Source organism: Cellulophaga sp. F20128 (genome assembly GCF_023015805.1).
Classification (GTDB): Bacteria; Bacteroidota; Bacteroidia; order Flavobacteriales; family Flavobacteriaceae; genus Cellulophaga.
In genome coordinates, this window is record NZ_JALKBA010000005.1 from 1 (window position 1) to 230,686 (window position 230,686).

Sequence of the window (230,686 nt, forward strand, 5' to 3'; positions counted from 1 at the left end):
AACCGTCAACCAACAACGATCAACCATTATAAAGCATTTAGATTTCCAAAGTTCTCGATACAATTTTTCGTGCCTCAAAATCACTCGAACTGACAGTGCCTATTAACCATCAACAGTCAACGAACAACAGTCAACGAACAACAGTCAACCATTTTAAAGCATTTAGATTTCAAAAGTTCTCGATACAATTTTTCGTGCCTTAAAATCACTCGAACTGACAGTGCCTTATATCCATCAACCAAAAACGGTCAACCACTATAAACCATTTAGATTTTAAAAGTTCTCGATACAATTTTTCGTGCCTCAAAATTACTCGAACTGACAGTGCCTAAAAACCATCAACCGTCAACGAACAACAGTCAACCACTATAAAAAATTTGGATTTCAAAAGTTCTCGATACAATTCTTCGTGCCTCAAAATCACTCGAACTGACATTCCCTATTAACCATCAACCATCAACCAACAACGGTCAACCATTATAAAGCATTTGGATTTTAAAAGTTCTCGATACAATTTTTCGTGCCTCAAAATCACTCGAACTGACATTGCCTAATAACCAACAACCAACAAAGATCAACCAGTAACTTTAACAGGTCATTCGAATCTTTATCCCAAAGTATCCAAAGCCATTTAGACCACCCCTATTACCCAAACTGACCAGCTCTACAACCAACTATTTTAAAATGAAGAGAAGGTTTCTTTTTAAATAAGATACAATTCAACGGAATTAACGTTGCTTTAAAATAAAAAAACAAGGTAATTCCCTTTCATTTAATGATATTTGTACTTCAAAATTTACATATGAATAGTACTACATTACAACTCAACCCAGATTTTCATATTTTAGTTACTGGTGGCGCTGGCTTTATCGGTTCTAATTTATGCGAAACACTGTTAGAAAACGGCAATAAAGTAAGCTGTTTAGACAATTTTGCAACTGGGAAAAGAGAAAATATAAATCACTTGCTTTCCAATAACAAATTTTCCTTGATTGAAGGAGACATTAGAAACCTTGAAGATTGTCACAAAGCATGTACCGGTGTAGATTATATCTTACACCAAGCTGCATTGGGTTCTGTACCAAGATCTATAAATGACCCTATTACTACCAATGATGTCAATGTATCTGGCTTTTTAAATATGTTGGTAGCTGCAAGAGATGCTAAAATAAAACGTTTTGTATATGCTGCGAGCTCCTCTACCTATGGTGATTCTAAAGGACTTCCAAAGGTTGAAGATGTTATTGGAAAACCGCTATCTCCTTATGCCATTACAAAGTATGTAAATGAATTGTATGCCGACATTTTTTCTAAAACCTATGGTTTAGAATGTATCGGTCTGCGTTATTTTAATGTATTTGGTAGAAAACAAGATCCTAATGGTGCCTATGCTGCCGTAATCCCTAAATTTGTAATGCAATTTATGAATTATGAGTCGCCCGTAATTAATGGAGATGGCACCTATTCTAGAGACTTTACCTATATTGACAATGTATTACAGATGAATATTAGAGCCTTAGTATCTACAAATACAGCTGCGGTAAATACAGTGTACAATGTTGCCTATGGCGAACGTACAGATCTAAAAGAATTAACTTCATTGTTACGAGAATATTTAGGAGAATTTGACGCTAAAATAAAGGAGGTAGACGTTATTCACGGTCCAAACAGACAAGGAGATATTCCTCATAGTTTAGCCTCAATTGATAAAGCAAAAGAATTATTAGGATACAGCCCTGAATTCAATATTAAAAATGGTTTAAAAGAAGCCGTTCAATGGTATTGGAAAAATTTAAAATAGTTTTAGCATGAATTTAACCGTTATTGGTACTGGTTATGTTGGCCTTGTAAGTGGGAGTTGTTTTGCAGAAATGGGAAATACGGTTACCTGTATTGACGTAGATACAACAAAAATAGACAACCTAAAAAAAGGAATCATTCCTATTTATGAACCCGGTTTAGAAGCTATGGTACTGCGAAATGTGACGAACAAAACCTTGCATTTTAGTACGAATTTAAAGGCGCATTTAAAAAAATGTGATATCGCATTTATTGCCGTTGGAACGCCAATGGGCCAAGACGGATCTGCAGATTTACAATATGTACTTCAGGTGGCTAAGGAAATAGGCAGGCACATGCAACAGGATTTAATCATTGTAGATAAATCTACGGTACCTGTGGGCACAGCAGATAAAGTAACGGCTACTATTCAAAAAGAACTAGAAAACAGAAACCTTGCTCTAAATTTCAGTGTGGTCTCTAACCCTGAATTTTTAAAAGAAGGAGATGCTTTAGCTGATTTTATGAAACCTGATAGGGTTGTAATTGGTTCTAACAATGAAATGGCTTCAGAAAAAATGAGAACCTTGTACGCTCCCTTTTTTAGGAGCAGTATGGATCGTTTTATAACGATGGATGTACGTTCTGCAGAAATGACAAAATATGTTGCCAATGCAATGCTAGCTACTAAAATTTCATTCATGAATGAAATTGCCAATATTTGTGAATTGGTGGGGGCCGATGTCAACAAAGTACGCATTGGTATTGGATCGGATAGTAGAATTGGCTACAGTTTTATCTACCCAGGTAGTGGTTATGGAGGTTCATGTTTTCCTAAAGACGTTAAAGCCTTACAGAAAACGGCCGAAGCCAATGGATATACCGCAAAACTAATTGGCGCTGTGGAAGCTGTAAATAATGCTCAAAAATTCATTATTGCCAATAAAGTTATCCAACGTTTTGGAGAAGATTTAACAGGAAAAACCTTTGCTGTATGGGGCTTGGCTTTTAAACCTGAAACAGATGATATGCGAGAAGCTCCTTCTATCTATACCATACAGGAACTCACCAAAAGAGGGGCTAAAATACAAGCCTATGACCCCAAAGCAATGGATGAGGCGCAACATTTCTACCTAAAGGACGTTAAAGATATTGTTTACTGTGATTCTAAGTACAAAACCTTGGCCAATGCAGATGCAATGATTCTGTTAACCGAATGGAAAGAATTTCGTTCACCAGATTTTGAAGAATTAAAAGTACAGTTAAAACAGCCTATTATTTTTGATGGACGTAACCAATACAATCATGGGTTACTCACCACAAAAGGCTTTGAATATTACCAAATTGGAAAAAAATAATTAGTAGTTATAGAATTAAAAGATATGTCAGGAATTAAAATAGGAGTTATAGGATTAGGATATGTTGGCTTGCCATTAGCGCGTTTATTTGCCACCAAATACCCCGTAATTGGTTTTGATATTAATGAAGTTAGAATTAAAGAACTACAAACCGGAGTAGACAATACCCTAGAGGTAGAAAATGAAGTGCTACAGCAAGTATTGTGTACTACCCCACAAATGGATACGGGTTTGTATTGTTCTAACAAATTAGAGGATATTGCAGACTGCAACTATTATGTAGTGACCGTGCCAACTCCTGTAGATAAAAATAACAGACCCGATTTAACACCCTTATACAAGTCTAGTGAGACGGTTGCCAAGGTCTTAAAAAAAGGTGATATTGTAATCTATGAATCTACGGTTTACCCTGGTGTTACGGAAGATGAATGTGTACCGGTATTGGAAAAAATTAGTGGATTACAATTTAATGTCGATTTTTTTGCTGGCTATTCTCCAGAACGTATTAACCCAGGAGACAAAGAACATACGGTAGAAAAAATATTAAAGGTTACCGCTGGTTCCACCCCAGAGATAGGAATTAAAGTAGATGATTTATACAAGTCTGTGATCACGGCAGGTACCCATCTTGCCCCTACTATTAAGGTAGCGGAGGCCGCGAAAGTAATTGAAAATTCGCAACGTGATATTAATATTGCCTTTGTAAACGAATTGGCTAAAATTTTCAATTTAATGGATATAGATACCCATTCTGTATTGGAAGCTGCGGGTACCAAATGGAATTTCTTACCCTTTAAACCAGGCTTGGTAGGTGGACATTGTATTGGTGTAGATCCTTATTATTTAGCACAACGCGCACAAGAATTTGGGTACCACCCAGAAATTATATTGGCCGGGAGACGATTAAACGATAGTATGGGCGCCTATGTAGCTTCTGAAGTTATAAAAATAATGGTGCGCGAAGACATCAAAATAAAAAACGCCAATATCTTGGTATTGGGCATCACCTTTAAAGAAAACTGCCCTGATGTTCGTAATACACGAGCGGTAGATGTTATTCACCAATTGCAGAGTTTTGGAACCAAAGTTACGGTCTACGACCCTTGGGCCAAACCTTCTGAAGTACAACATGAATACAAATTAGAGACTACCAAGGAACTCCCAACTCAAAAATATGATGCGGTGGTATTAACAGTGGCTCATAAAGAGTTTTTGTCCCTAGATTTAAAATCACTCTTGGTACCCAACGGGGTTTTATACGACGTAAAAGGAATTTTAAAACGCAGCGAAGTTCACGGAAGACTTTAAAATAATACCCTAATCTCAAATATTTTAAATTATTTATTTTAAAAAATGTCCTTAAAAAAACAAGCAATCGTCGGTACTTTTTGGATTGCACTTAATCAATATAGTTCCGTTCTAATTAACTTAATTGTTTCAATAATTTTAGCAAGACTTTTAGATCCAAAAGACTTTGGGTTAATTGCTATGATTGGAATATTTATGGGAATTGGAAATATTTTGATGAGTTCAGGGTTAGGACAGTCTTTAATAAGGAGTACCAATCCAGATCAAGAAGACTATTCGACTGTTTTCTTTTTTAATTTTGGAGGAAGTATTATAATGTATTTAATCCTTTATTTTACAGCACCATTAATCGCTCAATTTTACAAGGAAGAAGCGTTAATTAATATCATAAGAGTATTTACTATCTCATTTATAATAAACTCATTTTCAATGGTTCAGTTTACTCGATTAACCAAGGAAATGGATTTTAAAACACAAATGAAGGTATCAATCCCATCTTTAATTATAGGAGGATTATTAGGTATAATTATGGCATACAATGGCTATGGTGTTTGGTCACTTGTTTATATGACTTTAGTATCTTCAATTTTAGGTGTTATACTAATTTGGGTAAGAACGAAATGGTCGCCTTCTTTTGTTTTTAATATAAAAAAATTTAAGTATCATTTTAATTATGGATATAAATTAACTTTAGCTGCAATTATTGATGTTATCTTCAACAATGCATATGTATTATTAATAGGTAAATATTTTTCGACAACGCAGGTAGGTTATTATGATAGAGCTAATAACTTAAAACAATTACCTGTGCAAAATATTTCAAATATTATCCATAAGGTAACATTTCCTTTATTTGTTAAAATAAAAGATAATGATGAAAAATTAAAAGATGTTTATCAAAGAATTTTAAAGCTTGTTATATTTATTGTAGCTCCAATAATGATTTTAATGGCAGTGTTGGCAGAACCATTATTTAGGTTTGTTTTAACTGAAAAATGGCTTCCTGCCGTTCCCTACTTTCAAATACTTTGTATTAATGGAATTTTGTTTCCTATACACTCCTATAATCTAAATGTATTAAAAGTTAAAGGAAGAACAGATTTATATTTAAAAATAGAAATTATTAAAAAAATTGCAATATTAGTTATAATTTCTATTAGTTTTCAATTTGGAATATATGGACTACTTTATGGTAGTGTAGTTCTTTCAATAATTGATTTTTTTATAAATACACATTATACCAAAAAAATTCTTAATTATTCTAGCTGGGAACAAATAAATGACCTTATACCTATGATTATTTCCTCAATTTTTTGTGGGTTTATAATTTACATAGAGGACTATTTTTTAAAGGATTTTCTAACCTACGATATTGTAAGATTGATTACAGGCAGTATGTTAGGAGTATTAATTTATCTGTTTATTGCTTATCTATTAAAAATGAGTGCTTTAAATGAAATCGTAATTATTATAAAAGAGAACCATAACAATAAAACAAACAAAACATTATGAACTTTTTAAAAAAAATATACATACATATTTATGGTTATTTCAACAATTTAATCATTTGGATTTTTGGTTTATTTAGAAGTGAAATAAAAACATTTTGGTTTGATGATGCTAACAATTTTGGAGATATTTTAACTCCTTATATTTTCAAAAGTTTCGGACAATTAAAAATAAAAAAAATAGACCCAAAGTATTATTTATTTACTAATTACCTTACAATAGGATCTATATTAACATTATCAAATAAGAAATCTATAATTTGGGGATCTGGTTTTATAAGTGCAAATAGCGTATTTAAATATGGTAAACCTGCGAAAATTTTAGCAGTAAGAGGTCCTAAAACAAGGAAAAGAATTTTAGAATTAGGTGTTGATTGCCCTGAAGTGTACGGTGATCCTGCATTACTTTTACCTAATTTTTATAAACCCAAAACAACAATAAAAAAGTATAAGCTTGGAATCATTCCTCACTACAAAGATAAAATCAGTAGTTTTTTAGAAAATTTTAATGAGGATGAAGTTTTAATAATTGATATTCAAAATCCAAATATTTTTGAGTTTATTGACTTAATTAATCAATGTGAAAAAATTGTTTCTAGTTCGCTCCATGGTTTGATTGTAGCTGACGCTTATCAAATACCTTCTCTTTGGATTCAGTTTTCAAATGAAATAATTGGCGATGGATTTAAATTCTTAGATTATTTTGAATCCGTAAACCGAAGGGATACCAAACCAGTCATAATTGATAAAAGTATTAATGCTAAAGATCTATTAACCTGTTTCAAAGAGTATAGAATAAAAATTGATTTAAATAAATTAGCAGAGAGTTGCCCATTTAAAAATAAAGAGTTAGAAAAATTCATAAGTAGTTTTTAAGTATGAAAGATATTGCCTTTGTAATAGAATCACTGCAGTGTGGAGGTGCTGAAAAAAGCTTAGTCACGCTATTAAATGTATTAGATTACAATACATTTAATGTTGATTTAATTTTATTTAAAAAAGGTGGTGAATTTGAAAAATTTGTACCTAAACAGGTTGTAATAAATTATATTCAACCCCAAAAAGAATCAAAAAAAATTGTTGGTTTTTATAGTCGCTTAAAATTTTGGATTAAAAAAAAAGTAACCAAACAACATGTTGCTCAAAGCTATTGGGGTGTCTTTAATCATACAATTTCAAATTTCAACAAAAACTACGACATCGCTATTGCTTATAATCAAGGCTTTGCAACCTATTATACAGCAACTAAAATGTCAGCAAAAATAAAATTTGCATGGTTAAATACAGATTATAAAAATGCTGGATACCATATTAAGTTTGACCTTCCGTATTATAATTGTTACAACAATATTGTTTGTGTTTCAAAAGAAAGTGAATTGTCTCTAAATGGAGAGATACAACGTATAAATAAAAATAAATTACCAACCATAGTTATAAAAGACATTTCAGATCAAGATTTTATAAATAAAATGAGTATTGAAAATACTGGATTTAATTACAATACCAAATTTACCAACATACTTACTGTTGGGCGTTTAGCAAAAGCTAAGGGATATCATCTTGCTGTTGAAAGTTGTAATATTTTAGTAAATAAAGGTTACCCAGTAAAATGGTATGTTATTGGAGATGGTCCACAACGTAATGATATCGAAAATTTAATTAAGGATAAAAATCTTCAAGAGCATTTTTTCCTTTTAGGGTTTAAAGAAAACCCATACCCTTTTATGAAAACCTGTAATTTATATGTACAAACTTCATTATTTGAGGGGTTAGGGTTAACTGTTATTGAGGCAACTATATTAAATAAACCCATTGTAACTACAAATTTTCCAACTGCTACTTCAATTATTGAACATGGTAAAACCGGATTAATTTGTGATATGAATGCCAATGACATTTCAATGAATATTCAAAAATACCTTGATAACGATTTATTAAAAGACAATGTTATTAAAAATTTATCATTGCTGAAAAATAATGATAAAGAGCAATCCCTAAAAAAAGTAAATGAATTGTTAAATAATTGTATTTAATTTATGAAAATAAAAACCATCACCTGCCATGAAGTGTACAATCATGGAGCTAGTCTACAAGAATATGCTTTACTCACCTATTTGGAAAAGCAAGGACATAACGCCGAAACCATCCATTATAAACCCTATTTTTTAAGCAATCATTTTAAATTATGGGGGGTATCTAACCCTAGGTTTTCTAAAAACTTTCTGTTACGCTTAATTTATATTGCCTTAAAACTTCCCCGGCGCTTGGGTAATCTAAGACGAAAAAAACAGTTTGATTTATTTTCACAAAGGCACATTAAAGCAACCACAAAACTGTATAAAACCAATGAAGATCTAAAAAAGGACCTGCCAGAAGCAGATGCCTATATTTGTGGTAGTGACCAAATTTGGAATTCCTTTTTTGAAAACGGAAAAGACCCCGCTTTTTATTTGGACTTTGTACCTGATCATAAATTGAAGCTATCGTATGCCGCTAGTTTTGCGATAGACGAATTAGAGGAAGACATTAAACCCTTTGTAAAGCAAAAAGTAGGAAGGTTAAACCATATCTCTGTACGAGAATCTTCAGGAAAAAAAATCCTGGAAAATTTAGGTTTTACCAATGCCCACCAGGTATTAGACCCTGTGTTTTTATTAGAACCATCAAGCTATGCAAAATTGGAGGATAATAGCGTAGAAAAAAACAACTATGTATTTGTATATGACTTTGATTCTAACCCACTGATTCAGCAAATGGCGGAACAATTAAAAAAAGAGCATGGCTGGGATATTATTACTGTTAATGAATTGATTAATTATGCCGATAAAAATTACTTTTTAAAAGGACCTGATAAATTTTTAACTTTAATTAAAAATGCAAGTTTTGTAATTTCTAACAGTTTTCATGCAGTTGCATTTTCTATAATTCTTCAAAAAGACTTTGTTGTTTTCAACAGGTCTTATAAGATTAATACGCGTATGAGAGATATGTTAGGATCCATTGGTTTAGAGCAATTATTAATTTTAAATGAAGATATGGTACAAAATCATCAAATTAATGCAATTAACTTTTCTAAGGCACAAGAGAAATTAGATGTTTTAATACATGCATCTAAAACATACCTAAACAACGCTTTAAAACAATAATTGATGACTAAAATAGTCTATATCACAAACGGAGTTTCTGGCCCTGGCGGTTTAGAACGTGTCCTTTCTATTAAGACGAGTTATTTTGCAGATGCTATGCAGTATGATGTGCATATCATAGCTTTGAATAATGACAGTTCCGATTTGTTTTATAATTTTAGTAAAGCCATTACTTTTCATAACGTTAAGGCAACAGGTAATCCGCTTTCATATCTAAAACAGTATAGAAAAGGAATTAAACAGGCATTGAATGCACTGCAACCAGATGTAGTTTGTGTGTGCGATGACGGACTTAAAGGCCTACTCCTACCCTATATTGTAGGCAAGCCTTTTCCAATGGTCTATGAGCGTCATGCATCCAAAAATATAGAAATAAAAAGTGACAACTATTCATTTTTGAATTCGCTTAAAAATAGGCTAAAATTTAGGCTTATGGATCTAGGCGCTGCAAAATACGATACATTTGTAGTGCTTACCCACGGCAATACCAAAGAGTGGCACCTAAAAAATATACAAGTAATTCCAAATCCTTTATCTTTTTTTCCTGCCCATGAAGAACTTAGCAAGCTAACCAATAAAAAAGTATTGGCCGTAGGCAATCACGGATACCAAAAAGGATATGATAGACTATTACAAAGCTGGAAGCTAGTTAATAACAAGCATCCGGATTGGATGCTAGAGATTTATGGTAAAATTGATGCGGAGGAAAAACATAAAAAACTAGCAAAAGAATTAGGAGTATCACATTCAGTTATAATACACCCACCAATTAAAAATATAGCCGATAAATACCAAGAGGCTTCCATTTATGTAATGCCTTCAAGGTCTGAAGGTTTTGGTATGGTGCTAATAGAAGCTATGGCTTATGGGGTCCCTTGCATTTCTTTTGATTGTCCTTCTGGGCCAAAGGACATTATTACAAATGAAAAGGATGGCTATTTAATTGAAAATGGAGAAATAAAAGTTTTTGCCTCAAAAATATGTGAATTAATAGAAAATAATGACCTAAGAGTAGAAATGGGTAAAAATGCAAGACTAAAAGCTGAAAAATATTTACTAAAAAATATAATTCCTTTGTGGGAAGAATTGTTTCAGAAATTAAAACAAGACTAAATGAAGATTGTATTTTTTATAGATCAGGTGTATTTGCATGGGGGTATAGAACGTGTATTGTCTATTAAGGCAAACTATTTAGCCGAAAACCCAACTAATAAAATACATATTATAACATCAGAACAAAAGCAAAACACACCTTGTTATACATTTAATCCTGCTATTCACTTTTTAGATTTGGATATTAATTACGTAAGAGACAAATCTTATTTTCACCCTACAAACCTGAGGAAACTACCAGAGCATATTAGAAAAACCAAACAACTTTTAAAAAAAATAAAACCTGATGTTGCGGTGGTGTGCAGCCATAGTACAGACACCTACTTTATGCCTTTTATTGTAAAACGCATTCCTAAAATCAAAGAATTCCACTACTCTAAGTCTATAGAAGTAAAAAAACGAAAAAATCCAAAAAATAATTTTAAAAAATATTTTATAAAATTTGCAGACTTTGTAGAAACAAAATATGATACTTTGGTGGTATTAAACAAAGATGAGCAAGCCTACTATACCTCTAACAATACCGTTGTAATACCAAACCCACTCACATTTTACCCAGAAACAAAGGCTAGCTTGCAAAACAAAATAGTAATTGCTGCCGGAAGAATTGCTCCTGTTAAAGGCTTTGATTTATTGATTGACATCTGGGAAAAGATAGCCAATAGCAGACCAGATTGGCAATTGCATATCTATGGAGACGGCCCTGCTCCCTATGTACAACAACTGCAGCAACAAATTGATGCGAAAAATTTAAATAAAGTAATATTTCTAAAAGGTCCCACAACGAACATCAAAGAAAAAATGGTAGGAGCTTCGCTCTACGCCATGACCTCGCACAATGAGTGCTTTCCGTTGGTATTGCTAGAAGCACAAGCCTGTGGATTACCCATCATAGCCTATGACTGCCCGCATGGCCCGCGTAACATTTTATCCAAGGACAACGGAGTATTGATAGAACCCTATAATAAGGAAGCATTCAGTAAAAGTATGTTGCACTTATTTTCAAAGCCTGAACTTTTGCAAAGAATGGGAACAAATGCGGTACAAAATGCTCAAAATTATACCATCGAAAAAGTAATGACCCAATGGATACAATTATTTAAAAATTTAAAAACAAATACATAATGAGTATTTAATTTTTATACAAAAAAGTATTTGTCGATCTTAATATAGGAAATAACTAAATTTCAAAATTAGTAAAAAAAAATACTATTTATACTTGTTATATTACCTAAAGTCGAATAAAAAAGCAATATATAAAAAAGCATAGCTATGGATACCCTAATTCCTATGGAAAACTACTATGATGTATACATAAACACATGTTTATTTTTAGTCTTATTTACCATTTTCCATACATTGGTTTTAAAAATAGATTCTCCAAAAAATCAAATTTTCATCCAATTTTCTGGTTTCACCTTATTAGTTATCTTAATATTTTTTATGGGGCAAAGACCTATTAATGGTTATTATTTTGGAGATACTATTAATTACTATAGAGCCTATACTGCCTACCAATACGGCGCAGATATAAAAGAAGGCGTGGGTGATTGGGGTTGGCATTTATTTATGAAATCGGCTGCGCAATTAATGTCTGTACACACCTTTTTTACTATAATAGAGTTTCTATATATATATCCGATGTATCGCATTTCCAAGGCATTTTTTAAGGAATATTGGTATTACGCTTTTTTAATGTTTGTGGTTTCTTTTTCCTTTTGGACCTATGGGGTAAATGGAATTCGAAATGGGGCTGCAGCCTCCTTATTTCTATGGGGTGTTAGTTACCATCGTAAAAAAATATTAATGATTGGTTTTTTTCTATTAGCCATACAGTTTCATAAAACCTTGCTATTACCCATTTTAGCTTTTGCTGTTACTTTTTTATATAACAATCCTAAAGTATATCTAAAAGGTTGGTTGGCCTGTATTCCCTTATCCCTAGTAATGGGGGGGGTTTGGATTGCACTATTTGCAAGTTTAGGTTTTGGTGGCGATGATAGGTTATCTGCCTATTTATCAACTGAAGCGGCTGAAGGAACTTCCAGTACTACTGGCTTCCGTTGGGATTTTATTTTCTATAGTGCATTTGCAGTTGTTGCAGGTTGGTATTTTATTATAAAAAGAAACTATAAAGACCAAATGTATTTTCAGCTCTTTAATACCTATTTAATTTGCAATGGATTTTGGATTTTAATCATTCGTGCCAATTACTCAAATCGCTTTGCCTATTTGTCCTGGTTTATGATGGCTGTTGTTATCATATACCCCATGCTAAAACAGCAATTTTTTAAAAATCAACACTTTATGATTGGTAAAATTATCCTTGCCTATTTTGGGTTTACTTATTTAATGTATAAAATATATTATGGTTAATACATGCTATTATGAATAAAAAAACAATTACAGTATTTACACCAACCTATAACCGTGCTTACTGCTTAGACCAAGTCTATCAAAGTTTGGTGCAGCAAACCAATCAAGATTTTAAATGGTTAATCATTGATGATGGCTCTACCGATAATACTAAGCAACTCGTAGCTAGTTGGATAGCAGAACAGAAAATAAGCATCCACTACCATTACCAAGAAAACCAAGGGATGCATAGTGGTCATAATGCGGCTTATAAAATTATAGACACTGAACTTAACGTATGTATAGATTCAGACGACTTTATGCCTGATGATGCCGTTGAGAAAATTTTAAATATCTGGACTAAACGAGATCGCAATAAAAACTTAGCTGGTATTATTGGGTTAGATACCTTTAAAGATGGTGACATAGTAGAAAAAATACCAGAAAAGTTTAAATATGCTACACTTTCTGAACTTGAGGTTGTAAATAAAATTGGAGGAGATAAAAAAGTGGTATTAAGAACAGATGTTGTAAGAGAATTTCCAAGCTACCCCATTACTAAAGAAGAACGACTTGTCCCTTTAGGTACACTGTATTTGATGATTGATCAGAAATATCAATATATATGTAGTAATGAGGTATTGTGTATTATAGAATATCTTGAAGATGGATCTTCAAAAAATATTTTACGCCAATATAAAAAAAGCCCGAACGGATTCCGCTATTCTAGAATTATCGAAATGAAATATTCTAATATTTTTTCTTATACCTTTACAAGAGCCATGCATTATATTTCCTCATGTATTTTTACCAAAAAATGGTTTTTCACCTCTGAAAACCCTAAAAAAGGAATCACACTTTTGGCTTTACCTTTTGGTGTTTTGCTACATATATACATCCTCTTTAAAATTAGAAAATGAAAATCCTTCACATTATCAATAGTCTAGATACTGGGGGCGCAGAAAAACTTGTTCTTGATTCGCTTCCTTTGTTAAATGAAAAAAATATTCAAACAGATTTGGCCGTTCTAAATGGTTCTGAATACCCCTTTTTACAAGCATTAAAAAAAAGTAACTGTTGCACGGTAATTTCATTAGGGGAAAAAAGTGTTTACAATCCTATTTTAATTTTTAAAATAATTCCGCTTTTAAGAAAGTACAATATTGTACATGTACATATTTTTCCATCCTTATATTGGGTGGCTTTGGCGAAAATAGTAAGTTTTTCTAAAACAAAACTAGTATACACAGAGCACAGTACATCTAATAATAGACGAAAACGGTATTTCTTAAAAGTACTGGATAGAATTATTTACAATGTCTATTCTAAAATTATTACCATTTCAACAGAGGTAGACTTTAATATAAAAAAACATTTAGAATTTCGCGAAGATAAATTTGTTTTAATCCAGAATGGTATAAATTTAAATACTATTAAGAACACAGAAGCAATTTCTAGAAATCAAATTTCAGCAAAATTAGATGGCAGTTTTTCAATACTAACACAAGTATCATCCTTTAGATATCCTAAGGATCAAAAAACAGTAATTAAATCATTAAAACATTTAGCAGATACTGTTGTACTTGTTTTAGTTGGTGATGGGCCATTAAGAAAGGAGTGTGAAGAATTAGCATACGAATTGGATTTACAGCACAGGGTTATCTTTCTTGGGATAAGAATGGATGTTATGCAAATATTAAAGGCTTCTGACATCGTTTTATTGTCGTCCCATCATGAAGGCTTATCACTCTCTTGCGTTGAGGGTATGGCCTCTGGAAAGCCTTTTATGGCATCAGATGCTCCAGGTTTAGGAAATATTGTTAAAGATGCAGGCGTTTTATTTCCAATAAATGATGAAATAGCCTTAGCAAAAGAAATTGTTAAATTATTTTCTACCAAAGCCCAATATAATGAAGTGGTTACCAATTGTCTGAAGCGCGCGGAAGACTACAATATTGAAAATACCATTGATAAAGAAATAAATTTATATAAAACCCTATTACAAAAATGAAATATTTAATTCGACTAGATGACGCCTGCGAAACTATGAATTGGCAAAGGTGGCTAAAAATGGAAGCTTTACTTGATAAATACGATATAAAACCATTAATTGCTGTAATTCCCAACAATGAAGATAAGGAACAAAAAATTGATGCTCCTAGAGAAACATTTTGGCAATGGGTTAAGAATCTAGAACAAAAGGGTTGGGAGATTGGGCTTCATGGGAACAATCATGTGTACAAGACAAAAGATGGCGGTATCAATCCAATACATAAAAGATCAGAATTTGCAGGACTATCCCTAAACACTCAAAGAGATAAAATACAAAAAGGATACCAGAAATTCAATGAAATGGGGTTTAATCCTAGAGTGTTTGTAGCCCCAAGCCATACCTTTGATTTAAATACACTCAAAGCTTTAAAATTTGAATCAGATATTAAAATAATTTCTGACACCATTGCTTTATTCCCATATCACTATGAAGATTTAATTTTTATTCCCCAACAATTAGGTTCAGCCAGAAACGTGTCATTACCTGGAGTGTTCACATTTTGTTATCACCCCAATACGATGAATGAAAAAAGCTTTCTAAAGTTAGAAAGCTTTTTAAAATTAAATCATAGCAAATTTTTATCAATCAAGGATATTGCATTAAAAAACTTGAAATCAAAATCAATTATTGATAAATGCATGTCTCATCTATATTTTACATTTAGAAAGTATTTTAGATGATTTTATTTTTCTACTTTACTATTATTTTGGATAACAACGGAACTTGATAATTGAACATTTTTTGCAATTTTGACTGGTTCAACCTTTAATGGAGTTTTTGAAGTATATAAGGTTATTTTATTACCAGAAAAAGTACTATTTGGCGAATCACTATTAAATAAAATACCACTTGCTCCAATATTTGCATCGATTTCATTGCCTCCCACAACAACATTACTTGCTCCATTAGCAATTTGAACATCTCCAAATTTATTATTTAAAATTTGAATTGAATTAGCACCTATCAAAATTGGAGGTGCACCACTTTCAGATTTGCTTTTAACACCAGTTACTGTATTGTTTTTGACAATAAAATTAGCATCCGCAACCTTATCCCATTTATTACTTAAAACGAATGAAAAATTAGAACCCATTTGCATTTCTAATGTATTTCCTTCAATGGTAACATTTTCCATAGTATTCATAGAGGTTATACCTCTGCTACTAGCTTTTATGATGTTATTCAATAATTTAGAATTAGAAACTCCTTTTTCAGAATCAGTAGACCCAGCACCTAATGCTACTCCAACTACACCCTCTAAATCATTATCATAAGCTAAAACACCGTTTCCAGCAATATTTAAAGCCGTCCCCTTTGATGATTTAACAGTATTACCATATATTTCATTCCCATAAACAACATCTGTTCTATTAAAACTTTCGGCACTTCCTGCTCCAATACTAGCTTCAGTAATTATATTATTTCTAATTATTACTCCATCTACGGTATGAAAGGAAATACCACTACCTATCATTTCATTATTTTCAATTATAATGGGGCCATTGCCATGTGATATTAAAAAACCTCCTGCCTTAGTATCACTCTCTAATTTGTTTTTAAAAAATTGTTTATTATTCCGAATATAAACATGGCTTACTCTTTGGTACTCTAGCAAATTACCATTTGCGTCCCTACCACGAACAGGTTCAATGTCTATATTAGCTGATGGCGCCCCTGGCATTGACTTTTCAGTTTCAATTCCACCGTCTATAAAATCGCAATTTTCAATAGTTATGTTTTTACCATCTGTTATTGTTAAATTAATTCTGCGATTTGCCTCAAAAACGCAATTTGTAATTTGAATGTCTTTTGAACCTACATAATTAGGATCATAGGTAAACAAATCACTTTCTATTGCTAACCCATCCTCGGTTGCATTACTCATATACACATTATCAATAATCACATTTGTTCCCGATTTTATTTTAATAGTATGACTAGGAGGTAAGTTAATTTTTCTATCATATAAATCTCTATCACCATGTAAATTTCCGCCTGAAATTTTAACATTCTCAACATTTCGAACTAAAATTAAGAAAGTAGAGTATTCATCAATTGAAGGAAATGTTCGCAAATGCGTGTCATCTGACATCTGCAAATAAAAATTAGAAGGCATAATAATATTATAATTATAAGATCCTGTTCCATAAAAGAAAGCATCCAACTTATCTATTTTAAAAGTTGTTCCTTCAATAGAATGTACAAACATTATTAAGTTTTGCAAACTTTTACTATTACTTTTTGCTATGTTCATATCTACCTTTCCTTGTACTACATCCCAACGACTAGGATGAAATTGAAAGGTTTCACTTATTAAACTAGCATTGCCCTTTATTGCAAGTGTATGATTTAATAAATCTCCATCAATCTTCCCCGCACTTGTAAAGTTTAGGCTTCCGTTAATGATTTCTCCTCCTTTAAAGATTAAGGTAACCCCAGCAGGAACACTCACTGTTTTACCTTCCAAATCTATCTGGCATTCAATAGCCAAGGTTTCATTGGCGGCTAAAGTAGCTAAGGTATAATCACAAGGCGTTGTATTGATCACCAAATCTCCAACAGGATCAGGGTCTGGTTCTGGGTCCGGATCAGGATCTGGATCTTCCCCAGACGTATTGTCTTGTATTATATTAGCCAATAAATCTTCTTGGGTACAAGAAGTTAAGGAGTTAGTTATAAGTAGGCAAAAGACAAAAAGTCTAACAAAGATAATGTGGGTTACTTTCATACTAAAAAATTAAACGTGACAAAGTTACTATTTAAACGTAAATATCGACCAATTGTTGATAATTTTCGATAAGTTACACTCTCAAGTACGCAAACTTTCTAATTTTGGACTTTTTGGCTTCTTATTTTAACAAAAAAATCGACGAACTACCTAGTACACTTTAAATTAAGGCCTTAAAAAACTAAAGTACCAGTCTCTAAATCTGGTTTTTAACGGAAAAAAATACTTATAATAGAATATGTATAAAAGAAATAACATTTATAAGTAGCTTTGGCAGCTACTAGAATAAAATGAATTTATTCTAAATGATCTGGGTTTATAATAAACACAAAAACCCCTATTAGCCTAAGATGAAAAAAAAATTAATACGTATTACCACCATTCCTACTTCTTTAAACGGGCTTCTTACCGGTCAATTGCGGTATATGAACAACTATTATGAGGTTATTGGTATCGCTAGTGGCGGAGAAGTTCTAAATCTCGTACAGCGAGAACAAGGGGTGCGGGTAATCCCCGTAGAATTAACACGAAGCATTACCCCCTTAAAGGATATGCAATCGGTTTATCATTTATACAAACTCTTTAAAAAAGAAAAACCTTTTATTGTTCATTCGCATACGCCAAAAGCCGGTACTGCTGCTATGTTAGCCGCCAAACTAGCCGGTGTACCCCATAGATTACACACCATTGCAGGTTTACCCCTATTGGAAGCCACAGGTGTAAAAAGAACTGTGCTAAACCTTGTAGAAAAAATCACCTATGCCTGCGCTACTAAAATTTACCCCAACTCCTTTGGGTTACAAGACATTATACTCAAGGCTAAGTTTACCACTAAAAACAAACTAAAGGTGATTGGCAATGGGAGTTCTAACGGCATAGATACCACCTATTTTAATCCAGACTTATACAGCACCGAAGCCAACCAAAAACTAAGAGAAACTTTAGGTATTACCGCTGATGACATTGTCTATACCTTTGTAGGGCGCTTGGTAGCAGACAAAGGAATTAATGAGTTAATAAGTGCCTTTAAACAATTAATAAGCCTTAAAAAAAATGTAAAATTATTGCTAGTGGGTACGTTTGAAGAAGAACTAGACCCCCTAAACCAGGAAACACTTACATTTATTAATACTAGTAATGCAGTTGTAGAAGTTGGCTGGCAAGATGATGTACGCCCCTATTTTGCAATTTCTGATGCCTTAACCTTCCCCAGCTATAGAGAAGGCTTCCCCAATGTAGTTATGCAAGCTGGTGCTATGAAATTATACAGCATAGTTACTGACATTAATGGTTGTAATGAAATTATTAAAGAAGGGGTTAATGGCACCATTATCCCTGTAAAAGATACAGCCGCCTTGTTTGCAAAAATGTTGCAGTTCTATGAACAGAAATCCACCTTATATAGTACGGACAGCTGTAGATCGCTAATAATTGCAAATTATGAACGCTCTTACGTTTGGGAACAATTACGCAAAGAGTATATTTCCTTGGAAGAATAAGTAAAAAACAACTTCGAACTATACACAAAAATAATAATTTTAATTGTACGTTAAATAGTACGTTTGTCTATTTAAAACTACTGTATATCTTTATTTATAGATGGCTAGATAAAAATTTAACTATTTTTGATTTTCAATTAATTCAGGAGCATCCATAATGAGAAACAAAGTTGGTATAGGTTCATTTTTTCACAGCATTGCCGCTGAAGAAATTGTTGATTTTAAAACAGAAATTCTTATTTCCAATTACAGTTTGTTCTACACTGGTAGACACGCCATAAAATTTATTTTTGATCAATTATCTAAGGAGAAAAAGATTGAAAAAATATGGCTTCCCAACTATTACTGTCAACATGTTACCAGTTGGCTGCAAAACTGCTATACAAACATTCATTTTTACCCTATAGATCCTTTTCACAAAGACCATTCCTTAGCTATTTTAGATTTTGCTACAGCTAATGATATTGTATTGCTAAATAATTTCTGGGGGATATTTAACTATACAATTCCCAATACGGCAGACAGACCTATATGTATTGAAGACCATTCTCACGGTTGGTTAAGCTCTGGCTGCTTAGAAAGTTCAGCAGATTATTGTGTAGCTTCTTTACGTAAAACGCTACCAGTGCCACTAGGTGGAATTTTGTGGCAACCCAACAAAAAACAGCATAAAACTATTCCTTTAAAGGCTATTCCCAATACAGAATTTTATGAAAACTGGGGGCGCATACATGCCGCAATGAACCTAAAACAGGAATACTTGATTGGAACTGAAGAGGCAACTGCAAAAGACAACTATCTGGCGGCTATTGCCACTTCAGAAAATTATTTGCAGCATCAGTATGAGGTGGTTCCATTACAGCCAGCCCATCATGAGTTAATCACTTCCTTTTTAACCAAAGACTATACGGTTTATAAAAAACAAAATTTTAAAATACTTTGTAATAACTTAACACCAAATACGAGCTTTAAAATTATAACAAACCTGACAAATACCCCTTTTGGATTGCATCTCGTTTTTAAAGACAGAAAAACATTTGCTAGTTTAAAAGCACATTTAATTGAAAATGAAATTTATCCGTCTGAATTGTGGCCAGGAAACGACCCAACAAAAAGCTGGTCCTATTTATTAAACATACATATAGACTACCGATATACGGAAGCCGATATGATCTATATAGCTACTACCATTAACCAATGGGTAAACCGTTAAATTGAACTAACACAATTAATCAACAGAACAAAAAATAATTCTATGTATCTAATTTTTTTTAAGAGAGTCCTTGATATAGTGCTGGCAAGCCTAGGATTTATTATTTTATTTCCTTTCTTTTTTATTGTAGCAATCGTCTTGTTTTTCTCTAACAATGGAAAAGTTTTCTTTTTTCAACCAAGACCAGGACAGCACGAAGCCATTTTTAAAGTCATCAAATTTAAATCCATGAATGATAAAAAAGATGCTAATGGAGAATTATTACCCTTTCATTTACGTGTTACTAAATTTGGGAATTTTATTCGTAAATACTCCTTAGATGAAATACCACAATTGCTCAATGTTTTAAAAAACGACATGAGTTTGGTGGGTCCCAGACCCCTTTTACTAGAGTATTTACCCCTTTATAACGACTTTCAAAAACAAAGGCATATAGCCAAACCTGGCATTACCGGTTGGGCCCAAGTAAATGGTAGAAATGCCATTTCATGGGAACAAAAGTTTGAATTGGATGTTTGGTATGTTAACAATAGATCATTTACCACCGACCTTAAAATTATTCTGTTAACTGTGAAAAAAGTATTTTTTAAAGAAGGTGTAAATAGTGATGAAAATTTAAACATGTCTACCTTTACAGGTACACCTTTAAAATAACTATAAATTAAATGTTAAAAATGTTCCCCTTTTTAAGAATAATATTGGCTTCTTAAAAGTTTTTAACAAAAACCTGAGCAATGGATAGAATTAGTAAAATAAAAGTACGCCTATATGGGGCAGGAGGCCACGCCCATGTGATTGTTGATGCCTTAAAATCTAATGATTTTGAGGTGAGTGAAATTTTTGATGATGACCCCAAAAATGGTCTTATTGCTTCCTTAAAAGTAGAAAAGATCGCTGCTAATTATGAAAATTTTCAATTTAAAGGAAGTCCCATGATTATTGCCATTGGGAACAATAAGGTCCGTAAAAAAATTGCGAACCAATTAGACGTTGAATATATCACCGTTACCCATAAAAAATCTGCAGTTGCAACAAATACTACTATTGGCAATGGTACGGTTATATTTGCAGGCGCCATAATACAACCCAATACCAAAATTGGAAAACACGTGATAATTAATAGTGGTGCAAGCGTTGACCATGACAATATTATTGAAGATTTTGCACATATTTCGCCACAGGTAACCCTCTGCGGAGAAGTAACCATAAAAGAAGGGGCCTTTATTGGTGCAAATTCTGTTATTATCCCCAAAGTAACTATTGGCAAGTGGGCTACTGTTGGTGCCGGTTCAGTGGTACTAGAAAATGTTCCAGATTATGCAACGGTTGTAGGAAACCCCAGTAGAATAATTACCAAAAAAACCAAAACCAAGGCCTATCATTTATTTGTTAAAAAGCTAAAATCCTTAGAGGATATAAATTCATACAAAAAACTCTTAAATCAATATTGGACTAATAATGTTTACTACACCTACGAATATTTAAAATACTACGAGAATCCTACCGACAAGCTCCGTTATTTTTTATTAACCGAAGAGGGTATTCCCGTAGCGATTATGCCTTTCTATATTCGAAAAATTACAGATTCTGAACATTACAAAGATGTAATTACTCCGTATGGCTACGGGGGGCCTTTATGTATAGATTGCAATAACAGTAGTGTACTTCCCAAATTTTGGGAGCAGGTAGATCAGTGGTATCATAAAAACAATATCATTTCTGAATTTGTTCGCTTTAATTTGGATGGGAATCATAAAGATTACACTGGTAGTTTAACGGAAACATTGATCAATATTAAAGGGGCTATTAAAGAAAATAATGAAGCCCAATGGATTGCCTTTTCTACCAAAGTTAGAAACAATTATAGAAAAGCTGAAAAATACAATTTATCATTTCGTCTTTTTGAAGGTAAGAATATTACAGATGAAATTATCACTGAGTTTCACGATGTCTATATTGAAACTATGGAACGCAACAATGCAAAAGACATCTATTTCTTTTCTAAACAGTATTTTGAAAGCATTATTTATAGCAACCCAGATAATTTTGCAATTGCCGTGTCTTATAAGGAAAATATAGCAGTTTCCGTAGAACTTATTATTATTAATGCTACAACACTATACGCCTTTTTAGGCGGTACAAGAGCCAAGTATTTTGAATGTAGACCCAATGACTTTTTACGGGTTGAAATATTAAAATGGGCCGTTACCAATAAAATGAAATTTTATGTGTTGGGTGGTGGCCAACAAAATAATGATGGTTTGTATAAAAGTAAAAAGATGTTTTTTCCTAAGGATGAAGATGTGATTTTTTATACCGGGAGAAAAATAATAAATAAGGAGGTGTACAATTTACTTTCCGAAATTGCACCAACAACTGACGAAAGTATAGAGGCTCACGATTATTTTCCTGCCTATAGAAAACTTTAATAGAGATGTAATTATATGCTTGAAATTATTACTAAGAAAGAAGAATGGGATGGAGTTTTAAGTGAGGTAGATATGTTTGATTTCTATCATAGCTACGATTATCATAAAAATTGTGCCAAAGAAAATGAAGAATCCGTTCTTTTTTGTTATAGGGAAGATGCTATCGTAATCGCTTTACCCCTATTAATTAGACCTATTAAAGACACATCTTATTTTGATGCCACATCAGTCTATGGATACGGAGGTCCCCTAAGTAAAAATATTACAGCAGCCGTAAATGTAACCGTGTTTTATACTGAACTGCAACAGTACCTTTCAAAAAGAAATATAATTGCAGTGTACAGTAGTTTAAACTCATATATAGACAACCAAAAAAGAATATTATCTGGTTTGGGTAAGATTGAAAAAATTGGTAAAATTGTTAACATTCGTTTAGACCAAAGTATCAGCGAGCAGGAAGCCAGTTTTTCCAAAACTACAAGACGGTATACCAATAGAAATAAAAAAATATTCTATTCTAGATTTGGAAATACCCAAAAGGATGTTGACGTATTTATTGCTTTGTATTACAAAACTATGAACCGTTTAGAGGCCAGTGAAGGGTACTTTTTTAAAGAAGAATATTTTTACAAACTCATGGAAAGCAATGCCTATACTGCCGAAGTAATTTTTGCTATCACCAAAGACACACATCAAATTGCTTCAGCCGTGCTTTTTGTAAAAACCAACAACACCATTATTCAATACCATTTGTCCGGTACCTTGGAAGAATACAAACACTTATCCCCTATCCGTTTTCTGCTCAATGAAATTCGTATACAAGGCACAAATGATGGCTATACCTATTTTAATTTGGGGGGAGGTTTTGGAGGAAAACAAGATTCTCTGTTCGATTTTAAAGCCTCTTTTTCTAATGATTATCAGAAATTTAAAGTTTGGAAGTATATTGTAAACCCTAAAATATATAATGCCCTAACCCGAGAAAACACAAATATTACGGCACGGACGAAAACCAAATTTTTTCCGTTATACAGGTATAAAAATAGCTAAATTCCCTTTCCTAGAGGTGGTTGGCTAGTAAAGTATATTAACTTTTAATTACAGTAATTTAAAACCGTATGAATATTTTAAACGAAATTGAAGAACAGAGTATCCTCCTAGAGGAAGTAGAGGCTATAGACGCTATTTCATTTAAGAAAAAGTATGTTACTACAAAAAAGCCTGTTTTATTAAAAGGATATGCTAAAAATTGGGGGGCTACTAAAAAATGGAACCTCGATTATTTGGTAAATTTAGCAGACGATAAAGAAATAGGAGTGCTTTCTGGAAATTATATTCAGGGCGACATTCGCTACAAAAAAGCAACCTTAAAAGATTACCTGCTAAAACTTAAAAAAGCAGCAGAAAACAAAGAATCCTTTACCGAATATTTAACTACTTTAGATATTTTTAATTACCTACCCAATTTAAAAGGAGATACCGATTTTTCAATTTTTGAGAAAAATACAGCCATCAATGATATCGCTGCATGGATTGGTCCTAAAGGAACGGTTACAGGATTCCACAATGATTCTGGAGACAATATGTATGCCCAAATAAAAGGGGAAAAACTATTTATTTTGGTTGCTCCTGATGACAACAAATTTATGTACCCTAGTCCAAAATATGTAAATGGTGCCATTGCCAGTAAAATAGATATTACCAATTTTGATGCGAAAAAGTATGGTGCATTTAAAAAGGCTAGATTTTATAAGGTCGTTTTACAACCTGGAGACGTACTATTTTTACCCAAAAGATGGTGGCATTATGTGCAGTCGCTAGATAGCTCTATTAGCATTAGCAATTTTGGATACTCCAAATTAGAACTATTTAAAATGAGAGCGCTTAATTTTTTACATAGAAGGGGGTATTACAAATCTAAAAATTGTTATTGTTGCTCAAAATAAGTATTACAACCAACCGCTACAGCATACCAACCTAACACAATAGAATGCACAATACTACATTATGAGGCTCCTTAAAAATGAAGATTTTTATAAAGAATTTACAGAAAATAAAGCTATCCCTGCCTATTATAACAGTCTTATAACTAAATTTAATAAGCAAGCATTTTACACAGCAGTGCCCACCATGGTTGCTAGTCCAAAAGCAATATGTGTTTCCGTTAAGCTATTTCCAAAGTACCTAGTACCCAGTTTTCATCAAAGTGAACAGCTCGGGGTTCACCGCGTTTTTCAAAAAGATGTAAATGGTTGTGCCATTCATATCAAAAATAAAATACCTGTTGCTGAATTTTTGAGAAATGAATACAGCAAAAAGTTTAGAACAAGTATCAATAGATCTGTAAACCGGTTTGAACTCTGTTTAAACTATAGTTACAAAATGATTAGTGAAGGCATTGAAAAAGAAGATTTTCACTTTTTAATGGAAACATTGCGTGAAATGTTAGTTTTTAGGTTTAATCAAAGAAACGAGCCCAATGATGTTCTTACCCATTGGGAGTACTATTATAAATTAACGTTTGAATTACTGAATGCAAAAAAAGCATCCATGTTTATCATATCCCATAATAACGAACCTATACATATTTGTATCAATTACCATTTTAAAGAGATTCTTTTTATTTCGATAGCCTCATTTAATCATAAATTCTCCAAATTTTCATTAGGAAATATATCCATTTATAAAATCTTAGAATGGGCGCTCTGTCACAATTATGAACTTCTGGATATGGGCTATGGCGACCTAGAATACAAACGCAATTGGAGTAATTATTCGTACACATACGAAAATCATATTGTGCATACTAAAAAATGGAACTATACTCTAGCCGCAAACCTGGAAGCATCTAAAATTAGATTAAAAAACTTTTTAAAGAAGTATAGCGTAGCCCAAAAAATAGACAAACTAAAAGTATTACTACACCAAAACAAAACAATTTTAAACACCTATACTACATTTACCATTGAAGATGTAGCCCAATTACCGACTAAAAATTTACTCCCCATAGCCCTAGACAACGAAGCATTTGAGATCATTAGCAAAGCTGTCTATGACTCCATTTTCCTACAGTCCGTACCTATTGATACCATTACTGTATTTGAAATTAAAGCCCATAGCGAATACCTTTTAGTGAGTCCAAAAAGCACTAAAAAAATTACCGTTACGCAGTAAGTAGCCTTTCATTTTTAACAGGCTATTTTTTATGCCTTACAAATGTAATTTAGCCTATTTTTTTACGTTTTATCTTTTAAAGAATTGTCCGCAAAAAGAATTGGCTACTTTAGCTAGTCATTTGTGTCCTATCTTTTAATAATGCACTCTTTATGTTATTTAATTCTTTTGAATTTTTATATTTTTTACCCTTAATTATAATAGGATTCTACATTTTACCCCAAAAAGTTCGATGGCTATGGTTGTTGATTGGTAGCTATTATTTTTATATGGTATATGAACCTGCTTTGGTTTTGTTACTAGTGGCCTCTACCTTAGTAGACTATTTTTGTGCACTAAAAATATACAGTGCTAAAACACAGCAAATAAAAAAAATATTTGCAGGTACCAGTATTGCCGTAAATGTTGGAATACTAATAGCTTTTAAATATTTGTTCTTTTTTTCAGCTTCACTTGCGAGCATTCTGGCATATTTTGGAATCGTTATTCCAATTGATGAAGCGGAGCAAAGTTATCATATAAGTCAAATTTTATTGCCTGTCGGAATCTCTTTTTATACGTTTCAGACCATGAGTTATACTATTGATGTGTATAGAGGCAGAATAAAACCTGAAAAACATTTAGGAGTTTTTGCGTTGTATGTCGCTTATTTTCCACAATTGGTAGCAGGGCCAATAGAGCGTGCTTCTAGGCTATTACCACAGCTAAAGAAAAAAGTAGCTATAAACCTAAAAAACATTGAACAAGGTCTTATTATGATGGCCTGGGGATTTTTTCTGAAAATTGTTGTGGCAGATAGACTTGGCATCTATGTAGATGAAGCATTTGCCAACCCTGAAAGCCCACATGGTTTTTCTTTAATTTTAGGAGCATTTCTTTTTTGTTTTCAAATCTATTATGACTTTTCGGCATATACTACAATTGCAATAGGAATTGCTAAAGTGTTAGGTGTAGATTTAATACAAAACTTTAACAGACCTATCTTCTTTACGAGTAGTGCAGATTTTTGGAAACGATGGCATATCTCTTTAATGCAATGGATGCGAGATTATGTATACAGACCCTTAGTGGTAAACTTAAAATTAAAAAGAGTCCCCGCCGTATTGATCGTTTTTTTTGTAGTTGGCCTGTGGCATGGAGCTAATTGGACCTTTGTGGTCTGGAGTATGTTAAATGCACTGCTACTCATTGCAGAAGTTAGTACCAATACCTTCAGATCTCGGTTATTTAAAAAACTACAGATACCCAAAAAAATTATTTCCTTTTTAGGTTGGTTTTTTGTATTTTGTTATTTAACGATAACCTTAGTCTTTTTTAGATCTTCATCAATAACTACAGCCTTAGTTTATTTAGAAAATATGTGTAACCTAGGAAGTTTACATATTAATATACTTAATAATTATTTAGAGCTATTTTTATGCTTAATTTTTATAGGTATCGTGCAACTAATTCATTATTATAAAGGCAATAATAAAGTGTATGAATTGGTATTAGAACAACCAAAACATTACAAATGGATTGCATATTTTGGTTATATTATTATTATTGTACTATTCGGTATTAACAGACAAAGCTCATTCATCTATTTTCAATTTTAGTATTATGAAATATTTCATCTTAAAAATAATTTTATTTTGCTTCGTTCTAGCCGGTATTTACTTTAGTTTTATGTATAAAATATCTACTGGTTATGTAGATGAAAATTACCCTAAGTTCTGCCAAGAAGCTGGTGGGCTTATACTTGGTGTTTCCACAGCCAGTCAAGGTATTTCGCCTCAAATTTTAGAAGATGAGTTGCAGGAATTTAAATTTGAAAAACCAATCGTAAATTTCGCTATAAACTTTGAACAATCGCAATATGGAGATATCTATTTAAATAGTGTCAAAAACAAACTAAAAAAACAACATCAGAAAGGATTGTTTATTTTAACAGTAACTCCGGCCAGTTTTACCACTACAAAAAATTTGGATGAGAAAGCACTACGGAAACTAGACCAAGAAAAGATATTAGGCAAAATTAGTAATTTTTCCAAAGCTCCTAATTTTGATTATATTAGTAATTGCTACCCAATTTCCTTGTACAATGCAATTTACCCTACTAATAAATGGGATAATCTGGTGGTCCATGCCAATGGATGGAATGAATTTAAACTAAAGAGTAACTCTTACACCGTAACAAAGGAAGATTTAACTTTGTGGAAAAAACAAACCCTAGAATTCCAAACTAAATTCATTAAAACTCAAGAATTTAGTAAACTAAGGCTACAAAGTTTCGTTGAAACCATAAACTTCTTAAAAGAAAAAGGAGATGTGTTTATTGTACGCATGCCTTTGACTGCTGAAATGCTGGCTCTTGAAGATGAAAAATGGAAAAATTTTGATGCTCAGTTTGATAGTATTGCCAAGACAGAGAACGTTCCGTTTTTAAATTATTCACAAAAAGAGTTGGGCTTTAACACATACGATGGCACACATTTGGTATCTGAAAGTGCCAAAGAATTTACTTCTCTACTAAGCAAGGATATTAAGAATTCATTGCAAATTGATGCCAATAAAAAATAGTCATACTTTATATAATGATAAAAAATAATCCCTTTTTAAATACTTTATTTGCAAAAACTTGGCTTGCTCATTTCTCTCCTACAACTAAGGAATATTCATTTTCTTTATTTCCAGAAATTAGCTTTTTAAAAAGTAAATGGTTACCGTTATTTGTTAATTTAGGAAAAACAAATACAAAAGGGATAAATTATACACTTGCCAACGAAGACAATAACCTATTAAAAAATAAGACCTTTTTAATTTATGATGTACATACCTATTTTAATACAGTTGAAGCAGGCACAAAAACGCAGCTAAAACTAAAAAAAATTACACAATATCCTGGTTATTTGTGTGAACTAGAAAATTTTTCTAGCGTAGCAGCTTATATGAAAAAAAACTTAAGCAAGAATAGCAACTATAAGTTTAATTTATACAAGAGAAAGCTAGAACATTGCTTTGATATCAGCTATACGATGTATTATGGAGCCATTCCCAAAGAAACCTATACCCATTTATTTACTGTATTTCACCAACTATTGGTAAAACGCTTTGCTGAAAAACAAGAATCTAATAATAATTTAGATACAACCGAATGGGATTTTTACTTTGATGTAACCTACCCCATGATCCTTGAAAAAAAAGCAGCTTTATTTGTGACCTACAATAAAGAAATACCCATTGCGATAACCTTATTAAATTTCTCTGACAGCATTGCTTTTGACACCATTAGAGTCTTTGATACAGACTACGCTCCCTTTAGGCTTGGTACCATTAGTATTATTGAGCAGCTACAATGGTGTATTGAAAATGGAATAAAATATTTAGATTTTTCTAAAGGACACTATGAATATAAGGAACGTTGGGCTACTACAAAATACAATTTTGAATACCATATACTATATGATTCAAAAGGCGGCATATCTCGTTTAATTGCTCATACAATCCTATCCTATTTTAGGCTTAAAAATTATTTAAGAGAGAAAAATATTAATACGGTTTTTCACAAATTCACGTTTTTATTAAAAAACAAAAAAAACAATGTAACCCTTAAAAAAAAGGCTGACTTATTAGATACTACAAATAGGCCGTTGGCGACCTACTTAAAACCTATTGATATGGATACCAAAGAAAATGCGGCACTTTTAAAATTCACCTATCAATTCATGTACAATACATCTGAAAAGTTAACTGATATTCAACTATATGAAATAACCAATAAAGCCAATTGTTTTTATATAGAAGGTTTAGAAAACGGGTATACCTTTGTTGCCTAGAATTTAATTAAATTAGTACCAGAAGTGAATGTATGCTAGAGAAATACTTTTCAAATAAAATAACCAATCTTGTTTTCTGTTTCTTCTTGGAAAGAAGCTTGCCTTCCTTTTTTAGGGATACGGTTGCTAATTCCCTATCGGGCCACACCATTACCATTCCAAAAAAATTAGCATTAAACAACAAGCATAGGCACCTCATTAAAAATATTCCCAATTACCTATTATTTTCAGACAATAAAGAAGGCCTAGGCTCCTTAAAGTTTAAGGATGTACCCCAATACAAAGGCTTTTTATTGGACTTTTCCAAATATCAGACAGCATCACAATTTATAGAAAACCAACTCAGTAAAAGAAATCAAAAAAATTTACGTGCAAAACAAAAAAAGTTAGAGCATACTCATAAAATATCGCATCGTTTTTATTTTGGATGTATTGAAAAGAAAGAGTATACTATTATATTTAGCGCTTTTTATCAATTCTTAAAAAATAGGTTTGATCAAAAAAAAACACAAAACAGGTACCTTGCAGATTGGGAAGCTATGCAGACAGAAATCTATGGTAAAATTTTAAACAAAGAAGCTTCACTATTTGTTATTTATGATGATTGCGCACCCATTGGCATAACCTTAAACTTTCATCTTGATACTATTGTATTTAGCCATATACAAGCCTACAACATAGACTATTCTAGTTACAATATTGGAGATATTTGTATGCTTCATCACATTGATTGGTGTATGGCCAATAATATATCAGTTTTTGATTTATCTATGGGAGAAACGTATTACAAACTAAAATGGAGTAACCATCACTACCTTTTTTTAAATAGACTCTATTACAACAACACTGCTGTGGTAGACAATATTTGGGTAAAAACACAGTTTTTTAAATTTAAATTGCTTCAGTTTTTAAGAGACAAACAAATTTTAGGGAACTATTTTTCTTTAGACAAACTTTTATATAAACTTAAATAACACCAATTCCTAAGCGTACCTATATTAAATAATAATAAATGTTAATAAAGATAGATTTTATCGAGTGCTTATTATTAAAGCCAAAAGATTTCTTTTTGTTTTACACAAAATTAAAAAACAAATTATGTAACAGTACGTTATTTACAAGCAAACCATCAAATAAGATGGATGTTGATAAAAACACCTATCTCTTTTCTGATGTGCCACATTACATTATTCCTTCCTTCAATACATCTAGTAAAACGGTTAAAGTAATTACATTAAATACGCATATGGGTTCCATGATTAACCTGAAAAATTATAAGAATTTAGATGAGTATTTGAAAACCAACTTTAGCGGCAAGAGTAGATACGAGTTTAGGAATTACAAAAAAAGGATAGCGAAATGCTTTCCAATTAGCTACAAAGTGTATTATGGAAATATAGATAAAAAAGAATATGACCGCCTTTTTACTATATTTCCGGAAATGATAAAAAAACGTTTTGATTCCTTAGGAGTGGAACATTATGCCCTAGATATTTGGGATAATTATGAGGAAAATGGTTTTTCTCTAATTAATGAAAAAAGAGCTTGTTTATTTGTAATCTACGATAGAGGTATTCCTATTAGCATTGCTTTTAACCCCATATTAAATAAAACACTCTATGGCTATATGAGAAGTTATGATATTAATTATTCTAAGTTTTATTTAGGTTTTATAGACTTAATATGGCAATTAGAATGGTGTTTTGAAAATAACATCGAAGTTTTTGATTTATTAAAAGGTACGTATAGCTATAAATCTAAATTTACAGATAGCACCTACTTTTTTCAAAAGCATATTGTTTACAATTCAAAATCCATAGTTTCTATATCAATAGCAGCCATGTATTCTATTAAACTTAAGAGCTTTTATTATATCATTAAATTACTAAAAAAGTGTAGCGTAGATACTGTGTATCATCACTATAAACAACGAAAAGAAAAGTCAAAATTGACACCTAAAAATAAGAGTTACATTAGTACGGAAATTGATTACGAAACTAATTTATTTGATAGCTTATCAACAATAGACATTAATAAAGAAGCATATTCATTTTTAAGAAAACCTATCTACGATTGTATTTATACAGCTAAAGAGTCCATTAATAGCGTGCTTGTTTATAAAAACAATAACGCTTACATTCTTAAAGGTGAGAAAAAATGTTATTTAATAACAACCGCAGAAACATTATAATGATATGCTAAAACCGAATAGAATTGTTTTTTTAAAAGCTTTGTTTTACGCTAGTGATTTCTTTTATGTATTTGATAAGGTAACCTATAAAACCAAGGTTGTTTATTCTGAAAAAACAATTAAAAACACCAATGCTGATCAGGGTTTGTATTTAATACAGGATGTTCCAAACTATTTAAAAACCCATACTCCAGAAAAGTCTAAGTTTAAAAAAACAGAGGTACAAACACTGCAAGGGTTTTTAGTTGAAACCAATAAATTTGATACCTTAGAAGCCTATTTAAAACATAATTTTGGTGCCAAAAGTAGGTCTAATTTAAGACGGTATCAAAATAGATTAGAAAAGTGTTTTACCATAGATTATACTTGTTATTATGGCAGTATCCCCAAAGAAGAGTATAACAAACTTTTTATCGCCCTTAAAGAACTATTAATTAGACGTTTTGAAGAAAAAAAAGAAAGTAATTATGAATTGCAGCATTTTGATGAATATCACGACCTAATTTATAATTTAATTTTAAAAAAAGAAGCGAGCCTATTTGTAATTTATCACAACAAAAAACCAATAAGCATTCGCATTAATATGTTTAAGGCAAATTTGGGATTTTATATAATGAGCTGTTATGATATTGACTATTCTAAATTTCATTTAGGTGCAATAGATATGCTTAAAAATATTGAATGGTGTTTTAAAAATGATATTGCTACATATGATCTTTTAAAAGGATATGAGTATTACAAAAAAGACTGGATGACTACAACTTACTCCTATTACAATCATATAATTTATGATGCTAATTCTAGTAAAGCTACCCTAGTTGCCTTTTTTACTAAATTAAGAATAAGTTACCGTTATAAATTATATTATATATTAAAACGTATCAACCTTCATCATCCGTATAAAAAAATTAAACAATTTCTTTATAACCTATCAAACAAAAATAAAAATCATAAAGAATTAAAACAGCTAACTGTTTCTGACCTAAATTTAAATAAAAAAGAGAACCGTATTGATTTTGAAAACAATACTAATTATCATTTCATAAAAAAATATGTTATAGATTTACTTTTTATATCCAAAGAGCACTACAATGATATTAAAGTTTATAGAATATTAGCGGAAGAAAATTACATCGTTATTGAAGGAAAAAACAAGGAATGGTTCTTTAAAATATTAAATTAAATAGTACTATTGAACGCACATCACTAAATTTATTTTAAACAAAAACTTAATTTTGCATACGGTTGTATGTAGATATAACCAATACAGTAAACCAGGACTTTTTTTAATGATCACAACAAACAAAATAGTATTTAACACCCATGTATTTAAAGGTGAAGCTATTTCTCCATTATTCCCTTCTCTTGAATATTTTGAAGAAAAAATAACCAACACAATTAAGGAGGATACCTTCCCTATTCCTAATTATTCATTGAGTTTGGTACCCAGCTATATTAAATTACAACTCACAGATCCTAAATTTTCGCATACCATTATAAAACAAAACAATTGGGGCTATGCCATACATTTAAAATCCAACTCCACCATAGATGATTATCTACAGGAACAATACAATTCTAAAAAAAGGAGTATTATTCGCAGGTATGTAAATAGATTGGAGGCCTGTTTTACAATAAACTACAAGCTTTACTATGGGGCTATTACTAAAGAAGAATATCATTTTATAATGGATTCTTTAAAAGAAATGATTGTTCATAGATTTAAGCAACGGAACGAACAAAACAAGGAATTGCCAAATTGGGATGCCCTTTTAGAAGAAACATATCCTAAAATACAAAACAAACAAGCTTCTTTATTTGTAATTTATGACGACAATAAACCTATAGAAATCTCCTTAAATTATCATTTTGGAAAAATACTATTTAGCACTATTTCTTCCTATGATATTGACTATTCTAAGTTTGGTTTGGGCCATGTAGAAATATACAAACAAATAGAATGGTGCTGTGCTCATAACTATATCCTTTTTGAAATGGGTGTTGGGGGAATGGATTACAAACGAAGATGGAGCAATACTATTTACAATTTTGAACACCATATAATTTACAACACTACTAATTTTGCTTCTAAAATGATGGGGCAATTGGAAGTGATAAAAATAAAAACGAAAGAATATTTAAAGTCTAAAAAGATCAACGAAATTGTACCTAATCTAAAACACAAATACTTTGCTAACAAAGAAGTTGAAACCGATATACAAATTTCAACTATTGATAAAAACACTACTAAAGATCATTTAAATCTGATTGAGATTACAATAGCGAGCCCAGAGTATGATTTTTTAAAAAAATACGTGTATGATTTTCTTTATACAACTATAGCACATATAAGCACCGTAAAAACATATAAGTTGACTAAAAACACCTATCTAATTGTAGGCAATAAACACCATCAAAAAATATTAAAAGAGAGCTAACCTATTAGCGATATTAGTCTTAACGTATACTTAGGTTTTCATTTTTTATATATTCAGCAATTCTATCCGCAATAATTTCTCTTCCAGCATCATTCCAATGTTGATCATAAATTAAGGTTTTAGGTATATTATCCTTCTTAAAATCAGCATTAAAATCAATTGTTCTAAAATCATTTACTTTTAAGTAGTTTAAAAACTCTTGGGAACACAGACTGTAATCAACCAATAAAATATTCTTCTCTTTGTTGTAATTGTAAAAGTTTACAAGCTTTTTAAAATTTTCTAGGTATAAGGAATCGTTATTTTTCTTTTTATGAATATCTCCTGAAACCCCTTTACTGAAATTAACTACAGCTGCTATTTTTTCCTTAATAGGGTCAAAAAATCCAATATCTTTGGCATATACTATTAATTTACTACGCTTAAGCAATTTATTTAAGGGGGTATTCAATGACAACCTATTAGACAATTTATACTCGCCCGTAATTAAATCATCTGTGAACCTTATATAAACGACCACCCTATCTATATCTTTAAACAAGTGATTGTATGCCTGCATTAAATTTAATTGATCAGCCAGGTTATATCCGGCATATCCAAACTCGAATACCTTGACATTTGGAATTTTCTTTTCTACTTTTCTACTGATTGAGTTTGTATAATCCTGATGAAAACCTTCAATAAAAGAATCCCCAACTATCGCAATTTCTATACTATCTTTTGAGGGCAGATAATTGTTATACACAGAATTAAAACCAAAATCATTAATACGATATTCGCCTACATTTTGCTTTCTATTTCCAGTTACCGAATAACCAGCTTGGTTTGGAACCCATTTTTCAACACCGTATTCATCAGCATATCTTTCCGGTCTTTCATTGTGTAAATGAAATACACGAACAAGCAACTCTAGCGAAACTAGTAGAACAATACTATATACTATAAATTTTAATAAAATCTTTTTCATACCCTAAAATTGAAAATAAATAAATGATCTATCTACGCCATCATCATAAAACAATAACATTAAAAACACCAATAAAATATACATTGCTAAACGCAAATATCTATTTTTAAAAGCTATTGGATTACGCTCATTATTTCTAATTATGTATTCATACACCAGAAAGAATAAAAGCAATAAAAAATAATCTATTATGCGATATCCATTTGGATGTATATAATTCTCTACAGAAAAGTCAGTGAAAATAATTTTTAAATATGCAAAGGAATCTGTAAGCGTATTACTTCTAAAAAATACCCAACCAATAGTGACTAATATAAATGTTAGCAATGTGTTGTATACATTTGAAAATACCTTTAAAATATTAAATGACGACAAACTAGCATCATTCTTATATTTTCTATTGGTGCCTAATAAAAAACTAGGTAAAAACAGTAGGGCGTGAAAGAGACCCCAAAAAATAAATGTCCAATTGGCACCATGCCAAAACCCACTAACCAAAAATATAATAAAAATATTACGGATTCCAATGGCTTTAGATTGCTTAGAACCCCCTAGTGGGATGTATAAATAATCTCTGAACCAAGTAGACAATGAGATATGCCAACGTCTCCAAAACTCACCTATATTCCTAGATAAATAGGGAAATTTGAAATTGGACATTAATTCAATACCAAATAATTTGGCAGTACCAATGGCTATATCTGAATACCCACTAAAATCACCATAAATTTGAAAAGCAAAAAATACGGCTCCCATTATTAGAACAGGAGAAGAATGCGTTTCATAGTTCGCAAAAATATCATTAACTATAGGTGATAAAGAATCTGCTATGACCACCTTTTTAAATAATCCCCATAAAATTAATCGCAATCCATCTTTTGACTGACAGTAATTTAATTTTCGTTTTTGTAGTATTTGTGGTAATAGGTTACTAGCCCTTTCTATAGGTCCTGCAACTAATTGAGGAAAGAAACTAACAAAGGCTGCAAAGGCTACAATCTTTCTAGTTGGTTCTAAATTTCTTTTGTAAACATCTATAGTATAACTTAAGGTCTGAAATGTATAAAAACTTATACCTACAGGAAGTATTATATACAAAGTTTCAACTTTTATCTCTTGCCCAAAGAATGTAAATGCTTCTACAAAACTATCTACAAAGAAGTTATAGTATTTAAAAAAACCTAAAAAACCTAAATTAATACCTATACTCGTCCATAAATAAAGTTTTCGTTTTTTCTCATTTTCTTCTTTTTCCAAAAGAATGCCTAAGGTGTAATCTACGATTGTACTGAAAATTATTAATGATAAAAACCGCCAGTCCCACCAACCGTAAAACACATAACTTGCCACTACTAATAGAAAGTTTTGTACTCTTAAATTTTTATTTAAAACAAACCAATAAAGTATAAAAACAATTGGCAAAAAAATTACAAAATCTATGGAGTTAAAAAGCATATAAAAGTATTAATATGGGTAATTTTGTACGCAAACCCTCTTGGCTTTTTTGATAAAAAAACAACAGGAGTGCTATGTTTAAATTTAAAAACATAGGATTAATTCAATAAAAGATGGGGGGTATCCGGTACTACTATAAATTGATTTTTGTACTAATATTTCTTAATTAAAATCATATAAGCCCACAAGGTATTTGTTAAATCAGCGACATACAATAAAAATCTATCAAGTGTTTTTTTTAATCGATAGGAAGTGAATTAGTATGCATTTAATACGAAATTTTATAATAGGTTTTAAAAGCCTCTTCGTACACTTTTTCATACAGTGGCAATACGTTTGCAATATCAAACTTATGAGCTACCTTTTCTGCATTGTCTTTAAATTTCGTTAAAGTAGTATCATCACTAAGAATTTTAAGCGCATTGAAGGCCATTTCATCTACATCACCTACATTGCTCATAAAACCAGTAATACCCTGTACATTTACCTCTGGAATGCCTCCTGTGTTGCTCGAGATCACCGGCACCCTGTGCATCATTGCTTCTAAAGCCGCCAGGCCAAAGCTTTCTGTTTCTGAAGGCAATAAAAATAAATCTGAAAAACATAAAATACGATCTACCTGGTTGCTATTTCCTAGAAAAACGACCTTGTCTTTGATACCCAACTTTTCGGCCAATTCTTCTGCCTTTTCTTTTTCGGGCCCCTCACCTACCATCATTAACTTTGCAGGAATCTTATCTTGAATTTGTTTGAAAATCTGAATCACATCTGGGATACGCTTTACCTTTCTAAAGTTACTAATATGGGTAATTATTCGTTCATTCTCATTTGCCATTAAGGAACGCTGACACTCTTTATTATCTACATTGTAATTACTCTTATCAATAAAATTAGGAATCACATGGATTTCCTTTTTGATATGAAATAAGTCTAAGGTACTTTGTTTTAAATTTTCGGATACAGAGGTAACAACATCCGATTTATTGATACTAAAGGTTACCGCCGGTTTATAAAATGGATGCTTGCCTACAAGTGTAATATCCGTTCCATGCAAGGTGGTGACCATTGGAATATATATTCCGTCTTCTTCTAGCATTTTTTTAGCCATATAGCCCGCATAGGCATGTGGAATGGCATAGTGGACATGTAATAATTCGATACCAAAAAATTTGATGGTATCAACCAGCTTACTAGAAAGGGCCAACTCATAGGGTTGGTATTGAAATAATGGGTATTCCGGCACATGTACTTCATGAAAATGAATACGTTCATTAAGTAACTCCAACCGTACGGGTTGCTTATAGGTTATAAAATGAATTTCATGCCCCCTATTAGCAAGCGCAATTCCTAATTCTGTGGCTACTACGCCACTGCCTCCAAACGTTGGGTAACAAACTATAGCTATTTTCATTACTACAAAACTACTATTTAATTTATAATTGAATCATAAATTACTTGCTGAATCCTAGTTCTTAACCCAGATTTAACTAATAAATTATTATTTTGACTGGGATATGTTCTATTGGAAAGAAATACATAAACAATTTCCTCATCAGGATCTGCCCAAGTATAGGTGCCCGTAAACCCGCTATGTCCAAAACTTTTTCGAGACACGCATCCGCAGGTAGGTCCGGATTCATTAATTTGAGGTTTATCAAAACCGACACCCCTACGCACATCTTCATCACAAAAATAACAGGTGTTAAATTTTTTGATGGTTCGCTCTTGAAAATATCGTGTTCCTCCGTAATAACCACCTTGCAAATACATCTGCATAATTTTAGCTACATCATTGGCATTACTAAACAAGCCTGCATGACCCCCAACGCCTCCTTGCATTGCAGCACCCATATCATGTACATATCCTTGTACCGTGTCATAACGGTAATAGTTATCTATTTCTGTAGGTACAATACTTGCCTTTGAGAATTTATCTAAGGGATTAAAACTAGTATGTGTTGCCCCCAAAGACTGATATAAAAAATCATCTACCAAACTATCTAAGCCATTGTTATAGGTGTCTTCAATGTATTTTTTAAAAACATAATATCCTACATCACTATAGCGGTACCGATTAGACTTTAAGTCTTGCCGGCCAATTCTATTGTAAATGGAATCTTTATACGCCTTAATTAAAAATAACTTTTCATTTACCTTATACGGATAAGCGTCAGATTGTGTACTGCTATAAAATTCTCGAGATGGTTTGCGCTTATCATCCAATGTACTTGCGTAAAAGGCAATCCAAGCAGGCAAGCGCCCATAATGAGATAATGCTTTTAAAACCGTAACATCTTTTAGCTCGGTATCTGCATAGGCTGGTATCAAGTCTTTAAAGGTATTATTTAAGGCGATTTTATGTTCTTCCTCCATTTTCATTACCATAGGCAATGTTGCCAAAATTTTTGTCAAAGAGGCCAAATCATAGATATGATCGTTGGTTATTTTTTCCTTAGACTCATAGGTAGGTTTTCCAAAACTTTTGTTGTAAATCACTTTTCCCTTACGAGCAACCAGTACCTGCGCCCCAGGAAACATCAAGGAATCTATACCTACGTTAACCAACTCATCTATTTTTTTCAAGCCTTCTGCGCTTAACCCTACACGTTCGGGCTGGTCATACCCCAATCGCTGTAAAGACCCATAGGTAACACCAGAATATACAGGAAATTCTATACCTAAAGAAACTGGTAACTTCCCTTTGGCGGCAATTGCTCCAAACAACAACTGGGCTGTTTTTTGTTGTGCCAATTCACTATTTTGATAGCCTAAGACCACTGCATCAATACTGCTTAGATCTACATCTAATAAAGAATAGGGTTTTGCAAAATTTACTAAAATGGAATTCGAGCTACGCGCTTGCGATATTGCTTTTAAAGTGGCTAAATCCTTGTCTGAAAATCGATACGATTTCCATGGGCTTTCATTACTTTTATGATGCCCAATTATAAGGAGATTGTATTCCTTTAATTTTTGAGTTAACAGCTGTAGATTCGCTTCCTTTACCTCCGTTACGGTAATATATTCATTGAGTTCTTTTAAAAAACTAGCACCAGACGAATCCCCTAATTGAACATAGGCTATCTTTTTATTTTCTAGTTTCACAATGGGTAACAAATCAATTTTATTCTTTACCACAGTGATGGCATTCTCTATGGCTTCTGCATAGACTAAATCATTCTCTAAACCATTTAAATCTTTATACAAATTATCTTCTACCACGGGGCTATAACTATGTAAACCCACTTTGTACTTTGCTTTTAATATTTTCTTTACGGAATGTGCCAAGCGTTCTTCCGTAATTACACCGTAGTTATACGCCTCAATGATTTTTTCTTTTCCCTTAGTTACATCCAAGGGCATTAATAAGATATCGTTACCTGCTAAAAATGCAGTGAGGTCTGCGTCACCTGGGGCCGTAAAATCTGCTACGCCTTTCATATTTAAAGCATCGGTAAAAACCAATCCTTTAAAGCCTAACTTCTGCTGTAATAGTTTTGTTACAATATTTGCAGACAATGATGAGGGGTAATCTGGTCTTGCTTCCAAACTAGGAATTCCTAAATGCGCAATCATAACACTGCTTAACCCTTCCTGAATTAACCGTTTAAAGGGGTACAATTCAATACTATCTATTCGATGTTCTGTAAATCCAATAATGGGTAAGGTTTTATGTGAATCCGTTGCAGTATCCCCATGCCCTGGAAAGTGTTTTCCGCTAGAAAGTACACCTGCTTTTTCTAAGCCCTTCATATAAGCAATTCCCTTATGGGCTACATTTTCTCTGTCTTCACCAAAAGACCTATTTCCAATAATAGGATTTAAGGGGTTGGTATTAATATCGATGTCTGGCGCAAAATTAATATGCACCCCAAGCCTTTTCGCATGTTCTCCAATCTGATACCCAACCTTTTCTACAATAGCATTCTTTTGTATAGCTCCTAAGGTCATATTCCAAGGAAAGGCATAGGTAGAATCTAACCGCATGGCCAAACCCCACTCCGCATCCATTCCTATTAACAATGGTATTTTTGAAGCCTTTTGATACTCATTATTTAGTTTCGCCTGCCGCATAGGTCCCCCTGAGGAAAATATAACACCGCCAATGTGTTCTGAACCAATAAGCTTTTTAATTTTATCTGTACTTGCTTTATTTTGGTTTGAGGCTACACTAACCATAAATAATTGGCCCACCTTTTCTTCCAAGGTCATGGAAGCATAGATCCCATTCACCCACTTTTCTTGAGTCAATGTATCTTTGGTAACCAACGGATCTATACGCACTATGCTATCCTGCTCCACAAAAGTTCGGATGATAGACAGCGAATCTACCTGTGCTTGAGCAGCATACATGCATATCATAAATAAAAATAGGGTACTATATAATCGCATAGAATAATCTAATAAAATCTCTTCTTGTGAAATTTAGAGTTTATTAATAAGGAGAACAAAAATTTAGGCTAATTTGAAGAAATAGCCTTTGAATTACATAAACCGACCATGCCAGCTTTCTTCAGCCGGTACTTCCCAATGATTTAAATATTCCTGTTTGTTCGCTACCAAATTATTGAAAACGATGGTACTTTTTGTAACAGATTTGTTTTTGGCCATCTTTTTAAAATCGACCAATGTTTTATAGGCTACAAATTCCCCTTGCTTATAAGACACATTCATCTTATCCAATAAATTAATATTGTATTTTTTTTCCAAGCCTTGAATAAAATGCACTGAAGCATCTATAGAACAACCTGATGCAGAAGCATTGGATTGATCTAAGGCCAAGGCAATAAATCGCTTGTATTTTATTTCATACCCAGCCGTTAACGCACTACCGTGGGCGGTCCAATCCACTATAAATGCATCTAAATCTGCTTTAATCTCAGCCAATTCTTCTGGGGTTAACGATCTACTGGCCTGGTATATCCAAATGCGAGAGGTATCTGGTAATGTATTGAAGTCTACTAACATATTTTATTTTTAAATCCAATCTTTATTGGATGATTCTACATGAAACAATAAATAATTATACATTTTTATTGCCCTATCATATTCTACACAAGGAAAAGTAATTTTCGTTGAAGCTACAAAGATATTCAAATCTGCTACCTTTTTCCGTTTTTGAAAAAAGTTTTGATGAATAGTAACGCTTTGCATTTTATGACTCTCAACAATTGAAGTAAAGGTAGAAATACTTCCCGACCCCAATATTATAAAATCACGCGATAATACATAATACCTTTTCTGATACTTTAAAAAGAGTAGTCGAACTACAATGGGAATAATTACAATAAGAAGCAACAAAAATTGGCTGCCAAAACCAATAAAACCAACACAACTTACCAGCAGTAACACAAAAGCAGCCCTATACAATAATTGGGTACGGTAATAGGTATGTGGTTTTTCTTTGTTTCCGCTTGTAAAAGGGTTAATTGCAAACAAAAGTTTTTCTACAAAGCGCAACTCACCCTCTTGGATTCCAACAATCTGAATGTTTTTTTTCGACTTTTCGGTAGCCATCGCTTGCAGAATCTTTAGGTTGTACAAGCCTAACATTCGTTTTAAATAATTAGTTTCATAATGCACAGATTGCACCCTATTTATATTTAAGGAATAAGAAATCTTATTAAAAAATCCCTTACTTACCTCTACTTTATTTTTCTTGGTTGCAATTGTAAGTCCATAATTTTTAATGAATATGGAACTAATGGAATACAATATAGAGATCATTAAAACCAATGCTACTCCAATTAATAGCAATAGCAAGCCATCTGGATTAAAACCCAATACATCATTTTCTATGGTCTGATACAATTCTTCCTGCCCCATACTCTTAAGGACATCTTCTACATCTGAAAACAACCCCATACAAGCTGCTGCTAAAAACATAAAGCTTTTTAGGTGATTTTCAGAAATACCAGTTAGGAACAAGCTGCGTGTAGAAATTCTTATTTTATCTTTGGGTTGTTCTTTATTTTCTTCAATGAGAGCTGCTTTTTCAGAGCTTAACAATATCTTTTTTAAGGCCATCGCCTTGCTTTTCTCCAAGGCAGTAATACTAATTTCTGTTGCCTTATCTCCAGCGGTATCAATGTCTAGCTGCACCACATTTAAAATTTGATGCAACACATTTTGCTTCATATTTACATTCTGAATCTTATCAAAAGAAACTGCCGTATTCTTCTTATTTAAAATCCCTTCAGACAAAATAAACTGATCGCCTTCCAAATGAAATTTAAAATTCTTGAATTTTAAATAATTAAAAATGAGCAAATATACTAGCAGAGCAAAAAAAGCGAGCCCCAAGTACGGCAGGGAGCTTAGAAATTTAGAAGGATCACTTATAAACCGAAAAGCAAAAATAATGACAAGGATATAAGCTTGCTTGATGAATTTTAAGAAAGACAAAAATAGTAATACAGCGACTCCCTTGGCAGATTGTTGAGATGGTATACTAAAATTATGCATCAATTTTAGACATTATGTATTCCCTTATGCTGTTTGCATCTTGGTATTTTAAACCTTTAATGGTTAGGTCGCCTCCACTTTCACCTGCGGTATACACTTCTAGATTGGCTAAATTCAATTTTCTAGAAAAAAATCCCTGCTTTACATCTATATGTTGCACCCTCACAAAAGGAACAGTCGTTAGCGTAGTAGTAAACAATCCTTTTTTATAGGAAATATCCCTTGTTCTAAGCGCGTATTTACGTTTACTAAAACTTAGTACAGATACTATAAATGAAACTGTGAGCAGCAAGAAAAGCAGCAAAACTATTCCTCCAAACAAAACCTCTGACAAAGGCACATGGAAAAGAAAAACCGCTAAACCAACAGAAGAGAATAAAAGGAGCAGTAGGAATATATAGTTGACCACAACCACCCTTAGGTATTTTTTTTCAATAGATTTAAAAGGAACATTTTCAATATTGGGAACTGTATAATCTTCCAGTACTTGATTTTCAAAACCCATAGGTTATAAATCTTCGGCTTGCGCAATAAGTTCTGCAATATCTAAAACGGCAATATCTCCTTCTTTTTCCTTGTTTTTAACACCGTCGGTCATCATCGTATTACAAAAAGGACAACCCGCTGCAATAATTTCTGGTTTGGTGTCTATAGCCTGTTCGGTGCGTTCAATATTGATATCCTTTGTTCCTTTTTCAGGTTCTTTAAACATTTGTGCTCCTCCTGCACCACAACACAAGCCTTTTTTCTTGCAATTCTTCATTTCTACCAATTCGGCATCCAACTTGCGGATAAGGGCTCTTGGCGCTTCATAAACCCCATTTGCTCTTCCCAAATAACAAGGGTCGTGAAAGGTAATACGCTTGCCTTTAAACTGTCCGCCTTCCATTGTTATTTTACCAGAATCCAGTAAGTCTTTTAAAAATTGTGTATGGTGAACTACCTCATAATTGCCACCCAATCCTGGGTATTCATTCTTTATGGTATTAAAACAATGAGGACAAGCAGTAACAATTTTTTTTATTTCATAAGCATTGAGTACTTCTATATTAGTCGCTGCTTGCATCTGAAACAAAAATTCGTTCCCAGCTCTTTTGGCAGGATCACCAGTACAACTTTCTTCGGTGCCTAATACAGCAAAACTAACATTGGCCTTGTTTAATATTTTAACAAAAGCCTTGGTGATTTTTTTTGCTCTATCATCAAAACTACCAGCACAACCCACCCAAAATAAAACTTCTGGCTGTTTTCCTTCTGCATTTAACTCTGCCATTGTTGGCACTCTTAGTTCTGTACTCATAGCTATTTTTAATTTCTATTTAGGATTCGTTTTTCCAGTTCAATCGATCCATTTGATTAAACGGCCATGGTGCACCATTGTTTTCTATATTCCCCATCATATTGTTTAAATCTGAAGGTGCTGCAGATTGCTCCATAACCAAATAACGGCGCATATCTATTATAATTGACAATGGATCTATACTCACCGGACAAGCCTCTGTACATGCATTACAAGACGTACATGCCCATAATTCTTCACTGCTGATATAATCTCCTAACAATTGTTTGCCGTCTGCGACAAACGTTCCCTTGTTTTTATCAATATTTTCACCCACCTCGGCCAACCTATCTCGCGTATCCATCATGATTTTTCTAGGCGATAGTAATTTCCCAGTCTGGCTGGCAGGACACTCACTTGTGCATCTACCACATTCTGTACAGGTATAGGCATTTAGCAATTGTACCCAATTTAAATCGGTAACATCTGATGCCCCAAATTTTTCAGGAGCTGCATCTTCAGTTCCCTCAGCCGGTGCTGCAAAAGGATCTGCATCTGGATCCATCATCAGTTGTACTTCTGCAGTAACTGCTGCCAAATTATCTAATTGCCCCTTAGGATTTACCTTTCCAAAATACGTATTCGGAAAAGCAAGAATAATATGCAAGTGTTTGGAATAATACAGGTAATTTAAGAATAGTAAAATTCCGACAATGTGCAACCACCATGCAGTACGTTCTACGAGTATTAAAGTAGCTTCAGACATACCACCAAACAAAGGCGATAAAAACTGACTAATAGGAAAAGAACCCGCCTTTACGTAATGTAGGGAATCCATAGCCTGCAATTGGTAATCTGCTCCATTCATGGTTAAAAAAAGAACCATTAAAACCAATTCTATATAAAGAATCATGTTTCCATCTTTCTTAGGCCATCCCTTCATTTCTGGACTCATAAATCGCTTTATGCGAATTATGTTTCTTCTAATCCAAAAAACAACAACGGCCACTATAACTAGAAAAGCCAAAACCTCAAAAGATGCTATTAATACATCATAGACTGCACCGAGTGGTGCAAAAATTCGATGCGTTCCCAATAGTCCATCTATAATTATTTCTAATACTTCTATATTGATAATGATAAACCCTACATATACAATAATGTGCAAAAACCCGGCTACCGGACGCACTACCATTTTTGTTTGCCCCAAAGCAATACGTGCCATATTTTTTAAACGCTGAGGCTTGTGATCACTAACATCTACGTCTTTCCCTAATTTTATATTACGAGCAAGTTTCTTTACATTTCTTGCAAAATATCCAATTCCGGCAAAGAGTACCAATAAAAATAATAAGTTGGGAAGGTATTCCATATGTTTAGTTGTCTATAGTAGCTGCTGGGTCATTTTCTGGAACTTCATATTCCACTTGCTTTTTTCCAAAAACAGAAACATTTACATAGCGTTTTGGGTTTAACCTAAAGTCTTGCAATAACAAATCCAATTCTTTTGATGCGCCAGTTAAATTATTATAAAGTTCTTCGTTATTCATTAATTTGCCTAATGTTCCTTCGCCATTGTCTATCTTAAGCAATAAATTATCCAAGTTGGTTACCGTCTTTTGCAAACCAGCTATACTTTTTTCTAATCCTGCTTCTGACAATCCTTTGGAAATTTTAGAAAAATCATCCGTAATGGATTTTATATTTGTCAAAGAACTTTCTAACTGCTCCTTATTATTTGCCATTAGGGTATTTAATGCGGTAGTTGTCACATTAAAATTTTGAATCAATTGGTTTAACCCACTAATACTCTCCTGAAGGTCCTTTTTAGTTTTGGGATCTAAAATATCATTAAAATTAATCAATAAGGAATCTGCATTAGAAATTGCTCCTTCTACCTTAGATTGTAAGGGAGCAAGATTTTCTTGCACCAAATCTGTTAAGCCTGGTTTGGTTTTAGACGTTAAGGTATCCCCAGACACTGCCAAGGAAACTCCATCAAAAACTGGTACTATTTGAATACCCTTGCCTCCAATAATACCCGTATCATATAACTCTGCAATACTATTTTTTGAAAACTCAAAACTATTATCAACAGAAAATGTTACTAATAAATTGCCTTCTCTATCCTTAAATCGGATGTCATTTACCTTACCCACGGCATACCCATTTATAGATACTTGCGTGCCTGGTTGCAGCCCACCGACATTTTCATAGATCGCGTAAAAAGTTTTGTTATTATCAAACAAGGGAGTTGCTTTTAAATAACTAAAACCTAATATGAATAGCAAGATGCCTCCAATTGCAATAATACCTGTTTTTAATTCTCTGGATAGTTTCAATAGAAATGGTTTTTCTCTAATTTAATTAGAATTAATTATAGATTTAAAATTACTCTGAAATATATTTTAATGCCTTGTCTACACTGATACGAACACCGTCTTTATAAGCTACAATAAAGGAGGTTTTATACCCTTTAATGTCGGCATTAGCTTTTATTAATTTTGCATCATAAAAGGTCTTTGCCTTACCCGTCATATAACGATACATACTATTTACGGGCTCCTTAGTTAACGTATTTAAGCCTTTAAAATTACTAGAACTAAGTCCAATATTTTTTGAACTAGCAAATAATTGCACTCTAAATTCAACAGTAGAATTCGTTTTATGTTCCGGGTCAATTTTTTCGACTTCTTTTTTAACGGGCGCTATTACTTCTTTTGTTGGTACTTCTTTTACTACCGCTATTTCCTTTTCTTCAATTGGTGGCTGTATCTTTTCTTCAACCCTAGTCACTACAACATCTTCTTTTTCATCTTTTACTGCTGCAGTATTATCTTGTGTGCTTAAAGTATTTCTTACCAATTGGTCCATATAGCTTAAAACCGATTCTGCAATTACAGTTCCCATCTCTAACTGACCCGATTTAGAATTTAAATAGGTACCTTCATTTTTATTTGTTAAAAATCCAGTTTCTACCAGGACACTTGGCATAAAGGTTTGATGCAATACAATAAAACCAGCCTGCTTTACCTTACGATCTGTACGCTTTAATTTATTGGCAAACTTATCTTGCATCAATTTTGCCAATGCAATACTTTGATCTAAGAACTCCTCTTGCATAATAGTTAAGCCTATTACAGATTCGGGTGAATTAATATCATACTCAGAATACTTGGCTTGATAGTTGTCTTCCAAATAAATTACAGAGTTTTCCTTTTGGGCTATTTCAAAATTCTGTTTGTTGGCATGGAGGCCTAACACAAAAGTTCCTGCCCCATGCGCATCCGAAGAATGCGAATCACAATGTACAGAAACGAATAAATCTGCATTGGCCTTATTGGCAATTTCTCCGCGCACGAACAAATCAACAAAAGTGTCGTCCTTTCTCGTATAAATCACTTTAATATTCGGATTTTGTTCTAGCAACTCCCCTGCTTTAAGAACAATATTCAAGGCTATATTTTTCTCTAAAAAACCATTACCCAAATTCCCAGGATCATGGCCGCCATGCCCCGCATCTAAAACTACAATAAATTTATCTTGTGGATTTATGGTATTGTATATAGTACGAAATGATGATAGTACAAAAATTAATAGAACGAACATTAGGGGATAAAACCTATTGCGTTTTAGTATGTTTTTTAAAAATGATTTTTTCATTTAGGTTAAATTTATTCTAATGCGTATTCTTGAAATAAAAAATATCCGTAAGTTTGACTTCCGAAATACAAAGCCAAGTCATTACAAAAATAGGATTTATAGCCTTGCAATCAAACAAACAGCGTTTACTTTTTTATATAGTCCTATTTATAGGGGCTGTAAGCCTTTATGGTCAAGAAGATAAGGTAATTCCACTATCTATTAAATTAGAAAAAGATACGATAGTAGCACCTCTTTTACCCGCAGATTTCCTTCTTAGATCCCGAAAAAAAGACAGCATTACCAAAGATACCGTCAAAATTAAAGATCCCATCTTAGTTGATCAGATAAAAAGAAATGCTGTAGGTTATATGCAATACAATAGTAAAGAGCAAAAAATCTACCTGTATGACAAAGCTGAACTCTACTATCAAAACACCGAATTAAAAGCAGGTGTCATTGTATTGGATTTAGCTAAAAATGAAGTTTATGCCGGTAGAATTAAGGATTCTACAGGCACTTACACACAAATACCAGACTTTAAACAAGGCAACCAAGTTGTAAAACCAGATTCTATTCGGTTTAATTTTGATACACAGAAAGCAATCATTTGGAATTCTAGAACTGAACAACAAGCGGGACTGGGAAATTTAGGCAGCGATGCTATGAAGGTGTATGCCGAAATCACAAAAAAAGAAAATGACTCTGTATATTTTATGAACAGAGCCAAAGTTACCACCGCCACGGACACCATAAATCCTGATTATTATATTCTAGTACGAAAAGGCAAATTTGTTCCTGGTAAAAAAATGATTGCCGGGTTTAGCAATTTGTTTATTGCAGATGTACCTACGCCAATAGCTTTGCCCTTTGCCTACTTTCCCTTAACTACAGGAAGTACGGCTGGCTTAATTTTCCCTACCTTTGGTAGTGACCCTAACCGAGGCTATTTTTTACAAAATGGAGGGTACTATTTTCCTATTAATGACTATGTAGATTTAACGGTACTAGGAGATTTTTATACCAATGGTAGTTATGGTTTTAGAACACAGTCTGTTTATACAAAACGATATCAATACAAAGGAAATGTAAATATTAGGTATGAAAACCAGATTAACAGTCAAAAAGGATTTGATGACTATAGCAGAAGTTCTAATTACAATATACAAATATCACATTCACAAGATCCAAAATCGAATCCTAATTCAAGATTATCGGCATCTGTTAACCTAGGTAGTAGTGAGTATTACAGAAACTCTCTTAACCAATACAATGTACCAAATACACAAAATAACAACCTTTCGTCATCCATTTCGTACTCCAAGACTTTTCCAGAATATCCTGCTGTAAATATGAGTTTAACAGCAACACACAACCAAAACACAAATACCCAACTTATAAATTTAACGCTACCAACAGTACAAGCAAGTATGGAGCGTATTTTTCCATTTGCAAAAAGGGACGGCATTAAAAAGGGTATTATTCAAAATATAAATTTTCAATATACCGTTCGGGGTGAAAATAGGATTCAGACAACAGACTCTCTCTTTTTTAAATCCGGAATGTTTAAAAATGCAAGGGTTGGTGCCACCCATAGTATTCCGATTAGCACCAACTTTAAAATTTTAAAAAATTTCAGCGTAAGTGTTGGGGCCTCCTATGATGATGTATGGACCTTAGATACGTTTAACAAATCGTATGACGCCGTTACAGAAACCGTTGTGAATGATACTATAAAAGGTTTTGACCGTTACGGCAAATACAACTTAAGCGCCAGTCTTGGAACTACCGTTTACGGTACCTATACCTTTGCAGAAGGCAATAAAATACAGGCAATACGGCATGTTATGCGCCCTTCTATAGGCTATGGTTACACCCCTTCGTTTGAAGACACCTATGACGAATATATGGATGCCGATGGTGTCTATATACCCTATAGCAGGTTTGAAGGCACCTTATACGGGGCTCCTGGACGTACCCAAAGCAGCGCCATGAGCTTTTCATTACAAAATACCTTAGAGGCTAAAGTGACCGATAGGGACTCTACTGCGACAGAACCAAAAAAAATATCTATTTTTAATAGCTTAAACCTATCTACTAATTATAATTTTCAGGCAGATTCCTTGCGATTAAGCCCAGTAAGATTAAGTGGAGGTACCAGTATTTTAGACAAAAAAATGTCTATCAATTTTTCAGCTGGTTTAGACCCCTATGCTATTGATAATAAAGGAACTCGAATAAATACATTTAATATTGATAATGGGGGTAGCCTTTTTAGATTAACATCGGCAAGAGCAAACATTGGATACTCAATTAGCAGTAAAATGTTTGACAAGGATAAAAAGAAAGAAGAAGACGAAGAGGAAGACGATTCTTATTTAGGAGCAAGTGGTGGTAATATAGATGGTTTATTTGGTGAGAGCGAAGATTTTAACAACGCCAGATCACGCCCAGATGAAGAGGACGAGGAAAAGGAAGATAACCCCTTGTACGGCAACAAAGTACCCTGGGATTTACGATTAGCCTATGCCGTTAGTTACAATAATACAAACAGGCAAAATGAAATTAATAACCAGTCCCTGATGTTTTCAGGAAATATAGAGTTAACTCCAGGTTGGAAGGTTGGACTTTCTTCTGGTTATGATTTTAAGAACAAAGGTTTTTCTCTGACGCAATTGCGTTTTGAAAGAGATTTAAAAAGTTTTAGAATGAACTTTAATTGGACCCCATTTGGAACCTATGAGCGGTGGTATTTCTTTATTGGTATTAAGAGTTCTATTCTTAAGGACCTTAAATGGGAACAAAGAAGCCAATCTAGATAAAGGGTTCTAGTGCTTTTCTATAGTAAACTATAGCGAATTATTTTGTTAACCAGCAGTACTATTTAAATAAAAACTTATGATAATTGAACCAAAAACACGCGGATTTATTTGCATAACATCACATCCTGATGGCTGTGAAAAAAATGTATTAAATCAAATTGAATATATCAAATCTCAAGGTAAAATTGAAGGCGCCAAAAACATTTTGGTTATTGGTGCATCTACTGGTTTTGGACTAGCCTCCAGAATAGCTGGGGCTTATGGATCTGATGCCGCAACCATTGGTGTCTTTTTTGAAAAGCCGCCCGCAGAAGGCAAAACAGCCTCTTCGGGATGGTACAACACCGCTGCCTTTGAAAAACAAGCACATAAGGATGGTCTTTATGCTAGCAGTATCAATGGAGATGCCTTTTCTAACGAAATTAAAGAACAGACCATTGCATTAATCAAAAAAGATTTGGGAGCAATAGACTTAGTCATCTACAGTCTAGCATCACCTGTTCGTACCCATCCTACTACTGGAGTTCGGCATAAGTCTACCCTAAAACCAATTGGAGCACCTTTTACGAATAAAACCGTAGATTTTCATAGTGGAGAAGTTAAAGAAATCACCATAGAACCTAGCACCCCTGAAGATGTTGAAAATACGGTGACCGTTATGGGAGGTGAAGATTGGGAAATGTGGATTACAGCACTAAAAGACGCCAACGTACTAGCAACTGGTTTTAAAACAGTAGCCTACTCTTATATTGGCCCAGAACTTACAAAGGCAGTCTATAGAAACGGAACAATTGGCCAAGCAAAAGATCACCTAGAAGAAACAGCTTTTACCATCACTGATGCCTTAAAAGACATTGAGGGCTCAGCATATGTATCTGTTAACAAAGCACTTGTAACACAATCTAGTTCTGCAATTCCTGTGATTCCTTTGTATATTTCATTACTGTATAAAGTCATGAAAGAAAAAGGATTACACGAAGGCTGTATTGAACAAATACACAGACTTTTTAAAGAGAGATTGTTCGAAGACAAAATACCTATGGATGAATTGGGTAGAATACGAATAGATGATTTGGAAATGCGGGCGGATGTTCAAGAAGAAGTTGCTAAATTATGGAAGCAAGCCACTACAGAATCTTTGCCTTCAATAGGTGATTTGGAAGGATATAGAATAGATTTCTTTAATCTTTTTGGCTTTGAGTTAGCAGGCGTAAATTACGACGCAGACGCCAACGAAATGGTCGCTATTCCAGGCTTAGACCAATAACAGTTATTCAGAACACTTTAAATACTAAGAAAATGAAAAAAATAATCACAACCCCTAATGCCCCCGCACCAATTGGCCCGTATAACCAAGCTGTATTGAGCGGAAATACACTCTATATTTCAGGTCAGATTCCTATTAACCCTAAAACTGGTGAATTGGTTGAAGGCAATATTAAGGCAGAAACCGAGCAAAGTATGGAAAATTTAAAAGCCATTCTTACCGAGGCTGGAATGACATTTGAAGATGTTGTTAAATCAACTATTTTTGTAAAAGACATGCATCAATTTTCAGAAATTAATGACGTTTACGGTCGGTATTTTAATGCAGAAACTGCTCCTGCAAGAGAAACCGTTGAAGTAGCAAACTTACCTAAGTTTGTGAATGTAGAAATAAGTATGTTGGCCGTTAAATAACCAACCGCTTACAAGCTGTACATTTTGAGGGAAATTTAGGACTACCGTAAGTCCGGAAGTTTAATTTTCCCTCAAAATACACAACAAGTTATACTATAAGTTTTGTTTGTGAAATTCTACCAAACCATCAATTGGTTTTTGTAGAATAGTACCCACAACAATATCATTACGCTCCAATACCTTAACCAATTCTTCCTTTAAATAGTAGGCAATACTCCCTACAAAACTTACCGGAACTTTAGTGGCTAACTCAAACTGCATAATGTAGTTATTAATAAACTGCTGAAATCCTTTATCTATAACTCCCTTGCAATACGGGTGCGCTTTATTTTCTACAATAAAACGAGCAAAGGTAGCAAGATATGTGTTTGGGTTTGGTTGCTTGTATAAATTTTCCTTTATAACATCAGCTTCCAAATCATACTCACTCGCAAATTTTTCGGCTAAATCTTTAGGCATTTTATGAAAGTAATAATCGCGGATTAATTTTCTTCCAAAGAAGTTACCACTCCCGTCATCCATAGGAATATAACCTAAGGATGTTACTTTTTGATGCAAGCCCACACCATCGTAATAACTGCAATTAGATCCCGTACCTAAAATACAAACAATACTTTGATCTCCTATTTTTGTAGTTGCATAAACAGCAGCAAAGGTATCTTCTTTTACTTCTGCTACAGCATTGGGAAAGAAAGAATTAAAAATTTCTTTTAAAAACTTTTGCATGCGCTCAGTTCCACAACCTGCTCCGTAAAAAAACAAATGTGTTACTTTTTTACTGTTTTTTGAAAGTTCAAAATTATTGGCTAATCTATCTTCTATAACAGGCCTTGTTAAAACCTCTGGACTTAACCCAAGGGTTTGCGTAAGAAATAGCCTTTCCCCTTTTTCGTTTAAGGCAATCCAATCAGATTTGGTAGCACCACTATCTACAATTAAAATCATAAGCTATTGTTTTAAATTATAGTATCCTGAAAAAAAGCAGTATTCACCGATTTTCAGGATACAATATATAGAATAAAAATGATTATAAACTAGCCACGTATTGTGTTAGATCTACCATTTTATTAGAGAAACCTGCTTCATTATCATACCAGCAAATTAATTTGAAGAATTTAGAGTTTAACTCTATTCCTGCACCAGCATCAAAAATACTTGTTCTTGCATCTCCAATGAAATCCTGAGAAACTAAAGCTTCTTCAGTGTATCCTAAAATACCTTTTAATTCACCTTCTGAAGCATCTTTAAATGCTTTCTTAATCGCTTCGTAAGAAGTTTCTTTTTCTAATCGAACCGTTAAATCTACAACAGAAACATCTGCAGTAGGCACTCTAAATGCCATCCCAGTTAATTTCCCTTTTAATGCCGGAATAACCTTAGTTACAGCTACAGCTGCACCCGTAGATGCTGGTATAATGTTTAACAATGCACTTCTACCACCTCTCCAGTCTTTTCTAGAAGGACCATCAACAGTCATTTGCGTTGCTGTTGTAGCGTGTACCGTTGTCATTAATGCTTCTTCAATTCCAAAATTGTCGTTTAACACTTTGGCCATAGGAGCCAAACAGTTTGTTGTACAAGATGCATTAGAAACTATGGTATCTGATCCTTTAACATCTTTATGGTTTACACCCATAACAAACATTGGAGCATCTTTAGAAGGAGCTGAAATAACTACCTTTCTAGCACCACCATCAATATGATATTGGGCTGTTTCTAAGGTTGTAAAAATACCAGTACATTCTGCAACAATTTCTGCACCTACAGCATCCCACTTAATATTTTTAGGATCTCTTTCTGCTGTAATTCTAACTGTTTTTCCATTTACTACTAAATGTCCATCTTTTACTTCAACCGTACCGTCAAAATTTCCGTGAACTGAATCGTATTTTAATAGGTATGCTAAGTGATCAACGTCTAACAAGTCGTTAATAGCCACTACATCTACATCTCCTCTTTTTATTGTTGTTCTGAAAACCAACCTTCCAATTCTTCCAAATCCGTTGATTCCAATTTTTAAATTTGACATTTTTTCTTTTTTTTATATTAATTTATGTTGACATTATCTCTGAAACTCTAATGAGTTCTTTATCAATTTTTGTATGGCCTTTTATAGCCTGCTCTATGGGCGTTAGGGTTATTGTATTGTCTGCAATACCCACCATTAGATTGCTTTTTCCATCCAACAAGGCTTCCACTGCTTTTACGCCCATTCTACTGGCTAACACCCGGTCATAGCACGATGGTGAACCTCCACGCTGCATGTGGCCTAAAACAGACACACGTACGTCGTATATAGGTAAATGTTCCTCTACATATTCTTTCAATTCAAAAACATTTTTACCGGATTTATCGCCTTCCGCAACGATTACAATACTAGAAGATTTTCCTGATTTTTTACTTCGCTTCAAGGAATCTAACAAACGCTCTAAGCCTAAGTTTTCTTCGGGAATTAAAATGACTTCAGCACCTGCTCCTACTCCAGCATTTAAAGCGATATGCCCAACATCCCTACCCATAACTTCTACAAAGAAAAGTCTGTTGTGTGAACTGGCGGTATCTCTAATTTTATCTATGGCTTCTACCACTGTATTTAAGGCTGTATCAAAACCTAAGGTAAAGGTGGTGCCAAAAATATCATTATCAATAGTTCCTGGAATTCCAATAACAGGGAAATCAAATTCTTTATTAAAGATCATTGCTCCGGTAAAACTACCATCTCCGCCAATAACAACTAAGGCATCAATTTTTTCTGCAAGCAATTGCTCATGGGCTTTTTTACGTCCTTCCGGGGTTCTAAAGTCTTCACATCGAGCCGATTTAAGGACTGTACCTCCTTTATTTATGATATTATTGACGCTACGAGCATCCATAGGCTTAAAATCGCCTTCAATCATCCCCTGAAATCCTCTGTAGATACCTACACAATCTATTTTTAAATAGGCACAAGTACGTACTACAGATCTTATTGCTGCATTCATCCCTGGAGAGTCACCACCAGAAGTAAATACGGCTATTTTTTTAATGTTTGAGTTCATTTATTATTTTATAAAAGTAAAACTAGGAAACTTATTTTAATATATTAATCGTATGATACTTTAATTTCAGTATCCGAGAAACTTCAAACGTTTTCGTTAATAAGTTTTTCAAAAAGCACACTAAAAACGCTAATTTTAATGCGATTGGGAAGGGAAAATTAATTCCAAAGTAGCCTAAAAAAAATTGACCTGAATTGAACTACAAATTACTTTCTACGCCCTGTCGCTTTTCTTTTTTTCTGAAAATTTTAGACATCAACTCCTTAAAGGTATCAAAATCTACTTGATATGAAAGTCCAACACCTTGGGTATATCCTTGGTGATCTGCCAAAAATTGTTGAATTTCATTTTCTCTGTTAAATACTTTTGCACTAAGTGTGCCTTCTTCGTTTAAAATTACCTGTACCTCCATATCGCCCGCAACAACCGTTTCGCCTACGCCACCTACTGGAACACCAAACTCTCCATTAAACAGAACTTTATCGCCTAATTTGGTAGAAACGGTAACCCCAAATCTATTTTCGGTCTGAATTGAATTTGGATTTAAATTTCCTTGTTCATAGATAATTCCCAAATCTAAATTATCATTATTACTATTAAAGACCGAATTCAATAAACTAGATGCTGTTTGCGTTAAATTACTACTCAGTGCCTGTGCATTAAGCCCGGTATTCTCATTGACAAACGTTCCTTGTCCCAACAGAAAAAATGCATTTTTATCCGCAAAATTAGGATCTTGTAATCGGTATTGCAATTCCGACTTTACAATAGATCCTGCTCCCGGAAATTGAATTCCAAATTCGATATTGGGTTTTTCCAATTGCCCTTCTAAACTCACAACTACATCTACTGGTATCCTGCTTGTATACTGTGTATTATCTAATAATGGTGCAGGGTTAGCCTCTAAAGAATAAATAGCCTTCATATTTACGGTTGCAGCTAATGGTGACCCATTCCAAACAATGGTTCCCCCCGGTTCTACCGTAAACTTACGATTAATAATACCGCCATATTTATAATTATACTCCCCAGTTGCCGTTGCAAATTCACCGTACATATTAAATTTTCCATTGGTATTTATCTCCATTAAAATAGTACCACCTCCAGTGCCTTTTAAAGAACTTTTTGTACTTGGATCTATCACAATTTCTACTTCTGCTTCTGGAGTTACATCCAAATCAAAAATTAATTCTAATCCCTCATATTCATTGAGTACTCTATTCGTATCCTGGTTTAAATCTTCTGAGGTTACAAAATTTATAAACGAATAATCGCCAACCGTTGCCACATCACTAAGTGGGATTTTTAGAGAAGTCCCCCTTGCAGTAGCCCCTATAACATTGATGGTAAGCGCCTTGGTTGAACCAAAAATTCTTCCTGTACCGTTTAAATACCCCGTTCCATAATATAAACTCTCTTCGCTAAACCCTGTATTTAAAATTAAAAAACGGTCGTTTTTTGTATCTACATTTAGATCCAAATCCCAAGTAGAAAATCCGTGATGACTAATAGAACCATCTAAGGTGGCTTCGGTTTTAGCGGAAGTGTCTGTTAATTGTATTTCCTCAAAATGAAAGGTCTGCTTGTAAAGGTTTACTACGGAATTATCCGAAAAATTATAATCCACCTTTAGATAATCTATCGCTAAGCCCGCCTTGTTTAATAGTAATTTTCCCGTAATATCCGGATTAGATAGATTCTCCGTGACCTTGGCTTCTCCATTAATAACTCCCCTAATATTGGTAATCACCCCTTCTCCAATGGCAGAAAAAGGATCTAACAAAAAGTCATCAAACTTAATGTCCAAATCTGCTGTTTGAATATTATCCTTATTGTAAATGTTTCCAAAAACACTAAAGCGATCTACGCCATTGTTTTTTAGATGTGTTTCTACTTCAAAACTAGACAAATCATCATTCCCTACTATTTCTACACCCAAGTTGCCCAACCTAACATTATTCACGGCAAAGTCTGTCATTGTGAGATTACTAGAGGGTAAATATTTACCGTTTTCCTGGTATATATTAAGGGTGCCATTTACTTCTCCTTCTAATTTTAGGTTTTTAATATCTGGAGTGATTTTCCCTAAGGAAACAATATTAAACTCTAACAATAAATCCTTATAGGTAGAATCTATGAGTTTACCGCTAAGTTTAATTTGCTCACCTACCCCATTATTCATTACTATTTCTTGTATATCTATGGAGTCTAACGTCTTATTAATTATAACTTTATTTTTCTTGTTTTTTCTTTTATTAATAACCCATTCGTTTCCTTTAAGGATAATATTAGAACGTTTTAATCCAATTACAGATTTATTTTCTTCATTGAAGGTGTGGTAAAAATTTAAAAAGTAACTATCATCATAGCCTCGACCACCCGCAAATTCAGTTCTAAAAAACAAAGTGTCTTTCAGTTTTGTATTTATCAATTGAAACTTCTTTACATCATAAAAATTTGTCGTAGCATCATCTACAGAGATAAAGGTGTTAAACAAAGGGTTCTTGTTGTCAATTTTAACATCGATAACATCTAGTTTATTTCCGTAAGCTTCTATTCCCGGAGATTTAAAGGTGAGCTTAAAATCTCCTTCATCTGCTACAATGCTTCCTCTTATAAATGTATCCGCACCAAAGATAACTTGTGGAAAAAACACATCTACAATCTTATTGTAAATATTAAACTTGAAGTCTACACGCTGTCCGCTCGATATTTCATACGGTTTATAGTTGGTGTAAACACTACCAATAGAGTTTTGAATAAGTTTCCCCAACTCGTTCACTTTAAAATTCCCTGTTAAATGCCCCGTAATAATATCTGGGGAATTTATTGTTATTTTCCGAACGGTATCGTTTTCAAATTCCGATGCCACTTTAAAATCCTCAAAATAATAGGTGTCGTTTTTATTCTGATAACTCGTTTCTGTAAAATTGATAGCCCCAACAATATTATCTAGGGTATTGCCAGTAATATCCATAGTAATATTCCCCTTAAAAACAGAAACACTGTCATTAATAAAATTAAGGGCATTAAAATCTGCATGATCTACAGATGCAATAAAATCGAAGGTGTTTTCATTGTCTGAAAAATCAGCTAGCCCTTTAAAGCTGAGTTTTAAATTTTCATCATTACTAATTAGTGCTCCATCAAAAAATTGTTCTTTTAAGGTACCAGAGATAACTTTTATGTCTTTGTATTCATATCCATTAAATTGAATACTATACACTTCTCCCGTAATCTCCGTATTCATTTTTCGCAACACAAACCCTTTTCCATCTACATTTATATCTACCGTTGCTTTACCAAAATTAGGATTGCCAAGTAAATTTGATAAATCAAAGTCTATCAAGGAAACAAATCCGTGGTAAGAGGAGTTGTCAATATTGTTAATATCTGATATTTGAATATCTGCATAACTACTTCCTATGGCTGTATTAATATTGATTTTAGCGCCTATTAAAGCCTCTGTTATGGATGCATTTCCTCTTATCGTAAATTGCCCAAGTTTTGAAAAAGATGACGGCAAAACATTCCCCAAGATATTTGGCAACAACGATCTCAATTGAAAATAACTAGTGGTGACATTTTTCATATCGGCTTCAATGACAAATGGCTTCTCTTTAGAAAAAAGGTTTTTAAAATTAAAATCCCCTCGAACCCCCGTATCATCAGAAAACAACATCAATTTTGTAGTGTTTAAATCGTTTAAAACACCACTAACTTGCGAAGATAAATTGACGACTTTCCCTTTTCCAAACTCATTGTACAACATATTAATATCATCCAAGGCTACATTAGAGTCTTCAAAATTAGCATCAATCTTAACCTTGTTTATAAAATCCTTAAAATCGATACGTTCGTAATCAAAAACAAGATTACCTTTAATATTAGAAGCCGCAGTCTTAATAGAAAGCGAATCAAATCTCATTTGAGTTCTTGAATACTTGAAATCTGTTTGCAATTGCTCTACAAACGGCCCTCTTCTACTCTTAAAAGACAACTCTTTAATTTTTGTAGCTACATCCGGTCCTAAAATTTGAAAATCTTGCGATGCAATTTCTAAGTTCGTAAAATCCAATAGATTTGATTTCTCTAGATTTTCATTAATCAATTGAAATCTACTCTCCTTTATACGCACATTAGAAGAGACAAGTTTAAACATAGGTCTACCTTCTTCTCTTGGTTTACGGTCATCTAATTTATCTATAAATATTTCTAAATTAGACTGATCTTCTCCTTGGTAGGTTTTTAACTTTAAATGAAGATTTTCTATAGCTATATCTCCAAATTCTAACTGCCCCTTTATAAGGTTATTTACACTTAGGATTGAAGTAGTTAAATCTCCAATATAAAATAGTGTGTCTTTTTTTTCATCTTCTGCAAAAATTCCTTTGGCAGAGGTATTCCAAGAAATTAGGGAAATTTTTAACTTATCAATTTTAAGATTTGTTCCAAACTCAGTGTTTATCGTATCTGTAGCATAATTAGCCAAACGTGTTTGCACCGATGACAAGGAAAAAATAAAAGTCGCAATGAGACAGAGCAGTACTAAAACTAGCAATATCCTTAGTAGTATTTTAAATAGTTTTTTGATAACCCTTTATGTTTTACCTTTGTTACTTCAATTTTTATTCCAAAAATACGTGGAAAAAAACAATATTTACATACTTGCGATAGAATCTTCTTGTGATGATACTTCTGCGGCCGTTTTACACAACAATAAAATGCTCAGCAATGTTGTTGCTACGCAAAAAATTCACGAAGAATTTGGAGGCGTTGTGCCTGAATTAGCATCAAGGGCACATCAACAAAATATAGTCCCTGTGGTTCACCAAGCCTTAGCGAAAGCAAAGATCGATAAAAAAGATCTATCTGCAATTGCTTTTACGAGAGGACCTGGATTAATGGGATCCTTATTAGTAGGTACGTCGTTTGCCAAATCGTTAGCCTTAGGACTTCATATCCCGCTAATAGAAGTGAATCATATGCAGGCACATATCTTGGCCCATTTTATAGACAATACAACCAACAGTATGCCTGTATTTCCGTTTTTAGCAATGACCATTAGTGGTGGACACACCCAAATAGTCCTAGTTAAAAATTATTTTGATATGGAAATATTAGGGCAGACCATAGATGATGCCGTAGGCGAAGCTTTTGACAAAAGCGCTAAAATTCTTGGTCTTCCATACCCTGGTGGTCCTTTAATAGATAAATATGCGCAACTGGGAAACCCAAAAGCCTTCCTTTTTCCAAAGCCTAAGGTGGGCGACTTAAACTTTAGTTTTAGTGGATTAAAAACGAGTATTTTATATTTTATTCAGCGTGAAACATTAAAAAATCCGAATTTCATATCGGAAAATTTAAATGACATATGCGCCTCTATACAATATACAATTATTAAAATCTTACTTGATAAATTAAAAAAAGCGGTAGCACAAACAGGTGTAAAACAAATAGCCATTGGCGGGGGTGTATCTGCAAATTCAGGGATTCGCAATGTATTAAAGGAGGCCGAAAAGAAGCACGGTTGGAAAACCTATATTCCTCCCTTTGAGTTTTGCACTGACAATGCTGCTATGATTGGCATTGTAGGTTATTTAAAATACAAAGAAGGGATATTTTCTGAACAAGATGTAACGGCCAAAGCTAGGTACGTCATTAACGAATAAATTAGAATAAAACATATTTATGCAACTATTTTACAACAGCACAATAGATAACAGTATCTCTCAATTTGTATTTCCTACCGAAGAAAGCAAACACATCGTAAAAGTTTTGCGAAAAACAGAAGGCGACACACTTTACATTACCAATGGTAAAGGGTATATTTATGCTGCTGAAGTAATGATTGCCGACTTAAAAAAATGTAAGGTTAAGATTATTTCTAAACAGAAAAAACACAAACCCATGCACCACTTACATCTGGTCGTGGCACCAACCAAAATGAACGATAGGTTTGAATGGTTTTTAGAGAAGGCCACGGAAATAGGAGTCAATGAGATTACGCCTATTATTTGTGATCATTCAGAACGTAAAGTATTAAAAATGGAACGCTTGCAAAAAGTGATTCAATCTGCAATGAAACAATCTCTGCAAGCCTACCTACCACTACTAAACGACCCTATTTCCTTTTCAGACTTCATGAAAAAAGAACAGCGCGAACTCCTATTTATTGCACATTGTGAAGAGGAAGAAAAAGCGGAATTAAAAAGGCGGGTGGCCCCTGATAAAGATGTTACCGTACTTATTGGCCCAGAAGGTGATTTTTCATCGACAGAAATAAAATTAGCCTATGAGAAAGGCTTTATACCCGTTTCCTTGGGTAAAAACAGATTGCGCACAGAAACTGCGGCTATTGTAGCTTGTACTACAGTTGCTATGATAAATAACGGCTAATTTTTTAGATATGACGTCTAATCATTACATTTGATACTATGAACAGATTAGGTTTCTTTATTTTAGCAATCGTTTTTAGCTTCCACACAGCTATAAACGGTCAAGAAATTGCTGTTTTAAAATACAATGGCGGGGGCGATTGGTATTCCAATCCAACTGCCTTGCCAAACTTAATTCAGTTTTGCAATGCAAACCTAAACACAACAATAAAAGCCAAACCGGAAACAGTGGAAGTAGACAAGGTTACTATTTTTCAATATCCCTTTATACACATGACAGGACACGGCAATGTACATTTCTCAGAGGACGAAGCGGAAAACCTAAAAACATACTTACTAGCCGGTGGTTTTTTACATATAGATGACAATTATGGAATGGAACCTTACCTACGAAAGGAACTCCTTAAACTATTTCCTGACAAAAAACTGGAAGAACTAGGGAGCAACCACCCTATTTTTAACCAGAAATACAAGTTTGCTAATGGTCTACCAAAAATTCATGAACACGACGGAAAAAGGCCGCAAGCCTTAGGAATAACACACCACAACAGGTTAGTATTGCTATTTACTTTTGAAAGTGATTTAGGTGATGGTTGGGAAGATCCTGAGGTTCATAATGATCCGCCTGAAGTAAGAGAAAAAGCCTTACAAATGGGTGCCAATATCATACAATACGTATTCAATAACTAACTATGAAAGCAAAAACCATTGCAGACGGAATATTACGGGCAATAGCTGTAATTGCCGGTGTTGTGCTACTCGGGTATTTTCTATTTAAAATAAGCTCTGTTCTTGTCTACATTTCTATAGCGGCCATAGCTTCGTTAATTGGAAGACCTATTGTACTCTTTTTACGAAATAAATTAAAGTTTAACAATACAATAGCCGTGATAACCACAATGCTATTCCTAATTAGTATCATTGGAGGCATTATAGCGCTCTTTATTCCTTTAATTGTTCAACAAGGTCATAACTTATCACTATTAAATATAGATCAATTACAAGCCAATCTAGAAAACCTTTACACGCAAGTTATCCAATATTTTGGATTCAGCACCTATGACATTGAATCCAATCTGAAGTCATCTACAATTTTTAGCAGCTTGGATTTTAAATTTATTCCAGATTTTCTAAATTCCATTGTCGGTATTTTAGGCAGCTTAAGTATTGGCCTATTTTCAATTCTTTTTATTACTTTTTTCTTTTTAAAAGACAGCAAACTGTTTGAAGATGGTATCATGGTTTTGGTTCCCGAAAACAAAGAAAGCAGGTTAAAAAAATCCATGGATACCATTGGCAACTTACTCTCGCGCTACTTTGTTGGATTAGTATTTCAGATCTTAATTTTGTTTGTAATTTACACCGTAGTATTACTTATGTTTGGCATTGAAAATGCCATCGTAATTGCCTTCCTATGCGCCCTATTAAATCTTATCCCTTACGTGGGTCCAATCATTGGTGGGATATTGATGATTACACTCTCTATGACCAGTAATTTAGGAGCCGATTTTAGTGCCGTTATTTTACCAAAAACCATCTATGTGATGATTGGTTTTACAATTGGACAATTGGTTGATAATTTCTTCTCCCAACCCTTTATTTTTTCAAGCAGTGTAAAGTCACACCCCCTTGAAATTTTTCTTGTTATCATTATTGGAGGTTTGCTTTTTGGTGTTACTGGAATGATTATTGCCGTACCCGGTTATACCGCGATTAAGGTGATTTTAAAGGAATTTTTTGCAGAAAACAAAATTGTAAGGTCCGTTACTAAAAATTTATAGTTTAACTTTGAATAACAATATACTAAATACTGGGGTACAACAATTTATAAATGAAAATTTAAACACTGACATCCTGTCACTTTTGCTAAAAAAGAGTGTTTTCGCATCTGTTTTATCCAAAGAATTGGTTGCACAGATAGAAGCCAAAAAGAAATGCAGAGACAAGCTCCCCACTTGGTTCCAGACCAAGAATATTTACTACCCCAACAAATTAAATATTGAGCAAACCTCATCGGAACAAACCGCGATTTACAAAGCATCAATCCCCACTAAAAACACCCTCCTAGATCTCACTGGTGGCTTTGGAGTGGATAGCTATTTTTTTAGTAAAAAAATGACTGCCGTTGTCCATTGTGAAATTGATGACAACCTCTCTAAAATTGCAGCCCATAATTTCAAGATTCTGGGAGCAAACAACATTAAAACGACCCCTGAAAACGGTATCGATTATTTACGTAAAACCGAACTTTTTTTTGATTGGATTTATATTGATCCATCCCGAAGAAATGATGCCAAGGGCAAGGTGTTTTTTCTGGAAGATTGTTTGCCCAATGTCCCTGAAAATTTAGAATTAATTTTTAATAAATCAAATGCTGCTTTCATAAAGACATCGCCACTACTCGATTTTTCTGTGGGAATAAAATCCCTGCAATATGTAAAAGAAATTCACGTAGTTGCCGTACGCAATGAAGTTAAAGAACTGCTCTGGATTTTAGAAAAAAATTATAAGAACAGTATCCAAATTAAAACCATCAATCTCACAAAAACAGAAACAGTACATTTTAATTATACCCTGGAAAATGAAAAAGAACTCCTTATAACGTATAACGAACCTCAACTTTACGTGTACGAACCCAATGCTGCTATCTTAAAATCTGGGGCCTTTAAATCGGTCGCAAAGCGATATGGGCTGCATAAATTACATGAACACTCTCATTTGTACACCTCTAATGCGCTCTTAGAGTTTCCCGGAAGACGCTTTCTAGTAAAACAAACATTATCCTATTCCAAAAAAGGACTACAAGGCTTAAAGCTACATAAGGCTAATATTACTACCCGAAATTTTCCTGAAAGCGTTGCAAGTATTCGAAAAAAACATAAAATTAAAGATGGCGGAAGCAATTATCTGTTTTTTACTACCGATTGTAACAATCAAAAGATTGTAATTTGTTGTGAAAAGCTATAAAATTATTCTACGAATCCCTACTCCAAAGTAGCCATCCAATCAGTTAACTGGCTAGACCAAAGACTAAGGTGCTTATTTCTTAACGCCAATGAAAAGCCATGACCACCCTTTGGATAAATATGCATGGCTACCGGAACATTTTTAGCTTTTAGCGCCTTGTAAAACAACAAGCTATTTTCAACCGGAACAGCTTTATCATCGGTAGCATGTACTAAAAATGTGGGAGGTGTATCTTCTGTAACTTGCAGTTCATTGGAAAAATACGTATTCAACTTTTCATTACTTGCTAAATCTCCCAATAAATTATTCCGAGAACCCTTGTGCATATCTACCGTATCTGTAAATGTTATTACAGGGTACAATAATGCCATAAAATCTGGTCTAGCAGAAAATTTATCAATTTCATCAGTGGATTTATAAATGGTATCCTTATAGTGTGTACCCAAGGTAGAAGCTAAGTGTCCACCTGCCGAAAAACCGATAATTCCTATTTTGTCAGCATCAATATTCCATTTTGTTGCATTGCTTCGCACCAATCGCATTGCCCGTTGCGCATCTTGTAAAGGAGCTGTGTGGCGCTCTGTTAAAGATTTTGAATTTGGCAATCTGTATTTAACTACAATACCTGCAATACCCTTGGAATTTAAATATTTCGCTATATCGGTACCCTCCCAGTCATAGGCTAAAATACCATAACCACCCCCAGGAAAAACTAATACCGCCTGCCCGTTTGCATTGTTTTTTGAAGGCAAGTAAACTTCAATGGTTGGCTTTTGTACATTACTAACGATTACAATATCCTTGGTAACAATTTGTTCCACCTCTTTTGTGATCTTTTGATTGGGCACTAGGCCTTGCCAAAGTGGTATAATTTCATTTTGAGCTATGCCGTTCATAGAAAACATCAAACAAGCATATAGGAGGTTTATTTTATTTTTCATCTTTAAATGTATTGATTATAATTTTCCTTTACTCACACTCCCACTTAAAATTAGCCACCTTATCATTAGATGCGGTGGATAAATTATAATGCCACCACTCGGTTCTAATAGACCAAAAGCCGTATTCTTCCATAGTTTCCTTCAATACCTTTCTATTCTCCAATATAGATTCTGGTAAATCCAAATTATCATGATAGGCTCTTTTTCCAAAGAAATCAAAATCGGTTCCCATATCTAATTCTTTACCTTCTAAAGTTTCCAAGGTAATGTCTACAGCCCCTCCTTTATTGTGAATGGATCCTTTTTTAGGATTGGCTACATATTGAGGATTAGGAACAATAGCCCACATCTTATACTGCACGGAATTGGGTCGGTAACAATCAAAAAACTTAATTCGGTATCCTAGCTTCATAAAAGCCTTATTTGCTTTTAAAAGCGCCTTAACGGTTTTTACACGGGTGTAACACTCCGCACAATCGTACACTTTTTCCTTTAAAAAATTATTTTTAGTTGCATAGCGCATATCATACGCAAAATCATCACTGAAATCTGCCAAACGCACAAAAGTGGAATCTGCTAGGCCTGACAAGGATTTAAATTTAGGTTTGGTTTTGCTGTCTGTTGGTGCTATAATTTCCACGGTTGTACTGTCCGATAAAACACTCTGTTTAAGAGTTTCGGATTGTGGACGCTCCTTACAAGCTAGTAGCAACAATAAAATTACAATTGATCCGCAAAATGTTTTCATAGGCTTTAGGGTGATTTTTAAGGAGTATTATTTTTGGATTTTAAGTTTTGTGCTTGTAGGGTTACCACATCACTATCTTGGAACCCAATACGAACAGATTTTGCAACCACAGTACTATCTATAGCCAATGGTTGGGTATAGATATTCCAATTTTTTTGGCTTGGATACCTCCAAATTATGGTAGCATCTTTTTTATCGGACTTTAGGATATACACTTTATTTTTTAGTTCAAATTGAATAGGGTTTAGTTTTGGTGCTTTCCCGTTGATTAACCACCTAGCATTGAGCTCTTTTTCTGTAGTGTTCCCCAAATCATTGATTTCTACCATCCAGTTATCTAGAGCGCTTCTCAAATGGTCCAAAGTCGCTACCAAATCTTCACTAGCTGCCATATTATGTAACTCATATGGATCTTCCTCTAAATTATACAATTCTTCTACAGGTTTTGGTGTATGAAACCACTTGGCAGCATTTTCATCCAATTGGTTCTCCTCATGTAGTTTCTTTAATTGCCGCATCATAGGCATCTGCATTCTATATGCCACATCTAAGGCATTACTCGTATTTATATTAAAGTTACGGATATACTTGTATTTTCCATACCGTACGGCTCGTATTCTATCTACATTTCCGTCAAACCTATCGGAAGTACTAAATATATATTCCCGTTTTGGAGCTTCATACTTCCCAAAGCGAGCCATCCCTTGCATTATTTGGGGTGCTTTTATTCCTGCTAAGGAGAGTACGGAAGGGGCAAAATCTACAAAACTTATAAAATCTGATGAACGATCTGCTTGCTTTTTATTCCCCAAAAACTTAACGATTAATGGTACACGTAGTCCGGTTTCGTACAATGCTCTTTTATAACGTGGAAAAGGCCCACCATGATCCCCATAAAAGAAAATAATGGTATTATCATACATTCCTGATTCTTTCAACTCTTTTAAAAGTGACCCGATTTGGTTGTCCATGCGCTTTAAATTACTGTAATTTGTAGCTAGATCATTCCGGATTACCGTATCATTTTGAGGAAATATAGGCGGTACAGGAATGGAATCTCTATTGACAAATTTTTCACTATCTGTATGTTTCCAAATACCAGACTCATGACAAACTCCAAAATTATATACCGCAAAAAAGGGCTGTCCTTCTTTACGTCCAGTCCATTGCGCTTTACTGCCAGAAATATCCCAAGCAGAATCTAATCCTCTAAAATTATAATCTTCCTTGCTATTATTGGTAGTGTAATACCCCACTTCTCGCAGATACTCTGTAAACATTCTAACACCCTCCGGAACTATTGGGGAATAATTGGTAATTCCTAATTTGTCAAAATAATCCTTAGGAGTCTTAGAATAGGTTCTCATGTTGTGTGTTCCTAGGGTCGCAGGGTACATTCCCGTAATCAAAGAACTCCGTGCTGGTGCGCAAACGGGTACCGGAGCATAGGCATTATCGTAAACCACGCCATCTTTTGCCAACATTTCTAAATTTGGAAGCGCTATACTACTATCTCCGTACATTGGAAAAAATTCAGAGGATTGGTCTTCTGCTACCAGCCAAATAATATTTGGGCGTGCTTCAGTTTTATCTATCTGAACGTTGTTCTTACAACTTACAATACTCAATCCAAAACACACAACCCATCCTAAGTACCTCATAATTACAATATCATTTATTACTTAATAAGCAAAATTGCCATCAGATAAAAAATCCAATGGCAATTTAGTATTTCAAATGTAAACGGAAGAATTTATGTTATTAAATTCATATCATCATCCCATTCTGCCATAATATGGCGCTTGCTTTGATCTACAAATTTAGACTCCCAATCTTTTGGATACGCTTTACCGTGCTTATCCAATACATCTTGTGGCACACCGTCCCATACATTAGCTGTATTTCCTTTATACCCCAAGTCTTCAATACCCATTTTAGAGGTAAAGTACCCTGTTACCGTTAAATTTCGCATCAGAGAAAAGAAATTTTGTTCATAGGTAGGTTCTTCCTTATCTGGAAAGGCAATACCATCTAAAATTACTTTTTGCTGCGCTTCTGTAGCCGATTTAAACTCTACACCGTTCTCTTTATTACTGGTGTGGTCTAACCACATTAACCCCCCTTTAAGCTGGGTTTGATAGGCTGGTATATCTTTAGCCATAAACTCAATAAAGTCGGGCACACCGGCATCGGTAGCGCTACCGTACTTTGCATTTGCAGGTAATATTAATGCACATAAAACATGCAGGGTAGACATCTGGTGTTCGTTAAAAAACTGTTCTGCCTGTAATTTGGCTATTTGTTCTTTTTCCTCTGGTGTACGACCAAAGTGATTTTCATCGATTGCAATTTCCTCTGTTACACCCGCTTCACCATCTATTCCAGGCTTACAACCATTAATGGCCAATCCTCCGGCAACACCGCCAAGAATAATAGATTTTATACTCTTTCTTCTATCCATAACTTTAGATGCTTTGTTGTTTTAATTGTTCTACAATATAATCTGATGTTCTCCAAGCCAATGCTAATATTGTCCATGTTGGATTTTTATCTGCTTGAGAAACAAAAGGTCCGGCGTCAACAATAAACACATTGTCTACATCATGCATTTGTTCAAATTTATTGACAACAGATCTTTTTGGATCATTACCCATCCGTGTAGTACCTACCTCATGAATAATTTCTCCGGGTTTATTTAAACCATAATCTTGCTCTTTCCCTGGCGCATCTCCAAAAACAGTACCGCCCATATTATGAATAATTTCTTCAAAGGTTTCATGCATGTGTTTGGCTTGGTAACGCTCGTGATCTGACCATTGGTAATTAAATCGCAATACAGGAATTCCAAATTCATCTACTTGCGTAGGGTCTATTTCACAGTAATTACTTTCCAAAGCAATAGATTCTCCTCTTCCGCCAAATCCTAAGGTAGATCCATAGTATCGTTTTACATCATCACGCAAGCCATCTCCGTAACCTCCTACATCTTCACCTAACATCTCATTGATGGAGTTTGGATTAAATCCAAAACCGTAATTAGGCATTCCTAATCCGCCCCAAACTTCAATATGATACCCTCTAGGGAAATCCAATTTCTTATTGTCTAACCACCAAGGAGAATAGACATGCATACCACCTACGCCGTCTTCATTGTAAATTTTACGATCCATCATGGATGGAATAAAACCTCCTCTACTTGCTCCTGTTGAATCGTGTAAATACTTTCCTATAAGTCCACTGCTATTTCCCAGTCCTCCTGGATGTTGTTTGCTTTTAGAATTTAAAAGGATACGGGCAGAACTACAAGCTGATGCAGCCATAACCACTACCTTTCCTTTTAATTGGTATTCTTTGCGATCTTCTTTGTTGATATATAAAACGCCGGTAGCCTTACCTTCATCATTTGTGGTTACTTCCCTTACCATAGAATTCACAAATAAATCTATTTGTCCGCCATTGGCCTGAGCAGGGAAAATTAAACAACTCCCTGATGAAAAATCGGCATAATACTGACAAGATCTACCACATTGTCCGCAATACACACAAATACCGCGATCTTTATTCACCTTTTTGGTTACCATAGACATCCGTGCAGGAATAACAGGAATGCCAGATTTTTTAGCACCATCCATATAATAAAGTTCGTGTAATCTCGGTTTTGGTGCAGGTAAGAAAAAACCATCCGGTTCATTTTCTAAACCTTCTTTAGAACCAAAAACTCCAATTAATTTATCAACTCTATCGTAATACGGCTTTACATCATTATACCCTATTGGCCAGTCTTCCCCTAAGCCATCTAGGCTTCTGTGTTTAAAATCTCGCTCACTAAAACGCAATGAAATCCGCCCCCAGTGATTGGTTCTTCCGCCTAGCATTCTTGATCTAAACCAAGCAAATTTAGAACCGTTCTTTTGAGTATAGGGTTCTCCTTTAATATCCCAGCCACCCAAAGCCATATCAAATTCTCCAAAATCACGTACCGTACTCGCGCCTCTTCGTGGCGATTCATAGGGCCATTTAAATTGTGTTTGTTGCTTGGGATCTTTGGGATCGAAAAAAGGACCTGCTTCTACAACAGCTACCTTAAGGCCTGCTTCGGACAGCACTTTCGTTGCCATACCTCCGCCTGCACCAGAACCAACAATGATTACATCATACATAGTTGAAGATTCTATTATCTGCATATTTGTTTCGTTTGAGTTAATTCAGTTTTATTTATACATAACAAGGTATAGGCCTCCCTATACCTTGTCAAAAAAAAATTATTACATTACTATTGTTTTCCCTGGCGTTGGAATTTCATAATTCCCATCTGCATCGGGCATTGTTGGTGGATTAGAATTCCAATTTAAATTATCTGGCACTAAAACTAGTTCCGATTTTAAAGCTTCATCCCAATTTATTACTTTTCCGGAATAGGTAGCCATACGCCCCATAATAGCTGTCATAGTACTATGTGCTCCGTATTCTGCATTACCAATAACCCCTTTATTACGTATGGAAGCAAACAACTTATCATGCTCCACTTGGTACGGATTAGGGTCGTTTTTACCTCTATACTTAAACAACTCTTCGCCGCCTAAGCCCCTTAGGTATGCGGTTCCTGCATCTTTCATTTCAACGGTACCTTTAGTCCCTTGGAAGTTTTCACCTACCTTACTCCATGTTCCAGGTTGATGACGACATTGACTCGCTATTACCGCACCACTTGGGTAAGTATATTCTACAAAATGATGATCAAAAATTTCTCCGTGATCCTTTCCTGTCCGTATTTGTCTACCTCCCATTCCTTGTGCAGAGATTGGCGTTTCACCAACAAACCAGTTGGCAATATCTATATTGTGTATGTGTTGCTCTAAAATATGATCCCCACACAACCAATTAAAATAATACCAGTTACGCATTTGGTATTCCATTTCCGTTTGCCCAGGCTGTCTTTCTCTTACCCAAACTCCACCACTATTCCAATACACTTGGCCAGACATTATCTTACCAACTTCACCAGCATCAATTCGCCTTTTTATTTCAATATAGTTGTTTTGGTAATGTCTTTGTAACCCTACAACTACATTTAAGTTTTTCTCTTTGGCCACTCTAGCCGCCGCTAAAACCCGTCGAATCCCAGGAACATCTGTAGCTACTGGTTTTTCCATAAAAACGTGTTTTCCTGTTTTTACAGCATATTCAAAATGCTGTGGTCTAAATCCTGGTGGGGTTGTTAAAATCACAACATCGGCCTGATCCATAGCTTTCTCCGCAGCATCAAAACCTACATATTGGTGTTTCTCTTTAACATTTACTTTTCCTTGCCCTTCAAAGTTTTTAGATAATGTTGCGAAACTTCCTTGTAACCTATCATCAAAAGCATCTGCCATAGCAACCAACTCCACATTATCGTCAGCTTTTAAAGCCTGACTAGCGGCACCTGTTCCACGACCACCACAACCAATAAGTGCAATCTTTAGCTTTTTCCCATTGCTCATATTTACCATAGCATTCATTTGCATGGTTGGTAAAACCATTGCTCCGGTTAGTAAAGCAGATTTTTTTACAAAATCTCTTCTAGAACTTGCTGCTGTTTCTTCTTCTTTTTTTGGTTTGTTAGAAAGTTTCATAATTTTCACTTTTTGGTTGTTAATTAAACTATTTTTTCTTTGGGACTTTTGGTCCCCAGTATGTATCAAAATCTTTTTCATTGGGAGGATTCATATCTCTCACTATTCTAAACCCTACAAAACCAGCATCTGTATTCCACCAAACACTTTTTGGTAATTGTGGATCTCTTTGATTCCAATTTGTATTAGGAGACTGCCTAGCTGCTGAACGCAACATATCAGGATCGTCATCCCATGAACCACCCCGTACTGTAAAATAACCATTAGAATTAGGCTCCGTACCATACCCTTGTTCTGTATAAAGTCCAGAGGTCCACTCCCCCACATTACCATGCATATCATACAAACCGAAGGCATTTGGTTTTTTTAAACCCACTTCCTTATAGGTGTCGTCACTATTGTCATAATACCAAGCATATTCCCCTAAATTAGAGACTTCATTACCAAATGAATAGGCTGTTTGTGAACCTGCCCGGCACGCATATTCCCACTCTTGTTCTGTTGGCAATCTATAAAAATGTCCTGTTTTAGCAGACAACCACTTGCAAAATTTAGTGGCTGCTAACTGGGTTGTGTTTACCACAGGCAAACCTGCCGAGGTACCCATACCTAAACTCATATCTACATACGGAATTGTAGCTCCAGATATAGCATCTATGTCTAAATTTACATCAGTTGCTTTAGTAGGATCTACAATACTATCTATTTCTCTGTTTAAATACAAATAATACAATTGCCATGTGGTCTCATATTTGGCCATCCAAAATGCATTAATTTTTACTTTTTCCTGAGACCCTTCATCCAATTTTCTTTCTTTTTCATTCTCCGGACTGCCAAACAAGAACTCTCCCGAAGGAATACCTATCATTTCAATCCCTAATTCTGAGCCTGCAAGTTTTTGAATGTAGTCCTTTGGTTTATCCTGTGCAGCAACAAAAGCAACACTGATCACTGAAATTAATAGTATTTTTAGGATCGAATTTATTTTAATCATTATCATTTAAATCTCTAATAAGCTTACTAATTTAGAACAATTGACATAAACTATCTTTTAAATTTATGTTAATGCCCTTTATTTTAAATATTTTACTCGATAGACAGCAGTCCTTCTTCGACTAGCGGAATTCGAAATTGAGCAATACTAGCTGATGTGTGCTCCTTTTTGTAAATCGCTGCCATTTCTGAAATAATTTCGGGATGGTCCTTGGCAATATTCTTTTTCTCAAGGGGGTCTTTTTCCAAATCATAAAGTTCAAGGGTGGCTTTAGCTTTCTTTGATTTTAAGTTTCTTCTAAGTATTTTCCACTTCCCCATACGAATTGCTACTTGCCCTCCAGACTCCGGAAACTCCCAATACAAAAAAGCATGTTCTTTTTGATTTTCTTTAGACAGTAATGTTGGCAAAAAGCTAACCCCATCCGTTTTCTCTGTCATTGAAAAACCAGTAACCTCACTTAAGGTCGCCATTACATCATACTGTGCCGAAATAAGATCAGAGGTACTACCCTTAGCGATGTGGTTGGGCCAAGATGCAATCATAGGAACGCGTATACCTCCTTCGTATAGGTTTCCTTTACCTCTTCCTGCCAGTCCATCAAAAGGTTTTGCACTATCAAAAAATTCCGAGTCGGCTCCTCCATTAAAGGTAGGACCATTGTCTGACGTAAAAACGATAAGGGTATTATCATAGATCCCTTCATCTTTTAATTGTTGCACTAATTTACCAACATTCTCATCCAAATAAGACACCATAGCCGCATAGGCCGCTCTGGGGGTTTGATGTGGAAAATATCCTCTATTGCCCAAATATGGTTTTTCTGCTCCAAATTTATCTTTATAATAATCTACCCAACGTTGAGGCGCTTGCAAGGCTACATGCGGAATTGGTGTAGCCCAATACAGGAAAAAAGGATTTTCTTTATTGCGTGTAACAAAGCCTGTTAACTCTTTAAACATTACGTCTGGCGCGTAATTTTCTAAGGTATACTTTGCATAGCTTTCAGGATTATTAGGATCTGCATTTTTATCCAGTTTGGTCCCAGGGGCAACAGTATCCTTGTTGATATATATTCGCTCTTGATTTTTATACAAATGCATCGGGTAATAGGTATGAGCCTGACGTTGGCAATTAAAACCAACAAAAAAATCAAATCCCTTTTTATTCGGAGTAGAATTGGTGTGTGGCGCCCCTAAGCCCCACTTTCCAATAATCCCAGTTTTGTATCCTACGGCTTGTAGTTTACTTGCCAAGGTAATGGTAGAGTCTGGTAATGGGTATTGCCCTTCTAAGGTAGAATCTTTAATCATGGCTTTATAATCCCAAACATCTCCCCTACTGCTCCAAGCGTAATTGCCTCTGATAAACGCATTTCCAGAATGTAAACCAGTAAGCAACATTCCCCTTGCAGGAGCGCATACAGGCGCAGAAGTATAATGCTGAGTAAACAACATTCCATTACTTGCCAGGGCATCAATATTGGGAGTCTCAATCTTTTCTTGGCCATAAACCCCGAGTTCTCCGTAGCCAAGATCATCGGCCAGGATATAGATGATATTAGGCTTAGTTTCTTCCGAAATTTCCTTATTTTTTGGGTTTTCGTTACACGATAAAAAAAAGAGAAGCAATAGTACACTTATGGAAGCATTGAATTTCATAAACTGAATTTTGTTTAAAAAGTATTAAATGTAGGATTAATCTTGTGCGATAAACTCCATGGGATAATCGGTGCCAGCTACCTTAAGTATGGCAGCGTAAATATAGTCGCACACTTTTTGTTGGCCGGGGAAGTTTATTAATTCGATTGTATCTTCAGGGGTATGGTATTGTGGATGCCCGCCTGTGTGTAAGCCCAAGACTGATATCTTTTTTCTGTAAAAAGAAACATGATCAGACCCGCCTACAGATCCTGCGTGCACAACAGGTGACAACCCAAGTGGCGGCCCCAACTCTTTCATTAATTTCTGTCCGTCAGGAAAGGTACCTGCACCCCCCATATATACTTGGTTGCCTTCATTTAATCTACCAACCATATCCATATTAATCATTAATTTAATTTGAGAAAGCGGCACTATTGGGTTTTCAACAAAGTAACTACTACCCTTTAAGCCTTGCTCTTCCCCGCCAAAAGCTATTAGCAATATACTGCGTTTTAATTCACTTTTATTGGCGGCAAGTCGCTCTCCAATCTCCAATAAGGCAGCTGTACCACTGGCATTATCATCTGCGCCATGGTGAATTTCTATCTTATCGGACTTCGATGAAGGTCCGCCCCCTATACCTAGGTGATCGTAATGAGCTCCTAAGACAATATACTCATCCTTTAAAATTGGATCATTTCCTTCGATAACCCCAATAACATTCCATGTTTTTACAGCTGGTTTTACAGGCATCTCCTTTTTAACACGCAGTTTTACGGTAAACTCTTGGGTATAGCTTTTAGAAAAAGCTGAAATTTTAGATTTTTTAAAATTCTTTTCAATATACCTTACTACCTTTTTATTTAATTTTCCACCGGGATATCTCCCCCCATTTGTATCGGATGTTAAAAATTGAATATGATCTCTTAATTCTGATTCAGTTATTAAAGATTGTGCACTAACCCTAGATAGACTAAACACTAGTACAACAAGCAAAAGGTAATTTTTATTCTTCATGTATATATTTTTATAAATTCAAATATAATCGATAACATATAAACTAGAAATTTATCCCATGGTTAAAATATAAAATACTCTTAGAGACAAAAAACAAATCATTGACTGTTAATTAATTACAGTGTATTTAATGAAATTCGGCTCCTATTTTTGTAACAAAATCTAAGTTTAAAGACATATAATTATACTATATTTAACCCTTTGACATGCGGGTTTCTTCGGATTTAAGTACCTCATATAAAACTAATTCAATTTAAAAATGAAAAAAATCACAACTTTGCTTAGTCTATTCCTATGTATTGGACTATCGGCCCAACAACTAGATCTAAACCAACCCTTACCCGTAAACACTAAAATTAAAAAAGGGGTGCTACCAAATGGTATGACCTATTATATCTACAATACGGACGTTACCAAGGGGGTAGCCAGCTATTATATCATACAAAATGTAGGATCAGTATTAGAGAATGATAATCAACAAGGTTTAGCTCACTTTTTGGAACATATGGCTTTTAATGGCACAAAAAACTTTGCTGGAAAAGGGATCTTAAACACCCTTCAAAAACACGGTGCTGTTTTTGGGAAGGACATCAACGCTTATACTTCTTTTGATGAGACTGTCTACAATATGGATAACATCCCTACAACAGACGGACTTATAGATACTGCTCTATTGGTTTTACACGACTGGTCTAATTACCTCTTGCTAACCGATGAAGAAATAGATGCAGAAAGAGGTGTTATTAAGGAAGAATGGAGAACACGCCAGAGTGGAGGAATGCGAATTCTTCAACAATCTTTACCCGTAATGTTTAACAACTCCAAATACTCCAACCGCTTACCAATAGGCTTAATGGATGTGGTTGACAATTTTGAATACAAAGCCTTGCGCGATTTTTATCATGATTGGTACCGTACAGATTTACAGGCAATTGCTATTGTTGGCGATATTGATGTGGATGAAATAGAACAAAAAATAAAAGATAGATTCTCTGGAATACCTGCTGTAAAAAATCCAAAAGAACGATTTTTAGTTGAGATAGATGACAATGATGAAATGCTTTACAATTTGGCTATGGATGAAGAGGTGTCTACAGCTAGTATTTCTTTTGGAATTAATCACCCTAAATCTATAGAAGACCAAACTGTTGCCGATCTAAAAGAATCTCTTTTAAATGGTATGGCTACCTCTATGCTTTCAACTAGATTGAATGAAATTAGACAAAAACCCGACGCTCCATTTTTATTTGCACGCGTAGGATACAGTGGAAAAGTTAGGCTAAAAAATGAATTTTCCACAAGTATTAGCCCTAAGCCAGACCAGCAACAAGCAGCTTTTAAAGCAGTATTAGAAGAAATCAATAGAGTTGTTAGGTTCGGATTTACCCAGGGTGAAATAGATAGAACAATAAAACAGTATGCCAATTTTTATGAAACAAGCATCAGTAAGGAAGATGATATGTCACATGGGCAAATTATTAGAATGATGCAGAATGATTATTTAAACAATGAAACAATAACACCTATTGCAGAAGAGTACGCCTTGGTGCAAGAAATTTTTGCTACCATTTCTCCTGAAGAGCTACACAATGCCTTTAAAAAATTGTACACTAAAAAGAACAGGGCAATTAGTGTTACCGGTGTTAAAGGAAAAAATAACTTAACTAAGGATGAGGCTGTAGCCATCATAGAAAATGCGGAGAACAATGAAACTTTAATCGCTTATGCAGATGATTTTAGTGGTAAAACTTTATTGTCTGGCACCAGCTTAAAAGAAGGTAGTATTGTAGCAGAGGAAGTTAACCCAGCTATTGGAGCAACCATTTTTACCCTTAGTAATGGGGTTAAAGTTTATTATAAATTTGCTGATAAAAATGCGAATGATGTAAAATTAACGGCTAGGAGTTACGGCGGCACATCCCTTTTACAGGACCAGGACTTACCCTCTGCCAACATTATGGGTAATATTGTACAAATGTCTGGATTAGGAGAATTTTCTGCGACAGACTTACCAAAAATATTGGCTGGAAAAACAGCATCTACTTCTGTTAACCTATCTAGCCTAAGTGAAAGCATAAGTGGTTCTTCTGTGACCAAAGATGTTGAAACTATGCTTCAAATGGTATACTTACGTTTTGAAAAACCTCGTTTTGATGAAGATGCCTATAAAGTATTACTAGGGAATATCACCAATTTTTTATCCAGAAAAAGCAAGGACATTAATTCTAAAATGCAAGATAGTCTTACCGTTACCTTATACGGCAACCACCACCCTAAGGTTCGGATTATGAATGAAGCCTATATGCAAGACGTTTCTTTTGATAAAATGAAAACTATTTACTTGGATCGATTTAAAAATGCAGCCGACTTCACCTTTTTTATTGTAGGAGACATCCAAAAAGAAGAGTTAAAGCCTTTATTAGCCAAATATATCGCTAGTATTTCTGCCAATGCAACCAAGGAAAATTACAAAGTAGATCCCTCTTCTTGGATAAACAACGCCATTGACAAGGATATTTTCTTAAAAATGGAAGATGAAAAAGGCTCTGTTAGAGTGGGGTATAAAAAAGAAATGAAATACAGTCTTAAGAACGATATTTTAGCCAGTGCTTTAGGCGATATTTTGCAGTTGAGAATTACAGAAACGGTAAGAGAAGCAGAAGGCGGAGCCTACTCCCCTAGAGCCAGCGCCAGTTTTAGCAAAAGACCAATATCAGAAGGTAGTATTTCTATCAGTTTTGATTGTAACCCCGAGAAGGTAGATCAGCTAATTACTATTGTACAGGACGAAGTTGAAAAAATTGCAAAAGGTGAAATTAGTCAAGTAGACTTAGACAAAACGTTAACGAACTTTATTAAAGAGCGCAAAGAGTCTAAAGATTACAATAGGTATGAAATGAGTTTACTTCAAAACTATGTATTGGAAGGCTATAATATGAACGACCCTAAGAATTATGAAAATATTGTAAACGCTATCACCGCCAAGGATATTCAAAAATTTACAAAAGCATTATTAAAAGGTGCAAAAACCTACGAAATTGCCTTTAAACCAAAAAAATAAACAAAACAGAATAATGAGAAAAACCTTTTATATTTTAGGATTAGCAGGCATAAGCCTAGCTTCATGTACAGAAGAAACTCCTATAAATTATGCCATTGTTAGTGGTAAAATTGCAAATGCCACTAGCAATCAATTATTGGTTGCTAGCACCCTGAATCGCAAACAAACTGATACGCTTGCCCTAGGTGCCGATGGCTCCTTTACAGACACTATTCAGTCTCCCAAAGGACAATATACGATAGTCAATGATAAAAATAGAGCTACTATCTACCTCGAAAAAGGGTATGATATTACTTTTAACGCAGATGCCAAAGATTTTAAAAATAGTATTGCATATACCGGCGTTGGTTCTTTGGAAAATGATTTTTTAAGAGCCAAGGCTACAAAGGAAACAGCCTTTAAGGGTGGTGAAAACCCATACACCCTAGAAGAAACAGCTTTTAAAGAAAAGTTTAACACTCATAAAACAGAATTAAACAGCCTATTAGACAATACCCAAAGCATCTCTGAAAGTTTTAAAACAGCACAAAAAAAAGACATCAATTACAGCTATTTAAGTGCACTTTCTAATTATGAATCCTACCATAGGCATTACGCTAAAAAACCAGACTATAAAATGTCTGAAGGTTTTTTAAGTGAGTTAGATGTTCTCGATTTTGAAAACGATGAGGATTATGAAAATTCGAATGCTTATAAAGCATTGGTTCGATCAAATCATAGCCAAGTTGCGAGTAGTTTAAGTAAAAAAGATTCTATCGATTTTTATCTTGCTTCTCTTTTAACTAGTTCAAAAATTAAATCAGATAAAATCAAGAATGATTTTCTGTCACAAGCAACTACTTATATTACGTACACGGGGGATTTAGAAGCATACTATACCGCCTTTAAAGAAGTCGCAACAGATAAAGACTTAATTGCAAAAATAGATGCACAATATGCAAACCTAAAAGTTTTAACTAAGGGCAACCCTTCTCCTAAATTTGTGGCCTATGAAAATAACGCAGGAGGCACAACGTCTCTAGACGACTTAAAAGGAAAGTTCGTGTATATAGATGTGTGGGCAACATGGTGTGGCCCTTGTTTGGCTGAAATCCCTTCTTTAAAAGAGATAGAGAAAACATACCACAATAAAAACATAGAATTTGTTAGTATCTCTGTAGATAGACCAGATGCGTATGACAAGTGGAAGCAAATGATTGTTGATCGAGAATTAGGAGGGATACAACTGATCGCTGACAATAATTTTAGTTCAGATTTTGTTCAAGAATACGTGATTAAAGGAATTCCTAAATTTATATTATTAGATCCTAAGGGTACTATTGTTAATGCCAATGCCCCAAGGCCTTCTGATCCCAAATTAAAAGAGGTTTTAAATAACTTATTGTAAAACAAAAAATTAAAACTTACATCACAAAAATCCTCTTGGTAGTTTCTATCAAGAGGATTTTTTAAAAATTATTTTACCCTATGATGACACCCAAATCATAATTTTTAAACGCTTCTATTACAGAACAAGAAATCAACTTACAAACATTAACCATTTTTAACAGCAATAAAGTAAGGGTTCTTTGTTATTTTTACGTCTAATTAGATATCCATTAAACATTATATTTTGAATAAACGCACATTTTATATTCTACTAACTATTTTCACTTTAGTTTTTAGCAACGTAGCTAAAGCACAAATAATAGATCCTGTACGTTGGTCTACTTCAATTGAAAAAATATCAGAGACAGAATTCGACTTGATTATTGAGGCAACCATAGATGCTCCTTGGCATTTGTATTCTCAAATATTGGATGAAGGCGGACCCATAGCAACTACATTTACTTTTACGGAAAGTGACGACTATACTTTGGTAGGCACCCCCACCGAAGAGGAGGGGCATTCTGCTCCAGAGCCTGCTTTTAATAATATGATGGTAAAGTATTTTGAAAATTCTGCTTTATTTAAACAGCGAATCAAAATAGTAAACAAAGAAATCTCACTAGTCAATGGCGAAGTAGGTTATATGGTTTGTAACGACACCCAATGTCTTGCTCCGGTTTATAAAGACCTCGCTTTTAGCTTTAATACTTCAAAAGCAACAACGACAACTACAACCACGAACAAAGCAACAGACAAAGCGGCTACAAAAGGTGAAAAGAAAAAAGGGTTGTGGAACATTTTTTTATTGGCCTTTGGAGCTGGATTTATAGCCATATTTACACCCTGTGTTTTTCCAATGATACCAATGACAGTAAGCTTCTTTACCAAACAAAGTAAAAGCAAGGCTGCCGGAATTAAAAATGCATTTATTTACGGTTTATCTATTATTGTAATTTACGTCCTCTTAGGTACCATTGTTACCGCTATTTTTGGTGCCAGTGCACTTAACGAACTGTCTACCAACGTCTGGTTTAATGTTATATTCTTTTTTATACTTGTTTTATTTGCCTTTTCTTTTTTAGGGGCATTTGAAATTATGTTGCCTAATTCTTGGGCTAATAAAGTAGACAAACAAGCCGATAGAGGTGGCTTAACGGGTATCTTTTTTATGGCCTTAGCTTTGGCTATTGTGTCCTTTTCTTGTACAGGTCCCGTTGCTGGCTTTGTATTGGTAGAAGCTGCAACCAAAGGAGGAATATTCCCTATCATAGGTATGCTTGGGTTTGCACTTCCAATTGCGTTGGTATTTATGCTATTTGCAGCCTTCCCAGGATGGCTTAACTCCCTTCCAAAATCTGGTGGCTGGTTAAATTCTGTAAAAGTTGTTTTAGGATTTTTAGAATTAGCCTTAGCCTTTAAATTCTTATCCAACGCCGATATGGTTTTACAATTACACTGGTTAGAACGAGAAGTATTTATCGCCATTTGGATTGCTATTTTTGCAGCATTATCCTTCTACCTATTCGGAAAAATACAATTGCCGCATGATTCTCCATTAAAACATATTTCTGTAGGTAGGTTAAGTTTAGGCTTACTCACCTTAGCATTTACAATCTATATGATTCCTGGGCTATGGGGAGCACCTTTAAACTTAATTAGTGCTTTTCCACCTCCACAACATTATAGCGAGTCTCCTTACGGTGTAGGCTATACAAGATCTGGTGGTAGTGCTACTCAATTACAAGAAATCCCGGACGGGGGTCATTTAATGGCTCCTCACAATATCCTTGCCTTTAACGACTATGAAAAAGGATTGGCTTATGCTAAAAAAGTAAATAAGCCTGTTATGTTAGATTTCACAGGTCACGCTTGTGTGAACTGCCGGAAAATGGAACAAAACGTATGGGTCAAAGACAAGGTTTTAACCATCCTAAAGAATGATGTAGTGTTGATTTCTTTATATGTTGATGAGAAGCTGAAATTTGAAGGAGAAGCGCCAGATTCTAAACTACGACCTGGTAAAAAATTACGCTATACTGGGCAACAATGGAGTGAACTACAACAGATCCGTTTTGGAACCAATGCACAACCCTATTATGTTTTAATGGGGCACGATGAAGAAAATTTAAATGAAGCTGTTGGTTACACTCCAGATGTAGAAGAATACCACCTCTGGCTTGAAGATGGTATCACTAATTTTAAATCAAAATAAAAATTTGGTATATTAATTGTGTACTTTATAGAAACTAAAAAACTTAGAATGAAAAATAACATCCTAATAGCAGTCGTTTTAGCATTTAGCATCAGTGGGTATTCACAAATACTAAAACCCGTAAAATGGAACACTACGGTGAAGAAAATATCCAGTATAGAATATGATCTTATTGCTACAGCAACAATAGATAAAGGATGGCATTTATATTCACAATCTGTTCCTGAAAACGGACCTATTCCAACTGTTTTTATTTTTGAAGAAGCAGACAACTATACCCTAGTTGGAAAAACAATGGAAGGTAAAGGTCATGTTATTGATGACCCTATTTTTCAAATGAAAATAAAATATTTTGATACCAAGGCAAGCTTTACGCAACGCATAAAAATAACGAAGGCCGGAAAAGCAAAAATTATTGGTGAAGTAGAATTTATGGTGTGTGATGACAGTAGGTGTTTACCTCCCGATTATATCGATTTAGAGTTTACTATAGAATAGGTAACCCCTATTTTAGATACTAAAAAAGGAGCATTGTATACCATCAATGCTCCTTTTTTTGTTGTAAATAGTTGCGTACTGTTTCTGTAATTGGCAACCAAATCCATATTATTTTTCAAAAGCCTTTTTCATCTACTTGCAACGCTCTTAAAATTTCTTAAATTTGCAGGGAAACAAGTATAGCATTTAATGTATGGGAAGAGCGTTTGAGTTTAGAAAAGCACGTAAAATGAAACGTTGGTCTGCAATGTCTAAAGCGTTTACACGTATTGGAAAAGATATTGTTATGGCGGTAAAAGAAGGCGGACCAGATCCCAATTCTAATGCGCGTTTACGAGCTGTAATTCAGAATGCAAAGTCGGTTAACATGCCCAAAGACAATGTTGAGCGTGCTATTAAAAGAGCATCAGACAAAAGTTTGGGCGATTTTAAAGAAGTGCTCTTTGAAGGTTACGCTCCCCACGGTATTGCAATTTTAGTAGAAACTGCTACTGATAACAATACAAGAACTGTTGCTAACGTGCGCAGTTACTTTAACAAATGTAACGGAAGTTTGGGGACCTCTGGTTCTGTAGAATTTATGTTTGATCATACTTGTAACTTTAGAATCCCTGCAGAAGGCTTGGATCCGGAAGAGCTAGAATTAGAGTTGATCGATTTTGGAGCAGAAGAAGTTTTTGTTGATGATGATGGTATTCTAATTTATGCCCCTTTTCAAAATTTTGGAGACATACAAAAAGAATTGGAAACTAGAGAATTGGAAATATTATCATCTGGTTTTGAACGCATCCCACAAGTCACAAAAGAATTGAATGAAGAAGAGGCTGCCGATGTTGAAAAGTTATTAGAAAAATTAGAAGAGGATGATGATGTACAGAACGTATATCACACTATGCAAGAATAAAATCTACTTATTTTTCTATAAATTCAGGACAATCCAATCGAATATCAGTAGACACTAAGGTTTTGTTTAAAAGGTTGCAATAATCTTTGGATTCCTTTTTGTCGTAAAAGGAACAGCCAAAACAAGTACGTTGTACCGTTAAAATTCCATTCCTATTTAACTGATAAATCAATTTACTCAGGGTAGAAAACATAGCATCCAATTCAGTTTTATCAACCGTATCTATGGTTTTTTGTAAGGGTTCGCCTAGGTTTTTAGTTTCAGAAATAATGGCTTGTCCTACTGCGGTTAAAATAATGCTATAGCTTCTACTATCTGAATTGGAGTAATCTTTACGAATCATTTTTTTTTGATGCAAGACTTTTATCGCATCACTAATAGTTGGCTTTGTAACATTAAACTCTTTCGCCAAATAACTTACGGTACATAATTCTTGCTTATGATAGGCACTAAAGGTGAGGATCTGAATCTGAATTGGGCTTATCCCTAATTGCTTTGCTTTTTCCCATAGCAATACTTTAAAAGCTTCTGCTATACGCTCTAAACCAACAACTATTTTACTAGAGGTACTTGTTTGTTGATTTACCGGATTAAATACACTTTTGCTCATATAAAATATGCCTGCCAAGATTTAGTTGACAGGCAAAGTTAATCATCTTACTTAAATTAAGTACAATTTTCCATTTCTAGGATATAGTAACCTTCTCTTTCAATTGCATAAAGCACTTCATCAGTGGCCTGCTCTATATGGCAAAATCTACATTCTTTTGCTGTGAGCTGAGCTGTTTTAAAAGACTTTTTATCTAAGTAGCGTTTTCCAAAATTAAAAATCTGGTGTTCATCTTTAAGACTACTAGGTACCAAAATATCAAAATGCATTATTTTCCCATCCTTTCTTTCTACATAGGTATCCCAAACTGAAATTTTCATAAGTATACTTTATTAAGTTCTGTATTGGCAAAAACTATCCTTTTACATCTGCCATGGATGCTCCGAAATTAATATGCAAAACATTTCCTGTACTAGTAAAAAGGGCTGGAACAGATTTTACGCCCCGCTGCTCTGCTTCTGAAATACGTGATTTTTGTTCCCCTAAATGAACAACTTCCACCTTGTTAGAACCAATTAAATCTACAATTTCATTTTCTGCACTAATACAAACAGGACATCCTGCATGGTAAAATATTGACTTTTTCATTGTACAACTATTTAGATTATAGCAAAATTGCTAGGTAAATATAGTAAGGATTCCTAACTAATAAAAATAAATTGTACACTTATTCATTTTATACACTATTTATGTGTTTCTGGGGACCTTACCTTTAATATCTTTATAGAAGGCAGCATACACTTTAAAATCAGCTTCTATATCCTCTGTTGGAAATACAGGATTAGAGAATTTTATAGATTTGGTACCGTAATCAAAGGCCACCATAACTATGGGCACCTCCGCTTCCTTGGCGATATAATAAAAACCCGTTTTCCATTTAGCCACCTTACTTCGTGTTCCTTCTGGTGCTAAGGTTAAATGTATTTTTGGTGTACTTTTTATCAAGGCAGCACAGGCCGACACAAAATTATTGCTTTTAGTACGGTCTATGGGCATGCCGCCTTGCCATCTAAAATACCAACCATAAGGCCATTTAAACAGGGCTTTCTTGCCAATAAAATTAAATTCTTCATTCAGTACTTTACGAATTAGAAGTCCCAATAAAAAATCTAAATTGCTGGTATGCGGAGCTATTATTACTACGCATTTATCTATTTTAGGAAAGAATCCATCTAGCTTCCACCCCATAATCTTATAATAAATAAATTTCGCAATGCTATGCATAGGCTTTAGATTTAAAACGGTTGTATTAAAGTATGAAAAAAATCTACTCTTTCTCTAATTGATATATATAATGCATCTTTTTAGTGATCAATGACTTGGGAATGTTTTTAAAGATGAAATTCCGAACCGAAGATCCAAACCCCATATGGGCAACTTTACCCGTAATCCAAGACTGTTTTACAATTGACATTACTTTTTTAAATCGTAAATCTTGAAATTCTTGAAACACATTTAGTGCGCTATCTTTTGCTATTAGTTTAGCTAAGAAATAAGCATCTTCAATTGCTTGCGCCCCTCCTTGCCCCATATTAGGGGTTGTTCCATGGGCCGCATCACCCAGCAAACAAACCTTGTTTGCATGCCATTGTCTCAAAGGCTTAATATCTATGATATCATTCCGAACAATATTACTTACCGCTGTGTTTGAAATAAGTGCTGCAACCTCTTCTGTATACCCTGAATACAATTGGATTAACTCCTGTTTTAGGGTTTCTGTATTGTCTTCTAAAAATGGTTTACTTTTTATAACTGCAAACCAAGAGGTCTCATTTTTTGAAAGTTTAGAAATTCCAAACCTAGTTTGGTTTCCCCATAACTCCATTCCTCTATGATTAAAATCTTCAGCTAAGGCATAATTGGTGACACCGCGCCAACAGGTTTGTCCGCTATATCTTATGGTACTTTCTGGAAACAATTGGTTACGCACTACCGAATTTATACCATCAGCTCCAATGATATACTTAGAATCTGTGGTAGTCCCATCTAAAAAAGTAAGCCGTACACCACCATCTATTTCAGAAAACTTCGCCAGGCCCCTACCCCAACTTATTTTATCTGAAGGTACATTGTTCGCTAATATTTTTTGCAACGTTGCCCTATGTATGGCAATCGTAGAAAATCCGTATTCTTCTTTAGCCTCATCTTGCATACTATCGGCAAGCACATCTAATGTGGCCGTTGCAATGGTTATACGATCAATAGCATTTCCGGCTGCTGTAATTTGTTGCAATACACCTAGCCATTGCATCACTTTTAAAGCATTTGGTGCTAACCATATTCCCGCTCCTACCGTATTTATACGATCTGATTTTTCGTACAAACGATAAGGTATGTTTAACTTTTCAAAAGCCAAAGCCGTGGTTAAACCACCAATACCTGCACCAATTATAGCATACATATTCTATCTGTTTTTGTTTTGCCAATTCGTATAAAAAAAGCCGAAAGTATAAATACACTTTCGGCTTTTCAAATTTTACAAAATTGTACTTATATTTTCTGATAAATAGACTTTAATTTTTCTGGAGTGGCCGTTTTTTTCCAGTCCTTCCCTAAAGCATTTTCCCATAAAGGCTCTAAGCTTAGGGCAACATTAATCATGGTTGTAAACTCGTCTTCTGTAAGATCTTTACAAATACCTGTTGGCAATGTAATATTGTGTTTTTCCATCATTTTATAAAACAACTTTACCCCTTCAGGATAAAACTCTTGCAAATGATTAAAGACCAAACAATTTCCTATACCATGCTTCACCCCTAAAAGATAAGACAAGCCATAGCTTAATGCATGTGCTACCCCTACTTGAGAATACGCAATACTCATACCTCCGTGCCAAGATGCCATCATTAATTTATCTCTAGATTCTGCTTCGGGTATATCTTTAAGATACACATCATTACAAAGTTCCATCGCTTTTTCACCATAACTCTGACTAAACGCATTTAAAAACGTACCTTCTAACGACTCCACGCAATGAATATAGCAATCCATACCTGTATAAAACCATTGGTCTTTAGGTACGCCTTGGGTTAATTCTGGATCTAAAACAACCTGATCAAAAGGTGTATAATCTGAATTGATTCCTAATTTACGTTCTGGACCTAACAATACTGTTGTTCTTGATACTTCTGCTCCAGTACCACTTATGGTTGGGATACCTACGTGATAAATAGCTGGATTTTTAACCAAATCCCACCCTTGATAAGCTGCAGAGCTTCCATTATTGGTTAGCATAATAGCTACGGCCTTTGCCATATCTAATAAGGTACCACCACCAATACCTAGAATACCAGAAGGCAGTTCATCATATTCGGTCTTGATCTGCTCTACAAGCGCATCTACCTGATATGTTTTTGGTTCTTGTTCTGCTGAAACAAAAATGATTTTATCATTTTCTGACAACGGAACTCGATCTGCTAATGCTTTCCCTTCAAAAACATCATCAACTAAAAATATAAAAGGTGCCGTAACACTCTTGCGTTTTAATTTTAAAATATCGCCTAATTGGCTAAAGCTACCGTGTCCGAAAATTACTCTAGGAACCATCGGGAAATTTCTATATGCTGTCATAGTACTACATCTATTTTTGTATTACAAATCTAAGTAAACCTATTTGGTTTTTATAAAATTATACTTATTATTCCTGTTTTAATAAAGTTAAAATATCTTCAATCTTATGTAAGGTAAGATATTCATTTGTTTCTTCCTCGGTCGAAACCATTTCGTGCTCCCATGTTGTATGAAAGGGTATATGAATTGCCGAAGCACCTATTTTAACGATAGGTAACACATCAGATTTTAAAGAATTCCCCAACATTAAAAACTCAGAAGGATTAATTTGAAGGTGATCCAACAAGTCTTTATAATTTTCTTCTTTCTTATCACTTAATACTTCTACATGGTGAAAATATTTTTTTAATCCTGAGCGTTCTAATTTTCGTTCTTGATCTAATAAATCTCCTTTCGTTAAAACGATTAGCCGATACCTAGATTGTAGTTTTTGCAAAACCGTTTCTACACCGGCTAAAAGGACTACCGGTTGCTCTAACATTTCTTTGCCAATATCTAATATTTTGGACAATACAACATTGGACACCTTATTGTTGGATAGTTCAATAGCAGACTCTATCATAGACAAAACAAATGCTTTTATGCCGTAGCCATAGCGTCCTAAATTTTGCATTTCCATTTTAAAAAGCTCCTGGTCTATTTTATTTTTGGTTTCATAACCGTCTAATAATTCGGCGAACCTTTCTTCTGCTTCCCTAAAATAGGTTTCATTTACCCAGAGGGTATCATCCGCATCAAAACCAATAACTTGTATTGTTGAAAAATCTACTTCCATTTTTTTTGGGCTCTTTCTAAATCTTCAGGGGTATCTATCTCTATGCCTGATGTATTATCTACAATCATTTTAATTTTTTTACCATATTCCAAATACCGGATACATTCAATTTTTTCTGATGCTTCAAGTGGCAACATGGGTAGTTTGTAAAAATCCATCAGCGCATCTTTCCGAAATGCGTACACACCTTTGTGCTCGTAATATTTGAGTCCAACATCTTTTTCACGTTGATACGGAATGGGGGAACGTGAAAAGTACAATGCAAAATTTCGATTATCGCAAACAACTTTGACAAAATTTGGATTCTTAATATCCTCTTCGTCCGTAATTTCTGCCATAATCGTAGCCAAATCTATTTCCTTGGCTACATCATTCTTAAAAACAGCTAATAACTCTTCTAAACCTTCTTTGGGTGTAAAAGGTTCATCACCTTGTATGTTAAAGACAATATCAACATCCATGTCTTCTACTGCTTCTGCAATACGGTCGCTGCCACACTCATGTTCTTTGGTACTCATAATAGCATTGCCACCAGCATTGGCAATGGTTTTATAAATGGTATCACTATCTGTAACCACAAAAACATCATCAAACAGATTGGTATTAACAGCCGTTTCATAGGTTCTTAAAATTACTGGCTTACCAGCTAAATCCTGCATTAGTTTACCAGGAAATCGAGATGCCGCGTAACGTGCGGGAATCATTGCAATAATCTTCATGTATGTCTTTTTCTATTGTTTGAGTTTCGGTCGTAATTTTCTATAAATACTAAAAATAATAGCCAAAATAATGATCACCAATACCGCACCAATTATAGGTGCAAAGATAGATGCTGTTGTCACCACTACGGCTGTTCCTGTTTCTACTGTTGCCACCAACGGGTTTGCCAAACCTCCTGTAGTAGCTGTAGATGTTAACCGCGTAGCGGCAGAGGTACCTTTAATAGCTGTTGCTGTACCGCCTCCAGCAATAATTGCCAAAGACCAAGTAACTACGGGGTCTAAATTAGCCACCGTAGAAACCATAACAGCTGTACCCGCTATTGCAGCTAATGGCACTGCGGCAGTATCCAATAAATTATCTACCCACGGAATAAAATAGGCAAAGATCTCAACCAAGGTTGCAACCCCTAATACCACCAAGGCAGGTAAACTGCCAATCCAATCCCAATTATCATTTAAATTCCAAACATCAAAATAAGCAGCCAAACTCAATGCGAACAAAGGTAAAAAAACCCTAAACCCTACTGAAGTTGCCAATCCTATGCCTAAAAATATACTGATAACGGTTTCTGATGTCATTGTATTTGGTTTAATAAGAGCTTACCACTATACCTTAATCTACCTGCTCTTATACATTAACTATCCCAAAAATAGTTTATTCCCAATCAAGAAAAAAATCGTTTGGAAAACCAATGAGATAGAGTTTCTTTTTTGCCCTGGTCATGGCTGTATACAACCAACGCAAATAATCCTTATCTATGCCATTAGGTAGGTATGGTTGCTCTACAAAAACGGTGTTCCATTGCCCTCCCTGAGATTTATGACAAGTAATAGCATATGAAAATTTAACCTGTAAGGCATTAAAGTATTTGTTGTTTTTAACGGCTAAGAACATTTTGTATTTTGAAGTTTCGTCGGCATAATCCAACATAACTTCTTGGTACAATCTATTCCCCTCTTCATAGGGTAGCGATGGTGTTTCAGCCTCAATGGTATCTAACATCAAAACAGTTTCAAAGGGAGGTTGGTTGGGATAATCGACCATTTTCACTTGTACTTCTGCAAATTTAAAACCGTACAATTCTTTTATAGCGAAAATTTCCAAAACTTCTATAATATCTCCGTTAGCGATAAAGCCAGCTTCCGTTGTGGGTTTTATCCAAAAATAATTATTTTTTACCACCATCATATAATCGCCCGGAGCAATTTCGTTCTCCAAATACAAAATCCTACTACGAATATTACCATTGTATAAATTAGCCCTTTTGTTAGAACGTACTATAAAGGCCGTTTCTTCTTTCCCATTTTGAGAATAAGAATCTTCAATGGCTTCAAGAATATCATTCCCTTCAATTAAACGCACGATATCGGTATACGGATTGACATCAAATTTAAAATCGTCAAAAAAACTCCCATGAATTTGCTCCCTTAAATTGGTAGCGTTCATTAAAATACCAGAATCTGAAGCCTGTCGCATTACTTCATCAAGCTCTACCCGAATTACTTCTTTATCGTAATTAAGGGCAAGTTTATCTTCATCCAAGGCAGGACTCAAATCTAGCTTAACAGGTGGTAACTGGGCGGTATCACCAATTAAAATTAGTTTGCAATTATGACCAGCATACACATACATCATTAAATCATCTAAAAGTGAACCATTTTCAAATAGCTTAGAATCAGCCGGTGAATCTGGGATCATTGATGCTTCATCTACCACAAAAACGGTATTCCTATGCTTGTTGGGGGAAAGTACAAATTGAATGCCGCCACCACGCTCCTTTTTAGGAAAGTATATTTTTTTATGAATGGTATATGCCTTGGTATTGGAGTAACTAGACATCACTTTTGCAGCTCTCCCTGTGGGTGCCAACAAAACAGCCTTCATCTTAACATTCCAAAGGTTGGTAACAATGGTACCTATAATTGTGGTCTTACCCGTACCTGCATATCCTTTTAATAGAAATAATTCATTTTTTTCTTTTGACACTAAAAATTGAGATAACTTTTCTAAAGTCACCAATTGTTTCAATGTTGGTTCAAAAGGAAATTTTTCTTTTAAAAGCTTGAAAAATGAAGTTGAAGTAAATACATCCATAAGTCTCCAAAGATAATAATGAATTTTAAGGGGAAATACTTTTGTGATTAAAAAAAAATTGTAGATTTGTGTTAACCACTAAATAAAAACAACACTATTCTAATGAAAACCGTAATTAAAATTGTTCTCTGGTTATTAGCTATCTTTTTTGGATATATGATTTTCCAATCTGTAAATGGCCCAATTGAGTTTAAAAAAGTAAAACAAGAGCGTTTCCAAGCCGTAATAAATTCTTTAAAGGATATTAGAAGCGCACAAGAGGCGCACAAAACTGTTAAAGGAGTATTTTCTCCTAGTTTTGAATCTTTAGTAAAATTTGTAGATGGAGGTCAATTTGTGCTTACACAACAAAGAGACTCTTCGTACATGGAGTATGACAACAGATTGCAGATTGATGTGCAGAGAGATGTTAAACTTATTGACACATTAGGATTTGTCAGCATTAAAGATTCTTTGTTTAAAGATAGCGACAGGTACAAAACAATGATGAATGTCCCATTTGCTAAAAACAATGAAAAGTTTACAATGAAAACTGACGAAATTGAAAAAGGAGGTTTTATAGCTTCTGTTTTTAAAGTTTCTGTAAAAAAAGACGTTGTTTTATACGATCAACCTAAAGATTTACTAGATAGAGAAAAAGTGCTTAACAGTGTGGAAGAAATTAACGGCGATGAAATTCTCGTTGGTTCTTTAGATGATGTAAGCACGAGCGGTAACTGGCCTCCAATTTATGACAGAAAAGCAAATTAATACTCGTTTAGATTCAACATCTAATTATAAAAAATTGTCCATTCAAATTAGTTTGAATGGACTTTCTTTTTGTATCGTTGACACTATTGACAATACCGTTTTACTCTCTAAAACGACCGTTTTTGACACGGAAGTAACTCCTCTAGAATTAGAGAAAGAACTACTAACCCAGTTTGTAGCTCAAAATATACCTTCGCAACAATTTTCGGAAGTTATTGTTACGCATCGAAATACCTTATTTTGCTTTGTTCCCAAGGCAATTTTCGTTGAAGAAGAGATGTCCAACTATTTAAAGTACAATACGAAGGTTTTAGTAACCGATTTAATAGCGTATGACGAAGTAGAAAACTATGAAATGATAAATGTTTTTGTTCCTTTCGTGAATATCAATAATTATATCTATGATTTATTTGGCGAATTTACCTTTAAACATAGTTCCTCTGTCATTACCGCTTCGCTCTTAAATAACAATAGTGGCAAGGATGTAACTTGTTATGTGTACGCCTCCGAAAACCAAATGGATATTACCGTCATTTCTAAAAAGAGGTTGCTTTTATTTAATAGTTTTGAATACACCACCACAGAAGACTTTTTATATTATTTACTCTTTACCTGTGAACAATTAAACTTAGATCCAGAAACTTTACAACTTAGGCTGTTTGGCGATATTGAAGAAGAAAGCGCTATCTACAAAGGTTGTTATGAGCATTTTAACAATGCCGCTATCTACGTGCCGGACCATACCACATTTCATTTGGGTGATTACACCACAAAAAATATAGATTTCACGCTCTTAAACGCTTTATAATGCGCATCATATCAGGAAAACATAAAAGTAAACGGATAACTGCTCCTAAAAAATTGCCAGTTAGACCTACTACTGATATGGCCAAAGAAGCCCTCTTTAATATTCTAAACAACACCTATTATTTTGAAGATATTAGCGTATTAGATCTTTTTGCTGGCACAGGTAATATCAGTTATGAATTTGCTTCACGTGGTACAGAAAATATTATTTGCGTAGATGCCAATTTTGGTTGTGTAAAGTTTATTAGTGAAACAGCCAAGTCCTTAGAATTTAATATTTCTACTATAAAAAGTGATGTTTTTAAATATTTAGAACGCACCTCAATACAGTCTACCGTGGTCTTTGCAGATCCTCCGTATGACTTGTCGCAAGAAGATTTCTCAAAAATCCCCGCACTGGTATTTCAAAACAATTTACTTACCGAAGATGGAGTTTTAATTGTGGAACATTCCAAGCACACTAAATTGGAAGAATTACCATATTTTTCGTATCTCAAAAGGTATGGTGGAAGTGTTTTTAGTTTTTTTGAAAAAAAATCGGAAGAATAAAAAAAGCAGGTCATAAGCCGGATTCTGTAAAGTTTCTAAAAGAAACTCCTCTATCATTTATCTAGACTTTTAGTTACCCAAAAGTTCAAACCGCCTACCCTTTAGCTTGGGCGTGTACCCTTAAACGCTAATTTACATGGCGTTGCACCGCATAGAGTTTACCTGGTTTCACTACAGCATTACCTGTACATACTTTCTGCTGCACTTGTCCTCGTTTTACAACGGACGGGCATTACCCGCTATGCCTCACTATGGTGTCCGGACTTTCCTCTTTAGACCAACAAAGTTACTCTAAAGCGATAGAGTGACCTGCTCCGTACAAAGGTAAACCAATTGTTGATAAGTAAGGACTTAAACTTTATGAAATACGCCCTAGAATTACTGGGTATTTTTATATTTGTATTGATGTTATCATCAAACTTAAAACAAGATCAAATTTGGAACCATTTGTAGTATCAGCCCGGAAATACAGACCACAAACATTTAAGGATGTTGTGGGACAAAAGGCTATTACAAACACCCTCCTTAATGCCATAGAAAACAATCATTTAGCACAAGCTTTATTGTTTACTGGGCCAAGAGGTGTGGGTAAAACTACCTGTGCTCGTATCCTAGCTAAGATGATTAATTCTGATGGTAAAGATCAGACCGATGAAGATTTTGCCTTTAATATTTTTGAATTAGATGCGGCATCCAACAACTCCGTAGACGGTATTCGGAGTTTAATAGACCAAGTTCGCATACCACCACAAGTGGGAAAATACAAGGTGTATATTATAGATGAGGTACACATGTTATCGCAAGCCGCTTTTAATGCTTTCTTAAAAACATTAGAAGAACCACCAAAGCACGCAATCTTTATTTTAGCCACCACCGAAAAGCACAAAATTATACCTACGATACTTTCACGTTGTCAAATATTCGATTTTAAAAGAATTACCGTAAAAGACGCTGCAGAATATTTAAAATATATCGCAGAGAATCAAGGCATTGAAGCAGATGATGACGCCTTGCATATTATAGCTCAAAAAGCAGATGGCGCTATGCGAGATGCACTTTCTATCTTTGATAGGGTGGTAAGTTTTTCTGGAAAACAATTAACCCGTAAGGCCGTTACTGAAAACTTAAATGTTTTAGACTACGACACCTATTTTGATGCAACAGACTATATTTTAAAAAATGATATCCCTTCTTTATTGGTTTTATTCAATACAACACTAAGCAAAGGTTTTGATGGGCATCATTTTATTATTGGACTCGCTTCTCATTTTAGAGATTTAATGGTCTGCAAATATCCAAATACTATTGATTTGCTAGAGGTTGGGGAAGAAGCTAAAAAAAGATATTTAGAACAAGCACAACAAACAAACAATCCGTTTTTACTCACGGCTATAGACATAGCTAATAGTACAGATCTAAATTACAAGACAAGTAAGAATCAACGGTTGTTAGTTGAATTAGCCTTAATGAAATTAGCCTCTATCAGTTTTGATGGAGAAAAAAAAAACCCTGAATCCCTAGCCTTAGCGTTTCAAACCATTGCACTAATTCCAGCTGCTCACTTTAGTGACCGCAAACCTAGTCCAGATAAAAAACAAGCTGAAGCCTCAAATACAGCCACAGCAAATAACGATTCAACGACTACCGCTCCTACAATAGCCTCTAAAATTGCACCAACTTCCGAAACAGAAATCCAAAACACCACTAAAGAAAAGGAAGAAGAACCGGTTGCAGTTCTAAAAAAATTAGAGGGTATGCCTCCCAAAAGAGTTTCTGGCTTATCCTTATCTAGTTTAAAGGCTAAACAACAGCATAAACTCAATAAAATAGATGTTATTATTGATGAAGATTCATTACCCAATGATGATTTTACAGTAGAAAGATTACAAGAACTCTGGAGTGCCTTTGTTGACAAAATTGAAGCTGAGGGTCAACGTATTTTAGCCTCCAACCTTCATAGTGATGTTCCAAAATTAAAAGAACGGACTATTATTTGTATTCAACTTCCTAATGACACTATGAAAAAAGAAGTTGAACGCGAAAAATATGAGCTTATGGAGCACCTAAAGAAGGAGCTCAACAACCATTTCCTTTCCCTAGAAATTACGGTAAATGAAGAAGCTATAAAAAAGTTTGCATTTACTCCAGAAGAGAAATACAATAAACTACGTGAAAAAAACCCTGTTATAGACCTTTTGCGTCAGGAGTTTGATTTGGGACTATAGGTATTAATTCCCTTTTCTTTTGGTTCTTACCGTAAACAATAACATTACCACACCAACAATTAACAACCCTAACGATTCTCTTGCGTGTTCTATATTATTAATATCACCATTGTCAATGGTAACCCCTTCAAAATCAGCAGGCCAAAACAAATACGCTCCAACCACACAACCAACAAACAATAGTAAATACACTTGGTAGGGTAACTTTTGTAAGACAAAAAGTAGGGCTGCTACAGCAGAAATTATATAGATTGTAATCCAAAGTTCTGGATCTGGATCATTTAATTGTAAATAGGCAGAGACTACGGATAATATTGCAAAAACTACTGCAAATAGTTTAATAAATGTTTTCATACAGCTGATGTTTTTCCTTAAAATACGTCAATTTTATACAATCTAAAACTGATTTTGATCATAAAATAAAATGTTGCTCTTATTAATCTTCCAAAACATAGTGTTCTAATATCCCATAAACATCGGTTCCTAACAAGGGTTTATCTAATGCTACAGCTTCTGTATTGCTTATAAAAACAGGATAATCTTCTTCACTTTCTGGCAATCTTCCATGCGAACCTTTAATTAAAGTAGCATCTATCGGGATAATATTCATTACCGTTCTAAAGCCCATTTTCTTTTTCAACAATTTCCAGATCACCTTAGGCATTAACAATTTATCTTTGGGATCTGTGTGCATTTCCACCGGATCATAGCCTGGCTTTTTGTGAATATCTACCATTCTTGCATAATCGGGTGCCTTAGCATCATCCAACCAAAAATAATAAGTAAACCATGAATTTTTATCTGCCACAACCACAAGATCACCACATCGATCATGACTTAGATTAGCAGCTTTCAATTCGTCATCATACAATACCTTCTCAACCCCTTCCATATTTTTTAATACAGAAATTACTTTGTCTTTAACCGATGGATCGTTCAAATAAATATGTGCTATCTGATGATCTGCAACAGCAAAAGCCTTGCTAATACCAGCATCTAGCAATTCTAGCCCTCTTTCTTCCCGAACTTGTAGATACCCTTCTTTTCGCAGTATTCTATTTAAGTGAATTGGATTATTTACATTGGTAATACCGTATTCAGACAATAAAACAATAGTACAATCTTGTTTTTGGTAATAGGTCACCAACTGCTCTACTACTCCATCAATCTCCTGTAAGTCTTTAGAAATGATATTAAAATCTAATCCATAACGTTGTAAGTTATAATCTAAATGTGGCAAATAAACCAAGCTTAGCGTAGGGTTGTGCAACACATCTGTTTTAATGGCAGCATCTGCAATCCATTGGCTGGATTTAATCGTTGTTTTTGGTCCCCAAAAATGGAACAAAGGAAAGGTTCCCAATTCCTTTTGCAAGGTATCTCGTAATTCAGGCGGTTGCGAATAGCAATCCGGTATTTTTCGTCCGTCTGCCAAATAGTTTGGCCTTGGGGTTACACTATAATCGGCCGTAGAATACATATTGTACCACCAAAAATGATTGGCACAGCTAAAATTACTGTCTTTTTCTTTTAAGGCATCCCACAGTTTCTTGCTTTCTACAAGCTTGTTGGATTGCCTCCAAAACTTAACTTCACTCTCATCTTTAAAATACCAGCCATTGCCCACAATTCCGTGTTCAGAAGGCCATTTTCCAGTAAGATATGTAGATTGGGCTGCGCAGGTTACTGCTGGCAACACTGGTTTTATAACCGTAGATTTACCCTTCTCTAAAAACGATTTAATAAAGGGAGTATGTTCTCCAATGAGTCGTTTTGATAATCCCACAACATTAAGTACAACTGTCTTCTTCATACTAATCAATTAAAATTTTTGTAATAACCAATTTAGTTCCCTGCTAATGGATTTATCCAAAGGTATCTTTAAATTTTTAGGCAATACCTCCCAAGTATAGGTTTCTACCTCAATATGATTGCAAATAGCGTCCCTTTTAAGGTACTCCATCACTTTTAAAATTTGATCTTGGGTGGACAATAAATTATCAAATGCTTCTAGAAAAATAGGCACATGAAAATGAGCTCTTAGTTCCGTATGCTCTTTTTTCTGTTCTAAAATGATGGGCAAATCGTTATACACGGTAACAACTCCATTTACTTTTTCAGTGACTTGATGCAAATAGGTTTCCTCATTAAAATTGGATAATGATTGCCAAATAGCATCATGTGGTTTATCGTCAAAAATAATTTTTAAAGCAGAACTAACTTGAATTTTTCCCACTTTAATGTTTGCCTTTTTAAGTTTTAAGAAGGTATCTTCTGGTTCTTCGTAAGCCAATGAAAAATGGCATATATCGTAACAAATAGTAATGTGCCTATAAATTAATTCCTCTGCTTTAACCTTAGAAATTCCAGATTCCTTTTGCACTATTTCACCTGCGATTGGCAATAAATACTCTTGATAGAATGAAAGGAATTCTGGGGTATTTTCTAACATTCCATCTGGTTCTGGCTCTATATCCAAATGTAGATACTTCCCTGTTGTGGCTTCTAGCTTGCTTAGATGCATTACAATAGAAGCTAAATTTTTAGCACCTATTTCCAATACTTTTACCTTATCGTCTTCAGATGCATGCCAATGTTTATAGCTTATAGGAGAAGTAGAGATTCCTCCCTCTTGTTCTTCAGGCAATAAAAAAGCCAATTGATCAAACAATCGTTTTGTATACACTACTCGATCATTGGTTGTCCAATCTGGCGCGTGTACCATATCTTTTACAATTTCGTTATGAAAATTCCCATAGGGAAATCCATTCATTGTAAAAACATATAAGCCGTTGGCATCTAACCAATGTTTAAACTGAACCAAGGTATCACCCAATTGCAATTCCTCACTAGCTTTATTAGACAGGCGCAACCCCAAACCAAAAGGAACAGCTGCCGCTACTTCTTTTTTAATGGTTGGCACAAATTCTTTTAGATTTTTTAGGGTAACCTCCCAATTTTCACCTCCGTGAATATTGGTGCAATAGGTATAATGAAAGGTATTATTTACAAGCATTTTTAACTATACTTTTTCAGTTATTAGGGTTGGCAACATGGTTATGGCTTGTTTCATAAGATCCATATCAATAGTATGTACATCGCATTTAGAACCTATTTCAGAAATCAGCGTAATTGTTAATTCACCACCTAAATGCTCCCTGAATTCTTCAATACCGCCCAATAATTGGGTTAATTCCGAATCATCTTTTAAAGGTACTTGTAAGCTAAAACCAACCTGTTTCAAAACTTCTAAAATTGATTTTAAAGTATCTTCACTAATAAAATTAATAAGATAAGCATAGGTTAGATCTATAGCCATACCAATAGCAACCGCTTCTCCGTGGCGCAATTGGTATTGGGTCATATATTCTAATTTGTGTGCTGCCCAATGTCCAAAATCAAGGGGACGTGAAGAGCCACTTTCAAAAGGATCACCGCCTTGTGCGATATGTTCCATATGCAATTGTGCACATCTATAAATTAGATACTGCATACTTTCTTTGTCTTTTTGAAACAAAGCAGTTGCATTTTTTTCTATAAAAGCAAAGAATTTTGCATCGCGAATTAATGCCACTTTAATAGCTTCTGAAATACCAGAAATCCAATCCCTATCTTCTAATGTATCTAAAAAACTGCTGTCGTTTATAATTGCGTAAGGCGGGGCAAAAGTTCCCAAAAAGTTCTTTTTACCAAAGATGTTTACGCTATTCTTTACACCTACTGCAGAATCGTTCTGAGACAGTACTGTGGTAGGAATCCGAATTAATTTCACGCCTCTATGCGCTATGGCAGCTGCATAACCAACCATATCTATGACCGCTCCGCCACCGATGGCAACCACAAACGAATGCCTACAGATTTTATTATTATCGATACCCTGTAATACCCCATCAATAAAGCCTGTACTATTTTTACTTTGCTCTCCTCCTGGAACAATAGCTATACTTGTAAATTGAATGGTTGCAGCGTAATGCTTACAATAGGTCTCTATTTGATTTACTAATTCAGAATGATGTTCAGCTACGCCACTATCCAAAACAAAAAAAACTTTTGTTGCTCCTTCTGGTTTATAGGATGACAATATAGACTGAAACAATTTATTTTCTACCGAAAACAACTGTTCTGTAAAGTGTAATTTATAATTGTACGCCACTTTAAAAGACTGTACAATAGGTTCATTTAAATTCATTGGAAAAAAACTTTATGTTACCGCGAAAAGCCGGGATAAAAACATGGATAAAGGTAATAACAAGATAATTAAAATACCCATAAAGAAATGTGAAAATCCTACGGCAATTGTCGCATCTAAAATAATAAGAGATAACACCCCACCCATTACTGCCTTTTTTATGTTTTGCGGAGAATTGACTTTGTAGGCATTTCGTAATGGCCTAAAGATTAAAAAGGCCAAAAGTGCTAAAAAAGGAAGTGTTTGTAAAATATTTTCTGTTTTAAAAAAAACAAAACCAGCTATTAGTCCTAAAACCAAAGCATACAAAACGCCTGCAAATACAATATGACTTTTATTATCACCATGCACTTCACCTTTACTAATCAGTGTTATGGCCGCGATATAAATAACAGGAATTATAGTGAATTCTAGGCTGTGTACTGTACCCAAAATACTTATCCCTAACAAGAGGTTTAATCCTCTACATATTCCCATATTAATAGGGCCTAGCACCAGTTTATGCTTGGCGTAATAATCATAAGAAAGTATAAAAATAGTTAAGATTACAGCAATGCTACCCGATAAATTACTCACTGTATAGGCAGAAACAATTCCTGTTAGAAGTAAGATACTTCCAAAAATTGCAGCCGACTTCAACGGAATTAATCCGCTTGGAATTGCTCTTTCCGGGCGTTCAATTTTATCCAATTCAAAATCAAAGACATCATTTAACACCACACCTCCTGCATACAACATAACAGACGACACTATGAGCATTAAAGGATCTTGGGTAAATAGAAAACCAAAATTAGAACTAGAAAAATCGGCGAAAACACCAGCTATTGCCATACCTGCAAAAATATCGGCTGCGGCGGTTGGTAAGTTCGCAGGGCGCATTAAGCTTAAATACCCTTTGAGGACTGCGTTCATTTACACTATTTTATCGTTGTCTATTTTTGGTGCCTGCCCGCGTAATACACTATTATCATTAAATAATTGTGACTGGTCAACACCTCCTTCTCCCAACCAATGAGATTCTTTCATTTTACCATTCTTACCAAAGGCATCCAATGCGTTTTGGTAACATGTTTTAACAACATCTTCCTTAGTAATACCACTGCGAAGCATTAAACCAGCAGTTTTAGGTACCGCTAAGGCATCACTAACACCCCAATCTGCAGAACTATCTACAATGATATTGGTACTGCCGTATTGGCGTACAACTTCTACCATGCGTTCGTTTCCCATTTTAGTTTTAGGGTAAATTGTAAATGCTGCAATAAACCCTCTGTCTAGAACCTCCTTAACCGTTTCTTCATTATTGTGATCAATAATTACATTGCTTGGGTCTAAGCCATGTTCCAAACAAACTTCCATACTTTTAATAGTACCTGCTTTTTTATCTCTATGCGGCGTATGAATTTGAACTGTCATACCAAGTTCCTTTGCCAAGTCTAACTGCATTCTAAAGTACTTATCTTCTGCTGCCGTTTGGTCATCATAACCAATTTCTCCTATGGCTACAACATTCTCCTTATGCACATATAAAGGCAATAACTCAATTACTTGTTCAGCCAAAGCCTCATTGTTTGCCTCCTTAGAATTTAATCCAATGGTACAGTAATGCTTTATTCCAAATTGACTCGCCCTAAAAGGCTCCCAGCCAACCAAGCTACTGAAATAATCTTGAAATGACCCCACCTGTGTTCGAGGTTGCCCCAACCAAAAAGAAGGTTCTATTATTGCGACTACTCCAGCCGCTGCCATTGCTTCATAATCATCCGTTGTTCTAGAAGTCATATGTACGTGCGGATCTATAAACATCATTTTATCTTTCATTTTTCATCAATCTTTTAGCGTGTCCCAAGTTAATTTATTTTCTTTCAATTGTTGTAACAAGCTTGGGTATTGTTCTAACATTTTTTGAGCTTCAACTTTATTAGAGTTATAGCAGCATAGTGCCGCTGCTTTATTCTCTTCTTTATTTTTACTTTTTAATAATCGCTGCATATCATCGGCAAGTACTCCCTCAATATAGTTACTTACTGGACGCCAAAAATAGGGGTTTATTGCTCTCCCTGCAGCCCAGCGTTCATGCGCATAATCAGATATAATTCGCGCTAAATCTTTATTTGCTTTTGAATCTATAGAATGGAACATTGTTAAATCCCGATCCATAAAAGCGGCCTTTAAAAACATTTGATTCCATTGCTGGTCGTCAAAATACAAGGCAGGATACGGGTTGTGAACATAAATTGCATCAAAAACAGTTGCAATATTGGTGCGCAAAGCATCAACAGCAACAAATTTGAAATCTTCAGCATTGGGCAACAATACCAAAAACTTGAGAAAAGTCTCTAATTCACCAGTGTCTGCAACTTGAATAATATTGGCCACCTTATCTTTAAAAAACTCTGGATTAGATTCTAGCACACTTGTTAACAGGTAAATGCGAGCAATTTGTTGTAGGTTGGCTTTTTGCAGTTCTAAATACGACTGCAACTCAACAGCATCAATATTTAATTCTAAAGAATCCCCTAACTTAAATTTAGACGCTATTAAACTATAGGTCAGGTATAAGTCTTTGGTAGACGTTTCTGTTACTATCTTTATTATTTTAGACTGCAACCACTCCGTATGTTCTTCCGCTGCATTTTTTTGTATAATTTGTAATAATTGGGTCTTTGTATTTTTCATTATCGATTTCTAAGTACAAATTGTATTTGCATTGATATTCTTAATATTTAAGATAAAATGAATCCGCGTTAGCCACATATTGGCCTTTGTCTTCTTCATTTTTAAAAACTACAAAAAGTGCGCTTTTAGCTACCGTAGGTTTTACAACAACCGTATAATTCTTTAACGCATTCTTATTCTTATCAAAATATTCCACAGCAACAGTGCCTATTAAATTACCGTCTACAGCACCTTCTCTAAACTCTACCGTACCTTTATAGTGATAATTTTTATCAAAAAAAGCTGAGAAATTAATCTTCTTTAAATCTTGAAGGACAACCTTATTAAATTTCAAAAAAGAATTATGTTTTAAGGAACCAGCCAAACCTTTACCCTTGGCGCTCCAAGTTGTTACCCCATTACTTTTTTGATTGGCCTTCTCTGCCTCTAAAATTGGTGCCTTAATAACCACTTGCTTTTGAATTGACAATTTAGAATCTGCTACTTTTTCATTCCCTTCATCTAAATAACTGGCTATTAAAACATAGATGCCATTATCATTTTTACCTACATGCTCCTTAAATGTATAGGTTCCTTTTAACGGCAATACTTTTTGCGATTTATTTTCTTTAGCATCTAAGCTTAAAATGTAATCTACAATATAACTTACTTCATCAGTTTTTAACTGTGGATGAGCAGACATCATTGCTTCTCCCCAAACACCTGAACCACCTTTTATTATTTTTCCTATAAGGTAGTTTTTATCTTTGTCGGTATACTTCTTGGCAATCTCTAGATAACTTGGTCCATTTACTTTAATTCCTTCTGCATGGCAAGCGGCACAATCGGTAGCGTCTATAAGTTGCTTTCCTTTAGGCACCGTATTTTGTTGATGTCCTATTGTTGCCTTTACCATATCTTTTCCTTCAGGAATATAGTCAATGGTTACTTTTACCTTGTCGGCACTTATACTGTTATCTGCAGTTGTACCATCTTGTGCATCTGTTACAATAACATTATAATTGACCTTACCATTATCACTGTAAAGTTTTTCTGATAAGTCAATTTCTATTTGCATCTCTGGCGCATCATTTCCAACAAGTATTTTTGTATTAGTTTCACTAATTTGGCCTGCTTTATCCGTTACTTTTAGCTTTACAGTATACAAACCATCAGTAGTAAATGTGTAATTTGGATTGGCCTCCGTACTTTGTACTTCATTCCCATCAAAAAACCAATTGTAGATTAGATCATCTTTATCATAATCTATGGATGCCTCACCTGAAAAATCGACTGTTAAAGGAGAAGATCCTACAATTTTATTTGCTGTAATTTTAGCTATAGGCGCACGGTTACCTTCTATATATGAAATTCTGTTTAAGCGTGCATCCATATTTTGGGTATTCCAACTTTGTCCATATTCCAAAACATATAAATTACCATCAGAAGCAAATATCATATCCATTGGATGAGAAAATTTATCATTTTCCATAAATGGATCTGCTTTTACATAATTTTCATTTTCATCCATTGAAACAACATAAATCCAATCGCGCATCCATTCATAGGCAATAAACTTACCTTCAAAATACGATGGAAATGTAGGGACACCTTCTGCAAAGTCTGCCTTTCTAAATACAGGTCCTCCCATAGGGTTTACGCCTCCTTTTCCCAACCACGGAAACTCTTCAGAAGCATCGTAAGAAAACCAGATCATGGATTTTTGTGCTGGGGGAAGTTTTTGAATGCCAGTATTGTTGGGCGAATCATTTATTAGATTGTTAGGATCAAACTTTGCCCCAGAAGTATTTGTAGTGAAATTATAATCGTTATACACCTGATTGTTACCACGAGTATAAGGCCACCCATAATTAGCTGCGGATCTGGCTTGATTAAATTCTCCCATTCCTTTAGGTCCTCGGGTATCATTGTCTTTCCCAGAATCTGGACCAACATCACCCCAATACACATATCCAGTTTCACTATCAACAGTTAAGCGAAATGGATTTCGTAATCCCATCACATAAATTTCTGGTCGTGTTTTAGGAGTTCCTTCCGGAAATAAATTTCCTTTAGGAATGGTATACGTACCATCATCTTTTAGTGATATTCTTAATATTTTACCTCTTAAATCATTAGCATTACCCGCAGATCTCTGGGCGTCCCAAGATTCCCGCCCTTCTCGTTCATCTATAGGCGCAAAACCATTAGAAGCAAACGGATTGGTATTATCTCCTACCCCAATAAACAAATTACCATCTGGACCAAATTCTAATGAACCACCACTATGGCAACAACTCTCTTCTGTTGGTATTGTCAATATAATTTTTTCGGAAGCCATATCTAGAACATCATCCTTAAGTGTAAATCTAGATATGTGTTGTTGGATTTTTCCATTATTGGTTGCATAGAACAAGTAAATCCAATTGTTTGCAGTGTAGTTTGGATCTACCGCAAGACCTATAAGTCCGTCTTCATTGTGGTAACGAACATCTAGCTGTGCTATTACCTTGGTTTGTTTGGCTGCAAAATCATATAATTTTATTGCACCTCTCCGTTCTACAAATAAAATGCCTCTCCCTGGAAGCTCATCCAATTCCATAGGCTCATTCAAGTTAAAATCTAACACCTCTCTATGAAACCTATTTTCTTCAGGAATACGTTCAGTAACAACTAAATCGTAGTTTAATTTATTATTTCCTATTGTGTACTTAATCCCTTCATATAAATGACTTAGAAATTTAGGGTTCTCAAAAGTTTCATCTGTATGCCCCATCTCTGTATAAAAAGCTCTTCCCCCATCATAATCGTGATACCAAGAAATTGGGTGGTGTTCTCCATTTTTACCACCTTCATAACTATTCTCATCAATTTCTATTAACACATTAATATCTGGATTGATATCTTTAAAATTGTACCATTCATCAAACTTTTGCCAAGTATCTCCCAACATTTTAGTTGAGCTATGGGTCTTATCTACAATATTTAAGGTTGCTTCTTGTTGATGAGGATGACCTAAAAAATAGGCGCCAACTAATTTGTTATACCAAGGCCAGTCATATTCCGTATCTGTAGCCGCATGTACCCCTACAAAACCACCTCCAGCTTGAATGTACCTTTCAAATTCTGCCTGTTGTACATCATTGAGAACATCTCCAGTAGTATTCATAAAAACTACTGTAGCATATTCTTTTAAAATGTCTTCTGTAAAAAATGTGGCATCTTCCGTGGCAACAACTGTAAAGTTATTCTCTTGTCCCATTTTTTCCATCGACGCAATTCCAGCCTCTATAGAACCATGTCTAAAGCCAGCAGTTTTACTAAAAACTAGTATTTTTTCTTCCTTCTTTTCACAGGATAAAAATAAGGTAAAGACCAGTAGTATTAAGGTCGACTTAATTATTTGATTCATCATTTTATTTATTTATTAACGGACAGCTAATTTTTTAATTATCTTAGTTTTTTATACCTAAAGGCGACTAATTTCTATGCAGCTTATATACCCTTCAATCTATTAAATTACCAGCGGTTATTGAGCCATTTGTTTCTATTTTTTATGCCCCATAGCATATTTTATCCCCTCATAGAGATGTTCTAAAAATTTAGGATTTCCAAAAGTCTCATCGGTGTGACCCATCCCTGTATAAAAAGCCCTTCCACCATCATAATTATGATACCAAGACATTGGATGGTGTGCTCCATTTTTACCACCTTCATAACTGCTTTCATCAATTTCTATAAGCACATTAATATCTGGATTGATATCTTTAAAGTTATACCACTCATCAAACTTTTGCCAAGTATCGCCTAACATTTTGGTTGAACGATGTTTTTTATCTACTATAGTTAAGGTAGCTTCTTGTTGCTTTGGATGGTTTAAAAAATAGGCGCCAACCAATTTATTATACCAAGGCCAGTCATACTCTGTATCAGTAGCGGCATGTACACCAACAAAACCACCTCCAGTTTTAATGTAATTTTCAAATGCTACTTGTTGTGCATCATTTAAAATATCACCAGTTGTGTTTAAGAAAATTACTGCTGCGTATGTTTCTAACACATCTTTTGTAAAAAAAGCGGCATCTTCTGTGGCTACCACAGTAAAATTTTTCTCCTTACCCATTTTTTTTAAGGATGCAATTCCTGCTTCTATAGCTCCATGCCTAAACCCTTCAGTTTTACTAAAAACCAATACTTTATCTTCTTTCTTTGTAAAGGAACTAAAAATTGCAAAGAGCAATACTAATAGTAGGGAAGTTTTCATCGTTTTATTCATAATTCTGTATGTTGGATTGAATTTATTTCATCGCATTTAAGCTTACCAAATTAATTAAATTTAATGCAATGAAAAAATGATATCTAAGAACAATTTCTGTAAAGGTTAATTCAGAAAGTTTAAACCGAAAACAAATATGAATTTCAATACTAAATTTACAAAACCACAAAATCACTATCACCTTAAATACCAATGAATTACCTTAACTATCATTGCTCTAGATAAAACATCTAATAGAGATGAATCGCTATTTCACAAATCAGATCATTTTGTGACAAATTTTTAATTTAGCATTTTAGAACACACGATTTGTGTTACTTTTAAATTTTTAAATTAAAAACTAAGCTAAACTTTATGAAAATTAAACTCTCATTGCTATTCATATGCATGTCTGTTGGACTATTTGCTCAAGAGCAACTATCATTAGACAATATGGATAGTTTTAGAAGCCAAGCCGGCAATTGGAAAATTGTTGGGAATGTACTAGTAGATAGAAATATTGACGTACACGCTAATGACATTACCCCTGAAAATGACACAAAAAAAAGAAAAAGAAAAAACAAAAAAAAGCTTGCAGATATCCCAAAGCCAGTTTCTATAGAAGAAGGTAACGGAATTTTATTTAACAATTATAATGCAGCACAGAAAGACCATCTACTAACAAAGTGGGAACACGGTGACCTAAAGCTAGAGCTAGAAGTAATGATCCCTAAAGGATCTAATTCTGGTATTTACTTACAAGGCAGGTATGAATTACAGATTAAAGATAGTTGGGGCGTTAGTTTACCTAAGCATAATGATTTGGGTGGTATACACCGAAACTGGGAAGAAGAACCATCCAAAATATTTAGAGGCATTGCTCCCATTTCTAATGCTGCAAAAGCCCCCGGTTTATGGCAAAAACTTTCCATTCATTTTCAAGCTCCAAAATTTAATGCCCAAGGAGATAAAATTTCAAATGCAAAATTTGTTTCTGTAGAATTAAACGGGATTCAAATACACAATAATGTAGAAGTGCCATTGCCAACAGGTGGACCAATATCTAAAGAGGAAACTACCAGAGGGCCTTTATTAATACAAGGAGATCATGGGCCAATGGCATTTAAAAATATTAAATATCAATTATTGCGAGATTCCGATGTAGAAATTACATCTCTAAAATACAAGACCTACAAAAACATCTTCAAAGGACTGGAAGATATTGACACCAACGAATCTTCCTTAGAAAAAGAAGCTGAATTCATTGACATTAATGTTGTTGATGAAGAAGACAATTTAGGGATTCAATACACTGGAATTCTAAACATAAAGGAACAAGATGACTACACAATATCAGTGGGCTATACTGGAGGTATTGATTTTATTTTAGATGGAAATTCTATCCTTAAAAAGAATTCACCAAGTGACCAAGGCACTTTAAACGCTACAGTAGCCTTAGCACCAGGACAACATCCATTTACTTTAACAAATATAAAATCGGCTGGTTGGAGAGCCCCGCGACTAGGCCTAACTATTAAAGGTAGCAACACTAATCCAAAGAAGTTTCACACCTTAGATTCCTATCCACCTCTCGTTAATTCAGTGTCGCCAATATATGTAGAAGCAGCAGCTAAACCTGTTTTACTTAGAGGTTTTGTAAATTTTAGAGGTAATGAAAAACGCCTATCGCATACCATTGGAGTTGGAACTCCAGAGGGTTTAAATTTTGTATATGATTTAGCTGCCGCTAATATTATTGGCGTTTGGCGTGGAGACTTTGTAAATGCCACCCCTATGTGGCATAGCCGTGGTAACGGATCCTTTACCCCGAAGGGTGCTGTACAGTGGACTTTTTTAAGTAGACCCGTAGCAGCACTTAATACCATGCAAACCGCTTTCCCAGAAACAGCTAGTTCAGATTTTAAAGCCTTAGGATATGCTATTGCGGCAAACACAGGACTACCCGTATTTAAAAGTGAATACAAAGGTGTTACGATCGAAAACACAATTACACCATCTGAAAACAACACACATTTTATCCATGAAATAAAATTCGCGGATGTAGCGGCAACAAATTGGTACTACAAAATTGCTTCTGGCAACATAACATCTTTAAAAGATGGATCGTTTGCCATAAACAATCAAGAGTATTACGTACAGGTATTATCTGGACAAAAAGCAACAATAAGAACCATAAATGGAACATCAGAATTAATAATTCCTGTTGATGGTAGTACTATTAATTATGAAATAATTTGGTAATAGCTATGAAAATTCATAAAAAACATACAATACAAAAATTTAGAGTCGTAGTATTTTTAATGCTTCTTTTTGCATCTCAGCACGCTATTGAAGCTCAAAATAATACAATAGAAGATGATTATTATAGACTTACAACTGTACCCACACCAGAAGGGGTGTTAATAGAGGGCGGTGGTGTTTTATCCCTACCCAATGGAAACTTAGCGGTTTGTACACGTAGAGGTGATGTTTGGATTATTGAAAACCCTGCAATGGACAATGGAGTGCAACCCACATTTAAAAAATTTGCATCTGGTTTACACGAACCCTTAGGCCTAGCCTATAAAGATGGTGCCTTATACACTGTTCAAAGAGGTGAACTTACCAAATTAATTGATTCTGATGTTGATGGGATTGCTGACATCTACCAAACCATTTATGCTTGGCCATTGTCTACACACTACCATGAATATTCTTTTGGACCTGTTTTAGCTCCGGATAACACATTTTTTGTTACTGCCAATGTTGCCTTTGGCAATGAAGAATGGTGGCGTGGAGAAAGCAGAGTACCATGGAGAGCATGGACTATGAAGATATCTGAAGATGGATCTATGGAACCTTGGGCTACTGGTATGCGTTCGCCCGCTGGTTATGGCTTATACAACGATGAACTATTTTACACAGACAATCAAGGAGACTGGGTTGGATCTGGAGCGTTATGGCATTTACCAAAAGGAGCTTTTGCTGGCCACCCGGCAGGGCTAAAGTGGTCGGGAGAAAAAGATTCTCCTATAAAACTTACTGAAGCACAATTTTATAGTAAAATTGACAAAAGGCAAGTTCGCAAAAATGGACGCTTTGTAAAACCAGAAAATATAATTGATGAAGCGGATCCTGATTTTGGGTACGAACTAAAAAAAGCATTTCCAGAACTACAATTACCTGCGGTAATACTACCACACGGTATCTTAGGGATCTCTAATTCTGAAATATTAGAAGACAAAACAGACGGGAAATTTGGTCCTTTTGCCGGGCAATTACTGGTTGGTGATATGGGTCAAAGTAAAATAATGCGGGTAGTATTAGAAAAAATAAAGGGAGAATATCAAGGTGTTGCCTTTGATTTTAGATCGGGCTTTCAATCTGGGGTTATGCGAATGGATTTTGACCACAACGGAAGACTTTTTGTAGGCGAAACAAATCGTGGCTGGGGATCTGCAGGAACTACCAATTCTGGGCTTGAATATTTAACCTGGACCGGCCGAACTCCTTTTGAAATGAAAACTGTAAAAGCCATGCCGGATGGATTTGAAATTGAATTTACAATGCCAGTTGATAAAGCTTCTGCTGAAGATTTAGACTCCTACCAAGGAAAAAGTTATATCTATAAATACCACGCCGCTTACGGTAGTCCGCAAACGAACATTGAGGCAATCAAATTAAAAGGAGTTAGCGTAAGTGATGATGGTTTAAAAGTTAGAATTGTAACTGATAATTTAAGACAATATTATGTGCATGAAATTACACTGCCAGGAGTTAAAGCCAAGGAGAGTGAAAATATTACCCTTCATCCTACATTTTATTACACCTTAAACAATATACCAGAAGGCGAAAAGCTAACCCCTTCAGAACTTTCTACCAAACGATCTAGCGCATCTAAAAAGAAAATAGTTGTCAAAAAAACAGTACCAAAGATAACTAGCGGGATAGCTATTTTGTCTGATAAAGACATACAACCATTATTAACCTCCAATACCTGTGTAGCTTGTCATCAAAAAGACAAACGGGTTATTGGCCCCTCTTTTAAAGAGATTGCGAAGCGGAAATATTCCAACGAAAAAATAGTAGAATTGATATACAACCCGCAACCAAAAAACTGGCCAGAATACGCTACACCAATGGCTCCAATGCCTCAAGTTCCTAAAGGAGAGGCTTTGCAAATTGCAGCCTGGATTAATTCTTTAAAATAGCACACTAACCAACCACTTAAACCACTAAAAGGCATATTTTCTACTATAGAAAGTATGTCTTTTTTTATTTTAAAGAATGATTCTTCATACTTTTACTATTCCATATAATTTATAGCGAATTCAACCCCTCCTAACCAACCATTTTATGGGATCACAAAATAAAATAACAATGAAAATTCTGATAAAAAATAGCACAAAAATTATCGTTATTCTACTACTACATACAATTTTAGCTAACGCCCAATCTAACAAAATTAGTAAACAAACGCAGCCGCTGCTCTTTCCTTTTAATCAACAGTTACAAAGTGGTGCTTACACCTTTAAAGGAGACACCTATTCCTTTGTTGACGGAATTCATAAAAAGGCACTTTCTTTTACCCCAACGAACGATTTTGCAACTGTAAAACTAGACCTACTCTCCTTAGATGGTGCTGAAGATTTTACGGTTCAGTTTTGGATAAAAACAACATCTAAGAATGCCACGGTCCTACTTTCTCAAAAAGAATTTTTAGACAAAGGTATTGTCAGTCAAAAAAATGCAGGATGGGCATGGTATAGTTCTGGTGGCACTTTTGCTTGGACTATTGGTTCCGGTAACAGACGCTTAAATTACGAAAGAAGCAATGGAGACAAAGCACCTCTAAATGATGGCAACTGGCATCAATTGACCATGACGTACAGCAAAGAATTATCAGAAATTAGATTGTACTATGATGGCCAAGCTAAAGCCATTTACAATGTTGGCTTTGAATTTAAAAATACAAATCCGCTCACCATAGGTTCCCAAAAAAACAGTTTTAATTATGACACCCAAATATTACCAAGCATAACAAATGGCGCCACAACCCTTCAGGCCTTAGTAGATGCTTTTAATAATTTAGAAATTGAACATGTTACAGAAGAAGAATTTTTAAGCCTTATTGTAGATCCAAAAGAATTATACCTTAGAAAATCTAAGATTTCTACCGAGACCTTATCCCAAGAAAAAGAAGTATTTTTTAATGCGGTAATGAAGGCCAGAAGTAAGTTATCTGCAAACCCCTATACGGTTTTCCAAAATATGGAATTAACAAAATTGAAGCCTATAAGCAAACTATATAGCCTAAAAAATGGCCAGGTTACTATTAATATGTACCACGCCAATAAATATACCCAAGAAGAACGATTGTATCCCTCAGACTTTTCTATGGATGAACTTAGCATTTGGAAAAGGACACTAACCCCTGAAGAAGTTCACAACAATTATTCACAGTATAAAAACACAACAGCTTTTAAGTTAAAAGAAAAACAAGATACTATCACGGTAGCCTCTTGGAACATATGGCATGGCGGAAAACACTTTACCGTGAACGGTGATGGCTGGGATTCTCGTCTACGGATTGCTGAAATGATCAAAGAAAATAATATTGATATTGTTTTAATGCAAGAAACATATTCTTCTGGAGATTATATCGCAGCAGAATTGGGATATTATTTTGCTACTACCTCGGACTGGGATTATTGTTTTCAAGGGTCTAATATTTCTGTATTAAGTAGGTATCCAATAGAAAAATTAGAAGTTTTAAAAGAAACAGAATTCATGAACGTCGCTGTGAAAATATCGATAAGTAATACGCAACAGCTCTTTGCCATGTCTAACTGGTACGGAATGTCATCCTTCCCTTTAGTGTATGATTTTCACCAAGAAAACTTTAATAACTCGGATGAAATTCCTATTTTCTTTGGAGGTGATTTTAACGCAGTTCCGTATACTGACGGTGGAGACAACCCTGCATCCGTACAATTAATGGAAAATGGATTTACAGATGCTTATCGCAGTTTATATTCAAACTTTACTGATTTTCCAGGGTATTCCCATGCTTCAGGAAGTAGAATTGATCAGTTGTATTACAAGGGAAAAGGGTTAACGAATACCGCTACTAAGATTATATCTACATGGCCCAGTGGATTTCCATCAGATCACAATTTGATTCTCTCAAAATTTGAATTAAAATAATAAAAAGTAGAATTTTCAATGGGAAAACGTCGCGCTTCGCAATTTAAAGAATGATAATCCATACTTTTGTAGTATAATTTATAAGATATGCTAGGTTTAAAACTCCCTACAGATCCACGCTGGGTTAATATAGTAGAAAAAAATATTGATGAAATACTAACAGATCATGCGTTTTGTGAGCAAAAAGCAGCTGCAACAGCTATTTCTTTAATTGTAAGTTTTCCGGAATACACAGAATTGGTTCAGGAAATGATTGCCTTGTCTCGGGAAGAAATGGGCCATTTTAAAATGGTACATGACCGTATTATTGCCCGTGGAAATAGCTTGGGTAGGGATCGTAAAGATGAATATGTTGTAGACCTATTAAAATTCTTCCCCAAGGGAGGTAGCAGAACAACCCAGTTGGTACATAGATTACTATATGCTGCACTTATAGAAGCTCGGAGTTGCGAACGTTTTAGATTACTATCTGAAGAATTACAAGACAAAGAACTGGCAGAATTTTACCATAAACTTATGATAAGTGAAGCCGGACACTACACTATGTTTTTAAATTTTGCGAGACAATATGGGGACCGAAAAGAAGTGGATCAAAAATGGCAAGATCTACTAGATTATGAAGCCGATTTAATGAAAAACCTCAGTACCAAAGACAGTGTTCACGGGTAAACAAAAGGGCTAGTTAAGGATCAATTCTTGTTAAGCCGTTGTAATTTATATATTATCCTTAGACCTTTCTTTGTAATACAAAGTTTTAATCATCCCATCAGACAGTCCTATTTTAGGAACATGCACCTTTTTAGCGCCAGACCATTTGGCAGCAGATAAGAAAATTCGGGTTGCAGGAATAATAACGTCTGCCCTATCTTGGTTTAGTCCTAACTCTGTAATTCTATTTTCATAACTCATACTCTCTAAAAAATGATATTGTGCATTGAGCCAAATATAAGACAAGGGTTCTCCTAGTTTTCGGCCAGACATTTTATGGAGTTTGTTTATGTTTCCCCCAGAACCTATTATTGAAATTTTAGGTAAATCTTTGGTATACTGCTTTATCCATAGCTCTATTTGATCCCACACCTTTATACTGACCAAATCATTTAGCAATCTAACAGTACCTATTTTAAAAGACTTGGAGACTATTATCTCTCCTTTAGAGAATAAGGTGAATTCTGTACTACCACCCCCGACGTCTACATAGAGATATCCTTGATCATTGTTCACTAGTTTCTTAAGATCCGTAGAAGCAATGATAGCGGCTTCTTTTTTACCGTCAATAACCTCTATTTTTAGTCCAGATTCTACCAGAATTTTTTCCACTACTTCATACCCGTTATTTGCTTCTCTAATGGCAGAAGTTGCACAGGCCATATAATTTTCAACCCCATTAACATTCATTAATAGTTTAAATGCCTTCATAGCATCAATGATACGCTCTGTATTTCTATCTGATATTTCACCTACCGTAAAGGAGTCTTCCCCCAAACGTATAGGAACCCTTATCAAAGAGCTCTTTCTAAACTCCGTTGGTTTTTCTTCAGATTCTATAACATTATGTATCAACAACCGAATAGCGTTAGAACCGATATCTATTGCAGCTAGCTTAAATATTTTCACAATTAAAGTCTAAGCGTTTAATTTTTTTTGATAGTACTCATACACAGCAAACTGAGAACGAAGTTTTGGTTTATCATTTTTTCGATAAGCATTGTCCTGCTGTTCCGAGAACATTCTCGCCTTTACATTATCATTCCAAGAAATCTCAAAGGTGTCTACCAGTTCCTGTTTAATATCTTCATCGTAAATAGGACACCCCACTTCTACCCTAAAATCTAAATTTCTAGTCATCCAATCTGCTGAAGAAATATATACTTTTGAATTGCCATTGTTTCCAAAAATAAATACCCTAGTATGCTCTAAAAATTTATCGACCACACTAATGGCTTCTATATTTTCACTCATTCCCTTAACTCCGGGTACCAGACAACAAATACCTCTGACGATAAGCTGTATTTTAACTCCTGCATTACTAGCTTCATAAAGTTTGTCCACCATTTTATAGGAAGTAAAACTATTCATCTTAATTTTAATGAATGCATCCTTCCCTTCTCTGGCATTTTTTATTTCCTGATCTATAAGTCCAATAAAAACATTTTTTGTGTAATGAGGAGATACAACCAAATGCTTGTACTTATTAATTTTATAGGTGGTTTCAAAAAAGTCGAACACTTTATTTAATTCCTTTAATAAAGGAGAATAGGCAGTAAACAGTGTATAATCTGTATAAATTTTTGCCGTTGATTCATTAAAATTTCCGGTACTTATAAATCCGTAACGTTTTATTTTATCGTTCTCTTCGCGTTCTATTACACATATTTTGCTATGTACTTTTAATCCTGGAACCCCAAATATTAGTTTTACACCTTCGGCTTGCATTTGTTCTGCATATTCTATATTCGCCTGTTCATCAAACCTTGCCTGTAATTCTATTTGCACAGTAACTTGCTTTCCATTTTTGGCTGCATTGATTAGCGATGAAGCAACTTGAGAGTTACTTGCTAATCTGTATACTGTAAGCTTAATAGTTCTCACTTGAGGGTCTAAAGCTGCCTCCCTTAAAAATTTAGTGATATAAGAAAACGAGTGATACGGGGTGTATTGTAAATAATCTTTTTGAGCTATTTGCTCTAAAATACTACCCTCAAAACTAAAATCTTTTACTGGTAATGGATCAATTTTAGAATACATTAGGTCTTTACGACCTAAGCTTGGAAACTTCATATAATCCCTCCGATTGTGGTATTTACCACCAGGTATTTTACTATCAGTTTCTTCAATTCCCATTTTGTCCATTAAAAAAGACAAGGTGTCATCTGCAATGTTTTTATCATATACAAAGCGCACTGGATCACTTATTTTACGATGCTCTACACTTGATGATATTTTTTCAATAAAACTTTTACTGAGGTCATTGTCCATATCCAACTCTGCATCCCTCGTAATTTTAATCATGTGCGCAGAAATAGATTCAAACGTGAACATTGTAAATATATGACGCAAGGAGTACCGAATTAAATCATCTAAGAGTATGATGTAATTTTTATCCCCTTCATTGGGTAACACAACAAAACGATCTATGTCTTTAGGAATTTCTATTAAAGCGTATTTGTTCTCCTTATTTTCATTCCCATCAACCTCATTGATCAGTACCATTTTTACTGCCAAATATGCTGCAGTGTCTTTTAGCAATGGGAATTCTCTTAAATCGTTTAAAATAATAGTCAATAAACCAGGGCTCACTTTTTGCATAAAGTAGCTCTTTAAGAACACAGCTTGCGTATCTGTTACTTCATTTTCATCTATTATAAATATATTTTCAGTTTCAAGCTCCTTTTCAATGGCTCCTAAAATCTCTAAACTTTTACTCTGTTGCTTTATTACAATGGTCGTTATTTCTTCCAATATATCTTTGGCTTTTTCTCCACCCAAAACGCTTTTCCCTGTTTTTCCAGCATCCACAATCCTTTTAACAGTTGCATAGCGCACCTTAAAAAATTCATCTAAATTATTGGAAAATATTCCTAAAAATCGCATTCTTTCTATCAAAGGCACGTTTACATCTGCTGTTTCTTGCAGTACACGTTCATTGAAACTAAGCCAACTTATTTCTCTATTTATATATTGATTTTTGTTTTTATTCATTCTTTAAATTTTTCGGAAATATTGTTTTTTCGGTAACTCCCTTCTTAACAGAGCTCCATTCTAATTCATCAAATTTCAATGCTACTAAACCGGCCGTGGGAACATTTTCTATTGCCACATTTCCCAATCTATTTACAAGCGCCGTAAAGGCGTGGTTGTGTCCAAAAATAATCACATTTTGCAAATTATTATCCAAACTATGAATAAACTTTAGCACTTCCTCACCTGAAAAATCATACAACTCATCATACACACGTACTTGATTTGACGGGATATTAAACACGCGTGAAAATATAGCACAGGTATGCAAGGCTCTATTTGCTGGACTCGAAAATACAGCATCAAAACTTTGGGTCTCAATTGCCGAAGCAACCAAATAGGCATCATTAATTCCTCGCTCTAAAAGGGGTCTATCCCGATCAGACACATTGTATTCCCATGAAGATTTTCCGTGACGGATAAAGGTTAGTTTTTTCATGTAGTTTTAATTTTATAGTAGATTGCATAAAATTAAATGGTAAAATACAAAAACTAATTAAAACTATCTTTATAAGATAAGATTCTTACAGAAAGTTTAATCTTTTCTCCATTTTTTACTTGCTTCAAAGACATAATTTAAAATGGCTTCATCTTCCGCTGTAAATTCAACATTACGTCTCGCCATCATCACCTTAGCTGTCTCAAAAGCTTTTTTAGGTGCATATGTAGAAAACCCTGAAGAACCACCCCAACTAAAACTAGGAACAAAATTCCTAGGAAATCCTGGCACATAGATATTAACGTTTACGCCCACAACCGTACCTGTATTAAACATGGTATTAATTGCACTTTTACTGTGATCTCCCATCATTAAACCACAAAACTGAAGTCCCGTTTGTTCAAAGCTTTCGGTTTCATAATTCCAAATTCGAACCAAGGCATAATTATTTTTTAAATTAGAGTTGTTAGAATCTGCGCCAATATTACACCATTCTCCCAACACAGAATTTCCCAAATACCCTTCGTGTCCTTTACTAGAATATCCAAAAATAACGGAATTACTTACTTCTCCACAAACTTTGCCATAAGGCCCAATAGTAGTTGCCCCATATATTTTTGCACCCATTTTAATCACCGCATTATTACACAGTGCCAAACCGCCACGAACCATAGCCCCTTCCCATATTTCTGCATAAGCACCTACATATATTGATCCTTTACTTGCATTTAACATACAGTACTCTACCACCGCCCCTTCTTCAATAAAGATACGATCTGGATTTATTAAAACATTAGTCTTGGAGATTGGTGCACTAGTTCTACCCGCTGTTACCAAATCAAAATCTGCCTCTAATGCTTCCTCATTTTTTGAAAAAATATCCCAAGTATGCTCAATGGTCATAACAGCATCAGTAAACTCAATAGCATGGTACTGATCAAAATCTATTTCTTCTTGACTATCCGTTGCAAAAAATGCAACGATAGTACCTTGATGATAAATTACTTGATTTTGTTTTAGATTTTGGATAGACGCTACTAATTTTATATTTGGCAAATAGGAGGCATTGATCATTACATTTTCCTCTAATTCTACCATTGGAAATTTTTCACTTAAATAATCCTCTGTAATGGTACTCGTTGTATTGCCAAGGTATTTTTCCCATTTTTCACGAATGGTTAAAATACCAACTCTAATATCAGCAACCGGTCTTGTGTAGGTAAAGGGCAATAATGCCTTTCTAACGGGGCCATCAAACAAAATGTAATTCATACTTTAGGTATTGAGTGAAACTAGAAAAGTCACATCCCGATTACAATCGGAATGTGACTTTTATAACTCTATAATAAAGAAATTATTACTTAGTAAATTTCTTATATTTATTTTTAAACTTGTCAATACGACCAGCTGTATCTACCAATTTAGCTTTTCCAGTATAAAATGGATGTGAAGTTCTAGAAATTTCCAACTTAATCAATGGATACTCTACGCCATCAATGTCTAAAGTTTCTTTTGTCTCTGCTGCAGATTTTGTTAAAAACACCTCGTCGTTAGACATGTCTTTAAATGCAATCATTCTATAATTCTCTGGGTGTATACCTTTTCTCATCTTTAAATACTTTAATTCTTCTAAAAAAATTTAGCGCTGCAAAAATAAGCATTTTTATTAAATTTACAATTTTTAAGCAGAAAAAAGATAAAGAAAAATTATTCTACTTTTAACTGTAACAAATTTCAAGAATAAATTACTAATAGGTCAACAACTAAAATAAACAAAAAAATGGAAAAAAATCAACCAAATACCGGAAAAATTGGATGGACATACGGACTCATAGGTGGTGTAATAAGTATTGTATTTACACTTATGCTGTATTTTATGGATATGATGGCCGAAGCGGCTACCAATATTGGAATCCAACTTGTGGGCCTTGCGGTACTAATTGGTGTTATAGTAATTGGTATTCTCCAATTTAAAAAAATTAATGAAGGTTTTATCACTTTATCCCAAGCCTTAAAGATTGGTGCAGCCATAGCTCTAATTAATGGTATAATTTCTCTAGCCTTCACCTACCTCCTAACCCAGGTGATTGATCCTGCATTGGGAGTGAGCTTACTTGAAGTTGGAAAACAACAAGCTTTACAACAATACCCACAAATGACAGATGAACAATGGGAACAAGGATTGGCCGTACAAAAAGTTGTAAGTTATGCCTTTGGAATTATTCTTCCTGTTATCATTGGTTTAGTTATTGGTCTAGTTACTGGGTTAATTGTAAAAAAACAAAGACCAGAATAATTTAATATTTGTACTTTTGAATCTATTTCCAATAGTACACTATGAATTTATCTATTGTTATTCCCCTATTAAACGAGGAAGAATCATTAAAAGAACTACATAATTGGATTGTATCGGTGATGCAATCCAATCATTTTTTATACGAAATACTTTTTATTGATGATGGTAGCACAGATGATTCTTGGAACATCATTACTGAGCTATCTGCTACAAATAAAAATGTAAAGGGAATTCGTTTTCTTCGAAACTTTGGAAAATCACAGGCCTTACATGCTGGGTTTAAGGCAGCCCAAGGCGAAGTAATCATTACTATGGATGCCGACTTACAAGACAATCCTGAAGAAATTCCAGAGCTTTACAATTTAATCATCAAAGACGGTTTTGATTTAATTTCTGGTTGGAAGAAAAAAAGATACGATTCTGTTATTTTTAAAAACACCCCTTCTAAACTTTTTAATTGGGCAGCGAAGAAAACTTCTGGAGTTAAATTGCACGATTTTAATTGTGGACTAAAAGCCTATAAAAATGAGGTGGTAAAAAACATAGAGGTGTCTGGGGAAATGCACCGATATATTCCCGTTTTAGCCAAAAATGCTGGCTTTACTAAAATTGACGAAAAAATAGTTCAGCACCAAGCTAGAAAATATGGAAAAACAAAATTTGGAGCAGAACGTTTTATAAATGGCTTTTTAGATTTAATTACTATTTGGTTTTTATCTAAATTTGGAAAAAGACCCATGCATCTTTTTGGAGCACTTGGTGCATTAATGTTTAGCATTGGATTTGGTTTTGCACTATATTTAGGCATAGATAAGGTTTTTCTTAACCCCTACGGAAGATTAATTACCGATAGGCCACAATTTTACATTGCCTTAACCGCAATGATTATGGGGTCTCAGTTGTTTTTAGCTGGGTTTTTAGGAGAAATTATGGTACGCTCTAAGAAGAATGAAACCCGATATACAATTTCTGAAGAAATAAATATAACAACCAAATAAGTATTTTAAATTAAAACAAAAGCGCAATGAGTTCTATTATACAAGCAGCACAAACCTGGCTAACAGATACTTTTGATTCTGAAACTAAAACCAAGGTAGAAAACCTTATAAAAAACGATCAAGAAGAGTTAAAAGATAGTTTTTACAAGGATCTAGAATTTGGAACTGGAGGTATGCGTGGCATAATGGGGGTTGGTACAAATAGAATTAACAAATATACCTTAGGAAAAAACACACAAGGGATTAGCAATTATCTAAAAAAAACATTCCCAAACCAGGACGATTTAAAGGTGGTAATTGCCTATGACTGTAGACATAATAGCGATACCCTTGCCAAAATCGTAGCCGAAGTTTTTTCTGCAAACGGCATACAGGTGTACCTATTTTCCGAACTTAGAACTACCCCCGCATTATCTTTTGCTGTTAGACATTTAAATTGCAATATCGGTATTGTACTTACCGCTTCTCACAATCCTCCAGAATACAATGGTTATAAAGTGTATTGGGAAGATGGAGGACAAATAGTTCCTCCACAAGACAACGAAATCATTAATGAAATTAATAATCTCTCCTTTGATAAGATTAATTTTAATGCAGACCCCACCAAAATTAAATTAATAGATAAAGAGGTTGACGAAGCATTTATAGATGCATCTGTTAAAAATGGAAGCTTTAATGCTAAGGGTAAGGACGATTTTAAAATTGTATTCACCTCTTTACACGGTACTTCAATTACAGCGGTACCCGAAGTTTTAAAACGTGCTGGCTATAAAAATGTTACCATCATAGAAGAACAAGCCAAACCGGACGGTAATTTCCCAACGGTAAAATCTCCAAATCCGGAAGAGCCAGAAGCCCTTTCGATGGCCATTAAAAAAGCAGAAGAAATTGGCGCAGATATTGTCATTGGAACAGATCCTGATTGTGATCGATTAGGGATTGCCGTTCGCAACCTGGATGGAAAAATAGAATTATTAAATGGCAATCAGACCATGATCCTAATGACCCAATTTCTTTTAGAGCAACGCAAACAAAAAGGAATGACGGGTAATGAATTTATTGGCTCTACCATTGTTTCTACACCAATGATGGATCAATTGGCTAAACTATACAAGGTGGAATGCAAAACGGCTTTAACCGGATTTAAATGGATTGCCAAAATGATTAAAGATGCACCAAACCAACATTTTGTTGGTGGCGGTGAAGAGAGTTTTGGATACATGATAGGGGATTTTGTACGCGATAAAGATGCCGTTACCGCTACCCTATTAGCCTGTGAAATAGGAGCAAGTGCCAAAGCAAACGGCAGTTCTTTTTACAAAGACTTAATAGCTTGTTATGTAGCCTGTGGCTTTTACAAAGAAAAATTAATCTCTTTAACCAAAAAAGGTATTTCTGGTGCTGAGGAGATTAAACAAATGATGATCGATTTTAAAGAAAATCCAGTTGCCACAATAGATGGTTCTAAAATAGAATGGGTAGAAGATTACAATACATCGATCGCTAAAAATGTAATTACAGGAGAAGAAAAAATCATCACCATTCCTAAATCCAATGTTCTTATTTACATTGCCGAAGATGGCACAAAAATGGCAGCTAGACCTAGCGGAACTGAACCGAAAATAAAATTCTATTTCAGTATAAATACGACCTTAGATAAGGCTGAAGATTTTATCAAAGTGAATGAACAACTAGATGCCAAAATTAGTAGAATCCTAAAAGAGCTCAATATTAGTTAATGGAATATTTTAAAAAGATACTTCGTTTTGCAAAACCCTATAAAAGGTATGCAATCCTAAATATAATTGCCAATATTTTTTATGCTTTGTTTAGCACGCTAGCTATGGTTTCTTTGTTTCCAATGCTTACCGTCCTTTTTGGTCAAACCAAATCAATTACAGTAAAACCAGAATGGACAGGCATAACAAACATTAAGGATTACACCTTAGATTACTTAAATTTTTTCGTGACCCAAAACGTTGGTGAACACGATCAAGGGTACGCCCTAATGCTAATGGTTGGCCTTGTTGTGTTAATGTTCTTTTTAAAAAATATATTTGGGTACTTAGCCATGTATTTTATTACTTTTTTAAGAAATGGGGTCTTAAAAGATTTGCGAAATGCCTTGTATGACAAGACTGTAGAATTACCAATTTCTTATTATTCAGAGAAAAGAAAAGGTGACACCATAGCCAGGATAACCTCTGATGTATTAGAAATTCAACACTCTTTCTTGTCTGTCTTAGAGTTAATCGTTAGAGAACCATTGACCATTATTTTTACCATTGCAGCAATGGTCACGATTAGCCCAAAACTAACCTTATTTGTATTTATATTTCTTCCTATTTCTGGATTTTTAATTTCGTTAATAGGTAAATCGTTAAAGAGAAAATCGGATAAAGTACAACGAGAGCAAGGTACTTTTTTATCAATTTTAGAAGAGACTTTAGGTGGCTTGCGTGTTATTAAAGCCTTTAATGCCGAAAAAACATTTAGCGCTACCTTTCAAAAATCTACTTCCCGTTTTTATAAATTTTCAAATAGTCTTTTACACAGACAAAATATGGCATCCCCCGCAAGTGAATTTTTGGGCATTGCCGTGATTGGTATTTTATTGTGGTACGGCGGACAAATGGTTTTGGTAGACAAAACCTTAGAACCAGAAATGTTTATCACGTATATGGGATTGGCCTATCAAATACTTACGCCTGCAAAAGCGATCAGTAAAGCATCTTATGGTGTAAAAAAAGGAAATGCCGCTGCCGAAAGAGTTTTAGAAATTTTAGAAACAAAAAATCCAATTGCAGAAAAAGAAAACGCACATCCCAAAGAAGCCTTTACCCAAGACATTGCCATCAAAGAGGTCTCCTTTAAATATGAAGATGATTATGTCTTAAAAAACTTTACCCTTACGGTTCCTAAAGGAAAAACGGTTGCCTTAGTGGGCCAGTCTGGTAGTGGTAAAAGTACGATTGCAAATTTGGTTACTCGTTTTTACGATGTAAATGAGGGTGCCATAGAAATAGACGGAGACAACATTAAAGACCTAACAAAAAAGTCGCTAAGGGATTTAATAGGACTTGTTACACAAGATTCAATTCTTTTTAACGACACCATTAAAAACAACATTGCTTTAAGCAAGCCTAACGCAACGGATGAAGAAATTATAGCTGCAGCAAAAATTGCCAATGCACATGATTTTATCACGGAGCAACCCAATGGCTACCATACCAATATTGGAGACAGCGGAAACAAACTGAGTGGCGGTCAAAAACAACGCCTGTCAATTGCACGTGCTGTCCTTAAAAACCCTCCGATAATGATCTTGGACGAAGCCACATCTGCCTTAGATACAGAAAGCGAACGCTTGGTGCAAGATGCTTTGGAGAAAATGATGAAAAACAGAACCTCTATCGTTATTGCACATCGACTTTCTACCATTCAAAACGCAGATAAAATAGTAGTTTTACAAAAAGGTGAAATTGTAGAACAAGGTTCACATGCAGCATTAATTGCTGCAAATGGCGTGTATAAAAAATTGGTAGAAATGCAATCCTTTGATTCGTAAAAACTAGATGTCCAATCCAAATATTTTAGGAATTAGCTAAAAAACCAACTTTAGAATCCTTTTTCAAAACACATTAAGTGATTAAACCTTTTCCCTTTTTACTTGTCTAATACTTAAATTAGTAACGGATTTTGATTGTAGAAGAAACTTTAGTACATCAATTAAAACATGAAGATTCTCAGGCTCAGGCTTTTGAAACTTTGGTGGACACCTATAAAGTAAGGCTCTATTGGCATATTCGTAAAATAGTTTTAAATCATGAAGATGCAGATGATGTTTTGCAAAACACCTTTATTAAGGTGTACAAAAACATTAAAAATTTTAAAGGAGAAAGTAAACTCTTCTCCTGGGTTTATAGAATTGCCACCAATGAAGCTTTAACTTTTTTAAAATCGAAATCAAAAATGAAAGGGGTTTCAAATGAGGAATTACACAACCTCCTCTTAGAAAACCTTGAATCTGATGTTTATTTTGAAGGTGATGAAATTCAATTAAAATTACAAAAAGCAATCGCTACCCTTCCAGAAAAACAAAAATTAGTTTTTAATATGAAATACTTTGATGAATTAAAGTACGAAGAAATTTCAGATATACTAGGGACAACAGTTGGAGGATTAAAGGCATCCTACCATCAAGCAGCAAAAAAAATAGAATTTTTCTTAAAGAACAATTAAACCTTTTAAAGGATTGATAGTCAAATATAAAGTATGAAAAATTTACCAAAAAATAGTGGTTTTAAAGCACCTGATTCTTATTTCGATAAGCTTTCAGAAAAAATTTACAGCAGTGTTGTAGATAAAAATGCTATTCCGAAAAATGAAGGCTTTACGGTTCCTGACAATTATTTTGATACCGTACATACCCGAGTTCAAAAAAGAATACAAACGCTAGAACCTAAGGTTATACACCTAGAAACTTATAGAAAGAAATATTATTTTGCTGCTGCAGCAGCTGCGGCAATTATTCTTTTTACAACCATCTTATGGAACAACAATGCAACTACCCTGACTTTCCAAGACTTGGCGAGTACGGATATAGAAAATTATTTCAATGATGTTGATTTGGATTTAAGCACCTATGATTTAGCGCAAATGTTACCAATTGATGAGTTTGAAATTACAGATGTTATTGACGTAACAATTAATGAAGAACAGATTATGAACTACTTGGAATCTAACAATGGAATAGATATTCAAGAATTATATTTAGACAATTATGAATAACTTACGTAAAAATATTACTATAGCCCTCGTTTTTTTTATGGGAACTATGGTTTTTTATGCCCAAGAAAAAAATGATTGGGAAAAAATAAAATCCTTAAAAGTTGCTTATTTCACTGAAAAACTTGCATTAACTAGTAGTGAAGCAAAGAACTTTTGGCCTGTATATGACGCTTATGAAAAAGAAATGTACTCGCTTCATAAAGAGCAGCGGTCTAAAAGAAGTAAATCAAAATCAAACGAATCCCTAACGGATGCAGAAGCCAATACGTTCTTAGAGTATCATTTTAAATTTGAAGAAGATAAGTTACACCTCTCTAAGGCCTATTACCAGAAAATAAGCAAGGTGCTTTCTAGTAAAAAGACCTACATGCTTATCCGCATTGAGGAAGATTTTAAACGGCAATTGATACGCCAATATCGAAGCAAAGGAAAAGATTCTAAAAAATAAATAAAAGGAAAGCCAACAGCTTTCCTTTTTTATTTAAAAATCAATTTAGCAATTCTATTTTTCCCAGCGGCATAAGCAGTACTATCATTTAAAAACCGCAGTGTATAAAAGGATTCATCCGATAATTTTGTCCAAGATTCTCCTGTATCATTAGAATATGATATCCCTGTAAATCCAACAGCCACCAATTCATTGCCACTACGCATGGGCACAAATTGAACACAACTCTTATAGTCCGGTTCTGCACCGTCAGCAACCAAGCGCCAGGATTTTCCACCATCAATAGTAATGGCCTTGTTTTTTTTATTTTGGTTTGGTTTGGTGTAATCTCCACCTATAGCGAACCCCAGCTTAGCATCGTAAAAATCTAAGGAATAAATACCATGGGTATCACCCAATCCAGCAATTGGCGTGGTAAAAACATCCCATGAAACCCCCTTATCTCCGGAAAAATAGATTCGCCCTTTGGTTGTTGCAATCCAGGTTTTATCACCTACAATAGCAATATTGGTGTTACTCGCTGCAAAGGCACCTTCTCCTTCCATACCTTCAGGCAATTGTGCACATGATAGTTTTTTCCATGATTTTCCTGCATCACGTGTTATAATGAGAGACAAACATCCATCCATACTATCTCCAATTGCTATTCCTTCATTATTGTTCCAAAACTTCATAGCATTGTAAAAAACAGCTGCATCTTCTTCCTTATATACCAATTCCATTTTACCACTATCTCCTGTTTTATACAACAATGCTGGATTAGCCACAGAAAGCATAAAAAAATCGGTATCTGTATGTGCTACGGCCCTGAATTCAGGAAAAATAGAATCGTATTTTTGAACGTTTGTGATTACTCGTTCAGTATTTAAATCTACCGAACCAAACACGCCTTTTGTAGTAGCAAATGCCAAGCTACCATCTAATAGTTCAATAGCCCTAATACTTAAAGAGTCAGTAAAAACGGTGGCTACTGCAACTTCTGAAAATGGTTTTATTTCTTTCTTTTCTGTACAAGAAACAAGTACAATGCAGCAGATTACAATCAATATATTTTTCATTTTATAAATTTTTAGACGCCAAGTCTTTTAATAGGATTCATAACCTTCAATTATAAGTAATACGATACTTGTACTAATTACTAGTATAAACTTGTTCAAAAATAAGTGTATTCCTTTCTAAAACAATACCTTTGCAGCCTTATTTTTTTATGATGAAATTACACAGAAATTTAGTCTTTGCCGTAGTAGATGCGCTTAACCTTATTTTTAACGAAGGAGAATATGCCGATAAGGTTGTTGAAAAGGTATTAAAATTTGACAAACGTTGGGGCGCTAGAGACAGAGGTTTTATCGCTGAAACCACCTATGATATTGTACGCTGGAAAAGGCTATATACGGAGATTGCTGAAGTTAAGGCACCCTATAGTAGACCCAATTTATTTAGAATTTGGGCTGTTTGGGCGGTCTTAAAAGGTATAGAGTTGCCAGATTGGAAACAAATAGAATTAACTCCTACGAGAAGAATTAAAGGTAAGTTTGATGAACTTTCTAAGATTAGAAAATTCAAAGAATCTATTCCAGATTGGATCGATGAATTGGGAGAAAAAGCTTTGGGCGATAAACGATGGACAAAGGAAATAAACGCCTTAAACAAACAAGCGGAAGTTGTTCTAAGAGTTAATACCTTAAAAACAACCAAAGAAGAGCTACAAAAAGCCCTTTTAGAAGAAAATATAGTAGCCAACCCAATTAAGGGTTATAAAGATGCTTTGCTCCTTGCAGAACGTGCCAATGTTTTTAGAACCGAAATGTTTCAAAAAGGTATGTTTGAAATGCAAGATGCCTCTTCGCAATTGGTCGCCGAATTTTTAGAAGTAGAACCAGGTCAACGCGTTATAGATACTTGCGCTGGTGCCGGTGGGAAGGCGCTACACATTGCCGCCTTAATGGAAAACAAAGGACAACTAATTGCCCTTGATATTTATGGCAACAAATTAAAAGAACTTAAAAGACGTGCCAAAAGAGATGGCGCTCACAATATTGAAACTAGAGAAATAGACTCTACCAAAGTAATTAAAAAGTTGTACAATAGTGCAGATCGCGTACTTATTGATGCCCCTTGTACCGGTCTAGGTGTTTTAAAAAGAAATCCCGATGCAAAATGGAAATTACAACCAGAATTCTTAGAGAAGATTACAAAAACTCAACAAGAAATTTTACAGAGTTATAGCAAAATGGTTAAGGAAGGTGGCAAGCTGGTTTACGCTACTTGCTCTATTCTACCTCAAGAAAACAATGAGCAAGCCATGGCTTTTTTAGCTTCTGAGGCGGGTGCTAATTTCACATTGGTTAAAGAGAAAAAAATATACGCTTCTGAATCTGGCTATGACGGATTTTATATGGCACTATTTACCAAGAAATAATCTTTGCAATACGTTTTATTGAAAATATTACAACAAAAAAATGCGGTCTAACGACCGCATTTTAACCCAATACCAATTAATTAGTTATAAACCAATCCTAACACTAGGCAAGCTAACTCCTACCCTAGTATGTACTCCGGAGTTCCTAGGCCTAGCCCTATACTGCGTATAGCTGTAGTAAAACGTAGTATGATGGTGGTAATATTCACTGTGATGACAATGAGAATTGCAATGTTCTGCATGTTCTGCATAAGCATCTCTCTTTCCTTTCATATACGCTTTATACGCTTTTCTATCTCTCTTTTTTAACTTTTTTTCATAGCTCTTTTGGTCTTCCCAAAATACCTCTTCACTTTCTACTTCTGCCATTTTTGACTGCTCAAATTCGGCATCTTCTTTTGCTCGTTGTTCATAGTAAGATAGTTTTTCTTCTTCATTGGCTTCTTTTTCTTGTCCTGTTACAGTAAATGATAAGAAAATTAAAACTGTTGCCATTAAAAATTGTAATTTCTTCATAGTATCTATTTTTAATTCGATTTTTAATCCGTTGCGAGAAATAATTTTAGTGTCGCAATACAGGTCTAAAACAATTTAAAACCAAAATACCCCACTTTTTATTTGTAAAAATTTTATTCCCCCTGTCCAAACCAGTTGGTAACACCCTTAAAAACTAGAAAACCAGTATCCCTAAAAAAAATACAAGGAAATTAACAATCCACAGAAAAACTGTTAACTATTCTTCTAAAAAAATAAACTTAAAAATCGTAAATTTGTCGCTTGTTAAACAAAACAACACAAGAGCTATAATGATTCACTTTTTCGGAGATAGTACCAGCAAGATTTTTGCAGTAGAAACCAAACACAATCTTACACCAGAAGATTGCACAAAGTTAACTTGGCTTTTTGGGAATCAACCCAAAATAAATGCGGCGTCTCTAGACGCCTTTTTTGTTGGTCCAAGAGCTGCAATGATTACTCCTTGGAGTACCAATGCCACAGAAATATCTCAAAATATGGGAATTTCTGGCATTATTAGAATTGAAGAATTCTTTGCATCTACCCCAGATGCTAAGGACTTTGACCCTATGATTTCTCAAAAATACAGCCAATTAGGCCCCGATGTTTTTAAAATTGATAGTACCCCAGATGCGGTATTACCTATTGAAGATATTGCAGCCTATAACCAACAAGAAGGTTTGGCCTTAAATGCGGAAGAGATAACCTATTTAGAGGGTGTAGCTACTAAGATCGGGAGAAAACTAACAGATTCTGAAGTTTTTGGGTTTAGCCAAGTAAACTCTGAACACTGTAGACATAAAATATTTAATGGTACGTTTATTATTGATGGCGTAGAAAAACCTTCTACTTTATTTCAATTAATAAAGAAAACGTCACAGGAAAACCCTAAGAACATTATTTCTGCATATAAAGATAATGTTGCCTTTATAAAAGGCCCTACGGTTACACAATTTGCTCCTAAAACAGCAGATAAACCAGATTTTTATCAAGAAGAAGACTTTAATTCTGTAATTTCTTTAAAAGCAGAAACACACAACTTTCCAACCACAGTAGAGCCTTTTAATGGTGCAGCCACTGGCGCTGGCGGTGAAATTAGAGATCGTTTGGCTGGCGGTAAAGGTTCTTTGCCCCTAGCTGGAACTGCAGTGTATATGACCTCCTATTCTAGATTAGAAGAAAACAGACCCTGGGAAAATGCCATGCAAGAACGTCCTTGGTTGTACCAAACACCCATGGATATTTTAATAAAGGCCTCTAACGGAGCATCTGATTTTGGAAACAAATTTGGACAACCTTTAATTACAGGTTCTGTCTTAACTTTTGAACACCAAGAAGATGCGCGCAAACTTGGGTTCGACAAGGTTATAATGCAAGCCGGAGGTATTGGCTATGCCAAAGAAAATCAAGCTTTAAAAGACGCACCTAAACAAGGAAATAAAATAGTAATTTTAGGAGGCGACAATTACCGAATTGGTATGGGTGGTGCAGCAGTTTCTAGTGCAGATACAGGCGAATTTGCTTCGGGAATTGAATTAAACGCAGTACAACGATCCAATCCAGAAATGCAAAAAAGAGCTGCAAATGCTATACGTGGATTGGTAGAAAGCAATGAGAACCCTATTGTTTCCATTCACGATCACGGTGCAGGCGGACATTTGAACTGTTTGTCTGAATTAGTGGAAGACACTGGCGGACATATCGATTTGGATAAATTACCTGTAGGTGACCCTACCCTATCTGCAAAAGAAATAATTGGGAATGAATCTCAGGAACGTATGGGCCTTGTTATTGGCAAGGATGATATGGGACTATTAGAACGCATAGCAGAACGTGAACGATCACCAATGTACGAAGTTGGAGAAGTTACAAACAACCATAGATTTACATTTGAATCTAAAACTACAGGTGAAAAACCCATGGATTTAGCCTTGGAAGATATGTTTGGTAGCTCGCCAAAAACGATACTGACAGATACATCCATTACACGAAATTATGAAGACCCGAAGTATTCATTAGAATATTTTCACGATTACCTTGATCAAGTATTGCAATTAGAAGCGGTGGGTTCAAAAGATTGGTTAACAAACAAGGTAGACCGTTGTGTAGGTGGCCGTGTTGCCAAGCAGCAATGTGCTGGTCCGTTACAATTACCACTAAATAATTGTGGTGTTATGGCTTTAGACTTTAAAGGAAAAGAAGGTATTGCAACTTCCATTGGACACTCCCCTATCTCTGGCTTAATAGATCCTGCAGCAGGCAGCAAAAACAGCATTACAGAAGCCCTGACCAATATTGTTTGGGCTCCTTTAAAAGACGGATTACAATCAGTTTCTTTATCCGCTAACTGGATGTGGCCCTGTAAGAACGAAGGCGAAGATGCACGTTTATACCAAGCCGTAGAAGCAATATCAGCATTTAGCATTGCCTTAGGGATCAATGTGCCAACAGGGAAAGATTCGCTTTCCATGAAACAAAAATATAAAGACGAAGAAGTTATCGCTCCGGGAACTGTAATTATTTCGGCGGCCGCTAATTGTAATGATATTACTAAAGTTGTTGAGCCGGTATTAAAGAAAAATGGCAATCCTATTTATTACATCAACCTCTCTCAAGACAACTTTAAATTAGGAGGTTCTTCTTTTTCTCAAATACAAAATAAAATTGGCACCGAAGCACCAACCATAACAGATGCAGCTTATGTAAAAGCTGTTTTTAATACGGTCCAAGACGCTATTAAGGCTGATAAAATTAATGCGGGACATGATGTTGCTTCTGGTGGGTTAATTACAACCTTATTAGAATTGTGTTTTGCCGATACTAATTTAGGTGCAAACCTAGATCTATCTGCCTTAGGCGAAGAAGACACTATAAAATTATTATTTGCTGAAAATGCTGGCATCGTTTTTCAGGCCGATCCAAGCGTAGAATCCCTTTTTACCAAAGCAGGTATCGTTGCTGTTAAAATTGGTACTGTCACTGAAGAAGCTACGGTAACCATAAAAAACAACGGTATGGAAATGGGCTTAAACATAGCCTCATTACGAGATACCTGGTTTAAGACCTCCTACCTTTTAGACAGCAAACAAACCGCAAATAATCTAGCAAAAGACAGGTTTGAGAATTATAAGAAACAGCCTTTACGTTACACTTTCCCTAAACACTTTACAGGTAAAATTCCAGTACTACAAGGGAAAAGGCCTAAGGCCGCTATTTTACGTGAAAAAGGAAGTAATTCTGAACGCGAAATGGCAAATGCAATGTACTTGGCTGGTTTTGATGTTAAAGATGTACACATGACCGATCTAATATCAGGTCGTGAAACACTGGAAGATATTCAGTTTCTAGGAGCCGTTGGTGGTTTCTCAAACTCTGATGTATTGGGAAGTGCTAAAGGATGGGCTGGTGCCATAAAGTACAACGAAAAAGCCAATAAAGTAATCAACAACTTCTTTCAAAGGGAAGACACCTTATCTATTGGTATTTGTAACGGTTGCCAGTTATTTATGGAATTGGATTTAATTAATCCAGAACATAAACAACACGGCAAAATGACATATAACGATTCTCATAAACACGAGAGTAATTTTACATCTGTAACCATCGAAAAAAACAACTCCGTTATGTTATCCACACTTGCAGGAACAACCTTAGGTGTTTGGATTAGTCACGGGGAAGGTAAATTTAGTCTTCCAATGTCTAAAGAAAACTACAATATAGTTTCTACCTACGGCTATGAAGCATACCCGGCTAACCCAAATGGAAGTGATTTTAACACGGCTATGCTCTGTGATAAAACTGGAAGGCACTTGGTAACTATGCCGCATATAGAACGATCTACCTTTCAATGGAACTGGGCTCATTACCCGGAAGACAGAACAGATGAAGTTTCTCCTTGGTTAGAGGCTTTTGTTAATGCTAAAGAATGGATCTTAAACCAAAAAGGATAATACTACTTTTTAGACCTATACCAAAACTCACTTCTTTTTAGTTGTGGGTTTTTTTATTGAAATTAAAAAAAGTAGACATGGCTGATTTCAAAACGGCAAACAAAAAAATAATAAACAAGGGAACCCTATTCTTGTCGCCCTTTTACACCTAAGTTTTTCTATCTTAGCAACTATGAATACAATAGACATTAGAACCGTAAATGTTGTTCAATATATTAAACCTTTGCGAGAAGGAGGCTCCCTACCTGCCATCGTAAAAGCTGATGATGACTATCTTTATGTTTTAAAATTTAGGGGTGCTGGTCAAGGAAAAAAAGCACTGATTGCAGAACTAATTGGTGGAGAATTAGCTCGCGCCATTGGACTAAAGGTGCCAGAATTGGTGTTCATGAATTTAGATGATTCTTTTAGCAAAACAGAACCCGATGAGGAAATTCAAGACCTACTTAAGTTTAGTGTAGGCCTAAATCTTGGGTTGCATTTTTTATCTAGTGCAATTACTTTTGACCCCCTAGTTAACCAAGTAGACCCTATTACTGCTTCTAAAATAGTCCTTTTAGATAGTGTAATTAGCAATATAGACCGTACTGCCAAAAATACCAATTTACTCCATTGGAACAAGGAGTTATGGGTTATAGACAATGGTGCTAGTTTTTATTTTCATCATAACTGGGGAACCTGGAGAAATCATCTGACACGAACATTTCCTTTAATAAAAGACCATGTTCTCCTAGAGCAAGCCACTAATTTAAACAAAGCTGCCCAGGAAATAGAACAAGCCATAGACGCCAATAAAATTAGTGAAATTATAGCATCCATTCCCGAAGACTGGCTGGTGCACGAATCCGATACCTTAACACCTTTAGAAATGAGATCCGCCTATATTGAATATTTAACGGTAAAAATTTCTGCTATTCATGGATTAGTAAAAGAAGCTGAAGATGCAAGATAAAGTCACATTTGAATATGCTATAATACGAGTTGTACCCAAGGTAGAACGTGAAGAATTCTTTAATGTTGGTGTCATTCTTTTTTCTAAACGAAAAAAATTCCTTGGTGTAAAATATGCTATCAACCCAAAAAAACTAGATGCTTTTGCTTCAGACCAAATAACGATTAACCTCTTAAATGCCTATTTAGAATCATGGGAATTAATTTGCAATGGGGAACCTGCTGGTGGCACCATTGGGAAGCTAGAATTGTCCGATAGATTCCGATGGCTCGCTGCATGTAGAAGTACGATTATTCAAAGTTCACAAACACATTCCGGCTTAACTGATGACCCGGAGAATGAATTAAATGCCATCTTTAAAAAATACGTGTTGTAGCTGTATTCAATTCTATTTTTTGTATTCTAATATTTTAAGTTTTAGAATCCTCTCCTTACTTCATAGACAATGGAGTACTGCTTTAGTTACAAAATTTATTTACCCAATTTATCTTCAACAGCACTTTAAAATCTAGTTGCTAATTTAAAAAACTCAAACAAAATTTAAGATTTCAGCTACTTTTTAAAAATTAAAAAATAATTACAAAAATTACCGAATAAATCATTCTACCTAAGTAATTGATTCCAAATTTATTACACACAATCTTTCCTAGCAAAAGAAGCCCATTTTAGTAATCCTGACTTTTATCATATAAAAGAAAGCCAATGATTTAGACCTTTGGCTAATCATTTATAATTAAAAAGTTATGAGGAATACAAACCCGAAAATGCCAACAAAAATGAGCTTATTTATACTGGCTTTATGTATAAGTAGTATATCTATGGCGCAACAATTTACAATTAGCAATTCATCATCAACGCTTACGATTGAAGGCACTTCTAGCCTACATGACTGGGAGGAGGTAGCAGAAATTTTTAAAGGAAGTATTCGTATTGATAAAGATACTGAATTCTTCATTAAAAAACTTGATGTCACTATACAAGCGGAAAGCTTAAAAAGTGGAAAACGTGCTATGGATAAAAACACCTATAAGGCGCTGAAAACTGACACCTATAAAACAATATCCTATACGCTAACTAGTGTTAAAAATTTAATAGATAATGGCAACGGAAATTATACGGCTGAGGTAAGCGGAAATTTAACTATTGCAGGTGTAAAAAAAGGAATCTCTATGAATCTAACATTAGCATTTATTAATAACGGTTTAAGTATTAAGGGGGAAAAGAAAATAAAAATGACCGATTACAATATTGAGCCTCCAAAAGCCCTTTTAGGCACCATAACTACAGGAGATGAAATAACAGTAAACTTTAATTTAAAATCATCCAATTTATAAATACTAAATAATTTAATAATATGAAAAAAGGAATTAACAAAGTAATGATAATGGGTTTGCTGCTCGTAGGTATCAATGGTATTGCACAAGACAGAAATTTAGACAATTTTAGACAACCAGACAAGGAAGGTATAAATGTTTTTGAATCTCCAAAAGATACCGCCAGTACTTTTGATGGAGTTAAAGTTAAAGTTGGAGGTTCTTTTGCGCTTCAATTTCAGGCATTAGATCATGAAAATTCTGGCGCTGAAAACCTAATAGAAATAGGAAACAATTTTAACCTTGCCACTGCAAATCTCGATTTAGATGTTGCTCTATACGATGGTGTAAGAATGCACCTTAGAACTTATTTATCATCGAGACACCATCCAGAACCTTATGTAAAAGGAGGTTATTTTCAAATTGAAAAATTGAACTTTATCAAAGAAGGATTTTTAGAAAATTTTATGCAGTATGCTACTATTAAAATAGGGCATATGGAAAATAATTATGGTGACGCCCACTTTAGAAGAAGTGACAATGCACAAACACTATACAATCCATTTGTTGGAAACTTAATTATGGATGCGTTCACTACAGAAGTAGGTGCAGAAGTTTATTATAGAAATAATGGATTAATAAGTATGATTGGTATTACCAATGGTAAATTAAACCAATCTGTTAGTAACCCAGAAGCAAGTGGAGCTTCATTTTTAGCGAAATTAGGATATGACAAACAACTAAATGATGACCTAAGAGTAAGAATTACTGGATCTATGTATAATACAGGACAAGTACCAAACTCTTATTTGTACGCGGCTGATAGAGCAGGATCTCGTTATTATTTAGTAATGGAAAACGAAACAGCAACTACATCTTCTAACTTTAGATCTGGTCGTTACAATCCTAATTTAAGAAACCAAATTAGTGCTATTATGTTTAATCCTTTTGTTAAATACAAAGGTCTAGAGTTTTTTGGGACATTAGAAACTGCTACAGGGAAAGCAGATACAGAAACAGATACTAGAACGGCTAACCAATTTGCCAGTGAATTAGTATATAGATTTGGAAGCAATGAAAATTTATACATCGGTGGGCGTTACAACAAAGTTAGTTCTGAAGAAGTAACTGGCGAAGAAATAGATATAACACGAGTTCAATTAGGAGCCGGTTGGTTTATGACAAAAAATATTCTTGCGAAATTAGAATATGTAAATCAAAAATATGATGGATATGGCGTTACAAGTATCCTAAATGAAGGTGAGTTTAACGGTATTATGTTTGAAGCTGCTATCAGTTTTTAATATCAAAAGTTAGTTAATAGAAGGGCAAGTACATAGAAATAAAAATTATTTTTCATGAACTTTCCCTTTTATTTATGAACAAACAAAATTGAATTCTTTATGTTTAGAAAATACGGGATTTACATATGTGCTATTATTGGATTTTCATTTGCTACTTCTGACAATCTAACAAATCTTAACATAACTATCCAAGACAATAGCCTACTTACCATTACTGGAACCACAAACATTAGTAATTTTAAATGTAACTTTAATACAGAACAAATAAACAATCCAATAGAAATTAATTATAGCCAAGAAAAAAACAAATTAATTTTTAACAAAACCGTATTACCCCTATATCACGGTTATTTTGATTGTGGAGGCCGAGGAATAAATAAGGACTTTAAATCACTCATTAAAGCTGCCCATCATCCTAAAATCACCTTGAGATTAAAGGAAGTACAGTACGCAAACACAATTGGCGAAACTAAGGCTACCATTTCAATAGAACTAGCAGGGGTTACCAACGACTACCAAACAGCTGTATTAATTAAGGAAGATGGCTATCTTTCAATTACTGGAAATTTAGAATTAGATATCAATGCCTTTGATTTGGAAGCACCAAAAAAAGCCATGGGCCTTATTGTAGTTAACAACATAATTAATATTAACTTTAAACTATTTATTCTAGCGCATTAGTGTTTTATGCCTTAAGAAAATTGCACCCAACTTCCATTTATGAGAATGAATCAAAGGGTCCAATTCAAGGAATTCCACAGCCGTTGCTATCTTCTACATTCAAGATACAAACCTTTTAAAGGGGGTTTTCAAAACCACATTATCAAAATGACATTTAATTCGTTATTTTTTTGTGAATTTAATTTTTAATAACCATTCCTTTTCTTATTTTGCATTACTAGACACACTCAATTCTTATGCAAGAAGTTACCAGATTATTTGATTTTCCATACCATCAACTTGAGAAATACAATTTAAAAAAATCTTTAGTTACTAAATACGATGGGGTTTGGACCGCTATTTCAACTCAAGAGTACATCGATAAAGCTAATATTATAAGCCGAGCTCTTTTGCAACTTGGAGTACAAAAAAATGATAAAATTGCTATCATTTCATCAACAAATAGAACGGAGTGGAATATTATGGACATCGGAATTCTACAAATTGGTGCTCAAAACGTACCTATTTATCCGACTATTTCCGAGGATGATTATGCCTATGTTTTAAATCATTCAGAAGCAAAATACTGTTTTGTATCTTGTTCCGAAGTTTTTGAAAAGGTAAACAAAATTAAAGATCAGGTTCCTTCCCTCCTTGCAGTTTATTCCTTTGATATCGTAGCGGCATGTGATAATTGGTCACAAGTATTAGAGCTAGGTAAAGATTCCTCTAAGCAGGTTGAAGTTGAAAAACTAAAAGCAAGTGTTAAACCCAGTGACCTAGCTACCCTTATATATACTTCTGGAACTACCGGAAAACCAAAAGGCGTAATGTTATCGCACAACAACTTAGTTAGTAATGCCCTAGGAAGTTTTAAACGAATACCTATAGAACTAGGCAACTCTAAGGCGTTAAGTTTTTTACCACTATGCCATGTTTATGAGCGCATGCTCATCTACCTATACCAATATTGTGGTACTAGCATACATTATGCTCCTATAGACCAAATTAGTGAATATGCACAGGAAGTCCAACCCGATGTAATGACTGCCGTACCAAGATTATTGGAAAAGGTGTACGACAAAATAATTACAAAAGGAACCGAATTAACGGGTATTAAGAAGAAATTATTCTTTTGGGCTGTTGATGTTGGTTTAAAATATGAACCTTATGGCGAAAATGGGTGGTGGTATGAGCAAAAATTAGCATTGGCTCGTAAATTAATTTTCAGCAAGTGGAAAGCTGCCTTAGGAGGCAGAATTGCCGTAATGGCCTCTGGTAGTGCCGCCCTACAACCCCGTTTAGCGCGTGTATTTAACGCTGCTGGTTTTGGAGTCATGGAAGGATATGGGCTAACAGAAACTTCGCCAGTAGTATCTGTAAATGATATGCGTAACCACGGATTTAAAATAGGAACTGTTGGCAAACCAATTGATTATACCGAAGTAAAAATAGCTGCAGATGGAGAAATCTGTGTCAAGGGTCCCCAAGTAATGATGGGTTATTTTAAAGACGATGTTAAAACGGCAGAAGTTATTGTGGATGGTTATTTTCACACCGGGGATATAGGAGAAATAGATGCCGAAGGTTTCTTAAAAATTACAGACCGTAAAAAAGAAATGTTCAAAACTTCTGGCGGTAAATATGTTGCCCCTCAATTATTAGAAAACAGATGCAAACAGTCTCGCTTTATAGATCAAGTTATGGTTATTGGTGAAGGAGAAAAAATGCCTGCGGCTTTTATTCAACCAGATTTTGGTTTTGTCAAAGATTGGGCAAAACGACATAATATCAGCTTAACAACTAATGAAGAAATGATCACCAATGATAAGGTAATTGCACGTTTTCAAGAAGAAGTAGATCTAGCGAATCAAAATTTTGCCAAATGGGAAAAAATAAAACAGTTTCGGTTAACTCCAGATACGTGGAGTATAGAAAATGGACATTTAACCCCAACGCTAAAACTTCGTAGAAAAATTGTAAAAGAAAAATACATTGCGCTTTACAATGATATTTATGGCCATTAATAGGATCTAAATAGGGTTTTAAGAATCCAACTAAGTCCTTTTCTAACTGCAATTTTATGCAACCAATACGGTATACAGTAATTTTTTAGTCCATTTATTATGCATGCATAATAAATTTTCCTATATTTGGTAACCTATTCAATTTAAATGAAGGAGATTACCATTGATTACGCATTAAGAGAAACCTGGCTTACAGTGGCTAAAATGTATAATGAGGAAGCCAAAGCACATAACAATACTATGGCTATGGGTTTTACATTATTAAGTATTGACCCAAAAACAGGCTCCCCTTCTACGGCATTAGGACCTAAAATGGGAATGGAAGCTACCAGCCTTTCTAGAATTTTAAAAAGCTTAGAAGCCAAAGGTTTCATATGTAGAAAACCTAATCCCAATGATGGTAGAGGCGTAATTATTCATTTAACCAAAGTAGGCTTAGAAAAAAGAACACTGTCTAAGGATGCCGTACTACAGTTTAATAATGTAATTAAAAATAACATATCAGAAGAAAAACTGACTCATTTTTTTGAAGTTACAGAAGCTATCAATACCCTTATTGGTAAAAAAAAGATTTTTGAAAAAAACTAAACTAATTAATAGTCACTTAGAAATGAACAAACATATTAAAAAAATAGCAGTAGTAGGATCTGGTATTATGGGAAGCGGTATTGCTTGCCACTTTGCTAATATTGGAGTAGAAGTTCTATTGTTAGATATTGTTCCTAGAGAATTAAATGATAAAGAAAAAGCAAAAGGATTAACGCTAGAGGACAAAGTAGTTAGAAATCGTTTGGTAAATGATGCCTTAGCGGCTTCTTTAAAATCTAAACCCTCCCCTATTTACAGTCAATCTTTTGCCAATCGCATTACTACAGGTAATTTAGAAGACGACATTGCCAAGGTTGCAGATGTAGATTGGATTATGGAAGTTGTTGTTGAAAGGCTAGATATAAAAAAACAAGTTTTTGAAAAACTTGAAAAATACCGGACACCGGGTACCTTAATTACCTCGAACACTTCAGGGATTCCTATTCATTTTATGAGTGAAGGTCGCTCTGATGATTTTCAGAAGCATTTCTGTGGAACCCACTTTTTTAACCCGGCACGTTACTTAAAATTATTTGAAATTATTCCTGGACCAAAAACAGATACTGCGGTATTGGATTTTTTAAACGGTTATGGGGAACAATTTTTAGGAAAAACATCGGTAATTGCAAAAGACACTCCTGCCTTTATCGGCAACCGTGTTGGTATTTTTAGTATTCAGAGTTTATTTCACGCTGTAAAAGATTTAGACTTAACTATAGAAGAAGTAGATAAATTATCTGGCCCCGTAATTGGACGACCAAAATCCGCAACCTTCCGTACGGTAGATGTTGTAGGTTTGGATACTTTGGTTCATGTTGCCAACGGCATTAGAGAAAACTGTCCTAATGACGAACGTATAGCGCTTTTTGAATTACCAGAATTCATCAATACTATGATGGACAACAAATGGTTAGGAAGCAAAACAGGCCAAGGATTTTATAAAAAAACAGTTTCTGCCGAAGGTAAAAAAGGAATTTTATCATTGGATTTGAATACCTTGGAATATCGCCCTGCAAAAAGAGCCAAATTTGCGACTTTAGAATTGACTAAAACCGTTGATAAGGTAGTAGATCGATTTAAAATATTAGTGAAAGGAAAAGATAAAGCAGGTGAATTTTACAGAAAAAGTTTCACCGCTTTATTTGCCTACGTATCCAATCGTATTCCTGAAATTTCAGATGAATTGTACAAGATTGATGATGCAATGAAGGCTGGATTTGGTTGGGAACACGGACCTTTTCAAATTTGGGATGCTATTGGTGTAGAAAAAGGAATTGAATTAATGAAAGCTGAAGGATTAGTGCCTGCCGCTTGGGTCACTGAAATGTTGGCATCAGGCAGTACCTCGTTCTATACCATAAAAGATGGTGCCTCCTATTTTTATGACATTCCTACTAAAAATCAAACAAAGATTCCAGGACAAGATGCATTTATCATCCTAGACAATATCAGAAAAACAAAAGAAGTATTTAAAAATTCGGGCGTTGTTGTAGAAGATTTAGGCGATGGTATCCTAAACTGTGAGTTCCAATCTAAAATGAACACCATTGGGGGTGATGTTTTAGCAGGATTAAATAAAGCCATTGATATGGCCGAAAAAGATTTTGCAGGTTTAGTTGTAGGTAACCAAGCAGCAAACTTTTCTGTTGGTGCTAACATAGGAATGATCTTTATGATGGCTGCAGAACAAGAGTATGATGAGCTTAATATGGCCATTAAATACTTCCAAGATACAATGATGCGCATGCGATATTCTGCGATTCCAACTATCTCTGCTCCTCACGGAATGGCTCTGGGTGGTGGCTGTGAGTTATCACTACACGCAGACAAAGTGGTTGCCGCTGCAGAAACCTATATGGGACTTGTAGAATTTGGCGTTGGCGTTATTCCTGGAGGTGGTGGTTCTAAAGAAATGGCTTTAAGAGCTTCTGATATGTTTAGCAAAGGTGATGTACAGCTCAATGTATTGCAAGAGCACTTCTTAACTATAGGAATGGCAAAAGTTTCTACATCGGCTTACGAAGCCTTTGATGTTAACCTTTTACAAAAAGGAAAAGATATTGTAGTGGTAAACAAAGATCGCCAGATAGCCGTTGCAAAACAACACGCTAAATTAATGGCAGATATAGGTTACACACAACCCGTTCGCAGGACAGATGTAAAAGTACTAGGAAAACAAGCCTTAGGAATGTTCCTTGTAGGTACAGACGCTATGGAAGACAGTAACTATATTAGTGAACACGATCATAAAATTGCCAATAAATTGGCCTACGTTATGGCTGGTGGGGATTTATCTGAACCTACCCTAGTTAGTGAACAATACCTATTGGATTTAGAGCGTGAGGCTTTCTTAAGTTTGTGTACAGAACGCAAAACCTTAGAACGAATTCAGCACATGTTAACCAAAGGGAAACCATTAAGAAACTAGAATAGAAAAGTGAACTAAAACGAGACTATTTAAAGACAGTTTTGAAAATCTTTTTTACCACTCCGTTTTCTTTGCTCACCCTTTCAAAATAAACAATATAACTATGAAGACCGCATATATAGTAAAAGCATATAGAACCGCAGTTGGCAAAGCACCAAAAGGCGTGTTCCGTTTTAAAAGAACAGATGAATTAGCCGCAGAAACAATTCAACACATGATGCGTGAGCTTCCTAATTTAGATAAAAAGCGTATTGACGACGTTATTGTTGGTAACGCAATGCCAGAAGGTGCACAAGGTTTGAATATGGCACGCTTTATTTCATTAATAGGGTTAGATAGTGTAGATGTTCCTGGTGTAACTGTAAATCGTTTTTGTGCTTCGGGAATTGAAACAATAGGGATTGCAACTGCTAAAATTCAAGCAGGAATGGCAGATTGTATCATTGCTGGTGGAGCAGAAAGTATGAGTAGTGTACCCATGACAGGTTTTAAACCAGAATTGAATTACGATACTGTAAAAGCAGGTCATGAAGATTACTATTGGGGCATGGGAAATACAGCTGAAGCCGTTGCAAAACAATTTAAAGTAACTCGTGAAGACCAAGATGAGTTTGCCTACAATTCACATATGAAAGCCTTAAAGGCGCAAGCAGAAAATCGTTTTCAAGATCAGATAGTACCAATAGACGTAGAACAGACTTATGTGGATGAAAACGGGAAAAAAGCAACAAAAAAATACACCGTTACCAAAGATGAAGGCCCACGTGCTGGAACGAGCAAGGAGGCATTGGCAAAATTACGTGCCGTATTTGCTGCAGGTGGTAGTGTAACTGCTGGTAACTCCTCTCAAATGAGTGATGGTGCTGCTTTTGTAATGATTATGAGTGAAGAAATGGTTAAAGAATTGAATCTTGAGCCTATTGCACGCTTGGTAAACTATGCCGCTGCTGGTGTAGAACCACGCATTATGGGTATTGGTCCAGTAAAGGCAATTCCAAAAGCATTAAAGCAAGCAGGTTTACAACAATCAGATTTAGAGTTAATAGAATTAAATGAAGCCTTTGCGTCACAATCCATAGCTGTAATTAGAGAGTTAGACCTAAATCCAGACCTTATCAACGTAAACGGTGGTGCCATTGCATTGGGTCATCCATTAGGTTGTACAGGCGCTAAGCTTTCTGTTCAGTTATTTGATGAAATGCGTAAACGTGATATGAAAGGAAAATACGGCGCTGTAACTATGTGCGTTGGTACCGGACAAGGTGCCTGTGGCATATTTGAGTTTCTCAATTAAACAAAGAAAAAATAATAACGATAATAATTTAAAAATACCCGAAGAAAAAATAGAAGAATTCCCAAGAATGACAATGGGATTTTAAAATAGTCTGAATTAAGTCTATGCTCTATTTTCTATCTTCTTTAATCTAAAAACAAATGGCAGATAAAGAAAAAGATATCCTACGCGGAGGTCAGTTCATCGTGAAAGAAACAAATTGCGAAGATGTGTTTACTCCTGAAGATTTTTCAGAAGAACAAACCATGATGAAAGAAGCTGTGATGGAATTTAACGATCGCGAAATTATTCCTTATAAAGCAAGGTTTGAAGCTAAGGATTATGCCTTAACAGAAGAAACCATGCGTAAAGCCGGTGCCCTTGGATTTTTAGGCGTAGCGGTGCCAGAAGCTTATGATGGTTTGGGTATGGGCTTTGTTTCCACGGTATTAACCTGTGACTATATTTCTAGTGGCACAGGGTCATTTAGTACTGCTTTTGGCGCACATACTGGTATTGGTACACTCCCCATTACACTTTATGGTACAGAAGAACAAAAGAAAAAATATGTTCCTCAATTGGCTACAGGTGAATGGTTTGGCGCGTATTGCTTAACAGAACCAGGAGCAGGTTCAGATGCCAATTCAGGGAAAACAACCGCAACCCTTTCTGAAGACGGAAAATCTTATAGAATTAACGGACAAAAAATGTGGATTTCCAACGCAGGTTTTTGTCGTTTAATGATTGTTTTTGCGCGAATTGAGAATGACAAAAACATTACTGGTTTTATTGTTGAATATGAAGGAGATAATCCAAATGGAATTACATTAGGTGAAGAAGAACACAAACTAGGGATTAGAGCCTCATCTACCCGTCAGGTATTTTTCAATGATACGGTGGTTCCTGCAGACAATATGCTGGCAGGTCGTGGTGAAGGTTTTAAAATTGCTATGAATGCACTAAACGTAGGGCGTATAAAATTAGCTGCTGCTTGTTTAGATTCTCAACGTAGAATTCTTACAACTGCTGTTAACTACGCTAACGAACGCAAACAGTTTAAAACACCTATTGCAGATTTTGGAGCAATAAAAACCAAATTAGCTGAAATGGCAGCCAATGCATATGCCGGCGAATCTGCAACCTATAGAGCTGCAAAAAACATTGAAGATAGAATAGAAATGAGAGTTGCTGCTGGCAACACACATCAAGAAGCTGAACTTAAGGGAGTTGAAGAATACGCCATTGAGTGTTCCATTTTAAAGGTAGCCGTTTCTGAAGATGTACAACATTGTGCAGATGAAGGAATTCAGATTTTTGGAGGTATGGGATTTTCGGAAGAAACCCCTATGGAAGCTGCTTGGAGAGACGCGCGTATTGCTCGTATTTATGAAGGCACCAATGAAATTAACCGCATGCTCTCTGTTGGTATGTTGGTTAAAAAAGCTATGAAGGGACATGTTGATTTATTAGGTCCCGCACAGGCCGTACAAGATGAATTAATGGGTATTCCATCTTTTGAAACACCAGATTATTCTGAATTATTTTCAGAAGAAAAAGAAATGATTAAGAAACTTAAAAAAACCTTCTTAATGGTTGCCGGTGGAGCTGTTCAAAAATACGGACAAAACCTGGAAGAGCATCAACAACTTCTAATTGCAGCAGCAGATATATTAATTGAAATTTATATGGCTGAATCTGCAATATTACGGACTGAAAAAAATGCCAAGCGTTTTGGTGAAGACAAGCAATCTGTACAAATTGCAATGGCAAAACTATACTTGTACCATGCCGTTGACATTATAGAAGAAAAAGGAAAAGAAAGTATTATTTCATTTGCTGAAGGTGATGAGCAACGAATGATGCTTATGGGGCTGAAACGCTTTACAAAATATACAAATTACCCCGACATTGTAGATTTACGGGTTGAAATTGCAGAAAAAGTGAAGGCAGAAAATAAATACTGTTTTTAGTAAAACAGTGAAAGAGTGACTAATTCAAATTAAAGCTGTTTACAGCAGAGTTTGGTAAGACCATCAACACCTTGTTGATGGTCTTTTTTTGTCCAAAACAAGTACATTTAAGGTGGCAAAAAAAATAGCTAGCAGTAGCTAATAAGTGGTAAACATCAAAAAGCCATTATATAACCAGTTATTAAATAACTAAAGCCTTGAAATTCATTTCAAGACTTTAGTATACTTCTACTATATTAGTATATAGTTCTATTCTCTCATAGATTCTAATATTTTTTCATCCTTATTTTTTGATGAAAAATTAATGGCACATTCTATCAGTGCTAAATGAGAATAGGCTTGTGGAAAATTCCCTAATAATCGTTTTGTTTTAAAGTCAATATCTTCACTAAACAATCCTAAATGGTTGCTATATGTAAGTAGTTTATCAAAATAAGCAAGGGCTTTTTCCTCTTCACCTATTTTAAACAAACTGTTTATAAACCAGAAAGTACAAATTGTAAAGGATGAGGATGGCAACCCAAAATCATCTTCATTTTTATAGCGGTATAACAAACCATCATTACACAAATTTTCTTCAATAGCTTTAACCGTAGCCACATATTTTGGGTGCTTTGCATGTATAAACCCATAAGATTCCATCAAAAGCACGGAGGCATCTAAGTAGGTAGAACCATAAGATTGTGTAAATGCATTTACAGAATCATTCCAAGCATTATCATAAATATCATTTCTAATCTCTTGCTCTATTTTGGTCCACTTGGCTACTTTATGAGATTTATCAAAAATTCTAGCTACTTTAATGGCTCTATCAATAGCAACCCAACAGAGTACCTTAGAAAAGGTAAAGTGGCGATCTTCAGTTCTAAATTCCCAAATCCCTTTATCCGCTTCTCTCCAGTGTTTGTCCACAATCCAAACAATTCCTTTGGTTATGCCCCATAATTCTTCTCCATTTTCTATGTCCGTTGAAAACTTCACCAGCTGTTCATAAATAACATCCATAAGAATACCATAAATGTCGTTTTGCTTTTGTTTATAGGCAGCATTACCCACACGAACGGGTTTAGAACCTCCGTAGCCATCCAAATGGTCTAAGGTTTTTTCTGTTAAGGTTTTCTCTTTATTGATACCATACATTATTTGTAGTTTTTCATCCTTGTCTGGTATGAGATCTATAATAAATTGTAAGTATCGTTTGGCTACATTTTTATGCCCCAATTCTGACATCACTTTAATAACCATTGATGCGTCCCTAATCCAACAAAAACGATAATCCCAATTTCTAACCTCACCTATGGTCTCTGGCAAAGATGTTGTTGCCGCTGCCAAAACTGCACCTGTTTTATCATAACTAAGTAATTTTAAGGTGATAGAACTCCTGTTTATTTCTTCATTATACAGTTTGTATTTTGGTGTTTTATTACTCCAATTTAGCCAATATACTTCGGTACTCTGCTGTATTCGATACATTTTAGGTGTTGATGGTAATAATATTTTTTCATTATAACCAAGTAAAAAATAACCATCTTCTTTTAATTCAATCTCTTTTCCATCTACAACAGCTTGTTTATCAAATGAAGTGTATAGAAAAACAGTATCAAATTTTTCTCCATGCGTTAAACTAATAATAAAATTATCCTTTATATATGTTTTTGTTTCCCCAGCTGCGTACTCTAATTTTGGATTATAAAGTACTTTAAATTTAGGTGTTCCAGAAATATGCTTGATATAACGTATAATTTCAGGAGGAGAATAATAAGACCCATTTTCTAATTTAAAACGGGGCATGAAGTCTCTAACTTCAAAAATATTATCATTTTCTTTATAGGTTGTTATCAAAATTGCAGTATCTTTTTTATATACTTGGCTAATAGTATAATCAGTAGAAGTACCTATTTCAAAACTACCACCTTTTTGCTCATCTAGTATTTTTGCAAAAATAGAAGAAGAATCAAAATCTGGTAAACAACTCCAATGTATTGCACCGTATTTAGAAATTAAGGCTGCGCTCTTACAATTTCCAATTATTCCGTAGTCTAAATTATTCATATCATAAATTTATATCTAAACATTACTATTTTGTAGGTTTTAATGCCGATTTTAACGAAATTTAGAGATATTTCTGTCAATTTCCACTAAAAAAAAGCATTTTATGAGTAAAACTATCATTATCTCAAATAGACTACCAGTACAATTAGAAATTCATAATAATGAAATAAAAACAACCCCTAGTGTTGGTGGATTGGCAACCGGCATGAAATCTGTTCACTCTGGAAGCAATGATTTATGGATTGGTTGGAGTGGTTTAGCTGATGAAGATATCCCCGCAGATCTAGAGAATGAGATAGATACTACCTTAAAAGGGTATGGTTGTGCCAAAGTAAAGCTAAACAATAACGAGGTAGATGGATTTTATTTTGGGTTTAGCAATAGGACAATTTGGCCCTTGTTTCATTATTTTTTAGAGTATTCTGAATTTGAACTTATAAACTGGGAAATATACAAGGCCGTAAATCAGAAGTTTGCAGATGAAATTATAAAAAAAGCGGACGATGATGATATTATTTGGGTACATGACTACCAATTAATGTTAGTACCGCAAATGGTTAAAGCGAAAAAACCCGATATATCTATTGGCTTCTTTTTACATATTCCTTTTCCGTCCTACGAGATATTTAGAACACTGCCGTGGCGTGAAGAAATTTTACAAGGCTTACTTGGATCTGACCTAATCGGTTTCCATACCTATGACTATGAACGGCATTTTTTAAGTTCTGTAAGACGTTTACTTCACTTAGACGTGAGTTTTAATGATGTTCATATCGAGAATAGAATTGTTAAGGTAGACTCATTCCCTATGGGGATAGATTACAAGAAGTTTAGTGAAGCTGGTAAAGCAAATTCACTAAACACAATAGAAAATCAGTCAGAGTTTCAACAACGATTAAACGCACATAAAGAATCTACGCAAAATGCCAAACTAATTTTATCTATAGATCGATTAGACTATTCCAAAGGAATTGCAAAAAGGTTAAATGCGTTTGAATACTTCTTAAATAAGCACCCCGAATACAAAGAAAAGGTTCGGTTGATAATTTTAGCAGTACCATCTAGGTCTAATGTACCGCAATACCAGTTATTAAAAAAAGAAGTAGATGAGTTGGTGGGTAGAATCAATGGCGAATTTTCAACTGTAAACTGGACACCAATTTGGTATTTTTATAGATCTATGCCATTTGAAAATTTAATTGATTTATATACGTCTTGTGACATAGCCTGGTTAACTCCTATTCGCGATGGTATGAATCTTGTTGCCAAAGAATACATTGCCGCTAGAACAGATAAAACAGGAGTTTTAATCTTAAGTGAAATGGCTGGCTCTGCCAATGAAATGAATGAATCCTTACTCGTTAATCCTAATAATTTTGAACAAACGGTAGCTGCTTTACAACAAGCAATAAATATGCCATTAGAAGAACAACAAGAGCGCAATGATATTTTACAAAAAAGACTAGAGCGGTACAACGTTGAAAAATGGGCTAACGATTTTGTTAACTCTTTAAAACAACAAAGAGAAAATAGCAACACCTATGTGTCTAGAAAATTTTCGAAAGAACTTTTAGCTGCCGTACAAAAAAACTATACGACAGCTAAAAAGAGGTTGCTATTTATAGATTATGATGGCACTTTAGCTGCCTTTAAAAACGATCCACAAAAGGCTAGTCCAGATGAAGAATTATACATCTTATTAGACAAAATATCTTCGCAGTCCAATACAGACATGTACTTAATAAGTGGTAGAGATAAAGAAACATTTACCAAATGGTTTTTGCACAAAAAATACAATATGATTGTAGAACATGGGGTATGGATATCGCAAGCAGGAGAAGCATTTAGAATGTTAGAAAACGTAAAGAAGGATTGGATGGAAAAAATACATCCTGTTTTAGAATCTTTTGTAGATAGAACACCAGGGAGCTTTATAGAAGAAAAAAATTATTCTTTAGCCTGGCATTACCGAAAAACAGATCCAGATTTTGGTAACAAAAGAGCAACAGAGCTAAATACAGTATTAACCAGTTTAATAGCTAATGATGATTTAAGTGTACTTAACGGTAATAAAGTAGTGGAAATTAAGAGTAGTAACGTGAACAAAGGGAGAGCTGCAATGCGTGTGTATAATGATGACGCATACGACTTTGTCTTTGCTATTGGAGATGATTGGACAGACGAGTTTATGTTTCAAGAATTACCAGAAAGTGCTATAACTGTAAAAGTTGGACTCCAAAAAACACAAGCAAAATATTATGTCGACGGTACAAATGATGTTCGGAAACTCTTAAAACGTTTTATAGACTAATTTTTAGCGGATTGGATTACTTTTGAATTACAAACGAAACCCTTTACAAAGCAGCTTGACAAAGAAATCCAATATTTTACCACTACTTATAATATCGCAATTTGCTTGTACTTCTTTATGGTTTGCTGGCAATGCCATCATAGATGATTTAGCTTTTAAAATAGGTCTAGGAGATAGTATAATAGGTTTTGTTTTGTCATCTGTGCAATTGGGTTTTATTCTTGGTACTCTGATATTTGCAGTATTAATGATTGCAGATCGTTTTTCGCCTTCCAAAGTATTTGCTATTTGTGCTCTTTTTGCTGCGCTTTGTAATTTTAGCTTACTTGCTGATTCAATAAACAAATGGCATTTGTTAACTGCGCGGTTTGGTACTGGTTTTTTCTTAGCAGGCATATACCCAGTAGGAATGAAAATAGCTTCAGATTATTACAAAAACGGACTTGGTAATGCTTTAGGTTATTTGGTTGGCGCCCTTGTTTTAGGGACCGCATTTCCTTTCTTAATAAGTGGTTTAGGCTGGGGAAGCAACTATCAAACGATACTACAAACAACATCCATTTTATCACTTTTAGGTGGTTTAGTTGTTCTATTATTTGTACCTAATGGCCCATTTAGAAAACAAAGTTCCAAACTAAAACTAATAGCTGGCATACAATTATTTAAAAACCCAATTTTTTCTAAAGCAGCTTTGGGATATTTTGGCCATATGTGGGAGCTATATGCCTTTTGGGCCTTTACACCATTAGCAATAAAAACTATAAATAACATTCAAAACTCAAGCTATTCTGTACCAATATATACATTTATAATTATTGCTTTAGGGGCCCTATCTTGTGTACTTGGTGGTTATTTTTCTAAAAAATATGGAAGTTACAAAGTGGCTGTTATAGCCTTGTTTATCTCAGGTATGTGTTGCTTTATATCACCATTATTATTTCAATTACCCCCAATTTTATTTTTTATCGGTTGGTGTCTTTGGGGAATGGCAGTAACGGCAGATTCTCCACAGTTTTCTAGTCTTATTGCTCAAGCTGCGCCAATAGAACTAAAAGGAACAGCTTTAACTATAGTCAATTCCTTAGGTTTTGCCATTAGCATTTTTAGTATTCAGCTTTTATCAACCCTATCAACAAAGATACATACTCCATTAATTTTCTTACTTTTAGGTATTGGACCTTTTATTGGTTTATATGCCTTATTAAAAAAAGAAAAACGTTATAACTCACAAATAAAAAATTCTAAAACATGACACTTCAAAAATTATCCTTGTTATTGTTTTTGATTGGCACTACCTTCCTTAATGCACAAACTAATTCAAAAATTTACGACATTATATACGCTGTTTCTGAAGAACGTATTAAGAATGATGTAACTACCTTAGTTAGTTTTGGAACAAGAAATACATTTAGTGATACTACTTCCAAAACAAGAGGAATTGGTGCTGCTCGACGATGGATTAAATCAGAATTTGAAACTATTTCTAAAGCATGTGACAATTGCTTATCGGTTTTTTATCAAAAAGATTTGGTGACCAAAGAAGGGAATAAGCGGGTACCCCATGATGCCTATGTGGTTAACGTAGTTGCCATACAAAAAGGCACAAAATACCCTAATAGATATATTATTATGAGTGGAGATATAGATTCTCGTGCCAGTGACACAATGGACTTTACTACAGATGCCCCAGGAGCTAATGATAATGCCAGCGGGATGGCAGGTACTATTGAAGCAGCCCGTGTATTATCTAACTATACTTTTGAAAACAGTATTGTTTATGTAGGACTCTCTGGTGAAGAACAAGGATTATTTGGCGGTGCAGGTTTAGCCTCCTATGCTAAGGATAACAACTGGGAAATTATTGGCATTCTAAACAATGATATGATTGGCAATATTAAGGGGGTCGATGGAATAATTAGCAATACCGATTTTCGAATATTTTCTGAACCTGTTCCGGCCAATGAAACGGAATCACAAAGAAAAGCAAGGCGTTTTTATGGTGGAGAAGTTGATGGTATTTCTCGCCAACTAGCGCGTTATACCCATAAAACAGTAAAAAACTATATGCCAACAATGAACCCCATGATGATCTACAGATTAGATCGTTTTGGAAGAGGTGGGCACCATAGGCCTTTTAATGATTTGGGTTTTGCTGGAATTAGAATAATGGAAGCCCACGAAAATTACACCCAACAACATCAAGATATTAGAATGGAAAATGGTATTGCCTATGGCGATGTTATAGAACACGTTAATTTTGAATACGCCAAAAAACTTACAGCTGTAAATGCCATAACAATGGCGAGCTTGGCTTGGGCGCCACCGGCACCAAAAACTGTAAAAATTGGGGGTATTGTAGCACCTTCCGCAAAATTTGAATGGGATGCAGTGGATGGAGCCGTTGGTTATAAAATTTACTGGAGAGACACAACTTCTCCCACTTGGGACAATAGTAGGTATGTTGGTAATGTAACTCAGCACACTTTAGAAGGCATCGTAATTGACAATTATTTTTTTGGTGTTGCCGCTGTTGGAAAAAATGGATTTGAAAGCGTTGTTGTTTTTCCTAATCAGATAATAAGATAATGAAAAATATATTTATTCTTGCACTTAGCTTTTTGTTGTTTTCCTGTAAAGGTGCCAAAAAAGAGAATTCTGTTACAGCTAAACGTCCTAACATTTTATTCTGTATCGCCGACGATTGGGGATGGCCTCACGCAGGAGTATACGGTGATAAAACGGTGAAAACTCCAGCATTTGATCGCTTGGCAAACGAAGGCGTTCTTTTTCAAAATGCATTTATTTCAAGTCCGTCGTGCACACCCAGTAGAAGTGCAATTCTTACGGGACAGCATTTTTGGCGATTAGGCGAAGGCGCCAATCTATGGTCTACCTTAGATGTTAACATTCCTGTGTACCCATTACTTCTAGAAAAATATGGTTATCATACTGGTCATTGGCGTAAGGCCTGGGGTCCTGGAGATTTAAAAAAAGGAGGGTACTCAAAGACTAATCCTGCTGGAAAAAACTATAACAAAGGATTAAAATCTTTTTTAGATACAAAACCAACGGATGCTCCATTTTGCTTTTGGCTAGGCTCTAGTGATCCGCATAGGCCCTATGAAAAAGGTAGTGGAATGGCGTCAGGCATTAATATTGATGCAATTAAATTGCCCGATTTCTACCCAGATGATAGTTGTATAAGGTCTGATATAGCTGATTATTATTTTGAAGTACAGCGTTTTGATGCCGATGTATACAATGCAATTAAATTGCTTGAAGAGCGCGGTGAGCTTGAGAATACTATTATAGTTATGACTGGTGATCACGGTATGCCATTTCCGCGTTGCAAGGGTAATTTATACGATTGGGGAAGCCGTGTACCTCTCGCAATTCGATGGGGTGCAAAAGTTCCAAAAAACAGAATCGTAAATGATTTTGTATCGTTAACCGATTTAGCTGTTACATTTTTGGAAGCTGCTCAAATAGCTATCCCAAAAGAAATGACAGGAAAATCTTTATTACCTATTTTACAATCTAACAAGCAAGGTTGGATAGAAAATCAAAGAAAACAAGTTGTTTATGGAAGGGAACGGCATACACCAGCTCAATTAGCCCCTTCTTTAAACGGATATCCCAGTAGAGCAATACGAACCAAGAGATTTTTGTATATCAAAAATTTAAAACCTGAAAGATGGCCTGCAGGTGTTATGGAAGGTGCTACACATCCAATGTCTAGCTTTAGTGACGCTGATAATGGTGCAACTAAAACAGTACTAATGAATTTAAAGAATACCGAAGCATCAAAATACTACGACCTTAGTTTTGCGAAAAGGCCAGCAGATGAACTGTATGATGTTGTAAGAGACCCGTTTCAAATTAAAAATCTAGCAGAAGACCCTCAATACAAGACTACAATCAAAAAACTATCAAAAGAATTATACGAAGTTTTGAGAAAAACTAAAGATCCACGAATTACTGATACTGGTTCAGAATTTGATAGGTATCCATACAATGCACCTTACAAATTAAAAGAATAATTATAAGTTACATTTTATAAAATTGAATATTTTTTTATAGACTCAGAATTAAGAACAATTTGTTTTAGGTGTTTATTAATTTATTTTTCTGAAGCCACAGTAATAAAGTTCTGTTTTTATTAACTATTTGATGTGTCCGTTTTATTATATTTGCCGGATTAAAAAATAACACCTATGAAATACATTACGCTTATTCTTGCCTTTACTCTAGTTTTATCTTGTAGTAATGATAAAGAAGTAGATTATACTGTAAAAAACGAAGAAGCCATTCAAAAATACTTAAATGAAAACAACCTAACCTCCCAAAAGAGTGTTACTGGTCTGCATTATATCATAACCGAAGAAGGTTCTGGAGAACATCCAACAACAACATCTAATGTTACGATAGCCTACAAAGGCTATTTTACAAACGGACAAGTTTTTGATCAAAGTAGTGCGGAAGGAATTACACATAATTTACAACAATTTATTAGTGGGTGGACAGAAGGTATTACCTATTTTAAAGAAGGTGGCAGTGGTGTACTTTTGGTGCCAGCAAGTTTGGGCTATGGCAACTATGACTACAATACCATCCCTGGTGGCTCTGTACTTATTTTTGATATCACCCTTATTTCAGTGAATTAAAAGTTTATACTTCTTATTGATACAGCAAATAGCCATTAAAAATTAGTTTTTAATGGCTATTTGATTTTTTAAATATCAAATAAAAATTGAATCAAAGTCAAAATATACCATATTGTTCTTGTTCTAAATTATTATATTTCCCGATCAATTAGAAGAGGAACACATGCGTCTTAATACCAAACAAACTATGAGAAAATTAATTTTGCTACTTATGTTTTTAGTTAGCATTGCAAATACTGCACAAACATTTACCGAACAAGATTCCTTACGTGGTAGTATTACCCCAGAACGAGCTTGGTGGGATTTAAACTACTATCATTTGGATATTACCGTAAATCCTGATGAAAAATATATTTCTGGAAAAAACACAATAAGGTATACCGTTTTGGATGAAAACCAGGTATTACAAGTGGACTTACAACCTCCTTTAAAAATTGAAAAAATAACACAAGACGGTAAAAAACTAAAATTTGTTTCAAAAACAAATGCTCATTTCGTTACCCTAAAAAAGAAACAACAAAAGGGCAATGTTAATGAAATAGTAGTGTATTATTCAGGGCATCCTAAGGAAGCCATAAATGCCCCCTGGGATGGTGGTTTTTCTTGGAAAAAAGATGAAAATGGGGAACATTTTATAGCCACATCATGTCAAGGCTTAGGGGCTAGCGTTTGGTGGCCAAACAAAGACCATATGTATGATGAAGTGGATAGTATGCGGATCAGTGTTACCAATCCCAAAGGACTCTCTAACATCTCTAATGGAAAATTAGAGAAAATTGTAGAAAACGCAAAAACCGTAACCTCGCATTGGGTGGTAAAAAACCCAATTAACAATTATGGCGTTAATATTAACATTGGTGATTATGTTCATTTTTCTGAAGTCTATGAAGGGGAAAATGGCCCTTTAGATATGGATTACTATGTACTTAAAGACAACTTAGAAAAAGCCAAAATTCATTTTAAAGATGCTCCAAAAATGATGGAGGCTTTTGAACATTGGTTTGGCCCCTACCCTTTTTATGAAGATGGTTTTAAACTCGTTGAAGTCCCCTATTTAGGAATGGAGCACCAAAGTTCAGTAACTTATGGTAACAAATATAAAAAAGGATATTTAGGGCGAGATACATCTGGATCTGGCTGGGGATTAAAATTTGATTTTATAATAATACATGAATCTGGACACGAATGGTTTGCCAACAATATTACCTATAAAGATGTTGCTGATATGTGGGTACATGAAGGATTTACCGCCTATTCTGAAAATATATTTGTGGACTATTTTTATGGGAAAGAAGCCGCTGAAGATTATGTTATTGGTACACGTAAAAACATACAGAACAAAACTCCTATAATTGGTTTTTATGACGTAAACAAAGAAGGCTCAGGCGATATGTACACCAAAGGTGCTAATATGCTACACACCATTAGACAATTGGTAGACAACGATGAAAAATGGCGAAAAATATTACGAGGCCTCAACAAGGAATTTTACCATCAGACCGTAACCACAAAACAAATTGAAGACTATGTGAGTGCTCAATCTGGAAGAGATTTATCTATGATATTTGATCAGTATCTTAGGGATTATCGTTTGCCTATCCTTGAATACAAAATAACAGCTAACAATCTAGCGTACAGATATGTATCTGTTATTGATAGCTTTAAAATGCCCATTAAGGTAGTGATTAATGAAAAAGAGCAGTGGATATTTCCTTCCCAAGAATGGAAAACAACAGCAGCACCAACGAATATAACAACGGTAGTTTTTGACAGAAACTTTTATATTCATACCAAACAACTCTAATAATAAAAAAATCCGCTCAAAGACAGAGCGGATTTTTATGGTTTAGCTAATGTTTTACTTAATCTTTCAGTGGCTTCTCTGGATTTAGCAATTGCGGTTCCCCATAACCTAACTGATTTAATTTCTTCAACTGGGTTTTGGCATCTCCTACCACCAAATAAATCATTTTATCCGGATGTATATACCTATTAGCTAGTGCTTTTATGTCTTCAACAGTCATATTTTTGACACTCTTCTCTTGTAATTCTGCATAATTATCAGGATAGTTAAAGGTGCTAATATTACGTAACATGCCCAATTTAGAACCCATAGTTTCAAAGGCTCTTGCGTTACTTTTTATCATATACCCCTTAGAAATTTCTAAATCATTGTCATTAAAATTGGAACCATAGTTTTGAAGAATTTCCTGTACTAAACTACTCGCCTCATAGGTTACATTAGACCGTACCCCACTAGAAACCACAAAAGATCCCGTTGTGGCACTACCGTTAAAACTTGACCTAACACCATAGGTATAGCCTTTCCCTTCTCTTAATTGTTGTGTTAATTGTGAGGCAAATCCACCTCCTCCCAATCTATAATTCATAACTTGGGCAGCAAAATAATCGGTGTCTGTTGCGGCCAATGCCGGGGCACCAAACATCAAAACAGATTGCTTAGCATCTGGTACATTATAAAAGTACACTTTGGCTGATTCTGGTTTCTGAACCACCTTAACATGTGGTATTAGGACCTCTTTGGGCTCCCAAGCCTTATTTAATGTTACTAAGGACGCTGTAACTGCTTGGGCTGAAATATCGCCTACAATATGAAATTTAGCAACCGTAGGCGAAATATTCGTGGTATAATATTCCTTTAGATCTTCTATGGTGATGGCTTTTACAGAGGCAGGAGTGCCTGCATTATTGTTCGATAAGATGTGATCCTCCCCATACAATAGTTTTGCAAACTCATTTGAGGCGATACTATTAGGATTGGCCTGTTGCCGTTGTAACTGACTTAGGATACTTTGTTTTTCCAATTCAAATTCTTGAGCGTCCCATCGTGGTTCTAGCAGTATTTCTTGAACCAAAGCCATGGTTTTATCATAGTTTTTAGCCAAACTGGTCCCTGATATCGTGATATAAGCATCGGAAGCATTAGCACTTATACTAGCCCCTAAACTCTCAATGGCATTCTCTAATTCTTCAGGAGTTTTGTTTTTAGTCCCCTTCGTCAGCAGTGCAGCTACCAAGTTAGAGACGCCTATTTTAGCATCATCCTCCAGCAACATTCCCCCTTCTATTTGCAAACTAAATTGCACCAAAGGAACTTCATTGTTTTCTATTCCAAAGATTTGTAATCCTGAAGATAATTTATCTTTCCATACCGTTGGTACAATTACATCGGGGCTAGCACCATAGGGAGGTTCTACACTCCTATCAAAGCTAGAAGGTGTTTTTTTATAGGTTGCTGTGATACTTGGATCGAACGTATTTTCTGCACCTTCTATAATTTTTTCTTCAACAACTTCTGCCAGGGTTGAGTTTTCTAGGGCTAAAACAGACTGACCTTTAGGTACCACACTTACAGCAACAAAATTCTTGTCCTTCATATATTTTGTATAGACCCGCATTACATCTGCTGAAGTAACTGCTAAAATTCGTTTCACATCTTCCGTTATATAACCAGGGTCACCCGCAAATATTTCATATTGTGCCAATTGAAAACCCTTACCCACAACACTTGAAAGGGAGTTGTAAAACCTAGTTTCTTGTCCGGCTTTTATTCTATTAATATCTCCTTCGGAAATACCTTCTTTTTCAAAGTTGCCTAAAGCCTCCTGAATAGCCTGGAAAACTGCAGACAAATTGGTGGTATCAAAGGCGGTTACTTCCATTCCTATCTGACCTGCCAATTCAGACGAATAGTTATACATACCAACATAGTCCGTTAACTTTTTGTCTTCCACCAATGTTTTGTATAAGGGTGCTTTTTTTCCTTGTGACAAATAAGTTGTAAGCACCTCTAATGCATAGGCATCTTGGTGAAATTCAGGCACCGATGGCCATGTAAGATTTAGCTGAGGCAATCGCGCAAAATTATCTTCATAGTACAATATTTTTGAAGCTTCTAAAGTCACAGGTTGCTTTTCTAGTTTGGCAATATCCTCTCCTTTTTTTATTTCATCAAAATATTTTTTAACCCAAGTTTTTGCTTGTACTACATCAAAATCTCCTGCTATGGTTAGGGTTACGTTATTAGGAACATACCACTTGTTGTAAAAATCTTTAACGTCTTCTAAGGTGGCATTCTGCAAATCTTCTAAAGAGCCAATTACCGTCCAGCTATAGGGATGTCCTTTTGGATACAATGCTTTTGTAATGACATAGTCCACATGGCCGTAGGGTTGGTTGTCTACACCCTGTCTTTTTTCGTTTTTAACAACCTCTTTTTCTTTTGCCAACACGGGTTCTGTTACGGTATTGATAAAATACCCCAACTTATCGGCTTCTGCCCAAATCATTTTTTCTAAAGCATCCTTAGGTACCGTCTGGTAATAATTAGTACGGTCTCTACTGGTAGATCCATTGGCCCCAGAACCACCTATCCGGGCACTCATTTTATCTAAGCCTCCCTTGCCCAAATTTTCAGATTCTAAAAACAATAAATGTTCAAATAAATGGGCAAAACCCGTTCTTCCTTCCTTTTCTCGAGCAGAACCCACATGACTTGTCAATGCCACTGCTACCACTGGGTCCGACCGATCAATATGAAAAATAACTTGCAACCCATTATCGAGGGTGAATTTATCAAAATCTACGGTAAACTCAGTTTTAGAACTGCTTTCCTTCAATGGCTTATCCTGACATGAAGAAATGAACATTAAGATGAATACAATCTGAAACAGTTGTTTTATTTTTCCCATTTTGATTTTAATTTTAGCTTTTACTAATTTACTTTTTTGTCCCCATCAATACATTGACACCCTTAGCCATAGGGTTACCAGAGCTTCTGCGCATTACTACTATTTGTGCACTATGCCCTATAGCATCTACAATTGGTCCATTAATAGCATTCCAAAACGGTAATTTAAATTTTTCACTAAACACCATATCGGCTGTTGCTAGATCGGTTGACTTTTTAAAAAAATCGCTCGCTTTTTTTAAGTTTTCCAGTGTCTTTTTACGTTTTTCCGCAAAGGTAAGTGCTGCACTATTTTTGGGTTCTGCCGGTAAGGTTGTTGCTTTTAAAATCGTATTGGATAAGCCCATAATATGATCTATGGTTTCGCCAGTAGTTCTACTCTCTGCACTAGGCTTGTAGGCTAAATCCTCTACACGCAACCCTTCTGATGCCCAAAAAAACCGAAACCCTAATGCATCTATCATTCTAGCCGCCACACTCCCTGGAGTATACGTTTCTGGGGATTCAGGAATTTCATAATAAGGCAATTGGGTATCCATTTTTTCTTGTGCGTTTGTTGTTACCAATACCATAACCATTACAGCAAATACATAGTGGTTTCTTTTCATAGGATTCATCTTTTTTTCAAGGAACAGCTATTTTATAACTTGTAAATTCAAGATTTAGAAAGACTGTTTTAAATACTTTTTTTATTTTGTGCCACTAAATATACGTTATTCTTATATTTAGCTGATGTGCATAAAGATGAAAGTTTATCAATTCATAAGAATTTTATATATTTTATCGGACTTAAATTCACTACCAGATAAAAAATAAAATAGTAACCCAATTTATAATGAAAGAAAAACAAGAGCTCTATTTTAAGAATGCCATAGAATGGAGGGAATGGCTGCATACCAACCATTTAGAAAGTTCTGGTGTCTATCTTATTTTTTATAAAGTAGACCACTCCAATGAAAGTATGCGTTGGGAAGATGCTGTTCAGGTTGCCCTTTGTTATGGTTGGATAGACAGTACTGTGAAAAGCTTAGGCAACGGAAAACGCAGGCAATATTTTTGCCAACGCAAGCCAAAAAGTGTATGGAGTGCAGTAAATAAAAAACACATAAAAATGCTTATTTCTGAGAATCTAATGCATGAGAGCGGATTAGATAGTATTGAAATAAGTAAAAAAAATGGGTCATGGACTGCATTAGATGCCGTTGAAAAAGGGATTTTACCGGAGGAATTACAGCTGGAATTTAAGAAAAACCTTAAAGCTTTTGAAAATTACAACAACTTTGCGCCTTCCTACAGAAAAAGTTATTTGTATTGGGTAACCCAAGCAAAACGAGCGGAAACAAAACAAAAACGAATAAGCGAAATTATTAGACTTTGTGAAGCCAATATAAAGTCTCGAGATAATTGGTAACCTTTTAAATAAACCCTACGCTTTCATTACACTTTATTTCTCAAGCTCTCCTTTTACTTCATAGGTAAGCTCTTTATACCCAATTTGTCCGTCTTCAGAAATGGCTTCTACAACAATGAGCATATCATTAGAAACATCGGCATTATAAAAAGAAGCGGTTCCTTTTCCTTGTTTATCCATTTTTAACTGAGGCGTCCACTGTATTACCGATCGAAAATCTGGGATACTGGGATCAACAGGTATTAAACCATCATATTTAGGGGCATAAAATTCTTTGGAAGGCGAAAAAACGGGAATGCTTGTTATGAATTGTCCTTTCGCTTTTTTATCACTCAGTCCTCTACCATCTTTAGTGTAAATTGAAAGAATAAAGCCAAGCTGAGGAATACTGATTGGACTAATACCAGGATAAGCAACCATATAGGCCTCTTGTAAATTTTTTGGACTCTTTATGATCTCTACGCTTTTAACATCACTTACCTGCAAATACGGAATTAAATCATAATTATACCCTTTTACAGGAACTCCATCTACCAGAACCAAGGTTGATGTAATATAAAGGTCCTCATCCTCAAACACAGCCTCTGGTGATTCTATGCTGCTGGAAGATGCTTCGGATAAACTACCACCTGGAAAAGTTAAATCTGCTCCTCTAGTACTCAAGGAACTAGCCTTACCACCGGTTCCCATTTCTGCACGTAAAAATCCTTCTGAACCAGTGCTTGTAAATCTTTCATATACTCTAATTTCATCCGAAAAGCTTTCCACTAAAACACTATATAAACCAAAAGACCACTCTTTTTCCTCTTTACTAATCTTATCACCATCAATTACTACAGCTGGCTTTCCATATTTTTCATTGGTTTTCTCTTGTAGGGCTGTTAATTTTCTTCCTTCTACAATAACCTCGTTTAAATAGGTAACTCCATTTTCTTTTTTCAATTCGTTTTGCCGTAAATTGTGTTGTTGTTTGGTATCCACAAAGGCATACTGAATACTATCTAATTTGTTAATTTTATGGGTGCTTTCAAAATTAATTTTAGGTGCTTTTTTTTCATCTAAAAGGATAGAAAAACTTTTTAATTTTCCTTTTTGATCTTTACTTTGAACCAATACTCGCAACGGCTCCCCATATTTGTCTCCTATTGCAAAATGAAACCATCCTTCGTTATTGGTTTGCTGTTTAAAAACGGATGGTATCTTCCCAAAGGTCATCATAGTTAGTTCTAAACCGTCTTCCCCTATTCTTGAAAATGGCACATCTACCCTACCACTAGCACTTAAAGTGGGCTCATTACTATAGCTTAAGGTATTGGCAAAAGGTTTGTCATACTTATATTTACGCCAACCTTGGGTTAGCATAAGTGCATCCATATCGAGTTGTCTATGCGCATTGCTTTCCTCAAAATAAAAATACGGATTTTCTATATGTCCTCGCAGTTCTGAATTCAATAAAAAATAGGTCAATATATTGCTGCGCTTGTTTTGTAGTTCTCCCAATTGGTTTTTGTCTACAACCAATAAAGAAACATCGGCTTTCTTTGCAATCCCTTCACTATTTAAAGTGGCAATAGACACTGTTGTTTGGGACCTTGGTGCATAGCTTTCTTGGTCTGTTTTAATAGCAATATCCAATCTAGACGCCTTGCGCTCGTTAAAATACAATCGTTCTACTACAGGTTTATAATCCGCATCTAAAACTGTAATGGCTAGAATACCTTCTGGAAGTTTATCTGCAAGTAATGCATCTGATTTTAATTCTCCATTCTGTAATTCTCCTTCTAATTTATAATAGGTAGTACCCCTTGAAGTTACCAATAAGGTTATTTTTTCTAAGTTCTTGTTGGTAGAGCTTACCGCTACTCTAATTTTTTCATTCAATTTTTTGACGGATAAAACAGTCCCATTGGCTGCTACTTTAGGTAACCGAAACTTTTTGGTAGAAACCAAATTTGACGGCTTGGTAATTATGGCATAGTAGGTACTCGTTTGTTTTCCTTGCAAGTAGAAAATCCCCATACCCAAGGCATTGCTCCTAAAAATAGCGACCTTATTATCCTTTTCATCCAACACAACACCTTCTACAGGAATACCAATTCCGGTATGATCTAAAACCTTAAACCCCACTTTGCTTCTTATACCATTCACCAAGGCACCACTTTCAGGAAAAAACTGCAGATCCATAAATTTATCATCCAAGATGACTGTTTCTCTATGCCGAATTGCATTTTCTGTCTCTAGCTCAAAGGTGACATCGTTAACCAAAGTATCCACTTGGTAATTCAGGATATACCCCAAGGAGTTATCTTTCTTTATTTTTAATGAATCCTTCTTTGAACCTATTTTAAGAAATACAGTCAAGTGTTTTTTTTGTAGACTATCTAATACTTCTGGATGTAGCCTTGCCTTTAATGTAAAGTTTCCTTTATTATTTTCGGTTAGGGTAACGTTTTCCAATACGGTATCTTCTTCCTTTTTAAATGACGGAAAAACATCAATTTCCGTTTTAAACATAAAGTCGGGACCAAAATTCTTACTCCATTCTGTGTAGGCTCTAATTAGATATTTTCCGGGTTGAAAACTCTTTGGGAGGGCAAAAAAATTGTGCCCTATACCATTAGCCAACTTCACTATTTTCTTTTCGATGACCGTTTCATTAAGGCCTATCAATTCTACATAAAGGACACCACTGAGCGTGCTTAGTTCATGTTTTTCACCACTTGTAACGATAGCCTTAAACCACACATTGCTATTTGTGGTATAAACATTCGAGTCTAATTGCAGGTATATTTTCTCTATACCAACGGTAGGATCTTCACTGGGTTGAGAAAATGCTCCTATTGAAAATAAGAGGGCCGTAAAAACATAGAATTGGTTTAGTTGTTTTAATTTCTTTAAAAAGGGAATGGTAACAATCATCATTATGTTATGCGTTTAAAAAGTTGTTGTTTTTCAATAGGTAAAATTTAAAAAACAAGGTATTACTCTACACCTTCTTCCCTTACTTCATAGGTTAATTCTTGGTATCCTATAAGTCCGTCTTCAGAAATGGCTTCTACAACTATAAGCATATCATTAGAAACATCTGCGTTATAAAAAGTAGTGAATTTGGCTCCCACATTATTTGCTTTTAATTGCGGACTCCAATGTATTACAGAGCGTAAATCTGGTATATTAGGATCTACAAGTTGTAAACCATCATATTTTGGAGCATAAAATTCTTTGGTAGGTGAAAATACAGGTATGGAAGTGATGAATTGGCCTTTAGCCTTACTTTTTTTAGTTAATCCAGTACCGTCTTTAGTATAAATAGAAAGAATACTCCCACTCATTGGTATATCACGCGGGTCAATTTTTGGATAAACTTCCATATAAATTTTCGCAAAATTTTTGGCGCTTCTTATAACTTCTACACTCAACACTTCACTAACCGGTAAATCTGGTAGTGCATCATAATTATAACTTGCAACTGGCGTACCATCTACCAACACCAAAGTCTGCGAAATAATATTAATAGGTCCTGCACCATCAGCACGTATACCTGCGCCTATTGCTGTTCCTGATGAGGTACTATTACCATCTATGGTTATACCAGCCCCTCTATCTCCTATTCTCCTTGACAACCCACCTCCATAAATTTCTGCCACTAAAAATCCAGCTGTATCGCTATCATATACATAAATATCATCCGGAAAACTAAACATAAGTACGCTATACAAACCATAGGACCAACTTTCTTCTTTATCTCGTATGGCATCACCATCTATTACCACATCTGGTTCACCATACATTTCATAAGATTTTTTCTGTTTAGGTGTTAATTTCCGAGCCTCTACAACTACCTCATTTAAATAAGTGATTCCATTCTCTCTTTTATAATCATTCTCCAATGCATTATAACCATATTCAGTATTTATATAGGCATATACCATACTGTCTAATTTTTTTATTTCCTGCACACCGCCAAATTCAATCTTTGGTGGTGTTTTCTTATCTAATAGTATTGGAAACGTTTTTAACTTACCCTCTTTGTCTTTACTTTGTACAAGCACTTGTAAGGGCTCTCCATACTTATCATTCATTAAAAAATGAAACCAACCTTTATCATTAGTCTGTTGGTTAAAAACAGATGGAGTTTTTCCAAATGTCATCATAATTAATTCAAGTCCGTCTTTTCCAATTTCATTAAATGGCACACCAACTCTTCCACTTGCACTTAATGCAGGTTCATTCTTGTACTCTATACTATTTGTAAAAGGTTTATCATACTTGTATTTACGCCAACCTTGGGTTAACATTAAAGCATCCATATCATTCCATCTATTTGGATTGCTTTCATTAAAATAATAGTTAGGGTTTTCTATTTGTCCTCGTAATTCGGAGTCCAACAAAAAATAGGTATATATATTGCTGCGTTTATTTTGAAGTTTACCTAATTCCTTTTGATTGAGTACCAATACCGAAATATCTGCATTTTTAGTTTCGCCTTTACTATTTTGAGTCTTAATATTCACTATGGTTTTATCCCGTGGTGCATATTTATCTTTATCTGTTTTTATAACAATTTCTAATTTAGATTCTGGACGCTCGTTAAAATACAAGCGTTCTACCAAAGGGTTATTTAAAGCGTCTAAGACGGTAAATGCTAATATACCTTCTGGGAGGTTAGCACTTAGTAAGGCATCTGTATGCAATTCTCCATTCTTCAACTCCCCTTTTATTTGAAAGTATGTTGTTCCTCTAGAAGTAACACGCAATGAGATATTTTTTAAGGCAGCTTGGTTAGATAGTACCGCTACCCTTATTTTTTCCTTTGATTTTTTAACTGATAAAACCGTACCGTTGGCTACTGTTCTTGGTAACGGAAATTTTTTAGGGGAAACTAATTTAGCTGGCTTCGTAATTTTAGCAAAATACGTCTTGGTTTTATCTGCTTGTAAGTATAAAGACCCCATTCCTAAGGCATTACTCCTAAAAATACCTACTACCTCATTGTTTTGATCTAAAACTTCACCCTCAACACCTACTCCTTTTCCAACATGGTCTATAACTTTAAAGGCAACCTTACTGCGGATACCGTCTACCATTTCTCCGCTTTCAGGAAAAAACTGCAGATCCATAAATTTATCATCCAATAGTATGGTTTCTCTGTGTCTAATTAAATTTTCTGTCTCAAGCTCAAAAGTAACATCGTTTACCCAAGTATCCGCTTCGTAATTGAGGACATAGCCCAAAGAATTGTCCCTCTTAATTTTTAAGGTATCCGTTGTAGATCCCATTTTTAGAAACACAGTTAAGTCCTTTTTTTGTAAACTATCTAACACATTTGGATTTAGTTTTGCTTGTAATGTAAAGCTTCCTTGTCCATTATCAGTTAGGGTGACATTTTCCAACACCTTTCCTTCTTCCTTTTTAAAGGACGAAAAAACATCGATATACGTTTTAAACATAAAGTCTGACCCAAAGTTCTTACTCCATTCTGTATAAGCTCTAATCATATACTTTCCAGGTTGAAAACTCTTGGGAAGGGCAAAAAAATTGTGTCCTATACCATTAGATAACTTCACTATTTTCTTTTCAATTACCACTTGGTTTAGCCCAATCAATTCTACGTACAAAACGCCACTGAGCAAGCTTGCTTCATGGTTTGTAGCGTTCGTAACAATAGCTTTAAACCAAATATTGCTATTGTTGGTATAAACATTTGAATCTAATTGTAAATAGATTTTCTCTACACCCAAGGCCTTGGCACTGTTTTCTTTATTTTGAGATAATAAATTCAATGAAAAAAAGATTACTCCTAAAAAATAAAGTTGTTTTGCTTTAATTATTTTTTTTAAAGCACTATTGGAAATTCTGGTCATTGGTAGTTCTATTTAAAAAGTGGTTGGCTTTATCTACTATTGTTTTTATTCCACAAAAATTAAGCCAGTAGGTTTAACTAAAATTACAATCCGCTTATATAATTACTATAGGGATCTTTAAATTGTATGCCTTCTGTAAATCGATATTTACTCAATTGTTTAAACTGTACCAATCCCCAAAGCACAAATTCTTTTACGAAGTAACTTTCTGCCTTTTCTAATTTAGGCTGATGGGCCCCCAACAAATCATCTAAGGGAGAGACAGCATCTAAAAGATTTTTGTATTCTTTATCTCGTAAATCATCTAACAACTCAAAACCTTCTGTATTATTAAAAAACCAAGAAACAATATCATCATAGGGACTCGCATCCTCTTGTTTTTTTAATTTTTCAATCTTAGGGAAGTATTCTGGAAACAAAGTTTGGATAGCATCTCCTATTAAATTGTAGGCTACATTAGCTGCACCTTCTTGCTCCCCTTCATATACCAATTCTACTTTTCCGGTAATTGCAGGAATAATCCCTAGAAAATCCCCAAGTCTAACCGTCGTTTTATCATCCCCATTCTTTAAGGCTCTTAATTCTGCCGTACTTAGTAAGTTCTCAAAAGCAGTGATACTAAGTCTGGCACTTACCCCACTCTTGGCATCTATAAATTCACTTTTTCGGGCTTCAAAAACAATTTGTTCAATTAAATCTTTCGCCAATTCGGGCACAAACACTGCGTCTTTTTGTCGCGGGTCTAAATTAGACTCTTGTGCTGTTATTTTTTTTGCAATTGCTAGATCATCTGGATAATGTGTAAGAATCTGTGATCCTATCCTATCTTTCAATGGCGTAACAATACTTCCACGGTTGGTATAATCTTCCGGATTTGCTGTAAAAACAAATTGCATATCTAAAGGTAGTCGCAATTTAAAGCCCCGTATTTGAATATCTCCCTCTTGTAAAATATTGAACAAGGCCACTTGTATTCTCGCTTGCAAATCTGGCAGTTCATTGATTACAAAAATACAGCGATTGGCACGAGGTATCATCCCGTAATGAATTACCCTATCATCTGCATAACTCAGTTTTAAATTTGCTGCCTTAATAGGATCTATATCCCCGATGATATCTGCAACAGTAACATCTGGAGTGGCTAGTTTTTCGGCAAATCGCTCACTTCTATGCAACCAAGAAATGGGAGTATCATCCCCTTTTTCTTTAATTAATTCTATAGCATATCTGGATATAGGCCGTAACGGGTCATCATTAATTTCCGAACCTTCGACAATTGGAATATATTCATCTAAGAGCTGCAGCATTAAACGCGCCAATCTTGTTTTAGCTTGTCCGCGTAATCCCAATAAATTTATATTGTGCCTAGAAAGAATGGCTCTTTCCAATTCAGGAATTACGGTATTTTCGTAGCCGTGAATACCCGAAAAGGTGGTCTCTTTGTTTTTTATTTTTTCAATGAGATTATCTCGTAATTCATCTTTGATTGATTTACTTTGATATCCAGCCTTTTTTAAATGACCTACTGTTTTAATTGTTTCTATTTTCATAAATATATTTCATAAATAAGAGCTGGTAATTAAAAGAAGATCTCCCCATTTCTGCGAACCATTTCTTTTTTCTACCCGCTTTATTCTTTTATTAACCTTTAATTCTCTTTTTTCTATTGGTTTCGTAATCTTCAAAGATCATTTCACCTAAGCCTTTTAAACCTGTATAAAATGCTTTTCCTTGGTTGGCTTGTGTAAATCCTTGAACAAACTGCATTAAATAAGGATCCTGTGCAATCATAAATGTCGTAATAGGGATGTGTAATTTTCTGGCTTGCTGTGCCATAGCGTAACATTTAGTTACAATATGTTCATCTAAACCAACACTATTTTTATAATAGGTACCATCTGGTAATTGCAAACAGCTAGGCTTGCCATCTGTAATCATAAAAATTTGCTTGTTTGTGTTTCGTTTTCTACGCAATAAATCCATCGCCAATTGCAATCCGGCAACGGTGTTTGTATGGTATGGTCCTACCTGCAAGTATGGCAAGTCTTTTATTTTTATCGGCCAAGCATCATTACCAAACACCAAAATATCTAAGGTATCTTTTGGGTAGCGGGTTGTAATTAATTCTGCCAAAGCCATCGCTACTTTCTTTGCTGGCGTTATTCTATCTTCTCCATAGAGAATCATACTATGACTAATATCTATCATAAGCACGGTACTCATTTGCGACTTGTGCATCGTTTCTTCAACAACCAAATCAGCTTCCGTTAAGCTAAAATCATCCATGCCGTTATTAATTTGGGCATTGCGCAAACTCTCTGTCATGGACACTTTATCTAAGGCATCGCCAAACTGGTAATTTCTAAAATCACCAGTATGTTCATCTCCTACTCCTATCCCTTTACTTTTATGGTTTCCAGCACCACTGCGCTTTATTTTTCCAAAAATTTGATCCAAGGCAGCTTGTCTTATAGCGCGCTCTGTCTTAGCGGTTATAGCGGTACCCTTATTGCCATCTGGTTTAATTTCTTCTCTTATATATCCTTTGGCCTTTAGGTCTTCAATAAAATCTTCTATAGTATAGTCTTCCGTGGTAAGTTTGTATTCAACATCCAATTCCCGCAACCAATCTATGGCTTCATCAAAATCACCCGAAGTATGTGTAATTAGCTCTTTAAAAATATCAAAAAGTTTTTCAAAAGGGGTTTGGGAAGGTGCCTTATACGGTTTAAAAACAAATCCTTTCCTGTTTATTTCCTTATTTTTCATAGCACTATAAAAATACACCTTTTTTAAACAATTAGACCGATTTCAAAATTCAAATTGTATTAAATGTTTCCTAAATAGCACTTCCATTTGTTAACATATTATTAGGAAAATTTAGTCGTGTATTCGCTATTTTCGAAAACTTAAAAAATTCACTATTGAAGCTAAAAATCAACAAGCTTGCGAAAAGCACTCGTGTCTATAGAAAATTACATAAAATAGTGGCGATCGTATTGGTTTTTTTTATTCTTTTAATGAGTATTACCGGGGTCTTATTAACATGGAAAAGCGAACTACTTTTAAAGCCTGAAACCTCAAAAATAGAACAAAAAAAATCGACACTAATTCCCTTGGAAACCCTTCAGCAAAACGCCATTACCTTTATTGATTCCCTTAACTTATCCACAACTATTAATAGAATTGATTACAGACCCGCAAAAGGGATTGCAAAAGTGCGTTTTGAAGATCATTTTACAGAATTGCAAATAGATTGCTACAGCGGAAAAATTGTATCGGTAAAACAGCGGACGGACACAATTATAGAAATGATACACGATGGCTCTATTATGGATTACTTTATAAAAAATGACGTTTCCCTATTTAAGTTGTTTTATGGCACCTTAATTGGACTTGGACTTATTTTCATCAGTGTCAGTGGAATTTTTCTTTGGCGAAATCCTAAGAAAATTAAAAAAATAAAAACCTTTACAATTAATTAAAAGGATAAGAGTAATAGATTTTTTACCTTTATACTTTAAAAAATTATAGTATTATGAAAAATATAAAATTACTTTGTTTATCCTTTGTTGCTGTAGCTGCTTTTAGCTGTAAAAACACCAATAAAGAAAATTCACATGATGCTGAACATAAAAATGGTTCAGAACATAGTCACGATGGAGAAACCACACAGTTTTCCTTAGTTAGCGATTCTACCAAAGTGAGCTTTATTGCATACAAAACAACAGAAAAACTACCTGTAGGCGGAACATTTAAAACTATTAACATTACTAATTCTACTCCTGGAGCTACCGCTTTAGAAGCAATGAATGGTACTGAATTTAGTATTCCTGTAAGTAGTTTATTTACGAATGACCCAACCGGAACTAGAGACCCTAAATTATTAGAATTCTTTTTTGGGGTAATGAAAAATACAGAACTTATATCTGGTATCCTTAAAGTAGATGGAAGCACTTATTCCTTAGAAGCAACCTTAAACGGAGAAACTTCTACGATTCCTTTACAAGCAGAATTTATAGCAGAAAATAAATACATTTTAACTGGAGTAATGAATTTGGAGAACTGGAAAGCCTTGGATGCTGTTGCCGCTTTAAACAAAGCTTGCGAAGCACTACATACTGGTGCTGATGGGGTAAGTAAAACTTGGAATGAAGTTGCTGTAAAAGCAGAAGTTTTATTACTGAAGAAATAGGAAGTCGTCCATACAACCAAAAATTAAAAAAGCTACGTAATTACGTAGCTTTTTGTATTTTTAGATTCTAGAAAAAATTTATGCAATTAGAAACCCTAGTTATTGAATTTCAGAAAAAAGACCCCCTTGCTTTTGAAAAGCTATACAGTATGTATTCTGAAAATATTTGTGGTGTAATTAATACAATTGTCAAAAATTCCGAATTATCACAAGAAATTTGTCAAGACGTCTTTGTGAAAATTTGGAACAACTCTGATAAATACAATGCTTCCAAGGGTCGTTTTTTTACTTGGATTTTAAATATTGCGCGTAACGCCGCCATAGATGAAGTGCGTTCTAAATCCTACAAGAACACCAAAAAGAACCTATCGGCAGATTACTTCGTAGGTATCCTTGAAGACAGCACTAATCTTGATAATAAAATAGACGCCATTGGTATTAAAAAGTTTTTAGTACACCTAAAGGACAAGTGCGTACAAATTATAGAATTGCTATACTTTAAAGGGTATACCCAGAAAGAAGCATCAGAAGAATTAGATATTCCTATAGGTACGGTAAAGACAAGAAATAGAAGTTGCATATCGCAATTAAGAAAAAATGTATTGAATTAAGCGTATGAATACAGAAGAATACATATCATCTGGAAAATTAGAGCTTTATGTTGCCGGATTGCTTTCTGAAAAAGAAAACATCCAAATACATAACGATGCTAAGCAGTACCCTGAACTAAATAAAGAAATAGAAGCAATAGAAGCATCTATTCTGGCTTTAAGCAAGGCTGCATCACCAACTATGGCCGATGGCAGTTTTAACAACATAAAACACAAACTTAATTTAGCTAAAGAAACCAAGGTACTACAGTTGCCAAAGCAAAAAGCAAATTGGACTGCCTATAGCGGTTGGGCAGCAGCTGTGATCATATCTGCAGGTCTATTCTGGATGTATACTCAGAACCAAAACTTAGAATCTCAAATACAGATTGTTTCTCAAGAAAAAATCAATTTGGAATCTCAAATTGAAAATGCTTCAAACTCCCTGGTTGAGTCAGAACTGCTTTTAAACACCATTAGAGACAAGAATATAGCTGTAGTTGCTTTGGGTGGGCAAACAATATCACCTACATCCTATGCCAAGGCGTATTGGAACAAGGTCGAGAAAAAAGTACATATAGACGCTAAGGGATTGCCAGAGCCACCGGATGGTTTCGTATACCAGGTATGGTCCTTAAAACTAAATCCGTTAACACCGACAAGTATTGGGTTATTGGAAGATTTTAAAGGTGATGAAAACAAGATTTTTGCCTTTGCTAATCCAAATGAATCTGAAGCCTTCGGGATAACTTTGGAACCAGCTGGAGGTAGCAAATCACCAAACTTAGAGCAATTATACACCTTAGGTGTTGCATCAACCTAAGACATTTCAGTAATACTCAAAAATCCCTTTGTAACTAAGTTACAAAGGGATTTTTTTTATTAAAATTTTGCAAGTATTTCCATAGCATAAAAAACCTCTAGATCATCCTAATTAACGCTATTATCCAAAACGAAAAGAGAACTATGCTGATTACAATAAGAAGCTTTAATACCGCTTAAAATAGAGTGAAAAGTAATCCTTAGTGCAGGTACACGCCCTTTGTATTTAATTCATTTAGACCATATGTATCACCCGAAGTAAATTAAGGCACCACTGAAGGCCGGGCAGTTTATACGAAAACAAAATTAGCGCCTCTTCATGTAATACAACTAATAATAGCTTCAAACCAATATCTCAACGGCGACTGGAGCTACCCCAATCCATTTAAATTCTGATAACCATCACAATCACACTACAGCAGAAATTACCCTAACTCAATGCCAGTTTACAACCCGCAATAAAAACAGAAGGCCCTACTTAACAAGTAGCGCCTTTCAACCAATTACAATCAAACTATTTAATAAAAATTTATAGAAGCGTATTCCAATTATTTCTGTTTTTCAATATTTCTAGGATCCACTTTTTGTATTTTATTTAAAACCTTATTTAAAGATATATGTGCTTCTACCAATTTATAGGTAAAAAACAGCATTATCGCGATCCAAAGTGTAAAAATGTAGTATTCCATAATTAAAGTATTTCTAGTTAAATGCTTTTTGCTAACAGCATCAATCTCTTAGCTTTCCATTACTTAGGAGATTTAAAGTAAGAGGGTTTTATTTATTTAAAAAATATTAATAATTACATTAGGTCACTATTTTTCAGTTTTACACGACAAACCATTGGCCATAAATGCAATAAGCACCACAGCAATTAAACTGTGGTGCTTATTGCAACAACCTACAATTAAACGCTACAAAAGTTATAATTTTTTCAATCTATAATGCCGCTATTTTTTGTTCCATATTTGGACCTAACTCATAAATAGCTTCAGACAATTCTTCTTTTATTTCTTTCACCTTTTTATGATTGCCAACTGCTTTGTAAATAGTTGCAGAATTGTACAAAATATGAGGTTCAAATGTTTGACCATCTACTTGTTCCTGTACAATCTTAAGCGCCGCATCTACATCTCCATTTTTAAACAAACTACGCGCTAAAAGCATATAGGACTCCGGTGTTTTTCTATTTTTCATTTCCTCTTTTGCTAAGGAAACAGCTTTTTCAAATAAGACCGTATGATCTAAGTAAAATGAAACATTATGACTATTGTACATATTTCCATAAGCCGGATTTTCTACCGCCTTTAAATAATTATCCCTACTTCTAAGTACCTCTTTTCTATTGTTTTGATATTCTGCAATCTCTGTTTTTAATAAAAAATAATCTGGAGAACTGTAATTTTCAGTAATTGAGTTCAAAATTCGAAGCGCCTCATTAGGGTTTCTTTCATAGGAATAAACAATCCAAGCAATTCCCTTTTTTGCATAAGCATTGTGCGGTTCTAGTTGCAATGACTTTAGGTAATGGTTGTAGGAGTCTTTAATTCTTCCCGCATGCCCATAATAATCCGCCAAATTGGTATACGACCAAATTTTTAAATTATTATCTTTTGCCATTTCAGCCATTTTTTTGGCTTTTTCCATATACATAATGGTAGCATCCAGGTTTCCGATATAGTCATTCCACTTGGCAACACGGATTAAGTATCCAAAATTATTTTTATTTTTAATACTAGTTAGGTACTTTTCTGCTTGTATATAATTCCCTAATTCCATGTGAACATCAAACAATAAGTTTTCAGATTCCTCTAAACCACTTCCTGTCTTTTGAGCAGCATGTGCCATTACTAAGGCTTCATTAAACTTATGCTGTGAAATATAATTTCGTGCTAGCGCTCTATAGTATCCTGCTTTTCCGATCCCTGCAATTTCTACAGCTCTAGCCAGACACTGTTCTGCCTTTTTTAAGTATTCTATATTACCTGTATTTTTAAAATACCTATTATATTCAGCTGCAACATTGCCAAAACTGATAAGTTGCATACTGTCTGGTTTAATTTTTGAGTTCCACAACTCATAATATTTTGAGGTTGTTTCGGGCATTTCTACTCCTAAATAACCATTGTAATCTTTGCTATCTGTTATTTGCTTTGGACCGTTTAGGTTACAAGAAACTACGGAAACCAATAGCATTAGTACTATTAAATGTTTCATTTTATGTGTGTTAAGTAGCGTTAATAATTGAAATAAGAGGGAGGAAAACCTCCCTCTAAAATACTTATAGTTATTCTGGGCTTCCAACATAAGGAAACGAAGAAGACAGGGTTGCCGTTAAGCTTACGCCGTCAGAGACAAGTCTTGGTAAATTTTTCATTTCACCATTAATTGTAATTGGCTGACCATTAAAACGGTCACCTGTTTCCCCTCCAAAAAGCAGGATTAAAGAAACATCAATTACATCATCGGTTAATGCTCTACCCGTAAGTGCTAACTCTAAACCTGCAAAATAAGTAGTTGGATTGTTAGGAGCCACTTCCAAAACGTCTGCTGCCAAATAGCCTGTTAAAGTTGATGCATCTAAGCCTGCAATATTAGTCTCGTAATTCACATCATTAGGATCTAATCCCAAAATTCCGGCATAAACATCATGATACTGCTCTAATCTAGCCTCAAAGCCGGCTTGAAATTTTCCTGCCATTTCAGAAGGTATACTCACATTTTGAGCATCCTTAACACTAGGTTGTCCGTCCATATCATAAGACAATACAGTATTAATACCTGGTCTACCAAGATGATCTACTTGAGAATAGGTTCCTGAAAAATCTAACATCGGCTCTATAAATTCTGGCCCATCATCATCTATATTACACGATGCCATAGTTAGTACAGCACCTATTGAAAGTGCAACATATTTTATATTATTTAGTTTCATAATTATTGTTTTTAAGTGTTATTATTTTTTGTTTGTTGTTACCCATGTTTTGTACACATCAAAACCAAATGCATTTTTCCCTGTTGCTGTTCCTAACATTGCATTAGGCAACTCTACTACAATAGACATTGTATTAGCTCCATCAAAAGTATCTGTAGCTTCAGCTGCAACCTTAAACCCTTCTGGAGCCATTCCGCTTATTACAGCGTTAAATTGACCGAAATCAAAAAAGAAGGCATCTTGTCTGGGGCCTGCAAACAAAGAAACACCGCTAGTTGTAGTTTCTACAAGTGCCGTTGCACCAGATATAGTCACTGCCCCTAAAGGATTATTTGTCATTACCTGACCAAATACCCCAGTTGTTGATGGTGCCACAGGACCAAAGAAATACATAACACCATTTCTAGGAATTGCTTGTATTACTAAATCTTCAATTAAATCACCATCTGTATCAATATTGATTTCCGTAAGCACATTTTCATCAAATGAACCATAGGCCAGACTTGGATCTACATTTGATTGTAAATCGACTACAAATACGGTATTGTCTGACCCTTCAGTAGGCTCAAATGCATAAAAATCTGCAATATCTGCCGTTTTGCCCATAGTTGACGGAGCATCAATATGGTCTGCCGCCACTAAAACTACACCTACTATTGCTAGTATGCATATTCCTAATAAATTTTTGTTCTTTCTCATTGTAAGTATGTTTAAATTAAATTCACCCCTACTTACGGGGCTTTAAATGGGAGGGTTTGGTTTTAATTGTTAAAATTATGTTAAAATTAAATAAAGTATTTAATAACCCTATACAATATATAGCTTAGCTAAAAAATTGATGTATGAACCCTTCTTCTAGCGGTTGGATTGATAAGTTTGGGCATTTGGTAACCCAAAGCAATATGACATACAGTAGTTTTAGCTCTCTATATGTTGCTTTATGCGAAACTGGTTTTGCTTACGGCATACATATAAAATGGTTAGAATTTATTCCCATTACACATACGCCAACTGAAGATGAAATTGCCAAAGCCAATCTTATTTCTGCTTTGTACTTTACTTATGTCATAGCCTATAATGATCGTAATTATAAAAACTTTATTACCAAAGTCAATTACTTTTATGATGCTCTTGGCATCAATTCTAGCTTTTTAGAAAAACTACTTTCAGGATCTAAACCGAGTAATAAATTAGAACTTCTTATACGATCAAGAGTATTCTTGGAAGACAATTTAATCAATAAAACATTTGGAACTAGTGTTACAAATACACTGCTCTTTGTTGATGTATTAGTCTTTAAACAATTTTTAAAAAAGGAAGATGATATTCGAAATTACGCGGAAGAATTAGAGTACATATTAATCAACTTAATTCACCATACTCTAAACTCTAAACAACAACAAAAGTATGACGAAAGGCTAAGTTATTTATTCATTGCATCGCTCTCTTTTTTAAAGGATGACGCCCATCATTTTGATTCCAATTACAGGGATAAATTAATTGATAAATTCTCTCCAAATGAATACCAATTTTTGATGGATATTATCTGTGTAACTGCATGGGAAGATTTGACCTTAGACTACAAAGAATCGGAGTTTGTTTTTGGCATTTCAAAAGACTTAAATATGTCTAAAAATGAGGTAGAAAATTCACTTGAAAAAATAGCGATTTTTTTTAAAGAAAACGCCTCCAAAATTCCTCATTTAAAAGACCACAATTTAGTTGAAAAATTTTACGAAAACTCCACTAAATTTGCTAATAAATTAATTCTAAGAAACAGTAAAAGGATCCAAAAAGAACTATCAGAAAGTAAGGAGTTAGTTGCCCTAATATCTAAATCTACCATAACTACTTTAAGCGTGGAAGAGAAGAGAAAAGTACAAAATCAGTTGTTAGATATTTTTAAAAGTATTCCCTCCTTAGCCATTTTTATTTTACCGGGCGGTGCTATTTTACTTCCAATTTTTGTCAAGTTAATTCCAAAATTACTACCTTCATCTTTTGATGAAAACAGAATTGAGTAATGACGTTCTATTTTTGATAAAAGCTAGGTATAAGAAAAATCTATACCAGTTTAATTAAAGCATTAAAAATCTACACACCAGTTAATTAAATAACATTACTCTAACCATAACTTAAAATCCTTAACTTTTTCTCTACTCACTATAATTTCTCCTTCATTATACTTGTTTAGTATAATTTTTAGCCTAGAATTTGTATATGAAATGATATCTTTAATGCAATTAATATTCACATAATACTTTCGGCTTACTCTAAAGAATGTTTTTGGTTCTAGTTCCGTTTCTAAATGTTCTAAGGTAACATCTAACAAATAATTTCTACCGTCAGACGTGGCTGCGTAGGTCCCTTTGTTCTCACTATAAAAACACTCAATCTCATCTGCAATTAGTATTTTAATATGCTGCCCTACTTTTACCGTAAATCGTTTTTTATAATCTCTTTCAATAGGGTTTACAAGAAGCCTTTTTATGTCGTCAAAATCCACTGCAATTTTCCGTTTAGAAACGTTCACTTCTCGGTACTTTTTTACCGCAGTTTCTAGCTCTTCATCATCTATGGGTTTTAGCAAATAATCGATACTGTTTAACTTAAAAGCTTGCAAGGCATATTCGTCATAAGCAGTGGTGAAAATGATGGCACTTTTAACGTCCACTTTTTCAAAAATTTCAAACGATAATCCGTCCGATAATTGTATGTCTAAAAAAATTAAATCAGGGTGTTTATTCGCGCTAAACCAAGCAATAGATTCTTCCACAGAATGCAACATGGTAGACACAGTTACATCCAGTTCTGCAAGCAAGCGATGTAAGCGTCTTGCTGCCGGTTTTTCATCTTCTATAATTAGTACATTCATAAATATTTTGGTATAAATTTAGTTGTTAGTTGCCCTGGCAAAATATGAAAATCTGTTTTAAATTTTTCTCAGATACGGAACAACTTTGGAATTTTAATTTTGCCTTTGAACCAAAAATTAACGATATCCTGCGTCATTATCTTCTTCCATATATTTATCTATTTGCTGTTGTTCCCAGCGATCAAAAAATGTAGCTTTATATTTAAAAACATACAGCCCGTGAATTAATAATCCTACCGCCCAAATTGCCGGGGAAATTATTAAATTCAAATCTAACCAATGTATAAAATTCTCCCCCTTGGCCTCAAATTCTAAGCTAAAGAAATCATACATTCGATATCTAATTACCAATACTATCACGTTTATAATAACAAACCATATTAAATGGCTGTAAAAGCCTTTGATCTCTTTTACCTTTTTCTGAGCACGCTCGTACTTATCCATGGATTTATTTTTCATCCTTTATTTATTTATGAATTCATCAGATTCTCTCTTGTCCTTTTCCATGTATTTTTCTATTTGCCGCTGTTCCCAGTTTTTACCAAAGAATGGCATATAACCAAAGGCTTTAGAATAATGAGCTAACACTCCTATTCCCCAAAAGAATGGCGTAAAAAATGTTCCAAAGTGGAAAAAGTCATCCCAACCAGAGTTGTATAAAATACTCCCAACTATAAAGAGGTTTACAAGAATATAAACAGTAAAATGAATATAAAACCCTTTTATTTTTTCAACCCTCTTTTTTGCTCTTTCTAATTTAATACTATCGTTTCCTTCCATCATTTCCATTTTTTATTCGTCCTATCTTCATCCTTCATTAATTCTTTTATTTTTTTCTGCTCCCAATCTCTACCCATAAATGGAATGACATTAAAAATCTTTAGGGCTTTAAAAACAATACTAATACCTAAACCAAATACAACCCATAAAAACCAGGGATTTCTGAATTCATCCACATAATAGTTTACTGCCGCTACTATGGCTATGGTAAAGAAGGCAGAAAGTAAACTCGTGTAAAACTTTTTTTCCTCCTTAACTCTTTCTTTTGCCTTAAGGTATCTTTCATCTTTTGTTGAATTGTCCATTATCTTTCCTTATTTAGTTGATTATATTCATTAAAACTGGTCATCTTCCATATACTCTTTAATCTTGCGTTTCTCCCAGTTTTTACCCAACAAAGGGTTATACCCAAAAGCCTCCATCCCATGTATGGTTAACCCTAGTCCCCATCCAAAAATTGGAAATATCACCCAAGGAAAATCTGTCGTCTTATAATTTAACCAAATTAAACATGGTATTACAAAACAATATGAAACTAGGTTGTAATAAAATCCCTTGATTTCTTCTACCCTTTCTTTTGCGCGTTGGTAGCGCTTTTCGTCCAAATGAACTTGTTGTGTTTCCATAACTGATACTTGTTTTGTTAGTATTGGCAAATGAACACTAAATTCAATTGCATCTTTATTAATTATTATTTTACGATCTGTTAACATTTGGTAGCGTTGCTGAATATTTTTTAACCCTACACCACTACTCTTTTTTACTACACTTTTTTCTTGTAAATTATTACTAACCACCAACATATTATTTCTTTCGGCTACCACGATATGTAAGGGTTTACCTGGTGAAACCACGTTGTGCTTTACTGCATTTTCTAACATTAATTGCAATGACAATGGAATAATCTTTGCTTCAGGATTACTGCTTTGCTCTGGAATATCAAGAACAATACTGTCTTCAAACCTCATTTTAAGCAAACGTATATAGGTTTTTGCAAACTGTAACTCTTCATCTACAGAAACCAAATCCTTATTCTTTTGCTCTAGTACATAACGATACACCTTAGATAAAGAGGTGGTGAACTTTTGTGCTTGGTGCGGATCTTCTTCAATTAAACTAGTTAACACATTTAAACTGTTAAATAAAAAATGCGGATCTAGTTGATTCTTTAAGGCGTCGAACTTTGCCGAGGCTGTACCCGCTATAATTTTTTGTTCCTTTATTTTAGAATCTTGTATGTATTTGTAAAAATAATAGGCATGCAACGCTAAAGAAACTATAATGGATATAGCTAAGGCGATCATATAGGGACCCATAGTTTCATTTTCAAAGAAATAGCTTATCGAATTACTATAGAGCGCCAAGGATATAATTAAGCGTACAAAACCAAAAGCAACAACTGTCAATACCACAGACCCTAGTGCCCCTATCCACAATCGTTTTTTTGGTTCATTTTCCCAACTAAACACTGAAGATATGTATTGAAAATAATAGGCATTAACACAACTTAGTGTAAAAGAATACAAAAAACCGATACCGGCAGATTTTAAGGTATTCACTAAAGAAAAACCTTCGTTAAAGGTGACTACCACATTAACAACTAGTATCGCTAAAGTTATATAGATGCTTACTTTTAAAATTTTTATGAAACTGAACATTTAAATTTGATTTGCCCCTAAATTAGTAAATATTGTTGTTTTAAGCTGAGTACAAATTTGTTGTATTGCCTCCTTTCTACAAAGAATTTTAAACCCAGTTGTATAAATTGAATGATGAATTGTTAAATACATAGAAACACAGGGAAACACAACCGACAATAACCTAGTCAAAAGTTGACAGCTTCATAATCGTCAATTAGTAATTAGCCAAAACAAACCCTTATATTTGTTGTCAGGAAAGTGAAATAAAAAGATGAAAGACACACAAGCCACAAGAATTAACAAATACCTCAGTGAAGTGGGGTATTGCTCACGTAGGGCCGCAGATAAGCTCATAGATCAGGGTAGAGTTACCATAAACGGAAAAGTCCCAGAAATGGGAACCAAAATAACTCCCGAAGACGAGGTACGGGTAGATGGTAAATTAATTTCCGAATCCAATGAAGAATTTGTTTATTTAATTTTTAACAAACCCATTGGCATCGTCTGTACAACAGACACCCGTGTAGAAAAGGATAACATTATTGACTTCATCAAATATCCAAAGCGTATTTTTCCTATAGGGAGATTAGACAAACCAAGTTCAGGCCTTATTTTTTTAACCAACGATGGCGACATTGTAAATAAAATATTGCGAGCCAGAAATCATCATGAAAAAGAATATATCGTAAAAGTAGATAAAGTTATAACCGATGATTTTATTCACCATATGAGCAATGGTATTCCTATTTTAGATACAATTACAAGAAAATGCAAACTTGAACAGTTGGGTAAATACGAGTTTAAAATTATTTTAACCCAAGGTTTAAATAGGCAAATTAGAAGAATGACCGAGTATTTGGGGTACAATGTTGTTAAACTAGAGCGTATCCGTATTATGAATATTTCGCTAGATATCCCTGTTGGCGAATGGAGATATTTTACGAAAGAAGAATTTAAAGAATTAAACAAACTGATATCTACCTCTTCTAAAACCCATAACAATGAATAAGCTTTTACAATCTTCCTGTATTTTTCTTGCCCTGTTTGCTTTCACCTTCCAAAATGGTTCTGCACAAACAATTAAGGCAATGACGTATAATATTAAGTACGACAATACAAATGATACGGTTAACAATTGGAATGACCGAAAGGAAAAGATGGTTCACTTAATTCAACACTACAATCCGTCATTTCTAGGTATTCAAGAAGGACTTTACAGACAGGTGAGTTATTTAAACACTGAATTGTCTAAGTACGATTATATTGGTGTGGGTCGGGATGACGGTAAGAAAAAAGGTGAGTTTAGTGCCCTATTCTACAATTCCAATGATTTTAATGTATTGCAATCGCACACTTTTTGGCTGTCTACAACTCCAGATAAAATTTCTGTTGGATGGGATGCTTCAATGGAAAGGATTTGTACCTATGGCCTTTTTCAACATAAAAAAACGAAGGAACAGTTTTGGGTGTTTAACACTCATTTTGATCATATTGGCGACCTTGCACGGAAAAATGCCGCCCAACTTATTATTGATAAAATAAAAAGCATAAATACGAAAAACCTTGCTGTTATTCTAATGGGAGACTTTAACTTATCTCCTGAAGCAGAAGCTATTGCGACAATAAAAACACATCTTAAGGATAGCTACATCACAAGCACAACCCCACCATATGGTCCTAAAGGTACTTTTAATGGTTTTACAAACAAGCTAATGACAGATAGAATAGATTATGTCTTTGTAAGACACTTTTCGGTTGAATCTGTTATTCAGATTGATGATAAAATGGACAACAACAAACACATATCTGATCATATACCCGTACTAGTAACCCTTACTAAAGAATAAGACCATGTACATACCACCTTCCTATCAAAATCAGAATTTAGACGAAGTTAAAGACTTTATAAAAAATAATAGTTTTGGCATTTTGGTAAATGAAACCAAGGGAATGCCTTGGGCCACTCATATTCCATTAGAGTTAGAGGTTAGGAATAATCAAGAGGTTCTTGTAGGCCATATTGCAAAGGCAAATCCGCAGTGGCATACTTTTAAAGAGAATCCAAAGGTACTCTGTATTTTTAATGGTCCCCATAGCTATGTATCCTCTTCCTGGTACAAGGAAGAAGAGGTGCCAACATGGAATTATATTGCAGTACATATTTACGGAAAAATTAAAATTATTGAAGGTGATGCCATACTTAATAGTCTTACTAATTTGGTGGATAAGTATGAGGAAGCTTCAGAATGTCCAATTTCAATTTCTAATTTATCAAAAGAAACAATGAGTCAGATAAAAGGTATAGTCGCTTTTGAAATTGAAATACAAGACATACAAGCCGCATTTAAGCTTTCACAAACGAGAACAGAAGACCATCCTAAAATTATTGAAGAATTAGAACAAAGAGGTACTGGCAGCAAGGAAATTGCCAAATTAATGAAGAAATAAAACAATGTAGGGCATGTGTAACCTACTCCTGAAAATTCCACGCTGGCTCCTCGCTTGACGCAAAAGAGCTTGCACTACCAAAGTTTTTGATTGAAATAGAATTTGAAGTTCACCAACAAAACGATTGGCAAAAACGAATTAAGATAAAGATCTTTAGACGCCTAAGTTTAAAAAAAATCTTATGCACAACGCCTAATAAAGGCATTATTTACTATTTTTATTACCAACCTTAAAAATTGCAAGGGTAAAGATTTGATCTTTTTTGGAGTCCATTTCTAGACTACAGCTGAGCATTATATGGTAAAGCGGACCAATTTCGTTATAAAATCATACCTTTTCAACACAGCCGAACTATTTAGGTAAGACAAGAAACAAAGCTAAGGTTAAAACGAATCATAGATCAACTTCATGCATTTATAAATTATGGCAAAACCAGATGAAGGATTAAAAAGGACTGTTGGCACACTTGGTTTATCAGCCAATATTATAAACATTATAGTTGGAGCGGGTATTTTTGTATTGCCTGCAATAATTGCTGGGAAGATGGGAACTTCTAGTATTATTTCCTATGTTTTCTGCGGTATTCTTATTGCACTAGTAGTCTTGTGTTTTGCGGAAGCCGGTTCTAAAGTAAATAATACTGGCGGACCCTACACCTATATAGAAACTGCCTTTGGTGATTATGCTGGATTTTTAGCAGGTATTTTTGCAATAGGTAGTAATATGATCGCAAGTGCTGCCGTTGCAATTGCATTATTAAATATTTTAGCAACGATTAATCCTGTTTTTGAATTAACCGGGGTACGGATAGCCTTCCTTTTTATACTCTATCTAACACTAGCCATTATTAACGTATTGGGTGTTAAGCAAGGAATGCGAATTGTAAAACTCAATACACTTTTAAAATTAAGTCCTTTGCTTATTTTGGTAATCATTGGTTGGAAAGATGTTTCAATTGCGAACCTGAATATTGAATCCTTTCCATCTATTGATGAGTTAGGAGAATCTTCCTTAATTCTTTTCTTTGCATTTTTAGGCTGTGAAACTGGATTGATCGTAGGTGGCGAAATTAAAAACCCCAAACAAACTATTCCACGGGCTATTTTTATTAGTATTGGACTTGTAGTTCTTTTATATATGGGTCTTCAAATAGTTTCACAAGGTGTTTTAGGCAATGAATTAGTCAATTACAAGGCTTCCCCTTTAGCCGAAACCGCTAAAATTGTCCTAGGACCCTTCGGCTACATTCTTATAACCATAGGCGCTGCTATTTCTATGTTTGGCGTGGTTAGTGGCGATTTATTAAATACGCCGAGAGTTTTATTTGCACTCTCTAGAGATAAAGTTATTCCGATAAAAAAACTATCCAACATACATAAAAAATTTACAACACCTTATATTGCCATAATTACCTACAGTATTATTACTTTTATTTTTGCTATTACCGGAAGCTTTGAGCAATTAATAATCATTGCAACGAGCACTATTCTTTTGTTGTATTTAGGGGTGGCATTATCGGTAATTAAGTTGCGTAAATCACAAAAATCGGAACCCGGTGAATTTAAAATTCCAGGAGGTCTAATCGTTCCCATTCTTTCCATACTTATTATTTTTTATTTCTTATCTCACTTGGCTATTGATGAAATAATTGGTGCCATCTTATTTCTAGCAAGTCTCAGTATTATTTACCTATGCATCCAAATTTTTAAAAAGAAGTCTGTTTAAGTAATCAATTTTAACATACCATAAAAAGCCGTTTATTACCTTAGAAATTTTTAATAGCTAGGCGAAGTAATAATTAGAGAAACAATTGAATTATTTGTATCTTTCAATACAAATCACCAACTCCTAACAGTTAACTATTGGAAGATTGCTGGGCAAAACTCTTTAATTCGCCAAGATGAACATCTAATCCAGTAGGAAGTAAACAGCACAAATGGTATTCTTTTTCCACCATTTAGGGATTCATTAGGCGTATTTAACCAATAACCCTATACTTTACCCTTAGGAAAAAGGTGAATGCTAAAAATGGACGCTGTAAATTTTATGGAAAAGGCAATAGTATTGGCATGATGTAAATTTAAATATGAAAAAAGACACCAATTTGTTTCGCTTTGTACTTGTGTGGACAACTGTAATACTTTCAATTTCTTGTTCAAGCGACGGTAAGAAAGAAGATTCTCTGGTAGATGTCCTCTTAGAGCCTGTTGTTTTTACTGCAATTGGTGACGTACCTTATGGAGAATGGCAACGCGATTCTATCCTTAACGTAATTGCTGCACACAACATCAGGGCTAATTCTGAATTTGTAATACATCTAGGAGACATTAAAACAGGGCAAACTGCCTGTACAGATGCTGCTTATAAAGACGCAAGTGACATCCTGAAAATGTTCCAGGTACCTACATTCATAGTCCTAGGAGACAATGAGTATAATGACTGTATCAATCCCGACGAAGCTTTTGCGCTATGGAATTCTTATTTTTTTAAATTTAATACCAATTGGACATTTACTCCTACCATTGCGTACCAGCCTGAACGTCCAGAAAATTTTAGTTGGATACAGCGTAAAGTTTTATTTCTAGGAATTAATATTGTTGGTAGTTCTGTACACGATGCTCAAGAATGGGAAACAAGGTTAACAGACGATGCCAATTGGGTAAAACAACATCTAGAAACAGAAAAAGAGAAAATAAATGCTGTTGTTGTTTTTGGTCATGCCAATATAACAGAGGGAGATCCTACAAAATTTAAACCTTTTACCGATGTTTTTAGAAATGCTGCAGCAACTTTTGGCAAGCCCATTCTTTATTTGCAGGGAGATGGACACCTTTGGTTTACCAACAAACCCTGGCCAGAAAAAAACATTACACGCGTACAAATAGATGGCGGACACAGAGCAGTAGAAGTTACTGTAGACCCCAACAAAAAAAATCCGTTTAGTTACAATAGAACCTTCTTAGATTAAACTATATTAGTAGTACGTTACAATTCGGGTGTAAAAATCTACAATTGAGAAAACTCTATTTCTTTTTCTATGAAAAGCGGCACACCTTTACCCTATTAAATAACTTAAAAACTAAAAATATGAGAAATCTAGTAATTTTATTCAGCATGTCTTTCATTGGTTTTTTTACAAATGCACAAACCGTGACGGATTCTATACCTAGCTATACCATAACAATTACAATACCGAATGTAGTTAATGACGAAGGATCTATATTGGCTGGCCTTCACAACACTGAAACTTTTATGAAAGGCCCTGGTGTTCAAAACCTACAAAGTGAAATTAGAGACGGCAAAGTAACTTTAATTTTCAAAAACGTTCCCGCTGGTGAATATGCAATTTTGGCCATGCATGATAAAAACGATAACAAACAAATGGATATGGAAAACGGAATGCCTCAAGAAGATTATGGCATGACTGGCACACCCAATGCTTTTGGTCCACCTGTTTTTAGCGATGCCAAATTCACACTAAAAGATAAAAATCTGGAATTTTTAATTCGGTTTTAGATGGAAGAACTTCAAAATAAAAAAGGGGGATTGACATTGGTCAATCCCCCTTTTTTATGAATGGAATAAAATCATTATACTTCTTCTTCTAACCAAGCTTTCATCATCCAGATGGTTTTTTCTTGTTCGGTAATAAAATCACTCATCAAAGAGTTTGTTCCTTCATCATTGGCATCACCAGAAAGCTCCAATAAATCTCGTTCTATGATCAACAATTCTTTTAAGGAATTTGCGATTAATTGTATGGCCTCTTTGTCTACTGAAATATCCTTTCCAACGGGTAGTTTGGATACTTTCATATAGTCTTCAAAGGTATGTAAGGGTTTACCCCCTAAAGTAAGTATTCGTTCTGCAACCATATCTACTTTTACATTTGCATCTGTATATAACTCTTCAAATTTTACGTGTAAATCAAAAAATCCTTTTCCCTTAATATTCCAATGTATACCTCTTAGGTTTTGGTAATACACCTGAAAACTAGAAAGTAAAATATTTAAATTACTATTTAACGCTTTGGTTTTTTCAATCTCTAACCCTATACTGTTTAATTTCATAATATTTATCTGTTTTTGTTCCATCAAATTTACTCCCTTATCAACTGTTATGGGTCATTTATACATTGAATTATTTTATGTTTTTATAGGTTAATCCTATAGCCAAGGGCAGGAATATTCTAAATGAAAAAATTCGCCTGTTATAGGTGCTTACTTTCTGTTTTTTTAAGTTACTTAAAGTATTGAAGTATTTTTTTTAGTAGATCTGTTAATATACACCGCTACTAACCTTTTAAAATTCACATTTCATCAATAAAAACGGCATAATTTTTGTGAATTATCATTTAACCAGAAAATTTTGTTAAAATTTGTGAAAATTATAACAATTAAAACAATTGTGATTAATTAACACTTGGTTACATTTGAAAACTTAAACCACATCAAACATCAATCAAAAATGAACAAAAAAAAACTACTCCTAATAGGGATACCAGTACTCCTGTTAATTGTTGGCTACACATTCTTCGGAGGAACCAGTGATGAAGACGTTGCCATTACCACAACCGTTGTAAAAGGTGATTTTTTAAATGAAGTCATTATCTCGGGCGAAGCCCAATCTACCAGTTCTCAAAACATAGATGGGCCTTCAGAAATGCGGAATTACAATCTATACGATGTAAAAATTCAAGACTTAATACCAGAAGGTACCATTGTTAAAAAAGGCGATTATGTTGGCAAATTAGACCAATCTGGTGTCAATGGAAAAATTATAGATGAGCGCTTAAATCTAGAAACGGCACAGTCTCAATATACACAGCAACAATTAGACACCACACTTTCTTTAAAGCAAGAACGCACGGCCATAAAAGATTTGCTTTTTAACATCCAAGAAGATGAATTAGAATTAAAACAATCCATTTACGAGCCGCCAGCAACCATTAGAAAATTAGAAATAAATATAGAGCGATCTCAAAGAGATTTAAAAGAAAAAAAAGAAGATTATTCTATTATAGAAAGAAAAGCCATCGCAAAAATGGTCGGTGTTGCCAATCAGGTTTCCAAAACGCAAAAGCGGTTGGATGAACTAATTGAATTACAAAAATCTTTTACCATATATTCTGATGCCGACGGAATGATAACTTATCTAAAGCGAGGCTCTAGTAAAAGGCAAACTGGATCTGGCATTAGCCCATGGGATCCTACAATTGCCACACTACCCGATTTAACCAAAATGGAATCTAAAACCTATTCTAACGAGGTAGATATTCGTAAAATCAAAGAAGACCTCCCCGTTACTGTAGGCTTTGATGCTTTCCCTAACATTACACTAAAAGGTAAAGTTACCAGTGTAGCTAACGTAGGAGAAAATAAAAGCGGTTCGGATATTAAGCTCTTTCAAGTATTGGTGAATTTAGAAGAAATCAATGATAATATTAGGCCTGGTATGACTACCTCAAACAGGATACTAATTCACAAAGAAGAAAATGTACTTATGCTTCCCCTAGAAGCAATTTTTACCAAGGACTCTATAAGCTATGTCTATTCCAAATCTGGTTTTTCTACCAATAAAAAACAAGTTGCATTAGGGAATTCTAATGTAGATAAGGTAATTATAACAGAAGGAGTAAATGAAGGAGAGGTCGTTTACCTAAGCAAACCAGAAGATATGGAAGAAAAAAGTATTACGCTATTAAAGTAAGAATTACGATGATAGATAAAATACTTTTAGAAAAAATTAAATCTAATTTTAACGAAGCTATACGGGTTGTTATAATCAACAAAGTACGTACTTTTTTAACCGCATTAGGTATAATTTTCGGAGTCGCTGCAGTAATAACAATGTTATCTATTGGCAATGGCGCAGAAAAAGAGATTCTAGCTCAATTAGAGTTGGTAGGTGTAAATAATATAGTTATCACGCCTATTGCCGATGATGGTGATGAGAGCTCCTCTGAGGAAGGCGGTGATGAAGGCCCCAATGAAACTACACGATTTTCGAAAGGACTCGATTTATTGGACATAACCAGTATTCAAGAGAATGTTCCTACGGTTAAGCTATTAAGTCCCGAAATAATCCTAGAAACATATGTTATAAAAAAAGGAAGACAAAACTCCGTTAAACTAATTGGCGTTAATAATTCATTTTTTAAAACCTCAAATATTAATATTGGAAGGGGAAACTATTTTTCTGAACTACAAGCAACAAATGCAGCACCGGTTTGTATCATAGGTGAGAAGGTAGAAAAAAAATTATTCCCAGGAGAAAGTGCTTTAGGCAAACAAATAAAAGTTAAGGATGTTTGGCTAAAGGTAATTGGTATTATTGATGAAAAGCTTATCTCTGAAAAAGCCCAAGAGAATTTAGGTATACGAGATTTAAATGAGGATATATACGTTCCTATTAAGACCTTTTTAGTACGTTATAAGGACCGAAAAACATCGAACAGCAACATCCAAGCTTCAGGCAATTTTGGCAATATTATTTTTATGGGCGGAGGCGGAGGAAATAGTGGCCCAAAAAAAAGAACGCCTAGAGGAAATTACCATCAAATAGATAAATTAACCATACAAGTAAATAATTCTAACGAATTAAAAGCGACAGCAGAAGTGGTAAGTAAACTGCTAAAAAGAAAACATAATGATGTGCTGGACTTTGAAATTACCATTCCTATTCATTTGTTAAAACAGCAGCAAAAGACCAAGCAAATTTTCAATATTGTACTCAGTATTATTGCCGGTATATCCTTATTAATTGGGGGTATTGGGATTATGAATATCATGCTTGCTTCAGTTTTAGAAAGAACCAAGGAAATAGGAATTATGAGGGCTATTGGGGCTACCAAACAAGATGTTATTCTTCAGTTTTTATCCGAATCCGTTTTAATTAGTATCAGTGGTGGAATTATAGGTATAATTCTCGGCGTAGTAGCTTCATATGGGTTACAACTAGTCACCGGCATAGAAACTATTATTTCTATGAATTCTATTATTTTATCCTTCTTTGTTGCGACTTTTATAGGGCTCATTTTTGGAGTGCTTCCTGCTAAATCTGCAGCAAATAAAAATCCGATAGAAGCCATACGACGCGAATAATATTTAACTAAAATTCGATTTCATCAATCAAAAAACAATCCAATTATGAAGAACTCTATATTCCTATTGTTTCTTATTTTTTCTGTAGTAACCTTTGGGCAAACTAAAATTATCACCTTGTCAGATGCCATTGAAATTGCAAAAAAGAAATCTCCCGAATACAAAACACTACTAAACACTTCCCAGGCTAGCTATTGGCGCAATAGAAATTTTGTGGCTGAATTTTTACCGCAATTTCGATTAATAGCAACCTTGCCACAGTATTCAAATTCCATACAACGAATTACCAACGATGAAGGACAGGATATTTTTGTGAGCCAAAACCAATCTAGAATAGACGGCCGTTTAGCCATTTCACAACAAGTACCCTTTACAGGAGGATCCCTTTCTTTAAATTCACAAATACAACGTATAGATCGATTTGGAGATAGTGAATCTACCAATTATTCCTTAACGCCTCTATCTATAAACTACTATCAAAACTCCTTATTTTACAATCCTTTTAAATGGGATAAAAAAATTGAACCCTTATTGTATGAAGAGGCGAAACGAGCTTTCGTAGAAAGAATGGAAGATATCTCTTTAAGCAGTTGTCGCCTTTATTTTGGGCTTTTAAAAGCGCAGGTACGCTTAAAAAATGCCAATACAAATTTATCCAATCAAGATACCCTACTCCAAATTGCAAAGGGCAGGTTTAAAATTGGTAAAATTGCGGAGAATGATTTGCTACAAATGGAATTAAGTCATTTAAATTCTAAAAATACAGTAAGCACAAATACCATTTTGTTAAAAAAAACATCCCAAGATTTAACTCGATTTTTAGAATTAAAAACAGAATTTATAGAATTAGAAATTCCGGAAAAACTAACAGCTTTTACAGTAAGTGTAGAGAAGGCGATGGAAGAGGCTAAAAACAATAGAAAATCTGTTATCGAATTTAGAAGAAGACGCTTACAAGCCGAAAAGCGTTTGGCAGAAGTAAAAGGAAATAATAGGCTAGAAATAAGTGTAAATGCAAATTTTGGCCTAAACAAGCAAGCCGAAGAGTACGACCTTCTTTTTCAAGATTATGACCAACAGCAAAATCTTTCTGTTACCTTGGGTATTCCTATTTTTGACTGGGGTGTTTCTAAATCCAGACGTAAAATGGCAGAAGCAGATTTAGGCTTGGTAGAAACAAACCTAGAGCAAGAACAACAAGCCTTTGAACAAGAAATATTTCTACATACCTTAAATTGGTCCATTCAAAGAGATTTTTTAGCTACATCTGAAAAAGCAAAAGAGGTGGCCAGAAAAAGGTACGATATTACCAAAGAACGATACATCTTAGGGAAAATTACCATTACGGATTTAAATTTAGCGCAACAAGAAATGGATAAGGCCGAATTGGAATACCTTAACTCTTTAGAGAACTTCTGGACCGATTATTACATTTTAAGAAAACTAACCCTTTATGATTTTATCGCTGATAAAAAACTAGAAAACAGCAATTTATTGTTTGAATAATAGCAGAGTTTAGGTTACCCGTCAATTATCGGAAATATAGAAAGTAAAGGCTGAATGCCATTGCGGATACAAAAGTGGTTAAATTCTAGAATTGTCATTGGCTATCCTTAAGCTTTTTATACATTTATGGTTTAAAATTAGGACTGATGACAATTACACAATTACAATATGTTTTAGCTGTTGCTAAATATCAGAATTTCACCCTTGCTGCCGAAAAAAGCTTTGTTACCCAGCCTACCCTAAGTATGCAAGTACAAAAGCTTGAAGATGAATTAGACATACAAATTTTTGATCGCAGTAAAAAGCCAATCTCTATTACTGAAGTGGGTGAAAAAATTGTGGCCCAAGCAAAGAATATTGTCAATGAAGCAGACAGGATTAAAGATATTGTAGATCAAGAAAAAGGATTTATTGGAGGAGAATATATTTTAGGCATTATCCCTACCGTTATGCCTACGCTTTTACCCATGTTCTTAAAAGCATTTATTTCCAAATACCCAAAGGTGAACCTTATTATAAAAGAACAAAGCACAAACACCCTAATACGCAATTTACAAGACGGACAAGTAGATGCTGCCATTGCCGCAACACCCTTGGAGATTGAATTTATTAAGGAGCGACCTTTGTATTACGAGCCCTTTGTTGGTTATGTACCCAAACAACACAGATTAGCAAACAGTGAAAAGTTAAAACCGGAAGATTTAAATATTGACGACATACTCCTTTTACAAGACGGTCATTGTTTTAGAGATGGTGTAATAAACCTCTGTAAATCATCAAAAAATGCTTCGGTTGATCATTTTCAATTGCAAAGTGGTAGTTTTGAAACCTTGATAAATTTATCCAATGAAGGTTTAGGGATGACACTTCTCCCCTATCTAAATACCTTGGAATTAGACAGTTCAAAAAAAGAGAATCTAAAACATTTTGAAACTCCATCACCGGCGCGTGAAGTAAGTCTTGTCTATCACAAAAAAGAACTTAAAATGCAAATAACAAATGCGCTCCACGAAGTAATAACCGCTGTAGTACGAGGCGCCATTGCATTTCAAGATGTAAAAATTATTAGCCCCTTAAATAAAAATTAATTTAAACAAGCAGCAGTTAAAAGAATTGATATAGCCCTAATAGAACCGAGGTGTAATATGCAATCCATTAATTCGGTTTACACTAATGCGCAATTCATTCTCACTTTGAAGGTGCAAAATGAAAGCATCAAAGCCTTTTGAAATAAAAAAGAGCCACCTTAAAGGGTGGCTCTTTTTTAATCCTTAATGTAGATCATACATTGTCTTAATTCTGGTTTATCCGATAAAAAGGAGATTAACCAAAGTTTTAATTCATCAATTTCGTAGGGGCGTAATCTTGAAGTTGCTTTTTCTAATTCTCTGCAAAATAACATTGCGTCGAAACTTACTTTCTGAAGTACTGTTTTAGTGTAATCAAACATTGCTCTTGCCATTGATAAAATAATTAAATTATTATTCACTAAATTTAACGATAAAAGGTATTACATTATTCTATATGAAATGTTAAATATTAGTTATATTGGTTAAATTATCGACAATCTCAAAAACAGATTTACTAAAATTTGGTAAAAAATTTAGTTTATCCCTAATAACCACAATGCTTCTAAGTGGTTGTGTTTCTACTAAAAAAACGATTTCTAGAACGACTACTAAAAAACTAGCTTCTGAAGTCTTCCAAAACCACTATGCAGGGTTCATAGTTTACAATCCAGAAAGCAAAGAAGTAGTATATGAGCATAATAGCCAAAAATATTTTACACCGGCTAGCAACACCAAGATCTTTACACTGTATGCCAGTTTAAAATTATTACCAAAATTTAGCCCCGCTTTAAAATATAGTTATAAAAACGATAGTACCTATATTCAAGGTACCGGTAACCCTACCCTATTACATTCTTATTTTAAAGATACAAGTACCATTAACTTTTTAAAAGGACAAAGAAACATTGTGCTACACCTATCTAATTTTACATCAGATCGGTTTGGAGCCGGCTGGGCTTGGGAAGATTATGATACTTACTATTCACCAGAACTCAGTGGTTTCCCCCTTTACGGCAATGTTTTAACTGCTTTTCAAACAGACTCCTTAGTCCTTTATCCAAATTACTTTAGAGAAAACATTTCCTATAAACCCAATGCCTTTAAAAGGGATATTGTATCCAATACATTTTATTTAAATCCCGTTTTAAAAGACACTTTAGAAATTCCTTTTAAAATAGATCAACCTTTAATTAAAGAACTCTTAGAAAAAGAATTGGGGAAGAACATAACAATTTCCAAGGTGATGCCTGCCGCGGAAACAAATACCCTCTACAGTGTAGCAACAGATTCTATAGCCCAAAGAATGATGTATGAAAGTGATAATTTTTTAGCGGAACAATTGCTCTTATTGTCCTCTAGTACGCTGTCTGACACCTTAAACACGAAAAAGGTTATTCAGCATGTTCTAGATTCTATTTTAACAGATTTAAAACAAAAACCAAGATGGGTAGACGGTTCTGGGCTTTCGCGCTATAATTTATTTACACCAGAATCCTTTGTTCAAGTTTTAGACAAACTATATACAGAAATACCTAAAGAGCGCTTGCTTTCATTATTCCCGGCTGGCGGTGTATCTGGCACTTTAAAAAACTGGTACAAAGGAAAGGCTACACCCTATATTTTTGCAAAGTCTGGTTCATTGGGTAATAACTATTGCTTAAGTGGATATTTGATTGCCAATTCTGGAAAAACCCTAATATTTAGCTTTATGAACAATCATTTTATGCACAGTTCCTCTGCTATAAAACTAGAAATGCAGCAACTATTAGAAATGATTCGTGATACTTATTAATCATTTCTACGATCTATGGTTAACACTAAAAACAAATCACCTACCTTATATTAAAAATTAGCCTTGGAACTGTTTTAATTTCTCAAAATAAAAAGAATAATGAAATTCAAAATCCTATTACAAATAAAGTGTTTAATTGTTGCACTCTTCACATTCTTTTGTGTCAATTTATCTATTTCACAGGATAAAGGAAGTAGCGCACCAAACATTATCATTTTTCTAATTGATGACATGGGGTTAATGGATACTTCAGTTCCATTTTTAACAGATTCGAATGGTATTTCGGTAAAACATCCGCTGAATGATTATTATAAAACCCCGAATATGAAATTGCTGGCAGAGCAAGGTGTTCGCTTTACTAATTTTTATGCCCACTCGGTTTGTTCTCCTTCTCGCACCTCAATTTTAACAGGTCAGAATTCTGCTCGTCATAGGGTCACCAATTGGATTAAATCTGAGGATAACAATCGCACCCAATTTGGGCCTGAAAATTGGAATTGGAAAGGGCTTACAAAAGCATCAGTAACCCTTCCGAGAATTTTACAGCATGCAGGTTATAAAACAATTCATATAGGCAAAGCACACTTTGGACCCTTCAACAGTGAGGGTGAAGATCCACGTAGTTTAGGTTTTGATGTTAACATTGCTGGGAGCTCCATTGGGCAACCAGGAAGTTACCTTGGAACAGAGGAATTTGGACATCTAGGTGGTAATAAGTCAAGGGCTGTTCCTGATTTAGACAAATATCACGGTAAAGATATATTCTTGACCGAAGCATTGACATTGGAAGCAAATATAGCCATATCTCAAGCAAAAGAAGAAGGCAAACCTTTCTTCCTTAATATGTCGCATTATGCTGTACACGCGCCATTTTATTCGGACCCACGTTTTCAAAAAAATTATAGTAACTCCGGTAAATCAAAAAAAGCTCAGGCTTATGCTACATTAATTGAAGGTATTGATAAATCATTAGGAGATATTTTACAGCACGTCAAAGATATAGGATTGGGAGAAAATACCCTTATTTTATTCTTGGGAGATAATGGTTCAGATGCCCCCTTACCCATTGAAAATGATTACAGTAGTTCATCTCCATTGAAAGGCAAAAAAGGAAATCATTGGGAAGGTGGTATGCGTATCCCATTTATTGCATCATGGGTTACGCCCAATGAAAACAAACCCATTCAAGAAAAGTTACCAATTGCGAGTAATACCATTCAACAACAAATGGGCTCTATTTTGGATATATTTCCAACCCTACTTCAAATTACCAATAGCAAATGGCCAAAAAGTCATAAAATTGATGGTTTTTCACTTAAAGACCAGCTAAATGCTAAGCAAAACAATAGGCGGAATGAGTTATTTCTCAACCATTTTCCTCATAGTCATCGCAGTAATTACTTTACCAGCCTTGTTAAATCTAACTGGAAAATTATCTATCATTATCAAATAGAGGGTCAACCTCGTTATGAACTATTCAACCTAAAAGAAGACCCCTTTGAGTCTAATAATCTAGCTAGTAAAAATCCCAAACAACTCAAAATTATGATGAAGATTTTATCCCTTGAATTGAAAAGAAAAAAGGCACTATATCCCGAGATCGAGAAAAAGCCATTAGAACTTATTATGCCCAGATAACCAATGGAATGCTTCTACGTTTTTAAAGTTAATATTATTCTAGCAAAAAAAAGTGAATTCATTTAACCAAAAAAATAAACTATGTTACTATTACCTCAAAATTACACTATTGCACATTTCTTATTCTCTTACTTTGCCTTTTAGGATTGAAATTAAATGCACAAAATATTGACACCGATGTACCAATGGGCTGGGTTGTTGTTCGTGGATACGGACTTGAAACTACCACAGGGGGAGCAAATGAAGAAAAACAAAGGAATTTCCGATAGATTCATTCTTTTTTAAACCTATCCATGGCTGACTCTTGTATAAGAATCAGCCAAAATAAATTATGCATTTCAATTGGTGTACAATACTTATTTTTTACTATCAACAGCTCCCCAAGTATCTAAACTACGCAGTATCTTTTCTAAAGATTTACCTCTATCACTCAATTTATATTCGACCTTAGGCGGTACAACCGGAAAAATTTCTCTAGTTATAAGTCCGTCTTTTTCCAATTCTCTTACCGTTTGTGTAAACATTTTATTAGAAATATTCGGCACTTTTTTCTGTAAGATTCCTGAACGTAATGCTCCATCTAATAGATGAAATAAAACCAAAGGTTTCCATTTTGTACCAATCAAATGCATCGTATACTGGAGCGGACAATTGTTTGTTTCATTCATTTTACAACACTATATATCTGATAATCTTTATTTTACTCTTTTTTGACACTATAGCACTAAAAAGTAAGTTATTGCTATTAAAGTAAATATAGACTAATATTGCACTCTAAAAAAGAACACATGTCTACAAATAAAAATTATCCAAAATCATTTTCACATATCGGAATTACAGTTCCTAATATTGAGAGTGCTGTAAAATTCTATTCCGAAGTAATGGGGTGGTACATTATTATGAAACCATCCAAGGTAAAAAAGGAAAAAGAGACCGCAATTGGCCAAATGTGTATCGACGTTTTTGGTGAGGATTGGGAAGCATTTGAAATTGCCCATTTGGCAACTTCAGACGGAATAGGTATTGAATTATTCTCTTTCCCTCATGGGCTAAAGCAAGCAAGCGAGTTTAATCCTTTTAATACCGGGCTTTTTCACTTTTGTGTGCAAGATCCCAATATTGAAGAACTCATTGAAAAAATTATAGCCTATGGTGGTAAGCAAAGAATGCCCATTAGAGAGTACTATCCCAATGAAAAACCCTTTAAAATGTGTTATGTAGAAGATCCCTTCGGAATTGTCTTTGAAATCTATACCCATAGCTATGAACTAACATATTCATCAGGGGCATACACAGAATAAGAAGGAGTAGTATTCATACGGTATCCAATAGGATTGAAGTGCGGTTAGGAATCGGTTTTTATTTTATTTCAGCTTATTGACTAGTAAAAATACAATGCACAACAATCCATACCTAGCCGGATTCTCGTTTAAATACCATATAAACTGAATAGCTGGTCGCAAAAATAATCTATTTTTGAGCAGTATACTTCAGGTATACTTTAGAAACACTTAAGTTTATAATTTTAAACAATCACAAAATGATGCATCTCATTGTTGGAAATACAGGTTCAGGTAAAACCACCTATGCTTCCCAATTAAAGAGCGAAACAAACGGAATTATTTTTTCAATTGACACTTGGAATAAAACCTTATTTCTTGCAGATAAAAAACCATCAGATGGATTAGAATGGTTTCTTGAAAGAATTGAACGCTCCGAAAAACTTATTCTGGACCTAGTGACCCAATTGGAAAACTCAAAAACCGACACTATTCTTGATCTGGGTTTGTCTAAATTTGAGCATCGTGAAAAATTTAGACAGTTTGCTGATGCCAACGGTTATACGTTAACCCTTCATTTTTTAGACATATCAAAAGAAACGCGACTTAAAAGAGTGATGCAAAGAAACATTGAAAAAGGAGCTACTTTTGAATTTGAAGTAAGCCAAGAAAATTTTGACTTTATGGAACACTGGTTCCAAAAACCCTCTGAAAATGAAATGATTGGAGGAATTACAATTACCGAATAAACTACAGTTACCCATGCACGCTATTCTAAAATAGAGCCATCTCATAGTAATTGCGGTTTTGTGAACATCATAAAATAGGAACACTCACAAAACCGGAATTATTTTACTCTTCTGCCTTCAATATAGAAATTAGTATGAGGCTGTTAATTAAAATCTGTTATCACCATCTAACAAATCGCCTAAGCCACCTAACAAACTACCTTCTCCCTTATCTTTTCCTCCACGTGGCAAGGATGCCAATACTCTACCGGCCAACCTACTAAATGGTAAGGACTGTATATATACCGTTCCAGGGCCTCTTAAGGTTGCGAAAAACATACCTTCACCTCCAAAAATGGTATTTTTAATACCTCCCACAAACTCTACATCATAGTCTATGGTCTGAGAAAAACCTATGATACAACCGGTATCAACTTTTAAGACCTCACCAGGAGCCAGTACTTTTTTTGCCATAGTACCACCCGCATGTACAAATGCCATTCCATCACCTTCTAATTTTTGCATGATAAATCCTTCGCCACCGAACAAACCACGACCTAATTTTTTGGAAAATTCGATGCCGACAGAAACACCTTTCGCTGCGCATAAAAATGCATCTTTCTGGCAAATAAACTTTCCGCCTTTTTCAGACAAATCAATAGGTAATATTTTTCCGGGATAGGGAGAAGCAAAACTAACTTTCTTTTTCCCTTGCCCGATATTTAAGAAGGCGGTCATAAACAAACTCTCACCAGTAAGCATTCGTTTCCCTGCTGAAAATAGTTTCCCTAAAACACCTTTGTCTTGATTGGATCCATCCCCAAAAATGGTATCCATTTTAATATCAGTATCCATCATCATAAAACTACCTGCCTCTGCAACTACTGCTTCTTGCGGATCTAGTTCTATTTCTACATACTGCATTTCTTCTCCAAAAATCTCAAAATCTATTTCGTGAGCATTCATTTGTAAATTGTTTAATTGATTGACACTTATTTGTAGAAACAATTTCTATTTTGTTACACTAAAATGTAAAGATTATCGCTTTACTCGTATCGTCCATTCAAAATTAAAGGTAGAAACAACGACACCATCTTCATTGACACCTACAGATTGCATCGTAAAAACTTGTCCTTCTCCGGTTGCAATGGTCTTGGCTATAGCCTCTTCAATTAGATGACCATCTTCACAGGTAAAAGTAATTCTCCCCGTAGCCTTTTTAGTAAATTTTGCATTATTACCTGCCACCAGCATGGATATTTTTTTCTCACTTTTTGCTATTTGGTTAATCACTAAGATCCCAGTTGCATATTCCGCAGCCATTCCTTGTACAGCCCAAAACATTGATTTAAAGGGGTTCTGATTAAACCACCGATGCTTTACCGTTACCACGGCTTTGTTCGTATCAACATATTTTAAACGCACCCCACACCACCAGGCTGAGGGTAACTTAAAAAAGTTGAATACATTATATTTTCTAGTGCTTGTAGCCATTTTTGAATTTTAATTTTTATAAAAGTATTGAAAATAGTTGACAGTACAAATGTTAATCTTATGTTAATTTATAGTACTGTGCTTTGCATAATACCTTTTTAAAGATATATATTTGCATAGACAACTATTATGTGTGAATTATAGAACCTAATCAATTCTATTAAAAATGATTCGGACGGAGTTTGTTCATCAAATCAAAAACAAAATGGTTTTGGAATTTTCCAAAACAGAATTATGAAACTATGAAGATAGAAAACACAAAGGCACAAATGCGCAAAGGTGTTTTAGAATATTGTATTCTTTCCGTTCTAAAAGGAGAAGACAAATACACTTCTGAAATTCTTGCTACGCTTAAAGATGCTAAAATGCTGGTTGTGGAAGGCACAATTTATCCACTTTTAACTCGACTTAAAAATGCTGGACTCCTCACCTATCGTTGGGAAGAGTCTTCCTCTGGACCGCCACGAAAATATTATGGGCTTACCGATACAGGTGTACAATTTTTAAATGAATTAAACACGACTTGGGACGAGCTAAGAAATGCAGTAAACCTAGTTACCAACTCAAAAAAAACGAACAATGAATAAGACTATAAACGTAAACTTGGCCAATATGTTCTTCCATATTGATGAAGATGCATATCGAAAATTGCACAGTTACCTAGAAGCCATAAAACACTCCCTAAACAATGGTCCTGGAAGTGAGGAAATTATTTCTGATATCGAAGGAAGAATTGCTGAACTTTTCCAAGAAAAAATAAAAAACGAACAGCAAGTCATCACCAAAAGTGATGTAGATAGTATTATTAGTGTTATGGGGCAACCTGAAGACTATAGGGTAGATGAAGAAATGTTCGAAGATGAATTAAAGGGAAAATTGAAATCTAAAAAGCTGTATCGAGATATCGAAAACAAATACATTGGTGGTATTTCTGCCGGTATGGCTCACTATTTAGGTGTAAATCCGTGGTGGGTACGTTTGCTTTGGATTGTACTAACCTTAGCAACCTTTAGTGGGTTTATATTAATTTATATTTTATTGCTATTCTTAATTCCACAAGCAAAAACGACGGCTCAGAAGTTAGATATGCGGGGAGAGTCTGTTAATATTAGTACTATAGAACGCAAAGTTAAAGAGAGTTTTAACACGGTAACAGACAAGGTTAAAAACGCTGATTATGAAAAGGTGAGTCATAAATTTAAAAGCAGTAGTCAGACTTTCTTTGACGCCATAGGATCTTTTTTTTCCTTCATTTTCAAAAGTATTGGTAAAATTATTGGGGTATTTTTAATTTTAGTAGGTGGCATCGTATTAATAGGTTCATTTATAGGCATGTTTGTCGTGGGTTTTACTGATGCGTTTGTAATTAACGGCATTCCATTTTTAGACATTGCCCATACTACAAACGCACCCATATGGTTATTACTTATTATCCTCTTTTTATTGGTTTGTATTCCATTTTTCTTTCTACTCTACTTAGGCTTAAAAATTGTAGTTTCCAACCTAAAATCAATTGGACTTATAGCCAAATTAACCCTGTTAGGCTTATGGTTGGCTGCAATCATTGGCGCCACTATAATTGGAGTAAAACAAGCTACCTCCTATATGTTTAGAGGCAGTGTAAACCAAACGGAACAACTCCATTTTAATACACCTATAGATACCTTGATCATTTCTAGTAAATCGAGTCCTTATAACCAAAGGCCAGAAAACATTAGAATAAATGGGATGACACTTACTATAGATGATGACGGTAATAAAATATTGGTAGACAATGACTTTGTGTATAATATTAAAAAGTCTTATGACGCTGTACCTTCCTTAAAAATTCAAAAAATATCTCAAGGAAGTTCATTTGAAGAGGCACGCCAAAGAGCAGAAAATGTTAACTATGGGTATGAAGTATTAGGCAACACTATTTTACTAGACAATTTTTTAACTATGGATTCTATGAATAAAATTAGAGACCAAAGTGTAGAGGCAACCCTATACATACCAGAACATACGGTATTAAAATTTACAACTGATAATCATAGAAGTAATGTAGGTTGGGACACCCAATTTGACCAAAAGTTAAACAGAAATGAAGTACAAGAGTATGTATGGAAAATGGGGGAAGATGGGATCATAAAATGCTTAAACTGTCCTGTTGAAAAAGTAGAAGTTATTGAAAAAGAAATAAAACAAGACGCAGTTTCTGATAGCATAGTTAAAATAGATAGCACACAAATTGAAGTCTCTAAAAATTAAAACCATACAGTTCATCACTTAAAAATCACAATTGGGTAACTCCTATTCTTTATTTTAAACAAAATAGAAGAGTTTTGAATCATCAACTAAAAACAACAATTATGACAACACTATCTAAAATTACAATCGCATTAATTCTATCGCTGCTTGTTGCATCCTGTGCTTTTGACATTGGCAGCGGTAAAAAAGGAAACGGAATTATTATTGAAGAAAATCGGGAGATGGTCTCAGAATTTGATCAAATAGCTGCGGCAGAAGGCTTAGATGTTTTTGTTACTCAAGCCGACGAATTTAGTATTAGAGTTGAGGCCGATGAAAATGTTATGGACTTAATTGCTACGGACATAAAAGATGGGACACTTAAAATACACGCAAAGGAAAATATTGGGAAAGCCACAAAAAACATTTTTGTTTCCTTACCAACTATAACTGGTTTATCTAGTTCTAGTGGAGCCGATTTAAACACCAAAAACCAAATCAAAACAGATTTAATAGAATTAAATGCTAGTACTGGAGGCGATTTAAATGCAGCTATCCTAGCCAATTCCATAGTTGCAAATAGTAGTAGTGGTGCAGATATTACTCTCAGCGGTTCTACAAATAATTTAGACGCAGATGCAAGTAGTGGCTCTAATATTGACGCTAAAAACTTAAATTCTAAAAATTGTGAAGCGGATGCTAGTAGCGGCGCAGGCATTGAAGTAGTGGTATCGGAATCTTTAATTGCAGATGCAAGTAGTGGAGCCGATATTTCATACAGTGGTACCGACAATGTAAAAAAAAATAAATCTTCTTCTGGCAGCGTTAAAAAAAGATAAAAAAAAACATTAGAAATACAGTTAATTTAGACCAATCTTGTTTTGATAACAAGGTTGGTCTTTCTATATTAGTACAAATTTAAACCTTGCTATGAATCTTACATTATCCAAATATATACTACCTCTAAAACATACTTTTAGTATTTCAAGAGAGTCTCATAATACCCAAGACAGCATGATCGTTAGCCTTGGTCATCAGGGTAAAATTGGATATGGAGAAGCTACCGCCAATCCCTATTACCACATTACGTTTGAGAGTATGCAAAAGGAGATTGAAAACATACGAACAGAAATTGAAAATTACCCATTTACTACGCCCGAAGATTTTAATCGGTTTTTGGTGCAAAAAAAATTAAGTAATTTTGCCAGCTGTGCGCTAGACCTTGCTGCACATGATTTATACGGGAAAATTGTAAACCAACCCTTGTATAAAATATGGAATACAGATCCTACCAAATACCCAATTACCAATTATACAATAGGCATAGATACCATTGAAAATATGGTTTCTAAAATGAAGGAACAACCTTGGCCTATTTATAAAGTTAAGCTTGGTACGGACCAAGATGTTCAAATTGTAAAAGAATTAAGAAAGCATACGGATGCTATTTTTAGAATTGATGCAAACTGTGCGTGGACCGCTGAGGAAACCATAGAATATGCACCTGAGCTTAAAAAATTAGGTGTTGAGTTTTTAGAGCAACCCTTAAAAGCAGATGATTGGAATGGAATGGAAAAAGTAATGCACGCTAGTGTACTGCCCGTAATTGCTGACGAAAGTTGTATTGTAGAGGCTGATGTTGAAAAATGCGGATATCATTTTAACGGTATCAATATAAAATTGACCAAATGTGGCGGACTCACGCCAGCACTTAGAATGATTAAAAAAGGAAAAGCAATGGGTTTAAAAATTATGGTTGGTTGCATGACAGAATCTTCAGTAGGTATTTCTGCCGTGGCACAATTGGCCCCGCAATTGGATTATGTAGATATGGATGGCGCTATGTTACTTAGCAAAGACATTGCCAATGGGATACAAATACAACCCAATGGAAAACTTATTTACCCAACCCTTGGAGGCTCTGGCATTACCTTATTATAATGACGACTATTGTTTCTTCTTTTCCGGGTAGAAAAATTAAAGTTAATGGCGCCAAAAAATTGTATTTCGGAGGTACCGCTTACTTAGGCCTACAAACACAGCCTATTTTTTTAAAGCTCTATAGAGCTAACCTTAAAAAATACGGCAGCAATTACGGTGCTTCTCGGAAAGCTAATATTAAAATAGACATCTTTGATACCGCTGAAAATTACTTAGCAAAAGTTGTAAAAAGTGAAGCTTGTATAACCGTATCTTCTGGGTTTTTAGCAGCACAATTGGCCTGTAATTTTTTTAAATCTAAAGGGCATACAGTATTTTATGCCCCTAATTCTCATATTTCATTACACCACTACAATTCTAAAAATAGCAGTTCGTATTCCGCATTATCCAAGGCCCTAGAAAAACACTTGAAAGCAAACAGTAAACCCCCTGTAGTTTGTATGGATAGCTTGGATTTTAATGGTGCCAATTATCCTAATTTTATGGCATTGCAACAATTGCCATTAGATAAAATAATCCTTATTTCCGATGATTCTCATGCCATAAATTTGCCCTTAAATAACGGTGGTGGATGCTTTTCTTTACTCCAGCAATTACGACCTAAAGAATTAGTCGTTTGCACCTCTTTGGGAAAAGGATTTGCCGTACAAGGTGGTGCTTTATTTGGAACAAAAGAACGAATGGAACAATTAAAAAATACTGCTTTTTATGGGGGTGCTAGTCCGGCATCACCGGCAAACCTAGGTGTCCTATTAGCTGCTGAACCTATTTACAAAAAAAGACGAGAGCGATTAGCCAAACATATTGTTACCTTTCTAGCAAATACAAAGCATTTGGAGCATTTTAGCTTTACTCCAAATCACCCAACTTTTAGTTTTACCAATCAAAAAATAACACAATACTTAGAGGCTCACAATATCCTAGTTACCAATTTTAATTATCCAAATGAAGATTCTCCTACAATGAGTAGAATTGTGCTAAGTGCGCATCATAAAAAAAAGGATATTGAATTGGTTTGTAAGCTTATAAACACCCTTTTTAAATAATTGCCACCAACTTTTGAGCGACTAAGAAGTTTCCGTTCGTTCTTTTTCATTTACCTGTAACTTGATAAAAATTGTAGCTAGCAGGGAAATAGCGTCTAAACTCCATCTTATTTTTTCTGCTAAATACTATGGCTATTTACCACTTTTAAAAGGAGCTCAATTTTCTTATCCACTTCTGTATTTAAAAAATTACAAACCATAGCAGCAACTGGTAAAATCGCTTAAAATACCGCATTCCATTTTAAATAGTTCCGTTCTTATGTTCATAAAAAAATATGGTAATCTAAATAAAAAGTAGTAACTTATTAGTATTAAATAACTTAATCACTAAAATTTGAACATTATGAAAAAATTTATTGGATTAATTTTATTGATGCTGCTGTTAGTTTCTTCTACTATAATTTCAACATCAAAGACAAAGAAAGCTTCAATTGAAGGAACTTGGGAACTCATAAGTTTCTATAAATATGATGGCAAAGATATCACGGATACCGTACCTACTATTGACGGATATAGACAAATTAAAATGTACAATAGCGGTAAAGTAATGTGGACAAGATATGTCCCCAATGACTCTGTAGAATGGTTTGGATATGGGACTTACAAAACCACTAAAAATTCACTGACAGAAAATCTAGAATACATGTCTGCCTCTATGCGCAAAGCTGCAAAATCACTGTATATTTATAATTTTGAACTACAACTAACCAAAACTAATTACAGTCAAATAACCGTAGACGATGAAGGAAATAGGATTTTTTCTGAAAATTACAAACGTATCAATTAAACCTAAAAAAAAAGGAGCATTCAAAGTAAAATGAACGCTCCTTTTGTATAATTATGCTTTCTTTTTATTCAATACTAGCCAAATAACGCTCAGCATCTAAGGCAGCCATGCATCCTGTTCCTGCAGCAGTAACGGCCTGTCTATATTCTTTATCTTGGACATCTCCACTAGCAAATACACCAGGCATATTTGTTCGCGTAGACTTTCCTTCTGTAATTAAATAGCCTGTATCATCCATTTCTAATTTTCCCTTAAAAATGTCGGTATTTGGTTTGTGACCAATAGCTATAAACAATCCTGTAATGGCAATTTCTTCTTTTTCCTTGGTTTGGTTATTCACCATACGCAATCCTTCTACTACCTGTTCTCCTAATACTTCGTCTACCTCCGTATTATACTTCACCGTAATATTAGAAAGGTTGTTTACCCTATGTTGCATGGCCTTAGAGGCACGCATCTCATCCTTACGGACTAACATGGTTACATTTTTACAGATGTTTGCCAAATAAGAAGCTTCTTCTGCTGCAGTATCTCCTGCCCCAACAATTGCTACATCCTGCCCCTTATAAAAGAAACCATCACAGACTGCACATGCAGACACACCGCCACCTCTTAGGCGTTGTTCACTTTCTATCCCTAAATACTTGGCCGTTGCTCCGGTAGAAATAATTACGGTTTCTGCTTCTATCGTATTTCTATTGTCTACCACAACCTTATGAATACCACCAATTTTATCACTAAATTCTACGGCAGTAACCATTCCAATTCTCACTTCAGTACCAAAACGTTCTGCTTGCGTTTGCAGTTGCACCATCATAGTTGGCCCATCTATACCTTCTGGATATCCCGGGAAATTATCAACCTCTGTTGTAGTGGTCAATTGTCCTCCTGGCTCCATTCCTGTATACATAATGGGTTTTAAGTCTGCCCTAGCCGCATATATTGCAGCTGTATATCCTGCTGGTCCTGAACCTATAATTAAGCATTTAATTCTTTCTATCGTATCAGACATAATTTATTCTTATTTTTTTTGAGACAACAAATGTAATTTTTTTAGGCTATATGATTCCCTAAAAGTTATCAATAGTTATAATACAATCATAATCATACACTATTGTGAGCTTATTGTACCATTTGCAACGTTGCTACGGTTCTAAAGCCTGTATGCTCGGCAGAGGAATCTGTACTAGAGGCCATACGTGCCGATATTCGATAACTTGCACAATAAGAGTCACTACACAAAAAGGATCCACCTTTAATAACCTTTTCCTTTACATAAGGGTTTTGAGGGTTGTATGCCGTTGCCGCTCCCGACGGGTTTTTTACAATTGAATTACTGGACTGTTCTTTATAATAATTGGTATTGTACCAATCTCCTGTCCATTCCCATACATTTCCTGCCATATCATATAACCCGTATCCGTTAGGTTGATATGATTTCACAGGAGCTCTATTCTCAAAGCCATCTGCCTTGGTATTTTTTACAGGAAACTCCCCTTCCCAACTATTGGCAGTCTTAGAGAGTTCTTTTATATCATCTCCCCAAAAAAAGATAGTCCCGTTTTTTCCACCACTCGCTGCATATTCCCATTCCGATTCAGTAGGCAATCTTCTTCCTGCCCAATTGCAATACGCTAAAGCATCTTCATAAGCAATCTGCACTACGGGATGATCTTCTAACCCTTTTATAGAACTATCAGGTCCGTTTGGATGTTTCCAATTGGCACCAATGGTCCAATGCCACCACTGAGAAAAATCGTAAAGATTTGGTAGGGTAGATTTTGTTTTTTTAAAGGTTAAAGATCCTGGTTGTAAAATAGAGTCATGTGGCTTTGGAGTGCCTTCAGGAACTTGTTTTTTCATTTCTTCCCAATCTATTTCTCGTTCTGCAATGGTGAGGTAACCAGTTTCCTTCACAAATTTTGAAAATTGTGCATTGGTTACTTCTGTGATATCCATAAAAAAGCCATCAACGGCCACCTTATGAACCGGTTTCTCATGATCCATGGCCATTTTATCTTGAGGAACTGCCCCTTGCTCAAATTCCCCTCCCGGTATCCAAACCATTCCTTCCGGTGTCTTTACACCTTCGGGCACTTCTTTTATGATTTTAAAATCTATTACTTTTTTAACTTCTGTTTTTTCAGTAGTACTAGTATCTTTATTAACGTCTTGTTTTTTTTCTTCTTTACATTGCACAACGAATTGTACGATAAAAAACAACGCTAAAAATTGTACTGTACCTATAACTTTACCTTTCATAACCTTCCTCTATTACTTTAAATAATTGCTTATCACAAAGATATCAATCTCTATAAAAAAAACTCGTGATTCCAATAAATAATTGAATCACGAGTTCTTTATGATGTAAAACTTTCTTAGCTGTAGAACTAACTATAGCTTATTCTTCCATTGGATGTTCTTTTAATAATTCATCTGGAGCATAAAATCCTTTTTTATCTTTAATTTTTTCTCGAACTTCTTTCACTTTCTCAGGTGAAATTGCAGATGCTTTATTTCCAAAAGAATTTCTAACATAGGTTAATACTGCGGCAACCTCATCGTCCTTCAACATACCTTCAAAAGGTGTCATTGGCACTTGACCAGGGTACTGCTTCCCTAAAACCTCTATAGGTCCCATTAAGCCTTTTAACGTCAGTTTAATCAAGCGTTCTTCATTACCTATAGCCCAATGCGATTTTGAAATTGGCGGGAAGCCTGAAGCCTCTAAACCTTTTCCGTCGGGTTGGTGACAAGTAACACAGAAACCTTCTCTGTTGTATATTTCTGCCCCTTTCACATACAACGCTTTTTCTGCTCCTTTTAAGGTTGTTTTAACCTTAATAGCATCTGGATCTTCACCCATACTATGTCCATTTAAATGTGCCACAGCCGCTTCATAGGGTTGTTTCATCCAATCATCTAAAGGCATTTTCCCTGCTTCTTCTAATATTGGATTCCCCACTTCTGGTGTTAACCAAGATGCGGCCACAAATGCTTCTAGTCGAACGCGAGGGTTTTCATCTTGTACAGCTTTTAGCAATAATTCGGGCTGGTTTTTTATTTGGTGCCCTGCATAACGCAATACTTTTACTGCAGCAGCTCTTGCTCTAAAATCTTTGGCACTAAGCATTTGGTTTAAAAGATCGGCATCAATTCTATTTAATCCCCAAGTTGTCCATAGTGCTTCTAGCATATGGTGCTCATATCGGGCATCATTTTTATCCAAACTAGCCGTCCATGCTTTTAGTTTTGCTAACACCTCATCAGCATCTCTAGCTCTTAACTCCCTTTTAGTTCGGTAGCGTGTTCTATATTCTGGAAGTTTTAAATTCTCTAACAACTCATCAATAGAAGCATCTGCAACCTTTGCAATTTTAACAAGAGGTCTTGAAGGGTATGTAATTCTATAAATTCTTCCATGTACATGATCTCTAAATGGATCACGTGCATTGTGTTGCATGTGTCCAATTAAAACATTGTGCCAATCTATAAAATATAAAGATCCGTCTGGTGCAAACTCTAAATCTACAGGACGAAAGTTTTTATCTGAAGACTTTATCAAATCTAATCTATGCTTACTAATATAACCTGCTGATTCTGGATCATCAACTATAGAATGTTGCTTTGCTCCTAAAAATCCAATGGTATTATTAATTAAAATATCCCCTTGTACCTCATCTGGAAAATGACTACTAGAAACAAATTCTAAACCAGAAGTTGGTCTAACTCTGTGCGCATTTTCTAATAAGTTTTTTGGCCTAGGGTTTGCATTTCCATATCTTGGTTTAATTGTTCCTGGCATCATCCAAGTCATATCCGGTCCAGAAGTATGTTCAAAGAAATTTTGACCCCATTCATCAAAGGCAATACCCCAAGGGTTTGGAATAGACAATTGAGCTGTACGCTCTAAATGATGTCTTTGCGGACTGTATCTGTAAAAACCACCATTGGTACCACGTACTGGTCCATAAGCGGTTTCTACGTTAGTATGTAAAAATACGCCTTCACCCATATATATAGCTCCCGATGGATCTGTAACAAATGCACTAATGGCATGGTGGGTATCATGATCGTCAAAACCACTTAAAATTACTTCTGTCTCATCTGCTTTATCATCACCATCTGTATCTTTTATCAACACCAAATTAGTTCCTTGAGACACATAAACACCTTCGGGTGCAAATTCAAATCCAATGGTTAAACTTAAGCCATCTGCAAACACTGTTTCTTTGTCTGCCTTACCATCATTGTCTGTATCTTCATAAATTATAAGTTTATCGTTGGGTTTGCCATCTCCTGGCTTGTAGTGCGGATAACTTGGCATTACACCAACCCATAATCTTCCCTTATTATCAAAAGACATTTGTACTGGATTCGCTAAATTTTCAAACTCTTCCTCAGAGGCAAATAATTCTACCTTATAGCCTTCAGCAGTTTCAATAGTAGCCTCTGCTTCTTTCCCATATAAATAATCTGGATTTCCGTTCTTATTACTTTGCTTATAGTTGGTTTCAACCTCTGGAAGTTTTGAAGTTTTTGCATCCGCAGCAGCTAAATCCATTGTTTTTCCTTTTACTGCTTCCCAAATCGCTTGATCGCGAATATCGGTCATCTCTCGAATTTTTTCTACTTCAAAAGGATAGTTAGCAGGTCCAAAAGGATTGTAACGTCTTCCGTAAGCATGTACACCATTTGGAATCTTATAATCATTATGCCAAAACCAATTTTTTTCCATTACGGCATCATGAACTAAACTTCTATTAGCTTCAGCTTTAGTACTAGTTTCACCAAATATTTTATCTGCTAGCAGGGTTGAAAATCGTTGGTATCCAAGATCATTTAACTGAAAACCATCTGCAGTTAAATCGGCCTCTTCTGAAGCATACCAACTTTTTGTTGGAGCAAAAGCATCTACAAACAGCACATCATTAGCCGCTGCAACCTCTTGCATGGCTTTGGTGTACATCTCTAAATTTTCATTTTCTTTTACACCATTAGGTAAGTCCATTTTAGCAGACAAATCTTCAAAAGCGATAGGAGAAACAATTGCCAGTTTAGGAGTATTTTCCCCATTGTATTGCTGCTTTTTTGTATGATCTATAAAAGCTTGTAATTCTGCTTTGTAGTTTTCTAAACTCGCTGCTCCTTCAAAAGATTCATTATATCCAAAAAATGCAATCACAATATCCGTCTTCAACATTGTAAGCCATTCATCTGGTGTAGGAAAATGTCCTGTACTTCCTGATTTTTGAGCTAATTCGGTTTGAAAAACCTCAGCCCCAGGAAAAGCCCAAGGAGATTTACGAGAAGAGTGCGGCCTAAATCCTGGTGTATTACCACCATCTCCCATATTTCGTATATACAATAAACTATCTGGGTATCGCAATTGCAACTCCGTTTCAAAATGGCCAAAGTTTATCATTCTTGAAGCCAAGTTATTGCCCACAAAGACAATATGATCGTTTTTATGTACCTTAATTACATTTTCGTTTGTAGCATTGCCACAACTATACATGGCCAAAACCAAACATAGCATCGCTACCATTCTTTTACACATTATTATTGTTTTTGTTTTCATAATTTACTTAATATGGTATGGATCTAATTTAAATTTATATGTTTTCCTTCTGCTGCTGATAGTTCACATGCTTCAATAATTTTCTGGCAAGTAATTGCATCCTCTATAGTAGACAAGGGTGCTTCATTATTTCGTACCACATTATTAATAAAATGTGTTGCTGTATTTTTTATCGTCTCTGGATAACTCTGGTACGTTTGCGAATGTGCACCATTTCTATCATTTATCACCCAATCTCTATAACTGTAGCGTGTACTCCCTTTGGTACCAATTACTTTTATGATACAAGTCCACGGATCACCAGCGTGATCATCATTGGCAAAACTAGCACATAAATGACTTAAAGAACCGTTTTGCATTTGAATATTTGCCATAGCCACATTTTCTTGAGGTGCCAGGGTTGCATCTACCGTATGTTTAAAACAGGAAACTGTTTTTGGTTGTCCGGCCAAATAAAGCATGGTATAACTATGATGTGTCAAAATTTGTCGAATTACGCCTGGGTACCTCGCTCTTATTTCATCAGCATGGTGAATATTGTACATCATATAAAACTGAGTCACTTTTCCCAGTTTGCCACTTTGTATCATTGCTTGTGCACGATTTATACTATCTTCATAAATATAATTGTGTACCGGCATGCATTTTACCCCAGCTTTCGCAACTGCTTTTTGCATTTGAAGAAGTTCAGCTATACTAGAAGCTGCAGGTTTTTCTACCAAAATATGCTTTCCAGCTTCCGCGGCTCTTATTGTATACTCACAATGCGTTTCCATATTGGTTAAAATAAAAACAGCATCTACAATGGGGTCATTAAACAAATCATCTATAGTGGCATAGGTCTTACAACCAAACTTATCTGCTTTAATTTTTCCCTTTGCAAAAGTTCTATTCCACAAACCAACAAGTTGAGCCCCCTTCATATTAACGATAGCCTCTGCGTGTAAATCTGCAATATCTCCTGCTCCAATAAATGCTATTCTTATCGTTTCCATATTATTCTACGGAATAATTTAATGTTCCCTTTTCTGCCATGGCTTTAAATTCTAACAAAGAATGTTTTACGCCATTTTCAATACTTGTTAATGGAATGCTTTTAAATGTTTTTTGAATTTTTTCATGACTTAAATCCGACACAAAAATATTAGGTGTTGCTTCTTTGGAAATAGACAAACTCACGTAGTCTTCCATACCTAAAGCATTAGCTTGCTCCTTAACAATCGTTAAAAAGTCTTCAATACCAATGGTTTCGCCTTTGATATTAAACGCGCCAAAGCCACTGTATTCTTCCAAGGTACAAGCAGCAAAATGAGCACCTACATCTTCTACAAAATGATAATTTTCTCGTCCGTCATACGGCATTTCAAAAGGAATTAACTTTCCTAAAACAGCACCCATCGCAATGGCTTTTATCGCATTTGTTGGGGCAGATGTTTTTCCCTTATCTCTCCCCTTTCCGTAGGTAGTGTTGATCCTCAAACAAACTGTGGGAACTTTGGTTGTGTCATAAAACAAACGCGCCAAGTGTTCGCCTGCCAATTTCCAGATCCCATAATGGTTTGGTGGTGCCAATTGCGCATCTTCGGTAATACCAGGCTCTGGATACATAGCTCTAATGCCATACACCGCAGCCGAACTTGCAAAAACAAATCGCTTGAGGTTGGGTAGCTTTTCGGCCACATCAAACAAGGCCATTGTTCCGCCGGTATTAATTTCCATTCCTTGAATATGGTATTTGGAACAGTCGGGACTTTGATAGGCACCTAAATGTATAATATGTGTTGGATTTACCTTTGTAACTACGGCTTCAATAGCATCATAATCGGCAACATCCAATTTTACAAATTCTATTCTAGGGTCCAATTCCTTACCTAACCACAGTTTTAAAGGATCTGTATTGTTTGACCTAGTAGCGACTACAATTTTTCCAACTTCTTTGGATTGTAGTAATTTATATATGGTAACGGATCCTATACAACCCGTTCCACCTGTAATAAATATTGTATGCATTTTATATGTTTAGCAATACGCTTTAAGCTAAATGCTTATCGCTCTATTATTAATGTTAATTTATAGACCACTTCTGGCATCCTCCGGTTGTTCTTCCAAAAGTTACCGCCTACTAAGGTATCAATTCATTTTTATAACAGCCTTTACATTATTGGCTTTTATTGAATCTTCAAAGGCTTGAGTAATATCTTCAAAACTATACTGGTTAATATACGCTTCAGATGGAAATACGCCTGTAGCCATTAATTTTTGAGCTACCATATAATCATCACGGCAAGACCCCATTGAACCTCGCATGTTTAAGGAGGTCCGTGTTAAGTGCGTTGCATTTATAGCAACTTCTTTTGGATAGGTCGCGATTACGCAAATATCGCCTTCTGGTTTAACAACGCTTATTGCCTCTGTAAGTACAGGAGGCACCCCTGAACATTCTATCACTAGATCTACCTGACCATTTTTGGTTCCAAATGGAATCCCCTTTGCATCTACAATTCCTTTTTTCAATTGATCTGAAAGTGAATTTTCTGGCGATACTTCAATGGTAATAAATCCTTGTTCTTTTGCTTTTTTTAGTCTTTTATCTCTATCATGGGCTATCCCAGTAATAGCAACTCTTGCTCCTGCTGCTCTTGCTAGTTCGGCCGACATTAATCCAATGATACCACATCCGGTAACCACCACATCTTGACCAGGTTTAATGTTAGCCTTATTGTGCAAGGCATTAACCACTACAGACAAGGGTTCTACCAAAGCCCCTTGTTCTGGTGTTAATCCATCCATTAATAGTACAACCCGATCCGATTCTAAAACTACTTGTTGTCCGAAACCACCATTTCTATGAAATCCTATTATTTCTTTAGAAGCACATAGGTTCCACTTGGAAACACTACAGGCCGGACAATCTTCTTTCTGACAACCCAACATAGCAAGTGGAGTAAAAATATCTCCCACTTTTAAGTCGCCATGATTTCCAGGTCCTAATTCTAATACCTCAGCGCTAAATTCATGGCCAATAATTCTTGGACGTTGTACCCAATCAAAATTAGACTTTCCTAAAGACGCACTGTTATCTGAACCACAAATACCTGTGAATAGTGTTTTTGCTAATATTTCTCCTTCTTGTAATGCCGGAATTTCCATAGCAACAACAGACGTATTGCTCGTAACAGGAATTGTACTTGCCGGCGTAATTTTTTCTTTACCGTGTAAACAAAAACCTTTTATAGTTTCACTCATTTTCTAGTTTATAGTTGTTCGTTGAAATTTAGTACTTCGTGAATTCTGATCATTAATTTAACTCCTTAGACTTTAGACAAAAAAATAATTCATTCATCCTACTTAACTCCAATGTTCTATTTTTTTTCTTTCCAATTTACGCCTGTATCTTTCCAAGTTTTAGCCTTGGCAGAATTGAGCACTGCTTCACAAACTTTTTGTGTTTCTTGGGCTTCTCTAAATGTTGGCGAACAAGGTTCCCCGGCTGCTAAGTTTTTTAAGAAATCAGCGATTTGATGTACAAAACTATGCTCATAACCAATAGATAATCCCGGTACCCACCATTTGTCCATATACGGATGATCACCATCTGTTACATGAATAGAACGCCAACCTCTTTCATTAGATTCATCTCTGTGGTCAAAATATTCTAAACGCGTTAAATCTTGTAAATCCCATTTGATAGAAGCATGTTCCCCGTTAATTTCAAATGTATACAAGGCTTTATGTCCTCTTGCATACCTAGTAGATTCAAAAACACCGAGGGAACCGTTGTCAAAATGACAATGAAAAATACACGCATCATCAATACTTACCTTTTGTGTTTTTCCCGACTCAGAATGCACCCGTTCTTTAATAAAAGTCTCTGTCATAGCAGATACATCTTTTATCCCTCCATTCAACCACATTGCGGTATCTATACAGTGCGCCAAAAGGTCACCTGTTACACCAGAACCTGCGGCATCATTATCTAAACGCCACAATCCTTCACCTCCTTGAGGTAATTCTGGACTAATGGTCCAATCTTGTAAAAAATTTGCACGATAATGAAATATTCTACCCAACTTTCCAGCGTCAATCAATTGTTTTGCCAAGGTTACTGCAGGCAGTCTTCTATAATTATAATATACTGTATTAGGCACCCCTGCCTTTTCAATCGCATCTACCATAGGTTGTGCTTCGGCTACCGTACGTGCTAATGGCTTTTCGCAGAGCACCATTTTACCAGCCTCAGCTGCTGCAATTGCTATTTCTGCATGCATATTGTTTGGCGTACAGATATCTATAGCATCAATATCATCACGCGCAATTAACGTTTTCCAATCTGTTTCTATCGATTCAAATCCCCATTGATCAGCAAAGGCTTGCACGCGTTCCTTATTTCGTGCGCAAACTGCTTTTAACACAGGTCGATACTCTAACTCTGGAAAAAAATCGCCTACTCTTTTATAAGCATTCGTATGCGTTCTTCCCATAAATCCGTATCCTACCAATCCTATTCTTAATTCTTTTTTAACTGACATATGTACTTTTATTCAAAATTAAAGACGTCTTGTCTTTTCTGTTGTTTATAATTTTTTTACTATTCTGCTTCGTACCAACCGTGTTGCTGACGTACTTTTATCATGGCTCCTAAAATATCGTTCCACGTCTTAGGCTGATTCATCACATCGTTAGGAAACATACAGCCATCCCAGCAAATATGTTTGAACTTCTTAGTCAATATCCCATTTTCATCACGCAACCAATGTCCCGCATCTACAGGAATATCTAACTTTCCATTGGGATCGGCTGCTTGGCAATGCCTTCCTGTTTTATCATGTGATCCTGCTCCAAAAACAGTTCCATCATTCTGTGCAACATGAAAATCGATAGTCCAAGGTCGCAAGGCTGCAGTAACTGTTTTTAATCCTTCCGTTAAGGTTGCTCTATCTTCCCATTTAAAATCCTCAGGTAATATTCTTTCATCTGGTTTGTTGTACCCTAATAGATATAATAAGGTGTGCGCCATATCTGCCTGAAAACCAATATTGGGTCTATCTACCGCTTCTAAGGTATTTACCATAGTTTTCCAACCGTGCATACCTCCCCAACATATTTCTCCCTCAGCAGCCAGAGATTCTCCATAGTCTGCCGCAACATCACAGGCTTCTCTAAAGGTTTGGGCAATAAGTTTGGTATTAGCTACCGGATCTTTTGCCCAAGTTTCTGGATTCACAGAAGAATCAATACGAATTACGCCATTGGGACGAATACCCATATCTCGTAATTTTTTACCTATAATACTCGCTTTTTTAACTTGCGACACAAACATTTCGCGTTCTTCCTTAGTACCCATTGCAGAGCCACCACCAGTACCTGCCCATATAGGAGCAACCAAACTACCGATTTCTAAATTTTTGGCACGCGCCATATCGGCCATTTTTTTTATACCGTCATCTGAAGCGTCAATATCCAAATGAGGATCAGCCACAAACAAATCAAAACCATCAAATTTTACACCATCAACTTCTGCCGCTGCTGTAAGATCAATCATTTTTTCAATAGAAATTGGTGGTTCAGAATCTGGACCTTTACCAACTACACCGGGCCATGAAGCATTATGAAGCTTAGGGAAATTATTCTCTTGCATACTAATTTAATTTTTTGTTTTATTATTTTTAAGTACCTCTCCAGGCATTATCAAAGAATTCCAATCTGACAAGTCAGATGGCTTTACATTCTTTTTATAGCCCTTAAAGTTAAAAGTTGTTGGCAAATATTCTCCAACAAAATCAATATTATTGTTGTTTTTAATTTCTGTTTCCATTCCAACTCCCCAAAAACAAGCATTAATCAACATCCTTCTAAAGCCATTACTCAGCAAATCTTCAGAAGCGCCATGAGTAGTTGTAAACACCTTTCCACTTACACCGTTTTCCAAAACATATTTCCGAACCCAAGCAACCGGCATTTCTTCTTTGGTTGTATCAGGTTCTGAATCAGGGGTCATCCCATTTAAAATCCTTCCTCTAGCCAATACTTTTAAATCTAAGCCTTCTGGAAATGCTTTATACCCTCCACATTGTGCCCAAGCATCTGTTACACCACGCATAATAGGATGAAGTTTATTAGACTCATCAATTATGAGGTTCGAGGCTTGTTTGTGGTTTTGACCGTAATGTCCAACCCAAGTTTCACCCAATATCATTTCACCAAAGCCACCTTTCCATGATTTTCTAGGTCCATCGTAATTATAATTATAATGTTCCCAGTCTGGACCTTCTATACCTTTAAAAGCGTGGGTTGATGTTCGCAAGCCTATTACAGAACCTCCGCGTTCTATATAGTCATTGATATGTTTTAGTTCCGATCCCTTAAAATTGGCGAAACGCGTAAATAACACCATTAAATCGGCATTCTTTAGTGCCTTTAATCCTTTGATATCAGATCCACCCGGAAAAATATACCCCTCTTCATCCAACGCCCAAATAACCGTGCATTTAAATCCATAGCGTTTTGCAAGAATTCGCGCTAAAGCTGGCAACGATTCTTCTCCCCTATATTCATGATCCGTTGCAATAAAAACAATATGTTTCCCTTTTCCAATACCTTTAGTCCCCTTGTAAACAACCTTGTAATCTTTTGCTTTATTTTCTGATTTTTTAAGAGAATCGCCGCTAATACTAAAAGTATCAATTTCCTTGAAATTAACAGCATTGGCTTCAATAAAAATACTAAAAAATAGCACAATCAAAAAAACAGCCCTATACCTTTTATTTAATTCTCTTTTTAACCCCATCTTTTTTACTAAAAATTAAATTAATTAGTGTTTTCACAAAACTAAAACACTCTATCGTTTAATATTTCCTCTTTCTTACTAAAAGATGACACTTTTTTATCATAAATTAGCAATCTGATCTTTTTTAAAGAACAATTATGAGTGGTCCAAGTATTGAAAAAACATTAACAAGCAAACAAACTTTTATCTTTAAAGATTTAACGGATAAGTATTTTAACCCGAATTGGCATTTCCACACAGAATTTCAAATCTCCCTCATTCTAGAAGGTACAGGCACTCGATTTGTTGGTGATCAAATCCAGTCATTTGGGGAAGGAGATTTAGTACTCACAGGAACCAACCTCCCTCATTTATGGAGGAGTGACGATGCCTATTATGAAAAAAATAGCAAACTAAAAACCAAAGCATTCGTAATCTATTTTGACAACAATCTCCTTAGCAGCACCCTTTTAGAAAAAGAAGAATTTTATAAAATAAAAAAACTGTTAGTGAACTCTGCTAGAGGCATTGAATTTTATGGAGAAACTATAAAAAAAATAAAAAAAATATTAATACAGTTAGGAAAGGAAAAAGGGTTTAGTAGAATTATCAAATTACTAGAGATTATAGATGTATTGTCTAAAAGCGAAGATATTAATTTGTTAGCCAGCCCAGGGTATAACAGTAATGGTTTAAAAAGTGATGATGCCGAAAAAATGCGCATTGTGTATGACTATGTTATGAAGAACTTTAAAACTAAAATATCCCTAGATGAAATTGCTGATATGTTAAATATGACAACAACATCGTTTTGCAGGTACTTTAAGCCAAGAGCCAATAAAACGTTTACGAGGTTCGTAAATGATATTCGTATAGGACACGCCAGAAAATTACTTCTTGAAGACAATTATAATATTTCGGAAATAAGTTACGAATGCGGCTTTAATGCCTTGTCTAATTTTAACCGACAATTTAAATCCATAACCGGAAAGAGTCCTAACGAATACCGCAGTTTATTTTTAGATATCAAAGCAAGAATTTAACTACTAGCCAAGCAATATTATCCTAGAACTTCTAAGGAAAGACAGAAAAGTGTCATTATTTAACAAAATATAGGAATATAAAAGAGGGGAATACATATAAATTTGTTGGAAATGGATTTTGACACTTTCCGTTTTTTTTATGCGAAGTAAAATAGAATTTATATTTTAGAACCAATTTATAAAATTAATAAGCATTACAATTAAAATAAATCAAAACAATCAAACTTATGAAGAATACCAACATCGAATCTGAAACTAATGCAAAAAGGCTTTTTTACGGAAGCTGTTTTGCACTGATTACCACAGCCTTTTCATTCGCAATTGCTGCGGGTATATTAACCGAACTCATAGACGAATTAGGATTATCTGCTAGTCAAGGAGGACTTATCACATCCATGTGGTTTTTAGGGTTTCCTATCTCCATGGTAATTGGCGGCCTAATCTATCATAAAGTGGGCGGAAAAGCAATAATGCAATTTGCGTTTTTTGCACATGTAGCTGGTATTTTATTGTTAATTTTTTCAGGGAGCTATATGCTTTTACTTGTAGCAAATTTATTAATAGGTTTAGGGAATGGTTGTACAGAAGCAGCTTGTAATCCTATGATTGCGGATGCCTATGAAGGCAATAAGATGAGTAGGATGATGAATCGCTTTCACATGTGGTTTCCAGGAGGAATTGCAATAGGAATTTTATTATCTGGTTTAATGAATCACTACGGCATATTAGGTCAGAATCAAGTATGGTTATTATTAATTCCTGCTCTTATATATGCTTACTTGTTTTATGGTCAAAAATGGCCAAAAGCAAAATTTCAAGAAGCAGCAACCTTAACGGGAAATATTAAAGCAATGATATTAAATCCGCTATTTATATTTATTGCAATATGTATGGCGTTAACTGCAATATCTGAATTTGGCCCTAACCAATGGGTTGGTCTTATTTTAGCTAAGAGTGGTGCAAACCCTTATTTAGTTTTAGCCTTAACTGCGGGATTAATGGCAGTTGCTAGATTTTTTGGAGGAAGTATGGTTGCTAAGTTCGACCAAACAGGTGTTTTGCTAGGATCTGCGGTTTTAGCAACATTAGGACTCTATCTATTTAGTACGCAAACAGGTTCAATGGCTTATGTAGCTGCAATAATTTTTGCATTGGGAATAGCATATTTTTGGCCTAATATGATTGGATTGGTAGCAACCAAAATCCCCAAAAGTGGGGCATTAGGCATGTCCATAATTGGTGCTATAGGTATGCTTTCAACTTCTATATTTCAACCCATTATTGGAGGTTGGATTGATGCAGACAAAGCTGCAGCAGTTGCGGAAGGTTATACAGGAGATGAACTTGAAGTTGTTTCTGGCCAAGCAACAATGGGTACAATGGTCATCTTCCCAGCCATACTAATTGTACTATTTACCGTACTTTATTTTTGGATGCATAATAAAAAAGCAACAACCGAAACCGTAAATGCTTAAAAATTGGCATTGAATAGATTAATCAAAAATTAAGCATTTCAAATATGAAAATAGGCATGAACATGCTGCTTTGGACCAACCATGTTACGGAGGAGCATTACCCAATAATTGATACTTTAAAGAAGACAGGATATGATGGCATAGAATTATTTCTAGGCGAAGGTGATCTAAAACACTATTCAAAATTAGGCTCTCATTTTTCAGCTATTGATATGGGGGTAACCGCAGTTGCCGCTTTGAGCCCTGAAGAAAACATTGCTAGCCCTAACAAGGCTTATAGAGATGCCGGTTTAGATAAACTTAAATGGTCTATAGATATGGCAGAAGCCGCCAACGTTGAAGTAATCTGCGGACCTTTTCATTCTACTTTTGCCTATTTTACAAGACAACCTCCTACACTAGAAGAAAAACAATGGAGTACAGAAATGTTGCGAAAAGCTGCAGAATACGCAGAGAAATCTAACATTATACTTGCCCCTGAAGCCGTGAATAGATTTGAGTGTTATTTGTATAACACCATGGCAGATTTAAAAGGAATGGCAGAAGCCGTAAATCACCCTAATTTAGGTGCGATGTACGATACACACCATAGCAACATTGAAGAAAAAAGTCAATCTAGTGCTATTAAAACCATTGCTCCAGTACTAAAGCATTTTCACATAAGTGAGAATGACCGAGGAACCCCTGGAAGCGGACAAGTAAATTGGCCTGAAGTTTTTTCGACAATAAATGAAATTAAATATGATGGCTGGTTAACCATTGAAGCTTTTAGCACCATTATTCCTGAGTTTGCCAATGCCATTAATGTTTGGAGAGATTATTCTTCTTCGGAAGAAATTTATACCAAAGGATTAGATTTCATTAAACAAGGTTTAAAAAACAATAGATAATTATATACACAGTACATTATGAAGAATTTATTTTACGCTTTTACTTGTTTAATTCTTATTTCAGCCTGTGCTGAAAAAAAGAAGGAAACAAAAGAAATAGAAACAATAATTGAAGCGCCAAAACAGTGGCTAACCTTTAATGGTACCGATAAAAACGCAAAACATATTGTTTTAATATCTGGTGATGAAGAATACAGATCAGAAGAGGGTCTCCCTCAGTTAGCAAAAATATTATCTCAACATCACGGCTTTAAATGCACCGTTTTGTTTGCTCAAGATGATAAAGAACCCGGTATTGTAAACGCAAATTATGGTAAAAACATCCCTGGCCTAGAAGCATTAACTTCTGCCGATATGATGATCATTCTAACCCGATTTCGTGCTTTACCTGATAGCCAGATGAAACATATAGATGACTATTTAAAATCTGGAAAACCCGTACTAGGAATGCGTACTGCTACCCATGCCTTCAATTTCAAAAAAGAAGACTCAACCAATTACAGACATTACAGCAATGGATATAAGGGTGACAAAACAGAATGGGAAGATGGCTTTGGACGTTTTATATTAGGTGAAAAATGGATAAATCACCATGGTTCTCACAAACATCAAAGTACAAAGGGCATTATTGCTGATGGCGCATCAAACAGTCCTATTGTAAACGGAATTTCTAATGGAGATGTCTGGGGATCTACTGATGTATACGGCGTACGTTTGCCAATGCTTGAAAATGTTACTCCTATTATCTTAGGACAAGTTGTCAACAGAAATGGAGAATTAAATCAAGAAGATATTTTCTATGGTATGAAACCAACCGATGACGATGTTGCTACAACAAACGCAAAAGGTTTAAAACTGAATGACCCTATGATGCCTGTAGCTTGGACAAAAACCTATAAATTGAAGGATGGAAAAGAAGGTAAAGTTTTTACAACTACGCTTGGATCATCTAATGATATACTTATTGAAGGAACGCGAAGACTTTTGGTAAACGGTGTTTTTTGGGCATTGGATTTAGAAGTGCCAGCGAAAGCGAATGTAGAATTAGTTGGTGACTACTCCCCTACTAAATACGAGTTTCGTAAAAACGAATACTGGTTGGATAAAAAAATAAAAGTTTCAGATTTTGAGTAAATAATACAGTAATAAACTACTTCTAGTTCATTGCTTATTTTACAAGGGTTTAGCTGATTCTACGAGCTAAACCCTTTTTTTATATATTTTTGGTTTGATAACACATTCAACATTCTAATAAAAACTATTGATGACACCTTCTAAAAAAAGTTTTGTAATTGCTTTGCTATGCTCAGGGCTATTTCTTTTACTTCCAAACTATTCTTCAGCGCAATCAAATTCAGTTACTATTATTGGCAAACTGATAGACCAAGAGAGCAAACAAGCTATACCTTATGCATCCGTAGTACTCAATAACAAACAATCTAAAGCCATTATTACTGGAGTTACTTCTGATGATTCTGGAAATTTTAGCCTTACTACCACGGCCACAAATTATGAAATGACAATAAGTTATTTAGGATACACATCAATAACAATTACCGAATTTACTATAGTAAATAACACCATTAACTTGAAAACCATTCACCTATATCCCGATAATGAGGCCTTAGATGAAGTTGTAATCACTGGTGAAGTTTCTAAAACCGTTTTTAAGTTAGACAAAAGGGTATTTAATGTAGGTAAGGATATAAGTAGCACAGGGGTGAGTGCTTTAGAAGTGTTAAATAACGTCCCTTCTGTAAATGTAAATATTGAAGGACAAGTTAGCCTACGAGGCAGCACAGGCGTACAAATATTAATTAATGGTAAACCTTCTGTACTCGCAGATCAGTCTAGTAATGCTTTGGGAAGTATTACTGCTGATATGATTGAAAGTATTGAGGTAATCACCAACCCTTCTGCAAAATATGATGCCGAAGGCACCTCTGGTATTTTAAACATTATCCTTAAAAAGGAAGAGAAAAAGGGTCTCAATGGATCCGTATCTATAAACACAGGAACTCCAGACAATCATAGTATAGGCATTAGTCTTAACCGCCGAACTGAAAAATTCAACCTATTTTCTCAAATAGGTGCTGGCTACCGCTCATTACCCCAAGAAAATGAATCTATTAATACGGATTTAATAAACAATACAACTATTTTTAGTACAGGAACAGAGTATAGGAATGAAGCTTTTTACAACCTTACACTAGGTACGGATTACCATATTAACGATTATAATGTTATTACACTTTCTGGAAATTTTGCCTACGAAGTAGAAGACCAACCTTCTCGCACTAATTATAGTTCCTACGATGAAAATGACGCCCTTATATCTGAATGGTTTCGGGAAGAAACTACAGACGCAACAAATCCAAAATGGCAATACGAACTGAACTATAAAAAGGAATTCGAAAACAATGAAGACCAAGTCTTACTTTTTAGTGCAATTGGTAGTTTTTTTGGGAAGGATCAAGCATCAGAATTTAACAATACTACGATTTCTGGAACAAATGCAAACAATGACCAACAAACAGAAACAATTTTTCAACAAGCCGATTTTACCTTTAAGATAGATTACACCCATCCATTTACTGAAAAGATCACCTTAGAAACCGGAGCGCAATATGTAATTAATGATGTAGGCAACGATTATGAAGTACGAGATTTTACTGCGGGGACATTTGTACGTAACGACAGTTTAACCAATAATTTTGAATACAATCAAAAAGTATTTGGAGCTTACGGTACTGGAGCTTATGAAGGAAACAAGTGGGGTGTAAAAGTAGGTCTTAGAATAGAAAGTACCGATTTAAATACGCTTCTCACCAATACCAATGCATCAAATTCTCAAAACTACCACAATTATTTTCCAACTTTTCATACCTCTTATCAGCTTTCAGAAACACTTTCAGTACAAGCAGGATATTCAAAGCGTATTTTTAGACCAAGATTATGGGATTTAAATCCTTTTTTTAACATCCGTAATAATTTTAATGTTAGAACTGGCAATCCCAACCTGCAGGCAGAATTTAGCGATTCCTACGAGTTAACTAGTATTTTTATGGTGGGTAAGGCTTCTATGAGCACAAGCCTCTATTACAGATACACTACTGATGTAATAGAACGTGTTTCTTCCTTTGCAGACAACGTAAATACCACTACACCAGAAAACATTGGAACTAACGGGGCTACAGGAATTGAAATAAACGGAAAATACAGTCCCACAAATTGGATCTCCTTTACAGGCGATTTAAACTATAATTATTTTAACCGAGAAGGTGATTTTGAACTACAATCTTTTGATTTTTCAGGAGATCGGTGGTCCTCAACATTGGGTACTAAAATTGGTCTTCCCGCAGCCATAGATTTTGAAATTACAGGGAATCACCAATCCAACTACAAAACAGTACAAGGCAATGTAAAAGGCTATGTGTATGCTGATGTTGGCCTACGGAAAAAGTTACTAAACGGAAAGGCTGTTATTAACCTTGGTGTTTTAGACCTTTTTAGATCTCGGGTTTCTGAAAGCTATACGCTACAACCCACCTTTGAAGTGTATAACCACGGCCTAAGAGGTCGTTTTGTTACCCTTGGGTTTAGTTATGGGTTTGGCAAAGGTGAGGCGATGACCTATTCTGGAAAAAGACGATAAAGTGACCGCTTTTTTACTTTTTTAGATAGGCTAAATTAGGCTCATAATAGTAGTATTAAAGCCAATAGTTGCAACTAGAATGATTAGGAGCCGTATTAATAATAGAGTCCAATAAATTTCAAAATTAACAATGGCAATTGGTTTATGGAATACCATTTTTTCTGTCATTGTTAAAAGTATTTACCAATCCAGATTAAGGTTGGCGGAACCACCTGTGATGAAGTTACCGTTATTGCACTAGGTTTTACCACATCATCAAAAAGTCCCTCTTGGTACATACTCGGTACTTTTTGTTCCTTAACGCTATCAATCTTATATTCAATAAAATTAAATCCCGCTTTCAATTCCAACTTATAGGTATAGCTAGTTTCAAAAGGATCATTTTCTATATAGGTAACTGTTGAAGTGCATTCCCCGTCATAATTTAAATCTGAAGCTACGTATACCAATTCAAAATAGGATCCCAAAACAGCATTAGCAGTGCCATTAGATTCTAACCAAGGCACTATAATCGTATCAGAAACCATAATTAACAAGCCTGCATATGGATTCTCTTTTGAACTAAGGGAAATATTTCCTGTATTGATTGCTTTTGTGTTTTTATCTTTAGACAGGATATCAACGCTGTTATTACATTTTGAGAAAAGAGTAAAAGCTGCGTCAGACATAAAGTTGGCCTTTACATCATCTGCAATGAAATTTAGATTTTCTGGGAACTTAAAATCTAAAACTCCCGATGCTGAGATGGTTCCTATTGATAAAGGAGTTTCCATTCCAAAGGTGAATAATACCAAATCCATTGCATTTAAAGGATAGTCATCTACTTTGCTCGGTACTTGTGCTATGATGCTTTCAATGGAAAGAAGCATTATTAATAAAAGTGTTTTTTTCATGATTTTTTATTTTACTATTTAGAAAGTTTATCTATTAATTCTATTACTAAAGCAGGGTTATAATAGCATATGAATCCAAGTATAAATAATGTCATTAAGAGTAGTAAAGTACTAAAAACGCCATCTTTTCTCCCTGGTTCTAGGGTAGATATCTTTGGGTTGGATGGATTATAGAAAACAATTACTTGCTTTCCTTCCTTGTAATTGTTCAATAAATCAGAAGCTTTCTTTTGAGATAAATACTTAAATGAATTTGCAAAATAAGGTTGTTCTCCTTGGTAGCTTATGCCATTGATTTCATAGGTGTATAAAAAATCCATGATTCGGGAAAGGGGAAAATCCAGCCCCTTTACCACAACTCCTTTCACCTTGGGCCAATGCATTGATTGTTTTGCCCACCACCAACGGCGCAGCGTTCCAAATAAAAAAGGCAATAGCACTAATTGTAGTATAATACCTGCTATTTGAAATTGATGAAGTGATTTATAAAATTCCATTGTTGAATCGCTTTTTGATTGTCCTATAATTTAAGATTTTTAAGTTAAATCTACTTCTTTATTTAGAAAGCCTGACTGATTACTTTTTAGCATTTGAACAAACCTGTCCCATCACCCATCAGGCCTATTATAACATCTATCCCACTCATTATTTCCCCTGCCTTTCCAAATGCAAAAAACATAATTTCTTTATTTACATTACAGGCAAGTTCTTGCAAAGCCGCCATAACTTTTTCATCCATTCCTGCCGGATCCATTATAATAATGACTTCCGTAACAATTGCATAGAGCTTAACAAGGGTTTTTCCATAGGCGGCTACAATACCAAGTGCTAAACCTGAAGCCCCTATTGAAGAAAAAATTAACATGTACATATCCATAACTTTATTAAGCTCATTAAGTTGTTTCTCAATACCATTAGACCCACCTCCAGTTCCATCGGCTAACATACCAAATAATTCTCCAGTTTGTTGGTTTATCTGCCAGTATGCCAAACTTAACGCACCTTCAGAGAAAACTTTAAAATTCCCATCTCCCCTATGAATACGTTCATACCAGTAATAGGGATTTGTAAGCGTCTCTTTCGTTTCTTGAAACCAATTAGCATCAATAGCTTTTTCTCTTTCTAAAAGTTGTCTATTTTTTAATTCAGAAACTGTACTTTTCGTAAAAAAACGACCTTCTCGTATAGCTAATTGTGCGGTTTTTTCTAAGGTTATTTTAAATGCAGATTCTGATGTAGTCGTTAGGGTGGTATAATTTGAGGTAGACAAATAATCAAATGACGTTGTGGATTCTTTTTCTTCAACCCCAATTTTATGTTTTATAATGGCTATACGAATGCCAGAAGCAAATGTCATACTAGTTGTGGTAATAGCATCTTCCAGTGGGGCCATAAGGGGTAAAATTTCGGGATGATATACATAACCACCTTTACTAAATTCTTCTTTCGCTTTGCTGGTATTATTGTCTATCAGGGCTTCTCCCCAAGACCTTGTGGTTAATCTATATTTTAAAACATCTGTTAAGGCTGCCGAAATGGTTGGGCCTTCCCCTTCAAAATAAACTGTTGCACCTCCAAATATGGTATTTCTAACTGCTATAGCATCTGAATAATCTGCTGTTGTGTTTTGTTGTGTTATGGGGTCCCAACCTGCTAAAACTCTTTTTATAGTAGTATTTCCGGTTTTAATAGTACAATAGAGCCCTATTAAGGATTGTCCTATTTCTTTTGTTGCACTATTAACAAACTTAAATTTTTCGGTCACAGTAATCCTTTTACTGTCAATACCTACTGTGGTATTATGTACCTCATTCCCTCCCACAGCATAATACGTAAAAACATAGGGAGGGATTTCCATTTTTGAGATGTAATCGGTTATGGCTTCCAAGGTTTTTTCTTGGTCTTTCGCTTTTAACACCATTCCGTTGGTGATTTCTGCCATTTTATTAAAGGTTTCAACACTATGTCCAGACTCACTATCATTTACATTTAAGACAATGGTAGGTGCGCCGTTTTTATAAATTTCTGAATGTGATGGAGAATAAGTATCATTATTGTCACCATCTGTAGCATATATAATAAGATCATAATCAGTTTTTGATGCTTTTAACAACCAAGTGAATATTTCTGAAGGTGTCTTCCATTTTGTAATAACAGCAGCAGGGTATTGTTTTAAAATAGATTGGTGTAGACTTTCTATAAAAGCATCCATATTATCTTGATAGTATGTCGCAGGCATACTTAATGAGGTATCATAGAGAATCAAAATCCGCGGTGTTGGACGGTTGCTTTCCATCAACGCCTGTACTTCACTGGCGTTGTCAGTAATTGTGAAATCGGAAGTCGATAAGTTTTCTACAAATGCCCCATTGTCATCAGTTGGGGTAACATGTAATTTCACTAATGGATAGTTTGCAGGAAAAGCCTTGAGCTTTAATGCTGTAACTTTTTTCTGTAAGTCTGTATTTGGTTTTTTAATAATGGTATTTCCATTTAATTTAGGCTCCTCTCCTGAAACATCAATAATTTTTCCATCCAAGGTAAAGGGATTTCCTAAAAAAGAATGCTCTTGCATGACTTGGATCTCTTCATCAAAACTTTGAAAAGCCAGTGCAGGTGTAAAAGTGCGTAATGCTCCTATTGCAGTAAAAGCTTGCTGTTCTATACTCAATCCATTTAAAAAAGCCACATTAATTTGGTTGCCCACTACTTGTGTTGACAACCATTCTCCTGCCACTATTTCTTTTTCAGTTTTTGGGTCTATAGAATCTCTATAACTTATAGAAATACGGATTGTTTCATCATTCTTTTTTACAGAATCTGCCGCAGTGATATTGATACCTTTATCTTTTAATTCCCCAAAAGCTACCGTTGGATCAAAAAGATGCCCATATTTTGTTTCACCATTCAAAATAAATTCCACCGTTGGTGTTCTATAATTATCCCAACGAAAATCGAACGATTGATTATCTAATTTTTCTTTATTTGGAATATGTTGCCATAGTTTTTCAGCTAATGCTTTTGATTCTTTATGATCTTCATCAATAATCGTAATATCATTGGTCTGGTTTCCTTGGGTCTGGAGTTCTTTTTTCCATTGTCTCCATTGACTATTAGATATATCGAGACCAAAGCTGCGTTTAATAGGTCTTAAAAAAAAGGCAGGAACTTCTTCGGGTTGAAAGTTTGTTCGTTCAAAAACTACCTTTGAAGTAATTCCGGCTTTGGTGTACATGTAATTTAAAAGCTCTGCTTTTTCCCGTGGAGTAGCCATTCCGTATCTTAAAACCCCTTTTATCCCCCATTTTAATTGGGTACCACTATATCCTACTGACTTTTTTGCCGTAGGCATCAAATAAATTTCATCCCGAACAAAATTAAACATGGCTTTAGCATCATTAGAGGCTATAAGAAGTTTCATTCTACCCTCTAAATGATCAGGACTTGTTTCTAATGCCATTAGCATTTCTTCCCAGACCTTGTAGGGAGTTTTGCCTGTGCCTACAAAATTAGGTTGGTCCTCTTTACAACCTGTAAAAACCAAAGGAATTTGTGCGGCAGCATAGCATAAAGCTAATTGCTGCATAAATTCACGTCGATTGGTGCCGCTGATAGTTTTAGGGTTTTCCATATTTTTTTTACTTATTCAGGTCTTTATATCCTCTCAATATATGAATATCAAGTGCTTTCCATAGTTCTTCTGGATTCAGTGCTTTTGCACTTAGAGTAATATAATAGCGATTGTCAAAAAGTAGTCGCATTTCTGTTTCATTATCCTTGAACTCACTAATAGTTTTAATACCATTTCGTTCTATTTTGATCAATTTGTTACTTTCGGAAGAAGGAGGCACATAAGAATAGAAGCCAAGAAATGTGGTTACTAATGAATTGTTTTTTCCGGCAGCGTCTGCGACGGATAACGAAATTTTTCGGCCTCCAAATTGTCCAACAACTTGCTGCATATAAGGAATGGCATTAACCTTGTCTAATGAATACCCCATTAATTCTATTGGAAATGCGGCCAATAATTCTTCATCCGTTAAGGGTGTCTTCTTTAAAAGTTCATTTGTAATTTTATCGAAATCAGAAAGCTTATCGGCACTTTTTTCTTCAGTTTGTTCAACTGCTTTCAATGCATCTTTGGTTCCTTTTTTAGCTTCCGAATTGCATGAAGCCATTAGCACTAACACAATTGTGAATTTCAGGATTGTTTTCATATTGGCATGTTTTTTTTAGGTTTATTCTGTAATTCTAGCATCGTAAATGCTAAAATTCTCGAGTTTTATCTGGCCTTTCATAGGAAATAGATTCTCGGTTATTTTCCTAGCACCAAGAGCAATCCCCATACCTTTAAAATTGATCAGTATTTTAGTTTCGGATAGTTCTTCAATGGTAACGGAACCTTCATACAAAACTTTGTTGTCGCCTTGTAGCTGTTGGGGAGAAGGAATTAATATTTGGAGCCTACTTTGGGTTTTTGAGGTTGCAACCTCTTTTGGAGGTAAGGCTAAGCTTTGTGGCGATATGGTTAAGGGGAGTTTCGCGAACATTTCAGGAGCATATAAGTTTACTAAAACAGACTTTTTTTGATCATCATTTACTCTAAACTGCAATCCCCCATCCAAAAAAACCACATCCGTGCTTACCTCTGGATTGTATTCTGTTAGTCTAAATTTTTCTCCATTAACATCAGCCTCAATACTAACGCTCGCTGTTTTTCTGGTATTTGCTTTTTTTTGCTTGCTAATTAATTGTGGAACGGTATTGTTTGTTTTTAAATCTATATTCTTCTGTGCCTTTTCTTTACAACTAAAAAGGCTTAAGAGGATGATAAGGAGATAGATAGTATAAAGAATTGTTTTCATTTTTTAATTGTATTTGTTTAATTTTTTAAGATTTTCAAAGTCGATATAGGTCCACAATACATCTACGTCATCGGGACCTTCTATGCTTATTTTGAATCGATTATTGTATACAAACCCGATGCTATTGCGCTTAATTTTTGATTGTATAAATGCTATGGTTTTATAACCATCTCGTTCTGAATATATATATTCCGTTTGTGGTGGGCCTTGAGGTTTTGTTTTAAAGGAGGTAAAAAAATTGCGCACAATGGCAC

General features: G+C 34.7%; 191 protein-coding genes and 1 other RNA gene (1 of these 192 cut by a window edge). 105 read left to right on the forward strand and 87 right to left on the reverse strand.

Going from position 1 to position 230,686, the window contains the following annotated elements; translation table 11 throughout:
- Window positions 1-802 precede the first annotated feature (802 nt).
- The 13 genes from MWU65_RS06605 to MWU65_RS06665 all read left to right on the forward strand — a co-directional run bounded on the left by MWU65_RS06605 (window position 803) and on the right by MWU65_RS06665 (window position 15,300).
- The gene (locus MWU65_RS06605; RefSeq protein ID WP_247076403.1) at window positions 803-1,801 is read left to right on the forward strand and encodes an SDR family oxidoreductase; all 999 of its coding nucleotides are present in this window, start codon (window positions 803-805) and stop codon (window positions 1,799-1,801) included.
- A gap of 7 nt (window positions 1,802-1,808) precedes the next feature.
- Complete coding sequence (locus MWU65_RS06610; RefSeq protein ID WP_247076404.1) at window positions 1,809-3,137, forward strand: UDP-glucose/GDP-mannose dehydrogenase family protein; 1,329 nt, start codon at window positions 1,809-1,811, stop codon at window positions 3,135-3,137.
- Window positions 3,138-3,161: 24 nt separating this feature from the next.
- Window positions 3,162-4,445, forward strand: a complete 1,284-nt coding sequence (locus MWU65_RS06615) for a nucleotide sugar dehydrogenase (protein WP_247076405.1) — start codon at window positions 3,162-3,164, stop codon at window positions 4,443-4,445.
- 45 nt (window positions 4,446-4,490) lie between these two features.
- Entirely contained in the window at window positions 4,491-5,957 is a 1,467-nt protein-coding gene (locus MWU65_RS06620; protein ID WP_247076406.1) for a lipopolysaccharide biosynthesis protein, read from the forward strand.
- Window positions 5,954-6,829 carry a polysaccharide pyruvyl transferase family protein gene (locus tag MWU65_RS06625; RefSeq protein WP_247076407.1) on the forward strand — a complete coding sequence of 292 codons (876 nt, stop codon included), beginning with the start codon at window positions 5,954-5,956 and terminating at the stop codon, window positions 6,827-6,829. The genes MWU65_RS06620 and MWU65_RS06625 overlap by 4 nt, the downstream gene beginning before the upstream one ends.
- A 2-nt stretch (window positions 6,830-6,831) precedes the next feature.
- A complete protein-coding gene (locus tag MWU65_RS06630; RefSeq protein WP_247076408.1) occupies window positions 6,832-7,986 on the forward strand; it encodes a glycosyltransferase in 1,155 nt (384 codons plus the stop codon).
- Between the two features lie 3 nt (window positions 7,987-7,989).
- Entirely contained in the window at window positions 7,990-9,099 is a 1,110-nt protein-coding gene (locus MWU65_RS06635; protein WP_247076409.1) for a polysaccharide pyruvyl transferase family protein, read from the forward strand.
- A 3-nt stretch (window positions 9,100-9,102) separates the two neighbouring features.
- Complete coding sequence (locus tag MWU65_RS06640) at window positions 9,103-10,212, forward strand: glycosyltransferase family 4 protein (RefSeq protein WP_247076410.1); 1,110 nt, start codon at window positions 9,103-9,105, stop codon at window positions 10,210-10,212.
- A complete protein-coding gene (locus MWU65_RS06645; protein ID WP_247076411.1) occupies window positions 10,213-11,337 on the forward strand; it encodes a glycosyltransferase family 4 protein in 1,125 nt (374 codons plus the stop codon). It begins immediately after the preceding gene.
- A gap of 147 nt (window positions 11,338-11,484) precedes the next feature.
- On the forward strand, window positions 11,485-12,588 hold the full coding sequence (locus MWU65_RS06650) for an EpsG family protein (RefSeq protein ID WP_247076412.1): 1,104 nt from the start codon (window positions 11,485-11,487) through the stop codon (window positions 12,586-12,588).
- A gap of 11 nt (window positions 12,589-12,599) precedes the next feature.
- On the forward strand, window positions 12,600-13,487 hold the full coding sequence (locus tag MWU65_RS06655; protein ID WP_247076413.1) for a glycosyltransferase family A protein: 888 nt from the start codon (window positions 12,600-12,602) through the stop codon (window positions 13,485-13,487).
- The gene (locus tag MWU65_RS06660; RefSeq protein ID WP_247076414.1) at window positions 13,484-14,578 is read left to right on the forward strand and encodes a glycosyltransferase; all 1,095 of its coding nucleotides are present in this window, start codon (window positions 13,484-13,486) and stop codon (window positions 14,576-14,578) included. Before MWU65_RS06655 ends, MWU65_RS06660 begins: the two co-directional genes overlap by 4 nt.
- Entirely contained in the window at window positions 14,575-15,300 is a 726-nt protein-coding gene (locus MWU65_RS06665) for a DUF2194 domain-containing protein (RefSeq protein WP_247076415.1), read from the forward strand. Before MWU65_RS06660 ends, MWU65_RS06665 begins: the two co-directional genes overlap by 4 nt.
- Before the next feature lie 2 nt (window positions 15,301-15,302).
- Here the strand turns inward: MWU65_RS06665 and MWU65_RS06670 are convergent, their stop codons facing one another.
- Complete coding sequence (locus MWU65_RS06670) at window positions 15,303-17,348, reverse strand: right-handed parallel beta-helix repeat-containing protein (RefSeq protein ID WP_247076416.1); 2,046 nt, start codon at window positions 17,346-17,348, stop codon at window positions 15,303-15,305.
- 350 nt (window positions 17,349-17,698) lie between these two features.
- Here MWU65_RS06670 and MWU65_RS06675 point away from each other — a divergent pair, with 350 nt between their 5' ends.
- The 14 genes from MWU65_RS06675 (at window position 17,699) to MWU65_RS06740 (ending at window position 34,110) form a co-directional block, all read left to right on the forward strand.
- Complete coding sequence (locus MWU65_RS06675) at window positions 17,699-18,847, forward strand: glycosyltransferase family 4 protein (protein WP_247076417.1); 1,149 nt, start codon at window positions 17,699-17,701, stop codon at window positions 18,845-18,847.
- A gap of 157 nt (window positions 18,848-19,004) precedes the next feature.
- Complete coding sequence (locus MWU65_RS06680; RefSeq protein WP_247076418.1) at window positions 19,005-20,060, forward strand: hypothetical protein; 1,056 nt, start codon at window positions 19,005-19,007, stop codon at window positions 20,058-20,060.
- A 42-nt stretch (window positions 20,061-20,102) separates the two neighbouring features.
- Window positions 20,103-20,714 (forward strand): sugar transferase, encoded by a 612-nt coding sequence (locus MWU65_RS06685; protein WP_247076419.1) that lies wholly within the window; start codon window positions 20,103-20,105, stop codon window positions 20,712-20,714.
- 80 nt (window positions 20,715-20,794) lie between these two features.
- A complete protein-coding gene (locus MWU65_RS06690) occupies window positions 20,795-22,489 on the forward strand; it encodes a NeuD/PglB/VioB family sugar acetyltransferase (RefSeq protein ID WP_247076420.1) in 1,695 nt (564 codons plus the stop codon).
- A 15-nt stretch (window positions 22,490-22,504) separates the two neighbouring features.
- Window positions 22,505-23,539, forward strand: a complete 1,035-nt coding sequence (locus tag MWU65_RS06695) for a GNAT family N-acetyltransferase (RefSeq protein ID WP_247076421.1) — start codon at window positions 22,505-22,507, stop codon at window positions 23,537-23,539.
- 68 nt (window positions 23,540-23,607) lie between these two features.
- Window positions 23,608-24,435, forward strand: a complete 828-nt coding sequence (locus MWU65_RS06700; protein WP_247076422.1) for a cupin-like domain-containing protein — start codon at window positions 23,608-23,610, stop codon at window positions 24,433-24,435.
- A gap of 61 nt (window positions 24,436-24,496) precedes the next feature.
- Window positions 24,497-25,663, forward strand: a complete 1,167-nt coding sequence (locus tag MWU65_RS06705) for a GNAT family N-acetyltransferase (RefSeq protein WP_247076423.1) — start codon at window positions 24,497-24,499, stop codon at window positions 25,661-25,663.
- A gap of 152 nt (window positions 25,664-25,815) precedes the next feature.
- A complete protein-coding gene (locus MWU65_RS06710) occupies window positions 25,816-27,261 on the forward strand; it encodes an MBOAT family O-acyltransferase (protein ID WP_247076424.1) in 1,446 nt (481 codons plus the stop codon).
- 70 nt (window positions 27,262-27,331) lie between these two features.
- Window positions 27,332-28,225 (forward strand): hypothetical protein, encoded by an 894-nt coding sequence (locus MWU65_RS06715; protein ID WP_247076425.1) that lies wholly within the window; start codon window positions 27,332-27,334, stop codon window positions 28,223-28,225.
- Between the two features lie 14 nt (window positions 28,226-28,239).
- Entirely contained in the window at window positions 28,240-29,481 is a 1,242-nt protein-coding gene (locus MWU65_RS06720; protein ID WP_247076426.1) for a GNAT family N-acetyltransferase, read from the forward strand.
- Window positions 29,482-29,513: 32 nt separating this feature from the next.
- Window positions 29,514-30,455 carry a GNAT family N-acetyltransferase gene (locus tag MWU65_RS06725; protein ID WP_247076427.1) on the forward strand — a complete coding sequence of 314 codons (942 nt, stop codon included), beginning with the start codon at window positions 29,514-29,516 and terminating at the stop codon, window positions 30,453-30,455.
- Between the two features lie 164 nt (window positions 30,456-30,619).
- A complete protein-coding gene (locus tag MWU65_RS06730; protein WP_247076428.1) occupies window positions 30,620-31,672 on the forward strand; it encodes a GNAT family N-acetyltransferase in 1,053 nt (350 codons plus the stop codon).
- A 4-nt stretch (window positions 31,673-31,676) separates the two neighbouring features.
- The gene (locus MWU65_RS06735; protein ID WP_247076429.1) at window positions 31,677-32,855 is read left to right on the forward strand and encodes a GNAT family N-acetyltransferase; all 1,179 of its coding nucleotides are present in this window, start codon (window positions 31,677-31,679) and stop codon (window positions 32,853-32,855) included.
- Between the two features lie 106 nt (window positions 32,856-32,961).
- On the forward strand, window positions 32,962-34,110 hold the full coding sequence (locus MWU65_RS06740; protein WP_247076430.1) for a GNAT family N-acetyltransferase: 1,149 nt from the start codon (window positions 32,962-32,964) through the stop codon (window positions 34,108-34,110).
- 19 nt (window positions 34,111-34,129) lie between these two features.
- Here the strand turns inward: MWU65_RS06740 and MWU65_RS06745 are convergent, their stop codons facing one another.
- From MWU65_RS06745 to MWU65_RS06795, 11 genes are all read right to left on the reverse strand, one after another.
- Window positions 34,130-35,077: a hypothetical protein gene (locus MWU65_RS06745; protein ID WP_247076431.1), complete on the reverse strand. Its 948-nt coding sequence runs from the start codon at window positions 35,075-35,077 to the stop codon at window positions 34,130-34,132.
- A 3-nt stretch (window positions 35,078-35,080) separates the two neighbouring features.
- Complete coding sequence (locus MWU65_RS06750) at window positions 35,081-36,532, reverse strand: MBOAT family O-acyltransferase (protein WP_247076432.1); 1,452 nt, start codon at window positions 36,530-36,532, stop codon at window positions 35,081-35,083.
- A 268-nt stretch (window positions 36,533-36,800) separates the two neighbouring features.
- Window positions 36,801-37,943 carry an N-acetyl-alpha-D-glucosaminyl L-malate synthase BshA gene (gene bshA, locus MWU65_RS06755; protein ID WP_247076433.1) on the reverse strand — a complete coding sequence of 381 codons (1,143 nt, stop codon included), beginning with the start codon at window positions 37,941-37,943 and terminating at the stop codon, window positions 36,801-36,803.
- A 17-nt stretch (window positions 37,944-37,960) separates the two neighbouring features.
- Window positions 37,961-40,924: a glycoside hydrolase family 3 N-terminal domain-containing protein gene (locus tag MWU65_RS06760; protein WP_247076434.1), complete on the reverse strand. Its 2,964-nt coding sequence runs from the start codon at window positions 40,922-40,924 to the stop codon at window positions 37,961-37,963.
- 93 nt (window positions 40,925-41,017) lie between these two features.
- Complete coding sequence (locus tag MWU65_RS06765) at window positions 41,018-41,500, reverse strand: ABC transporter ATPase (protein ID WP_247076435.1); 483 nt, start codon at window positions 41,498-41,500, stop codon at window positions 41,018-41,020.
- Between the two features lie 9 nt (window positions 41,501-41,509).
- Window positions 41,510-42,997: a PH domain-containing protein gene (locus MWU65_RS06770; protein ID WP_247076436.1), complete on the reverse strand. Its 1,488-nt coding sequence runs from the start codon at window positions 42,995-42,997 to the stop codon at window positions 41,510-41,512.
- On the reverse strand, window positions 42,990-43,502 hold the full coding sequence (locus MWU65_RS06775) for a PH domain-containing protein (protein WP_247076437.1): 513 nt from the start codon (window positions 43,500-43,502) through the stop codon (window positions 42,990-42,992). The genes MWU65_RS06770 and MWU65_RS06775 overlap by 8 nt, the downstream gene beginning before the upstream one ends.
- A gap of 3 nt (window positions 43,503-43,505) precedes the next feature.
- Window positions 43,506-44,297, reverse strand: coding sequence for a (Fe-S)-binding protein (locus MWU65_RS06780; RefSeq protein ID WP_247076438.1), 792 nt, complete (start codon window positions 44,295-44,297; stop codon window positions 43,506-43,508).
- Between the two features lie 19 nt (window positions 44,298-44,316).
- Window positions 44,317-45,648: a (Fe-S)-binding protein gene (locus tag MWU65_RS06785; RefSeq protein WP_247076439.1), complete on the reverse strand. Its 1,332-nt coding sequence runs from the start codon at window positions 45,646-45,648 to the stop codon at window positions 44,317-44,319.
- Window positions 45,649-45,652: 4 nt separating this feature from the next.
- Entirely contained in the window at window positions 45,653-46,618 is a 966-nt protein-coding gene (locus MWU65_RS06790; protein ID WP_247076440.1) for an MlaD family protein, read from the reverse strand.
- 49 nt (window positions 46,619-46,667) lie between these two features.
- Window positions 46,668-47,939 (reverse strand): N-acetylmuramoyl-L-alanine amidase, encoded by a 1,272-nt coding sequence (locus MWU65_RS06795; RefSeq protein ID WP_247076441.1) that lies wholly within the window; start codon window positions 47,937-47,939, stop codon window positions 46,668-46,670.
- Window positions 47,940-47,992: 53 nt separating this feature from the next.
- On the opposite strand from MWU65_RS06795, the gene MWU65_RS06800 reads away from it, so the two are divergent.
- The 3 genes from MWU65_RS06800 (at window position 47,993) to MWU65_RS06810 (ending at window position 52,420) form a co-directional block, all read left to right on the forward strand.
- A complete protein-coding gene (locus MWU65_RS06800; protein WP_247076442.1) occupies window positions 47,993-50,740 on the forward strand; it encodes a putative LPS assembly protein LptD in 2,748 nt (915 codons plus the stop codon).
- A 76-nt stretch (window positions 50,741-50,816) separates the two neighbouring features.
- Window positions 50,817-52,007, forward strand: coding sequence for an enoyl-ACP reductase FabV (fabV, locus tag MWU65_RS06805; protein WP_247076443.1), 1,191 nt, complete (start codon window positions 50,817-50,819; stop codon window positions 52,005-52,007).
- Between the two features lie 32 nt (window positions 52,008-52,039).
- Window positions 52,040-52,420, forward strand: a complete 381-nt coding sequence (locus tag MWU65_RS06810; protein ID WP_247076444.1) for a RidA family protein — start codon at window positions 52,040-52,042, stop codon at window positions 52,418-52,420.
- 93 nt (window positions 52,421-52,513) lie between these two features.
- On the opposite strand, the gene MWU65_RS06815 is transcribed toward MWU65_RS06810, so the two are convergent.
- The 4 genes from MWU65_RS06815 to MWU65_RS06830 form a co-directional block, all read right to left on the reverse strand.
- Window positions 52,514-53,365, reverse strand: a complete 852-nt coding sequence (locus MWU65_RS06815) for an N-acetylglucosamine kinase (RefSeq protein WP_247076445.1) — start codon at window positions 53,363-53,365, stop codon at window positions 52,514-52,516.
- Window positions 53,366-53,447: 82 nt separating this feature from the next.
- Complete coding sequence (gene gap / locus MWU65_RS06820) at window positions 53,448-54,449, reverse strand: type I glyceraldehyde-3-phosphate dehydrogenase (protein ID WP_247076446.1); 1,002 nt, start codon at window positions 54,447-54,449, stop codon at window positions 53,448-53,450.
- Window positions 54,450-54,471: 22 nt separating this feature from the next.
- The gene (gene pfkA / locus MWU65_RS06825) at window positions 54,472-55,458 is read right to left on the reverse strand and encodes a 6-phosphofructokinase (protein WP_247076447.1); all 987 of its coding nucleotides are present in this window, start codon (window positions 55,456-55,458) and stop codon (window positions 54,472-54,474) included.
- Window positions 55,459-55,657: 199 nt separating this feature from the next.
- Window positions 55,658-60,019 carry a translocation/assembly module TamB domain-containing protein gene (locus tag MWU65_RS06830; protein WP_247076448.1) on the reverse strand — a complete coding sequence of 1,454 codons (4,362 nt, stop codon included), beginning with the start codon at window positions 60,017-60,019 and terminating at the stop codon, window positions 55,658-55,660.
- Between the two features lie 82 nt (window positions 60,020-60,101).
- On the opposite strand from MWU65_RS06830, the gene tsaD reads away from it, so the two are divergent.
- Genes tsaD through MWU65_RS06855 form a run of 5 tightly spaced genes read left to right on the forward strand, consistent with a single transcriptional unit; the run spans window position 60,102 to window position 64,823 of the window.
- A complete protein-coding gene (gene tsaD, locus MWU65_RS06835; protein WP_247076449.1) occupies window positions 60,102-61,130 on the forward strand; it encodes a tRNA (adenosine(37)-N6)-threonylcarbamoyltransferase complex transferase subunit TsaD in 1,029 nt (342 codons plus the stop codon).
- A gap of 19 nt (window positions 61,131-61,149) precedes the next feature.
- Entirely contained in the window at window positions 61,150-61,857 is a 708-nt protein-coding gene (locus MWU65_RS06840) for a 16S rRNA (uracil(1498)-N(3))-methyltransferase (protein WP_247076450.1), read from the forward strand.
- Window positions 61,858-61,895: 38 nt separating this feature from the next.
- A complete protein-coding gene (locus MWU65_RS06845; RefSeq protein ID WP_247076451.1) occupies window positions 61,896-62,546 on the forward strand; it encodes a DUF4159 domain-containing protein in 651 nt (216 codons plus the stop codon).
- Window positions 62,547-62,548: 2 nt separating this feature from the next.
- Window positions 62,549-63,637, forward strand: coding sequence for an AI-2E family transporter (locus MWU65_RS06850; RefSeq protein ID WP_247076452.1), 1,089 nt, complete (start codon window positions 62,549-62,551; stop codon window positions 63,635-63,637).
- Window positions 63,638-63,644: 7 nt separating this feature from the next.
- A complete protein-coding gene (locus MWU65_RS06855; RefSeq protein ID WP_247076453.1) occupies window positions 63,645-64,823 on the forward strand; it encodes a class I SAM-dependent methyltransferase in 1,179 nt (392 codons plus the stop codon).
- Window positions 64,824-64,840: 17 nt separating this feature from the next.
- Here MWU65_RS06855 and MWU65_RS06860 read toward each other — a convergent pair whose 3' ends face one another.
- The 9 genes from MWU65_RS06860 to MWU65_RS06900 all read right to left on the reverse strand — a co-directional run bounded on the left by MWU65_RS06860 (window position 64,841) and on the right by MWU65_RS06900 (window position 75,781).
- Window positions 64,841-65,764, reverse strand: a complete 924-nt coding sequence (locus MWU65_RS06860; RefSeq protein WP_247076454.1) for an alpha/beta hydrolase — start codon at window positions 65,762-65,764, stop codon at window positions 64,841-64,843.
- Between the two features lie 28 nt (window positions 65,765-65,792).
- On the reverse strand, window positions 65,793-66,512 hold the full coding sequence (locus tag MWU65_RS06865) for a M15 family metallopeptidase (RefSeq protein ID WP_247076455.1): 720 nt from the start codon (window positions 66,510-66,512) through the stop codon (window positions 65,793-65,795).
- Between the two features lie 17 nt (window positions 66,513-66,529).
- Window positions 66,530-68,173: a sulfatase gene (locus MWU65_RS06870; RefSeq protein ID WP_247076456.1), complete on the reverse strand. Its 1,644-nt coding sequence runs from the start codon at window positions 68,171-68,173 to the stop codon at window positions 66,530-66,532.
- Between the two features lie 92 nt (window positions 68,174-68,265).
- A complete protein-coding gene (locus tag MWU65_RS06875) occupies window positions 68,266-68,973 on the reverse strand; it encodes a gluconate 2-dehydrogenase subunit 3 family protein (protein ID WP_247076457.1) in 708 nt (235 codons plus the stop codon).
- 4 nt (window positions 68,974-68,977) lie between these two features.
- Window positions 68,978-70,696 (reverse strand): GMC family oxidoreductase, encoded by a 1,719-nt coding sequence (locus MWU65_RS06880; RefSeq protein WP_247076458.1) that lies wholly within the window; start codon window positions 70,694-70,696, stop codon window positions 68,978-68,980.
- A gap of 81 nt (window positions 70,697-70,777) precedes the next feature.
- A complete protein-coding gene (locus MWU65_RS06885; protein ID WP_247076459.1) occupies window positions 70,778-72,127 on the reverse strand; it encodes a Gfo/Idh/MocA family oxidoreductase in 1,350 nt (449 codons plus the stop codon).
- 28 nt (window positions 72,128-72,155) lie between these two features.
- Window positions 72,156-73,121, reverse strand: coding sequence for a formylglycine-generating enzyme family protein (locus MWU65_RS06890; RefSeq protein WP_247076460.1), 966 nt, complete (start codon window positions 73,119-73,121; stop codon window positions 72,156-72,158).
- A 92-nt stretch (window positions 73,122-73,213) separates the two neighbouring features.
- Window positions 73,214-74,782 carry an arylsulfatase gene (locus MWU65_RS06895; protein ID WP_247076461.1) on the reverse strand — a complete coding sequence of 523 codons (1,569 nt, stop codon included), beginning with the start codon at window positions 74,780-74,782 and terminating at the stop codon, window positions 73,214-73,216.
- Window positions 74,783-74,818: 36 nt separating this feature from the next.
- Window positions 74,819-75,781 (reverse strand): M20/M25/M40 family metallo-hydrolase, encoded by a 963-nt coding sequence (locus MWU65_RS06900; RefSeq protein ID WP_247076462.1) that lies wholly within the window; start codon window positions 75,779-75,781, stop codon window positions 74,819-74,821.
- A gap of 259 nt (window positions 75,782-76,040) precedes the next feature.
- Between MWU65_RS06900 and MWU65_RS06905 the strand changes: the two genes are divergently transcribed.
- The 5 genes from MWU65_RS06905 (at window position 76,041) to MWU65_RS06925 (ending at window position 83,824) form a co-directional block, all read left to right on the forward strand.
- The gene (locus tag MWU65_RS06905) at window positions 76,041-78,842 is read left to right on the forward strand and encodes a M16 family metallopeptidase (protein WP_247076463.1); all 2,802 of its coding nucleotides are present in this window, start codon (window positions 76,041-76,043) and stop codon (window positions 78,840-78,842) included.
- Window positions 78,843-78,855: 13 nt separating this feature from the next.
- Window positions 78,856-80,229, forward strand: coding sequence for a TlpA disulfide reductase family protein (locus tag MWU65_RS06910; protein WP_247076464.1), 1,374 nt, complete (start codon window positions 78,856-78,858; stop codon window positions 80,227-80,229).
- Window positions 80,230-80,454: 225 nt separating this feature from the next.
- On the forward strand, window positions 80,455-82,422 hold the full coding sequence (locus MWU65_RS06915) for a thioredoxin family protein (RefSeq protein ID WP_247076465.1): 1,968 nt from the start codon (window positions 80,455-80,457) through the stop codon (window positions 82,420-82,422).
- Between the two features lie 48 nt (window positions 82,423-82,470).
- Entirely contained in the window at window positions 82,471-82,920 is a 450-nt protein-coding gene (locus MWU65_RS06920) for a protein-disulfide reductase DsbD domain-containing protein (protein WP_247076466.1), read from the forward strand.
- A gap of 193 nt (window positions 82,921-83,113) precedes the next feature.
- On the forward strand, window positions 83,114-83,824 hold the full coding sequence (locus tag MWU65_RS06925) for a YebC/PmpR family DNA-binding transcriptional regulator (protein WP_247076467.1): 711 nt from the start codon (window positions 83,114-83,116) through the stop codon (window positions 83,822-83,824).
- A gap of 7 nt (window positions 83,825-83,831) precedes the next feature.
- Here the strand turns inward: MWU65_RS06925 and MWU65_RS06930 are convergent, their stop codons facing one another.
- The 10 genes from MWU65_RS06930 to MWU65_RS06975 all read right to left on the reverse strand — a co-directional run bounded on the left by MWU65_RS06930 (window position 83,832) and on the right by MWU65_RS06975 (window position 91,596).
- Window positions 83,832-84,434 carry a MarR family winged helix-turn-helix transcriptional regulator gene (locus MWU65_RS06930; protein ID WP_247076468.1) on the reverse strand — a complete coding sequence of 201 codons (603 nt, stop codon included), beginning with the start codon at window positions 84,432-84,434 and terminating at the stop codon, window positions 83,832-83,834.
- Between the two features lie 56 nt (window positions 84,435-84,490).
- Window positions 84,491-84,754, reverse strand: coding sequence for a DUF2024 family protein (locus MWU65_RS06935; RefSeq protein WP_247076469.1), 264 nt, complete (start codon window positions 84,752-84,754; stop codon window positions 84,491-84,493).
- A 34-nt stretch (window positions 84,755-84,788) separates the two neighbouring features.
- Window positions 84,789-85,022: a thioredoxin family protein gene (locus MWU65_RS06940; RefSeq protein ID WP_247076470.1), complete on the reverse strand. Its 234-nt coding sequence runs from the start codon at window positions 85,020-85,022 to the stop codon at window positions 84,789-84,791.
- A gap of 99 nt (window positions 85,023-85,121) precedes the next feature.
- The gene (locus MWU65_RS06945; protein ID WP_247076471.1) at window positions 85,122-85,658 is read right to left on the reverse strand and encodes a 1-acyl-sn-glycerol-3-phosphate acyltransferase; all 537 of its coding nucleotides are present in this window, start codon (window positions 85,656-85,658) and stop codon (window positions 85,122-85,124) included.
- 43 nt (window positions 85,659-85,701) lie between these two features.
- Window positions 85,702-86,835, reverse strand: a complete 1,134-nt coding sequence (locus MWU65_RS06950; RefSeq protein ID WP_247076472.1) for an FAD-dependent monooxygenase — start codon at window positions 86,833-86,835, stop codon at window positions 85,702-85,704.
- Between the two features lie 89 nt (window positions 86,836-86,924).
- A complete protein-coding gene (locus MWU65_RS06955; protein ID WP_247076473.1) occupies window positions 86,925-88,004 on the reverse strand; it encodes an iron-containing alcohol dehydrogenase family protein in 1,080 nt (359 codons plus the stop codon).
- A 67-nt stretch (window positions 88,005-88,071) separates the two neighbouring features.
- Entirely contained in the window at window positions 88,072-88,779 is a 708-nt protein-coding gene (locus tag MWU65_RS06960) for an HAD family hydrolase (protein WP_247076474.1), read from the reverse strand.
- Entirely contained in the window at window positions 88,770-89,498 is a 729-nt protein-coding gene (gene kdsB, locus MWU65_RS06965; RefSeq protein ID WP_247076475.1) for a 3-deoxy-manno-octulosonate cytidylyltransferase, read from the reverse strand. Before kdsB ends, MWU65_RS06960 begins: the two co-directional genes overlap by 10 nt.
- Before the next feature lie 12 nt (window positions 89,499-89,510).
- Entirely contained in the window at window positions 89,511-90,080 is a 570-nt protein-coding gene (locus MWU65_RS06970) for a DUF4126 domain-containing protein (protein WP_247076476.1), read from the reverse strand.
- 76 nt (window positions 90,081-90,156) lie between these two features.
- A complete protein-coding gene (locus tag MWU65_RS06975; protein WP_247076477.1) occupies window positions 90,157-91,596 on the reverse strand; it encodes an ATP-binding domain-containing protein in 1,440 nt (479 codons plus the stop codon).
- A gap of 102 nt (window positions 91,597-91,698) precedes the next feature.
- On the opposite strand from MWU65_RS06975, the gene MWU65_RS06980 reads away from it, so the two are divergent.
- The 3 genes from MWU65_RS06980 to MWU65_RS06990 are packed head-to-tail and all read left to right on the forward strand — an operon-like array spanning window position 91,699 to window position 93,702.
- Complete coding sequence (locus MWU65_RS06980; RefSeq protein ID WP_247076478.1) at window positions 91,699-92,346, forward strand: hypothetical protein; 648 nt, start codon at window positions 91,699-91,701, stop codon at window positions 92,344-92,346.
- Complete coding sequence (locus MWU65_RS06985; RefSeq protein ID WP_247076479.1) at window positions 92,327-93,154, forward strand: DUF3822 family protein; 828 nt, start codon at window positions 92,327-92,329, stop codon at window positions 93,152-93,154. The genes MWU65_RS06980 and MWU65_RS06985 overlap by 20 nt, the downstream gene beginning before the upstream one ends.
- Entirely contained in the window at window positions 93,154-93,702 is a 549-nt protein-coding gene (locus MWU65_RS06990; protein WP_247076480.1) for an RsmD family RNA methyltransferase, read from the forward strand. Before MWU65_RS06985 ends, MWU65_RS06990 begins: the two co-directional genes overlap by 1 nt.
- Here the strand turns inward: MWU65_RS06990 and rnpB are convergent.
- An RNA gene (rnpB, locus tag MWU65_RS06995) (RNase P RNA component class A) lies at window positions 93,701-94,018 on the reverse strand. The two genes, MWU65_RS06990 and rnpB, sit on opposite strands and share 2 nt — an antisense overlap.
- Before the next feature lie 121 nt (window positions 94,019-94,139).
- On the opposite strand from rnpB, the gene MWU65_RS07000 reads away from it, so the two are divergent.
- Window positions 94,140-95,927, forward strand: coding sequence for a DNA polymerase III subunit gamma/tau (locus tag MWU65_RS07000; RefSeq protein WP_247076481.1), 1,788 nt, complete (start codon window positions 94,140-94,142; stop codon window positions 95,925-95,927).
- A gap of 3 nt (window positions 95,928-95,930) precedes the next feature.
- Here MWU65_RS07000 and MWU65_RS07005 read toward each other — a convergent pair whose 3' ends face one another.
- The 9 genes from MWU65_RS07005 to MWU65_RS07045 all read right to left on the reverse strand — a co-directional run bounded on the left by MWU65_RS07005 (window position 95,931) and on the right by MWU65_RS07045 (window position 107,038).
- Window positions 95,931-96,281: a transmembrane 220 family protein gene (locus MWU65_RS07005; RefSeq protein WP_247076482.1), complete on the reverse strand. Its 351-nt coding sequence runs from the start codon at window positions 96,279-96,281 to the stop codon at window positions 95,931-95,933.
- 82 nt (window positions 96,282-96,363) lie between these two features.
- The gene (locus MWU65_RS07010; protein ID WP_247076483.1) at window positions 96,364-97,740 is read right to left on the reverse strand and encodes a nucleotide pyrophosphatase/phosphodiesterase family protein; all 1,377 of its coding nucleotides are present in this window, start codon (window positions 97,738-97,740) and stop codon (window positions 96,364-96,366) included.
- A 9-nt stretch (window positions 97,741-97,749) separates the two neighbouring features.
- On the reverse strand, window positions 97,750-98,943 hold the full coding sequence (eboE, locus tag MWU65_RS07015) for a metabolite traffic protein EboE (RefSeq protein WP_247076484.1): 1,194 nt from the start codon (window positions 98,941-98,943) through the stop codon (window positions 97,750-97,752).
- 6 nt (window positions 98,944-98,949) lie between these two features.
- On the reverse strand, window positions 98,950-100,116 hold the full coding sequence (locus MWU65_RS07020) for a 3-dehydroquinate synthase (RefSeq protein ID WP_247076485.1): 1,167 nt from the start codon (window positions 100,114-100,116) through the stop codon (window positions 98,950-98,952).
- Between the two features lie 12 nt (window positions 100,117-100,128).
- Complete coding sequence (eboC, locus tag MWU65_RS07025; RefSeq protein WP_247076486.1) at window positions 100,129-101,028, reverse strand: UbiA-like protein EboC; 900 nt, start codon at window positions 101,026-101,028, stop codon at window positions 100,129-100,131.
- Entirely contained in the window at window positions 101,029-101,937 is a 909-nt protein-coding gene (locus MWU65_RS07030; RefSeq protein ID WP_247076487.1) for a TatD family hydrolase, read from the reverse strand. It abuts the gene before it with no gap.
- A 6-nt stretch (window positions 101,938-101,943) separates the two neighbouring features.
- Window positions 101,944-102,795, reverse strand: coding sequence for an EboA domain-containing protein (locus tag MWU65_RS07035; protein ID WP_247076488.1), 852 nt, complete (start codon window positions 102,793-102,795; stop codon window positions 101,944-101,946).
- A 40-nt stretch (window positions 102,796-102,835) separates the two neighbouring features.
- Window positions 102,836-106,189, reverse strand: a complete 3,354-nt coding sequence (locus MWU65_RS07040; RefSeq protein ID WP_247076489.1) for a ThuA domain-containing protein — start codon at window positions 106,187-106,189, stop codon at window positions 102,836-102,838.
- Window positions 106,190-106,321: 132 nt separating this feature from the next.
- On the reverse strand, window positions 106,322-107,038 hold the full coding sequence (locus tag MWU65_RS07045; RefSeq protein ID WP_247076490.1) for a ThuA domain-containing protein: 717 nt from the start codon (window positions 107,036-107,038) through the stop codon (window positions 106,322-106,324).
- 366 nt (window positions 107,039-107,404) lie between these two features.
- Here MWU65_RS07045 and MWU65_RS07050 point away from each other — a divergent pair, with 366 nt between their 5' ends.
- From MWU65_RS07050 to MWU65_RS07065, 4 genes are all read left to right on the forward strand, one after another.
- A complete protein-coding gene (locus MWU65_RS07050) occupies window positions 107,405-109,291 on the forward strand; it encodes a DUF1080 domain-containing protein (RefSeq protein ID WP_247076491.1) in 1,887 nt (628 codons plus the stop codon).
- Between the two features lie 5 nt (window positions 109,292-109,296).
- Window positions 109,297-111,240: a c-type cytochrome gene (locus MWU65_RS07055; protein WP_247076492.1), complete on the forward strand. Its 1,944-nt coding sequence runs from the start codon at window positions 109,297-109,299 to the stop codon at window positions 111,238-111,240.
- Window positions 111,241-111,409: 169 nt separating this feature from the next.
- A complete protein-coding gene (locus tag MWU65_RS07060) occupies window positions 111,410-113,236 on the forward strand; it encodes an endonuclease/exonuclease/phosphatase family protein (protein ID WP_247076493.1) in 1,827 nt (608 codons plus the stop codon).
- Between the two features lie 87 nt (window positions 113,237-113,323).
- Window positions 113,324-113,905, forward strand: a complete 582-nt coding sequence (locus tag MWU65_RS07065) for a tRNA-(ms[2]io[6]A)-hydroxylase (RefSeq protein WP_247076494.1) — start codon at window positions 113,324-113,326, stop codon at window positions 113,903-113,905.
- Window positions 113,906-113,950: 45 nt separating this feature from the next.
- Here the strand turns inward: MWU65_RS07065 and MWU65_RS07070 are convergent, their stop codons facing one another.
- The 5 genes from MWU65_RS07070 to MWU65_RS07090 form a co-directional block, all read right to left on the reverse strand.
- Window positions 113,951-114,853 carry a rod shape-determining protein gene (locus tag MWU65_RS07070; RefSeq protein WP_247076495.1) on the reverse strand — a complete coding sequence of 301 codons (903 nt, stop codon included), beginning with the start codon at window positions 114,851-114,853 and terminating at the stop codon, window positions 113,951-113,953.
- Window positions 114,854-114,862: 9 nt separating this feature from the next.
- A complete protein-coding gene (gene ppk1 / locus MWU65_RS07075; protein WP_247076496.1) occupies window positions 114,863-116,938 on the reverse strand; it encodes a polyphosphate kinase 1 in 2,076 nt (691 codons plus the stop codon).
- On the reverse strand, window positions 116,931-117,416 hold the full coding sequence (locus tag MWU65_RS07080; protein WP_247076497.1) for a histidine phosphatase family protein: 486 nt from the start codon (window positions 117,414-117,416) through the stop codon (window positions 116,931-116,933). The genes ppk1 and MWU65_RS07080 overlap by 8 nt, the downstream gene beginning before the upstream one ends.
- A gap of 96 nt (window positions 117,417-117,512) precedes the next feature.
- Complete coding sequence (locus MWU65_RS07085; RefSeq protein WP_247076498.1) at window positions 117,513-118,688, reverse strand: GlmU family protein; 1,176 nt, start codon at window positions 118,686-118,688, stop codon at window positions 117,513-117,515.
- 85 nt (window positions 118,689-118,773) lie between these two features.
- Entirely contained in the window at window positions 118,774-119,025 is a 252-nt protein-coding gene (locus tag MWU65_RS07090) for a type B 50S ribosomal protein L31 (RefSeq protein WP_247076499.1), read from the reverse strand.
- A 171-nt stretch (window positions 119,026-119,196) separates the two neighbouring features.
- On the opposite strand from MWU65_RS07090, the gene MWU65_RS07095 reads away from it, so the two are divergent.
- The 7 genes from MWU65_RS07095 to MWU65_RS07125 all read left to right on the forward strand — a co-directional run bounded on the left by MWU65_RS07095 (window position 119,197) and on the right by MWU65_RS07125 (window position 125,949).
- Window positions 119,197-119,712, forward strand: a complete 516-nt coding sequence (locus tag MWU65_RS07095) for a DUF4199 domain-containing protein (protein WP_247076500.1) — start codon at window positions 119,197-119,199, stop codon at window positions 119,710-119,712.
- 41 nt (window positions 119,713-119,753) lie between these two features.
- The gene (locus MWU65_RS07100; protein ID WP_247076501.1) at window positions 119,754-120,710 is read left to right on the forward strand and encodes a glycosyltransferase family 2 protein; all 957 of its coding nucleotides are present in this window, start codon (window positions 119,754-119,756) and stop codon (window positions 120,708-120,710) included.
- A gap of 26 nt (window positions 120,711-120,736) precedes the next feature.
- Complete coding sequence (locus tag MWU65_RS07105; protein ID WP_247076502.1) at window positions 120,737-122,449, forward strand: phospho-sugar mutase; 1,713 nt, start codon at window positions 120,737-120,739, stop codon at window positions 122,447-122,449.
- The gene (locus tag MWU65_RS07110; protein WP_247076503.1) at window positions 122,449-124,278 is read left to right on the forward strand and encodes an ABC transporter ATP-binding protein; all 1,830 of its coding nucleotides are present in this window, start codon (window positions 122,449-122,451) and stop codon (window positions 124,276-124,278) included. The genes MWU65_RS07105 and MWU65_RS07110 overlap by 1 nt, the downstream gene beginning before the upstream one ends.
- A gap of 131 nt (window positions 124,279-124,409) precedes the next feature.
- Window positions 124,410-124,952, forward strand: a complete 543-nt coding sequence (locus MWU65_RS07115; RefSeq protein WP_247076504.1) for an RNA polymerase sigma factor — start codon at window positions 124,410-124,412, stop codon at window positions 124,950-124,952.
- Window positions 124,953-124,985: 33 nt separating this feature from the next.
- Window positions 124,986-125,501, forward strand: a complete 516-nt coding sequence (locus tag MWU65_RS07120) for a hypothetical protein (RefSeq protein ID WP_247076505.1) — start codon at window positions 124,986-124,988, stop codon at window positions 125,499-125,501.
- A complete protein-coding gene (locus MWU65_RS07125) occupies window positions 125,494-125,949 on the forward strand; it encodes a hypothetical protein (protein WP_247076506.1) in 456 nt (151 codons plus the stop codon). The genes MWU65_RS07120 and MWU65_RS07125 overlap by 8 nt, the downstream gene beginning before the upstream one ends.
- A gap of 29 nt (window positions 125,950-125,978) precedes the next feature.
- Here the strand turns inward: MWU65_RS07125 and MWU65_RS07130 are convergent, their stop codons facing one another.
- A complete protein-coding gene (locus MWU65_RS07130; protein ID WP_247076507.1) occupies window positions 125,979-127,007 on the reverse strand; it encodes an oxidoreductase in 1,029 nt (342 codons plus the stop codon).
- 152 nt (window positions 127,008-127,159) lie between these two features.
- On the opposite strand from MWU65_RS07130, the gene MWU65_RS07135 reads away from it, so the two are divergent.
- Window positions 127,160-128,371 (forward strand): methyltransferase domain-containing protein, encoded by a 1,212-nt coding sequence (locus tag MWU65_RS07135; protein ID WP_247076653.1) that lies wholly within the window; start codon window positions 127,160-127,162, stop codon window positions 128,369-128,371.
- 84 nt (window positions 128,372-128,455) lie between these two features.
- Here MWU65_RS07135 and MWU65_RS07140 read toward each other — a convergent pair whose 3' ends face one another.
- Window positions 128,456-128,887, reverse strand: a complete 432-nt coding sequence (locus tag MWU65_RS07140; RefSeq protein ID WP_247076508.1) for a hypothetical protein — start codon at window positions 128,885-128,887, stop codon at window positions 128,456-128,458.
- Between the two features lie 290 nt (window positions 128,888-129,177).
- Between MWU65_RS07140 and purL the strand changes: the two genes are divergently transcribed.
- The 11 genes from purL (at window position 129,178) to MWU65_RS07195 (ending at window position 145,352) form a co-directional block, all read left to right on the forward strand.
- Window positions 129,178-132,837 carry a phosphoribosylformylglycinamidine synthase gene (gene purL / locus MWU65_RS07145; protein WP_247076509.1) on the forward strand — a complete coding sequence of 1,220 codons (3,660 nt, stop codon included), beginning with the start codon at window positions 129,178-129,180 and terminating at the stop codon, window positions 132,835-132,837.
- 172 nt (window positions 132,838-133,009) lie between these two features.
- Window positions 133,010-133,789: a HipA family kinase gene (locus tag MWU65_RS07150; RefSeq protein WP_247076510.1), complete on the forward strand. Its 780-nt coding sequence runs from the start codon at window positions 133,010-133,012 to the stop codon at window positions 133,787-133,789.
- On the forward strand, window positions 133,779-134,165 hold the full coding sequence (locus tag MWU65_RS07155; protein ID WP_247076511.1) for a DUF3037 domain-containing protein: 387 nt from the start codon (window positions 133,779-133,781) through the stop codon (window positions 134,163-134,165). The genes MWU65_RS07150 and MWU65_RS07155 overlap by 11 nt, the downstream gene beginning before the upstream one ends.
- A 367-nt stretch (window positions 134,166-134,532) precedes the next feature.
- Window positions 134,533-135,123, forward strand: coding sequence for a YceI family protein (locus MWU65_RS07160; protein ID WP_247076512.1), 591 nt, complete (start codon window positions 134,533-134,535; stop codon window positions 135,121-135,123).
- Window positions 135,124-135,143: 20 nt separating this feature from the next.
- Window positions 135,144-136,406 (forward strand): hypothetical protein, encoded by a 1,263-nt coding sequence (locus MWU65_RS07165; protein WP_247076513.1) that lies wholly within the window; start codon window positions 135,144-135,146, stop codon window positions 136,404-136,406.
- Between the two features lie 99 nt (window positions 136,407-136,505).
- On the forward strand, window positions 136,506-137,087 hold the full coding sequence (locus tag MWU65_RS07170; protein ID WP_247076514.1) for a YceI family protein: 582 nt from the start codon (window positions 136,506-136,508) through the stop codon (window positions 137,085-137,087).
- A 236-nt stretch (window positions 137,088-137,323) separates the two neighbouring features.
- Complete coding sequence (locus MWU65_RS07175) at window positions 137,324-139,093, forward strand: AMP-dependent synthetase/ligase (protein ID WP_247076515.1); 1,770 nt, start codon at window positions 137,324-137,326, stop codon at window positions 139,091-139,093.
- Between the two features lie 147 nt (window positions 139,094-139,240).
- A complete protein-coding gene (locus MWU65_RS07180) occupies window positions 139,241-139,681 on the forward strand; it encodes a MarR family transcriptional regulator (protein WP_247076516.1) in 441 nt (146 codons plus the stop codon).
- 22 nt (window positions 139,682-139,703) lie between these two features.
- On the forward strand, window positions 139,704-142,109 hold the full coding sequence (locus MWU65_RS07185; RefSeq protein WP_247076655.1) for a 3-hydroxyacyl-CoA dehydrogenase/enoyl-CoA hydratase family protein: 2,406 nt from the start codon (window positions 139,704-139,706) through the stop codon (window positions 142,107-142,109).
- A gap of 103 nt (window positions 142,110-142,212) precedes the next feature.
- Window positions 142,213-143,403: an acetyl-CoA C-acyltransferase gene (locus MWU65_RS07190; protein WP_247076517.1), complete on the forward strand. Its 1,191-nt coding sequence runs from the start codon at window positions 142,213-142,215 to the stop codon at window positions 143,401-143,403.
- A gap of 140 nt (window positions 143,404-143,543) precedes the next feature.
- Complete coding sequence (locus MWU65_RS07195) at window positions 143,544-145,352, forward strand: acyl-CoA dehydrogenase family protein (protein ID WP_247076518.1); 1,809 nt, start codon at window positions 143,544-143,546, stop codon at window positions 145,350-145,352.
- Window positions 145,353-145,601: 249 nt separating this feature from the next.
- Here the strand turns inward: MWU65_RS07195 and MWU65_RS07200 are convergent, their stop codons facing one another.
- The gene (locus MWU65_RS07200) at window positions 145,602-147,404 is read right to left on the reverse strand and encodes a glycoside hydrolase family 15 protein (RefSeq protein WP_247076519.1); all 1,803 of its coding nucleotides are present in this window, start codon (window positions 147,402-147,404) and stop codon (window positions 145,602-145,604) included.
- Window positions 147,405-147,507: 103 nt separating this feature from the next.
- Between MWU65_RS07200 and MWU65_RS07205 the strand changes: the two genes are divergently transcribed.
- From MWU65_RS07205 to MWU65_RS07230, 6 genes are all read left to right on the forward strand, one after another.
- On the forward strand, window positions 147,508-149,715 hold the full coding sequence (locus tag MWU65_RS07205) for a bifunctional alpha,alpha-trehalose-phosphate synthase (UDP-forming)/trehalose-phosphatase (RefSeq protein ID WP_247076520.1): 2,208 nt from the start codon (window positions 147,508-147,510) through the stop codon (window positions 149,713-149,715).
- Between the two features lie 55 nt (window positions 149,716-149,770).
- Window positions 149,771-150,967, forward strand: coding sequence for an MFS transporter (locus tag MWU65_RS07210; protein WP_247076521.1), 1,197 nt, complete (start codon window positions 149,771-149,773; stop codon window positions 150,965-150,967).
- Window positions 150,964-152,301, forward strand: a complete 1,338-nt coding sequence (locus MWU65_RS07215; RefSeq protein ID WP_247076522.1) for a M28 family peptidase — start codon at window positions 150,964-150,966, stop codon at window positions 152,299-152,301. The genes MWU65_RS07210 and MWU65_RS07215 overlap by 4 nt, the downstream gene beginning before the upstream one ends.
- The gene (locus MWU65_RS07220; RefSeq protein WP_247076523.1) at window positions 152,301-153,755 is read left to right on the forward strand and encodes a sulfatase; all 1,455 of its coding nucleotides are present in this window, start codon (window positions 152,301-152,303) and stop codon (window positions 153,753-153,755) included. Before MWU65_RS07215 ends, MWU65_RS07220 begins: the two co-directional genes overlap by 1 nt.
- A gap of 174 nt (window positions 153,756-153,929) precedes the next feature.
- A complete protein-coding gene (locus MWU65_RS07225; protein WP_247076524.1) occupies window positions 153,930-154,379 on the forward strand; it encodes an FKBP-type peptidyl-prolyl cis-trans isomerase in 450 nt (149 codons plus the stop codon).
- A gap of 187 nt (window positions 154,380-154,566) precedes the next feature.
- Window positions 154,567-156,183 carry a M1 family metallopeptidase gene (locus tag MWU65_RS07230; protein WP_247076525.1) on the forward strand — a complete coding sequence of 539 codons (1,617 nt, stop codon included), beginning with the start codon at window positions 154,567-154,569 and terminating at the stop codon, window positions 156,181-156,183.
- Between the two features lie 58 nt (window positions 156,184-156,241).
- On the opposite strand, the gene MWU65_RS07235 is transcribed toward MWU65_RS07230, so the two are convergent.
- The gene (locus tag MWU65_RS07235) at window positions 156,242-159,091 is read right to left on the reverse strand and encodes a pitrilysin family protein (RefSeq protein WP_247076526.1); all 2,850 of its coding nucleotides are present in this window, start codon (window positions 159,089-159,091) and stop codon (window positions 156,242-156,244) included.
- A 28-nt stretch (window positions 159,092-159,119) separates the two neighbouring features.
- Window positions 159,120-159,698, reverse strand: a complete 579-nt coding sequence (locus tag MWU65_RS07240) for a hypothetical protein (protein WP_247076527.1) — start codon at window positions 159,696-159,698, stop codon at window positions 159,120-159,122.
- A 227-nt stretch (window positions 159,699-159,925) separates the two neighbouring features.
- Between MWU65_RS07240 and MWU65_RS07245 the strand changes: the two genes are divergently transcribed.
- Entirely contained in the window at window positions 159,926-160,501 is a 576-nt protein-coding gene (locus tag MWU65_RS07245) for a YdeI/OmpD-associated family protein (RefSeq protein ID WP_247076528.1), read from the forward strand.
- Between the two features lie 33 nt (window positions 160,502-160,534).
- Here MWU65_RS07245 and MWU65_RS07250 read toward each other — a convergent pair whose 3' ends face one another.
- From MWU65_RS07250 to MWU65_RS07265, 4 genes are all read right to left on the reverse strand, one after another.
- Window positions 160,535-163,423 (reverse strand): hypothetical protein, encoded by a 2,889-nt coding sequence (locus tag MWU65_RS07250; RefSeq protein WP_247076529.1) that lies wholly within the window; start codon window positions 163,421-163,423, stop codon window positions 160,535-160,537.
- Window positions 163,424-163,482: 59 nt separating this feature from the next.
- Window positions 163,483-166,365 (reverse strand): hypothetical protein, encoded by a 2,883-nt coding sequence (locus MWU65_RS07255; RefSeq protein ID WP_247076530.1) that lies wholly within the window; start codon window positions 166,363-166,365, stop codon window positions 163,483-163,485.
- Window positions 166,366-166,448: 83 nt separating this feature from the next.
- Window positions 166,449-167,915: a magnesium chelatase gene (locus MWU65_RS07260; protein WP_247076531.1), complete on the reverse strand. Its 1,467-nt coding sequence runs from the start codon at window positions 167,913-167,915 to the stop codon at window positions 166,449-166,451.
- A gap of 91 nt (window positions 167,916-168,006) precedes the next feature.
- Window positions 168,007-169,134 (reverse strand): VWA domain-containing protein, encoded by a 1,128-nt coding sequence (locus tag MWU65_RS07265; protein ID WP_247076532.1) that lies wholly within the window; start codon window positions 169,132-169,134, stop codon window positions 168,007-168,009.
- A 155-nt stretch (window positions 169,135-169,289) separates the two neighbouring features.
- On the opposite strand from MWU65_RS07265, the gene MWU65_RS07270 reads away from it, so the two are divergent.
- From MWU65_RS07270 to MWU65_RS07285, 4 genes are all read left to right on the forward strand, one after another.
- Window positions 169,290-169,850: a PepSY-associated TM helix domain-containing protein gene (locus MWU65_RS07270; protein WP_247076533.1), complete on the forward strand. Its 561-nt coding sequence runs from the start codon at window positions 169,290-169,292 to the stop codon at window positions 169,848-169,850.
- A 53-nt stretch (window positions 169,851-169,903) separates the two neighbouring features.
- The gene (locus tag MWU65_RS07275; RefSeq protein WP_247076534.1) at window positions 169,904-170,560 is read left to right on the forward strand and encodes a hypothetical protein; all 657 of its coding nucleotides are present in this window, start codon (window positions 169,904-169,906) and stop codon (window positions 170,558-170,560) included.
- 80 nt (window positions 170,561-170,640) lie between these two features.
- Entirely contained in the window at window positions 170,641-171,171 is a 531-nt protein-coding gene (locus tag MWU65_RS07280) for a sigma-70 family RNA polymerase sigma factor (RefSeq protein ID WP_247076535.1), read from the forward strand.
- Window positions 171,172-171,175: 4 nt separating this feature from the next.
- The gene (locus tag MWU65_RS07285) at window positions 171,176-171,973 is read left to right on the forward strand and encodes an anti-sigma factor (protein WP_247076536.1); all 798 of its coding nucleotides are present in this window, start codon (window positions 171,176-171,178) and stop codon (window positions 171,971-171,973) included.
- 938 nt (window positions 171,974-172,911) lie between these two features.
- Here MWU65_RS07285 and MWU65_RS07290 read toward each other — a convergent pair.
- From MWU65_RS07290 to MWU65_RS07300, 3 genes are all read right to left on the reverse strand, one after another.
- Window positions 172,912-174,189 carry a hypothetical protein gene (locus tag MWU65_RS07290; RefSeq protein ID WP_247076539.1) on the reverse strand — a complete coding sequence of 426 codons (1,278 nt, stop codon included), beginning with the start codon at window positions 174,187-174,189 and terminating at the stop codon, window positions 172,912-172,914.
- 70 nt (window positions 174,190-174,259) lie between these two features.
- Window positions 174,260-174,907, reverse strand: a complete 648-nt coding sequence (locus MWU65_RS07295; protein ID WP_247076541.1) for a DUF4331 domain-containing protein — start codon at window positions 174,905-174,907, stop codon at window positions 174,260-174,262.
- A gap of 21 nt (window positions 174,908-174,928) precedes the next feature.
- Window positions 174,929-175,606, reverse strand: coding sequence for a DUF4331 family protein (locus tag MWU65_RS07300; RefSeq protein ID WP_247076543.1), 678 nt, complete (start codon window positions 175,604-175,606; stop codon window positions 174,929-174,931).
- A gap of 143 nt (window positions 175,607-175,749) precedes the next feature.
- Between MWU65_RS07300 and MWU65_RS07305 the strand changes: the two genes are divergently transcribed.
- Window positions 175,750-176,931, forward strand: coding sequence for an LETM1-related biofilm-associated protein (locus tag MWU65_RS07305; protein WP_247076545.1), 1,182 nt, complete (start codon window positions 175,750-175,752; stop codon window positions 176,929-176,931).
- 95 nt (window positions 176,932-177,026) lie between these two features.
- Here the strand turns inward: MWU65_RS07305 and MWU65_RS07310 are convergent, their stop codons facing one another.
- The 5 genes from MWU65_RS07310 to MWU65_RS07330 all read right to left on the reverse strand — a co-directional run bounded on the left by MWU65_RS07310 (window position 177,027) and on the right by MWU65_RS07330 (window position 180,220).
- Window positions 177,027-177,782, reverse strand: coding sequence for a LytTR family DNA-binding domain-containing protein (locus MWU65_RS07310; RefSeq protein WP_247076547.1), 756 nt, complete (start codon window positions 177,780-177,782; stop codon window positions 177,027-177,029).
- Window positions 177,783-177,899: 117 nt separating this feature from the next.
- Window positions 177,900-178,241, reverse strand: coding sequence for a 2TM domain-containing protein (locus tag MWU65_RS07315; protein WP_247076549.1), 342 nt, complete (start codon window positions 178,239-178,241; stop codon window positions 177,900-177,902).
- 3 nt (window positions 178,242-178,244) lie between these two features.
- Window positions 178,245-178,571: a 2TM domain-containing protein gene (locus MWU65_RS07320; RefSeq protein WP_247076550.1), complete on the reverse strand. Its 327-nt coding sequence runs from the start codon at window positions 178,569-178,571 to the stop codon at window positions 178,245-178,247.
- Window positions 178,562-178,867 carry a 2TM domain-containing protein gene (locus MWU65_RS07325; protein ID WP_247076551.1) on the reverse strand — a complete coding sequence of 102 codons (306 nt, stop codon included), beginning with the start codon at window positions 178,865-178,867 and terminating at the stop codon, window positions 178,562-178,564. The genes MWU65_RS07320 and MWU65_RS07325 overlap by 10 nt, the downstream gene beginning before the upstream one ends.
- A 30-nt stretch (window positions 178,868-178,897) precedes the next feature.
- Window positions 178,898-180,220 carry a 2TM domain-containing protein gene (locus MWU65_RS07330; RefSeq protein WP_247076552.1) on the reverse strand — a complete coding sequence of 441 codons (1,323 nt, stop codon included), beginning with the start codon at window positions 180,218-180,220 and terminating at the stop codon, window positions 178,898-178,900.
- A gap of 253 nt (window positions 180,221-180,473) precedes the next feature.
- Here MWU65_RS07330 and rluF point away from each other — a divergent pair, with 253 nt between their 5' ends.
- From rluF to MWU65_RS07360, 6 genes are all read left to right on the forward strand, one after another.
- On the forward strand, window positions 180,474-181,211 hold the full coding sequence (gene rluF / locus MWU65_RS07335; protein ID WP_247076553.1) for a 23S rRNA pseudouridine(2604) synthase RluF: 738 nt from the start codon (window positions 180,474-180,476) through the stop codon (window positions 181,209-181,211).
- Window positions 181,204-182,049, forward strand: a complete 846-nt coding sequence (locus MWU65_RS07340) for an endonuclease/exonuclease/phosphatase family protein (protein WP_247076554.1) — start codon at window positions 181,204-181,206, stop codon at window positions 182,047-182,049. Before rluF ends, MWU65_RS07340 begins: the two co-directional genes overlap by 8 nt.
- A gap of 4 nt (window positions 182,050-182,053) precedes the next feature.
- Complete coding sequence (locus MWU65_RS07345) at window positions 182,054-182,650, forward strand: FMN-binding negative transcriptional regulator (protein WP_247076555.1); 597 nt, start codon at window positions 182,054-182,056, stop codon at window positions 182,648-182,650.
- A gap of 423 nt (window positions 182,651-183,073) precedes the next feature.
- The gene (locus MWU65_RS07350) at window positions 183,074-184,375 is read left to right on the forward strand and encodes an APC family permease (protein ID WP_247076557.1); all 1,302 of its coding nucleotides are present in this window, start codon (window positions 183,074-183,076) and stop codon (window positions 184,373-184,375) included.
- A 361-nt stretch (window positions 184,376-184,736) separates the two neighbouring features.
- On the forward strand, window positions 184,737-185,618 hold the full coding sequence (locus MWU65_RS07355; protein ID WP_247076559.1) for a metallophosphoesterase: 882 nt from the start codon (window positions 184,737-184,739) through the stop codon (window positions 185,616-185,618).
- 119 nt (window positions 185,619-185,737) lie between these two features.
- Window positions 185,738-186,166, forward strand: a complete 429-nt coding sequence (locus MWU65_RS07360) for a DUF2141 domain-containing protein (protein ID WP_247076562.1) — start codon at window positions 185,738-185,740, stop codon at window positions 186,164-186,166.
- A gap of 74 nt (window positions 186,167-186,240) precedes the next feature.
- On the opposite strand, the gene MWU65_RS07365 is transcribed toward MWU65_RS07360, so the two are convergent.
- The gene (locus MWU65_RS07365; protein ID WP_247076564.1) at window positions 186,241-186,720 is read right to left on the reverse strand and encodes a Dps family protein; all 480 of its coding nucleotides are present in this window, start codon (window positions 186,718-186,720) and stop codon (window positions 186,241-186,243) included.
- A gap of 397 nt (window positions 186,721-187,117) precedes the next feature.
- Between MWU65_RS07365 and MWU65_RS07370 the strand changes: the two genes are divergently transcribed.
- From MWU65_RS07370 to MWU65_RS07385, 4 genes are all read left to right on the forward strand, one after another.
- Window positions 187,118-188,359, forward strand: coding sequence for an RND transporter (locus MWU65_RS07370; RefSeq protein WP_247076566.1), 1,242 nt, complete (start codon window positions 187,118-187,120; stop codon window positions 188,357-188,359).
- Window positions 188,360-188,367: 8 nt separating this feature from the next.
- Window positions 188,368-189,753 (forward strand): ABC transporter permease, encoded by a 1,386-nt coding sequence (locus MWU65_RS07375; RefSeq protein WP_247076568.1) that lies wholly within the window; start codon window positions 188,368-188,370, stop codon window positions 189,751-189,753.
- A 45-nt stretch (window positions 189,754-189,798) separates the two neighbouring features.
- Window positions 189,799-191,259, forward strand: a complete 1,461-nt coding sequence (locus tag MWU65_RS07380; protein ID WP_247076570.1) for a TolC family protein — start codon at window positions 189,799-189,801, stop codon at window positions 191,257-191,259.
- Between the two features lie 146 nt (window positions 191,260-191,405).
- Entirely contained in the window at window positions 191,406-192,347 is a 942-nt protein-coding gene (locus MWU65_RS07385; RefSeq protein ID WP_247076572.1) for a LysR substrate-binding domain-containing protein, read from the forward strand.
- 176 nt (window positions 192,348-192,523) lie between these two features.
- Here MWU65_RS07385 and MWU65_RS07390 read toward each other — a convergent pair whose 3' ends face one another.
- Window positions 192,524-192,721 carry a hypothetical protein gene (locus tag MWU65_RS07390; RefSeq protein WP_247076574.1) on the reverse strand — a complete coding sequence of 66 codons (198 nt, stop codon included), beginning with the start codon at window positions 192,719-192,721 and terminating at the stop codon, window positions 192,524-192,526.
- A gap of 86 nt (window positions 192,722-192,807) precedes the next feature.
- On the opposite strand from MWU65_RS07390, the gene MWU65_RS07395 reads away from it, so the two are divergent.
- The 3 genes from MWU65_RS07395 to MWU65_RS17695 all read left to right on the forward strand — a co-directional run bounded on the left by MWU65_RS07395 (window position 192,808) and on the right by MWU65_RS17695 (window position 196,028).
- Complete coding sequence (locus MWU65_RS07395) at window positions 192,808-194,121, forward strand: D-alanyl-D-alanine carboxypeptidase (protein WP_247076576.1); 1,314 nt, start codon at window positions 192,808-192,810, stop codon at window positions 194,119-194,121.
- 99 nt (window positions 194,122-194,220) lie between these two features.
- A complete protein-coding gene (locus tag MWU65_RS07400) occupies window positions 194,221-195,759 on the forward strand; it encodes a sulfatase (RefSeq protein ID WP_247076578.1) in 1,539 nt (512 codons plus the stop codon).
- Between the two features lie 146 nt (window positions 195,760-195,905).
- Window positions 195,906-196,028: a hypothetical protein gene (locus MWU65_RS17695; RefSeq protein WP_281501018.1), complete on the forward strand. Its 123-nt coding sequence runs from the start codon at window positions 195,906-195,908 to the stop codon at window positions 196,026-196,028.
- An 87-nt stretch (window positions 196,029-196,115) separates the two neighbouring features.
- On the opposite strand, the gene MWU65_RS07405 is transcribed toward MWU65_RS17695, so the two are convergent.
- On the reverse strand, window positions 196,116-196,427 hold the full coding sequence (locus MWU65_RS07405) for a helix-turn-helix domain-containing protein (protein WP_247076580.1): 312 nt from the start codon (window positions 196,425-196,427) through the stop codon (window positions 196,116-196,118).
- 120 nt (window positions 196,428-196,547) lie between these two features.
- On the opposite strand from MWU65_RS07405, the gene MWU65_RS07410 reads away from it, so the two are divergent.
- Window positions 196,548-197,060 (forward strand): lactoylglutathione lyase family protein, encoded by a 513-nt coding sequence (locus MWU65_RS07410; protein ID WP_247076582.1) that lies wholly within the window; start codon window positions 196,548-196,550, stop codon window positions 197,058-197,060.
- A 239-nt stretch (window positions 197,061-197,299) separates the two neighbouring features.
- A complete protein-coding gene (locus tag MWU65_RS07415) occupies window positions 197,300-197,788 on the forward strand; it encodes an ATP-binding protein (RefSeq protein WP_247076584.1) in 489 nt (162 codons plus the stop codon).
- Window positions 197,789-197,935: 147 nt separating this feature from the next.
- Here MWU65_RS07415 and MWU65_RS07420 read toward each other — a convergent pair whose 3' ends face one another.
- Both MWU65_RS07420 and MWU65_RS07425 read right to left on the reverse strand, forming a co-directional pair.
- Window positions 197,936-198,733 (reverse strand): TIGR00266 family protein, encoded by a 798-nt coding sequence (locus MWU65_RS07420; protein WP_247076586.1) that lies wholly within the window; start codon window positions 198,731-198,733, stop codon window positions 197,936-197,938.
- Between the two features lie 72 nt (window positions 198,734-198,805).
- Complete coding sequence (locus MWU65_RS07425) at window positions 198,806-199,261, reverse strand: DUF4442 domain-containing protein (RefSeq protein ID WP_247076588.1); 456 nt, start codon at window positions 199,259-199,261, stop codon at window positions 198,806-198,808.
- Window positions 199,262-199,503: 242 nt separating this feature from the next.
- Between MWU65_RS07425 and MWU65_RS07430 the strand changes: the two genes are divergently transcribed.
- From MWU65_RS07430 to MWU65_RS07455, 6 genes are all read left to right on the forward strand, one after another.
- Window positions 199,504-199,848, forward strand: coding sequence for a PadR family transcriptional regulator (locus MWU65_RS07430; protein WP_247076590.1), 345 nt, complete (start codon window positions 199,504-199,506; stop codon window positions 199,846-199,848).
- Window positions 199,841-201,511, forward strand: coding sequence for a PspC domain-containing protein (locus tag MWU65_RS07435; protein WP_247076592.1), 1,671 nt, complete (start codon window positions 199,841-199,843; stop codon window positions 201,509-201,511). Before MWU65_RS07430 ends, MWU65_RS07435 begins: the two co-directional genes overlap by 8 nt.
- A gap of 101 nt (window positions 201,512-201,612) precedes the next feature.
- Complete coding sequence (locus tag MWU65_RS07440) at window positions 201,613-202,329, forward strand: head GIN domain-containing protein (RefSeq protein ID WP_247076594.1); 717 nt, start codon at window positions 201,613-201,615, stop codon at window positions 202,327-202,329.
- Between the two features lie 91 nt (window positions 202,330-202,420).
- Window positions 202,421-203,431, forward strand: coding sequence for a dipeptide epimerase (locus MWU65_RS07445; RefSeq protein WP_247076596.1), 1,011 nt, complete (start codon window positions 202,421-202,423; stop codon window positions 203,429-203,431).
- On the forward strand, window positions 203,431-204,477 hold the full coding sequence (locus MWU65_RS07450) for an aminotransferase class I/II-fold pyridoxal phosphate-dependent enzyme (RefSeq protein ID WP_247076599.1): 1,047 nt from the start codon (window positions 203,431-203,433) through the stop codon (window positions 204,475-204,477). The genes MWU65_RS07445 and MWU65_RS07450 overlap by 1 nt, the downstream gene beginning before the upstream one ends.
- 343 nt (window positions 204,478-204,820) lie before the next feature.
- The gene (locus MWU65_RS07455; RefSeq protein ID WP_247076601.1) at window positions 204,821-205,264 is read left to right on the forward strand and encodes a hypothetical protein; all 444 of its coding nucleotides are present in this window, start codon (window positions 204,821-204,823) and stop codon (window positions 205,262-205,264) included.
- 64 nt (window positions 205,265-205,328) lie between these two features.
- Here the strand turns inward: MWU65_RS07455 and trxB are convergent, their stop codons facing one another.
- The 9 genes from trxB to MWU65_RS07500 form a co-directional block, all read right to left on the reverse strand.
- Complete coding sequence (gene trxB, locus MWU65_RS07460) at window positions 205,329-206,276, reverse strand: thioredoxin-disulfide reductase (protein ID WP_247076603.1); 948 nt, start codon at window positions 206,274-206,276, stop codon at window positions 205,329-205,331.
- Between the two features lie 110 nt (window positions 206,277-206,386).
- On the reverse strand, window positions 206,387-207,526 hold the full coding sequence (locus tag MWU65_RS07465) for a formylglycine-generating enzyme family protein (RefSeq protein WP_247076605.1): 1,140 nt from the start codon (window positions 207,524-207,526) through the stop codon (window positions 206,387-206,389).
- 139 nt (window positions 207,527-207,665) lie between these two features.
- Entirely contained in the window at window positions 207,666-210,824 is a 3,159-nt protein-coding gene (locus MWU65_RS07470) for a PVC-type heme-binding CxxCH protein (protein ID WP_247076606.1), read from the reverse strand.
- Window positions 210,825-210,868: 44 nt separating this feature from the next.
- Complete coding sequence (locus tag MWU65_RS07475; RefSeq protein ID WP_247076607.1) at window positions 210,869-211,840, reverse strand: Gfo/Idh/MocA family oxidoreductase; 972 nt, start codon at window positions 211,838-211,840, stop codon at window positions 210,869-210,871.
- Window position 211,841: 1 nt separating this feature from the next.
- Window positions 211,842-212,855 carry an NAD(P)-dependent oxidoreductase gene (locus MWU65_RS07480; protein ID WP_247076608.1) on the reverse strand — a complete coding sequence of 338 codons (1,014 nt, stop codon included), beginning with the start codon at window positions 212,853-212,855 and terminating at the stop codon, window positions 211,842-211,844.
- Window positions 212,856-212,975: 120 nt separating this feature from the next.
- Window positions 212,976-214,091: an alcohol dehydrogenase catalytic domain-containing protein gene (locus tag MWU65_RS07485; protein WP_247076609.1), complete on the reverse strand. Its 1,116-nt coding sequence runs from the start codon at window positions 214,089-214,091 to the stop codon at window positions 212,976-212,978.
- 116 nt (window positions 214,092-214,207) lie between these two features.
- A complete protein-coding gene (locus tag MWU65_RS07490) occupies window positions 214,208-215,374 on the reverse strand; it encodes a Gfo/Idh/MocA family oxidoreductase (RefSeq protein WP_247076610.1) in 1,167 nt (388 codons plus the stop codon).
- Between the two features lie 59 nt (window positions 215,375-215,433).
- On the reverse strand, window positions 215,434-216,483 hold the full coding sequence (locus MWU65_RS07495) for a TIM barrel protein (RefSeq protein WP_247076612.1): 1,050 nt from the start codon (window positions 216,481-216,483) through the stop codon (window positions 215,434-215,436).
- Window positions 216,484-216,489: 6 nt separating this feature from the next.
- Window positions 216,490-217,632: a ThuA domain-containing protein gene (locus MWU65_RS07500; protein WP_247076614.1), complete on the reverse strand. Its 1,143-nt coding sequence runs from the start codon at window positions 217,630-217,632 to the stop codon at window positions 216,490-216,492.
- A gap of 137 nt (window positions 217,633-217,769) precedes the next feature.
- Between MWU65_RS07500 and MWU65_RS07505 the strand changes: the two genes are divergently transcribed.
- The 5 genes from MWU65_RS07505 to MWU65_RS07525 all read left to right on the forward strand — a co-directional run bounded on the left by MWU65_RS07505 (window position 217,770) and on the right by MWU65_RS07525 (window position 224,674).
- Window positions 217,770-218,654 carry an AraC family transcriptional regulator gene (locus MWU65_RS07505; protein WP_247076616.1) on the forward strand — a complete coding sequence of 295 codons (885 nt, stop codon included), beginning with the start codon at window positions 217,770-217,772 and terminating at the stop codon, window positions 218,652-218,654.
- Between the two features lie 227 nt (window positions 218,655-218,881).
- A complete protein-coding gene (locus tag MWU65_RS07510) occupies window positions 218,882-220,129 on the forward strand; it encodes an MFS transporter (RefSeq protein ID WP_247076617.1) in 1,248 nt (415 codons plus the stop codon).
- Between the two features lie 44 nt (window positions 220,130-220,173).
- Window positions 220,174-221,019, forward strand: coding sequence for a sugar phosphate isomerase/epimerase (locus tag MWU65_RS07515; protein ID WP_247076618.1), 846 nt, complete (start codon window positions 220,174-220,176; stop codon window positions 221,017-221,019).
- An 18-nt stretch (window positions 221,020-221,037) separates the two neighbouring features.
- The gene (locus tag MWU65_RS07520; protein WP_247076619.1) at window positions 221,038-222,153 is read left to right on the forward strand and encodes a ThuA domain-containing protein; all 1,116 of its coding nucleotides are present in this window, start codon (window positions 221,038-221,040) and stop codon (window positions 222,151-222,153) included.
- A gap of 130 nt (window positions 222,154-222,283) precedes the next feature.
- Entirely contained in the window at window positions 222,284-224,674 is a 2,391-nt protein-coding gene (locus MWU65_RS07525; RefSeq protein ID WP_247076620.1) for an outer membrane beta-barrel family protein, read from the forward strand.
- Window positions 224,675-224,844: 170 nt separating this feature from the next.
- On the opposite strand, the gene MWU65_RS07530 is transcribed toward MWU65_RS07525, so the two are convergent.
- From MWU65_RS07530 to MWU65_RS07555, 6 genes are all read right to left on the reverse strand, one after another.
- Window positions 224,845-225,567 (reverse strand): hypothetical protein, encoded by a 723-nt coding sequence (locus MWU65_RS07530; protein WP_247076621.1) that lies wholly within the window; start codon window positions 225,565-225,567, stop codon window positions 224,845-224,847.
- 14 nt (window positions 225,568-225,581) lie between these two features.
- Entirely contained in the window at window positions 225,582-226,064 is a 483-nt protein-coding gene (locus MWU65_RS07535; RefSeq protein WP_247076622.1) for a DUF3592 domain-containing protein, read from the reverse strand.
- An 86-nt stretch (window positions 226,065-226,150) separates the two neighbouring features.
- Window positions 226,151-229,198: a hypothetical protein gene (locus MWU65_RS07540; protein ID WP_247076623.1), complete on the reverse strand. Its 3,048-nt coding sequence runs from the start codon at window positions 229,196-229,198 to the stop codon at window positions 226,151-226,153.
- Between the two features lie 7 nt (window positions 229,199-229,205).
- The gene (locus MWU65_RS07545) at window positions 229,206-229,784 is read right to left on the reverse strand and encodes a hypothetical protein (RefSeq protein ID WP_247076625.1); all 579 of its coding nucleotides are present in this window, start codon (window positions 229,782-229,784) and stop codon (window positions 229,206-229,208) included.
- Window positions 229,785-229,805: 21 nt separating this feature from the next.
- On the reverse strand, window positions 229,806-230,432 hold the full coding sequence (locus tag MWU65_RS07550; RefSeq protein ID WP_247076627.1) for a hypothetical protein: 627 nt from the start codon (window positions 230,430-230,432) through the stop codon (window positions 229,806-229,808).
- Window positions 230,433-230,435: 3 nt separating this feature from the next.
- On the reverse strand, window positions 230,436-230,686 hold the final stretch of the coding sequence (locus MWU65_RS07555) for a hypothetical protein (protein ID WP_247076629.1). 328 nt of this gene lie beyond the right edge of the window; the window shows 251 of its 579 coding nt (coding positions 329-579); the start codon falls outside the window, past its right edge; it ends in the stop codon at window positions 230,436-230,438.

Excerpts from the sequence above, each read along its gene's own strand:
- MWU65_RS07140 (WP_247076508.1), bottom strand. The coding sequence starts at position 128,887 with ATGAAGAAATTACAATTTTTAATGGCAACAGTTTTAATTTTCTTATCA.
- MWU65_RS07235 (WP_247076526.1), bottom strand. The coding sequence starts at position 159,091 with ATGGGAAAAATAAAACAACTGTTTCAGATTGTATTCATCTTAATGTTC.
- MWU65_RS06625 (WP_247076407.1), top strand. The coding sequence starts at position 5,954 with ATGAACTTTTTAAAAAAAATATACATACATATTTATGGTTATTTCAAC.
- MWU65_RS06875 (WP_247076457.1), bottom strand. The coding sequence starts at position 68,973 with ATGGATAGAAGAAAGAGTATAAAATCTATTATTCTTGGCGGTGTTGCC.
- MWU65_RS06665 (WP_247076415.1), top strand. The coding sequence starts at position 14,575 with ATGAAATATTTAATTCGACTAGATGACGCCTGCGAAACTATGAATTGG.
- MWU65_RS07505 (WP_247076616.1), top strand. The coding sequence starts at position 217,770 with ATGAGTGGTCCAAGTATTGAAAAAACATTAACAAGCAAACAAACTTTT.
- MWU65_RS07325 (WP_247076551.1), bottom strand. The coding sequence starts at position 178,867 with ATGGACAATTCAACAAAAGATGAAAGATACCTTAAGGCAAAAGAAAGA.
- MWU65_RS07185 (WP_247076655.1), top strand. The coding sequence starts at position 139,704 with ATGAACAAACATATTAAAAAAATAGCAGTAGTAGGATCTGGTATTATG.
- MWU65_RS06935 (WP_247076469.1), bottom strand. The coding sequence starts at position 84,754 with ATGAAAATTTCAGTTTGGGATACCTATGTAGAAAGAAAGGATGGGAAA.
- MWU65_RS06770 (WP_247076436.1), bottom strand. The coding sequence starts at position 42,997 with ATGCATAATTTTAGTATACCATCTCAACAATCTGCCAAGGGAGTCGCT.
- MWU65_RS07220 (WP_247076523.1), top strand. The coding sequence starts at position 152,301 with ATGAAAAATATATTTATTCTTGCACTTAGCTTTTTGTTGTTTTCCTGT.
- MWU65_RS07020 (WP_247076485.1), bottom strand. The coding sequence starts at position 100,116 with ATGAATTTAAATGAACCTATTGTACAGTCTTTTAAAGTGGCGTACAAT.
- fabV (WP_247076443.1), top strand. The coding sequence starts at position 50,817 with ATGATAATTGAACCAAAAACACGCGGATTTATTTGCATAACATCACAT.
- MWU65_RS07315 (WP_247076549.1), bottom strand. The coding sequence starts at position 178,241 with ATGAAAAATAAATCCATGGATAAGTACGAGCGTGCTCAGAAAAAGGTA.
- purL (WP_247076509.1), top strand. The coding sequence starts at position 129,178 with ATGATTCACTTTTTCGGAGATAGTACCAGCAAGATTTTTGCAGTAGAA.
- MWU65_RS06680 (WP_247076418.1), top strand. The coding sequence starts at position 19,005 with ATGAGAAACAAAGTTGGTATAGGTTCATTTTTTCACAGCATTGCCGCT.
- MWU65_RS07195 (WP_247076518.1), top strand. The coding sequence starts at position 143,544 with ATGGCAGATAAAGAAAAAGATATCCTACGCGGAGGTCAGTTCATCGTG.
- MWU65_RS07400 (WP_247076578.1), top strand. The coding sequence starts at position 194,221 with ATGAAATTCAAAATCCTATTACAAATAAAGTGTTTAATTGTTGCACTC.
- MWU65_RS06860 (WP_247076454.1), bottom strand. The coding sequence starts at position 65,764 with ATGAAAAATAAAATAAACCTCCTATATGCTTGTTTGATGTTTTCTATG.
- MWU65_RS07500 (WP_247076614.1), bottom strand. The coding sequence starts at position 217,632 with ATGGGGTTAAAAAGAGAATTAAATAAAAGGTATAGGGCTGTTTTTTTG.
- pfkA (WP_247076447.1), bottom strand. The coding sequence starts at position 55,458 with ATGAACTCAAACATTAAAAAAATAGCCGTATTTACTTCTGGTGGTGAC.
- MWU65_RS06610 (WP_247076404.1), top strand. The coding sequence starts at position 1,809 with ATGAATTTAACCGTTATTGGTACTGGTTATGTTGGCCTTGTAAGTGGG.
- MWU65_RS06880 (WP_247076458.1), bottom strand. The coding sequence starts at position 70,696 with ATGCAGATAATAGAATCTTCAACTATGTATGATGTAATCATTGTTGGT.
- MWU65_RS06840 (WP_247076450.1), top strand. The coding sequence starts at position 61,150 with ATGCAACTATTTTACAACAGCACAATAGATAACAGTATCTCTCAATTT.
- MWU65_RS07125 (WP_247076506.1), top strand. The coding sequence starts at position 125,494 with ATGAATAACTTACGTAAAAATATTACTATAGCCCTCGTTTTTTTTATG.
- MWU65_RS07455 (WP_247076601.1), top strand. The coding sequence starts at position 204,821 with ATGAAAAAATTTATTGGATTAATTTTATTGATGCTGCTGTTAGTTTCT.
- MWU65_RS07050 (WP_247076491.1), top strand. The coding sequence starts at position 107,405 with ATGAAAATTAAACTCTCATTGCTATTCATATGCATGTCTGTTGGACTA.
- MWU65_RS06845 (WP_247076451.1), top strand. The coding sequence starts at position 61,896 with ATGAACAGATTAGGTTTCTTTATTTTAGCAATCGTTTTTAGCTTCCAC.
- MWU65_RS07465 (WP_247076605.1), bottom strand. The coding sequence starts at position 207,526 with ATGAAAGGTAAAGTTATAGGTACAGTACAATTTTTAGCGTTGTTTTTT.
- MWU65_RS07005 (WP_247076482.1), bottom strand. The coding sequence starts at position 96,281 with ATGAAAACATTTATTAAACTATTTGCAGTAGTTTTTGCAATATTATCC.
- MWU65_RS06640 (WP_247076410.1), top strand. The coding sequence starts at position 9,103 with ATGACTAAAATAGTCTATATCACAAACGGAGTTTCTGGCCCTGGCGGT.
- MWU65_RS07515 (WP_247076618.1), top strand. The coding sequence starts at position 220,174 with ATGAAAATAGGCATGAACATGCTGCTTTGGACCAACCATGTTACGGAG.
- MWU65_RS06605 (WP_247076403.1), top strand. The coding sequence starts at position 803 with ATGAATAGTACTACATTACAACTCAACCCAGATTTTCATATTTTAGTT.
- MWU65_RS07540 (WP_247076623.1), bottom strand. The coding sequence starts at position 229,198 with ATGGAAAACCCTAAAACTATCAGCGGCACCAATCGACGTGAATTTATG.
- MWU65_RS06900 (WP_247076462.1), bottom strand. The coding sequence starts at position 75,781 with ATGAAGAATAAAAATTACCTTTTGCTTGTTGTACTAGTGTTTAGTCTA.
- MWU65_RS06620 (WP_247076406.1), top strand. The coding sequence starts at position 4,491 with ATGTCCTTAAAAAAACAAGCAATCGTCGGTACTTTTTGGATTGCACTT.
- MWU65_RS06775 (WP_247076437.1), bottom strand. The coding sequence starts at position 43,502 with ATGGGTTTTGAAAATCAAGTACTGGAAGATTATACAGTTCCCAATATT.
- MWU65_RS06865 (WP_247076455.1), bottom strand. The coding sequence starts at position 66,512 with ATGAAAACATTTTGCGGATCAATTGTAATTTTATTGTTGCTACTAGCT.
- MWU65_RS06690 (WP_247076420.1), top strand. The coding sequence starts at position 20,795 with ATGGATAGAATTAGTAAAATAAAAGTACGCCTATATGGGGCAGGAGGC.
- MWU65_RS07365 (WP_247076564.1), bottom strand. The coding sequence starts at position 186,720 with ATGAAATTAAACAGTATAGGGTTAGAGATTGAAAAAACCAAAGCGTTA.
- MWU65_RS06710 (WP_247076424.1), top strand. The coding sequence starts at position 25,816 with ATGTTATTTAATTCTTTTGAATTTTTATATTTTTTACCCTTAATTATA.
- MWU65_RS06725 (WP_247076427.1), top strand. The coding sequence starts at position 29,514 with ATGCTAGAGAAATACTTTTCAAATAAAATAACCAATCTTGTTTTCTGT.
- MWU65_RS07450 (WP_247076599.1), top strand. The coding sequence starts at position 203,431 with ATGACGACTATTGTTTCTTCTTTTCCGGGTAGAAAAATTAAAGTTAAT.
- MWU65_RS06980 (WP_247076478.1), top strand. The coding sequence starts at position 91,699 with ATGAAAACCGTAATTAAAATTGTTCTCTGGTTATTAGCTATCTTTTTT.
- MWU65_RS06695 (WP_247076421.1), top strand. The coding sequence starts at position 22,505 with ATGCTTGAAATTATTACTAAGAAAGAAGAATGGGATGGAGTTTTAAGT.
- eboE (WP_247076484.1), bottom strand. The coding sequence starts at position 98,943 with ATGCTTGTAAATAATACCTTTCATTATACCTATTGCACCAATATTCAC.
- ppk1 (WP_247076496.1), bottom strand. The coding sequence starts at position 116,938 with ATGAATAAAAACAAAAATCAATATATAAATAGAGAAATAAGTTGGCTT.
- MWU65_RS06810 (WP_247076444.1), top strand. The coding sequence starts at position 52,040 with ATGAAAAAAATAATCACAACCCCTAATGCCCCCGCACCAATTGGCCCG.
- MWU65_RS06885 (WP_247076459.1), bottom strand. The coding sequence starts at position 72,127 with ATGAAACTTTCTAACAAACCAAAAAAAGAAGAAGAAACAGCAGCAAGT.
- MWU65_RS07385 (WP_247076572.1), top strand. The coding sequence starts at position 191,406 with ATGACAATTACACAATTACAATATGTTTTAGCTGTTGCTAAATATCAG.
- MWU65_RS07530 (WP_247076621.1), bottom strand. The coding sequence starts at position 225,567 with ATGAAAAAAACACTTTTATTAATAATGCTTCTTTCCATTGAAAGCATC.
- MWU65_RS06655 (WP_247076413.1), top strand. The coding sequence starts at position 12,600 with ATGAATAAAAAAACAATTACAGTATTTACACCAACCTATAACCGTGCT.
- MWU65_RS07320 (WP_247076550.1), bottom strand. The coding sequence starts at position 178,571 with ATGGAAATGATGGAAGGAAACGATAGTATTAAATTAGAAAGAGCAAAA.
- MWU65_RS07535 (WP_247076622.1), bottom strand. The coding sequence starts at position 226,064 with ATGGAATTTTATAAATCACTTCATCAATTTCAAATAGCAGGTATTATA.
- MWU65_RS07430 (WP_247076590.1), top strand. The coding sequence starts at position 199,504 with ATGAAGATAGAAAACACAAAGGCACAAATGCGCAAAGGTGTTTTAGAA.
- MWU65_RS07375 (WP_247076568.1), top strand. The coding sequence starts at position 188,368 with ATGATAGATAAAATACTTTTAGAAAAAATTAAATCTAATTTTAACGAA.
- MWU65_RS06815 (WP_247076445.1), bottom strand. The coding sequence starts at position 53,365 with ATGATTTTAATTGTAGATAGTGGTGCTACCAAATCTGATTGGATTGCC.
- MWU65_RS07245 (WP_247076528.1), top strand. The coding sequence starts at position 159,926 with ATGAAAGAAAAACAAGAGCTCTATTTTAAGAATGCCATAGAATGGAGG.
- MWU65_RS07425 (WP_247076588.1), bottom strand. The coding sequence starts at position 199,261 with ATGGCTACAAGCACTAGAAAATATAATGTATTCAACTTTTTTAAGTTA.
- MWU65_RS07010 (WP_247076483.1), bottom strand. The coding sequence starts at position 97,740 with ATGAAGAAGACAGTTGTACTTAATGTTGTGGGATTATCAAAACGACTC.
- MWU65_RS06700 (WP_247076422.1), top strand. The coding sequence starts at position 23,608 with ATGAATATTTTAAACGAAATTGAAGAACAGAGTATCCTCCTAGAGGAA.
- MWU65_RS07130 (WP_247076507.1), bottom strand. The coding sequence starts at position 127,007 with ATGAAAAATATATTGATTGTAATCTGCTGCATTGTACTTGTTTCTTGT.
- MWU65_RS07180 (WP_247076516.1), top strand. The coding sequence starts at position 139,241 with ATGAAGGAGATTACCATTGATTACGCATTAAGAGAAACCTGGCTTACA.
- MWU65_RS07200 (WP_247076519.1), bottom strand. The coding sequence starts at position 147,404 with ATGAATAATTTAGACTACGGAATAATTGGAAATTGTAAGAGCGCAGCC.
- MWU65_RS06670 (WP_247076416.1), bottom strand. The coding sequence starts at position 17,348 with ATGAAAGTAACCCACATTATCTTTGTTAGACTTTTTGTCTTTTGCCTA.
- MWU65_RS06715 (WP_247076425.1), top strand. The coding sequence starts at position 27,332 with ATGTATAAAATATCTACTGGTTATGTAGATGAAAATTACCCTAAGTTC.
- MWU65_RS07345 (WP_247076555.1), top strand. The coding sequence starts at position 182,054 with ATGTACATACCACCTTCCTATCAAAATCAGAATTTAGACGAAGTTAAA.
- MWU65_RS07310 (WP_247076547.1), bottom strand. The coding sequence starts at position 177,782 with ATGAATGTACTAATTATAGAAGATGAAAAACCGGCAGCAAGACGCTTA.
- MWU65_RS06630 (WP_247076408.1), top strand. The coding sequence starts at position 6,832 with ATGAAAGATATTGCCTTTGTAATAGAATCACTGCAGTGTGGAGGTGCT.
- MWU65_RS07105 (WP_247076502.1), top strand. The coding sequence starts at position 120,737 with ATGAGTTCTATTATACAAGCAGCACAAACCTGGCTAACAGATACTTTT.
- MWU65_RS07305 (WP_247076545.1), top strand. The coding sequence starts at position 175,750 with ATGAACCCTTCTTCTAGCGGTTGGATTGATAAGTTTGGGCATTTGGTA.
- MWU65_RS06795 (WP_247076441.1), bottom strand. The coding sequence starts at position 47,939 with ATGAAAAAATCATTTTTAAAAAACATACTAAAACGCAATAGGTTTTAT.
- MWU65_RS07205 (WP_247076520.1), top strand. The coding sequence starts at position 147,508 with ATGAGTAAAACTATCATTATCTCAAATAGACTACCAGTACAATTAGAA.
- MWU65_RS07250 (WP_247076529.1), bottom strand. The coding sequence starts at position 163,423 with ATGATGATTGTTACCATTCCCTTTTTAAAGAAATTAAAACAACTAAAC.
- MWU65_RS07150 (WP_247076510.1), top strand. The coding sequence starts at position 133,010 with ATGAATACAATAGACATTAGAACCGTAAATGTTGTTCAATATATTAAA.
- MWU65_RS07280 (WP_247076535.1), top strand. The coding sequence starts at position 170,641 with ATGCAATTAGAAACCCTAGTTATTGAATTTCAGAAAAAAGACCCCCTT.
- MWU65_RS06785 (WP_247076439.1), bottom strand. The coding sequence starts at position 45,648 with ATGGAATACCTTCCCAACTTATTATTTTTATTGGTACTCTTTGCCGGA.
- MWU65_RS07360 (WP_247076562.1), top strand. The coding sequence starts at position 185,738 with ATGAGAAATCTAGTAATTTTATTCAGCATGTCTTTCATTGGTTTTTTT.
- MWU65_RS07390 (WP_247076574.1), bottom strand. The coding sequence starts at position 192,721 with ATGGCAAGAGCAATGTTTGATTACACTAAAACAGTACTTCAGAAAGTA.
- MWU65_RS06955 (WP_247076473.1), bottom strand. The coding sequence starts at position 88,004 with ATGACAGCATATAGAAATTTCCCGATGGTTCCTAGAGTAATTTTCGGA.
- MWU65_RS07510 (WP_247076617.1), top strand. The coding sequence starts at position 218,882 with ATGAAGAATACCAACATCGAATCTGAAACTAATGCAAAAAGGCTTTTT.
- MWU65_RS07340 (WP_247076554.1), top strand. The coding sequence starts at position 181,204 with ATGAATAAGCTTTTACAATCTTCCTGTATTTTTCTTGCCCTGTTTGCT.
- MWU65_RS07190 (WP_247076517.1), top strand. The coding sequence starts at position 142,213 with ATGAAGACCGCATATATAGTAAAAGCATATAGAACCGCAGTTGGCAAA.
- MWU65_RS07135 (WP_247076653.1), top strand. The coding sequence starts at position 127,160 with ATGAAATTACACAGAAATTTAGTCTTTGCCGTAGTAGATGCGCTTAAC.
- MWU65_RS06740 (WP_247076430.1), top strand. The coding sequence starts at position 32,962 with ATGATCACAACAAACAAAATAGTATTTAACACCCATGTATTTAAAGGT.
- trxB (WP_247076603.1), bottom strand. The coding sequence starts at position 206,276 with ATGTCTGATACGATAGAAAGAATTAAATGCTTAATTATAGGTTCAGGA.
- MWU65_RS07415 (WP_247076584.1), top strand. The coding sequence starts at position 197,300 with ATGATGCATCTCATTGTTGGAAATACAGGTTCAGGTAAAACCACCTAT.
- MWU65_RS07295 (WP_247076541.1), bottom strand. The coding sequence starts at position 174,907 with ATGAAACTAAATAATATAAAATATGTTGCACTTTCAATAGGTGCTGTA.
- MWU65_RS06895 (WP_247076461.1), bottom strand. The coding sequence starts at position 74,782 with ATGAAATTCAATGCTTCCATAAGTGTACTATTGCTTCTCTTTTTTTTA.
- MWU65_RS07230 (WP_247076525.1), top strand. The coding sequence starts at position 154,567 with ATGAGAAAATTAATTTTGCTACTTATGTTTTTAGTTAGCATTGCAAAT.
- MWU65_RS07055 (WP_247076492.1), top strand. The coding sequence starts at position 109,297 with ATGAAAATTCATAAAAAACATACAATACAAAAATTTAGAGTCGTAGTA.
- MWU65_RS07290 (WP_247076539.1), bottom strand. The coding sequence starts at position 174,189 with ATGAAACATTTAATAGTACTAATGCTATTGGTTTCCGTAGTTTCTTGT.
- MWU65_RS07550 (WP_247076627.1), bottom strand. The coding sequence starts at position 230,432 with ATGAAAACAATTCTTTATACTATCTATCTCCTTATCATCCTCTTAAGC.
- eboC (WP_247076486.1), bottom strand. The coding sequence starts at position 101,028 with ATGAACGCAGTCCTCAAAGGGTATTTAAGCTTAATGCGCCCTGCGAAC.
- MWU65_RS06920 (WP_247076466.1), top strand. The coding sequence starts at position 82,471 with ATGAAAAATAACATCCTAATAGCAGTCGTTTTAGCATTTAGCATCAGT.
- MWU65_RS07215 (WP_247076522.1), top strand. The coding sequence starts at position 150,964 with ATGACACTTCAAAAATTATCCTTGTTATTGTTTTTGATTGGCACTACC.
- MWU65_RS07275 (WP_247076534.1), top strand. The coding sequence starts at position 169,904 with ATGAAAAATATAAAATTACTTTGTTTATCCTTTGTTGCTGTAGCTGCT.
- MWU65_RS06905 (WP_247076463.1), top strand. The coding sequence starts at position 76,041 with ATGAAAAAAATCACAACTTTGCTTAGTCTATTCCTATGTATTGGACTA.
- MWU65_RS07435 (WP_247076592.1), top strand. The coding sequence starts at position 199,841 with ATGAATAAGACTATAAACGTAAACTTGGCCAATATGTTCTTCCATATT.
- MWU65_RS06925 (WP_247076467.1), top strand. The coding sequence starts at position 83,114 with ATGGGAAGAGCGTTTGAGTTTAGAAAAGCACGTAAAATGAAACGTTGG.
- MWU65_RS06675 (WP_247076417.1), top strand. The coding sequence starts at position 17,699 with ATGAAAAAAAAATTAATACGTATTACCACCATTCCTACTTCTTTAAAC.
- kdsB (WP_247076475.1), bottom strand. The coding sequence starts at position 89,498 with ATGAAGATTATTGCAATGATTCCCGCACGTTACGCGGCATCTCGATTT.
- MWU65_RS06970 (WP_247076476.1), bottom strand. The coding sequence starts at position 90,080 with ATGACATCAGAAACCGTTATCAGTATATTTTTAGGCATAGGATTGGCA.
- MWU65_RS06750 (WP_247076432.1), bottom strand. The coding sequence starts at position 36,532 with ATGCTTTTTAACTCCATAGATTTTGTAATTTTTTTGCCAATTGTTTTT.
- MWU65_RS07480 (WP_247076608.1), bottom strand. The coding sequence starts at position 212,855 with ATGCATACAATATTTATTACAGGTGGAACGGGTTGTATAGGATCCGTT.
- MWU65_RS06945 (WP_247076471.1), bottom strand. The coding sequence starts at position 85,658 with ATGCATAGCATTGCGAAATTTATTTATTATAAGATTATGGGGTGGAAG.
- MWU65_RS06760 (WP_247076434.1), bottom strand. The coding sequence starts at position 40,924 with ATGCGATTATATAGTACCCTATTTTTATTTATGATATGCATGTATGCT.
- rluF (WP_247076553.1), top strand. The coding sequence starts at position 180,474 with ATGAAAGACACACAAGCCACAAGAATTAACAAATACCTCAGTGAAGTG.
- MWU65_RS06735 (WP_247076429.1), top strand. The coding sequence starts at position 31,677 with ATGCTAAAACCGAATAGAATTGTTTTTTTAAAAGCTTTGTTTTACGCT.
- MWU65_RS07170 (WP_247076514.1), top strand. The coding sequence starts at position 136,506 with ATGTTTAGAAAATACGGGATTTACATATGTGCTATTATTGGATTTTCA.
- MWU65_RS07285 (WP_247076536.1), top strand. The coding sequence starts at position 171,176 with ATGAATACAGAAGAATACATATCATCTGGAAAATTAGAGCTTTATGTT.
- MWU65_RS07490 (WP_247076610.1), bottom strand. The coding sequence starts at position 215,374 with ATGTCAGTTAAAAAAGAATTAAGAATAGGATTGGTAGGATACGGATTT.
- MWU65_RS06940 (WP_247076470.1), bottom strand. The coding sequence starts at position 85,022 with ATGAAAAAGTCAATATTTTACCATGCAGGATGTCCTGTTTGTATTAGT.
- MWU65_RS07120 (WP_247076505.1), top strand. The coding sequence starts at position 124,986 with ATGAAAAATTTACCAAAAAATAGTGGTTTTAAAGCACCTGATTCTTAT.
- MWU65_RS07225 (WP_247076524.1), top strand. The coding sequence starts at position 153,930 with ATGAAATACATTACGCTTATTCTTGCCTTTACTCTAGTTTTATCTTGT.
- MWU65_RS06730 (WP_247076428.1), top strand. The coding sequence starts at position 30,620 with ATGGATGTTGATAAAAACACCTATCTCTTTTCTGATGTGCCACATTAC.
- MWU65_RS06985 (WP_247076479.1), top strand. The coding sequence starts at position 92,327 with ATGACAGAAAAGCAAATTAATACTCGTTTAGATTCAACATCTAATTAT.
- MWU65_RS07420 (WP_247076586.1), bottom strand. The coding sequence starts at position 198,733 with ATGAATGCTCACGAAATAGATTTTGAGATTTTTGGAGAAGAAATGCAG.
- MWU65_RS06930 (WP_247076468.1), bottom strand. The coding sequence starts at position 84,434 with ATGAGCAAAAGTGTATTTAATCCGGTAAATCAACAAACAAGTACCTCT.
- MWU65_RS07255 (WP_247076530.1), bottom strand. The coding sequence starts at position 166,365 with ATGACCAGAATTTCCAATAGTGCTTTAAAAAAAATAATTAAAGCAAAA.
- MWU65_RS06645 (WP_247076411.1), top strand. The coding sequence starts at position 10,213 with ATGAAGATTGTATTTTTTATAGATCAGGTGTATTTGCATGGGGGTATA.
- MWU65_RS07035 (WP_247076488.1), bottom strand. The coding sequence starts at position 102,795 with ATGAAAAATACAAAGACCCAATTATTACAAATTATACAAAAAAATGCA.
- MWU65_RS07175 (WP_247076515.1), top strand. The coding sequence starts at position 137,324 with ATGCAAGAAGTTACCAGATTATTTGATTTTCCATACCATCAACTTGAG.
- MWU65_RS06890 (WP_247076460.1), bottom strand. The coding sequence starts at position 73,121 with ATGATTAAAATAAATTCGATCCTAAAAATACTATTAATTTCAGTGATC.
- MWU65_RS07030 (WP_247076487.1), bottom strand. The coding sequence starts at position 101,937 with ATGAAAGATAAAATGATGTTTATAGATCCGCACGTACATATGACTTCT.
- MWU65_RS06975 (WP_247076477.1), bottom strand. The coding sequence starts at position 91,596 with ATGGATGTATTTACTTCAACTTCATTTTTCAAGCTTTTAAAAGAAAAA.
- MWU65_RS07525 (WP_247076620.1), top strand. The coding sequence starts at position 222,284 with ATGACACCTTCTAAAAAAAGTTTTGTAATTGCTTTGCTATGCTCAGGG.
- MWU65_RS06780 (WP_247076438.1), bottom strand. The coding sequence starts at position 44,297 with ATGAGTACAGAACTAAGAGTGCCAACAATGGCAGAGTTAAATGCAGAA.
- MWU65_RS07165 (WP_247076513.1), top strand. The coding sequence starts at position 135,144 with ATGAAAAAAGGAATTAACAAAGTAATGATAATGGGTTTGCTGCTCGTA.
- MWU65_RS07300 (WP_247076543.1), bottom strand. The coding sequence starts at position 175,606 with ATGAGAAAGAACAAAAATTTATTAGGAATATGCATACTAGCAATAGTA.
- MWU65_RS06950 (WP_247076472.1), bottom strand. The coding sequence starts at position 86,835 with ATGTATGCTATAATTGGTGCAGGTATTGGTGGTTTAACCACGGCTTTG.
- MWU65_RS07095 (WP_247076500.1), top strand. The coding sequence starts at position 119,197 with ATGGAAAAAAATCAACCAAATACCGGAAAAATTGGATGGACATACGGA.
- MWU65_RS07380 (WP_247076570.1), top strand. The coding sequence starts at position 189,799 with ATGAAGAACTCTATATTCCTATTGTTTCTTATTTTTTCTGTAGTAACC.
- MWU65_RS07475 (WP_247076607.1), bottom strand. The coding sequence starts at position 211,840 with ATGGAAACGATAAGAATAGCATTTATTGGAGCAGGAGATATTGCAGAT.
- MWU65_RS07155 (WP_247076511.1), top strand. The coding sequence starts at position 133,779 with ATGCAAGATAAAGTCACATTTGAATATGCTATAATACGAGTTGTACCC.
- MWU65_RS07350 (WP_247076557.1), top strand. The coding sequence starts at position 183,074 with ATGGCAAAACCAGATGAAGGATTAAAAAGGACTGTTGGCACACTTGGT.
- MWU65_RS06765 (WP_247076435.1), bottom strand. The coding sequence starts at position 41,500 with ATGTTAGTAGACTTCAATACATTACCAGATACCTCTCGCATTTGGATA.
- MWU65_RS07485 (WP_247076609.1), bottom strand. The coding sequence starts at position 214,091 with ATGAGTGAAACTATAAAAGGTTTTTGTTTACACGGTAAAGAAAAAATT.
- MWU65_RS06685 (WP_247076419.1), top strand. The coding sequence starts at position 20,103 with ATGTATCTAATTTTTTTTAAGAGAGTCCTTGATATAGTGCTGGCAAGC.
- MWU65_RS07240 (WP_247076527.1), bottom strand. The coding sequence starts at position 159,698 with ATGAAAAGAAACCACTATGTATTTGCTGTAATGGTTATGGTATTGGTA.
- MWU65_RS06850 (WP_247076452.1), top strand. The coding sequence starts at position 62,549 with ATGAAAGCAAAAACCATTGCAGACGGAATATTACGGGCAATAGCTGTA.
- MWU65_RS07355 (WP_247076559.1), top strand. The coding sequence starts at position 184,737 with ATGAAAAAAGACACCAATTTGTTTCGCTTTGTACTTGTGTGGACAACT.
- MWU65_RS07470 (WP_247076606.1), bottom strand. The coding sequence starts at position 210,824 with ATGTGTAAAAGAATGGTAGCGATGCTATGTTTGGTTTTGGCCATGTAT.
- MWU65_RS07370 (WP_247076566.1), top strand. The coding sequence starts at position 187,118 with ATGAACAAAAAAAAACTACTCCTAATAGGGATACCAGTACTCCTGTTA.
- MWU65_RS07085 (WP_247076498.1), bottom strand. The coding sequence starts at position 118,688 with ATGAATTACATTTTGTTTGATGGCCCCGTTAGAAAGGCATTATTGCCC.
- MWU65_RS06870 (WP_247076456.1), bottom strand. The coding sequence starts at position 68,173 with ATGAGGTACTTAGGATGGGTTGTGTGTTTTGGATTGAGTATTGTAAGT.
- gap (WP_247076446.1), bottom strand. The coding sequence starts at position 54,449 with ATGTCAAATTTAAAAATTGGAATCAACGGATTTGGAAGAATTGGAAGG.
- MWU65_RS07495 (WP_247076612.1), bottom strand. The coding sequence starts at position 216,483 with ATGCAAGAGAATAATTTCCCTAAGCTTCATAATGCTTCATGGCCCGGT.
- MWU65_RS06635 (WP_247076409.1), top strand. The coding sequence starts at position 7,990 with ATGAAAATAAAAACCATCACCTGCCATGAAGTGTACAATCATGGAGCT.
- MWU65_RS06720 (WP_247076426.1), top strand. The coding sequence starts at position 28,240 with ATGATAAAAAATAATCCCTTTTTAAATACTTTATTTGCAAAAACTTGG.
- MWU65_RS07520 (WP_247076619.1), top strand. The coding sequence starts at position 221,038 with ATGAAGAATTTATTTTACGCTTTTACTTGTTTAATTCTTATTTCAGCC.
- MWU65_RS07080 (WP_247076497.1), bottom strand. The coding sequence starts at position 117,416 with ATGAAAAAACTAACCTTTATCCGTCACGGAAAATCTTCATGGGAATAC.
- MWU65_RS07040 (WP_247076489.1), bottom strand. The coding sequence starts at position 106,189 with ATGATGAATCAAATAATTAAGTCGACCTTAATACTACTGGTCTTTACC.
- MWU65_RS07260 (WP_247076531.1), bottom strand. The coding sequence starts at position 167,915 with ATGAAAATAGAAACAATTAAAACAGTAGGTCATTTAAAAAAGGCTGGA.
- MWU65_RS07445 (WP_247076596.1), top strand. The coding sequence starts at position 202,421 with ATGAATCTTACATTATCCAAATATATACTACCTCTAAAACATACTTTT.
- MWU65_RS07090 (WP_247076499.1), bottom strand. The coding sequence starts at position 119,025 with ATGAGAAAAGGTATACACCCAGAGAATTATAGAATGATTGCATTTAAA.
- MWU65_RS07545 (WP_247076625.1), bottom strand. The coding sequence starts at position 229,784 with ATGAAAACAATCCTGAAATTCACAATTGTGTTAGTGCTAATGGCTTCA.
- MWU65_RS07110 (WP_247076503.1), top strand. The coding sequence starts at position 122,449 with ATGGAATATTTTAAAAAGATACTTCGTTTTGCAAAACCCTATAAAAGG.
- MWU65_RS06745 (WP_247076431.1), bottom strand. The coding sequence starts at position 35,077 with ATGAAAAAGATTTTATTAAAATTTATAGTATATAGTATTGTTCTACTA.
- MWU65_RS07405 (WP_247076580.1), bottom strand. The coding sequence starts at position 196,427 with ATGAATGAAACAAACAATTGTCCGCTCCAGTATACGATGCATTTGATT.
- MWU65_RS06705 (WP_247076423.1), top strand. The coding sequence starts at position 24,497 with ATGAGGCTCCTTAAAAATGAAGATTTTTATAAAGAATTTACAGAAAAT.
- MWU65_RS06990 (WP_247076480.1), top strand. The coding sequence starts at position 93,154 with ATGCGCATCATATCAGGAAAACATAAAAGTAAACGGATAACTGCTCCT.
- MWU65_RS07330 (WP_247076552.1), bottom strand. The coding sequence starts at position 180,220 with ATGTTCAGTTTCATAAAAATTTTAAAAGTAAGCATCTATATAACTTTA.
- bshA (WP_247076433.1), bottom strand. The coding sequence starts at position 37,943 with ATGAAAATAGCTATAGTTTGTTACCCAACGTTTGGAGGCAGTGGCGTA.
- MWU65_RS06660 (WP_247076414.1), top strand. The coding sequence starts at position 13,484 with ATGAAAATCCTTCACATTATCAATAGTCTAGATACTGGGGGCGCAGAA.
- MWU65_RS07440 (WP_247076594.1), top strand. The coding sequence starts at position 201,613 with ATGACAACACTATCTAAAATTACAATCGCATTAATTCTATCGCTGCTT.
- MWU65_RS06650 (WP_247076412.1), top strand. The coding sequence starts at position 11,485 with ATGGATACCCTAATTCCTATGGAAAACTACTATGATGTATACATAAAC.
- MWU65_RS07410 (WP_247076582.1), top strand. The coding sequence starts at position 196,548 with ATGTCTACAAATAAAAATTATCCAAAATCATTTTCACATATCGGAATT.
- MWU65_RS07065 (WP_247076494.1), top strand. The coding sequence starts at position 113,324 with ATGCTAGGTTTAAAACTCCCTACAGATCCACGCTGGGTTAATATAGTA.
- MWU65_RS07160 (WP_247076512.1), top strand. The coding sequence starts at position 134,533 with ATGAGGAATACAAACCCGAAAATGCCAACAAAAATGAGCTTATTTATA.
- MWU65_RS06910 (WP_247076464.1), top strand. The coding sequence starts at position 78,856 with ATGAGAAAAACCTTTTATATTTTAGGATTAGCAGGCATAAGCCTAGCT.
- MWU65_RS06960 (WP_247076474.1), bottom strand. The coding sequence starts at position 88,779 with ATGGAAGTAGATTTTTCAACAATACAAGTTATTGGTTTTGATGCGGAT.
- MWU65_RS06615 (WP_247076405.1), top strand. The coding sequence starts at position 3,162 with ATGTCAGGAATTAAAATAGGAGTTATAGGATTAGGATATGTTGGCTTG.
- MWU65_RS07100 (WP_247076501.1), top strand. The coding sequence starts at position 119,754 with ATGAATTTATCTATTGTTATTCCCCTATTAAACGAGGAAGAATCATTA.
- MWU65_RS07060 (WP_247076493.1), top strand. The coding sequence starts at position 111,410 with ATGAAAATTCTGATAAAAAATAGCACAAAAATTATCGTTATTCTACTA.
- MWU65_RS07265 (WP_247076532.1), bottom strand. The coding sequence starts at position 169,134 with ATGAAAAATAAGGAAATAAACAGGAAAGGATTTGTTTTTAAACCGTAT.
- MWU65_RS07045 (WP_247076490.1), bottom strand. The coding sequence starts at position 107,038 with ATGAAAACTTCCCTACTATTAGTATTGCTCTTTGCAATTTTTAGTTCC.